Annotated in this window: 156 protein-coding genes (1 of these 156 only partly in view); 97 read left to right on the top strand and 59 right to left on the bottom strand. The window is 40.3% G+C overall.

Features of this window, described 5'->3' with window-relative positions:
- The first annotated feature begins 275 nt into the window (after positions 1 to 275).
- The 3 genes from SAE01_RS13775 (at position 276) to SAE01_RS13765 (ending at position 2660) form a co-directional block, all read left to right on the top strand.
- Positions 276 to 884 (top strand): RNA polymerase sigma factor, encoded by a 609-nt coding sequence (locus SAE01_RS13775; protein WP_147204348.1) that lies wholly within the window; start codon positions 276 to 278, stop codon positions 882 to 884.
- Positions 877 to 1638 (top strand): anti-sigma factor, encoded by a 762-nt coding sequence (locus tag SAE01_RS13770; protein ID WP_147204347.1) that lies wholly within the window; start codon positions 877 to 879, stop codon positions 1636 to 1638. The genes SAE01_RS13775 and SAE01_RS13770 overlap by 8 nt, the downstream gene beginning before the upstream one ends.
- A 149-nt stretch (positions 1639 to 1787) precedes the next feature.
- The gene (locus SAE01_RS13765; protein WP_147204346.1) at positions 1788 to 2660 is read left to right on the top strand and encodes a DUF4382 domain-containing protein; all 873 of its coding nucleotides are present in this window, start codon (positions 1788 to 1790) and stop codon (positions 2658 to 2660) included.
- 56 nt (positions 2661 to 2716) lie between these two features.
- Here SAE01_RS13765 and SAE01_RS13760 read toward each other — a convergent pair whose 3' ends face one another.
- Both SAE01_RS13760 and SAE01_RS13755 read right to left on the bottom strand, forming a co-directional pair.
- A complete protein-coding gene (locus SAE01_RS13760; protein WP_147204345.1) occupies positions 2717 to 5479 on the bottom strand; it encodes a CHAT domain-containing protein in 2763 nt (920 codons plus the stop codon).
- 45 nt (positions 5480 to 5524) lie between these two features.
- Positions 5525 to 6325, bottom strand: a complete 801-nt coding sequence (locus SAE01_RS13755; RefSeq protein WP_147204344.1) for a hypothetical protein — start codon at positions 6323 to 6325, stop codon at positions 5525 to 5527.
- A gap of 655 nt (positions 6326 to 6980) precedes the next feature.
- On the opposite strand from SAE01_RS13755, the gene SAE01_RS13750 reads away from it, so the two are divergent.
- The 4 genes from SAE01_RS13750 (at position 6981) to SAE01_RS13735 (ending at position 11428) form a co-directional block, all read left to right on the top strand.
- Positions 6981 to 7556: an RNA polymerase sigma factor gene (locus SAE01_RS13750; RefSeq protein ID WP_147204343.1), complete on the top strand. Its 576-nt coding sequence runs from the start codon at positions 6981 to 6983 to the stop codon at positions 7554 to 7556.
- Between the two features lie 2 nt (positions 7557 to 7558).
- Positions 7559 to 9115 carry an outer membrane beta-barrel protein gene (locus SAE01_RS13745; RefSeq protein ID WP_147204342.1) on the top strand — a complete coding sequence of 519 codons (1557 nt, stop codon included), beginning with the start codon at positions 7559 to 7561 and terminating at the stop codon, positions 9113 to 9115.
- Positions 9116 to 9408: 293 nt separating this feature from the next.
- Positions 9409 to 10206, top strand: coding sequence for a 3-keto-disaccharide hydrolase (locus tag SAE01_RS13740; protein ID WP_246113239.1), 798 nt, complete (start codon positions 9409 to 9411; stop codon positions 10204 to 10206).
- A gap of 100 nt (positions 10207 to 10306) precedes the next feature.
- Positions 10307 to 11428, top strand: coding sequence for a sialidase family protein (locus tag SAE01_RS13735; RefSeq protein ID WP_147204341.1), 1122 nt, complete (start codon positions 10307 to 10309; stop codon positions 11426 to 11428).
- A 38-nt stretch (positions 11429 to 11466) separates the two neighbouring features.
- Here SAE01_RS13735 and SAE01_RS13730 read toward each other — a convergent pair whose 3' ends face one another.
- From SAE01_RS13730 to SAE01_RS13720, 3 genes are read right to left on the bottom strand one after another with little or no spacing between them, the layout of a single operon-like run.
- Positions 11467 to 12534, bottom strand: a complete 1068-nt coding sequence (locus SAE01_RS13730; RefSeq protein WP_147204340.1) for an alpha/beta hydrolase — start codon at positions 12532 to 12534, stop codon at positions 11467 to 11469.
- Between the two features lie 23 nt (positions 12535 to 12557).
- A complete protein-coding gene (locus SAE01_RS13725) occupies positions 12558 to 13313 on the bottom strand; it encodes a GLPGLI family protein (protein ID WP_147204339.1) in 756 nt (251 codons plus the stop codon).
- A 6-nt stretch (positions 13314 to 13319) separates the two neighbouring features.
- The gene (locus SAE01_RS13720) at positions 13320 to 16109 is read right to left on the bottom strand and encodes an outer membrane beta-barrel protein (RefSeq protein WP_147204338.1); all 2790 of its coding nucleotides are present in this window, start codon (positions 16107 to 16109) and stop codon (positions 13320 to 13322) included.
- A 517-nt stretch (positions 16110 to 16626) separates the two neighbouring features.
- On the opposite strand from SAE01_RS13720, the gene SAE01_RS13715 reads away from it, so the two are divergent.
- Both SAE01_RS13715 and SAE01_RS13710 read left to right on the top strand, forming a co-directional pair.
- The gene (locus tag SAE01_RS13715; protein ID WP_147204337.1) at positions 16627 to 17001 is read left to right on the top strand and encodes an SWIB/MDM2 domain-containing protein; all 375 of its coding nucleotides are present in this window, start codon (positions 16627 to 16629) and stop codon (positions 16999 to 17001) included.
- Between the two features lie 614 nt (positions 17002 to 17615).
- Positions 17616 to 18725: a transglutaminase domain-containing protein gene (locus tag SAE01_RS13710; protein ID WP_147204336.1), complete on the top strand. Its 1110-nt coding sequence runs from the start codon at positions 17616 to 17618 to the stop codon at positions 18723 to 18725.
- 80 nt (positions 18726 to 18805) lie between these two features.
- Here SAE01_RS13710 and SAE01_RS13705 read toward each other — a convergent pair whose 3' ends face one another.
- Complete coding sequence (locus SAE01_RS13705) at positions 18806 to 19747, bottom strand: DUF4249 domain-containing protein (protein ID WP_147204335.1); 942 nt, start codon at positions 19745 to 19747, stop codon at positions 18806 to 18808.
- A gap of 5 nt (positions 19748 to 19752) precedes the next feature.
- On the bottom strand, positions 19753 to 22068 hold the full coding sequence (locus SAE01_RS13700; protein WP_147204334.1) for a TonB-dependent receptor: 2316 nt from the start codon (positions 22066 to 22068) through the stop codon (positions 19753 to 19755).
- A 367-nt stretch (positions 22069 to 22435) separates the two neighbouring features.
- Between SAE01_RS13700 and SAE01_RS13695 the strand changes: the two genes are divergently transcribed.
- Positions 22436 to 23443 (top strand): bestrophin family protein, encoded by a 1008-nt coding sequence (locus tag SAE01_RS13695; RefSeq protein ID WP_147204333.1) that lies wholly within the window; start codon positions 22436 to 22438, stop codon positions 23441 to 23443.
- Positions 23444 to 23526: 83 nt separating this feature from the next.
- Here SAE01_RS13695 and SAE01_RS13690 read toward each other — a convergent pair whose 3' ends face one another.
- On the bottom strand, positions 23527 to 24030 hold the full coding sequence (locus SAE01_RS13690; protein WP_147204332.1) for an OsmC family protein: 504 nt from the start codon (positions 24028 to 24030) through the stop codon (positions 23527 to 23529).
- A 251-nt stretch (positions 24031 to 24281) separates the two neighbouring features.
- Here SAE01_RS13690 and SAE01_RS13685 point away from each other — a divergent pair, with 251 nt between their 5' ends.
- Complete coding sequence (locus SAE01_RS13685; protein WP_147204331.1) at positions 24282 to 26651, top strand: peroxidase family protein; 2370 nt, start codon at positions 24282 to 24284, stop codon at positions 26649 to 26651.
- A gap of 67 nt (positions 26652 to 26718) precedes the next feature.
- On the opposite strand, the gene SAE01_RS13680 is transcribed toward SAE01_RS13685, so the two are convergent.
- On the bottom strand, positions 26719 to 27969 hold the full coding sequence (locus tag SAE01_RS13680) for a TRAFs-binding domain-containing protein (protein ID WP_147204330.1): 1251 nt from the start codon (positions 27967 to 27969) through the stop codon (positions 26719 to 26721).
- A gap of 459 nt (positions 27970 to 28428) precedes the next feature.
- The gene (locus SAE01_RS13675; protein WP_147204329.1) at positions 28429 to 29442 is read right to left on the bottom strand and encodes a glycoside hydrolase family 43 protein; all 1014 of its coding nucleotides are present in this window, start codon (positions 29440 to 29442) and stop codon (positions 28429 to 28431) included.
- A 1015-nt stretch (positions 29443 to 30457) separates the two neighbouring features.
- On the opposite strand from SAE01_RS13675, the gene SAE01_RS13670 reads away from it, so the two are divergent.
- Positions 30458 to 30778 carry a hypothetical protein gene (locus SAE01_RS13670; protein ID WP_147204328.1) on the top strand — a complete coding sequence of 107 codons (321 nt, stop codon included), beginning with the start codon at positions 30458 to 30460 and terminating at the stop codon, positions 30776 to 30778.
- Between the two features lie 31 nt (positions 30779 to 30809).
- Here the strand turns inward: SAE01_RS13670 and SAE01_RS13665 are convergent, their stop codons facing one another.
- The gene (locus SAE01_RS13665) at positions 30810 to 31244 is read right to left on the bottom strand and encodes a hypothetical protein (RefSeq protein ID WP_147204327.1); all 435 of its coding nucleotides are present in this window, start codon (positions 31242 to 31244) and stop codon (positions 30810 to 30812) included.
- Positions 31245 to 31348: 104 nt separating this feature from the next.
- Positions 31349 to 33448, bottom strand: a complete 2100-nt coding sequence (locus SAE01_RS13660) for a TonB-dependent receptor family protein (protein ID WP_147204326.1) — start codon at positions 33446 to 33448, stop codon at positions 31349 to 31351.
- Positions 33449 to 33835: 387 nt separating this feature from the next.
- Here SAE01_RS13660 and SAE01_RS13655 point away from each other — a divergent pair, with 387 nt between their 5' ends.
- Entirely contained in the window at positions 33836 to 36412 is a 2577-nt protein-coding gene (locus tag SAE01_RS13655) for a BamA/TamA family outer membrane protein (protein ID WP_147204325.1), read from the top strand.
- A 268-nt stretch (positions 36413 to 36680) separates the two neighbouring features.
- On the opposite strand, the gene SAE01_RS13650 is transcribed toward SAE01_RS13655, so the two are convergent.
- Positions 36681 to 38270: a sensor histidine kinase gene (locus tag SAE01_RS13650; protein WP_147204324.1), complete on the bottom strand. Its 1590-nt coding sequence runs from the start codon at positions 38268 to 38270 to the stop codon at positions 36681 to 36683.
- Positions 38271 to 38279: 9 nt separating this feature from the next.
- The gene (locus SAE01_RS13645; RefSeq protein ID WP_147204323.1) at positions 38280 to 39554 is read right to left on the bottom strand and encodes a competence/damage-inducible protein A; all 1275 of its coding nucleotides are present in this window, start codon (positions 39552 to 39554) and stop codon (positions 38280 to 38282) included.
- Between the two features lie 54 nt (positions 39555 to 39608).
- Here SAE01_RS13645 and dacB point away from each other — a divergent pair, with 54 nt between their 5' ends.
- Positions 39609 to 40985, top strand: coding sequence for a D-alanyl-D-alanine carboxypeptidase/D-alanyl-D-alanine endopeptidase (gene dacB / locus SAE01_RS13640; RefSeq protein ID WP_147204322.1), 1377 nt, complete (start codon positions 39609 to 39611; stop codon positions 40983 to 40985).
- A 154-nt stretch (positions 40986 to 41139) separates the two neighbouring features.
- Positions 41140 to 43719 carry a phosphoenolpyruvate carboxylase gene (locus SAE01_RS13635; RefSeq protein WP_147204321.1) on the top strand — a complete coding sequence of 860 codons (2580 nt, stop codon included), beginning with the start codon at positions 41140 to 41142 and terminating at the stop codon, positions 43717 to 43719.
- A 402-nt stretch (positions 43720 to 44121) separates the two neighbouring features.
- On the opposite strand, the gene SAE01_RS13630 is transcribed toward SAE01_RS13635, so the two are convergent.
- Positions 44122 to 45438: a 4Fe-4S dicluster domain-containing protein gene (locus SAE01_RS13630; protein ID WP_147204320.1), complete on the bottom strand. Its 1317-nt coding sequence runs from the start codon at positions 45436 to 45438 to the stop codon at positions 44122 to 44124.
- A 76-nt stretch (positions 45439 to 45514) separates the two neighbouring features.
- Between SAE01_RS13630 and SAE01_RS13625 the strand changes: the two genes are divergently transcribed.
- The gene (locus SAE01_RS13625) at positions 45515 to 46036 is read left to right on the top strand and encodes a phosphoribosyltransferase family protein (RefSeq protein WP_246113238.1); all 522 of its coding nucleotides are present in this window, start codon (positions 45515 to 45517) and stop codon (positions 46034 to 46036) included.
- Between the two features lie 101 nt (positions 46037 to 46137).
- Here SAE01_RS13625 and SAE01_RS13620 read toward each other — a convergent pair whose 3' ends face one another.
- Entirely contained in the window at positions 46138 to 46590 is a 453-nt protein-coding gene (locus SAE01_RS13620) for a hypothetical protein (protein ID WP_147204319.1), read from the bottom strand.
- 217 nt (positions 46591 to 46807) lie between these two features.
- Here SAE01_RS13620 and ureA point away from each other — a divergent pair, with 217 nt between their 5' ends.
- From ureA to SAE01_RS13580, 8 genes are all read left to right on the top strand, one after another.
- Positions 46808 to 47113, top strand: coding sequence for an urease subunit gamma (gene ureA / locus SAE01_RS13615; protein ID WP_147204318.1), 306 nt, complete (start codon positions 46808 to 46810; stop codon positions 47111 to 47113).
- 117 nt (positions 47114 to 47230) lie between these two features.
- Entirely contained in the window at positions 47231 to 47605 is a 375-nt protein-coding gene (locus SAE01_RS13610) for an urease subunit beta (protein WP_147204317.1), read from the top strand.
- Positions 47602 to 49323 (top strand): urease subunit alpha, encoded by a 1722-nt coding sequence (ureC, locus tag SAE01_RS13605; protein ID WP_147204316.1) that lies wholly within the window; start codon positions 47602 to 47604, stop codon positions 49321 to 49323. The genes SAE01_RS13610 and ureC overlap by 4 nt, the downstream gene beginning before the upstream one ends.
- Before the next feature lie 121 nt (positions 49324 to 49444).
- Positions 49445 to 49960 carry an urease accessory protein UreE gene (ureE, locus tag SAE01_RS13600; protein ID WP_147204315.1) on the top strand — a complete coding sequence of 172 codons (516 nt, stop codon included), beginning with the start codon at positions 49445 to 49447 and terminating at the stop codon, positions 49958 to 49960.
- Positions 49953 to 50642, top strand: coding sequence for an urease accessory protein UreF (locus SAE01_RS13595; RefSeq protein WP_147204314.1), 690 nt, complete (start codon positions 49953 to 49955; stop codon positions 50640 to 50642). The genes ureE and SAE01_RS13595 overlap by 8 nt, the downstream gene beginning before the upstream one ends.
- A 43-nt stretch (positions 50643 to 50685) precedes the next feature.
- On the top strand, positions 50686 to 51324 hold the full coding sequence (gene ureG / locus SAE01_RS13590) for an urease accessory protein UreG (protein WP_147204313.1): 639 nt from the start codon (positions 50686 to 50688) through the stop codon (positions 51322 to 51324).
- The gene (locus SAE01_RS13585) at positions 51321 to 52106 is read left to right on the top strand and encodes an urease accessory protein UreD (RefSeq protein WP_147204312.1); all 786 of its coding nucleotides are present in this window, start codon (positions 51321 to 51323) and stop codon (positions 52104 to 52106) included. The genes ureG and SAE01_RS13585 overlap by 4 nt, the downstream gene beginning before the upstream one ends.
- A gap of 160 nt (positions 52107 to 52266) precedes the next feature.
- A complete protein-coding gene (locus SAE01_RS13580; RefSeq protein ID WP_147204311.1) occupies positions 52267 to 52968 on the top strand; it encodes a hypothetical protein in 702 nt (233 codons plus the stop codon).
- Positions 52969 to 52985: 17 nt separating this feature from the next.
- Here the strand turns inward: SAE01_RS13580 and SAE01_RS13575 are convergent, their stop codons facing one another.
- The 5 genes from SAE01_RS13575 to SAE01_RS13555 form a co-directional block, all read right to left on the bottom strand.
- A complete protein-coding gene (locus tag SAE01_RS13575) occupies positions 52986 to 53954 on the bottom strand; it encodes a transglutaminase family protein (RefSeq protein ID WP_147204310.1) in 969 nt (322 codons plus the stop codon).
- 14 nt (positions 53955 to 53968) lie between these two features.
- Positions 53969 to 54907 carry an alpha-E domain-containing protein gene (locus SAE01_RS13570; RefSeq protein ID WP_147204309.1) on the bottom strand — a complete coding sequence of 313 codons (939 nt, stop codon included), beginning with the start codon at positions 54905 to 54907 and terminating at the stop codon, positions 53969 to 53971.
- A gap of 202 nt (positions 54908 to 55109) precedes the next feature.
- The gene (locus SAE01_RS13565) at positions 55110 to 56555 is read right to left on the bottom strand and encodes a circularly permuted type 2 ATP-grasp protein (RefSeq protein WP_147204308.1); all 1446 of its coding nucleotides are present in this window, start codon (positions 56553 to 56555) and stop codon (positions 55110 to 55112) included.
- A gap of 513 nt (positions 56556 to 57068) precedes the next feature.
- The gene (locus tag SAE01_RS13560) at positions 57069 to 58934 is read right to left on the bottom strand and encodes a M1 family metallopeptidase (protein WP_147204307.1); all 1866 of its coding nucleotides are present in this window, start codon (positions 58932 to 58934) and stop codon (positions 57069 to 57071) included.
- 33 nt (positions 58935 to 58967) lie between these two features.
- Entirely contained in the window at positions 58968 to 59417 is a 450-nt protein-coding gene (locus SAE01_RS13555) for a NanQ anomerase/TabA/YiaL family protein (protein ID WP_147204306.1), read from the bottom strand.
- A 271-nt stretch (positions 59418 to 59688) separates the two neighbouring features.
- Here SAE01_RS13555 and SAE01_RS13550 point away from each other — a divergent pair, with 271 nt between their 5' ends.
- Both SAE01_RS13550 and SAE01_RS13545 read left to right on the top strand, forming a co-directional pair.
- The gene (locus tag SAE01_RS13550) at positions 59689 to 60162 is read left to right on the top strand and encodes a nucleoside deaminase (RefSeq protein WP_147204305.1); all 474 of its coding nucleotides are present in this window, start codon (positions 59689 to 59691) and stop codon (positions 60160 to 60162) included.
- Positions 60163 to 60367: 205 nt separating this feature from the next.
- Entirely contained in the window at positions 60368 to 60646 is a 279-nt protein-coding gene (locus SAE01_RS13545) for a SemiSWEET family sugar transporter (protein ID WP_147204304.1), read from the top strand.
- A gap of 84 nt (positions 60647 to 60730) precedes the next feature.
- Here SAE01_RS13545 and SAE01_RS13540 read toward each other — a convergent pair whose 3' ends face one another.
- On the bottom strand, positions 60731 to 61540 hold the full coding sequence (locus SAE01_RS13540) for an SDR family oxidoreductase (RefSeq protein WP_147204303.1): 810 nt from the start codon (positions 61538 to 61540) through the stop codon (positions 60731 to 60733).
- A 177-nt stretch (positions 61541 to 61717) separates the two neighbouring features.
- Here SAE01_RS13540 and SAE01_RS13535 point away from each other — a divergent pair, with 177 nt between their 5' ends.
- On the top strand, positions 61718 to 62332 hold the full coding sequence (locus tag SAE01_RS13535) for a hypothetical protein (RefSeq protein ID WP_147204302.1): 615 nt from the start codon (positions 61718 to 61720) through the stop codon (positions 62330 to 62332).
- A gap of 29 nt (positions 62333 to 62361) precedes the next feature.
- On the opposite strand, the gene yiaK is transcribed toward SAE01_RS13535, so the two are convergent.
- Both yiaK and SAE01_RS13525 read right to left on the bottom strand, forming a co-directional pair.
- On the bottom strand, positions 62362 to 63393 hold the full coding sequence (gene yiaK, locus SAE01_RS13530; protein WP_246113237.1) for a 3-dehydro-L-gulonate 2-dehydrogenase: 1032 nt from the start codon (positions 63391 to 63393) through the stop codon (positions 62362 to 62364).
- Between the two features lie 145 nt (positions 63394 to 63538).
- Entirely contained in the window at positions 63539 to 64267 is a 729-nt protein-coding gene (locus tag SAE01_RS13525; RefSeq protein WP_147204301.1) for a copper homeostasis protein CutC, read from the bottom strand.
- Between the two features lie 238 nt (positions 64268 to 64505).
- On the opposite strand from SAE01_RS13525, the gene SAE01_RS13520 reads away from it, so the two are divergent.
- From SAE01_RS13520 to SAE01_RS13485, 8 genes are all read left to right on the top strand, one after another.
- Complete coding sequence (locus SAE01_RS13520; protein ID WP_147204300.1) at positions 64506 to 65144, top strand: vWA domain-containing protein; 639 nt, start codon at positions 64506 to 64508, stop codon at positions 65142 to 65144.
- 106 nt (positions 65145 to 65250) lie between these two features.
- Positions 65251 to 66657 (top strand): PP2C family serine/threonine-protein phosphatase, encoded by a 1407-nt coding sequence (locus SAE01_RS13515; protein ID WP_147204299.1) that lies wholly within the window; start codon positions 65251 to 65253, stop codon positions 66655 to 66657.
- A 184-nt stretch (positions 66658 to 66841) separates the two neighbouring features.
- A complete protein-coding gene (locus SAE01_RS13510) occupies positions 66842 to 68386 on the top strand; it encodes a helix-hairpin-helix domain-containing protein (RefSeq protein WP_246113236.1) in 1545 nt (514 codons plus the stop codon).
- A gap of 220 nt (positions 68387 to 68606) precedes the next feature.
- Positions 68607 to 69602 (top strand): hypothetical protein, encoded by a 996-nt coding sequence (locus SAE01_RS13505; RefSeq protein ID WP_147204298.1) that lies wholly within the window; start codon positions 68607 to 68609, stop codon positions 69600 to 69602.
- A gap of 10 nt (positions 69603 to 69612) precedes the next feature.
- Complete coding sequence (locus SAE01_RS13500) at positions 69613 to 70386, top strand: hypothetical protein (protein WP_147204297.1); 774 nt, start codon at positions 69613 to 69615, stop codon at positions 70384 to 70386.
- Between the two features lie 76 nt (positions 70387 to 70462).
- Positions 70463 to 71635: a putative sugar nucleotidyl transferase gene (locus tag SAE01_RS13495; protein ID WP_147204296.1), complete on the top strand. Its 1173-nt coding sequence runs from the start codon at positions 70463 to 70465 to the stop codon at positions 71633 to 71635.
- A 39-nt stretch (positions 71636 to 71674) separates the two neighbouring features.
- Positions 71675 to 72439, top strand: a complete 765-nt coding sequence (gene tpiA / locus SAE01_RS13490; RefSeq protein WP_147204295.1) for a triose-phosphate isomerase — start codon at positions 71675 to 71677, stop codon at positions 72437 to 72439.
- A 118-nt stretch (positions 72440 to 72557) separates the two neighbouring features.
- Positions 72558 to 73019 (top strand): DUF4268 domain-containing protein, encoded by a 462-nt coding sequence (locus SAE01_RS13485; protein WP_147204294.1) that lies wholly within the window; start codon positions 72558 to 72560, stop codon positions 73017 to 73019.
- An 87-nt stretch (positions 73020 to 73106) separates the two neighbouring features.
- On the opposite strand, the gene SAE01_RS13480 is transcribed toward SAE01_RS13485, so the two are convergent.
- Positions 73107 to 73382 (bottom strand): hypothetical protein, encoded by a 276-nt coding sequence (locus tag SAE01_RS13480; protein ID WP_147204293.1) that lies wholly within the window; start codon positions 73380 to 73382, stop codon positions 73107 to 73109.
- Positions 73383 to 73693: 311 nt separating this feature from the next.
- Here SAE01_RS13480 and SAE01_RS13475 point away from each other — a divergent pair, with 311 nt between their 5' ends.
- Both SAE01_RS13475 and SAE01_RS13470 read left to right on the top strand, forming a co-directional pair.
- On the top strand, positions 73694 to 76273 hold the full coding sequence (locus SAE01_RS13475) for a BamA/TamA family outer membrane protein (protein WP_147204292.1): 2580 nt from the start codon (positions 73694 to 73696) through the stop codon (positions 76271 to 76273).
- Positions 76274 to 76469: 196 nt separating this feature from the next.
- On the top strand, positions 76470 to 76997 hold the full coding sequence (locus SAE01_RS13470) for a hypothetical protein (protein WP_147204291.1): 528 nt from the start codon (positions 76470 to 76472) through the stop codon (positions 76995 to 76997).
- A 162-nt stretch (positions 76998 to 77159) separates the two neighbouring features.
- Here the strand turns inward: SAE01_RS13470 and SAE01_RS13465 are convergent, their stop codons facing one another.
- The 3 genes from SAE01_RS13465 to SAE01_RS13455 form a co-directional block, all read right to left on the bottom strand.
- The gene (locus SAE01_RS13465) at positions 77160 to 77354 is read right to left on the bottom strand and encodes a hypothetical protein (RefSeq protein WP_147204290.1); all 195 of its coding nucleotides are present in this window, start codon (positions 77352 to 77354) and stop codon (positions 77160 to 77162) included.
- A gap of 230 nt (positions 77355 to 77584) precedes the next feature.
- Positions 77585 to 78166, bottom strand: coding sequence for an RNA polymerase sigma factor (locus SAE01_RS13460; protein ID WP_147204289.1), 582 nt, complete (start codon positions 78164 to 78166; stop codon positions 77585 to 77587).
- Between the two features lie 339 nt (positions 78167 to 78505).
- Entirely contained in the window at positions 78506 to 79504 is a 999-nt protein-coding gene (locus tag SAE01_RS13455; protein WP_147204288.1) for an MBL fold metallo-hydrolase, read from the bottom strand.
- 317 nt (positions 79505 to 79821) lie between these two features.
- On the opposite strand from SAE01_RS13455, the gene SAE01_RS13450 reads away from it, so the two are divergent.
- From SAE01_RS13450 to SAE01_RS13435, 5 genes are all read left to right on the top strand, one after another.
- Positions 79822 to 80718, top strand: a complete 897-nt coding sequence (locus SAE01_RS13450) for a DnaJ C-terminal domain-containing protein (RefSeq protein WP_147204287.1) — start codon at positions 79822 to 79824, stop codon at positions 80716 to 80718.
- An 18-nt stretch (positions 80719 to 80736) separates the two neighbouring features.
- Positions 80737 to 81033, top strand: coding sequence for a chaperone modulator CbpM (locus SAE01_RS13445; protein WP_147204286.1), 297 nt, complete (start codon positions 80737 to 80739; stop codon positions 81031 to 81033).
- Between the two features lie 141 nt (positions 81034 to 81174).
- Positions 81175 to 81351, top strand: a complete 177-nt coding sequence (locus SAE01_RS24515; RefSeq protein WP_170234162.1) for a hypothetical protein — start codon at positions 81175 to 81177, stop codon at positions 81349 to 81351.
- Between the two features lie 136 nt (positions 81352 to 81487).
- Positions 81488 to 84127 carry a T9SS type B sorting domain-containing protein gene (locus SAE01_RS13440; protein ID WP_147204285.1) on the top strand — a complete coding sequence of 880 codons (2640 nt, stop codon included), beginning with the start codon at positions 81488 to 81490 and terminating at the stop codon, positions 84125 to 84127.
- Between the two features lie 126 nt (positions 84128 to 84253).
- Positions 84254 to 84532, top strand: a complete 279-nt coding sequence (locus tag SAE01_RS13435; protein WP_147204284.1) for a hypothetical protein — start codon at positions 84254 to 84256, stop codon at positions 84530 to 84532.
- Between the two features lie 161 nt (positions 84533 to 84693).
- Here SAE01_RS13435 and ahcY read toward each other — a convergent pair whose 3' ends face one another.
- Positions 84694 to 86022: an adenosylhomocysteinase gene (gene ahcY, locus SAE01_RS13430; protein ID WP_147204283.1), complete on the bottom strand. Its 1329-nt coding sequence runs from the start codon at positions 86020 to 86022 to the stop codon at positions 84694 to 84696.
- Positions 86023 to 86215: 193 nt separating this feature from the next.
- Here ahcY and SAE01_RS13425 point away from each other — a divergent pair, with 193 nt between their 5' ends.
- Positions 86216 to 86716 carry an Lrp/AsnC family transcriptional regulator gene (locus tag SAE01_RS13425; protein ID WP_147204282.1) on the top strand — a complete coding sequence of 167 codons (501 nt, stop codon included), beginning with the start codon at positions 86216 to 86218 and terminating at the stop codon, positions 86714 to 86716.
- 133 nt (positions 86717 to 86849) lie between these two features.
- On the opposite strand, the gene SAE01_RS13420 is transcribed toward SAE01_RS13425, so the two are convergent.
- The gene (locus SAE01_RS13420; protein ID WP_170234161.1) at positions 86850 to 87890 is read right to left on the bottom strand and encodes a serine hydrolase domain-containing protein; all 1041 of its coding nucleotides are present in this window, start codon (positions 87888 to 87890) and stop codon (positions 86850 to 86852) included.
- A gap of 265 nt (positions 87891 to 88155) precedes the next feature.
- On the bottom strand, positions 88156 to 88395 hold the full coding sequence (locus SAE01_RS13415) for a hypothetical protein (RefSeq protein WP_147204280.1): 240 nt from the start codon (positions 88393 to 88395) through the stop codon (positions 88156 to 88158).
- A gap of 285 nt (positions 88396 to 88680) precedes the next feature.
- Here SAE01_RS13415 and SAE01_RS13410 point away from each other — a divergent pair, with 285 nt between their 5' ends.
- The 4 genes from SAE01_RS13410 to SAE01_RS13395 all read left to right on the top strand — a co-directional run bounded on the left by SAE01_RS13410 (position 88681) and on the right by SAE01_RS13395 (position 94322).
- Complete coding sequence (locus SAE01_RS13410; protein WP_147204279.1) at positions 88681 to 88878, top strand: hypothetical protein; 198 nt, start codon at positions 88681 to 88683, stop codon at positions 88876 to 88878.
- 439 nt (positions 88879 to 89317) lie between these two features.
- Positions 89318 to 91321 (top strand): 30S ribosomal protein S1, encoded by a 2004-nt coding sequence (gene rpsA / locus SAE01_RS13405; protein WP_147204278.1) that lies wholly within the window; start codon positions 89318 to 89320, stop codon positions 91319 to 91321.
- 317 nt (positions 91322 to 91638) lie between these two features.
- Positions 91639 to 93627 carry a KUP/HAK/KT family potassium transporter gene (locus tag SAE01_RS13400; protein WP_147204277.1) on the top strand — a complete coding sequence of 663 codons (1989 nt, stop codon included), beginning with the start codon at positions 91639 to 91641 and terminating at the stop codon, positions 93625 to 93627.
- Between the two features lie 188 nt (positions 93628 to 93815).
- Complete coding sequence (locus SAE01_RS13395; protein WP_147204276.1) at positions 93816 to 94322, top strand: hypothetical protein; 507 nt, start codon at positions 93816 to 93818, stop codon at positions 94320 to 94322.
- Between the two features lie 119 nt (positions 94323 to 94441).
- On the opposite strand, the gene SAE01_RS13390 is transcribed toward SAE01_RS13395, so the two are convergent.
- Entirely contained in the window at positions 94442 to 94990 is a 549-nt protein-coding gene (locus SAE01_RS13390; RefSeq protein WP_147204275.1) for a hypothetical protein, read from the bottom strand.
- A gap of 105 nt (positions 94991 to 95095) precedes the next feature.
- Here SAE01_RS13390 and SAE01_RS13385 point away from each other — a divergent pair, with 105 nt between their 5' ends.
- From SAE01_RS13385 to SAE01_RS13365, 5 genes are all read left to right on the top strand, one after another.
- Positions 95096 to 95800: a YciE/YciF ferroxidase family protein gene (locus SAE01_RS13385; RefSeq protein WP_147204274.1), complete on the top strand. Its 705-nt coding sequence runs from the start codon at positions 95096 to 95098 to the stop codon at positions 95798 to 95800.
- Between the two features lie 248 nt (positions 95801 to 96048).
- Positions 96049 to 97146: a vWA domain-containing protein gene (locus SAE01_RS13380; RefSeq protein WP_147204273.1), complete on the top strand. Its 1098-nt coding sequence runs from the start codon at positions 96049 to 96051 to the stop codon at positions 97144 to 97146.
- A gap of 33 nt (positions 97147 to 97179) precedes the next feature.
- Positions 97180 to 97422, top strand: a complete 243-nt coding sequence (locus SAE01_RS13375) for a hypothetical protein (protein WP_147204272.1) — start codon at positions 97180 to 97182, stop codon at positions 97420 to 97422.
- The gene (locus SAE01_RS13370; protein WP_147204271.1) at positions 97419 to 97685 is read left to right on the top strand and encodes a Txe/YoeB family addiction module toxin; all 267 of its coding nucleotides are present in this window, start codon (positions 97419 to 97421) and stop codon (positions 97683 to 97685) included. The genes SAE01_RS13375 and SAE01_RS13370 overlap by 4 nt, the downstream gene beginning before the upstream one ends.
- 88 nt (positions 97686 to 97773) lie before the next feature.
- Positions 97774 to 99315 carry a MoxR family ATPase gene (locus SAE01_RS13365; RefSeq protein ID WP_147204270.1) on the top strand — a complete coding sequence of 514 codons (1542 nt, stop codon included), beginning with the start codon at positions 97774 to 97776 and terminating at the stop codon, positions 99313 to 99315.
- A 69-nt stretch (positions 99316 to 99384) separates the two neighbouring features.
- Here the strand turns inward: SAE01_RS13365 and SAE01_RS13360 are convergent, their stop codons facing one another.
- Both SAE01_RS13360 and murB read right to left on the bottom strand, forming a co-directional pair.
- The gene (locus tag SAE01_RS13360) at positions 99385 to 99852 is read right to left on the bottom strand and encodes a hypothetical protein (protein WP_147204269.1); all 468 of its coding nucleotides are present in this window, start codon (positions 99850 to 99852) and stop codon (positions 99385 to 99387) included.
- A 56-nt stretch (positions 99853 to 99908) separates the two neighbouring features.
- Positions 99909 to 100925: a UDP-N-acetylmuramate dehydrogenase gene (gene murB, locus SAE01_RS13355; protein WP_147204268.1), complete on the bottom strand. Its 1017-nt coding sequence runs from the start codon at positions 100923 to 100925 to the stop codon at positions 99909 to 99911.
- 22 nt (positions 100926 to 100947) lie between these two features.
- Between murB and SAE01_RS13350 the strand changes: the two genes are divergently transcribed.
- Positions 100948 to 101625 (top strand): NAD(P)H-binding protein, encoded by a 678-nt coding sequence (locus SAE01_RS13350; protein ID WP_147204267.1) that lies wholly within the window; start codon positions 100948 to 100950, stop codon positions 101623 to 101625.
- A gap of 292 nt (positions 101626 to 101917) precedes the next feature.
- Here SAE01_RS13350 and SAE01_RS13345 read toward each other — a convergent pair whose 3' ends face one another.
- Both SAE01_RS13345 and SAE01_RS13340 read right to left on the bottom strand, forming a co-directional pair.
- Positions 101918 to 104005: an insulinase family protein gene (locus SAE01_RS13345; protein ID WP_147204266.1), complete on the bottom strand. Its 2088-nt coding sequence runs from the start codon at positions 104003 to 104005 to the stop codon at positions 101918 to 101920.
- 74 nt (positions 104006 to 104079) lie between these two features.
- The gene (locus SAE01_RS13340) at positions 104080 to 105408 is read right to left on the bottom strand and encodes a M16 family metallopeptidase (RefSeq protein WP_147204265.1); all 1329 of its coding nucleotides are present in this window, start codon (positions 105406 to 105408) and stop codon (positions 104080 to 104082) included.
- Positions 105409 to 105615: 207 nt separating this feature from the next.
- On the opposite strand from SAE01_RS13340, the gene SAE01_RS13335 reads away from it, so the two are divergent.
- Both SAE01_RS13335 and SAE01_RS13330 read left to right on the top strand, forming a co-directional pair.
- Entirely contained in the window at positions 105616 to 106440 is an 825-nt protein-coding gene (locus SAE01_RS13335; protein WP_147204264.1) for an IolE/MocC family protein, read from the top strand.
- A 176-nt stretch (positions 106441 to 106616) separates the two neighbouring features.
- Positions 106617 to 107867 (top strand): PQQ-dependent sugar dehydrogenase, encoded by a 1251-nt coding sequence (locus tag SAE01_RS13330; RefSeq protein WP_147204263.1) that lies wholly within the window; start codon positions 106617 to 106619, stop codon positions 107865 to 107867.
- 26 nt (positions 107868 to 107893) lie between these two features.
- Here SAE01_RS13330 and SAE01_RS13325 read toward each other — a convergent pair whose 3' ends face one another.
- On the bottom strand, positions 107894 to 109672 hold the full coding sequence (locus SAE01_RS13325) for a glycoside hydrolase family 127 protein (protein ID WP_218029155.1): 1779 nt from the start codon (positions 109670 to 109672) through the stop codon (positions 107894 to 107896).
- Positions 109673 to 110187: 515 nt separating this feature from the next.
- On the opposite strand from SAE01_RS13325, the gene SAE01_RS13320 reads away from it, so the two are divergent.
- Entirely contained in the window at positions 110188 to 112518 is a 2331-nt protein-coding gene (locus tag SAE01_RS13320; RefSeq protein ID WP_147204261.1) for a glycoside hydrolase family 95 protein, read from the top strand.
- A gap of 73 nt (positions 112519 to 112591) precedes the next feature.
- On the opposite strand, the gene SAE01_RS13315 is transcribed toward SAE01_RS13320, so the two are convergent.
- Positions 112592 to 113626 (bottom strand): LacI family DNA-binding transcriptional regulator, encoded by a 1035-nt coding sequence (locus tag SAE01_RS13315; protein ID WP_147204260.1) that lies wholly within the window; start codon positions 113624 to 113626, stop codon positions 112592 to 112594.
- 309 nt (positions 113627 to 113935) lie between these two features.
- Here SAE01_RS13315 and SAE01_RS13310 point away from each other — a divergent pair, with 309 nt between their 5' ends.
- The 12 genes from SAE01_RS13310 to SAE01_RS13255 all read left to right on the top strand — a co-directional run bounded on the left by SAE01_RS13310 (position 113936) and on the right by SAE01_RS13255 (position 133411).
- Positions 113936 to 117187, top strand: coding sequence for a SusC/RagA family TonB-linked outer membrane protein (locus tag SAE01_RS13310; protein WP_147204259.1), 3252 nt, complete (start codon positions 113936 to 113938; stop codon positions 117185 to 117187).
- Between the two features lie 18 nt (positions 117188 to 117205).
- A complete protein-coding gene (locus SAE01_RS13305; RefSeq protein ID WP_147204258.1) occupies positions 117206 to 119062 on the top strand; it encodes a RagB/SusD family nutrient uptake outer membrane protein in 1857 nt (618 codons plus the stop codon).
- 25 nt (positions 119063 to 119087) lie between these two features.
- The gene (locus tag SAE01_RS13300; RefSeq protein ID WP_170234160.1) at positions 119088 to 120533 is read left to right on the top strand and encodes a pectate lyase family protein; all 1446 of its coding nucleotides are present in this window, start codon (positions 119088 to 119090) and stop codon (positions 120531 to 120533) included.
- 273 nt (positions 120534 to 120806) lie between these two features.
- Positions 120807 to 121577, top strand: a complete 771-nt coding sequence (locus tag SAE01_RS13295; RefSeq protein ID WP_147204257.1) for a rhamnogalacturonan acetylesterase — start codon at positions 120807 to 120809, stop codon at positions 121575 to 121577.
- Between the two features lie 46 nt (positions 121578 to 121623).
- Entirely contained in the window at positions 121624 to 122670 is a 1047-nt protein-coding gene (locus SAE01_RS13290) for a pectinesterase family protein (RefSeq protein ID WP_147204256.1), read from the top strand.
- 79 nt (positions 122671 to 122749) lie between these two features.
- Entirely contained in the window at positions 122750 to 123745 is a 996-nt protein-coding gene (locus tag SAE01_RS13285) for an alpha/beta hydrolase (protein WP_147204255.1), read from the top strand.
- 201 nt (positions 123746 to 123946) lie between these two features.
- Positions 123947 to 125584 carry a glycoside hydrolase family 28 protein gene (locus SAE01_RS13280; protein ID WP_218029154.1) on the top strand — a complete coding sequence of 546 codons (1638 nt, stop codon included), beginning with the start codon at positions 123947 to 123949 and terminating at the stop codon, positions 125582 to 125584.
- A 306-nt stretch (positions 125585 to 125890) separates the two neighbouring features.
- On the top strand, positions 125891 to 127819 hold the full coding sequence (locus SAE01_RS13275) for a glycoside hydrolase family 88 protein (protein ID WP_147204253.1): 1929 nt from the start codon (positions 125891 to 125893) through the stop codon (positions 127817 to 127819).
- A 68-nt stretch (positions 127820 to 127887) separates the two neighbouring features.
- The gene (locus SAE01_RS13270) at positions 127888 to 129417 is read left to right on the top strand and encodes a tagaturonate reductase (RefSeq protein WP_147204252.1); all 1530 of its coding nucleotides are present in this window, start codon (positions 127888 to 127890) and stop codon (positions 129415 to 129417) included.
- A 2-nt stretch (positions 129418 to 129419) separates the two neighbouring features.
- Positions 129420 to 131072: a UxaA family hydrolase gene (locus tag SAE01_RS13265; RefSeq protein ID WP_147204251.1), complete on the top strand. Its 1653-nt coding sequence runs from the start codon at positions 129420 to 129422 to the stop codon at positions 131070 to 131072.
- Positions 131073 to 131165: 93 nt separating this feature from the next.
- Complete coding sequence (gene uxaC / locus SAE01_RS13260) at positions 131166 to 132581, top strand: glucuronate isomerase (RefSeq protein ID WP_147204250.1); 1416 nt, start codon at positions 131166 to 131168, stop codon at positions 132579 to 132581.
- 68 nt (positions 132582 to 132649) lie between these two features.
- Complete coding sequence (locus tag SAE01_RS13255; protein WP_147204249.1) at positions 132650 to 133411, top strand: rhomboid family intramembrane serine protease; 762 nt, start codon at positions 132650 to 132652, stop codon at positions 133409 to 133411.
- A 22-nt stretch (positions 133412 to 133433) separates the two neighbouring features.
- Here SAE01_RS13255 and SAE01_RS13250 read toward each other — a convergent pair whose 3' ends face one another.
- The 3 genes from SAE01_RS13250 to SAE01_RS13240 all read right to left on the bottom strand — a co-directional run bounded on the left by SAE01_RS13250 (position 133434) and on the right by SAE01_RS13240 (position 136530).
- The gene (locus tag SAE01_RS13250; RefSeq protein ID WP_246113235.1) at positions 133434 to 134678 is read right to left on the bottom strand and encodes a DUF6786 family protein; all 1245 of its coding nucleotides are present in this window, start codon (positions 134676 to 134678) and stop codon (positions 133434 to 133436) included.
- Positions 134679 to 134720: 42 nt separating this feature from the next.
- Positions 134721 to 135968 carry an L-fucose:H+ symporter permease gene (gene fucP, locus SAE01_RS13245; RefSeq protein ID WP_147204248.1) on the bottom strand — a complete coding sequence of 416 codons (1248 nt, stop codon included), beginning with the start codon at positions 135966 to 135968 and terminating at the stop codon, positions 134721 to 134723.
- A 118-nt stretch (positions 135969 to 136086) separates the two neighbouring features.
- The gene (locus tag SAE01_RS13240) at positions 136087 to 136530 is read right to left on the bottom strand and encodes a DUF2721 domain-containing protein (RefSeq protein ID WP_147204247.1); all 444 of its coding nucleotides are present in this window, start codon (positions 136528 to 136530) and stop codon (positions 136087 to 136089) included.
- Between the two features lie 325 nt (positions 136531 to 136855).
- Here SAE01_RS13240 and SAE01_RS13235 point away from each other — a divergent pair, with 325 nt between their 5' ends.
- The 5 genes from SAE01_RS13235 (at position 136856) to SAE01_RS13215 (ending at position 143079) form a co-directional block, all read left to right on the top strand.
- Complete coding sequence (locus SAE01_RS13235) at positions 136856 to 138199, top strand: FAD-binding protein (protein WP_147204246.1); 1344 nt, start codon at positions 136856 to 136858, stop codon at positions 138197 to 138199.
- A gap of 155 nt (positions 138200 to 138354) precedes the next feature.
- Positions 138355 to 138552 carry a cold-shock protein gene (locus tag SAE01_RS13230; protein ID WP_147204245.1) on the top strand — a complete coding sequence of 66 codons (198 nt, stop codon included), beginning with the start codon at positions 138355 to 138357 and terminating at the stop codon, positions 138550 to 138552.
- A 178-nt stretch (positions 138553 to 138730) separates the two neighbouring features.
- Positions 138731 to 139573: an SDR family NAD(P)-dependent oxidoreductase gene (locus SAE01_RS13225; RefSeq protein WP_147204244.1), complete on the top strand. Its 843-nt coding sequence runs from the start codon at positions 138731 to 138733 to the stop codon at positions 139571 to 139573.
- A 220-nt stretch (positions 139574 to 139793) separates the two neighbouring features.
- Entirely contained in the window at positions 139794 to 141275 is a 1482-nt protein-coding gene (locus SAE01_RS13220; RefSeq protein ID WP_147204243.1) for a flavin-containing monooxygenase, read from the top strand.
- Between the two features lie 55 nt (positions 141276 to 141330).
- On the top strand, positions 141331 to 143079 hold the full coding sequence (locus SAE01_RS13215) for an SMP-30/gluconolactonase/LRE family protein (protein ID WP_147204242.1): 1749 nt from the start codon (positions 141331 to 141333) through the stop codon (positions 143077 to 143079).
- Positions 143080 to 143093: 14 nt separating this feature from the next.
- On the opposite strand, the gene SAE01_RS13210 is transcribed toward SAE01_RS13215, so the two are convergent.
- From SAE01_RS13210 to SAE01_RS13195, 4 genes are all read right to left on the bottom strand, one after another.
- Complete coding sequence (locus SAE01_RS13210) at positions 143094 to 145130, bottom strand: M56 family metallopeptidase (RefSeq protein WP_147204241.1); 2037 nt, start codon at positions 145128 to 145130, stop codon at positions 143094 to 143096.
- A 1-nt stretch (position 145131) separates the two neighbouring features.
- A complete protein-coding gene (locus SAE01_RS13205; protein ID WP_147204240.1) occupies positions 145132 to 145509 on the bottom strand; it encodes a BlaI/MecI/CopY family transcriptional regulator in 378 nt (125 codons plus the stop codon).
- A gap of 295 nt (positions 145510 to 145804) precedes the next feature.
- Complete coding sequence (locus SAE01_RS13200) at positions 145805 to 146209, bottom strand: hypothetical protein (RefSeq protein ID WP_147204239.1); 405 nt, start codon at positions 146207 to 146209, stop codon at positions 145805 to 145807.
- Positions 146202 to 146777, bottom strand: coding sequence for an RNA polymerase sigma factor (locus SAE01_RS13195; RefSeq protein ID WP_147204238.1), 576 nt, complete (start codon positions 146775 to 146777; stop codon positions 146202 to 146204). Before SAE01_RS13195 ends, SAE01_RS13200 begins: the two co-directional genes overlap by 8 nt.
- Before the next feature lie 82 nt (positions 146778 to 146859).
- On the opposite strand from SAE01_RS13195, the gene SAE01_RS13190 reads away from it, so the two are divergent.
- Entirely contained in the window at positions 146860 to 147621 is a 762-nt protein-coding gene (locus SAE01_RS13190; RefSeq protein ID WP_147204237.1) for a C40 family peptidase, read from the top strand.
- Between the two features lie 112 nt (positions 147622 to 147733).
- Here SAE01_RS13190 and SAE01_RS13185 read toward each other — a convergent pair whose 3' ends face one another.
- The 3 genes from SAE01_RS13185 to SAE01_RS13175 form a co-directional block, all read right to left on the bottom strand.
- Complete coding sequence (locus SAE01_RS13185; protein ID WP_147204236.1) at positions 147734 to 148282, bottom strand: inorganic diphosphatase; 549 nt, start codon at positions 148280 to 148282, stop codon at positions 147734 to 147736.
- A gap of 153 nt (positions 148283 to 148435) precedes the next feature.
- The gene (locus SAE01_RS13180) at positions 148436 to 148843 is read right to left on the bottom strand and encodes a nuclear transport factor 2 family protein (RefSeq protein ID WP_147204235.1); all 408 of its coding nucleotides are present in this window, start codon (positions 148841 to 148843) and stop codon (positions 148436 to 148438) included.
- Between the two features lie 124 nt (positions 148844 to 148967).
- Positions 148968 to 149957, bottom strand: a complete 990-nt coding sequence (locus SAE01_RS13175; RefSeq protein ID WP_147204234.1) for a PhoH family protein — start codon at positions 149955 to 149957, stop codon at positions 148968 to 148970.
- A gap of 459 nt (positions 149958 to 150416) precedes the next feature.
- On the opposite strand from SAE01_RS13175, the gene hisB reads away from it, so the two are divergent.
- Positions 150417 to 151556 (top strand): bifunctional histidinol-phosphatase/imidazoleglycerol-phosphate dehydratase HisB, encoded by a 1140-nt coding sequence (hisB, locus tag SAE01_RS13170; RefSeq protein WP_147204233.1) that lies wholly within the window; start codon positions 150417 to 150419, stop codon positions 151554 to 151556.
- Between the two features lie 84 nt (positions 151557 to 151640).
- On the opposite strand, the gene SAE01_RS13165 is transcribed toward hisB, so the two are convergent.
- The 3 genes from SAE01_RS13165 to SAE01_RS13155 form a co-directional block, all read right to left on the bottom strand.
- Positions 151641 to 152897, bottom strand: coding sequence for a metal-dependent hydrolase family protein (locus SAE01_RS13165; RefSeq protein ID WP_147204232.1), 1257 nt, complete (start codon positions 152895 to 152897; stop codon positions 151641 to 151643).
- 242 nt (positions 152898 to 153139) lie between these two features.
- Positions 153140 to 153574 carry a DUF2147 domain-containing protein gene (locus tag SAE01_RS13160; RefSeq protein ID WP_147204231.1) on the bottom strand — a complete coding sequence of 145 codons (435 nt, stop codon included), beginning with the start codon at positions 153572 to 153574 and terminating at the stop codon, positions 153140 to 153142.
- Between the two features lie 92 nt (positions 153575 to 153666).
- The gene (locus tag SAE01_RS13155) at positions 153667 to 153942 is read right to left on the bottom strand and encodes a GNAT family N-acetyltransferase (RefSeq protein WP_147204230.1); all 276 of its coding nucleotides are present in this window, start codon (positions 153940 to 153942) and stop codon (positions 153667 to 153669) included.
- 367 nt (positions 153943 to 154309) lie between these two features.
- Between SAE01_RS13155 and SAE01_RS13150 the strand changes: the two genes are divergently transcribed.
- The 15 genes from SAE01_RS13150 to SAE01_RS13080 all read left to right on the top strand — a co-directional run bounded on the left by SAE01_RS13150 (position 154310) and on the right by SAE01_RS13080 (position 167428).
- Positions 154310 to 155725 carry an anthranilate synthase component I family protein gene (locus SAE01_RS13150; protein WP_147204229.1) on the top strand — a complete coding sequence of 472 codons (1416 nt, stop codon included), beginning with the start codon at positions 154310 to 154312 and terminating at the stop codon, positions 155723 to 155725.
- 106 nt (positions 155726 to 155831) lie between these two features.
- A complete protein-coding gene (locus SAE01_RS13145; protein WP_147204228.1) occupies positions 155832 to 156404 on the top strand; it encodes an anthranilate synthase component II in 573 nt (190 codons plus the stop codon).
- Between the two features lie 66 nt (positions 156405 to 156470).
- The gene (locus tag SAE01_RS13140) at positions 156471 to 156878 is read left to right on the top strand and encodes a GxxExxY protein (protein ID WP_147204227.1); all 408 of its coding nucleotides are present in this window, start codon (positions 156471 to 156473) and stop codon (positions 156876 to 156878) included.
- Between the two features lie 27 nt (positions 156879 to 156905).
- Complete coding sequence (gene trpD / locus SAE01_RS13135; RefSeq protein ID WP_147204226.1) at positions 156906 to 157898, top strand: anthranilate phosphoribosyltransferase; 993 nt, start codon at positions 156906 to 156908, stop codon at positions 157896 to 157898.
- A gap of 303 nt (positions 157899 to 158201) precedes the next feature.
- The gene (gene trpC / locus SAE01_RS13130; RefSeq protein WP_147204225.1) at positions 158202 to 159011 is read left to right on the top strand and encodes an indole-3-glycerol phosphate synthase TrpC; all 810 of its coding nucleotides are present in this window, start codon (positions 158202 to 158204) and stop codon (positions 159009 to 159011) included.
- 10 nt (positions 159012 to 159021) lie between these two features.
- Positions 159022 to 159705 (top strand): phosphoribosylanthranilate isomerase, encoded by a 684-nt coding sequence (locus tag SAE01_RS13125; protein ID WP_147204224.1) that lies wholly within the window; start codon positions 159022 to 159024, stop codon positions 159703 to 159705.
- Positions 159706 to 159791: 86 nt separating this feature from the next.
- Complete coding sequence (gene trpB / locus SAE01_RS13120; protein WP_147204223.1) at positions 159792 to 161036, top strand: tryptophan synthase subunit beta; 1245 nt, start codon at positions 159792 to 159794, stop codon at positions 161034 to 161036.
- Positions 161037 to 161100: 64 nt separating this feature from the next.
- On the top strand, positions 161101 to 161586 hold the full coding sequence (locus SAE01_RS13115) for a GNAT family N-acetyltransferase (RefSeq protein WP_147204222.1): 486 nt from the start codon (positions 161101 to 161103) through the stop codon (positions 161584 to 161586).
- On the top strand, positions 161583 to 162053 hold the full coding sequence (locus SAE01_RS13110; RefSeq protein ID WP_147204221.1) for a GNAT family N-acetyltransferase: 471 nt from the start codon (positions 161583 to 161585) through the stop codon (positions 162051 to 162053). The genes SAE01_RS13115 and SAE01_RS13110 overlap by 4 nt, the downstream gene beginning before the upstream one ends.
- 5 nt (positions 162054 to 162058) lie before the next feature.
- On the top strand, positions 162059 to 162826 hold the full coding sequence (gene trpA / locus SAE01_RS13105) for a tryptophan synthase subunit alpha (RefSeq protein ID WP_147204220.1): 768 nt from the start codon (positions 162059 to 162061) through the stop codon (positions 162824 to 162826).
- 72 nt (positions 162827 to 162898) lie between these two features.
- Entirely contained in the window at positions 162899 to 163498 is a 600-nt protein-coding gene (gene hisH / locus SAE01_RS13100; protein WP_147204219.1) for an imidazole glycerol phosphate synthase subunit HisH, read from the top strand.
- A 72-nt stretch (positions 163499 to 163570) separates the two neighbouring features.
- Complete coding sequence (hisA, locus tag SAE01_RS24505; protein ID WP_147204218.1) at positions 163571 to 164704, top strand: 1-(5-phosphoribosyl)-5-[(5-phosphoribosylamino)methylideneamino]imidazole-4-carboxamide isomerase; 1134 nt, start codon at positions 163571 to 163573, stop codon at positions 164702 to 164704.
- Between the two features lie 57 nt (positions 164705 to 164761).
- Positions 164762 to 165580 carry an imidazole glycerol phosphate synthase subunit HisF gene (hisF, locus tag SAE01_RS13090; RefSeq protein WP_246113234.1) on the top strand — a complete coding sequence of 273 codons (819 nt, stop codon included), beginning with the start codon at positions 164762 to 164764 and terminating at the stop codon, positions 165578 to 165580.
- Positions 165581 to 165729: 149 nt separating this feature from the next.
- Positions 165730 to 166326, top strand: a complete 597-nt coding sequence (hisIE, locus tag SAE01_RS13085) for a bifunctional phosphoribosyl-AMP cyclohydrolase/phosphoribosyl-ATP diphosphatase HisIE (protein ID WP_147204217.1) — start codon at positions 165730 to 165732, stop codon at positions 166324 to 166326.
- Between the two features lies 1 nt (position 166327).
- Positions 166328 to 167428 carry a TlpA disulfide reductase family protein gene (locus SAE01_RS13080; RefSeq protein ID WP_170234159.1) on the top strand — a complete coding sequence of 367 codons (1101 nt, stop codon included), beginning with the start codon at positions 166328 to 166330 and terminating at the stop codon, positions 167426 to 167428.
- Positions 167429 to 167526: 98 nt separating this feature from the next.
- On the opposite strand, the gene SAE01_RS13075 is transcribed toward SAE01_RS13080, so the two are convergent.
- Positions 167527 to 168114 (bottom strand): hypothetical protein, encoded by a 588-nt coding sequence (locus tag SAE01_RS13075; RefSeq protein WP_147204216.1) that lies wholly within the window; start codon positions 168112 to 168114, stop codon positions 167527 to 167529.
- 153 nt (positions 168115 to 168267) lie between these two features.
- A complete protein-coding gene (locus SAE01_RS13070) occupies positions 168268 to 169200 on the bottom strand; it encodes a phosphoribosylaminoimidazolesuccinocarboxamide synthase (protein ID WP_147204215.1) in 933 nt (310 codons plus the stop codon).
- Between the two features lie 183 nt (positions 169201 to 169383).
- Between SAE01_RS13070 and SAE01_RS13065 the strand changes: the two genes are divergently transcribed.
- Positions 169384 to 172272, top strand: a complete 2889-nt coding sequence (locus SAE01_RS13065) for a TonB-dependent receptor (RefSeq protein WP_147204214.1) — start codon at positions 169384 to 169386, stop codon at positions 172270 to 172272.
- Positions 172273 to 172438: 166 nt separating this feature from the next.
- Entirely contained in the window at positions 172439 to 173422 is a 984-nt protein-coding gene (locus SAE01_RS13060; RefSeq protein ID WP_147204213.1) for a pyruvate dehydrogenase complex E1 component subunit beta, read from the top strand.
- 347 nt (positions 173423 to 173769) lie between these two features.
- Here the strand turns inward: SAE01_RS13060 and rsmG are convergent, their stop codons facing one another.
- The 3 genes from rsmG to SAE01_RS13045 form a co-directional block, all read right to left on the bottom strand.
- Positions 173770 to 174393 carry a 16S rRNA (guanine(527)-N(7))-methyltransferase RsmG gene (gene rsmG, locus SAE01_RS13055; protein ID WP_147204212.1) on the bottom strand — a complete coding sequence of 208 codons (624 nt, stop codon included), beginning with the start codon at positions 174391 to 174393 and terminating at the stop codon, positions 173770 to 173772.
- A 44-nt stretch (positions 174394 to 174437) separates the two neighbouring features.
- Entirely contained in the window at positions 174438 to 175562 is a 1125-nt protein-coding gene (locus SAE01_RS13050; protein ID WP_170234158.1) for a glycosyltransferase, read from the bottom strand.
- A gap of 224 nt (positions 175563 to 175786) precedes the next feature.
- Positions 175787 to 176956, bottom strand: a complete 1170-nt coding sequence (locus SAE01_RS13045; RefSeq protein WP_147204211.1) for an MFS transporter — start codon at positions 176954 to 176956, stop codon at positions 175787 to 175789.
- Between the two features lie 244 nt (positions 176957 to 177200).
- Here SAE01_RS13045 and SAE01_RS13040 point away from each other — a divergent pair, with 244 nt between their 5' ends.
- Positions 177201 to 178733 (top strand): arylsulfatase, encoded by a 1533-nt coding sequence (locus SAE01_RS13040; RefSeq protein ID WP_170234157.1) that lies wholly within the window; start codon positions 177201 to 177203, stop codon positions 178731 to 178733.
- A 43-nt stretch (positions 178734 to 178776) separates the two neighbouring features.
- Here SAE01_RS13040 and SAE01_RS13035 read toward each other — a convergent pair whose 3' ends face one another.
- Complete coding sequence (locus SAE01_RS13035) at positions 178777 to 180354, bottom strand: aryl-sulfate sulfotransferase (RefSeq protein ID WP_147204209.1); 1578 nt, start codon at positions 180352 to 180354, stop codon at positions 178777 to 178779.
- A 335-nt stretch (positions 180355 to 180689) separates the two neighbouring features.
- Between SAE01_RS13035 and SAE01_RS13030 the strand changes: the two genes are divergently transcribed.
- Positions 180690 to 181370, top strand: coding sequence for a sulfotransferase family protein (locus SAE01_RS13030; RefSeq protein ID WP_147204208.1), 681 nt, complete (start codon positions 180690 to 180692; stop codon positions 181368 to 181370).
- Between the two features lie 82 nt (positions 181371 to 181452).
- On the opposite strand, the gene cysQ is transcribed toward SAE01_RS13030, so the two are convergent.
- Complete coding sequence (cysQ, locus tag SAE01_RS13025; RefSeq protein WP_147204207.1) at positions 181453 to 182232, bottom strand: 3'(2'),5'-bisphosphate nucleotidase CysQ; 780 nt, start codon at positions 182230 to 182232, stop codon at positions 181453 to 181455.
- 24 nt (positions 182233 to 182256) lie between these two features.
- Positions 182257 to 182877, bottom strand: coding sequence for an adenylyl-sulfate kinase (cysC, locus tag SAE01_RS13020; protein WP_147204206.1), 621 nt, complete (start codon positions 182875 to 182877; stop codon positions 182257 to 182259).
- 370 nt (positions 182878 to 183247) lie between these two features.
- Here cysC and rpiA point away from each other — a divergent pair, with 370 nt between their 5' ends.
- The 3 genes from rpiA to SAE01_RS13005 all read left to right on the top strand — a co-directional run.
- Positions 183248 to 183931, top strand: coding sequence for a ribose 5-phosphate isomerase A (gene rpiA / locus SAE01_RS13015; RefSeq protein WP_147204205.1), 684 nt, complete (start codon positions 183248 to 183250; stop codon positions 183929 to 183931).
- Positions 183932 to 184078: 147 nt separating this feature from the next.
- The gene (locus SAE01_RS13010) at positions 184079 to 184762 is read left to right on the top strand and encodes a 3-keto-disaccharide hydrolase (protein WP_147204204.1); all 684 of its coding nucleotides are present in this window, start codon (positions 184079 to 184081) and stop codon (positions 184760 to 184762) included.
- Between the two features lie 12 nt (positions 184763 to 184774).
- On the top strand, positions 184775 to 185909 hold the 5' portion of the coding sequence (locus tag SAE01_RS13005; RefSeq protein ID WP_147204203.1) for a Gfo/Idh/MocA family protein. It continues 203 nt past the right edge of the window; 1135 of the gene's 1338 nt are visible here — the first part of the coding sequence; it begins with the start codon at positions 184775 to 184777; the stop codon falls past the right edge of the window.

Genomic DNA, 185909 nt, shown 5'->3' with positions numbered 1-185909 from the left:
CCGGCTGATGTCCCTTATGCAAGAACTGTTGACGGTTAGCGAACTATAGTTATATAGTATCGGCTATGTCACTGTCGCAACAACCTCGTAAGAAAGGCGATATCGCGAAGAGTTCCTCTTAAAGAGGTCATAAATAGGTATATGAGTTGCTTCAACTAATTAGCTCAAGTTGCACAGCTTCGTTTCAATAATTAGTATGCAATGAATGACCTTTGTAAATATTGCTAAGTTGAGGGTTACATTATCAATCTTGCTGTTTACTAATATAAGAATCAATGGAACGAGGAAGACAATTCTCAGACTTGGAAGTGATAGAAACGTTGCGTGAAGGCAGGGACGCAAATGCAATCATCGCGTATTTGTACAGGTCCAACTATAAAAAAACGCTCGTCTACGTAAGCCAAAATAGCGGCAATGAGCAGGACGCACAAGATATTTTCCAGGAGGTCATAGTGTCTTTTATTGAACTTGTCAGGCTTGAAAAATTTAGGGGAGAAAGTTCAATTGGTACATTCCTTCTTGCGATAATGCGAAATCTATGGTTAAATGAATTAAAGAAGAGAGGAAGGTCAATGCTACGTGATGAAAAATTTGAAAAGGCCAGAAGCACAGTCGACGAAGATATAAGCAGGTATATGGTCAACAGGGAAATGCGCAATCAGTTAATGCAACTTGTCGGTGATTTGGGAGATACTTGTAAGAAAATTTTAGTGGCATTTTATTACGAAAATTTAAGCATGAAGGAAATCCTTCAGCAGTCGGAATACGAAAATGAACAAGTGGTAAGAAATAAAAAATACAAATGTTTAAAGCAGCTTGAACAGATGCTTGTTTCAAAACCTGGCCTTGCGAACAATCTTAAATCAATTTTATCGTATGAATAACAATGATACTAATACCGACCTTTTAATTCGATATTTAGATGGGGAGCTTGAGGGTACTGATTTGGTTGATCTGGAAGCTAAAGTTTCAAAAGATCCATCCCTTAAGCAGGAACTAGAAAATTTGCGGAATACTCAAGTTGCTGTTAGGAGCTACGCATTGAGGCAACAGGTTGGAAACATCCACAATGAAATGATGAAAGAATTTGCAGGCGGGGACAAGCGCTCAGCACCTGTTGTCTCTATGCTTAGAAAAGCTTTCAGCATTGCGGCAATTTTTATTGTTGTCGTAGGCGGATTTTTTACTTACCAATACTCCAGCCTTTCTTCCGGTAAATTATTCGAATCAAATTACCAGGAATATAGCCTTCGAGAAGTAAGGGGAGAAACCAAAGCTTCTAACCTGGAGCAGCTGTATAAACAGCATTTAAACCAGCAAATCATTGATACCTTTCTAACAATCAGGCAACCTTCTTTAACCGACTACTTTTACGCGGGAAACGCATACCTCGCTCAGCGCAATGCTCCCGCCGCTATTCAATCTTTTACATTGCTGCAACAGAAAAACTTTCAGGCAGGTAGTCACATATTGGAAGATGATAGCGAGTATTATTTAGCGATGGCTTACCTGCAAAACAACCAAGCAGCAAAAGCACTTCCCATTCTAACTAAAATCCACGACGATAAGCAACACTTATATCACGATAAGGTAAGCGCTCTTTTTTTATTCAAAGTGAAACTTCTTTCAAGGAAATAATTTCTCCTGTTTCCATTATTTAAAATCTCCGGCAATACCACCGGAGATTTTTTTAAATTATTGGTTACATATTTAAAGGCTGTGTTTACTAATATATGAAGCGCCTCTAAAAATAATCAGTGCACTTAAAAAACAAAAAATCATTAAACATGAAAAGTCAAACAGCTCATTTTGTAAAAGCATTCGTAGTAACAATCCTACTTGGAACTCTTTCGGTTGGTTGTCAGAAAAATGCATTGGAGTCTAGTGGTGGCTCTAAATCAATCAGCCTTTTTATTACCGATGATCCTTCGGTCGTTTTTGATAACGTTTTTGTAGATATACAAAAAATTGAAGTCAAGGCAGAAGATGACGATGAAACCGAAATTGAGCACCATGGGGGAAGTGGGAGTGGCAATGGAAGTGATGATGATAGTGGAAGTACTTCCGGAGGCTGGATGACCTTAAGCAGTAGCGCGAGGGTAGTAGACATTCTCAAGTTTCGTAATGGCCTGGATACTTTAATCTCAACAGGATCATTTCAATCTGCACGCACATTAAAAAAAGTAAGAATTACGCTGGGAAATAACAACACCGCTGTTTTAAACGGGGCAACTGTTGCATTGAAGTTGAAAAAGAATACGGTTATAATTAACCTCGAAGATGAAAGAATTGAACAAAAGAATATTGATAACGTAAAAATCTGGCTTGATATAGACGCTGGCCGATCAATAAGAAGGTCTGGAAACCAATTTGAGTTCGAGCCTGGTATCAATGCTTTTTCCAGAGAAAAGGCAGGAAGCATAGAAGGTCGTGTGGCGCCGCTGGATGCCAGAGCAATTGTAACTGCAATAAGCGGAACCGATACTGCGACTGCAAAGCCTGGGCGTGAAGGTGAATTTAAAATAATAGGACTTAAAGCGGGTACATACAAACTGATCGTACACTCAACTACTAACAGTTATGCTGATGCAGTGCTTTCGAACATTACTGTAAAAACTAAAGAAGATAGTCACGTGGGTACTATCACACTGCGCAAGTAAAAAAAAGTTTTTGAAGATGCCCATGAAATTCCCTCAAATGAAAAAAGCCGTATAAATTATTTTGTACGGCTTTTTCTTACAACCATAACTGAGACGATAATGATTGTAATTGCTATTACAAGGTAAAAAGTATAATAGCCCCTTGCTATAGGCTCATCGTTGCCAATAAGAACCAGGTGCGCCCAATAATCGGGCGTTTTAAATCTTGCATCTATTTCGTTGTTCTCCAGGTAATCGATTTTTGCCTTTTGCAAAGCCTCGTTTTTTGGGAGACCTTTCTGTAGGTAATGATGCACCCTATTAATAATAAAAGCGGTGGCAGCATCATCAGCTTTCCATAAAGAGGTAATTACGCTTTTGCATCCGGCATAAGAGAACGCCCTTGACAGGCTGATAATTCCTTCTTCATTGATCAACTGTCCGCTACCTGTTTCACAGGCACTTAAGATTACAAGCTGCGTCTTCTTCATATCCAGGTGATAAATCTCTGGTTCGTATAAACGGTGTGAAGTATCGTTTAAAGGTTTTGTGGCAAAGAATTCTATATAAGATTGAAGTGGAACGGAGTCATTTGCTCTTGCATGTGTCGCCAGATGAATAACAGGAAACTGATCGTAAAATTTTAAAAACTGTTGTTTCGTAGCTTCTTTGTCTATTAAGATTTTTCCTTTTAATCCTGCTACCTCTTGCAGAGAATGACTAAGCCGCGGCAAACTTTCATTTCTACTATCTAATGTAAACGGAGCTATTGCCAACGTTTCATATTTACTCTTTTCATTGTCGTTGGTCGACAGGAAGTTTGCTGAGTAGTTGTAGCTGACAGCGAATTTGTAGAGTAAAGGACGCTCATTATCTGTCGGTGCAAGGGCCTCAAACGGAATATAGCTTAACTCGTTATAAGGAATCACCAGTAAACGTTTCTTGCCACTGATGTGAGGCAGAACCGGCCGTAGAATATTATTATAGAGATCCGTTGAAACATTGAGGACTAGTTTTTTGTCTGTTGTTTCTAACCCATTCAACTGTCGCCTTAGTGAGACGATATTGTCGAACAAGTTTTTCGTGGTATTAGAACCGGCGTAACCAAAGTCTTCCCTTGTTATATAAAAACAGAGTAACTGGTTGCCATAATAGTAGTATGAAATGAGCGCTTCATCTTTTGCCAAAACCTTTTGTTGCAGCGTGTCAATATTCACTTCTTTATTGGTGAACTTCAACTGGTAATATGCGGGTTCGTTATCTAATTTGTCCTGCAGTCTCGAGAACTGTATTTCCAGGTCCCGCAGGTCATTTTGCAGCTTTTCAATCGCAATTGTATCAGTCGTTTGACTAATCTGAAAATTAAGTTTTGAAATATTTGCTTTTAGCTGGTTTTGGTCTCTTATTAATTTTGGGGGTAGTCCAATTATGTTATTCAACTCCAGGTCATGCAGATCTGTTTGTAATACGGATGCTTTACTGTTTTCTGCAATGTTGAAAGCTTTTTTTAAGTAGAGTCGATCTTTAGTAAGTTCAAATAATTGAATGGCCGTTTTCACAGCTTCTTTATATGCGACGCTTACATTTTGCTCTAGAAATAATTTCGATTCATCCGAGCGGTACATCTTCTCCACATGGTTAGCTAGTGCAAGTGCAGATGAATAAGTATCCAGGGCACTACTTAATTGTTGCTTATCCTTTGTCTGTGCAAAGAGCTGCGCAAAAGCGTCTGCTTTTGCTTTTATCGTATTGAACAAAAGAAAAGAATTGTGCAATCCATAAAAACTAGCAGGATTGTGTTCAGCAACAGGATCATTAAAGTCAGGATCAAGCTGGATAATCGAAGAATGATATTTTTGCAGCGCCTGCTTCGGAAGATGCTTCGCCATGAGCAAATCACCCTCGTATTTCAAGGTAATGCCATAGTCTTTAGTCTTTTGGTTAGATGAAGTTTTTTGATAAACATCAAAAGCTTTCTGTAAAAAATAAGTAGCAGAATCGAGTTTATTTAATTGGATATAAGCGGATGCCAAATCATTGTATTTAACCTCGTTACTATACTCCACCCGTCCAAGAAATTTTATTGCCTGTTTTGCATCTCCTGCGTCTAAATAACAAACGCCAATATTGTGATGAAGCTCTTCTACATTATAGCCAAAAGTGATTAAGCTCTTGTAAATGTTTAAAGCTTCAGGGTAACGCCTCAGCTTTCGGAGTGCTGAAGCGATGTTGTTTTTATAGTTAACAATGAAAGAAATATCTGCTGGGCTTTGCGCTTCAACTATCGATAGTGCTTTTTCGAAATAGACGATGCTCTTTCTATAATCTCCTGTTTCGAAAAATAATACGCCCAGCTTATTGTACAGCCTTTCAGATTCGGCAATGGAAGGATACTTGTTTACGATGTTTTCTGCCTGCCGGTAATAATATAACGAGGAGTCGAAATTGAAAAGCGAGTAATGAATACTGCCTGCATACAAGTAAGGTTGAAACAGCAAAGAGTCCGGCAAATGGCTCTTTTGTTTTACTACATTTATGGAAGCTGCAAAATGAAGTAGAGCAGCGGTGTCGCGGCGATAAGTCATTTCAAGAATAGCTGCCTTTACGTAGCTATCGAACAAAATGGTATCGTTTTCAGGAAGCGCCGAAAGTATTTGAACTACCCGGTGGTAAGCTACAATGGCAAGACTATCGCTTGTGCTGGTAGCGCTGCCTGATCTGTATAATTCTTCGGCGTAATGATAAATGCTTTTATAGTCAGCCTGTTTCGGCTTTTTCTGTCCCCGTGGAATAGTGACAACCAGCAGTAATAAAATAAGAAGTAGTCCTTGTCTCGCCATTGCTCGGATAAAGTTAAATGGCGGAAAGTACAAACAACTGAAACTTTAGCGGCCAACAATAAAAATACAGGGAGGGCGGGGTTTTGCTGCTTTCAATGCAAGGGGTGCGGGTGTTGTATTTCCCGGCCCGATGATCGTTCCTTGCCTTGATGCTATGATGTCGAAAGCTTCTGGTGTTACCTCGCTCATCGAGTTAAAAAAGTAGAGCTTTACTTTCAACCTATTTGTAGCCAAAGAGCTGTTATCGTTAATGCGGTAAGTCATCTCAAATTCGTGGCGATCGTTATTGGACGGCGTGCCACCAAATACCCCATTTCTTACAGTTTGCGCCAGGTTTATTTCTGCACTTGTTGCATTCACTTTGCATCCCTGGCTATTTAGTGCAAGATCGACGTCGAATGTAGTTCCGTTGTTAATGCCGGGAACAGCTGCATTTTTATCAGCATTATAGACCGGTTTAAGAATGGAGTCTCCTTTGGCAAGGTTATAAAATCCATCTAAATAATTGATGCCGGAAATCGTAATGAAATTAGTGAGGGTATCCTTTTTTCCTGTTTCTACAAATGAGACCCGATATTTTAAACCTGCATCACTCTTGTTTACATTGATCACGCCGGTGGTTTCATTTAAAGCAAGTCCATCAGGAAAAGAAAAATAAGTGCCTGCACGAGGTTGCGCAGGAGACACAAAAAAATCAGCGGTCCCTTTTACGTAAAAAACAGAATCAGTGTAAATGGACTGGGAACCAGCGGAGTTAGTTGTATTGTTTTCGATAGTGTTTTTACTGCATGAAAAGAGGCATGCATTCATTATAAACAAACCTAGAAGACGAATTGTATTTTTCATAACCTTGTGCTATACCATTAGTAAACGCCGGATGCGTAGATGTAACCTGGAAAAAGAAAATTTTTCTACGAACATTCCTGCAAACGGTAATAGTATCTAATAAGTCTGATCTATAAAAAAATAAAGGGTTAAAACTTTCTATAAACGCGAAAGCGACTACTGTATTACAACCTCCAGTCGCCTTCTAGCAACCAATAAAATTTGCCAAAAAAAGACCGTTTCCCCGTTTTCTTATTGGTTTTAATTTCAATTTGAGAGGTTCCGAGTGGCCCGAAGGTTTGAACATAAAAAGGGCTGTTTTCTTTTTGTCGCAGAATTTTTTCTGTTTATCTCTTTTGACATTTTCCTTAACAAAATCTTATTAAAATTTGAGGTGTAATAAACTTTATGTTTCGATGCTTCCATGAAAAGTTACCGTTACAACGGAGCGTCGCAAGAATGTTGACAGAAGCTTTGATGCTTATAACAAAAACTATTTTAAAAATAATTAACAGTAAACCCAACCATTTGTTAATGGCGGACATCCATCCAAAAAATAGAAGCTGTTGAAACATTTTCTTAGTCATCTGCCATAACAGGAAGCCAATAAACGGAGCAATCTGCCTTTGTTAAAAAACTTAATTGAACCCAACCCTTTTTCCCTTTTAGTGCATCAATGACAGAAGAACCTAAAATATTTAAGCAAACAGAGCAGTTGATAGAGGCGTGCCTGAAAGGTGAACGGCAATCACAAAGCAGGTTGTATAATTTATATTGTCAGAAAATGTTTGTGGTTTGTCTGCGATATTCGAAGACGCGTGAAGAGGCGGAAGAAATTTTGCAGGAAGGCTTTATGAAGGTGTTTGAGTTTTTGCACCAGTATAAATTCGCCGGGTCTTTTGAAGGATGGATGCGGAAGATTATGGTGAATTGTGCGTTGCAGAAATACAGGAGTAAAGGAAGTCTGAGGCCGGTTATAGATATTGAATCGGTGACAGCAGAGTACGGAGAAAACGAAGACATCATTTCGAAAATCGGCACAAAGGAATTACTCAACATGGTACAACAGTTGCCGCCTTCATATAAAATGGTTTTTAACCTGTATGTTTTTGAGGGAATGAAACACCGGGAAATTGCTGATCTCTTAGGTATTTCGGAAGGCACGTCTAAATCAAATCTTTCTGACGCAAGAACCATTTTGCAAAAGGCTGTTAATAAAAGCTTACAATCTCCACAAGTAAAATTTAATTAAGCATGGATGAAAATCTACATAATATAGATCATTTATTTAGGAAGGCGATAGCGGGACACGAGGAGGAGCCTTCAACAAATGTTTGGGAGAACATCGATAAAAACCTCGACAAAAAGAACGTTGTTTCTATTTCAAAAAAATATAGAAAGCTAAAGTGGGCCGCCGCTGCCTTACTCATTTTTTCTGCTGGATTGGCTATGTACACAGTACAAACAAGGCTTAGGAACAAAGAGCTTGCAAAAACGATTAGCAGGAAAAAAATGGCTGAAAGGAATGGAGGAAATAACAAGGCTTTTCCGAAAACCGGTATAAGCGATGCTAAGCCATTGGAGAAAGAAGTTATTGAAGAGCCTGTTCCTACAACAAGAATTGATAGCGCACATACAACAGTTGACTCCAATGAAACCGTAGCAAAAGCTGGTAAACAAACAGCAACGGAGAAAGTAGGTTTGCCGGGTGCTGAACAAAAAGTTGAAGACGGCAACTCCACACAAACAGTGAAACTTTCAGGAAAGCGGGTAAAGACTGCCAGGAAAACAGAAGAAGCTCTTGTTGTCTACAAAGGATCTAAAGAAAGAAATGCAGTATCTACTATGAACAGTAAAGCGGCCAATTTTTCTGCCGCGGATAATTCAAAGGGAACACAAAATGCAGGGGCCAGTACGCTAAAGCCCGTGGGAGATTTGGCTACAGCCACAGAACGCCCAAAAGATTTACAAATACAATCACCCGACCCGTTACTTGAGAATATTTTAAAAAGCGCCAGCGAAAACAATAAGATACCCACAGCCGAGCCACTGGTTCTGGCAAAGAACAGCAAGGTAAAAGGTGATCATAGATTTACGTTTTCTATTACTCCGTATTATTCCGCTGATTTTGTTAATACCAGGATTGACAACGGACAACGTTGGTTTAGAGAAGATGACCGAAACGAAATAAAGAACAAGGAGGAAATCTCAAAAACTTCAAGCATTGGTGTATTGGTGGACTACAACTTAGACAGCCGATGGAGCTTACAATCCGGGATTTCTTTTTCGACCATGACCACCAACATTCAGCCAAAGACAATTTTTGCACGTCCTGATCCCCGTGGCAATATCAACTATCGTTTTAATTGTTCATCAGGCTATTCTTTCGTCACCTTACGTCGTGGTAATGCTCCAGCTTCGGGAGACAGCGTAATCGCTTTGTCTTCTACCAATACCCTCAACTACGTGAGCGTTCCGTTGGCTGTAAAATACGTGTTTAGTAAAGGAAAACTAAGCTTATCACCAGGGTTGGGGGTTGCAGCTAACTTCTTAACCAAAGGAAAGATTGAAACTGAAATTGCCGGATCAGCCGGAAACGAAAAAGCGAGTATAGACCACATTGAGGGTTTAAATAATTCTTACTTCAGTGGCTTAGTTAGCCTTGGTGTTGACTATAGTTTAAATAAGACTCTCGCGCTTAGTTTTACGCCCACCAGCCGAATTGCTTTGTCTGCCATCAATAAAGATGCGCCAGTTAAAACCTACCTCAGTTCGTTCGGGCTGGTTGGGGGGTTAAGAATTAACTTTTAAGTAGCATTATCGATACTTATTTACCTAACCTCTTTTTTGTCGGCTTGGGTACTCTCCCTTTTAGAGAGCCGTTAGTTTGTATGCTAGTATGTACTCAACATTGTGCTGCTATTAAACTCTCTTGCGTCGCACTCTTGTACTTTTTTTATTTCTACGCCGCAGTAAACTTCATAAGAAAAAAGTCTTCGGCAAGGAGCAACTTCCCATCGACCTTTTGGAGCATCGCCACCCGATGACTGTTGAAAGTTCCTCTAAATTTATTGCGAAATAAACTGGCTGTTCTAAAGGCTTAAATGCATAAATTACAAGCAATTTCTAAGATTAAAATCAAACTATTTATGTTGAAATCTACCATTGCTTCCATTTGTATTGCAGCAAGTATTCTTTCCGGATGCGGATCTTCTAAACAGGCTTCCGTTAACCATGAAGTGAATAAGGAGCCAAACACTTTGACGAGTAAAGAAAAGAAAGATGGATGGGTGTTGTTGTTCGACGGACAGACTACAAGTGGTTGGCATGGGTACAATAAAAACACGGTACCAACAATATGGAAAGTTGTAAACGGCTCGATTATGCTTGATCCAAAAGCAAGAACCAGGGGTGCCGGCGGAGATATTGTAACTGACCAGGAGTTTGAGAATTTTGAGTTTTCGACAGAATGGCGAATCACTGAAGAAGGAAACAGCGGCATTATTTTCGACATTAAAGAAGATCCTAAGTTTTCAAATACGTACAATACTGGCTTGGAAATGCAGGTGCTTGATAACATAAAAGCATCTGACAACAAAAAGGCGAACCATTTGGCTGGACTACTATATGACTTAAAAGGTACTGCTGATCTTTCAAAACCTAAGCCGGTAGGAGAGTGGAATGAAGCAAGAATTGTTCAGAAGAACGGTCACCTGACCCTTTATTTCAACGGAATTAAAACATGCGAGGTTCAGCTTGGCAGCGACGAGTGGAAGAGTCTTGTTGAAAACAGCAAGTTCAAAGGCTGGCCAAATTTTGCAACTACTCCAAAAGGAAAAATTGCTTTCCAGGATCATGGCCATGAAGTAGCATTTCGCAATGTGATGATAAGAAAGTTATAAACTGACTTCAGTAGATTAAAAGCCGGCTTAGTTTGAAGCAAAATGACATCCTTTTTACCGGTGGCTATAAGAATGTTGAGTAGAATATCTACAGGTACAAGTGAGTGACACAACGATGTTGACTAAGGTTAACCCTGCTGACACAAATTTCAAATTTATTAAAACAGGTATGCTAAAGACGTTAGGTTTTATACTTGTCGCGGTTTTTGTTTTGGCAAGTATTAATGGCAAAGAGAAGGCGGCAGACACTGTAGTTGTTGCAGAAGGAAAAATGCCGAACCTGGTAAAAGATAAAAACAATACTATCCATATTGTTTACGGAACCGGTGATAGCATTATGTACCTCTCTTCTGAAGATGGAAGAAGCTTTAGCGGTGCTTCGCTAATTGCTGTTCTGCCTAACCTGTTTGCTTCGGCTATGCGCGGACCTCAGATAGCTGCCTCGAGTGATGGTGTTACAGTAACCGCATGCTCGAGCAATGGAAATATTTTTTCTTATCATAAGACGGCCTCGGGAAAATGGTCGAAAGCAACCAAAGTGAATGATGTGGATGAGTCTGCAAAAGAAGCTTTGATGGGGCTAAGTGCAGATGGCGAAAGTGTGTTTGCGGTATGGCTTGGCGTAAAAAATCCTAAAGGTCAGAGCGTGTACGGTGCGAAATCCAACGATGGCGGCAAGACCTGGAGTAGAAATATTGTAGTCTACGCGTCTCCTGATAGTACTGTCTGCGAGTGTTGTAAACCGTCTGTTGTTGTAAAAGACAATCTTGTATATGTTATGTTTCGAAACTGGCTACATGGTAGCCGTGATTTATATGTCGTTTCATCCTCAAATGGTGGAAAGTCTTTTGAACATTCGCAGAAATTAGGTGACGGGACCTGGAAATTGAAGGGTTGCCCGATGGATGGTGGTGGACTTGCCATAAGTAAAGACGGAACGGTCGAAACAGTGTGGCGACGTGAAGGGAAAATTTTTGCTTCCGCTGTAGGTATGCCCGAGAAAGAAATTGGTGAAGGTCGTGGCTGTACTATTGAGACTGTAAATGGCAAAAAAGTCTACGCGTGGGGTTTAAATGGTGATGTGATTTTAATGAACTCTGCAGGAGTAAAAAAGAATCTAGGTAAAGGAAGCTTACCCTTAGTAAAAGCTTTGAATAATGAACATGTACTTTGCGTGTGGGAAAACGACAGACAAATTCGTGCATCAGTAGTTGAATTGTAGACTGTTGCAGATGTTGGAAAATGTCGAGATTGTGATAATCAAAGCCACTTTTTAAACCATGCGATCGTCATGTCGGCATGTTCCGGCAAAAATCGATGTGGCTCTTTGAGGGTGATATGTATAGCCAATCTATTCAGTGCACCCTTTGCCTTGTACGCTTTTGTTGCGGATTTAAACGCAAGCCTAGCTCCTTCTAACGGGCAGTTCTGATCTTTTTCGTTACTTAGAAGTAGGAGCGGACGTGGAGCAAAGAGGCGGATCATCGATGGACAATCAAACTCTCCTGTAATCCCCGGAACTAATTTTTGCCACACCAGTTGTACATTTTCTTTTTTTACGGTGCTGTCTCCAAGATCACGTGCGGCTTGTTTGTGTACCTCTGCAATCGTATTTGCGCGGCCTTGCCATTTGTTATTTTCTAACGACCATCTGAAACTCTGGGCCGCAATAACAGGTACTGCAACTTTTATCCTTTTATCAACAGACGCTGCCATCCAGGTTTCAATTCCTCCCATTGAAATTCCCATCATACCGATTCGGCTTGCTTCGACATCCGGCCTTGTTACCAGGTAATCGGTCAACTTCCACAAATCATACACAGTATCGTAAAAGAAGGGATGTTGTTGGTGGGAACCAGAATTTTCCCAGGCCTTTGTGATGGCTTCTACATATTGCTTCGAGTTATTGGCACCACCTTTAATTCTTTCACCGTGATACCTTGCATCAATGGCAACACCCATTATCCCAATCTTGGAGAGCCTATATAGCAAGTTTGTAATGCTAGCTTCATCCTTAGTCCCTCCCGTGCCATGCAGACAGATGACGACTGGAAATTTCTTTACGCCGGCGGTAGTTGGTTTGTAAATGAGGATCGGTACTTTTTCTGTCTTTTCAGTATAAATGAACCCTTTTTCGATTACGACAGAATCAGTGCTAAAAGATTGAAAGGAAGGATTGAAATTAACAGCAGGCCTTTCAAGTAATTTTCTAAAATCACTTGAAATTTTTTCAACGGGAAAATTCTCAAGTGATTTTGACTGGTGCCTTGCCTGACCGAATGCTCCAGTAAAAAGAACCAGTGTTGATATGTAAAGAACAAGCTTCATAGAGCTTAAAGTTAATCAACACTTTAAATCATTATGCTCCATGTATTTCTTTGACCGTATTTACCCCACTGCTTCATTGAATTATACAAAGTGGTCTTAAGAGTAGTTAGGTTTGTTTTCTTACCTTTTTTAGGAGGAGCAATTGCGCTTATTTTAGGATCAGAAGTAATGAGTTTTGTTGCAAACCAGGTAGTGTGCATACGGGGGATAGCAAGCCCTAGTATCATTCCGGGTAGTCCTGAAAAAGACTCGGGTCCTCCACGGGTAACTATCTGATCTGTATAAAAAGCAAACACAAAAACAGAGTCCATAATAATGGTAGTTGCTTTTCTGCATTCAAAGCCGGCTATGGTCCGGGTATCCGACGTAATCTTCCATTCGGCTTTTCGAAGGCTATCCTGGATGTTGTAAGAAGTTTCAAAGACATTCTTTAAACTGCTAAAAGATTGTGATGCCAAATCGCTATAAACAACGTTGTCCTCTGCAGGACCTGCTAACCACTCAGGAACTTTTTTTACTGCCTCTACTTCGCGGCCGGGCTCGTACAAGGTTTTATCATGGTCGAAGTAAAGATTAAAGTAGGTTGATTTTGAAGGCGGCAATTGCTTTTTCAGTGCTTCGTAGAACGAATTATCCTCCCCATCCATATCGTCTTCGAGACGTTTCAGAATGTTGATAGTTCTTTCGAATTCTATCTTTCCTTTCTCAATAAATATCTGCTGCGCCTTTACCGACACAGTTGAAGCTAATAAGGATACGATCAGGTAAAACGTTTTCATACAAATTTATTTAACGGGTGCACCTCCGGGGGATTTAGTGAAGTTCCAGGTAAAATTCAACATAAAATATCTTCTTAAGCTGGTGTAAGAATTCTCAGTGATCACGTTTGAACCGATATAGCGGCTGAAACCTTTATTCTGATCAAGCAAGTCATTACCCCTTATACTTATCAAGCCCTTGTCGTTTTTGAAAAGCTTTCTTCCGATAAAAGCATTCCATACAATCACATTATTGTTGTTATCGAAAGTGCTTGTTTTTTGTCTTAAATCAGCATTGATATCGGTATTGATTTCAAACTTAAACGGTAGTTGGTAGTTAAAATTGAAGGAGTGGTTTTGCGTGATATAATTCGTCTTCACATCGCGTCTGATAGAAGACTTGGAAGTGTTGTACGACACATTTGAGCTAAGATAGAAACTGAATTTCTTTTCTACATATTTACTAAAGCCTAAGCGTACACCATAGCTTTCATTATCGGTCACGTTGTTTATCTTATTTACGATATTATTATTTCTATTCGCATTAAGGTTTATACCAGCATTGATCCTGATATCAGGTTTTTTCCATTTGAAGGAAAATCCTCCAAAAATGTTTCCATTGTAGTTACCGTTCACATTGATGTACTGGTACACTGTTTTGCCAATACTATCACCGGAGGTAGCGGTGTATTGATTCGTGGTAATTGCATTGGATATAGTGTTGAAAGATCCATACAGGTAAATGTTCTGCTGAGATAGTACTTTATAAGAGTTGTAGCTTAAATTAAACCTGTTTTGAAACGATTGCTTTAGGTTAGGATTCCCTGCAAAAATGTTTAAAGTATTGGTGTTGTCCCGGATAGGTTGTATCTGTTGAATAGTCGGCTGTTGTGAATTGCCATTGTAAGAAAAATAGATACCGCTGTTTGTGTTGAATTTATAGTTGATATTCGACCGGGGGAAAAGGTTTGTATAACTGTACCTGGTAGTCGTTTTTCTTAGTACATCTTCCTGCGTGAAGTCTGCTACAGCAATATCACTTCCGATACCTGCATTCAGTTTTTTGCTATTGAATCTCCAGGCCATACCGCCGCTATTGGTAAGTATCTTGTAATTATAGTTATTGCTAAATGTGTCGTTTAAAGCTTCATACTTACCCGTGTTGTTTTTATCGTAAGACAGCTTTTTCGATTCACTATTATTTAACCTCAAACCATAATTGAACTCTATGAATAAGTTTTTGACAACCGGCTCTGTGTAAACAAGTCGGCCTGATGTAGTAAGCGTGTTTACGTCATACATCTTCATCTGGTCAACATTGTTTCTGTTGATGATCGATTGATTTTTATCGTAAAAGTCATTTGATGAATTTAGAAAGCCAGTAGTCTTGGTTTGTAAATATTCTTCGATCAGGCTTAGTGAAACTGTTCTGCCAATCTTTTTAAACCGTCTTCTAAAAATCATATTGCTGTTAAAGCTGTTGTTAGTACCCTTTGAAACAATTGATCGGTTACTCGTATTTACAAGATTGCCCGCCTTGTTGATAGATTGTGACAGGTTAGTGCTGGCTGAGCTTTCAGTACCATTATAGCCGTTTGCTTTAATTTTTACAGAGGTAAAACTGTCAATCTGCACATCCAAAGTTCCGTTGGCTGAATTTCTTTGTTTGTTGCTAACGAAATCGTTGTTTTCTCTTTGATAAAACAGGGTATCGGGCAAGATAAATTGAGAGAAAGTATTTGACGAGCCTTCATTAAGAATCTTGTTGTAGCGATAACTACCATTTATAGTTTGCTTATCGTCGTTAAACTTGTTACCGTAGTTAATACCGGTGCTCCAACTTCTTGGGATGCCCTGCCCGCGAAAAGAAGACTGGCTAAATTCATCACGGCCGCCGCCATCGATGTATATTCCTCCGTCATCACTCATCTGCATATCTAAGCCCTCACCAAATTTTTCCTGTTCACCCCAATCAAGTCCCGTTTTCCCGGTACTGCTCATAATGCCATAGACAGATAGTTTTCTTTTTGCCCGGAAAGAGTTTAGCATTAGCGTGTTATTCCATCGGTTGTTGAATCCGCCGGCCAGTTCCAACTTGCCGAAGTAACCCTTTTTGAAATTGTCTTTCATTGTCAGGTTAATCGTTTTAGTCTTTTGCCCGTCATCGATGCCTGAGAAAACAGCCTGGTCACTTTTTTTGTCGTAGACCTGAACCTTGTTTATAGTATTAGCCTGAAGATTTTTTGTTGCCATAGTAGGATCATTCCCAAAAAACTCTTCTCCGTCTACTAATATTTTTTTAACCTCTTCTCCCTGCGCCGTAATCTTACCATCTTTATCAACCTGAAGTCCGGGTAGCTTGCGTAGCATCTCTTCAACCGATGCACCTTCTCTTACTTTAAAACTATCTGCAACATATTCTGTTGTGTCGCCTCTCATTCGCATCGCCGCAACCTTCGATTTCACAAGCACTTCTTCCAGGATCTTAGACTTAAGCGTAAGCATTATTTTTCCCAGCACTTTGTTTTCATTTTCCTCAACGCTAACCTTTTCGAGGTAGTCGGCATAGGTAGGATATGTAAAAAGAAGAATGTATTGTCCCTTATTTAGTTTGGGTATTCTGAAATCACCCTTGCTGTCGCTCCTGATGACATCAATTAAAATAGAGTCTTTAGCCCTTAAAAGTGAGATATTAGTTTGAGGAAGTGTTTTACGATTAATAGTATCCTCAATAGTTCCGGTGATGGTTGCATTTTGGGCAATGGCCGTCACGGAAAGTAAAATGCAGACGAGCGATAGCAGGAGTAGTTTTGGCATAACAGTTAATTAAGAGCAATATAACTGTTATCAATTCAAGCAGTTAATGTCGTATCACAAAATATGTTAAAAAAGTACAAGCGGCTTTTATACTCCATGTTTGGTAAGCCTGTTATAAATAAAAAAGCTCTTTTAAGGCGAACTTATATTGGCCACTATCTGCACACATAGGTATAAGACATGCATGAGGAAAGGATTTTTCCACTTTAGATTACATAATTTAACTATTACGCGCGATACTCTTATATTGCTGCGGTATTTGTTACCCTTCAATTAACGTTGAATTGCGGAAGAAAAAACGCCAGCAAGGGCATCTTTTTAGCCTTTTAATTGGGGGGATAAATTTTGAAAGAAAGGAAGTCTTCCGTAATCTTGACTTGAAAGGGATCGTGGTATTATTTTTTTAATAAAAGAAGTTGATAAACAATTATTTATCTTGATGCTTTATAAACCACCGCAAGTGGCATAAATAAGGCAATTAAATTACCTGCATCACTAAAACTTAAATTAAAACTTTATGGCAAAGGCAACTGCAAAAGAGACACCAACAAAAAAAGCTGAAGCACCAGCTCCGAAAAAAGCCGCAAAGCCAGCTCCTAAAAAAGCTGCACAAAAAACATCGGGAAAAACTCCTGATGGAAAAGCAAACTCAGGAATAATGGCTCCCCTAAATGTTAGCGCTGACCTGGCTAAGATTGTAGGTAAAGAACCGTTGCCAAGAACTCAAATAATCAAGAAAATCTGGGATTATATTAAAGCAAACGACCTTCAGGATAAGGAAAACAGGAGAATGATCAATGCAGACAAAGACCTAAAAGTGGTTTTTGATGGTAAAGACCAGGTTTCAATGTTTGAATTAGCTAAAGTGGTAAACAACCACGTAAAGAAGTAATTACTTCAATTCTACTTTTACTGTTTTTAGCGCTGTTATTCGAAAACTTCAAAGTTTTTGGTAGAGGCTTAAAGTAGACTGTATGAGTAAGAACATTAATCTCACGCAAAGTTTTTATTGGTAAAGCTTTGCGTGAATAATGACTTTTTCTTCCAACCTCTTAGCATCCCGATCTTGGTGCACTTCTTCGCGTGTAATTATTACACCGCCACTTTGAATTATTCCCTTAGCTACATTCCCTCTGGATATACAGCTTAACCGAACCTATACTGTAGCAGTATCACCATTTGATTTCTACAACAACAATGCTTACTGTGCATGCAAATCGAGGGAGAGACCCGCGAAATATTCTCCATGAAATTAAAAGAGAGATGCTTCAAGGCTATAAAATAAATTCCTAAGAAGAGTAGCTCTTAAAGCTTTAGAAGCTCGATTCTTAAAATCGTCTAACATCCCCATAAAATTTATTTGTCAAATTGTACGTTTTATGATTCTCGTAAGATGGAGGTTTATACTTTTACGAAAGAGCTTTGAACAATTTGATGCACAAAAAGGTCCACGGCTAAAACAGTCTGAAATTATAAACTTCTGCTGTAAGTAATGACAGGATTATTATGAAAAGGGTATTTATAACAGTAGCTATTTTAATTTTATTTGCTTCTAACAGCCATGCACAATTTTCTGCGCAGGATAAGATGGCATTGGAAATTCCTCAACCGGATACTTACTCTACGAATGGAATAAGTTCTTACGTTAAAAGCCATTTCTCGTCCGACTCAGAAAGGGTTCGGGCGCTTTTTGTTTGGGTTGCAAATAATGTCAATTACGACGTTGAGAAAGTGCGCACTAGAAACCTTACGGAAAGAACTACTGTTGCCCAAGTTCTGCAAACAAGAATGGCTATATGCCAGGGATATTCAGAGTTACTGGTTGCGCTGTTGAAGGAGTGCAATATAAAATCGATGTTGGTTGGAGGCTATACAAAAGAACCAAACGGCTCTATTTCTGAACTCTCCCATGCGTGGGTAGCGGCAGAGGTAAACAATAAGTGGTATTTCTTCGACCCCACGTGGGCAGCAGGAAGTGTGAAGGATTACAGGTTCTCACGAAGCTTCTCTAACCGCTATTATAAACTTCTTCCTGAACAGATGATTAAGGATCATATGCCTTTTGATCCTATGAATCAGTTGTTGAACTACCCGGTTACCTACGACGAGTTTAATAACAGCAATGTTTCTATAAATACTACCAAGCCTTTTTTTAATTATGCCGATACACTTATTCATCACAACTCGTTAGACAGTTTGAACCAATTTGCCGGCATTACGAGGAGGATTAATAAAAATGGTGAAAAGAACCGGCTCGTTTACGACATGGTTCAGCTGCTAAATAAGAATCAAAGTTATGGTGAGTCGAAGCTTGGATTCGAAGGGGCTGTCTCTGCGTTCAATACCGGGACGGCTTTATTTAACCGTTATATCGACTACAAAAACTCGAGATTTAATGGAATCAAAAGCAACAAAGAAATTCAACAAATGATTGATAGCGTGTTGCTTTATATTAAAAGTGCTTACACAATGCTTCAACCTGTAGTTGCAGATACCGACGATAACAAGCGCGCGCTGGAAGGTATTAATGGTGCTCTTTTAAGATTTTATAATAGGGTCGAAGAGGAGAATATCTTTTTAAAAAGGTACTTGCAAACAAGCAGAACTACGCGCTAGGCTGCTTGGTATTTTTACGACAGCTTACTTTTAATCATTTACAACCAAATTATGATTAATGGCATAAGGTGTGGCAGCGCTTAGGGTACTACAATAGTTTTACTTTGTAGGGTATGTGCACTAAAATAGCCTAAAGCTCCACCTTCAATATTGGTTACAGGATTGCCTGGAGTAGCGCTTTGATTTTCACCTGTTGAACTTTGTGATAGGCTATACCAATACTTATAAATCGGGTAGTCAATTCCTAACATTTCAACTCTTACAACGTCGTTGGTTTTTAATTTCTTTTTCTCTTCTTCGTCGTCGTCCGCAAAGAAAAATAAGATCCTCTCTATTTTACGGCCATCGGTTAAATCATCGTCTCTTACAAAAATCGTTTTTTCTTTTATCCCGTTTACGTACTGTATGTACCGGTATGCGTTTCCTCTTCCGGCTGGATCTGTATAAGATACTGTTGCATATTTGTTTGATTTATCGAAGAAGGTCCGCTCGCTAATGTACAAGCTATCAAAAGGTACAAAGACAGGCATTGTCGAAGTGGCCCTAAAAGTTTGGCCACCGGCAATAATTGTCATGCGATAGGTATGACCAGAAAGGCCTTTAAGTCCGGATGCTTCATACACTCCTGCGCTTGTTTCGGTAAGTGTTACGGGGGCAGCGTTATTGTCTGAAATGGTTATACTGGCTCCGCTTACCCCATTGAAAGCATTGTTTTCGTCAAAGTTTTTTGTTTGAGTAAGTAATACTTTACAGGAGTTTGGCTGGTCAGTAATTACTGCCTCAACTACGTATTTTTTCTCTGCTGTATTTAAGTCTACATCGATCACCTTTTGACAACCGGTAACGGCTATTGACGAAAGCGTTATTAATAGGACGACTGCTGCCTTGGATGCAGAAAATTTGCCGCTGTTTCTTGTTGAATAAAATTGTTGCCGTACAAGTGAGTGACACAACGGAAGCCGAAGAAAGCGCCGAAGCGGGCCAATAAAAAAAGAAGAGTAAGTTTTATATGAGGATTGCATTACTACTAGAATTTGAAGTTGTATGAAACGGATGGGATGTACTTAAACAAAGCAGTTCTAACGGCTTCTGTTTTTTGCGGATCATCTTTGCTTTCACGGAAAGCGATGGTATAGGCGTTCTCTCGACCATAAGCATTGTATAAACTAAAGGCTAGCTCGGAAGTGTATTTCTTCCGCTTTTTAAGTTGCAAAGTAGCGCCAAGATCGAGCCGGTGATAACTGGGCATACGATAGCCATTGCGTTCGGTGTAGTAGAAAATAACCTGGTTGTCTACCCGATATTTACCTGCAGGAAAAGTGACGGCATCACCTGTATAGTAAATCCAGTTGGCGGAGAAGTTCCACTTTTTATTGAGTTGATAAGAACCTACGATAGCGACGTCGTGCGTACGGTCTTGCCTTGCGTTGTACCAATTATTGTTGTTGATACCATCAATTTTGCGTTCAGTTTTCGAAAGGGTATAGCTGAACCATCCCGAAAGTTTTCCTGTCTGCTTGCGCAAAAGCCATTCTATTCCGTAGGCTCGTCCCTTGCCAAAAAGTAATTGAGATTCTATCGCATCGCTGTTGATAAAAACGTTGGCGCCGGTTCTGTAATCAACCTGGTTTTGCATTGTCTTATAATATGCCTCAACGGTCAGCTCGTATTTGTTTTGAGAAAGATTTTTATACCATCCCAACGAAACCTGGTCAGAAACCTCGGGTTTAATAATGTTGGTGCTCGCTACCCATTTGTCGGTAGGAGAGCCTGTAGTTGAGTTGGAGACCAGGTGAAGGTTTTGAACATTTCTAACATAAGAAGCCTTAATCGAAACAGAGGGATTGAATACATAGCTTAGAGCAACGCGAGGCTCGAGGTTAAGATAAGTTTTTACAATCTCGCCGCTTTTGTAACTGAAGGTGTCAATTACATTTCCTGCTGTATCCAGGGCAAAGTAATCACCTTTACCTAGTACGCTGAAGCCAGTGAGGCGCGCTCCGTAAGTAAGGTTTACCTTATCTGAAGCTTTGAAGGTATTTGAGGCATAAATAGCATTTTCCATAGAATACCTTCTCTGCCGGTTAGAAGTGTTTATGTAGGAAGTTGATGTTGCAGTAATCTCACCGGGCCGAATGGTATGATAGATCGCATTAGCACCGAAACGAAGCGTGTTACGACTGCCCGCATACCACTGGAACTCCTGCTTAAGATTAACATCCCTTATCTGAGAAAAGATGTCAAAATCGTTGCTACCGCTGCGGATGGTAATTTTATAATCGTAGTTGCTGTAAATAAATGATGTGTTCGAAAACAGCTTACTGCTAAAGATGTGGTTCCATCTTACAGTGCCGGTGCCATTACCCCATTGAAGTGCAAATGTTTCACCTACCCCCAACTTATCTCTACCAAAGTAACCCGATAAGTATAGACGATCTTTTTTGCCCAGCTGGTAGTTGAGTTTTGTATTCAGATCATAGAAGTAAAGCTGGTTTTTATTGATGGCAGAGTCTTTTGATAGCTTAAGAAACATGTCGACGTAGGTACGCCTTCCCGATGCCAGAAAAGATGATTTACCTTTTTGAATAGGTCCCTCGACATTTAGTTTTGTTGAAATCAATCCAATGCCACCACTTACATCGTAGTCCTGGTTATTTCCTTCATTCATCCTGATGTCAAGTACAGAAGATAAACGGCCGCCGTATTGGGCAGGCATTCCACCTTTGTAAACAGTAACGTCTTTTATAGCATCAGAATTGAAAGTAGAGAAGAAGCCAAGCAGGTGGGAAGCATTGTAAACCGTTGCTTCATCTAGCATAATAAGATTTTGATCAGCGGCACCGCCGCGAACGTAAAATCCGCTGCTTCCCTCGCCGGCAGATTTGATACCTGGTAAGAGCTGTATTGTTTTTAAAACATCTCTTTCTCCAAACAACATCGGAATGTTTTTGGTTTCAGCCATCGTTAGCCGCTCCATCCCCATCTGCGGATTAGTAATGCTTCGCCTTCCTGTAGTTTTTACAACCACAGTTTCCAGTTCCCTTGTTTCTTCTTCCAGAGATATGTTGATGGTTAGGTTTCGGTTCAACTCCACCTGCTGCGATTTTAGTCCCAAACCGATTGCACTAAACTCAATAGTATAGCTCCCTTTCTGAAGTGATAGGGAATAGAAACCGTATTCGTTACTGGTAGTGCCCGTACTAGAACTTTTAATCCTAACTGAAGCACCAATAAGGGTTTCGCCGGTTTTTGCTGATGTAATAGTTCCGCTAATCGTGTACTTGTCCTGCGCAAGCAGGATAGCAGGAAGAGAAAAAAATATGAAGAGTAAAATGCTTCGCAATGTTTCGATTTTTTAATTTTTTGTCCTTACACAAGACTGTGATCAACCCAATAAATGTGTTTTTTTGTAACCGGCGCAAAAGTAGAGTAAAGACCCCACGGCACCTGTTACGCAACTTCTAAATTGTATAAACGGCAAAACGAAGGCACCTTTAAAAGTTTCGGCTTGCTGGTAGTTATAACCTTTTTGCTGATCTATTTGTTTTGAAGAATAGCAATAGACAGCTAACATCTTCTGCCTAAATAGATATAAGCGGAAGCACAAGTAGGACGTATTATAATATTTAGCGATAAAGGAGGGACCCTTGATGTGAGGCTTTCTTTTTGCATTGCTCAAAAAGCTTTTAAAAATATTTAACCAGTAGCCGATGTACGTTGCACGAAACCTATCATTTAAACTTCTCTTCCTTTTTGCATGGAAGCCGTTACTTTTTTTCTTTATTTATTCTTCCGCCATAACCTGCCTTTATGAATTGGCTGGCTTTACCTGGCTCGGAATTCCTTTCACTCCGATTGGTTTAATAGGTACTGCCGTTGCCTTTTATGTAGGATTTAAAAACAACTCATCTTACGAACGTTTGTGGGAGGCTCGCAAAATATGGGGAAGTATTGTGAATTTAAGCAGGGCTTTCGGCGTGTACGTGCTCGATTATATTCAACCTGCAGAAGAGCTGGATTATAACAGCCTCGAAGAGCATAAAAGAATCATCATTTACAGGCACTTTGCTTTTATTAATGGATTGCGGATACAGCTGAGAAGCCGGAAGGTTTGGGGTGATGATGGAAATGATCCTTTTATGAATATCGTGGCCAGGGATACGCCTTTTGTTAACCAGAACCTATTAAAAGAAATAAAGCAGTTCTTGCACGACGACGAAGCCCAATACCTGAATGATAAAAGCAATACCGTTACACATATATTGCGCAAGCAAAGCGAGCACCTAAATTATTTGTTTGAAAAAGGTTGTGTAACAAACTACAAACATGTTGAGATCGGCAAAATAATAAAGGAATTATACGATCAGCAAGGCGCATGCGAACGTATTAAGAATTACCCTTTTCCAAGGCAATATGCTTTTTTTAGTGAAGTGTTTGTTTGGATACTTGCACTTGTTCTGCCGTTTGGACTGGTAGGAGAGCTTAACAAACTCGGGCCTTCTTTCGTTTGGACCACCATCCCCTTAGCCGTGGTTATTTCGTGGCTTTTTCATGTAATGGAAGTTATTGGTGATAAAAGCGAAAATCCTTTTGAAAATAGTGTGAATGATATTCCCATGACTTCCATTTGCAGAACAATAGAAATTGATCTCAAAGAAATGCTGGGTGAAAAAGAAATTCCTGAAAAAGTTGTACCGGTAAACAGGATTATTATGTAATGGCGAGACTATTTGAACACTTGCTGTAAAGCTCAGTTTAGATCTTTTGGATGCAATTTTTTCTAAAAGACTCACTCAATCTTTTAAAATTCGTTCCCACTTTTCGCTTCTTCTAACAATTGCGCTTTGCACGTTGGAAGATGAAGTACAGGAAAGTTTACAGACCTCGCAATGAAGCACAATTCGTTTGCTTTTTTATGCAACTCGTTTGCTTTAGCCACCATAGACTCTTCAGCAACAGTTACGTTTGGATAAAGTTTCACCTCTGTAAAATGACCACCTCCATCCTCCGTTTCAACCATAACACCAGTTGCTCTGTCGAAGTAGCCTGTCACAACAATTCCCGCATCTGAACATAGATGTAGAAACCAAAGCATGTGGCAGCTTGACAGCGATGCGACTAATAATTCTTCAGGCGTGTATTTCGTTTTGTCTCCGCGGAAAGCTGCATCAGATGAACACTCTAAAGGAGGTTTTCCTTCTACAGTTACAATATGACTACGCTCATAAGAACGATAAGTCTCAGTACCTCGGCCTGTGTTTCCCGACCAGGTTACTTGCAAATAGTAGTTGTGTTGCTTCGACATATGAGGTAATTAGAATATTCTCAAAAATAAACTTTAAGAGGAGTTATAGTAAGATTTAATACAACTAAGGGGTCTAAAACCTGAGCGGGTACACCTAGATTGTTCTTTGTGGAAATACTAAAATTAGGCTACAGTTAAAATTATTTAATATTCCGACGCTTTGAATTAATCTTCACCTGCTGTATTTTGATCTTTCAACTTTTGAAGCTCCACCAAATTTCCCTTCTTTTCCCTCCAAAATTATAACTGCCATGATTGATCATATAGTTACCCAGCCTGAAAATACTCCTCAGTCTCTGATGGAACAGCAGGAGTATTTACATGCTATTGAATTGCTTAGAAGTATAAATTATAGCCAGCCCGACGCTTATCACCTTGCTATGCTCGGTCTTGCCTATTTTCATACTGAGCAATATGATCTTTCTGCTGCTAATTACGAGAAAGCGCTAAAGCTAGATCCCACGAACAAAGACTGGCAGGAAATGTGGCAACACGCCCGAAGTAATGCTGTTTCGGAAGTAAATATTCCAATTCCGGAAGTTTATTATTTTGATAGAGAAAAACTGTTGAGCAAGCCGGTTGTGCCAGATGGAGCTCTGCCTACAACTCCGGTTCCACCGCCGCCTAAACCGGGATTGTTGAAAAAAATGAAGGTAGTCCTGGGAAATGGGATAGGAGCTGTTTCGACTGTTACTATGGGGTTGGCTACAAGTACTTATGGAAAATTTGCCGGCTACTCGGGTAAGGTATGGACAAATTGGTACAGAAGACCGCTATTACTAGGAATACTTACGCTTGCCTATATGCGGGAAAAAATTAATGCGCATAATCTTAAATCCAGCTATCCAAAAAATACGTTAGTAGGTTTTCAGCCAGAGGGACAGACACCACCTGAAGGCCCAAAATATTTTAGAACAGCCGACGGAAGTTGGAATAACCTGGACAATCCGAAAGAAGGTGCGGCCGGTACAAGGTTTTCGCGAAACGTAGCAATTGATGCAATAAAGCCTGAAACAGGCGAAAGGTTATTGACCCCCAGCCCAAGGGAATTAAGCCGGCATTTACTCACCAGATGTGATGGAATGAAGGAGGTTCCCTTTTTAAATTTACTAGCAGCTTCCTGGATACAATTTGAAAATCATGATTGGATAAATCATGGAGAAAACTCTTTGAACGAGCTGATAGAAATTCCCCTTGCAGAAGATGACCCCGCACGAAAAAAATTCTGGCAGACAAAAATGTTGGTGCCAAAAACACAACCGGATCCTACCCGAATGGACGGAAAAGAGGAAGCACCTATTTCCTTTATTAATGAGGTAACGCACTGGTGGGACGGGTCCCAGATCTATGGAAGCGATCAGCAAACGGTAGACAGGCTCCGCAGCGGTGTAGATGGAAAATTACGTATCAACGAAGACGGTACGCTGCCAATAGGAAAAAAAGGTATTGAAGAAACAGGCTTCGTACGCAATTGGTGGATTGGTCTTTCTATGCTGCATACCCTTTTTACACGTGAGCACAACGCTATTTGTGATCATTTAAAAAAACACAATCCTGGTTGGGATGACAACAGACTGTTTAATGTAGCCAGGCTGATAAATGCCGCCATCACTGCTAAAATTCATTCTGTGGAATGGACGCCCGCTATTCTTGCAAACAAAGGTTTGGGTATGGCACTAAACTCAAATTGGTATGGGTTGTTGACCAACCTTTTTGAAAAAGGGGATCACCTTAAAACGGTATCTGACATCAACGTAAGAAGCCCTGAACTGGGTGGAGTAGTAGGTAACCCAATTAATAAACATGGGGCGCACTATGCGTTAACCCAGGAGTTTGTAGAAGTATACCGGCTGCATTCACTTTTACCCGAGAACCTTAAAATAAAGAAGGTGGGTGAAGGCGAGAAAGTAACAGAGGTTCCTTTTGCAGAGACGAGACAAGCGGGTTCGGCAAAGTTTTCCAAAACACATTCGTTTTCGGACCTGTTTTATTCTTTCGGCAATCAACAACCCGGTCAGTTGGTTTTGAACAATTATCCCAAATTCATGCAGGAACTAAGTATACCATTCAATCCCATGTATGATTTGGGTGCGGCTGATATTCTTCGCGCACGTGAACGTGGAGTTCCAAGGTATAATGAATTTAGAAGGCAATTAGGCCTTAAACCAATTAGTAGTTTTGAAGAACTTACAGACGACAAAAGCCATGTAGCAAAGTTGAAGGAATTGTATGGAGAAGGACCCGAAGCAGTAGAAATGCTGGACCTGATGATTGGTACTTTAGGAGAAAGTCACCGGCCTGATGGTTTTGGTTTTGGTGAAACGATGTTCCAGATTTTTATATTAAATGCAACAAGAAGATTGCAAGCTGATAGGTTTTATACCGATTGCTATACAGAAGAATATTATACCAAAGAAGGATTGGAGTGGATAGATAATACTGACTTCAAAACTGTAATTCTTCGGCACTACCCCGAACTTGCCGCGACAGGATTGGGAAATATTAAGAATGCATTTGAACCATGGGACGTCGATGAGCAGCTAGATCCTCAAAGGCATCCCTTAAGAGCCTGGGATAAAATGCTAAAAAAAGATCCGTGGAAAGGAGATGCTTACAAATAATCTTTTTAGCAGGGTTTTCGATTTATTAGAAAACTTATTGAAGGGCCCTGCTATTTTTTTGTTTACATCATGGGCCCGTTTCCAATAACTTATTAAGTTTTTCAAGTTGCTCATTTAGGGTGCCTTCCATCCATGACTCGGGAGCTTCTTTTACGGCGGTAGCTAGTGCTTCCTTCGCCTTTTCTTTTTCGCCTATTCCTGTAAGTGCTTCTGCTATCGTGGCATTAACCCAAAAGATCTGTTCCTTATCCGGTTTGCCATTGTCATCTTTTATCCCCTTTTGTAAAAAGTCATTGCAAATGTTTAAAACCTTTCTACGGACTCGTTCGGCAATTACAATATCTGCAATTGCCTCTTTTCCGGTTGAAATGGAAGCACGGACATTAAGAAGAAAGGCGAAATTGATTCCATTATAGTAATCGTTTTTTAGATAAAACCCTTTCTCGTAAGCCCAAATGCCTTCATCGAGGTATTGACGATCCTGTTTGAGCTCCCACAAACGTTTGTGGATGGCTCCCCAAATACCAAGTGTCTCAGGATCTGCTGTTTGCTGCGGACGTAGGGTTTGAAGGATTTCCTTTGCTTCTTCCAAAGCCGTTATAGCGTCAGGGTCTTTGCTTTTATAAGTGGCAAGAGCAAGTTGTTGTAATATATAATCATCCTTTGGTCGTTTCTCAAGTAACCGTTTCAAATTTCGTTTAGCTCCTTTCCAATTTCCATCTGCCCGGGCCTCTTTAAACAACTCCATTAATTCACTTGTATTTTCGTCTGCTTTGATCGCGGCTTCTTCTATTCTTTCGTGTAACTTATCAATCAGTTTAGCCATGGCAAGATTTGGTAAGAAGGTAAACACAGGACTGTCCACATCTTGTTTATCAAGCAAAGTTTGTATCGCCTTTTTCAGTTCTTCCCTTACACGTTCTGCCTCCTCGGCGTCAATGCCTTTACCTAAATGCTCGTAAGGTCGTATGATCAGGTGGCCGATATCGAAAGGAAATTTAAATTGCTTCTCGGCCATCACAATAGTGGTACAAGGTCGAAGCGCATGTCGAACCCCAAGTTCATAAATGGCATTGGCATTAGAGGTCGAGAGATCCGCAATTACAATGTCGGCAGCAAAAAGCAGTTCGTACATCGGTTTGTCTATAACGCCTGAATGGATAATGTCGTCAGCTCTTATACATTCAAGTCCAGCTTCTTCAACCGCTCTCTTAATGATGACCCTGTATGTTTTGTCTAGATCAAGAATCCGGCTGGTGGCGAGGTCAGTCTTCTCTCCAAATCCCATAATAACAAAACACTTTTTTTTGTCAGACATTTTACAGTTTTTAATTGTTGTGAACGTTTAGCAAGCGCTGAAATTTTTTCCGTTAAGAAAGCAGAAGAAATGCCCAGCCTTGTCAGGATCAAGACTAATATACGACTACATCGTTATTATTAAAAATGGCAGGTGCACTCGCTGTTTGATCAAGATTAGAGGTGAGGAAAGTGCTGTTGGCTTAATTGAAATAACACGATAAAAGCTTCATACTAAGCCAAAGTACAAGGGAGTGACACAACAATGCTTGTTAAAACTACAATGGCTGGTATAATAAGAATTTTAAAAGCCCGATGTGGCTCGTAGCGTTGTATTAGTAATGTAGGGAAGAGCTATTTATAAGCTAATCCAGAGTAGTTATGGTTTCACTTTCTGAAGGAAGTTTTAGTAACAGGCTTTGATGTTTTGTGAATCGGTCGTTGCGTCGCACACTTATACTCCAAACCATTGTTTGGCAGTTTAAGAAGCGCGTTTTTTGCGGGTTTTCAACAACTCCTGCTTCACACCTTCTTTGGTTATCTTAACGGGGTTGATAAATCCTTTCTTATCAAAACTCATCATGTCTATACTAGTAACCCTGTGATTAGCGTCCGTTTCATTCAACGGCCTTCTGTGATATACGATGTAATAATGATCTGTTTTAGGAATTTGCAAAATAGAATGATGCCCGGCGCCGGTAGCAACGGTAGAGTCTTGCTGCAGAATTTTCCCTATCCTTTCAAAAGGCCCTGTCGGTGATTTCGACATAGCATAAGCAACTGAATAATTTGGGCCGGTCCAACCGCCCTCCGACCACATGAAATAGTATTTGCCTTTCCTGGTAAACATAAAAGGTCCTTCAACATAGTTCTTCGGAGTTATTTCTCTAAATACAGTTCCGTCATCAAAAGGTACAAAGCCTGTAAAATCGCTTTTTAGTTTAGCTATGTTGCAATGTCTCCAACCACCGTAGATCATATAATACTGTCCATCCTTATCCTTAAAAACAAACTGATCAATTGGCTGTGCGCCATTATGAAATTTATCTATAAGAGGCTTGCCGAGATAATCACGAAAAGGACCTCCCGGACTGTCGGAAACAGCGACACCAATTCCACCAACAGTATTGTCGTTTTGGATGTCGTTCGCGCTAAAGAACAAATAATACTTGCCCCCCTTTTCTACAATCGCAGGAGCCCACATAGCTCTTTTAGCCCATTTGACTGCGGAAGTATCTATGATACGACTCTTTTTTGTCCAGTGGACGAGATCTGGTGATGAGAAAGCGTCGAGTAAAACTTGTTGATTATAAGGAGCGGAATAAGTAGGATATATCCAGTAATTGCCATTGAAAACTGCCGCTTCAGGGTCAGCGTACCATCCCGGAAAAATTGGATTACCAGAACTGGCAACACTTGAACTCTGACTTATTTTGCTTGAGCAACTACAGAAACAGATACTAAAAAAACAAATAAAATAAACAACTCTTGTCATACGAATGTGAGTATTAAGGTGGCAATTAAAACGTTTGCCGGAAACAATAATACTTAAAATTTCAAATCGACAGTATGAAAAGAGATTGTGCTTAGAGCGCAGCTGTAGCCGGAACACTTCTTTTGAATATTGAAACGAAGAATTTAGAGAAATAGTAAAAAATGAACTTAATAAGAATATACCCCAGTGTACAGAGAAGAACGGGGATAATAGTGAGTGAGAAAATTATAAACATTACTATTAGAAGTACTGCTTTCATAACTAGTATTAGCATAAAACTATAATTCTAAAGACTAAAAGCAAAAGTTTTAGCTTTTTTTAATAAAGTTGAATTTTTATTAAAATTTGATGACTGCTCAATTCTCAGCGGTTTGGAAATAGAATGGAGAATGTAGATAGAAAATTGGATTGGCAGCAATAAGAAAGCTAAGTTTTAGCCAGTTAATAAAGAGACCTAAAATCAATGATAGCAGCCAGGTTCTTTTTATTACCGTAAATCGACTTCCGTTGAAATAAGTAATAAAAAAGAAAGCTTGCAGTCATGCATGAGAATAAAAGACTTAGAAGTAGAAACCAAAGTAAAACAAGGATAAAAATAATAAAAGGCAGTTTTATTGTATGCATAATTAACAGCTAGCTCTCGTTAATAAATTGGTAAAAAGACAAACGTTTGACATTAGCGGCATTTGCAACAATTGTAGTTATTGTAAACGCTACTAATAAAAAGAAAAAAGAAGTTCCTGAAGAACAGTCGTTCTTTTTTATTGAAAGAGAATCGGGGGGTAAAAAAACTTAAAATAAAAATAAGACTGGTAACCTTTCAACTTGCGCTTAGTACTTGAAGAAAGTGGCTTTTTAACGAAGCTACTTTGCCTTTCTTTCCAATGTCTGAACATTCTATCGGTAAGGTGCTAACGGCAAATAATGAAATAAAATGCCGCAATTTAAAAACGGTTGTACAGTTAATCGGTAAATTCGCGGTTTAACGGTGTGAAAAAAATTAATAATAGTTAAGATGTTTACAAGCAAAGACGATTTTAAGGCGATAGCTGAAAAACAAGCAGATACTTCTTTTATAAATAGTATCGTTGATCACGTCAAAGAAAACTATGGCAAGATTATCTATGAAGCGAAAAAGCAGTTTTTGGAAAGAGAGCCAACAGAAGCAGACGAACAAAGATTTTCTTTGAAATCCTTAGCCGGTGCTACACCCTTAAAACAGGAATTTGTTTTTGATGGAAAGTTGGTAGGACATATTGAACAAAAACAATTTGAAGGGTTAGATATTGTAGGAAACAATGTGACGATAGCAATAGAGTTTACGCCAATAAAATAACTTCCTTTTAAAACGCCCGGCTATTTTTCTTCTATTGTCTCATATATTCTTTGCTGGTTCCGGCATCAACAGCAAAACAGCCGGACAGAAAAGTTAAAGTGTCATTTTTAACCTGGAAGAAGACTTTGCTGGCCGTATAATCGTTGTCGTAAAGTATTCTTTGCCGGTATTCATTAGGTTGTAAAACAAGGCAGATTTCTTTATCAGCGGAAGGATCATTTAGTATAGTGAAACTTCCGCTTTTTACAATTTGACCGTTTTTTGAAGCCTGGTAGTTCGCGCCGGTAAACCTCAGCCTGTTACCATTTCCCCTTGGGTAGTTCGTAACGGAAGCTCTTCCTCCTTGCACTCTTACTAATTCCCAATTTCCTTCGATAGGGGTGGTGGACTCATTGTTGTCTTTGCTGCATGAAGTTGTAAAAATAGTTAGCAGGGCAAAAGCAATTATCAATACTCCACTTTTCATATCGCTTATTTTTTATCCGGCATCTCAGGCCTCAAAATCTATCGACAATTTTGTTGCCACAAGTCTTTCCTGCATCTGTTGTTTCTTCCGGGCTTGACTTAATGTCATTTCCTGTTCCCAGCAAATTGTATTGCTAAAGATGCATAGTAGTTTCTACCTGCTGCTGCGTTATAATAGCGGCCTCCAAACCCGTTTGCATCATTTCCTAAGCTATACTTCTGATCTAGTAAATTGTCAACTCCGCCAGAAATTCTCATCTGTAATTTTTGACTAAAGTTTGTTTGATAGCCCAGTTTCAATCCCAGCAAATGGTAGGCATTTGCGTAGGCAGAGTTTGCGTCATTTAGGGCAATTTTATCGCTGAAGTAATAATTAGCGGAAGCAAGAATTCCATTTTTAGCCATAAGATCAAATCCAGCCGCAATAGTATGAGGAGCTTCGGCGGGCATTCTGTTTCCGGAGAAGTCGTTGTTTAATTGCTTGAACTCTTTATAATGGAAGTCGTGCCATGTGTGACTAAACCAGAGGTTGCTTCTATCAACAAAAGATAACGATTGAAGCAAGGGATAATTTATAGAAGTTTCAATGCCACGCTGATTTGTCTTGCCAGAATTAATATAAAAGTCTCCGCCTCCCGCTGTGCGACGTTGTACGATAGCATTGTCTAATGAGAAGATAAAAGCATTCACATCAATGGTCAATTTGTGAGCGATCGTTCCTTTTATACCAAGATCATAATTCGTTCCTTGTTCGGCGTTTAAGTCGAGGTTTGCTGCACCCCCCGTAGGAATAAGTTCTGCAGTTGTTGGGGGAGAGAAGCCCCTGGCAATACTGGTATAAACATTTACCTGGTTGAATTTTTTCAGCACAGCAAAACGCGGTGCCACCTGGTTGCTGAAAGTACGTTTTTGTTTTCCTGAAGAAGCAGGCGAAAAACGTTCATAATTTACTTGTAAAAAATTAAGACTTGCGCTTGCTGTAATCGTCCAATCTTTTGTGTCAAATACTGCCTGGGTAAAAACTAATCCCTGCCTGTTAGCGATTTCATCAAAAGTCCGGAGAGAGTCAGCACGGCCGAGTGCGTTTTTATAAATGCTTACAGTTGTAAAACCTTGTTGTAGTTCTGCCCCCAGGTCAATATGCAATGCTGATCTTGTGAAGGAGTCGGTAAACTTAAAAACGGTCCGTCCTCCAAAATGTGGCTCAGAGTTGTGACCGTAGTTTTGAATAGCCGGATTACGGAAATCAGTAAACATGCCGTAAAGAACAGTCGTGTTTAAAAGCTTTGAAAGTAGTTGTTGAGAGTATGAGGCTCCGGCAATAACCTGCTTTTGCATGATTGCCGCCTGTGCACCTGCAGCGCTGGGAAACGCACCGGCCGCGGGTCTTGCTGCCTTTGGATTGAGGTCATATTCTGCCTGCGTTAATGCACCTGGTGTTTCGTAAAAAAGGTTGCCGTATAAGAAAGTTGTTTTTAATTGTTTATTCTCTCCGAGATTGAATTGCCCGTTCCAGCTAAACACATCTCTTTTCATTGCTGAGTGGTCCCTGAAACCATTACTTTCCTGGTGCTGGATACCTAACTTACTAGTCATTGTTTCTGATGCGGTTGTAACGGCCGCGTGCATGTTTTGCATATTATAACTACCAGCTGTGTATTCCGCCTCTATCCCGGCTTGTTCAGCATCACGCAAACTTTCTATCAGCAAAACTCCTCCGGTTCCTGCACCGTACAAACTACTTCCCGGGCCTTTTATTGCAGTCAGCGAATGGATATTGTAATAACCTAACTGATTGAGATAGGTAATTCCACCCGGGTCAGTGATAGGGATATCGTTGAAATAAATTTTTACATTTCTTACTCCAAAAGGCGATCTCAAAGAACTACCCCTGATGTTCATTCGATAGCTTCCGGGAGAGCGTTCTTCCATTCTAATTCCGGGAGTTGAGTTGATTGCTTGCACGATAGAGGAAGGGCCAAAGCGAGCTAGCGTAGATGGACCAACATAGTTAATTGCAGCTGGTATCTCTTTTAACCGTCTATTTTGTTCATAAGCTTTCACCACAACCTCCTGCAGATTATTCTCTTTAATTGTGTCGTTTGTTTGGGCCTGTAATAAAAACGGCAATAAGGCCAAAACATACACCAGGCTTTTTTTGGCTGCGTCGGTTGCACACGTCATTTTAATTGTATAATCCATCATTCAAAGAAATGTAAATTTTGTACCAACTCGCCAATTTCGATTGGTTATACTTTGAAACTATTTTTAAAGTCTTATTGAAAAAAGTATAAAAACGTTTTGCTTAAAAAAATACCCTACATCAAAAGCTTTCTGTTTTGACAAAGCAAACACCAGAATTAATTCAAGTAAAAGGTTTAGTGGCTACAACATATAGAATAACAAAAAATGCATTTCAAGCCGGGTGAAAAAAACAACCTTTTGTAGCGACGGTGCGTCCATGCAAGGAATGTCTTCGCGATAGGTTTGATTGTATAAAAGCAAGATTTTCAAATACTTGGTATTCTTTTTATGTAAATAAATGAACTGTTCGAGGCCATTATTTCAATTGAATTTTACTAACCTAGTTGTATGAGATGTGACGTGTTGCCATTATTGTTGTTGACGATTTTTTTGCATGTGGTAGGTTCGCCTGCTGCCATTGCACAAAAAGGAGACAGCATAACAGTAGCTATTGCACCCGAATACGACAATGTCTCAAAAGCTCACAGAGTACTGTTTGGAGAAACATACCGAAAACTATGGGCAACTCCTGTAAAGATTAGAATTATACATCTACAGAAAGAAAAAGGCGGGCTCACTATCGTTGAGAAAGGCGGTGGATTGCAAACAAAATCATTGAAACTAAGCGATACTTCAGGAAAGGCATGGGTATTACGAAGTATTCAAAAGTATCCTGAGCGCGCGCTGCCTCAACGGCTAAAAGCGACCATAGCAAAAGACATTTTGCAAGACCAGGTAGCAACAGGCCATCCTTTCGCTGCTTTGACCGTTCCTCCTTTTGCAGCTGCGCTTGGCATCCCACATTCAAACCCTGAAATTGTTTACCTCGCCGACGATCCTGCTTTGGGCGAGTTTCGGCAAGACTTTGCTAACTCCGTTTTATTACTGGAAGAAAGAGATCCTCTCACCGCCACTGATACTGACAACGCGGAGAAAGTGGAGGAGAAATTAGAAAAGGATCACAACAACCGGGTAGATCAGAAACTGGTGCTGCGGGCAAGGTTGCTCGACCTTTTCTTGGGCGACTGGGACAGGCACGAGGGGCAATGGCGCTGGGAAGAAAAAAAGGAGGACTCCGGAAGCTTGTATCTCCCTATTCCGCGCGATCGCGACAAAGTCTATTATAACACTGCAGGTATTTTTCCGTGGCTTTTGTCGCGGCAGAGCCTGAAGTCAAACCTGCAGGGTTTTCATAATGATGTAAGAGACATCCGGGGTTACAATTTCAACAACCGCTACTTCGACCGAATCTTTCTAAACGAGTTAAGCGAAGCGGATTGGAAAGAACAGATCTCTTACGTTCAGAACATGCTAACCGATGACCTTATTAAAACCGCTGTAAGGCGATTACCGGGTAAGATTTATACTCTCACCGGAAATAAAATAATCAACACATTGATTGCCCGCAGAACCTTGTTGGCAAAACAAGCGATGAAGTATTTCGAATTTATTTCAGAGGAAGTGGATGTGCACGCATCAGATAAGTCTGAACAATTTGAAATAGAATACCTGCCCTATGGAAATGTAGCGGTAACTATCTCAAAGAACAATAAGAATAGTGGCGCAACCGGCCTTTTATACAAACGTGTTTTTGATCATCGCTCTACCAACGAAATCAGGCTACACGCATTAGGAGGCGACGATGTTTTTACAGTAAAAGGGGTGGATAAGTCGCCAATAAAAATTCGAATGATTGGGGGTGTTGATACAGACAGTTTTTTCGTGGCCTCAAATATCAGGAACAAAAGAAAGCTCTATGCCTACGATCGTTCCGATGAGCAAAACAAGTTTCCTTCACCGTTGCTTGCACGGATTAAAACTGCTAGTGACTCATCAATAAACGAGTACAACAAGCACAGTTTTAAATACGATAAACTGGGCCCTGCGTTTTCTTTTGTATACACTATTGACCAGGGTATGTTGTTAAGGGCCGGTGTAGGTTATGAAAAGCATGGCTTTAGAAAAGAACCTTTTGCAGAGAAACATATGCTATCTGCAAACTATGGAACTGAGCGGCACTCGTACATGTTTGAGTATTCCGGGTACCTCACAAAAGTTATTTACGGTAATGATCTAAGCATCGATTTTCTTTCAAAAGGTCCTAACTATACGAGCAATTTTTTTGGAGTAGGAAATGAAACTCAATTTGTAAATGCGGAAGGCAAAGACATCCGTTATTATCGCAACCAGTATAATATCTTTTCAGCGGAGGTAAAATTACACCGGCATATAAACAAAAACTTTACGGCAAGTGCGGGCTTCAAAAGTCAATATTATACCAGCTCGCCTGCGAATAATAAGACCCATTTTTTTCAAAGTTATAATGCCGTGCACCCTGATGACAACGTGTTTGACAATCGCTTTTATACCGGGGTTGTTGCCGGCACTTCTGTTGATACCCGCAACAATGGTTTGTTTTCAAGTAAGGGCATATTTTGGGCTACAGAAGTTACCGCGCTAAAGCAGTTAAACGGGGGGAGAAAATCTTTCGCACAGGTGTTTTCGGAGTTTAATTTTTATGTGCCTCTTACAAACGATTCAAACATTGTGATAGCAAATCGTATTGGTGCCGGCGCTACTATTGGTACTCCGGCTTTTTTTCAGCAGTTTCAGTTGGGTGGGGTGCGAAACCTGAGAGGGTTCCACACGTATCGTTTTACAGGTAAGAGCATGTTTTTTTATAACCTCGACCTTCGGTGCAAGCTGTTCGATTTCAACTCTTACCTGTTTCCGGGCACTGTTGGTGTTGTTGGGTTTAATGATATCGGAAGAGTTTGGGTTCCGGGCGAAGCGTCGAAAAAATGGCACGATGGCTATGGCGGCGGAATTTATATTATACCCGCAGAGCTGATTTTAATCCAGGCTATCGTAGGGCATTCTGTCGAAGGCACTCTACCTTATATTTCCATCGGTTTTACTTTTTAGCTCGTTCGTAGGGGGCCGACTCTAGTCACTCTATTCAACATCGTTGTGTCACTCACTTGTACAGTTTGGATCTTTTTCAACCCATTTCTTTAAAGTACTAATAATTGCAAATGGTTCAAGCAAGAAGGATGATGACGGCAGATTGATGCGTAAAGAAACGTGTGTACAAGAGAGTGACACAACAATGTTGAAAGAAAAACGATTGCCCGTCCCCAAGTAAAATGAATGAAAAGAGTGTGGTTGCTGCGTGGACTGGCAAGTAGATGAATTATAACATTGGCAGTATGATACTAAAATTTGCACCCTGATTGTAAACCCCCGTAGCTTCTATTAAGCCTCCATGGTTTTCCACTACCTTCTGGCAAATTGCTAATCCAAGGCCTGAACCTTCAAATTCTTTCTGGCTGTGCAATCGCTTGAATAGTGAAAAAATTTCCTGCGCCTCATCTTCCTTAAAGCCAATGCCGTTATCAGCAAAGTTGATATGGAGGTATCTAAATGCCGGCGTTATTTTTTTACCAGTCACTTTTTCCGGCCCCCATATTTCATGCGTAATAGTGATGACAGGAGGTTGATCTTTTTTAGAAAACTTAATGGAATTTGCAATAAGATTTTGAAACAATTGCTTTATCTGCGACGGAAAAACATTTGCATCAGGAAGGTGGTTTGAATGTATTGTAGCAGCTTTTTGAGAAATCAAATATTCCAATTCGGTCTTCACCTCTTGTAATAAATGCTCGAGGCTAACCTTTTCTTTTTTCTTTTCAGGGTTAATGGTAGAATAGGTTAGAATGTCTTTGATAAGACTTTTCATCTTAGACGTAGAGCTTGCGATTTTCTCCAACAATTCCCGGCCTCGTTCTGACAACAGATCTTTTTCTGAACTAATCAGCAGGTCGGTGTGCATCAAAATTTTTCGTAGTGGTTCCTGCAAATCGTGACTTGCTACGTAAGCAAACTTCTCAAGATTTGAGTTTGATACCTCGAGCTCAAAGGTTTTCTGCAATAAGCTCTGTTCAGTTTTCTTTCGTTCGGTAATGTCTTGCACCGTGCCCGTCATCAACACCGGCTTCCCATCATTATAATGGATAATTGCGTTTGTCCATAAAACTTTTTCTTTATTGTTTACGATGTAGCGATACTCGCAACCATAACTGCCTTCAATCAACGATTGTTTTACTGCCTTCTCTACTTTTTCCCTGTCGTCAGGATGAACATGCGAAAGCATCTCTTCGTAAGACTGCGGCTCTTCGGTCTCAAAAATCTTTCGCAACTCCGGACTGTTGTCCCTGCTTATTTCATTAAAGTTCCATTCAAAACTTCCTACCTGTGCTATTTCCTGTGCTTCCAGTAACTGGCTATTTTTTCTTTCTAGCCGTTCGGTCAAAATCTTGATATAAGTGTTTGTGCTTAGGCTGTTATTGGCAAAAGTGTAATCAGCAATCTCATCGTGTAGTTCAATAATTTCTTCAGGGTTCGAAGTATAACGTAAGATCCATTTTTTTAAACCTTTTTGCCTGATGTGATTAACCAGCGTTATGTCTTCAGCTACCAGATCAAAACGGCCAATGATCTCATGTTTATTATTTTCCCATTTGTTAAGCGAATCGTCTAGATGTTCTTTTGCCCTGTTTTCAATTAATATCTGTAGCAGTTCTGCATTTGTCTTTTTTGAAATCCCTAAAATCTGTTCTTCGTTTAAGTTCTTGAAGAGTTTTAGTATGGGCAGATTGAATTCGTAGCACCAGGCAAGCTGTTCGGCGGCAAATTCATCAAGATGATTTTTTAAAATAAAGCCAGCCAGACCCGAAAGATGTTTAAAATTGAGCATGTCCTGCGGCGTCTTCTTTGCTTCCATATGAAGTGTTTATGATATCGTTTTTAGATCGTTTAAAATTGTTTGCCTTAAAAGATTTAAAGCATTGATGGCAGTAACCTCAATATTGCGATGCCTGTCATACCGTGTTTGAAACCTTTTCGTAACCGTTCCTGATTTTGCTGCAACTGCCACCCAAACTGTGCCCACCGGTTTTTCTTCAGTTCCGCCGCCGGGCCCCATGATACCACTTACAGCTAACGCGTAATCTGTTTTAATTAGTTCTTTAGCAGCAGTAGCCATTTCAAATACAGTTTCTTCACTTACTGCTCCGTGGTTGTCGAGCGTGTCTGCATCAACTCCCAACACATTTTCCTTCACAGTATTGTCGTAGCTAACGACTCCACCCTTAAAATATTTTGATGAACCGGGAACACTGGTTATAAGGTGAGAGATGTAACCACCGGTACAGCTTTCTGCCGTTGCTAATGTTTTACCATGTTTTGCCAACATCAAACCAATTGCCTCCTCCAGGTTTTTGTCTTCATTTATTACCATCACATCCTCTAGCTGGCTTTGCAGGTCTACAAACAGCCGGTCAATTTCCGCCGTTATTTCTGACTCATTCTCGCCCGTTGCCGTGAGTCTTAATCTTACCATTCCGAAGTTGGGTAAGTACGCCAGCTTTATGTATCCAGGTAAAGCAGCTTCAAAATCCTTTATTCTATCAGCAATATAAGACTCGCCAATGCCAGCTGTCAACAGTGTGCGATGAACTACCGCCGGTAACGAAAACATTTTTGGAAGTCGTGGCAAAACGAAGTCCGTCATCATCCCTTTCATTTCATTTGGTACGCCCGGCATGCTTATAAAAACCTTTCCGTCTTTTTCGAACCACATGCCCGGCGCTGTTCCTCTCTTGTTTTGAATAACTGTACAAACATCCGGCACTTCAGCTTGCTTTAGATTTACGTCAAGCATTGTACGCTTTATGTATTTCTCAAAGATGTCTTTTACATTTTGCAACGCTGCCTGGTCAACAACTAGCTTACCTCCAAAATATTCATTTAGCAAGGGCTTGGTGATATCATCAGCAGTGGGGCCAAGTCCGCCTGTAATTAAGATGACTTGCGACTGTTTGCTTTCTTGATCTAGTGCGTTCCATATTTCATCCCAAACATCTCCAACAGCCACCCGGCGTTTTACCCAGATACCCAACTTGTTTAACTCCTGCGCCATCCATGCACTGTTGGTGTCAATCGTCTGCCCGATCAGAAGTTCATCGCCTATTGTTATTATCGATGCATATACTCGTTTGTTACTCATACAATTGGTGGCGTTAAGTTGAAAAGCTAATTTTAGCGCAATGTAGTTACAAGTATGAAAAAATTAGTTCAGTCTATTACGCTATTAATAGTATTTGGGTTCGCAAGTGGGCAGGGAATTTCAAAAAAGTTACAAGATGCAGTAAAGACTTTGGAAATGGATGATCAATTGAAGAGCGGAATGTTAGCATTTTATGTCGTTGATCAAAAGACTGGATCGGTAGTATTGAATGAAAACGGAACGATAGGTTTACCATTTGCAAGCAGTCAAAAAGTACTGACGAGTGTTGCAGCACTCGAACTGCTTGGTACAACTTATCGCTACCAAACTACGCTTGCTTACAATGGTGAAATTCAGAATGGAACTTTAACCGGGAATATTTATGTCAACGGTTCAGGTGATCCAACTACAGGTAGTTGGCGATACGATCAAACAAAAGAACAGGCAGTTTTAAATAAGTGGATCAAGGCTATTAAGCAGGCTGGCATAAATCGCATAAACGGTTCCATCATTATAAATAATAACTGGGGAACGTACTCAGTACCGGGAGGATGGATTTGGGATGATATTGGTAATTATTACGGTGCCGGGGCAACTGGCTTTAACTGGCGCGAGAACCAGTATGACATAAAACTGAAATCGGGAAACAGCGTTGGTGATAAGGTTACTATCGTTGCCACACTTCCTCGATTGCGCGATGTAAATCTCATAAGCGAGTTAACAACTGGCCGCGCTGGCAGTGGCGACAATGCCTACATTTATCTTGCGCCCTATAGTAGTATTGGTTATATCAGGGGCACTATTCCGCCTAATGAAAATGCTTTTACTATCTCAGGATCTTTCCCCGATCCCGCAAAACAAGCTAGCAACCTTTTTGAAGAGGAATTTGCAAAACAGGGAATTGTGATCAGCCCAGTAAGCAATGCAGCAAGCGGTTTAAACACCTCTGGAAATCACGAACTCATTACTCACCAGTCACCACCGCTGGACAGTATTAATTATTGGTTTTTACGAAAAAGCATCAATTTATATGGCGAAGCTTTGGCTAAGACTCTTGGCTTTGAAAAAAAGAAAGAAGCTTCTACGGAAGCAGGCGTAAATATTATTAAAGCTTTTTGGAAAGAGAGAGGGATCGAGCCAACCTCGATCAACATGAAAGATGGTAGCGGCCTTTCTCCCCAAAACAGAATTACAGCAGAGGCTCTTGCTAAAGTGATGAGGTACGCAAAGTCGCAACCCTACTTCAACTCTTTTTATAATGCCTTACCCGAATTTAACGGAATGAAAATGAAAAGCGGAACCATCGGTGGCGTGAAAAGTTTTACTGGTTATGTAGGTGGGTATACGTTCGCCATCGTTGTATCGAATTTCAATGGTTCTTCATCCGAGATGGTGCGAAAGATGTATAAGCTGCTTGATCTGTTGAAGTAAAATAATTTCTTGTATAAGGATAGTCATTGGAGGTTTGGACCTTTTGAACATCGTAATTGTAGAAATACAATTTTTACTGAATTGTTTTTTTTAGAATATTTTTATCTCTAACGATGTTTGCCTGCTAAAACTACTCTTGTAAAGAAGATTAACTATGGATTCTAACTTTTCAGACATCTTGCAGGTATTTAAGAATAACGTTGCTATTAAGTTTCAGTTGTTCAATAGCCTATTCATTTCATTGCCTTTCCACAGGATTGAAAATACAGGCGTACATCTTTCCTTGTTATTAGAAAACTGCACAGAAGGGTACAAACAAAGTGCAAGTCCGAAACAAATCATCGAGACCTTCTTTGAGCGTTATACTACTTATGAAAATGAGAAGGATAAAACTGATCTTCTCTTCAGGTTCATTCATTATGTAGAAAGGCAGGTCGTGTTGTTTGATGCTTTGGAAGACTCGGCCTATAAGGAAGTCATTGACATAAATGGCCCCGGTACATTAAAGCATCTGACATCGCAGATCATTCAAAATTCATTGCAGCATAAGCTGGCTGAAAAACTAAAGGACTTCTCCGTAAAGTTGGTGCTGACTGCACATCCAACTCAATTCTATCCCGGTTCGGTGTTGGGCATCATCAACGATCTCTCTATGGCCTTAAAAGGCAACGAGATCAGCAGGGTGAATATGTACCTGCAGCAACTCGCTAAAACGCCTTTTTTCAACAAGGAGAAACCAACGCCGTACGATGAAGCCATGAGTCTGCTGTGGTTTATGGAAAATATTTTTTACGCCGCCACGGGCAATATGATAACAGATCTTAAGTCTCAATTTCCCGAGACGATGAGCGATCAGCATGCGATAATGGGCATGGGCTTTTGGCCCGGGGGCGATCGAGATGGAAATCCAAATGTAAATACGGCTACCACTTTAAAGGTTGCAAATGCCTTACGTTCGAGTATTATAAAATGCTACTACCGTGATATCAGACGGATAAAAAGACGTTTAACTTTTAAAGGTGTTGATAGTATCCTGGCTGCTTTAGAAGCGCTACTCTATACAAATATTTTTGTTCCGGGCGATCAGACAGAAGTGACCCGGGAAAAAATATTGGAAGCGCTCGAAAAGGCAAGAGAAATAACCATTACCGAACACAACGGTTTGTTTGTTTCATTGATTGAAAATGTAATTAATAAAGTACATGTCTTTGGGCTGCATTTTGCAACGCTCGATATCCGGCAGGAAAGTTCTGTTCATAATTCTTTGCTCGAACTGATTGCCTCGACTGAAGATGTACTTTCTTCTGATTATGCCTTATTAAATGAACAACAGAAGATTGATGTTTTAATGAATATTAAAGCATCCGCTGATCCGGAAAAATATGAAACAGGAGTACTTCGCGATACACTTGAGTCTGTTGGTGCAGTAAAAACTATACAGCAATATAACGGAGAGCAGGGTTGCAACCGCTACATCATTAGCCAGTGCAACAGTGCCTTGAACGTTCTTGAGGTGTACGGTCTTTTCTTGCTAAGAGGATGGAAGAAAGAAGAGATGACTGTTGATATCGTGCCACTGTTTGAAACGGTTGAAGACTTGCAAAATGCAACTGAAATTATGAGTTGCCTGTACGAGAACAACATTTACAGGCAGCATATTTCAAAGAGAAATAATACACAAACCATTATGCTTGGTTTCTCCGACGGAACCAAGGATGGCGGGTACCTGATGGCCAACTGGGGTATTTATAAGGCAAAAAGAGAATTGACCCAGATCTCTAAAAAGTACAACGTAAACGTTGTCTTTTTCGACGGCAGGGGTGGACCGCCTGCAAGAGGTGGTGGCAAAAGTCATAAGTTCTACGCATCAATGGGTAAGGAAGTAGCTAACAAAGAAATTCAATTGACTATCCAGGGACAAACGATTAGTACCAGCTATGGCAGTATTGAGTCTGCACGGTTCAATATGGAGCAATTGCTGAATGCAGGTATCAGTAATGAGTTATTGTCAGCAAAAGAAAAAACGCTGACGGACAAAGAAGAAAAATTGTTGGATGACTTAGCTGTTGAAAGTCTGCAAGCCTACCTTGATCTTAAGGGACACCCTGAGTTCATGAACTACCTTTCTGATGTTAGTCCACTTAAGTTTTATGGTGAAACTAATATTGGTAGCCGTCCTTCAAAACGCGGCAGTTCATCTAAGCTTACGATCAATGATCTTCGGGCCATTCCCTTTGTTGGATCGTGGAGCCAGATAAAGCAAAACCTCACCGGCTATTACGGCGTAGGTTATGCGATGCAGGTATTGGATAAGCAGGGTCGCTTAGATGAGATTAAAGACCTGTACAAAAATTCGTTGTTCTTCAAAACACTTATAGACAATTGCGAAATGTCTATGAAAAAGTGCTTTTTCCCGCTCACAGCTTATCTCGCCACCGATGCCAAGTACGGCGAAATGTGGAACAGAATTCATGACGAGTATGAACTGACGAAAAAGTACATTTTAGAAATTTCGGGACAGGGAGAGTTGATGGGCAATTACCCCGTTGAAGCCCTATCGATTCAAATGCGCGAGAAAATTGTTCTTCCGTTATTGACAATCCAACAATATGCAATGGCTATTATTCGCGGTCTCGATGAAAGGAACGCAACGAACGAAGAAAAGCAGATCTACCAGAAGCTCGTAATGCGTTGCTCGTTTGGTATTATCAATGCAGGAAGAAACTCAGCCTAAAGAGTTTAGCTAACGACCATAAAGAAAATCATTTTTAGCCCAGCTAATAGCTACTAGTAAACATTCTTGCGTCGCACTCTTGTAACATTGTTAGGTGTTTTCACCAAATGGCAAATAGAAAAATTAGGGTCACATAGGAGCTTACTTTGAATGATTTGAGAAGGGTTTTTAAAAAAGATAAAATACCTCTGACAACAGTTCTTGCATAAGGGACATCAGCCGGTTGGGTGCTAAGCGAAGCGAAAGCATTCAGAAACATGCGAAGCAGTTTCTGAAACAAGCGGGTGGAGTCCCGTTGCAAGAACGAAGCCCAGCGGCTTGAGCTATTACTTACAATTGAAGCTATTTTATAAAATGTAGATCGTCTGATGTGGTAAATCTCTCTTCCAAGATGGGGACAGACTAGCTTTTCATTTCCTCCGCCCAACGGTCGCGTTCGTCAGGCGAAAACTTCCATGGAGCGAAGTTGTTCTCCACGTTGCTAAACATGCCATTCCATTCCTGCGGCGCGTTGCTTTCTTCCATAACAAGATGCCGCCGAAGCTGAACGATAATGTCTAGCGGACTTATGCTGACAGGGCACTCTTCCACACAAGCCTGGCAAGTAGTACAAGCCCTCAGTTCCTCCTCTGTTATGTAGTTGTGAAGCAAGGTTTTTCCGTCTTCAACAAAACTTTTGTTTTTATTAATATTCCTTCCAATTTCCTCCATTCTATCCCTCGTATCCATCATGATCTTTCGTGGATTCAGTTTCTTTCCGGTAATGTTGGCGGGACAAGCTGCAGTACATCGTCCGCACTCTGTACAGCTATAGGCATCCATCAAATTCTTCCAGGTCAAGTCAGGAACATCTTTCGCTCCAAACTTTACAGGAGCCGCCTCACCGGTAGGGGCGAGCTCAGGCTGCATAGCATACAAGACTTCATTTTGAATCTCCTTCATGTTGGTAAACTTCCCCATTGGTCTGGTGCTGCTATAATAAGTATTCGGGAAACCAAGTATAATGTGTAAATGCTTTGAGTAAGGGAGATAATTTAAAAAGGCTAGCACACCAATGATATGAAGCCACCAGCAAGTTCTCTCAATTGCAACAAGAGCAGTTGTGCTGATTCCCGCAAACAATGGTGTTATTAAGCCGGAGATAAAGAATGAAGAGGTTTGGGTGTAGTGTCCATAGTGCTGTTGTTGTAAAGCCTGGTCTGCGGCATTCATAGTTAAAAACAAAGTCATCAGAACAATCTCCGTAATCAGTATGAGGTTAGCATCTGTTCTTGGAAATCCGTCCAATTCTTTTCGATTTAACCGATTAACCCTGATTACATTTCTGCGAGCAAGAAAAACAACACAAGCCGCCAGAACAAGAAAAGCTAATACTTCAAAAGAATTAATTAACCAGGAGTAAATGCCTCCAAGTGGTGCAGCAAACATTCTATGAGTACCAAAAATTCCATCAAGAACGATTTCAAAAATTTCGAGATTTATGATAATAAAACCTGCATAGATCATCAGGTGCAATACAGCGACCAAAGGATATTTAAACATCTTTTTTTGCCCGATCGCCAGCAGTAAAACTTTTTTCCACCTTTCAGATTTGTTATCGCTTAAATCGATATCCCGACCAAGCAATATATTTCTCCTGATATTCTTTACATTTTTGGCAAACAATAAAACGGCAAGAACAATAAGTGCTAAAAATAAAACCTGCTGAACTATTTGCATAACGTGTTATTACCATCGCAAGGTAAGTTTTTTGAGAGCTAACAATGTGAGGTTACGGGTTGTTTTATCACTATTTTTGAAAGTAAAACTTACCCTCGTGGCGGCTAAAAACCTGATACTTTCAAAAGAAGTTGCTGAAAAAAAAATGCAAAGAATTGCGTTGGAAATTGCCGGCCAACTGTACGGTGAAACTGAACCATTAATAATAATTGGCATCACAGGCAGTGGCATGGTAATAGCGAAAAAATTATTTGTGTTGTTAGAAACACTCCTTGAAATACCAGTCCAGATCATTTCATGTCAGTTAAATAAGAGAAACCCAGGTGAAATAACCTATAGTGAAGCAATTGATTTTAATAGTAAGAATGTGTTACTGGTAGATGATGTTACAAACAGTGGCAGAACTCTTCTGTATGCATTAAAGCCGCTATTAGAATTCTATCCTAAAAGAATTCAAACAATGTCCCTGGTTGAGCGAATGCACAAAAACTTTCCTGTAAAAATTGATTATATCGGTCTCTCAATCGCTACCACTTTACAAGACCATATACAGGTTGAAGTTGAAGGTGAGGAAGTGTTGGGTGCATATATTCTGTAACAGTTCATCAGCTGAATCTTTCTTTATACGCCTTAGTTTGGGTTGAGGAAGAATCATAAAAAAAGGTTCCTGTTTAATTAAGGAACCTTTATGAAAAATCTTTATTCAGCAGTTCTAGGTGGCGATGGGTTAGCAAAAGCTGTCTGGAGTAATAGTCCGGGAGAGGTAGTCGGGAATACAGATATTTCAAATTTAATATGGTTCTCATCCCCCAGTTTGGGGGTGAAAATAAAGTATTGATAATTATTTTTTGGGTCATTGCAGGCTTTAAGCAGATTGTCTATCTCCGCCGTTGTGATCTGTAGATCACCCAAAGTCTGTTCTCCTACTATAGACAATTCTGCACTTGGTGAAGGATTGAGATATGACAATTTTTTAGCAGTGACGCCAGGTATTTGCTGGTGTTGTTGCTTCATTGGGTAAGCTGTTAAAGTAGGGTAAATGTCATCCTGTTTTAGAAGCATAAATTGGAAAACAATTGTTTTTGCTCCATGTGCAGTTTCAAGCTCGTCGTAATCTGTTTTTGTCAATTTTAGTTTTGCATATTTTATCATAGTTATCCCGTTTTGGTTTAAAAGTTAATTTCTGTTCAAAGTAGATAAATAAGGTAGAGTTTGCAACCGAGAAGAATAAGGGCCCTTGATTGTGCGGTTTAAAAATCGGAAGGTGAAAATTAAAATATCCTTGATATTGCTTCACAGCGAATAGATGAATTGTTTTCAGTAATTTTCCAAGCGAGTGCCTGCCAGCTTAACAACAACCCCTCTAATTATGCACTTAACCCCACGAGAGTCTGAAAAGCTTTTATTGTTTTTGGCAGGAGAACTTGCTGAAAAAAGAAAGGCAAGAGGACTTAAATTAAATTATCCCGAAGCTATAGCACTAATCAGTAGCCAACTACAGGAAGCAGCACGTGATGGAAAATCGGTGGCTGAATTAATGCAATTTGGAGCGACCATTCTCACTCGAGGTGACGTAATGGAAGGGATCCCTGAAATGATACATGAGATACAAATTGAAGCAACATTTCCTGATGGAACAAAGCTGGTGACAGTACATGACCCGATAAGATATTAGGTAGTGGACCATGAACTTTTGCTGTCAGGTTGAAGCGTATTAAACTAAATGCACAAGAGTGCGACGCAACAAATGCTGCACTAATTATCAAAAGCTGGTTACATAAAAATACAAACCATGATACCCGGAGAATACATACTGACGCAAGGAGATATCGAATGCAATGTAGGACGAGCAACGATCACCATTGCCGTTGTAAATACTGGTGACAGACCTGTACAGGTTGGCTCTCACTTTCACTTTTTCGAAGTGAATAAACAAATGTCGTTTGACAGGGCAAAAGCATTTGGGATGCGGCTTAATATAGCGGCAGGTACAGCAGTTCGCTTCGAACCCGGAGAGGAAAAAGAAGTGGAACTGGTAATTTTTGGCGGCCATAGAAAAGCCTTTGGGTTTAGCAACCTCACTAACGGCGATACAACGAGCGCGAGTGTAAAAGAAGAAGCCCTCTCAAAAGCAGCTACACAGAATTTTAAAAATTCAACGCTATGAGCCTTAAAATAAGCAGGATTAAGTATGCAAATATGTACGGTCCGACCACAGGTGATAAAGTGCGCCTGGCGGACACTGACTTGATCATTGAGATTGAAAAAGATTATACTGTTTATGGTGATGAAAGTAAGTTCGGCGGAGGCAAAACAATACGTGATGGAATGGCTCAATCTTCAACAGCTACCCGACGAGATGGAGTGCTTGACTTTGTAATAACCAGTGTAATGATCATTGATCATTGGGGGATTGTAAAAGCAGACATCGGAATAAAGGATGGAAAAATCGTGGGCATAGGAAAAGCAGGCAACCCTGATACGATGGATGGGGTAGATGCAAATATGGTAATTGGTGCATCAACTGAAGTGCACGGAGGAGCAGGATTGATTGCAACGGCCGGTGGGATCGATACTCATATTCATTTTATCTGTCCACAGCAAATCGATCATGCTTTGTTTAGTGGCGTTACTACTATGATCGGTGGCGGTACCGGTCCGGCTGATGGAACCAACGCAACTACCGTTACTCCCGGTGCCTGGAACATTCAAAAGATGCTGGAAGCTGCTGATGCCTTCCCAATGAACCTTGGGTTTCTTGGTAAAGGTAACTGTGCTACTACAGCACCTTTGACAGAGCAAATTGAAGCAGGCGCAATCGGATTGAAAATTCATGAAGACTGGGGCTCAACACCTGCAGTTATTGATGCCTCACTATCGGTAGCGGATGAATTGGATGTGCAGGTGGCGATACATACGGATACACTGAACGAATCAGGGTTTTTAGAAGATACAATCAACGCCATCAATGGAAGGGTAATACATACTTATCATACCGAGGGAGCGGGTGGGGGACATGCGCCTGATATTATCAAAGCGGCCATGTATCCCAATATTCTGCCGTCTTCTACCAATCCTACGCGGCCTTATACGGTTAACACCATTGATGAACATTTGGATATGTTGATGGTGTGTCATCACCTTGATAAATCTGTTCCTGAAGATGTTGCTTTTGCCGATAGCCGCATCAGGCCCGAGACGATTGCGGCGGAAGACATCTTACATGACATGGGTGTTTTTAGCATGATGAGTTCCGATAGCCAGGCGATGGGACGCGTTGCTGAGGTAATCATTCGTACCTGGCAGACGGCAGACAAAATGAAAAAGCAACGCGGATTTTTGCCTGAAGACAAAGGAAACAGTAACGATAATTTTCGGGCAAAAAGATACGTTTCGAAGTACACAATCAACCCTGCCATTACGCACGGTATAAGTGATTACGTTGGGTCGCTTGAGCCTGGAAAGCTGGCAGACATTGTTTTATGGAAACCAGCTTTTTTTGGAGTAAAACCAGAAATGATTATAAAAGGCGGAATGATCATAGCCAGTAAAATGGGTGATCCTAATGCGTCTATTCCAACGCCGCAACCTGTTATTTACAGGCATATGTTTGGTGCTTATGGTAAAGCCGTTTTTAATACCTGTGCAACGTTTGTATCAAAAGTTTCTTTAGAGAAAAACATAGTGCAGCAGTATGGTTTACAGAAGATGATTTTGCCGGTAAAGAACTGCCGAAGCATTGGAAAGAAAGACCTGATTCATAATGATGCTACCCCAGACATTGAAGTAAACCCTGAAAATTACGAGGTCAAGGTAGATGGTGTTCATATAACCTGTGAACCGGTAGATGTGGTTCCGATGGCGCAGCGGTATTTCTTGTTTTGATTCTTTTGATACAAGCAATGGTTTTCATAGCATCATCGTTGCGTTGCAATCACTTCATCTGACAACAAATAGCATCTTTAGTCTCGTTGCAGAATTACTTTAAATAATAGACAAACCAGTCATGGTAATAAAGCAAAAAATAGGAAATCTTACATCGTTTGAGTTATCAGGAAGAACCATTGACCTGGTACCGATTGAATGGTTTGAAGCAAACAAACGGATATTTCATAAAAGAGCAAAATCAGGAACTGAGGTTATCATGAAGTTTATGAACGAAGCACAATTTTTGACTGAGGGAGATGTTTTATGGGAAGACGAGAATAGTGTAATCGCGGTTGAGATTCAACCGTGTGAAGCTATCATTATCACACCTGCTTCGATGTATCAAATGGCTTCTGTTTGCTATGAAATTGGTAACAAGCATTTACCCTTATTTTTCCAAAATGAAGAAATATTGATTCCTTTTGAACCGCCGATTTTCAAACTGTTATCGGCGGCAGGATTTGAACCAAAAAGAGAAATGCGCAAGTTGGTAAACCCTCTAAAAACAACCGTTTCACCACACGGAAATGAAGGAGGTAAACAAAGTTTGTTTTCCAAAATCCTACAATTAACAACTTCTGCAAGTGATGTTTAATACGAACCTGTTAAGCCTGTTGCAGCTGTCTGATCCTACGTTGCCCATTGGCGGTTATGCGCATTCAAATGGGCTAGAAACCTATGTGCAGCTAGGCATTGTAAAAGATGTGACTACAGCCAAAGCGTTTGTGACAGAAATGCTCACTCAAAACCTTCAATATACTGATGGTGCATTCGTCTCGCTTGCCTTTGATGCTGCAGCAAAAAATAATTTTAAACGGCTGCTGGAGTTAGATAATGAATGCACTGCCGTAAAGCTGCCGAAGGAAATTCGGCAGGCAAGCCAAAAACTTGGAATGCGCTTATTGAAAATTTTTATGCCGATATGTGAGTGTGCAATAGCGACGCAGTACAAAGAAGCAATACATCAACAAAAGGCAGCAGGCCATTACTCTATCGTTTTTGGTTTGTATGCTCATGCTTTAGGGATTTCAAAAAGTGAAGCGTTGACAGGCTTCTTTTATAATGCCGCTGTAGGAATGGTAACCAATAGTGTTAAACTAATCCCGCTTGGCCAGCAGGACGGGCAGCAATTGTTGTTTTCGCTTCAACCACTAATTACTGAACTCGTTGAAAATTCTCTGGTACCGAACAAGGATTTGATAGGCCTGTGTTGCAGTGGTTTTGACATTAGGTGCATGCAACATGAACAGTTGTATTCGAGGTTGTATATGTCGTAATTGTGCTGGATTGAGAAAAATTGTTTGATTGAAAACTATATCTATGTCAGAAAGAAAATACATTAAAGTTGGAATTGCCGGCCCTGTCGGTTCGGGTAAGACTGCGCTGATCGAAAGGTTGAGCAGGGAGCTAATGAATGAGTATAGTATTGGTGTAATTACGAACGACATTTATACAAAAGAGGATGCTGAGTTTTTAACACAAAACAGCCTTCTTCCTGCTGAAAGAATTATTGGAGTAGAAACGGGCGGCTGTCCACACACGGCTATTCGGGAGGATGCAAGTATGAACCTGGAAGCTGTGGAAGAAATGGCTAACAGGTTCCCTGATATTGAAATCATCTTTATAGAGAGTGGGGGAGACAACCTTTCTGCAACGTTTAGTCCTGATCTTGCTGATGTAACCATATTTGTAATTGATGTGGCAGAAGGTGATAAGATCCCGAGGAAAGGCGGACCTGGTATTACCCGTTCAGATCTTTTGGTAATCAATAAAATTGACCTCGCTCCTTATGTAGGTGCAAGCCTCGAAGTGATGGAGCGCGATGCAAGAAAAATGCGGAAAGGAACTCCATTTGTGTTTACCAATTTAATGACATTGGAAGGATTAGACAGTGTAATCGGATGGTTGAAAAAATATGCTTTGATTGAAAAAGTTGGAGATGTAAAACTTTGCCGATGATTACGAGGTCGCAGATCACTGCAGGTTTAAGCAATTCGAGAACCTATTTGAAAAATTGCTTTTTCACCACTCCCTTAAAAATCGCCAACATCACCGAAAACAAAAATGATCATTGTTTGCAGTTAATGTTAATGAGTTCATCACCTGGAGTTTTGGATGGCGATGAATATCAAATCAAGATTAATCTTGAAGAGGATTGCTCTCTTCAATTAGGAACACAATCTTATCAAAGGCTTTTCGAAATGAAGAAAGGCGCTTTGCAAACGATAGAAGTGCAAATGAGTAAAGGCGCTTCTTTTTGTTATCTGCCTCATCCTTCAGTTCCTCATAAGTCATCTCATTTTGTCGCAACAAATAACATTTACATGTCCGGTGGTTGTAGCCTTACGTGGGGAGAAGTGCTCACTTGCGGAAGAAAACTAAACGGGGAAGAATTTGCATTTACAAAGTATCAAAACCTGACAAAAATATTTTTAAACAGAAGGCTGATGGTTAAAGAAAACCTGTTAATAATACCTTCCCAAATAAATGTAAAATCAATTGGTCAGCTGGAAGGCTTTACCCACCAGGCAAGTTTGATTTATATAAACGAAACAGCTTCCGTTACTGAAGCGATTGCTGAAATAAATAACAAGCTTTCTGTGGAAGAGAACATTTGTTTCGGTGTTTCTGGGTTGCCGGTCAACGGTGTAATCGTTCGTTTGCTCGGTCATAAGGCGGAGCAATTGTACAATTGTTTACAAGATTTAAATGAGCTTTTACTAATTAAGCAGGATGCTTGAGGTTTGGATAATATTTGCGAATAAAAGCTGAAGATGCAATAAGCTTTGAAGATGAACGGAGCGTCGCAACAACGACTCTATTTAAACAAATGCTCGTACCTAAAAAGCAATAGTAAGCTAATGACAATTTTTGACCCTTTTTGAAGAAAAGGCATAAATAATGCAAACCGAAATAGAAGTATTAATGATAGCGGCGGTGACTATCGCGTGCTTGCATACAGTGGCTGGACCAGATCATTATCTTCCATTTATCGCCCTATCGAAGTCGCGGGGATGGTCTTTTTCGAGAACCATTTTCTGGACCATCATATGTGGATGCGGCCACGTTTGGAGTTCGGTTTTACTGGGATTAGGCGGAGCGGCTTTGGGCTGGTCATTATCGAAAGTGAACTGGTTAGAAAACATAAGAGGCGGTATAGCAGGATGGGCACTAGTCGCTTTTGGCGTAGCATATGCCATATGGGGACTAGTTACAGCAAGAAGAGGGCGGCTGCATAAACACTTCGACGTATACGACGATGGATCAATGTATGTATACGAACACAAAGATGGCCGGGCAGTTGCACCAAGTGAGAGGCATACCGTAACACCGTGGGTCATGTTCCTGATTTTTGTATTAGGTCCATGCGAACCGATGATTCCTTTGCTTTATTTTCCAGGCGCCAAAAATTCTACTTATGGCATGTTTCTCCTCATAATAGTGTACACCATCTTCACTTTGGTGGTTATGATCTTAATGGTTGTGCTTGGCTACCACGGCCTCGCTTTTTTAAAGACCGAGAAACTGGAAAAATACATGCATGCTCTTAGCGGCCTAACTATTTTCATTTGCGGAGCAGGGATGGTGTTTTTAGGATGGTGAGGAGAGTCGCCGGCAACTCACTGCTGCTGCTGTTGCTGCTGCATCTCCAGGTACTTCCTGTAGGAGTTTATAGGTACTTCTTTGTTTTTTACTGTGTAGGTATAGGTAGGAATAGCTGTAGGCGAAGGCATTGCTCTTGGTTTGCCATTTTCTATATGTACGGTTACTTCTAAAGTATGATCACCTGAGCCTTTGTAAGTTCCTTTGACGGGCGTGCAGTCAGCAAAATTTCGTCCTACCGCTATTTTTACATGACCGTCGGTTACAATGGTATTATTGGTTGGATCTAGACCAAGCCAACCAAAGAATGGGATATAAGCTTCTACCCATGCGTGCGTTGCACCTTCCCCACGTACACCGCTTTCTTTCGGACAGATATAACCGCTTACGTATCGGGCAGGAATCTTAAACATCCGTAACATGACTAGCAACATGTGCGCAAAGTCCTGGCATACGCCTGCTTTTAAATCCCATATTTCTTCAATCGGCGTTTCAATATTAGTTACACCCTTCTCATACTTGAAATTATCATACACATATTCCGATAACACTAACGCATTCTTTAGAGGCTTATCTGCCGGATCTATTACACGTGACAACGTTTTTTTTGCTTCAGCTTCAGAAGGAAATGAGGCCTCTTTCAAAAAATCAAAAAATTCGATATTGTACTTTATTTCATCTAAATGCTTCCATTGCTCTTCGGCGGACAGCTCGTCCATTGGTACGAGTACCGGTTTTGTAAAAACTTCGGCCGTTGATTCAATTAATAATTCTGTATGAGGATTAATTACGCTAAACGCACCCACCTTGTTTCCAAAGTAGTCTGAGAACACTTCTATTTCCGGGTTATGAGAAATCTTTATTTCGTGCTTTTTAACCTCCAGCCTGTCGTCAATCACAGGGTAAAGCATAATCTGGTTTGTGCAATCAATTACAGGAGATGCGTAGGTATAGCGGGTTATGTGTCTTATTTTATAGGCGGGCATAAGTGTTTCGAAGATTAAGTGTTTCCAAAATAGTACCGGCTGAATGAGTTTCCAATTTCGATCAAATCCTTTCTTGTCTGCAACAAAAACTGGTTTACCATTTTCAGGTTCTCAGCTTCCAGGTCACTGTATTTTACGTTGTTTAAGCTTTTTCCGATCAAGAATTCAAGTTCTTCATAATTCTCGGGTAAGCTTTCAGGCTTCAAACGTTCAAAGTATTTGTTCAATTGGTTCAGACTGTACAAAACAGAGTGCGGGAAATAATTATTATAAAGGACCAACTCTAAAACCTGCGAAGTAGAAAAATTGCCTTTATAAGTTTTCATATAGATCTCGTAGCCGAAAAGAGAATATAAAAGATATCTCAGTTCCCGCGCTTCCGATAATTTAAACTCCTCAGGTTCTATTTCGTTTAGTTTGATTCTTATGATATCTACAGTAAGAATAGCTCGTTCAAGAAACTTTCCGAGGTACAAAAAGGTGTAGCCCTCATCGCGCGTCATTGTATTTTTAATGGTGCCTGTGAAAAGAAGTCCATTTTGTATCAGCAGGTCAATAGCAGTTACCGGGTCGCCGTTTCTCAGTTGGCTCTCTGTTTCGGGCTCCCTTATAAAGTGATAGTAATTATTCAAGCATTGCCACACTTCTTTCGTTATGTGATCTTGTATAGCCCGTGCATTCTCCCTCGCTTGAGTGATATTATTGAAAGCAGAGGTGGCGTTCATCTTATCTAAAATGATATAGTCAAAAACTTTCGGCGTATCCTTTTCAATTTTGATTATTTCATCTTTACTAAGGCCACTACCGTAAGTATTTAAGAGCTGCTTCCAGCTAAAATCTTTTATATCATCCTGCGACGATATATAGCTTGTACGCATAACCTGCAGCATTCCGTCGGTTCTCTCCATGTAGCGCGCCATCCAATAAATTGTCTCTGCAACTCTGCTTAGCATGTTTTCGCCCTCAACCCTTAACGGGATTTAAAAGTTTAATTTTTAATAGATATCCTAAAGATGCTTTTTTCTTGCCAACATCTGTACACAGTTGAATCATCGTTGTGTCACTCACTTGTACTTTTGATGTTTAATGCTGCTTTTTATCAATACCCGATAATACCCGCCAGCCAATTAATGCATCCAAAACCTTCAAAGTATTCTAATCCAACACCCATGTATCCTTGCTTCCACCTCCTTGCGATGAGTTAACCACCAACGAACCTTCTCTCAGCGCCACCCTTGTCAACCCACCCGGAACAATGTCAATTCCGTCTGGTCCGCATAAAGCAAATGGTCTTAGGTCAACTCTTCTTGGTTGCAGTACTCCATTTATATAACAAGGTGTTGACGATAAGCTGATAATCGGTTGTGCAATAAAACTTCTTGGATCAGCGATGATTGCCTTCTTAAAAGTTTCCATTTCTTCTTCCGAAGCGCTGTTGCCAATCAACATTCCATAACCCCCCGACTCGTTTGTTTTCTTAATCACCATCTGGCTCATATTTTCAAAAACGTATTGCTGGTTATCTACATCCGATAAGTGATACGTTGGAACGTTTTTTAAAATAGGTTCTTCATTAAGGTAATAGCGTATCATATCAGGCACATAGGTGTAGATAGCTTTATCGTCGGCAACTCCGTTGCCCATTGCATTTACGATAGCCACATTGCCTTTCCTGTAGGCGTAATAAATTCCCGGAACGCCTAAGGCACTATCTGGCCTAAAAACAAGTGGATCGAAAAACTCATCGTCAACGCGTCGGTAGATCACATCAACTTTTTTCAATCCCTTTGTCGTTTTCATATATACAAAGTGATTGTCAACCACCAGGTCCCTTCCTTCTACCAGTTCAATTCCCATCAGCCTGGCCAGGGTAGTATGTTCAAAATAGGCTGAATTATAAATACCGGGAGTTAACAGCACAACAGTTGGATCACTGATCTGGCGATTAGCAATGGACAGCAGATTTTTATACAACAGGTCCGGATAATCTTTTACAGATCGCACTTTATTCTTTGGAAGCAGGTCAGGAAAAATACGGTAGGTAATGCTCCTGTTTTCGAGCATGTACGATACTCCTGACGGCGTACGCAAGTTATCTTCAAGCACATAAAAAGAACCGTCTCCATCGCGAATTAAATCAACGCCGGCAACATGGGTATAAATATCGAACGGTACATCTACGTTTATCATTTCCCTTAAAAAGTAGGGGCATGAGTAAATAAGTTGCGCAGGAATAATTCCGTCTTTTATAATGAACTGAAGATGATAAATGTCTTTAAGAAAGATGTTCAGTGCCTTTAGTCTTTGCTTTATCCCGGCTTCGATTACTTTCCATTCCTGGTTTTCTATAATCCTCGGCACAATATCAAAAGGAAAGATTTTCTCAATTCCTTCTCCGCTGCTGTAAACGGTAAAAGTGATTCCCTGGCTCATAAATAATTTTTTAGCCAGTTCATCTTTATGGTTCATTTCCGTGACAGAAAGGTCTTCGATAGCAGAAACAAAATTTCTATAAGAAGACCGAATACCTGAAGAACTGAACATCTCATCCCAGACATTATGTTGCTCCTGGTAAGATTTTAAAAGCGAGTATTCTTTCATTATAAAAATTTGTAATGTTTTTTCTTAAACCCCCTTAAATAAAAGTAGTAAATTTAAAAGCAATAAAATTACTTAAAAAGAAGAAGTAGCAGTAAAAAAATCAACGACAACGAGTAGTTATATTAGTATTAAAAAAATAAAAATATTTTATTTTTTGTTGATCGCCTCATTTTTCTCCTATTTTTGCTTCGCAGAAGTAAGGAAAGTATGGCTGCTAAATACAGTTTAAATACAGTTACTTCCTGATAAAAGATATTTCTACCTTTTTCATATGGCAAGCAATCGTTAGAGGCCCGCTGTTTCTACAGGGGGCCCTTTTTTTTAGCCATATTGCTATCCCAGAATGAACGCTTTCTTGTACTTAGACTTCTTTTCTTAAAAACGATTTATTGCTCTGAAACGTTATAACCTCCGACGCCTTGTTGTGTTGATTAAAACTTTTAGTTGCAGTGTGCGACGCCACAAATGATCAGCATTGAGCTGTAGCCGACCTACAAAAGTTTCTTATAGACATTATTGCTTCGTCCACGTGTTGTCGGCTTTATTTATATCGACGACGTAAGTGCTTCCTAAAAATATCTTAAGCACATCCCGATCTGTTTTAAAAGATATTGTTGTCATTGTCTTGCCATCTTGCCAGGCTTCAATGCTTTTGTGCTGCTTTAAAACTGTATTGTCGTCAAGGGTTACTTGCAGGTCGATTGGCACCGGCTTGCTACCTTTCGCTGTAACCGTCACCTCGTACTTATTTCCTTTCTTTTTTACGTTACTTATGGCCAGGTCTGGTGCACCGTCTTCGAAAAACCAGCGCTTCCAAAACCAGTCAAGATTTTTGCCTGAGCCTGTGTTCATGCAGTTGAAGAAATCATAGGGCATGGGGTGTTTTCCGTGCCATTGCTCAATGTAATAGTGAAGCGCTTTTGTAAACAAATCGTCACCCAGATAATCCTTAATGTAGAGGTAGCCTAAAGCAGGTTTTACATAAGAGTTTAGAAAAAATGGCGCGCCGCTGAGCTGGGTGGAAAGTGTGGTAACAGGCAAGTCAATTTCTTTACCTGCAGCATTTTCATAAGAAGAAATTCCATAGTTGTCGACAATTGTCGAATCAATCATGGGCGAAATGAGCCACTCTGCAATCGTTGCCCATCCCTCGTCCATCCATCCATACTTCGTTTCATTAATTCCCATATAGAATGGAAACATCGTGTGAAATATTTCATGATCAGTAAGTGTAATGGCCTCGGCAGCTGTAGAGGTGGGATTATCATTTACCATCATGGGGTATTCCATTTGGTCCAGTCCATCAAAAACAGTTTCATGGGAGTAGGGGTAGGGCCATTTGGGAAACGAATAGCTCATAGCTTTCAACGTTTTGAGGTTGTAATTAATCACCTCGTTATAATCCTCATGTCTCGGATTAAACACTGCATCTGCCCTTGTTCTTCTTCCTGTCGTTGGATCTACAACCAAGCTCGCCGATTTCCAAACGTAATGATCACTGGTAGCAAACACAAAATCAGTCACATTATTTGCTTCAAACAGCCATGTATTTACAGGTTGATCAGTGGTGATGTTACCTGCAGCAAGGTCCTGCACACTTATAACATCCATAACAGAATCAGATAATTCGGCCTGTTTTATCCTAGTGCAATATTTCTCCGTAAAAACTTCGCTGCAATTTTTCAAGTCGCCGGTGGCCCAAACAACAAAATCTTTCGGAACTGTTACGGACGCTTTGAAATTGCAGAAGTCGTTGTAAAACTCCTGTGTGCCCACATATTGGTTAAGGTTCCAGCCATCTATATCGTCGTACACTGCGATCCTTGGAAAGAAATAAGCTACAAACGCACTGTTTTCTTCTACTTGCCCGGTACGCATGCCCGGTCCTTTGTTAAGCGAATAATGGAATTTTATGTTGAAAACAATGCTTTGTTTAGGCACCATTGGTGGAATAGTGACCTTCATATTGGTGCCGTTGATAGAGTAGGTTAGCACGGGGCTGTTTGCTACACTTATTCCATCTATTATCATCCCTTCACCGATATCTTCTGCAGGAACCGATGTCTCGCGCTCTGCACCTTTTTGAAAGATATTTGGATATAGCTTAAAAATGATCTCAAATAGAGTATCGGGGCTATTATTCGTATAGGTGATTGTTTCAGCACCTTTCAGCAGTAGGGTTGACGGGTTTAAGATGGCAGCTATATCATAGTCAGCAGTATTCTGCCAGTATTTTGGACCCGGTCGTCCGTCCTCTGTCCGCGTGCCGCTTGCATATAGCTTCTGTATATTGCTCGCGATAGGAAGTGCCTGCTGCGCGACCGACTGAAGACCTACTATTAATAAAAAGAAAACTATACTTACGCGAAGTGTTTGCATGTGACGCTAAAGAAATTGTAAAGTAAGAAAGAGTTAGATTTTAATTTTTACGACGACTTTTCTCACCAGCACCGGTTCAAATTCACGCACTTCCGGTTGATGCAAGTCTGTCGGATAAAAGATGATAAACATACCTGCCTCAAGCTTTAGATAAGAGACAGCTTCTCTATAAATCGCTACGTCATTTGCTTCATCATAATCTACCACCGGCTTTTGAGTGGTCAGCGGTGCATATCCGAACATTTCAGTCCCCTTTACCAGGTATTGTATGTCTATGTGTTTTTTATGTGCTTCGCCGTCACACTCATGCTTGTCTTTCGTTTCAAATTCATTTACGATGGCAAATATGTCGTCACCTTCAATCGAGTGTTTCCCTAATTCAATGGCAGAAAAATCTGTTTCATGTAAGTACCTAAATGCCCTTTTAAATCTTTCATTCAACCCTTCGTACAAGTGGGCATTTTGTATAACATCTGTAATCATCTGTCTTTTTAATATTTCGGTTAGTGATTGCCATTTTCGTACCGTAATAACTGTTACCTGTTATTCATCAACTGTCATTTTATTCAATACCAGCTGCATTGCCCTGTTTATTCATTGTTGCGTCGCAATCCTTTCATCGGCATTTCATTGTGCAACTGCAGCCTATGTTCTATGGGTAGCTAACTCTTGTTTATCACCTCATAAAAGTATTGCATCTGCAATAAATGGTTGGGCTAAACTATATTTACATGTTCACCGAAAAGTAAAGTAAATGACAAGAGAAGAGTTTTTTATGCAAAAGGCGATCGAACTTTCTGCCCGTGGAATTGCAGGCAACGAGGGAGGGCCTTTTGGATGTGTGATAGTGAAAGGAGATACAATTGTGGGCCAGGGAAATAACAGGGTGACTTCTACGAATGATCCGACTGCACATGCGGAAGTAGTGGCTATTCGTGATGCTTGTAAAAATCTTCAAACTTTTCAGCTGGCCGATTGTGAAGTCTATACTTCATGCGAACCCTGCCCCATGTGTATGGGCGCTATCTATTGGGCCCGGCCTAAAAAAGTATATTTTGCCAACACCCGACTCGATGCTGCCGCCATAGGCTTCGACGATTCTATGATTTATGAAGAGCTTGGTTGCGATCACGCACTACGTAAAATTCCCATCATCTCAATCGGCCGCAATGCGGCTTTAAAGGTTTTCGAGCAATGGAAAAACAAAGAGGATAAAGTGGGGTATTAGTTCCTGCTTTCAAGGATATTCGGGCAATTCTTCCTGTAGAACAAATTTACCACCGTATAATGTGGGCATGCCTCCTTTATAAAAGAAACTCAAAGCTGCTTCTGGTAACTACCTGAAACCTAAACGTCGGAAGGGCCGCTCGAAAAGTGGCATCATTTTTCTTAGGTAGGATGTTTTCAAATAGTAATTAAAAAATTAATATAATATGAATTGGATTTCCGTGGCGGGATTGGTAGCAGCTTTTTGTACAACAGTATCTTTTGTTCCCCAGGCATTTCAAACTATTCGCACTAAAGACACTTCTTCTATTTCTCTTGCAATGTATTGGTTGTTTACATTCGGCACTTTAACCTGGTTTCTATATGGCCTCTATACTAAGAATCTTCCGGTAGTGCTGGCAAACGCTGTAACGTTTTTATTATCAGCAACAATTCTATATTTCAAAATCAGGAATGGATCTAAAGATAAAAAGGCGGTATCTTAAAAAACAAGCTGGAAGATTTTCGAAAGCAGATCCTAAGGAGTCTGGCTGATCGAAAATCTTCTTTCCAAAATTGTCCGCTTTTAGTTATCCATTGGAAGCAAACCCGGGATATAGAGTCATACCGCCATCAACAAAAATGGTAGTGCCTACAACATAATCGGACTCATCGCTTGCCAGCCAAACGGCAACCTTACCAATGTCTTCAGGTTTGCCAATTCTTTTGTAAGGTATAAGTGTAAGTAGTTTGTCCAACGCCTCCTGTGTCTCCCACGCATCTTTATTGATGGGCGTTTGAATAGCGCCCGGCGCAATACTGTTTATTCTTATTTTATGTGGAGCAAGTTCCTGTGCCATTGATTTCATCATAAGCATTATACCGCCTTTGCTTGCAGCATAATTTACATGACCCGCCCAGGGTATCACCTCATGTACACTGCTCATGCAAATGATTTTTCCTGCAGCGACACTTCTTTCCGGTACTACTCCGCGTTTTAAAAATTCTCTTGCTGCCTCTCTTGCACAAAGGAATTGCCCGGTTAGGTTTACATCGATTACTTTTTGCCAGTCGGCAAGCGACATTTCTGCAAAACCAGAATCTTTCTGAATCCCGGAATTGCTAACCAAAATATCGATAGTACCATATTCTTTAAACATTGCCTGGAACATTGCCTGAACCTCGTCCTCCTTACTTACGTCTGCTCCATATATCATGGCAGTGCCACCGTTTGCTTTTATCTCATCAACAACTTCTTCAGCATGTTCAGGGTGAGACGAGTAATTGACAACCACTCTCGCTCCCTCATTGGCCAGGGCAATTGCTACAGCTTTTCCTATTCCACTACTTGCGCCGGTAACCAGTGCTGACTGGCCTTTCAGTTTTTGATTGTTATCCATTTTTTGCTTTGTTGATTTCTAAAAATCGGAGGTCTAATTGTATTTAGCCTGTTGCAACTTTTGTTCCCTGTAATAATTTGGCTTTTAGCAAAAAGGGCTTTAAAAATCAATAAAGCTTAAGGACTGTTCAGCTTTTAGTTCAAACTCATATGGCATAGATTTTTGATGAGTTCTAGTATGGAAGAAAAAAATTACACGGGACTCATCCCGCCACAAGAAACCGGGGTAATAATAGACTCGGCAGCTTCTGAAGAATTTGAAAGTCCCCGAGAGGCAAGTGCTTTTTTTGAGATCGCAAAGAGCCGCCTGCTTGCTGTAAATAAATGGCACGAGGTAGCAGGAAAAGCAAGCGCAGAATTTCAATTGGTTGATAAAGATGGCCATGAAGTAAATCGTACTGTGGAGAAGGGCGACTATTTTAAAATTGACATACCAGGTCCTGGCAGTAGTGCAGGAGATGGGTACGACTGGGTGCAGGTGGAGGATGTAAAAGAAGTGTCTCAGACTGATGTTGATAGTATTGGTATACGTGTGCGACCTTCGACCAGTCCTCTCAATGAAGATAAAAGTATCGCTCATTTCTATTCTGAAGACTCTACAAGTACTTTTATTGTAACCAGAGAAAACAATAAAGTAACGGCCACTATCTACGACCGAAATACTAAACCAAATACGGACTCCGAAACTATTATGGATAAAGTTCGCCATGTTGCAACAGGTATCGGTGCAATCTTCGGCGGTTCAAAATTGCAATGGAAAGGGCTGGCAAAAGGCCTTGTGGAAAAGGAATAGCAACCAAGTTGCTTTTGAAGCAGAGAAACCTATAAACTTAATATTTCATTCCACACCTGCACGTTTACTGGGATTCCTTTCTTAAGGTTTTCTTTTCGTGTTTTCACCACACCCTCCCCAGGATATCTAACTGATTTGCCTTCCGCTGGAACAGCGCTTTTATAGTCCTCGATAACGTTTTGAAGTGCTTGTCTAATGGCTGAAGTATTGTGGAGTTTAGAAAGATCAATGGCAATAAAGACCTGCGAAACATTTATCTCAGCTGGTAGTTTGCTAATCTCATTTGTAGCTAAGCCACCTGAAAGAATAGCAGCAAGTATATCAAGTAGCAGCGAAAGTCCTGACCCTTTCCAATAGCCGATAGGAAGTAAAAGACCACTTTCCGTTATTGCAACGGGGTCGGTGGATAGCTGGCCACTTTTATCGAAGCCTCCTGCAACCGGCAACGCTTCACCCTGCATTTTCATCAATTCAATTTTCCCAAAAGAAAACTGTGACATAGCCATATCCAGCACTATGGCTTCTTCTTCAAAAGGAACGGCAAAAATCAGCGGGTTGTTTCCGAGCCGGTTGTCTTTTGCTCCCCATGAGGGCATGTTGGCAATCGTGTTCGTCCAGCAGATAAATGCAAATCCATCTTTCGCTGCTTGCCAGCCATACGTGCCGCCCCGCATCCAATGGTTTGTGTTACCTATTGCCACGCAGCCAATTCCACTTTTGCGGGCGATTTCCTTTACCCTTTCAGTACAAAATAGTGCGTTGGTAATGCCCGGACCTGACTGCCCGTCCCACTGTTCTACCGCACCAAAAGTGCCTTTTAAAACTGGCTCAGCATCTGTAACTACATGCTTGTCCTTTATGTATTGCACAAACCTCGGAAACCTGTTTACACCATGTGTGTACACTCCATCTACACTATTTTCGGTAAACACTTTTGCGCAGGTAGCTGCTTTGTCTTCTTTCATTCCTTCTTTTACCAAAATGGCATAAAACTGTCTTTCCATTTCTTCAGCAGACACGTATTTCATTTCTGGTTTTGACGCCGTGTTAGTTTCACTCATTTTGATAGGAATTTGTATAAATAAAGTAACGATAATTAATTAAGGGAATCTTCCGGCATTGCCGCGATACTGATTAAACCTTGGAAAAACATTTAGAGGTTTAAACATATTGAAGCACTCTTTTGATTTCAGCTTACTATTTCAATTACTTCAAAGCATTAATAAGCAATTGAACTTCTTCCCTCGAAACAATATCCTGGCTATAGTCTCCCGGTTCGTTTTTAAATTCGGGGTGAATAAATTCCATACTACTCCGGCCGGTTGAACGCAGAGAAGAATGAAATTCTCTTGCACCGGTTTGTTCGGCAAGCACCGCTATGTTTTCTTTTCTTACACCGCTTCCCGGCATGATTACAATCCGGTTGTCGGCTGCAGTTACCAATTGGTTAATTAGTTCAATGCCTTTAGGCGCCGTTGGTTTTTGTCCGGACGTAAGTATTCGTTTGCATCCGGCATTGATGATATCTTCCAGCGCTTCAAACGGATTTTTACAACGATCAAAGGCGCGGTGAAAAGTTACTACCATTGGATGAGCAAGTTCTACTATCGTGAGTATACGCTCCTTATCAATGCTGCCATCCCGTAAAAGAAAACCTGTTACAATACCATCGAAACCTATTTCGCGACAAAAGATCACGTCCTGTTTTATAATTTCGAATTCTTCATCTGTATACAAAAAGTCTCCGCCTCGCGGCCGAATAATAGGAAACAACGGAATGGAAAAATCCTTTCGGCATTTTGTTAGATAGGCAGAAGAAGGTGTGAGGCCTCCCTCAGCTAATGCAGCGCACAGTTCTATACGACCAGCACCGCCCTCCACTGCCGCGGCAGTAGAAGTGTAATTCGAGGTAGCTATTTCTATTGTGTAGTTCAATTATTAATTTCGGTATGTAGTGTAGGAATAAAAATTTCCCGGTGAATGAAAATTGTTGTGATTGTTGTTGCAGGATTATTTTCAAAAGTAGTAATTGGTGTCGATACGTTTTAGCTTTCCAATTGCCTGCAAGAACTAAATAATTTCTTTGTCTGCCGCTTAAAAAATATAATCCGGAGGCGCAGGATTTGCATATAGCTTTAGCCAGTATTTAATTAAAAATTTAAATAATCATAAAATGAGAAGATTACCCGTCTATCTATTATTAGACACTTCCGGTTCAATGACCGGGGAGCCTATTGAAGCAGTAAAAAATGGAGTTCAGGTAATGATTAGTTCCTTGCGCCAGAACCCCCAGGCAATAGAGACTGCGTTCATCAGCATCATTACATTCGACAGTGTTGCAAAGCAAGTTGTGCCACTTACCGACCTGGCTTCTTTTCAAATGGTAGATATTAAAGCTACCGGTACTACATGCCTGGGCGACGCTCTAAAAGTCGTTTCCACATGTATTGATAACGAAGTAGCTAAAACTACAGCGGAGCAGAAAGGTGACTGGAAACCGCTTGTGTTTATAATGACAGATGGTATACCAACAGATGATTGGCAAAGCGGATTGGAGGAATTTAAAAAACGCAAAACTGCCTACACGGTTGCATGCGCGGCAGGTAGTGGTGCGGACTCCAACCTTTTAAAACAAATCACTGAAAATGTCGTGAGCCTTGATACGGCTGATAGTCAAAGCATATCAAAATTCTTTACCTGGGTTACTGCTTCTATTGGCGTTACTTCAACAAAAGTGGAAGACGGCGGCAAGGAAGTTACCGGCCTTGGGGAATTACCTCCACCACCATCTGAACTAAACATTGTAACATAATTGGTAGGGCCTTAGAAATTTGAATGCTGGTAATTAAAGCTGGACGACTTCTGCTGTTTTTTCTTTGAGGGCAGCAGTAAACTTTGGAACAAGCAAATGATAGGGAATGACTGATATAAAACAGGTGGTAACAAAGCTTTTTAAAAGCAATAATATTAGTATTCCTGCGAACAAGAATGAGCTGTTTGACAAGTTTTTACAAGATGAAAAGAACGCAGCTTCTATCAATGTAATTGTTCAAAATCTGAACGAGCTTATGGCTAAATGGAAATTGGAAGATAAGGTCATCGAGATAATGCAACAACCGGTTCGGGTTTTAAACGCAACCGTAGGAAAGCCGTATGAAACTAAGTTCGACTTCAATAAGTTTAACTGGAAAGACATTGTGGCCTTTGAATTTAAAGGGCTGGAGGAAGTTGGCCTGCGGTACGATGAAAAAACAAAACAAATAACCGGGGTTCCTACACAAAGCGGAGACGTAAAGGTCACGTTTAGATTTAAAGTAGACGGCCAACCTGAAGATGCCCCTTTCAACGAAAAGATCATCCCTTTCATCATTAACCCTGATCCGAAAAGTCTATGGAAAAATGTTGAAAGTGATAAAAATGATCCACATTGGAAGGAGAACGATGTGACCAAATTTGCTCCTTTAGGTGACAGGCATATTCTCGTTTCTTCAAAGCGCGGTCGCTCGCATGCAAACGTAGGTTCGTTTAGAGAAGATGATTTTGCTTTCAAAGATTTAGAAAACGGGTGGAGCATTGTGGTGGTGGCAGATGGGGCAGGCAGCGCCAAACTTTCAAGAAAAGGTTCGGCCATAGCTTGTAATAGTGTAGTTGAATTTTTCACGCAGAAAGAGTCGGCTGAAGGGCTGGTGCAGTTTGACGAGTTATTGCAGCAGTACAAAAACAATACAGGCGAAGACATACAAAAAAAGCTGAACCACTTTGTGTACAATAACCTTGGAAAGGCAGCTTTCCAGGTTCATAAGAATTTGGAGTCTTTTGCCGCAAAAGAAAATATTCCTCTAAAAGACTTAAACAGTACACTCATCTTTACCCTGTTTAAAAAATACGATGTCGGCTACGCGTTGCTTTCTTTTGGCGTCGGTGATTGTCCTATAGCAGTTTTAAATAAAGACGTTACAGAAGTGACGCTAATGAACTGGCTTGATGTCGGGGATTTTGGCGGAGGAACAAGGTTTATAACAATGCCCGAAATTTTCAAGAATGAAAAATTTGCCACAAGGTTTGGTTTTAAATTGGTAGACGATTTCTCTTACCTCATGATGATGTCTGACGGTATTTATGATCCAAAGTTTGTGGTCGAGGCAAACCTGCCAAACATAAAAAAGTGGAAAGAATTTTTAGCGGACCTCGGCGGTAAAAATGAAGACGGAGTAAAAGTGGAATTAAAGGCGGACAACAAAGAGATCGAGCAACAGTTTTCTAGGTGGATGGATTTTTGGAGCACTGGAAATCATGACGACCGAACGTTGGCAATCGTGTTTTAGTAGTTTGAGGTTCAGGGTTTAAGGTTTAAGGTTTGAAGTTTAGGGTTTGAAGTTGAAATGCACAACGATCAGTTATTCCCATTAGCCATTCAACCGTTCCTTATAGATAAAAAGTACAAGTGAGTGACACAACGATGTTGCGCAAGGTTATAAAGCGTGTGAACAAAAAATAAAAACAATTGGTGTGAGTTATCTAAGCAACTTTTCAAATACTGCCCAATCGAATGTGAAGACTGCACCTTCAGTTATTACCCCCGGTAAAACTTACCAGTACGTCGACAACGGTGAGCCAATGCGAGGCGGTATGAAAGATGTTTATTTCGGCCCTGACAAATCTTACGTCGTAGCTTTTTACCGCGACAAGCAGGACTTTAATTCAAGGGAGCGGTTGAAGAAACTCGTAACGCAGTATTACGATAGTTTTTTCAATAGGGAAGGGGGCGACTATTTTAAAGAGCTTTATTGCTGGCCAACAGATATGGTAGAGGTCGACGGTAAAGTTGGGCTGATAGTGCCGGCGTATAACAAGAATTTCTTTTTTAAAAAAGGATATGCGACCAGTGAAGGTATCAAGGGCAAGGAGAAGCAAGGGCTTTGGTTTGCCTCGGCAAAATTTCGAAACAAGCAGTTTGCCCTAAGGCTTGATGAAAGTGAGTTGGGGAATTGGCTAAGCTATTTCCAGATTTGTGTGAAGATCGCGAGGGGAGTAAAACGCCTCCATTCTGCCGGTCTTGCCCACTCTGATTTATCGTATAAGAATGTGTTGATTGACCCGACCAGTAAGTCTGCTACCATCATCGATATTGACGGCCTGGTTGTGCCCGGTCTTTACCCGCCTGATGTAATTGGTACGGCTGATTTTATCGCTCCTGAAGTATTGGCCACAAAACATTTAAACCTGCGAGACCCTAACCGCAAGCATGCTAACCGTACCACTGACTTGCATGCTATGGCGGTTATGATTTACATGTACCTCTTGTATCGTCATCCGCTGAAGGGAGGTAAGGTAAACTCACTCGATACCGAGCAGGATGATCTATTGTCAATGGGTGAAAAGGCTCTCTTTATAGAGCATCCTACTGATACATCCAACCGGCCAAAGCTGGACCAAATTTCAAAATCAGCTTTGCCTTGGGCAGATGTAAGCAAGCTTCCTTACACCATCACAGGTCCGTATTTGAAAGCGTTGTTCGATCAGGCTTTTATTACCGGGTTGCACGAACCCAACCAACGGCCGAATGCCGATATGTGGGAGCAGTCGTTACTTAAAACAACTGACCTAATGCAGCCTTGCAGCAACGCTCATTGCGATCAGAAGTGGTTTGTGTTCGATAATTCAGCTTCTCCGAAGTGCCCTTTTTGCGGTACTCCGGTTAAGGGAACTTTGCCCGTGCTCGATCTGTATTACCAGTTCAAGCCGTCGGTTTGGAAACCGGAGAACCACCGGCTGATGGTGTATAATAACCAGTACTTATTTCAGTGGCACGTTAACAGGAATGTTGTTAGAAATGAAAAACTTACAGCAGAACAAAAGGTGCCCGTTGGATATTTTACCTTTTTTAAAGACAAGTGGGTTTTGGTCAACCAGAAATTAACCTCATTAAAAGATCTAACTGAGGACAAGGAGATTCCGGTAAATACAATGGTAGATCTGACGGATGGTAAAAAGTTATTATTGTCAAATGAAGAGGGCGGAAGAGTTGTGATGATTACTATTGCTAATAAATAAAAAAGCATTTTAAAAGCTTTAAAGCTTAGGTCACATAAGAAATGTTTTTTAGCCAGCGCCATTGCTACTATCGAGCTTTTCTTGCGTCGCACTCTTCAACTGTTTATTGTTCATTCAACTTAAAAGAACGTGTTTAAATTTGCCTGAGATTGGGTCAACGAGCTTACAGTGATTTGTAAGAACAATCATTCATATTATTAAAATAAAAAAAACTGATACAATGAGAATTAAACCAGCAGGCGTCATTCTAGTAGTCTTGATTATTGCAGCCCTGGCCTACTTTGCGCTGAAGCCGAAATTTTCTAAAATAAGAGAAGAAAACTCGACAGAGCTTTCGCCGACTCAGCCATCCAGCGATAAAGATGCACCAACTACATCTGCTACAACCGGCGACGCCAAAACAGAGTCAAGAGAATTTAACTATACTCCTGAAAAACCAGAAAACGGAACGCTCCGCGGAGTAGTCGAAGTGGGTGCCACAGGCTTCAATTCTTTTGTCATTAATATGGACAATCAAAAGCGTTGGGAAATCGTTTCCAAAGATTTTGGTGAGTCTCTCGCTTACGAAGGTCTTGCTACGACAGAAGATATCCGGGCCGGTTTGAAAAAATATCTTGCTGCCATGTTTGACAAAGGCGTGTCAAAAAACAACATGCACTTTGTAATTTCTTCGGGCGCACAAAAAGAGCCGAAGACAACTACCATCAGCAACGAGTTAAAGAAAATGGGGTTTGTAGTAAACAATGTTACAGCTGAGCAGGAAGCAAAATTTGCGCTTAAAGCAACCGTTCCACCGTCATTTGCAGACAACTCATTTATGGTCGACATTGGTTCCGGTAACACTAAAATATCCTGGGACGAAAACGGGAATTTAAAATCGCAGGAGTTGCCCGGAGCAAAATATTATGACAAAGGAACTTCGGATGAAGATGTATACAGCCAGGTAAAAACACAGGCAAGTAAAATTCCTGAAGGCAAGCGAAATGTTGGGTTCATCATTGGCGGCGTTCCTTTTACTTTAGCTAAGCAACATCGCAAGGGCGAAGAAAGATATACAGTGCTAAATGCACCTGCATCATACAAAGCTGCGGACAAAAAGATGGCCTCAGGTTTAAACATTTATAAGGCAATTTCTGACGCTACCAAAACAGACACTTTCGTTTTTGACTGGGACGCAAACTTCACAATTGGCTTTTTGCTAAGCCTCAATAAATAATCTCTTTGTTATGAGTTTCTTAAAGCAGTTGTTAACTCCCTTTGTAGAATTCGACGAGGATCAAAAGAAGCAGCAAGCCAATGATAATAAAACGACCGCGCCTTCTTCTGTACCACCGGCAACTCCTGCTGCTGCTGCTAATACCCCAGCAGCAACAAAGGCACCTGCTGCCCCAGCTGCTCCTGATCCTAATGCGCAACATCCCTTAATAAATAGCACTCCCGGAAATGTTGCCGCTACCGGCCAGGTTCCAACGTATTCGCCTGCCGGAACTATCACAGCACCCTTGCCCGAACATGCACAATACTTTGAAAAGTTAATCGACAACGCAAATGCCACTAACCCAATATTCCAGGGAACAGATTACAAAGAATTTGTGGACAGCAAAGTTGACATCGATGATATACAGGATGAAGCGATCAAGTACAGAACAGCTTATAATGTTTTAAAGAGCACCGGTCTCACCAGGGAAAAGTTGCTATCGACCGGGCAGGAATACCTGAACCTGATTGGGCGAGACATGAATGCTTTCCAGGGGGCACATGCATTAAAATATCAAAAGGAGGTTCGGCAAAAAGAACAGCAAATTCAGAAGAAAACCGAAGAGTTGCAGGCGCTCACTCAAAAAATAAATGCACTGAAAACAGAGATCAACCAATTGACGCAAGATATCAACCTTACTAAAGACAGCTTAAATACAATTAAAAGTTCTTACCTGCTTGCGGGCGAAAACAAGCAAAAAGAAATTGAGACCGAGCTGCAAAAGATTAGCCAGTACTTTTAATATTTTTAATAGATTTTTTTTAAATCGTGAAATTTGCCAGGGCAGTTAATCCAAATTTAACTGCCCCTATTTTTTAATGAACCTCATTTTATTTGATACAAAAGCCAAGGAAAAATTATTTCCGCTTACACTAACGAGGGCGGTAGCGGATCTTCGAATGGGCATAGTAACAATTAAGGAGCGATGGGAAAAACTCTTAAGTGTTGAGGCGTTTATTTTAACGGAACCATACTTACAGCCTCTATATAATGTTGCTCCCGCAGGTGACAACACTTTTGTTGATGCCTCTGTTATCCCAAACGCGGAATTAGTAAAGCTGATATCGGGCTTACAAACAAATGAAGCCATAAAGGATGAAACAGATTTAATTGCTGCCCGGGCTTTTTCAGGGGATTCGCCTTCTATAGAAAACATTGCAACGCTTTTTGACAACGCTGCTTCCGTCCCTCAAGTCCAGAGAATTTCATTTCCGTTTGACCTGTTTCAATTAAACCAACAAATGATCGAGTTCGATTTTCCCTTATTCACTAAAGGAAGAATTTCGAATGATGCCAATGATACGGTACATACTATTAAGGTTTCTAAGATCTTTATTGAGGAAGGGGCAACAATCGATCACGCTGTTTTAAATGCATCTACCGGTCCTATTTACATTGGTAAAAATGCCACCATCATGGAAGGTTGTTTTATCCGCGGCCCGTTTGCGCTGGGAGAAGGCGCCGTTTTAAAAATGGGAACAAAAGTGTATGGCGCAACTACAATTGGCCCTTATAGCATGGGCGGTGGTGAGATTAAGAATAGTATAATTACAGGTTACAGCAACAAAGCGCACGATGGCTATCTCGGCGATAGTGTGATAGGAGAGTGGTGTAATCTTGGTGCAGGTACCAGTAACAGTAATTTAAAAAATACCGGCGGCACAGTTCAACTTTGGAACTATGCAGCTCAGGCGTATTTACCCGCTGGAAATAAATGTGGCGTTATCATGGGCGATTACTCGCGCACTGCTATAAATTCTTCCATAAATACGGGCTCTGCTATCGGAGTTTGCAGCAATGTGTTTGGAGCAGGTCTTTTGCCAAAATTTATTCCTGACTTTACCTGGGGCTCAAACGGGGATTGTAGATATGAATTTGAAAAGGCAATAGCTGATATCTCCAATTGGAAAAAGATGAAGAATAAAATAATTGGCCAACAGGAAACACAGGTTTTGAAACATATCTTTGAACTTTCTGCTACCAAAACATAGTAAAGACAATAGAAATCTAAAGAGAAAAACCTACTACCAATGAGAAAACAAATTGCTGCTGCAAACTGGAAGATGAACCTGACAATCAATGAAGCGGAGACTTTATTGTACACCATTCTGGATGCGAACCTTGAGGTTTCAGAAAACCAAAAAGTCGTTTTTGCAGTGCCTGCACCTTACCTGACATTAGCCGCAAAAAAAGTTACAGATCATAGCAACGTGTTTATCGCAGCTCAGAATATTTATTCAAAAAAGTCCGGAGCTTTTACAGGTGAAGTTTCTGTTACAATGTTAAAAAGTATTGGTGTAGATCATGCAGTGATTGGTCACAGCGAGCGCCGTGAATACTTTAATGAAAGCAACGAATTCTTACGCGAAAAAGTAAAGTTGTGCCTGGAGGAAAATATTGTCCCGATCTTTTGTTGCGGCGAGGCTTTACCGGTTAGGGAAGTTAATCAGCAGAATCAATTCGTTCAAACGCAACTGGAAGAAAGTCTCTTTGATCTCTCTGCAGATGAAATTCAGCAGGTGGTAATTGCCTATGAGCCTATCTGGGCAATTGGTACAGGAAAGACTGCGACAAGCGAGCAGGCTCAGGAAATGCATGCACATATCCGTTCTCAACTCGCAGCCAAATACGGCGAAGCAATAGCTAATAATATTTCTATTTTGTACGGTGGAAGTGTAAAGGCATCAAATGCAAAAGAAATTTTCGGCAAGCCGGATGTGGATGGCGGACTGGTAGGTGGAGCCTCTTTAGTAGCTGATGAATTTGTGGCAATCATTAAGGCGCTAAAATCATAATTTTTTGAAAGAGTATTTTATAAGCAGCGTCGAAAGAGGCTGCTTTTTTGTTTAAAGCTTTTTTGAATAGATTCGTTAGTTCCTCAAATTCTAATCATAATAATTTACAGTACTAATCATGTTTTCAAGGCAGGAAGCTTCGCAATTGAGAAAAGAATTTTGGACAGTATTTGGCCAATACATGAAACCGGTACCTGGGTTTGAAGGAGAAAAGGTAAACTGGTTGAACTATAAAACAGGTGAGAAGGACGTTTTATTTAAGATGGAAGCAGAAAACAAAATGGCGACCGTCGGTATCGAACTTGTCCATTCAGATCTTGAAATTCAGCAATTGTATTATGAGCAATTCGTTCAATTGAAAAACATGTTTGAAAATATTGTCGGTAAAGGCTGGACCTGGAGTTTACATACACCCAATCAAAACGGGAAAGTTATCAGTAGAATTTTTAGCGAATTAGGCAGCGTTTCTGTTTTCAATAAAGCTGATTGGCCAGCTCTTATTTCATTCTTTAAACCTCGCATTATCGCTCTTGACGAATTTTGGAGCAACGCCAAATATGGCTTTGAAGGTTTGCATTAATTCAGCACAGAAATCCAAATTTTAAATAAATGGCAATAAAAAAGCTGCTCTTTTTAGAACAGCTTTTTCTATAAATTTTAGTGACGATTATCCATTAATCTTTAATTCTTCCTCGATCAATTCATTAAAAATACTTTCGTTTTTATAGATCCAATCCGGGAGCGGTTCTTCACCAACAATCTTCCACGAGTTCTCGGACTTTGCCATCTTGAACATCTTGCGGTTTCCCCTATCATCACTTACATCTACGGAAAATAATCCTTCTTTAGAACCGCTGATTTTTCTAAAATTAAATTCCCTCAATTGTCCGTCTGCCTTCACCAGTTTAGTAAACTGTATGTTTTTAATAAATTCTATTTTCATATATAAAAATGCTCCTCTTGCTATTATGATTGACGGCGAAATTACACATTTAAAGGGGCAAAAAACTCAGCTCCCACCTCGTGCTCCCGTTTTTGTGATGAATTTTCTTCTCCTGATAATATTAGCCTTAATGCTAAGGCGTTGACTTGTGTAAATGTAGGTATTAGCACTTTTCGTTTCCATGAAAACACTTTTGAAAAATGGTAGAAAGAAGTTAAATTAAAATGAAACTACCTTTCCTGCATTAGAAAACAGGCTAAATAAAATAGTGGCAAGGTTTTGATAACTTTCATGTAAACCATTAATACTGAATGAAAAAGAAACCCAAACAAGGCGTTTATATTCTTTTCTTTTTTATTTTTTATGCTCAACTTACCTGCGCCCAGAAAGTTTTTGAGGCCCCTGTTGACGGATTTAAAGAAGTAAAAGCAGGCCCTCAATACAAAAGGTCTTCTTTTTACCAGTGGTTAATGGGCAAGAACTATCGTAAGGAGTGGTCGACGGATGTGAAAGTGCCGGTCATGTTGTTAGACACTGCAAAAGGAGGATTGACACCGTACAAAACCGGGGGCGGCCACCAAACTAAATCACTTCATGTAAAAACGAAGGCCGACAAGGAGTACGCGTTGCGTACTGTTGATAAAACCCTCGGAAAAGTACTTCCTGAAATCTTACACAATACTTTTTTAGAAGACATCGTAAATGATGAAGTTTCGATGTCGCATCCTTATGGTGCGGCATCAGTGTCGGGCCTGGCGAAAAGTGCAGGAATTTATCATGCCCTTCCTGCCATTGTTTATCTACCTAAGCAACGTCTTCTTGACACATTCAACAATGACTTTGGAAATAAGCTGTATGTATTCGAACAACGCATGAGCGGTAGTTGGCAGGAAGCAAACAACCTGGGAAATTTCAAAGAATTTATAGACACATATCAACTCGTTGACACACTAAAAAAAGACAATGAATTTGAGGTTGATCAATCACTGTTTATAAAGTCACGTTTATTCGACATGTTCATAGGCGATTGGGACAGGCATGAAGACCAGTGGCAATGGGGTATGCGAAAAATGAATGATAAGAAAGTTTTTCTACCTATTCCTCAAGACCGCGACCAGGCGTATTTTAAATATGATGGTGTGCTGCTGAAAGTTTTAATCTCCGCTTCCGGACAGAAATATTTCCAGGCTTTTGATCATACACTACCTGATGTAAAAACTTTCAATTACGAGGAAAGAAACCTGGACAGATTTTTTGCAAATCATATGACTTTACTTGACTGGCAAAACAGTGCTAAAGATCTGCAACAGTCTTTAACTGATAGAGTAATTGAAAATTCAATACAACAACTGCCTCCCGAAATATTTGCCCTTTCAGGAAAAGAAACAATAGCTAAACTAAAATCGCGACGTGACCGATTGTTGGAATACGCTACTACCTATTATCGGTTTATAGCTAAAGAGGTGGAAATTGTTGGTAGTAAAGGCAAAGAGTTTTTCGAAGTAAATCGTTTGAATGAAAACGAAACGCTTATAAATGTTTTTCGAAAAACGAAAGAATACAAAGAAAAACTTCCATACTATTCAAGGGTGTTTAAAACCAACGAAACAAAAGAAGTACGGCTGTATGGCTTGTCTGGAAACGATACCTACACAATTAATGGTAGTGTTGATAAAGGAATAATTGTTCGAATTATAGGGGGAGATGAAAGTGATTCAATCGTAGACCGCAGTGCTGTTAAGGGGAACGCAACAAAAACAATTGTTTATGATGATGCCAACAATTTTTTTGCTGCAAACAACGAAACGAAGCTGCACGTTTCCTCTGATACCGGCATACATTCCTACAACTATTTTAGCTATTTGTATGATAAGAAGGGCGTAGGTCCAAACATTTTTTACAATTATGAAGACAGGTTGTTTGCCGGTATCAACGCAAAGTTTATCGGGCACAAATGGAGACAATTGCCTTTTGCTTATAGTCACCAGCTTGCGCTTAACTACTCAATTTCTCAACATGCTGTTAGTGTTACTTACCAAGGCCTTTTCCCTAAGACCGTTGGTAAATGGGACCTCCTTGTTAATGGAAATTTTGATGCAATTAGATGGACGAAATTTTTTGGTCTCGGTAATGAGACTCCTTTGCTAACTGACTACAATGATTTCTATCGCATGCAAAGCAGGGAGTGGCTGGCGTCTCTTGGCATAAATAGGGTTATCAATCACAACGATATTACGATCAGCACTTTTTTTCAGTCAAGAAAAATAATAAATGATCCGAGCAGGTTTGTTTCTAAAGTTTATACACCTAACCATCCATATGACTTTGATGCTAACTCTTTTGTGGGTGCAAAGGTTGCTTACATTTTTGATCATGTAAATGACTCAACCGTTCCTACTAAGGGTGTTACTTTTATCACTCGCGCCTCGTATTCACACAACTTAACCGCTTCTGATAAGAACTTTACACGGCTTGAAGGCACCCTTCAATTGTATGTGCCGCTACTGTCAAAGCTATCATTTTCTTTAAAAACCTCCGGACTTACCGTTGCCGGCAACCCGCTTTTTTACCAGTACGTTTCGATAGGAGGACCGGAGACTTTACGTGGCTACAGGCTAGAAAGATTTTGGGGCAAAACCGGTTTTTATAATGCAAATGAGCTTAGGTATATCACCGACATAAAAAGTTATGTTTTCAATGGCAAGGCCGGCGTTCTTGCTTTGTTCGATAATGGTCGCGTTTGGTTACCTGGCGAGGTTTCTAATACCTGGCACACTTCGTACGGCGGTGGACTTTTGTTGGCTCCTTTTAATAAAATTCAAATAGTTGTCACCTACGCAAAGTCAAAAGAAATGAAGTTGTTCCAGCTACGAGTGGGCCGTTCTTTTTAATATATTTTGATACGGGGTATATACCAATTCCCGGCACTGTTGTGTCACTCACTTGTACTGTTTCTTACCATTCAGCCTGTTACGCCATCCCCTTAAAAATTGTTTTAGCTACCGTTTGCCTACGCTGGTGGAAAGGCTTTTTTATTACGTTGGTAAAAATTTTTCTCCTACATTCATTGTCTTAAATCTTTATAATATGAGTTTTTATCAAACCGCTATCAAAAAGTTTTCAGGTAAGTCCACTGTTTTTGTAACTGCTGCTGCCTTCGCTACGTTATGTTCTGCACACACAGTCAGACAGGGTGCCAACTTCTCCGGCGATTGGACATTAAACACAACGAAAAGCGAACTAGGCGAAATGGCCGGAAGAGTTCCGACGAAACTAAAAGTTACTCAAAGCGCCGACGCGATAACGACCGAACGTACGTCAAGTTTCAACGGCGAGGAAAGAAAGACAACAGAAAAAATAACCCTTGACGGAAAAGAATCCGAGAACGTTGTTTTCGGAACTTCAAAAAAGAAATCAATAGCAAAGTGGGCAGATAACGGGCAAACTTTAAATCTTAATTCAAACATCGCCTTTGAAAGAGACGGACAAACAATGGAGATCAAAGGAACCGAAAATTGGAAACTGTCGGACGGGGGAAAAACGCTTTCAATAGAATCTACTTCAGTATCTACAAGAGGCTCGTTTGCTGCAAAAGCAGTTTATGAAAAAAGCTAAGCACTATTTACTTTTTATCAAGTGTTTTTAATACAAAACAAAAGGCTTCTCGAAATGAGAAGCCTTTTGTTTTGTATTAAGTAGAACGTTAGAGTCAAGTCACCTTACATTCAATTTCTGGTTTAAACCTTTTTGAGAAAGATTTCGGAAATCGTTTAAAGCTTAGTTTTCAATTAGCAGGTTAAATAAATCTCTTAGGGTGACCCACTCTGCCAGCAGTCGTAAAGGAAAGTTTGGCATTTGCACTAAATCGACAATCGAAATTTCAAAGAGGTTTTTAATGGAGCTAATCTGGTTAGCTTCCATAAACTTATGCATGTCGCGGCTGCAAAGAAGAAGCCTTGAGTTGTGTACCATAGATTGAGATTTACAATAACAAAACGGCTGGTGCAAATAATTATTGTAAAACCGATTAGGCACCAACCGCTCACACAGATTGAGTTGGACCTTCATTTCTTTGTACTGTTAAAAATAAAATTCAAAATAAATTCATAATAAAAAACCTCCTTTTACAGGAGGCTTCTTGTTAAGTGTTAGTAAGTGGGGGTACCTATTCGAGTAAAGTCTTTTCAATTTTTGTCTGTTATCTATAGTGCAATTTGCTTTTCAGCCATTATTTTTCTCATGTTCAACAAGCCGTAGCGCATGCGGCCCAAGGCGGTGTTGATACTGCAATTTGTCATTTGTGCAATCTCTTTAAAACTTAGGTCAGCATAGTGACGTAAAACAATTACTTCCCTTTGTTCATCAGGCAACATGTCAAGAATTTTACGAATTCTGTCATGGCTTTGGTTCTTGATGATAGCTTTATCAGCTCCATCTTCCATTACATTAATGACTTCAAAAATGTCTCTGTCGTCGCTTGTTGTAATTGTTGGCGTGCGCTTTACTTTTCTAAAATGGTCAACGCAAAGGTTGTGTGCAATGCGCATTGCCCATGGTAAAAACTTACCTTCTTCGTTGTAGCGGTTGTTACGTAGGGTGTCAATGATCTTAATAAAAACGTCCTGGAATAAATCTTCAGCCAAATACTTGTCTTTTACCAAAATGTTGATAGAGGTAAAAATTTTGTCTTTGTGACGGTTAACTAATATTTCCAGCGCGTTGTTGTTGCCCTCCTGGAAAGATTGTACTAGTTGGTTGTCGGTTGCCTGTGTAAGGATGTTCATGATGGATTTTCTTAAGGATTAATGGATAATTGTTTTTAAGGATATTTGGATTAATTGGGTTGTCGCTTACAATCCGGGAAGCCTTCCCTTTTTTGGATCGTTGTTGATAACAATACGAAGAACGGCTATATGGTAGTTATAACATACGTACGTGGGGTAAAAGGATAGCCGTAAAAGACACAATCCCAAAATGGCCTTCATTCACCGAAAGTGGAATATGAAGCTTCATGGGAATGATGAAAACTCAAGGGAAATTAGGATGCAAGAATAGTATACTAAGATGATGCAGATAGCGAAGCTCTTGTATTGAAAACGTTTATAAGTAACCACAGTGATCGGTCACATAAATCTTTTCCACCACCCAGAATTGTAAGAATTCGTATCGACAATACGCGTCTCGCCGGGAGTTGGTAGCAGAAGTTTTACTCCATCTATTTCGGCAGCTTTTATTACCCGCTCAACAGGTTCAGTCCACGGATGAAATGCAAGATTGAAAGTTCCCCAATGTATAGGCATTAAGACTTTACCTTTTAAATCAAGATGAGCACGCACTGCATTTTCAGGTCCCATATGTATGCTTTCCCATTCTTTATTATAAGCACCGGTATCAAGCATCGTAAGGTCAAACGGGCCATGCTGGTCTCCGATTTTTTTGAACCCATCGTAGTATCCTGAATCTGCTCCAAAGTAAACATTGTGTAACGGGCCTTTGATTGCAAAAGAGCCCCACAAAGTAGAGAAGCGGTCATTGATCCACCTGCCGGAAAAATGTCTTGATGGCAACGCAGTTATTACAAAGCCCCCAGGCAGATTAATGGATTGCCACCAGTCCAGCTCCGTTACCAGGCTTTGATCAGCTCCCCAATCAACGAGTCTTTTACCTACACCTAACATCGTTATTATAGGAATACGTTTCGACAAAAGATGGAGAATAGAATGCTTGTCGAGGTGATCGAAATGATCATGCGACAACACTATATAATCGATAGCAGGAAGATCATTTATAGGAAGGGGATTATCAAAAAAACGCTTTGGACCAATGCCTGAAAAAGGTGAAGCACGTTGGTACCACAACGGATCAGTGAGAAAACGTTTTCCATCTATTTCCAGTAACGTAGATGAATGTCCCAACCATGTTACACGTAGTTGATCTGGTTGTAATTTATCTAATACAGAAGAATCTGCTTTAAAAGGTCCTAACTGTTTTGATGGTGAACGGTTTGGATGCTTTTGCAAATACAATTTCATAATTCTTGAAAATGATCCTTTACCCATCACCTCAGTCGGAACCGGGTTTAAGAAAATCTTACCGTTAAAATGATCAGATTGGTTAGCCATATAAATAAAGATAGTAGTAGTACAAACGATAACCCTTTTATAAAAAATTTGTTCCCACTATTACGTGTATGAACTTTACTTACTTCAAAGTTTCGTTCCGCCATGAGCCCTTTAAGCAGCAACATCTTTAAATGACTACCTTGTCAAATTGTCTATACTTTTTGTAATGGTACTAATTTTGAAAACATCAATGTTAGTAGTAAAACAGAGAAAAGTTGACATAGAATATGCAGATGAACGGAGCGTCGCAACGATGACTCCAAATGAACAACTGCTTGTTCTACATAACTTATCATTCTATAACCAATTAAGAAAACATGGAGTTCGTCGACTATTATAAGATACTTGGACTAGCTAAAAATGCAAGCGACGAGGATATCAAAAAAGCATTTCGGAAATTGGCCAGGAAATATCATCCTGACCTAAACCCCAACGATAAGGGGGCGCATAAAAAATTCCAGGAGATAAACGAAGCCAACGAAGTATTAAGCGATCCTGAGAAGCGGAAGAAGTACGATAAATATGGTAAAGACTGGCAACATGCTGAAGAGTTTGAAAAAGCAAGGCAATCCCAAGGTCGGCAGCAATATAGTGGTGGTGGAAATCCTTTTGGCAGTGCCGGCGCTGCAGGAGATGAAGACTTTTCAGATTTCTTTTCATCGATGTTTGGCGGAGCTGAAGGTCACCGGGGAGGTAACCGGGCAAAATTCAGAGGACAGGATTTTAATGCCGAATTACATTTAAACCTGACCGATGCGTACACAACGCATCAGCAAACACTGGCCGTAAACGGAAAAAATATAAGAATTACAATACCAGCCGGTGTAGAAGATGGACAGGTAATAAAACTTAAAGGACATGGAGGCGCGGGTATTAATGGCGGACCTAATGGCGACTTGTACATCACGTTTGTGATTGCACCGCACCCAACTTTTAAAAGGTTGGGCAACGATCTTCATACGACCGTTGACATTGATTTGTACACAGCAGTGTTAGGAGGGGAGGTAATGTTGGAAACTTTATCCGGTAAGATAAAATTGAAGGTAAACCCCGAAACACAAAATGGAACGAAAATTAGACTGAAAGGAAAGGGTTTTCCCGTGTACAAACATGAGGGTGAGTTTGGTGATTTGTATGTCACCTACTCTGTGAACATTCCCGTTAACCTGACTGAAAAACAAAAAGCACTTTTCCGTGAACTATCTAAATCATGATTGTAAAAAGTATTGCTTATGCAGACCAACGAATTAATACTTGCAGACGACATTTGCAGTTACTATAAAGTGGACTATTCGTTTATTAGTGACCTACAAAGATTTGGGCTGATTGAAATAGCTTCAGTTGAAACGGCTACGTACGTTCCGGAAAGCCAACTGCAGAAACTTGAACAATTAGTCAGGTTACATTATGACCTAGATATAAACCTTGAAGGCATTGATGCTATTGCCCATCTGCTTGAGAAGGTTACGCATCTGCAGGACGAAATAGTAGCGCTGAAGAACCGTTTAAAGCTCTACGAAGATTTTTAATGATTTCTAAAAAAGGTTGAAAAAGAATTAAACCTTTTCTTTTTAATATAAAATTAAGGGGGTTTTACCGTCGAAATTTTGGAGAGCATATAATGCGGGGTATTTTCGCCACATAACTGTTTTTGAACCCAATAATTTTATATGAAGAAGTACTTTTCCGAAAAAAACGCTTTGACTGTAATGGTGAGTTTGTTTTGTCTTGTGATGATGTTTATTGCTTTAATCAACAAGCAATCGTACTGGGAGGCGGCAGCTTTCGCACTGGCCTTTAGTTTTTCTATTGAGGTCGTTTGCCACAGAGCTAAGGAAAGCAAATAATTTTACCCTATCGTTATAATAGCCCGCGTATGTATACGCGGGCTTTTTATTTATACCATTGCGATGGCCTGTTTTGCCTATAAACTACTTTTCTTTCTTTAGACCTTTTCAAGCAAGAAATTGACAAAATCAAAGAATGCTATTAACGAAAATTGGCTATATTCAATTTGCACACAGACTTGCCAATATGTTGCTGAAGAAAATTCTTAGTTTTTGTATTATCATATGTTGCTTTACCATTTCTGCAAAGGCAGATCATATCACCGGCGGAGAAATTTTCTATACCTGTACGCCTAATACCGACGGCACTAACACCTACCACGTTACTTTTAAATTGTTTATGCGCTGCAATAGCGGTCGCCAATTTAATAATCCAACAATTGTTTCGGTTTTCGATAATGCTACCAACCAGCGTGTTACTGACATTAATGTAACACTAACAAATTCTGAAACAATCCAGGTAACTGATCCCGATCCGTGCATTACAGATCCTCCTAAAGTGTGCTACTTTGTCGGCTATTATAATTTTGTGCTTACACTGCCTTCAACTCTTGCCGGCTACACTATTTCAAGCCAGGTAAACTATCGTATCCAGGGCATTAGTAATTTTCAAAGCTTCTATTCAAATGTTGGAGCAACGTACGCAGCAGAGATTCCGGGATCAAATGCTGCAAGAAATAACAGCGCTCAGTTTACAGGAAGCGACCTTGTAGTAGTTTGTTCTAATAACAGGTTTGCCTATAGTTTTGGTGCAACTGATCCTGATGGAGACCATCTTCGTTATTCATTCTGCGAAGCCTACAGAAGTGGAGTAGGAGGGAATAATGTTGCGCCGCCTCCGCCGCCCCCCTACCAATCAGTACCTTATGGAAACGGGTATAGTGAAAATGGACCACTGGGAAATAATGTACAGATAAATAGCGAAACTGGTCTGATAACCGGGATAGCCCCCCAGTCAGGAGTCTATGTTATCACTGTTTGTGTAGAGGAAATTCGCAACGGAATAGTTATAGCCAAACAGCGAAAAGACCTGCAGATAAATATTGCTCCCTGCAACATCGCTGCTGCCTTGCTTGAGCCGGAGTATATGCTTTGTAGAGACACTAAAACAATTTCCCTTGTAAATCTTTCGACCAGCCCGTTAGTAAGAACTTATTATTGGGAGATTGCGAATAGGAACGGAGCCGTTATTTTTACTTCAACTGAACCAAAGCCAACCTACACTTTTGCTGATACCGGTTTCTATCACATAAAGCTTTCGATTAATCGGGGCCAATCTTGCAAAGATTCTACTATGTCAACTGCAAAGGTATATCCCGGTTTTTTTCCGGGTTTTAGTTTTACAGGCATCTGCTTTAACAAGCCAACTACTTTTAAAGATTTAACCACAAGTGCCTACGGAAGCGTTAACTCATGGAATTGGACGTTCGGCACTTCCGACTCCACGGACAAACAAAATCCAGCTTATACTTACACAACAAAGGGAACGAGGGATGTAGTATTGCGGGTGACAAATACGGTTGGCTGTAGAGACACCGCCATGAGACAGGTAGCGATTGTAACTGAACCGCCTATAACACTTGCATTTAAAGATACTTTAGTCTGTAAAGGTGATCCTGTTACATTAAAAGCGGCAGGTGAAGGGGTTTTTACCTGGGGACCTACTAGCAGCATTAGCAATCCGAACGTAGCATCACCTACGGTGTTTCCGTCGGCAACTACCTCTTATTTTGTTAATCTCAATGATGACGGTTGCATCAATCACGATACTGTTACGGTTCGTGTTACGGATCATGTAACGCTGCACGTGATGAATGACACCACCATCTGCCGTGGTGATACTATCCAATTAAAGATCCAGTCCGATGCGTTTACTTACTCGTGGACGCCAGTCCCGCAACTTAGTGACCCATTAGTTGCAAGTCCAGTAGCAATAACCAACAATAAAACAACCTACACTGTAAAGGCTAGCATTGGCAGTTGTGTTGCCACTGGCAACATTACTGTCTCTACAGTTCCTTATCCGCTGGCTTATGCCGGAAGAGATACGATGCTTTGTTTTAATACTTCCACCCAATTAAACGGCTCTACTGATGCAAGTACTGTCAACTGGTCGCCTTCAATTGGCCTTAGCAATAGTGGTATAATTAATCCAGTAGCGACACCCGGTAAAACCACTGCTTACATTCTTAACACCTTTGATACAAAAGGTTGCCCTAAACCTGGTCGCGACACGATAGTTGTCACAGTGTTGCCTCCAATACACGCTTGTGCAGGTCGCGATACTTCTGCGGTTATTGACCAACCTTTACAACTTACAGCCACTGGTGGAGTTAGTTATCTTTGGTCTCCGCCAACGGGTTTATCAGCCACAAACATCGCCAATCCTATTGCCTCGTATAATGAGACTTTTAACCAGATACAATACAAGGTTGTCGTGTTTAATGAAGCAAATTGCCGCGATTCAGCTTTTGTTGTTGTAAAGGTTTATAATACAGGCCCAACGGTCTTTGTCCCAACGGCGTTTACACCAAATGGTGATGGAAAGAACGATGTGCTACGACCGATAGCCGTGGGCATCAAACAATTTGAATTTTTTAGGATTTACAATCGCTGGGGTCAGCAGGTTTTTGGTACACAAACCGATGGCAAAGGTTGGGATGGTTCTATGAACGGAGTTATACAAACGACAGGTGTGTACGTTTGGTGGGTAAAAGCGATAGACTATAAAGGAGTTCCGTATTTTAAAAAAGGAACTGTAACACTGATTAAGTAAAGTAGCAGTGTTTAACTGCTGGTTTTCGTCAGGAATTTTAGTCCTTTCACGCTAGTTCTTAAAACGTTATAAACTTAAATGCAGTTTATAGTTTAATTTCGTAAGAATAATTTAATAAATTGTAGTATGGATAAGTTTCAGGATTTTGAGAATTGGCTAAAAGCAAACCATAAATTAAATTGGCGAGAGAATTTAGCCGCAATGAATTTAATTGATAAAATTCTGATGGTTCCTGACCTTGAGAAAGTCTCTTCGATATCTATTTTAAATCAACTGCTGAGTGCTCTTAGAAATAATATTTCCTTTGGAGGTAAAAGTAAAACCGAGAAAGATCGTGAGATTAAAAGCTTTAAATTGTTTATTCAGTATAAAGAAGAAAAGCTACAAAAGGAGAAAGAAGTTTAGATTATCAATTCTGCCTTAAGTTGAGTAGAATAATTAAAAGTACAAGAGTGCGACGCAACAGGGATCAATCATAGTACAACGTTCGCTAAATGAAACAAAAAACCCGCTATTAAAGCGGTTTTTTGTTTTCTGTCAACTGTCTAAATCTACGGTTAACTCTACTAATATCTATACATCTCAGGCTTAAATGGTCCAGTTTTACTTACGCCCAAATATTCTGATTGTTCGTCTGTAAGTTCATCCAATACAACACCAATTTTTGCAAGGTGAAGGCGGGCAACTTTCTCATCAAGGTGCTTTGGCAACACGTATACTTTATTTTCGTAGTTAGCGTGATTGTTCCAAAGTTCGATTTGCGCTAGAGTTTGGTTACTGAAGGAGTTACTCATCACGAAACTTGGGTGACCAGTTGCACAACCTAGGTTTACAAGGCGACCTTCAGCCAAAAGGATAATGTCTTTGCCATCGATAGTATACATATCAACTTGTGGCTTAACAGTGTCTTTTGTTTGACCATAATTCTGATTCAACCAAGCTACATCAATTTCGATATCGAAGTGGCCGATGTTGCACACGATTGCTTTGTCTTTCATTGCGCGGAAATGCTTCTCAGTAATCAAGTCACGGCAACCTGAGGCAGTAACTATAATGTCAGCTTCTTTCACTGCATCAATCATACGCTTCACTTCGAAACCGTCCATTGCAGCTTGCAAAGCACAAATTGGGTCGATTTCAGTTACGATAACACGGCAACCGGCACCAGCTAATGACGCTGCAGAACCTTTACCTACATCACCATATCCACCTACAACAGCCACTTTACCAGCAAGCATAACGTCAGTTGCACGACGGATAGAGTCTACCAAACTTTCTTTACAACCGTATTTGTTGTCGAATTTAGATTTGGTTACGCTGTCGTTTACATTGATAGCAGGAATAGGCAAAGTACCTTTCTCCATTCTCTCATACAAACGGTGAACACCAGTTGTAGTTTCTTCGCTAAGACCTTTTACGTGTTGAATAAGCTCAGGATATTTATCGAACACGATGTTGGTAAGATCACCGCCATCATCTAAGATCATATTTAAAGGACGGTCCTGGCTGCCAAAGAACAAAGTTTGTTCGATACACCATTCCGCATCTTCATTAGTCTGACCTTTCCAGGCAAAAACACCGATACCTGCGGCAGCGATTGCAGCGGCGGCGTGATCCTGGGTAGAAAATATATTGCAAGAACTCCATTTAACCTCGGCGCCTAATGCAATCAAAGTTTCAATAAGCACTGCAGTTTGAATAGTCATGTGTAAGCATCCGGCTACCCGTGCACCTTTCAATGGTTGCGATGGTCCGTATTCAGCTCGGATAGACATTAGACCCGGCATTTCTGCTTCTGCAAGACGTATTTCTTTACGACCCCATTCAGCGAGGCTCATATCGGCCACTTTGTACTTCAGACTGAAGTCAATCTGGTTGTTCGTTGTTGTAGACATATTGTTTGTTTATGAAATTGTGAATTAAAAAGTCAAAAGTAAAAAGTCGAAAAAGCGTTTTTAATTTTAGTTTTTTACTTTTTACTTACTTCTGCAAACTTACTCTTCTTAGTGAAATATTCTATTAACTACTATAACTTTGGGAAAAAGGCAGCTTTACTTCTTCTCTTGTAGAATAAACACTTAATTATTTATGGCAAAGACTGTTCAAAAAGAAGATTCAACTATTGGGCAAAATACTTTAGACGGTAAAGATCTCTCTATACTTCGTTTACTGCAGGAGAATGCCCGAATTACTGTAAAGGAGATATCAGAAAAGGTACACCTCAGCACAACGCCAGTTCACGAACGGATTAAGCGAATGGAGGAAACAGGCGTAATTAAACAATATGCAACCCTAGTTGACCATACAAAGGTTAAGAAAGGTTTGATGGTTATTTGCTATGTTTCTTTAAAACAGCATAGTAAGGAAGCGGGTGATAAGTTTATAAAAACAATACAGGAGTTGAACGAGGTGATAGAATGTTATAATATTTCGGGTGAGTTTGACTTTATGCTGAAAGTGGTCTCAGAAGACATGAATGCTTACTACGATTTCCACGTGAACAGGTTGAGCCAGATAGAAAATATGGGCCACGTGCAAAGTGTATTTGTAATGGGTATTATTAAACAAACGCATCAGTTAGTCTATTGAAGAGATAGCTGCGAGCTATGAGCTTCGAGCCGCGACCTTTTACTCATATAGCTGCCTAGAATACACCTAATCTACATGTTAGCAAGCAAACTTTAAAAGCTAGTAGCTCAAAGCTCATAGCTAGCAGCTTCGCTCACTGGCAGTTCCCCCCAACTACATCATCAATAGTTGCTTTTATATCCATATACAAATTGCGACTTTGCTCGCCGGATAGCTCGTTTGTAAAAATAACACAAGCATAGCCGCGGCAGAGATCAAGCATCGGCCACGTTCCCTGGAGTGACGGTACTGCAACAGAACTTGCTTTTTGCTGTGCATTTGTTTCAAGGATCCATTCACCCAACGCATAATTTAAGCCGGCGACAGGAGCTGGGGCGTATTTTACCTGGCTTGCTTCTGTAGTTAGTGTATGCATCAGCGCAACTGAAGCTTCGGTTAATATTTGCTTGTTATTAAAAGTGCCTTTATTTAAAAGCATAGCAAGAAAATTGGTGAAGTCTGCAGCACTAGACTTTCCTCCCGTTGCCGGATTAAGAGCGTCGTTATAGTTCTCGTTGCTGAATGTAGTATTCTTCATTGCCAGCGGCCTTATAATCCTGTCTTGTATCAACCTGTCAAATGTCCGTTTTGATATCACTTCCAGCACTCTCGCTGCTATATTAAAACCAACGTTGCTATACCTAAACTCTGTACCGGCATTTGTCTGGATATCTCTTCGTGAGGCAAATTCATTTACCTCTTCCTCAAGTGTGTGAAATTTATTCTTCTGCAGCAGCTTAGCAATTCCTTGTTCTGATTGGATACCTGTATAATGTGTTAGACATTGACGGATGGTAATGTAGCTTTTGTAATACTTAGTAAAGATGGGCAAGTACGTGCTTACCTTATCATCCAGCGATAATTTACCTTCCTGCACGAAAGTTAGAACAAGGGCGGTGGTTAGCCACTGGCTGCTTGCACCAATAGGAACGGGAGTTTTTATATTTAGTTTACCTATCTCTTTCTTGTACGCGATCTTTCCGTTTTTATACAAAACGAAGGCAATATCCTTACCCAGTTTTTCTCTCGACCGAAGAAGCTTTTCGGAGATGGAAGTTGTGTCAATTTGTGAAAAGGTAGTGTGATAGCTTAAAATAAATAAGGCAACAATACTCGTTTTTATAAGGGTCTTCATTAACATATTTTCTGGTTATAGCTTCTGTAGTTGTAGGATGTGTATTTTAACAGCCTTCAATTTATGTAAATAGAATGTAAGGAAAGCGTAAAAGAGAAAAACTCGGCTTGTTTACACAAATAGAAATAGTAAGATGGAAGCTAATGGAAAAGAGTTGGGTCAGCATAGATTATTATTGGATGAAACTTGCTGTCAAGTATTAAATAAAATAGGTTTAAGCGTAATGCTTAAACCTATTTTATTCAATTGCAGATTACGGTAAGGCCTAATCGTGCCCTTCAAGTTTTACTAATTTATTATAAAGTCCAAGTAGTAAAAAGGTAGGAGGCCACTGTCCAACAAACAAAGCTTTGTCATTTTTCCCGGCAATTTTAAAACCTAGAGAAATTGCTATTGACCCCATTGCCAACCATAAAAATAAGTCTGATGGTAGCTTTGCTGTTTGCTCTTCTATAGCCGTTGCTACAGGACCTTCTGAATGTTGTGGATTTAAATTCGTTGCCATACAAATATTTTTAGTTGTTAAATACTGAGAAGGCATTCAATTTTCTTGCCATGCGTTTTTTTCTCCTTTGTTTGAATGTTTTAGTAAGCTTTTTTCCGATTCTGTTTAACACATCTATCCTTTTGCGGCAAATCCTTTAAAGGAAATCGCTGGTTACACACGACTTCTTCAACTCCGAAGCAGCGGTGTGGAAAGCAATTTTCTTTTTTGGGGAAAGTTGGGAACGGCATAGAATTTCTTCTGTTACACTTGTCAATAATAATTGTAAAACCAAAAATAATACAGATGTTACCAGAAAATGAAAATCAACACGAAGCAGGAGATAGGGCAGAAGTTAGCCGTATAAAAAACTTTCCTGATGGAGATACCAATCCCGGGGAAGCTCAAAACGTAACTGATGGCGCCGAACGGATTTCAGGAGAGGAAGCTGAAAAAGCGAAAAGTAAAGCAATGGAGGGAATCAATAAAGGAACCGGGAGTTAACTTAATAGCTAAATAAAAAAGCCGCCAAGACTTGCTTAGCGGCCCCAACACAGCCTGTGCGTCGGCAGATTATTTTTATGAACAGCCCGGTTAGGCGATACTAACCGAAGGCTTCCATGATTTATCTGTAGATTGCATGAATACCTCCTTTTCTTTGGTGAGGAATAAAATTAGGATAAAAATTATTACAAACTTATTCAGAAGGATTTTTTCCGGTGTTCCTCTCTGGTTTTAAAATTTCTTTTAGAAATAGCGTTAAGAGGCTGCTAAGAATGAGGTGAGAATATTGTAATCTGTGATTTTTAGAATATTCAGTAATTGCTGATAAAAAGGTCTAAACCTACAATTACCAATAGCATTTTTAATCTTTCCTTTAAAGCTTTTTCCGACGTCTTTACTTACATTTGCAGCCCCGAATTAAAACTCTCGGGGTTATTTTATGTCCGAAAATGAAATTGTTAACCCAAACGCTGATGCACAGGAGAGTGCTCCGGTAACTGCAACTGCAGATACTGAAGCAACTACAGCGACAACAAATGCACCTGGGGATGGATTGGTTCATTCTTCAGTTTATGAAGCTGAGCCGGTTACTACAGAAACAAACGCAACACCTGCAAAAGAGGCTTATCAGGCTCGTGTTGAAACGCCTCATGATGACTTCGACTGGAGTATTGACAAGCGTAATGTTAGTACCTACAAGAAAGAAGAAAGAGAAAAGTATGACAGTGTTTATGATAACACTTTCGTACAAATCAATGATGGTGAAATCATCAACGGTAGCGTTGTTGCCCTAACCAAAACTGATGTAGTTGTAAACATCGGTTTCAAATCTGATGGTCTTGTTTCTTTAAACGAATTCCGTGACATTCCAAACCTTGCAGTTGGTGACGACGTAGAGGTGATGGTTGTTGAGAAAGAAGACAGGGCTGGTCACTTACACCTATCTCGTAAATCTGCAAGGATCTTCAGAGCTTGGGAGCGTATTGTTGAAGTACATAAGACTGGTGAGGTTATTACCGGTGTTGTTACCAGCAAAACTAAAGGTGGTCTTATCGTTGACGTATTTGGTATGGAGACATTCTTACCAGGTTCTCAAATTGACGTTAAGCCGGTTACTGACTACGACCAGTTCGTCGGTAAAACAATGGAATTCAAAGTTGTTAAGGTTAACGAAGCAATTAAGAATGCCGTTGTATCTCACAAAGCCCTTATCGAAAGCGACATCGAAGCTCAAAGAGCAGAGATTATGTCTAAGCTTGAGAAAGGCCAGGTATTGGAAGGAACTATCAAAAACATCACAGACTTTGGTGCATTTATGGACCTTGGCGGCTTAGATGGTTTGTTGTACATCACCGATATCAGCTGGGGACGTATCAACCACCCAAGCGAAGTGTTGAAACTAGACCAAAGATTGAACGTGGTTGTATTAGATTTCGACGACGACAAGAAGCGTATCAGCCTCGGTTTGAAGCAACTTACTCCACACCCTTGGGATGTGCTGCCTGAAACAGTTACTGAAGGCCAGGTTGTAAAAGGTAAAGTTGTAAATATTGAAGATTACGGTGCTTTCCTAGAAATCATGCCCGGTGTTGAAGGTCTTGTTCACGTAAGTGAAATCACATGGGCTAACACACCAATCAACGCTAAAGAATTCTTTAAGCTTGGTGACGAGTACGAAGCTAAGATTGTGACTCTTGATAAAGATAGCCGCAAGATGAGCCTGTCAATCAAACAAATGACTGACGATCCTTGGAGCACTATCGAAAATAAATTCCCAGAAGGAAGCAAGCACGAAGGTTTGGTGAAAAACATCACTCCTTACGGTGTATTTGTCGAACTTGAACCAGGTATTGGTGGAATGATTCACATCAGCGACCTAAGCTGGTTGAAGCGTTACAACCATCCGGGGGACTATACTAAGGTTGGTGAGAAGATCGACATCATCATCATGGGTATAGACAAAGACAACCGCAAATTGCAGTTAGGCCACAAGCAACTTGAAGAAGATCCTTGGAATACATTGGAGGATACTTTTGGAATTGGAACTATCCACGAAGCAACTATCACTCGTAAGGATGACAAAGGCGCTTCAGTTCAATTGCCTTATGGTCTTGAAGGGTTTGCACCTGCCCGTCACCTTGTTAAAGAAGACGGAAAGAGCCTGGGAGTTGATGAGCATGCACAGTTTACAGTTATTGAATTTGACCGTAACGAAAAGCGTATAGTTGTTAGTCATACCCGTATTTGGGAGCAGGCACAACAACAAGAAAAAGACGCTGCACGTAAAGAAGCTCGTGTAGAAGCTGAAAAAACAAACAAAGCAGTTAAAAACATCCAAACTAAGGTTGAAAAAGCTACGTTGGGTGATCTAAGCTCTTTAGCCGCCATTAGAGACAGGTTACAACAAGAAGAAGGCGGAGAAAATAAAGGAGAAAACAAATAATCCTCTATTTATAATTTTTAGAAAACACCTCTGGCTTGCCAGGGGTGTTTTTTATTATTGTCGGTTTTATTGCTTGTCATACTGTTGAGTACCCAGCATAAGGAACATTAGTGACTTCTCACTTGTCTTGCTCCTATATTTTGTATTAATGAGGAATCTGCCTCAAAAAGCTTACAGCTGTTAGTTCCAGAATGATAAATTTTAGCTCAATTTGAAGTTGTATTTAAAATAATGTTGGTGAATTATCCTTCAATTTGAATGTAGCTTTGCATTCTTTTTCATAGAAAAAGATAAAGTAGCAAATTCTTGTTTCAACTATGAGTGCACCTAATAATAAAGTTTCTGCTGCCGGCCTGATAATCGCTCTGGGAATAATTTACGGTGATATTGGTACCTCTCCTTTATATGTACTTAATGCCATTACCAACGGGAAAGTGATAAGTGGTTTGCTAATCATTGGAAGCCTTTCTTGCATCATATGGACGCTTACTATTCAAACTACCGTCAAATACGTCATTCTTACTTTAAAGGCTGACAACAGGGGAGAAGGCGGAATTTTCTCTCTGTTTGCGCTGGTAAGACGAAGGGGACGCTGGCTGGTATTTCCGGCAATGATTGGTGGGGCAGCCCTACTGGCTGATGGTATGATTACGCCTCCCATCTCTGTTACCTCCGCGATTGAAGGACTTAGAAACATTGATTTCCTTGGATATATTTCTGACCGCATCATCGTGTATATAGTAGTGGCAATCATTTCCGGGCTGTTCTTTTTGCAGCAGTTCGGCACTGCTTCTATCGGTAAGTTATTTGGCCCTGTCATGGGCGGTTGGTTTTTAATGTTAGCTATTTTGGGGTTAAGCCACCTGTTAGATGACATTCACATTTTTCGTGCGTTAAATCCCTATTATGCCATCAAGCTTTTAGCCACTTATCCAAAGGGTTTCTGGATTTTAGGAGCAGTCTTTTTATGTACTACCGGAGCCGAAGCCTTGTATTCCGACCTCGGTCATTGCGGCCGTGAGAATATTCGCTTTTCGTGGATTTTTGTAAAAACCTGTCTTATACTAAATTACCTGGGTCAGGGAGCGTGGCTACTTAGTAATTACAGAGGGCAAGCTATCACCCAAACAATGATCACTGATGGATTTAACCCGTTTTATGGTATAATGCCCACATGGTTTGTTGTTCCCGGAATTATCATAGCTACTACTGCAGCTGTAATTGCAAGCCAGGCATTGATCAGCGGTTCGTTTACCCTCATTAGTGAAGCCATTCGCCTCAACCTATGGCCAAAAATGAAAATTAAGTATCCGAGCGAAGCCCGTGGTCAACTGTATGTCCCGGGGATAAACACTTTACTTTATATTGGTTGCGTCGGCATCGTATTATATTTTCAAAAGTCTACAAACATGGAGGCGGCCTATGGTCTTGCAATTACCATGTGTATGATTGCCACAACTATTCTTTTTGCCAATTTCCTTGTTTTACACCGGGCGGCCAAACCATTTATTTATCTGTACCTCGCCGTTTATCTTACTATTGAACTTTCTTTTTTGACCGCTAACCTCGATAAGTTCCCGCACGGGGGTTATGTGACATTGGTTGCAGGAGGATTTTTGTTTGCGATAATGTACGTCTGGTACCGCGCGCGAAAAATCAAAAACAGGTATGTCGAATTTGTGCCGCTGGATGATTACATAGGCCGGCTGGAAGAATTAAGTAACGATAGGTCGATCATAAAACATGCTACTCACCTTGTCTATATGACGAGTGCTGATAATCCCAACGAGATTGAGCACAAGATCATCCACTCAATTTTAAACAGGAAACCCAAAAGAGCTGACATTTATTGGTTTGTGCACGTGCATACTGTGGATGAGCCGTATACTAGTGACTACAGCGTAAAGCATATTATTCCTAATGATATCATAAGGGTAGAGTTTAGGTTGGGTTTCAGGGTGCAGCCTAGGATAAACCTGATGTTCAGGCAGGTGGTAGCCGATCTAGTTGCTAATAAAGAAGTAAACATTACGAGTCGATACGAAAGCCTGGAGCGTAATAACATAGTAGGCGATTTCCAGTTTGTTGTGATGGAGAAATACTTAAGTAACGATAATGAATTGCCTTTTTTTGAGAGGCTGGTGATGAAGTTTCATTTTTGGTTGAAAGATCTAAGCCTTTCGGAGGCAAAAAGTTTTGGTCTAGATACGAGCTATGTATCTGTGGAAAAGTTTGCGCTAATAGTTGCACCAATAAAAAATCTTAAGCTAAAGAGAGTCTTTAAGACCGGAGAGGAGGCGTATTAATCTTCGAGCTTGCACAATTGGACCCGTTGAAATAGACCAAGTTTCGGGGCTATTTTCTAGTTCTAATTTATAGACAGCTGCTTCCACTATATCATATCGCATTCGAAATGCAATAATTAGATAATATATTGGAATGATTTTTTTACGCATGCCATGGTCACATGACTTGTAAGTAAAAATCATTAGCAATGTTTAAAAAAGAATATATAAGCTCATATCTAAAGTGGGGCTTCTTGTCAGCAGTCGCTTTTTGTATCCCTATGTTTATTTTCCTTTCGTCTGAAGATTTTGTAAGTACCTGGTTGCTATTTTTAGGTAACGCAATAGTTATGGTGGTGATTGGCGCCTATATGTTAGCCCTAAATAAATCTAAGGGGGAAAATGCAAGTACTCAAACTATGGTTGCTGCAGGACATATTGCGACGATTGTAGCGATTATTATATCATGCATTGTGGCCGCAATTGCTTTGCCAATTTTCATCCCCGACATTTTTAGTGGTGGTAAATCTGACGGTGCCTTAGTAAATGCGCCATCTCAAACAGGAACAGGTAAAACAAATGGTCTCGTCTTTATACTTTTTATGTGTGCTACAGTAGGTAACTTTTGTTTCGGATCGTTTTCTTCTTTTATGATCCCATATACTGCCCGTAGGAACCAGACGAAGGACAGAAAGTCTGAAGTATTAAACAACTAATTATCAGGGACTGCTTTTAAAGTCTAGAAATTATAAAGCCTTTCGTTTTCGAAAGGCTTTATAATTTTCTTATTTTTCACTCCGTTACAGCTGTACCGTTATTTCATTCAGGGTTTCTCTTAATTGCCTTCCTTTTCTTCTTTTACGTGTTGATAGTGGCTTGCATTAAAAGGTGTTTTCCATCTGAAATAGACCATTGTAGCAGAAATCGAAATTTCAAATTCATCAAATACGAGGAGAAGATGCTGACCTTGCGAGCTTTTTACAAGATGTTTGTCGATTTTTCCAAAAGTGCCTTCTAATTGTTCTCTGATCGTATCTGTTTCTTCATTAGAAAAACATTTTATCGCTTTCGCAACTCCCTCTGTTCGCACTTTTTCAATAACGGATTTGAAATCTTTATAAGAAGACACGCAGGGGTAAATTGGCTCTTCTTTCAAAACATAGCTCTCTTCTAAGGTTATGTTTCCCGCTGGAATATGTAGTTCGTTTTCAGTGAGAAAAAAGTAAAATTTGTGCTCATCTGATTCCGGCTGCTCATCCCAGGTAGCAAACCTAAAAGAGCTTTCGCTTTTGGCAATCACGTAATGAAGTTCGTAATTTAAAAAGTCAGGTTCAAGTGAATGCAGGTTCACATTTATTTCCAACTGTTTTTTATCGATGCTCATTTTTATTGATTATTAATAAGTTTAATTAAAACACATGCCAGCACTGTTTACAATCAGGAATAATGAAAAGGCATAATTTTTTCTCTATTTACTCAAAGTTCGATTATGGAAACTTTGAATAATCTTGTTGATCTGCTAAGCTATAACCTGCATTGTCTTCGTGCAACAGAACAGCAGGTTTCTGATGCTATTCCTTTAGTCATAGAACAAGCAAATCATAGTTCATTAAAAAATGCGCTACAACATCACGCCGGCTTAACTACAGCGCAAGTGGAAAGATTAAATAAAATACCGACACTTATTAAGGAAAAAATACCGGGATTTGCAATACCCGAAATGTCGGATACGGGCCAGGCATATTTGAGCCAAGGAGTTGCAGGGTTAATTGCAGAAATGAGACAACTGCTCACCTTAGATTTAGCGCAGGAGATAAAAGATGCAGCAATTATAGCCTCTGTTCAAAAAATAGAACACTATGAAATAAGCGCTTATGGAACTGCCGTTGCTTATGCTAACCAACTCAATCTACCCACAGTAGCAAAACTTTTAAACGAAACGCTGCAGGAAGAGTATGATGCCGACGACCTTTTAACTGCATTGGCTACAGCGGCTATTAACAAAGATGGCCTACCGCCAGAACTTGCAACAGATAAAACAACCCCAGAAACAGATGAAACTGGAGCTATGAAGGATGATTCTGATGATGACCAGCCAAAAATATCCATATCTGAAAGAACGATCAACTCTCCCGGTGGTAGGGCAGGAACTTCGCACAGAAGATATGGAAGCGGCGAATCAAGAGGACACTAGCAACCAGAGGCCTCATGTTCTCAACATTTCGATATTCCCGTCCTTTAAATTTTTGAGATGGCCCTACGGTTTCTCCCGCAATGACTACCGTTTTCTGTCTTTTTTTATCTACGCTCAATTGTCCAATACTACCTGTTTTGCAGGCCGGTTTTTCTTCTTACATGACTCAATGGCATAAAGAAGTTAAACTTTATACTGGCTTAGATGTTGTGTTATTTAATTCACTTTTATTTGCGAAATTGTCAATTATGCTAGGACACCGATTTGAGAAGTTTGACCCGAACATGAATGGGAAAACAAAGTTTGAGCAGTTACTCAATTTATTCTTACAGTTACTTACTTATACCAACGGAGATGTCAGCGAAGCGCTGCAATGGCTGAACCAACTGGATAACCAATATGGTCTTACCAACGATGAATATGGGATGGGTGACTTTTTAGACGAATTGAAAGAAAAGGGATATATAGATGAAAACCCTGTAAACGGCACTATCTCTATTACATCTAAAACGGAGCAAGGTATTCGGAAGAACAGTTTGGAGGAGATTTTTGGTAAACTTAAAAAGTCAAAGCAAGGGAACCACGATACTTTTAAACCGGGTGGTGGAGATGAAATCAGTCCTGACGTGCGGCAGTTTCAGTTTGGCGATACCATGGAGCAAATTGATTTTACCGAAAGCATTAGGAACGCGCAGATAAATCATGGCATCGAAAGCTTCAGCATGCATGAGGATGATCTGAAGATCAGGGAGACTGATTATAAAACCCAGACTTCAACCGTGCTAATGATTGATATCAGTCACAGCATGATTTTGTACGGGGAAGACCGGATTACTCCTGCCAAAAAAGTAGCGATGGCGCTGAGCGAACTTATCACAACTAAGTATCCAAAAGATACTTTGGATATCGTTGTTTTTGGTAACGACGCATGGCCGATAGAAATTAAAGATCTCCCTTATTTACAGGTCGGCCCGTATCATACTAATACAGTTGCCGGCCTTGAACTTGCCATGGATCTACTTCGGCGCAGGAAAAATCCTAACAAGCAAATTTTTATGATCACGGATGGTAAACCAACGTGTTTAAAGATTGGCAAACGTTATTATAAAAACAGTTTTGGTTTAGACAGAAAGGTGGTTAACCGGTGTATCAATTTGGCTGCCCAATGCAAAAAGCTGAAGATCCCCATTACAACGTTTATGATTGCCAGCGATCCTTATTTACAGAAATTTGTTACCGAATTTACTGAGACAAATAACGGTAAAGCTTTCTTCGCTTCCCTTGATAAGCTGGGTGCTTTTATCTTTAAAGACTTTGAAAGCGGAAAGAGGAAGACGGTGTATTAGGGTTTATTTGAATTTTTAAAAAAATACCTCTGATTGTTTATTACTAACATGACCACGACTTATCACATATCTACGGATGAACTAAATGAAGATTTTCTGCAGAAACTAAAACATGCTTTTGGGAAGAAGCAACTTTTAATAACCGTTGAAGAAGATGATGACGATACATTTTTCCTGCTTTCCACAAAAGATAACAGGGACAAATTCAAGCAATCTTTAAGCGAGCTTAAAGGCGGTGACTTAGTTTCAATTACGCCTGATGAGCTGCGGAAATGAGAACAATCAATTTTACCAAGACTGCTTTTAAAGAATACAATTCGTGGCGAAATGAGAATAAAAAAATGCAGGACAAGATCGCCGATTTGATAGAGGATATTTTAAGAAACCCGTACGAGGGATTAGGTAAGCCAGAAGCATTGAAGCATCATTTAAAAGGCTTTTGGAGTAGAAGAATAAATGATGAGCATCGACTCGTATATGAGGTAACTGAAGAAGCAATCAATATCATTTCCTGCCGCGATCATTATTCCTCGTTATGAAAAATTACCGAAAAAAGATTGAAAGTACAAGTGAGTGACACAACGATGTTGCTATGAAAAACATAAGTTGATTACCAAAAAAACATAAATGGATATTACAAACATTAAGACTTTAGGTGACTTAAGAAAAAGTGGATATAAAAGCAGGACAATTAAAGAAGAAATTCGTGAAAACCTGATAGGAAAAATTAAGGCGAAAGAAAATACTTTTCCGGGGATCGTGGGATATGAAGAAACTGTGATTCCTGATACTGAAAGAGCTTTGCTAAGCCGCCACAATATTTTGTTTCTTGGCTTAAGAGGACAGGCAAAAACGAGAATGGCGCGGCAAATGATAGACTTGCTCGACGAGTACATTCCAACTGTTGAAGGAAGCGAAATAAATGATGACCCGTTCAGGCCAATCAGCAAGTTTGCTAAAGATCTTGTCGCGCAACACGGGGACAGTACTCCTATACATTGGGTACACAAAAGCGATCGATATGGAGAAAAGTTGGCTACCCCAGACGTTAGTGTTGCCGACTTAATTGGAGACATTGATCCTATTAAGGCGGCCAATCTTAAGCTAAGTTTTGCTGATGAGATGGTCATCCATTATGGTATCATTCCCCGTAGTAATCGTAGCATTTTCGTTATAAATGAATTGCCCGATCTACAGGCGAGAATACAAGTTGCCCTCTTTAATATTTTACAAGAAGGTGATATACAAATTCGCGGATTTAAATTGAGAATGCCACTTGATATCTTGTTTGTATTTACTGCAAATCCCGAAGACTATACCAACCGTGGTAGTATTGTTACTCCATTAAAAGACCGTATTGAAAGCCAGATATTGACGCACTATCCTAAAACTATTGAGACGTCGTTAGAGATCACCGAGCAGGAAGCGGACGTTTTGGAAGAACAGTCGAAACGAATAACTGTGAGCGACCTCGTTAAGCGCTTGATAGAGCAGGTTGCATTTGAAGCAAGAAATAATGAGTACGTCGATAAGAAGAGTGGCGTTAGTGCGAGGCTTACGATTGCGGCATATGAAAATGCGGTTAGTAGTGCAGAGCGCCGCGCAATCATTCACAATGAAAAACAAACCCAGGTTTGGATTAGCGATCTCGTGGGGATCATTCCATCTATAACAGGTAAGATTGAATTGGTGTACGAAGGCGAGCAGGAAGGACCCTACCAGGTGGCGGTTAACCTTTTAGAAAAGTCCATTCGCTCTCAATTCATTTTGTACTTCCCTAACCCTGAGGCTAGCAAAAAGAAAAAGGCTACAGGCAAGGCAAGTCAGCAGGTGAAAACAGAAGAGGAAAATCCGTACAAAGCAATCATTCGCTGGTTTGATGGTGGTAATCATCTTGATCTTTTATTAGACAGTAATGACGCAGGAAAACTTAACTCTTTGTATAAGGTGGACGGCCTGCATGCTTTCGTGAAGAAATATTACCCGCAGGCAAATGACAAAGAAAACGCTCTACTAATGGAGTTTGTATTGCACGGACTGGCGAGCTATTCGTTGATTAGCAAGAAAATGCTTGACGGCAAAATTGAGTTCAAAGATTTGATGGGAAGTATGATGAACTTTGGCGCAATGAATTTTGAAGATGATTTAACGGAGGATGATTTTAGATAAACAATATAAAAAGGGGATGTTCAGAACATCCCCTTTTTTATTTTTTCGTTGACAGGCTGGCCCGTCATCTTAGAATTTATATCCAAATGAAATTCCTGCATAATAAGGAACGAAGCCGTCCTTACTAAATAATGGCACTATACCCGCTCTAAATAAAAAGCCGCCATTAGAAGGCTGAAGACGGTAACCAAAATTCAGATGGCCAAAAGAACCTGAGAATGTTCCGTCACTTGAACCGTCATTTCCTGCAACCGCAGTTATTCCACCGCCCAGTTCAAAATAGTTTTTGCCATCTTTACCTAACAGGTAATTCAGCCCCAGCGGTATAAATACAATACTTGCATCGTCAATACTAAAACCACCGACTCCAACTCTAAAGCCTAGCCCGTCTTCTTTTTTATTTAGACGCATGTCATAGTTAATTGATGCCAGCCCGGGACCTCCTAATTCAAAGAAAACTGTTTTAGCCGCGGATTGAGCTTTGATTACAGATGTTGCAGCAAAAAGGAAGCAAAAAAGAGTAAATGTTTTTTTCATAAAATGATTTAAAAATGATACTAGCATTGACAAGCGATGATTATAAAAAGTTGCTTCTACAAAACGTTTACTTCTCTTTCGAGCATAATTCCAAATTTCGCTTCCACACTTTGCATGATCTCTGACGATAATGCTAGTATCTCACTACCCTTTGCATCTCCATAATTAACCAACACCAAAGCTTGCTGTGCATGGCAGCCTGCATCTCCCTTTCTATAGCCTTTCCAACCGCATTGTTCTATCAACCAACCTGCAGCTACCTTGACACTGTCTTTTGCAGGATAACCAACTATCTGGGGAAACTCTTTTTTAAGATCTTCAAACTGCTGCTGAGGTATGGTAGGATTTTTAAAAAAGCTGCCTGCGTTGCCGATTTTATTTGGGTCAGGTAGTTTGCTTTGGCGAATATTAATGACCGCCTGAGAAATGGCTGCTATGGATAATTCCTTCACCTGCATCTTGTCAAGTTCCTGCTGAATGGCGCCATAGCTTGTGTTGAAAACAGGTTGTTTGTTAAGTTTAAAAGTAACGCTTGTGATGATATACTGCCCTTTGTATTTCCTCTTAAATACGCTTTCACGGTATCCAAATTCGCATTCTTTTGCGGTAAACGTTTTCACCTTTCGTTCGTTGATGTCAAATGCTTCCAACTCATAAAAAACATCTTTTATTTCTACTCCATAAGCACCAATGTTTTGCATGGGGCTAGCCCCGACGTTTCCAGGAATTAGGCTAAGATTTTCTACACCGGCAAAATTGTTTTCAATGCAGTAAAGAACGAACTGGTGCCAGTTTTCTCCCGCGGCTGCCCTTACATATACATGCTGTTGGTCTTGTTTAACAATCTCTATTCCATGCATTTCATTTTTAGCTACAAGCCCGTTATAGTCGAGCGTAAGCAAAATATTGCTGCCACCACCAATGATAAAAGGACGTTCATTTTCTTGCAAAAAAGGAGCATCGAAGAGCTGTTCTAAGTTAGAGAGGGAAGTAAATTTTGCGAAGTATTTTGCATAAGCATCAATTCGAAAAGTGTTATAAGGCCGAAGTGAAATATTTTGTTGAATTTGCATGTAATTGCTTAAAGTAAAAAATATGCAATCGTTAACTGCTGTAGTATTGGGTTCAACAGGTCTTATTGGTGAACAATTAGTGCAACAATTGTTAGATGATGTTGCTTTTTCAAAAGTAAGAATACTTGTCAGAAGACCCGTACAATTATCGCATCCCAAGCTGGAAGTCGAAATTGTTGATTTTAATAATCTTGCCGAATATCAATCAAAGCTTGGTAAGGGTGATTGCATTTTCTGTTGCATCGGTACAACCAACGAAAAAGTAAAAGGCGACAAAGCTGCTTATAGAAAAATCGATTTTGACATTCCTGTTAATGCTGCAAAGTTCGGCAAAGCGGCGGGCTTTACTACTTACCTGCTTGTTTCTTCTGTCGGCGCAAATGAAAAAGGGGCAAATTTTTATTTAAAGCTCAAAGGTGAAGTAGAAGCGGAAATTGCGGCTTTAGGTTTCACTGGTTTCCATGTTTTCAGGCCAAGTATTTTGCTTGGCCAAAGAAAGGAGTTTCGCCTTGGTGAAATGGTAGGAAAGGCGCTGATGCAGACCGCATCTTTATTTTTTGTGGCATGCCTGAAAAAGTACAAAGGCATACAGGCTGCAACGGTTGCGGCAGCTATGAGGCATGCAGCGGTTACGAGCAAGAAAGGTCTGAACTTGTATCATTATGATGAGATAAGACAAGCAGCTTTTTCTGGTAACTGATTGTACGGGGACGTTCTCTTTAGGTAGTGGTTTTTGTCACCAGCGTCCTGCAAAAATGGAGCTTTGGTTGCGACGCTCCGTTTGTCTGTAGATTTTCAATTAATCTTTTTTATCGCCTGTTAAATTTTGCAATTTTTAGAATCTGTTGAATAAAGGTTTGTAGAACAAGAGTGCGACGCAACGATGCTCAAGTAAGCACTTTTGGTAGGCCGAACAAACCACTAATGAGATAGGTGGCAACAAAAAAGGGAAGACGTTTATATCTTCCCTTTTTTACAAAATGAGCTAATTTTTATTGAAAGTCTGCTGCGGTTACTCCTTCATTTATTTTCACATCAGATGCCTTCATCTCGAGCACCTGCGTTTGGCCGCCTGCTGAAATAGTAAGGGTTTGCGAAAAAGGATACAAAATAGTGCCGGCCTTTTTATAATCACTATAATCCATCGTGGATGTGGCAGTCATATTATTAGTTGTCTTCGCTTCCTCTTTTCTCACCAGTAGTTTGGTGGCTACGTCGTAAAATTCTGTCTTCGTTGCACCTGTTGGATATGTAATAACAACTTTATAAGCATCGGAACCATTTACTTTTTCAGTGCCTTTTACTTCAGCTTTGAACGCCGGATTAGTCACGTAATCCATCTGCTCAAATAGCCCTGTTACCAAGTTCTTTTCCTTGATTTCTTCAGGTGTTAAATCTTTTTTGTTGCCCATCTGTTGCTGGTAGCCCGCAGTTCCATTGAAGCTGGTTTTCATAACCACGTTACCGCCCATCGACATCGTCGTGCTTTCCATGTTTGGTAGCATGTTTTTCGTCTGTACCTGCAAGTTCATGCCTTGCATCTGCATAGCCATAGTCGCAAAAATGGAATTTACTTTTTTCAAAGCGTCTGTTCCGCCAATTGCCTTCAAATAATCGTTGATAACATCAGCAGCTTTTACGTTAGCTGATGCTGCAGACTTAGCACCTTCGACTACAGGATTTGCATACCTGTCGTACATCTTAACCGCATAATTAAGTTTAGAAAGACCTTCCTTCATTTGAGAAGTATTGCCGACCACTACCACGCGGGTATTGTTGCTATTGAAATATTTTTGAGCTACTCTTTGGATGTCTTCTTTTGTTACCGCATTAATCCTCTGCAGGTAAGTTTTATAGAAATCTTTAGGCAGATTATTGATGAGAATATTTCTTGCAAATGAAGCTGTGCGAGCAGGATTCTCAAGGCCTAATGCGAACTGACCGTTATACAATGCTTTGGTATTTTTTAGTTCTTCGTCAGATACTTTCTCATTTCGAAGTCTTGAAATTTCATTTATGAACTCTACCACAGCGCTATCCGTCTTTGCAGTTCTAACGGCGGCTGAAGAAGTAAATAAATTCTGAAACCTTCCCGCTTGTACCGAGGAGTATGCGCCGTAAGTAAAGCCATGTTTTTCTCTAAGGTTATTGAACAACCGACTTTCTGAACCACCACCCAAGATTTGATTAGCGAGTAGAACAGCAAAGTAATCCGGGTTATTCATTCTGAGGTCAACCAGGTTAGTTACGGTAATTTCAGACTGAACAGCATTCGACATATCAATCACATCAATTTCAGTTTTTGCAGGATTAGGTACCGGAGTGAGTGTAGGCAATGTTAGCGCGCGACCTTTAAAAGGGCCAAACACTTTCAACGCTAATTGCTGTGCAACTTCTGGTTTAATATCTCCAATAAAAGTTAGATAAGATCTTGACGGAGTGATGTATTGTTGGTAGGCAGTCTTTACATCGGCCAGGGTTAAATTTTTTACCGTTTCTTCTGTTTCAAATTCTCCCAGCGGATGTTGCTTTCCATAAGCTAAAGCATTAACCATTCTTGCTGATACAGCTTTCACGTTTTTTTCATCTGCTTTCATTCCTGTTAAGGTCTGCGACTTCAACTTGTCAAAGGACTCTTGAGTAAAGGCGGGGCTCTTAACTGCTTTCCCCATCAGTTCAAACGCCTGGCTGAAATAGCGGGTAAGGGCAGTTGCATTTCCACCTGAGGAATTTAGACTTACTTCTGCACCAATTTTATCAACCGCCTCATCAAATGCGGCTTTCGACATATCCTTTGTTCCCTCGTTTAGCATCTGACCCATTAGAGACATTACACCAGCTTTTGACCCTTCTTTAATTGGCCCTGCATCGATGTAAAAGCTGGAAGAAACTCTCGGTAGTTTATGATCTTCGACAATCAAAACGGTTACGCCATTTGGTAGTTTATAGATAACAGGATCTTTTAGTTTGATTACCGGCGCTGGTCCGGGCTCTGGTCTTTTTGAACGGTCTATTTGCACCTGTGCCTCTGCACCGAAAAATAAAAAGGCAGTTGCGGTGAGTATTAAGAATTTTTTCATCAGTTTAAATGTTTTTGAACTTTGCTAAATCTTGTTCAAGTTTTAGCGGGCAATGTGGTTGATAAAATAAGAATTTATAGGCTTGCCTTTCCGGGCAGGTAGTATAAAACGACCCTGGCGTTCGGTTGCAAATACTTTTTCGCGGCATCCCTGATATCTTCCCTTGATACACTCCTGATCTTATCAAGTTCCTGGTTGATGTTGTTGGTATTCTTGTTATAAAACGTATATCCTTTAGCCAGGTTTTCTGCAACTCCAAGCATACGGGAGTTAGCGTTTACATAATTGTTTTCAAACTGGTTTTGGATCTTCTTATAATCGTCTTCGCTTATCAGGTTTGTTTGAAGCTTCACAATTTCTTCATCAACGTCTTTCAAGAGAACATCGAGCGGAGTATTGTTATTTGGTAAGGCATAAGTGATATAAGCGCCATAGTCTTCCAACACATAGTTGAATGCACCGACCTGCAAGGAGTTCTTTTTTTCATCGACCATTTTTTTATACAACTTCGAACTTGCTCCACCGGAAAGTATTGCAGAAATCATTTCCATTGCTGTCGCATCCTTACTCGTTAATCCCGGAACCCTATAGGCTGACATGATTGCGGGTATCTGTATATTGGCGTCGTAAGCAGTATCGACAATCATTTTTGTAATTGGCTGCTCTTCTGCTTTTTTATATTGAATTGGCTCACCCTGGGGAACTGGAGAAAAGTAAGCCGCAACCAATTCCTTAGTTTGCGCAACATCAATATCGCCTGCTATTGAAAGCACGGCATTGTTAGGAACATAATATTTTTTGAAAAAGGCTTTAAACTCTTCGAGCTTTGCCGCATCAAGGTCGGCCATTGAACCGATCGTTTGCCATTTGTAGGGGTGGTTGTAAAATAGCCTTTTGAAAATCTCCTCTGTAAAATGTCCATAGGGTACATTGTCGATTCTCAATCGCTTTTCTTCTTTAACTACTTCATTTTGAGTTCTAACACCCACTTCATTAATAACAGGATGCATCATTCTTTCGCTCTCGAGCCATAGACCAAGTTTTAGCTGGTTCGATGGAAAAACTTCATAATAAAAAGTTCTGTCCTGCGAAGTATTAGCGTTGTTTTCTCCGCCATTACTAGATACAAGCCTCATAAACTCGCCCCTCTTTATATTGTCGGTACCCTCGAATAACAGGTGTTCGAAAAAGTGGGCAAAGCCTGTTCTACTTGTTTCTTCATTTTTTGATCCCACATGATACATCACCGATACTGCGACAACCGGAGCCGACTTGTCCTCGTGCAGAATTACATGTAGTCCATTCGGCAAATCATACTCGGTAAATGCTACTTTTTGTGCGAGTCCTGCTGCCGATGCTAGAACGACGGCTGCTGCACTTAAAAGTGTTTTTTGTAATAACATACTATTTTTAGTTTAATTAAATGCTTATCTGTCTCTTTACGGTAGATGCTTTAAATGCGCCGGTTTCGTAAATAACAATTTTTCAAACATATTGATTTCTGCTTGTATTCATCATCTTACCTACACTTTATTTTATGAAGCCGCGGCGCCTTTTATATGGGCGGTAAATATTGAAGGATTGGTAAAAGATTAAAATACTATGAACAAATGACGATCAAAATATTAAGTCCCTTATGGGGGCACGAACACCTCGAGTACAAATTGTTTCTCGATAAAATGCGGGAGGCAGGATACGATGGTTTCGACACATGGGTGCCGGAAAACAGCAACGAGAAGAAGTTGCTGTTTGATTACCTGCAAAAGCATGAAATGTATATCGTCACCCACCAGCACCAGGCAGCAGGAGACACCTTTGAAGCATTTAAGTCCTCTTTTGCAAAAAATCTAAAGATTTGTGCAGAGCCTAAACCAATCCTCATAAATTCTCACACCGGTCGCGATTATTTCTCGCTCGAACAAAATCTTGAATTAATAGACATCGCACAGGAGTTTTCAGAAAAAACAGGAATAACCGTGGTACACGAAACACACCGGGGAAGAGTAGGTTACAGTCCTCAAATGACCAACGAAATCTTTCAAGCACGTAAGGAGTTTTTGCTCACTGCAGATTTTTCTCATTGGGTTTGTGTTACTGAAAGTATGCTGGAAAACTTTTCTGAAATCTTAGACGAAGCGATCAATAGAAGCAGGCATATACATACACGGGTTGGATTTGAGGAGGGACCGCAGGTGTCCGACCCAAGGGCTGAAGAGTGGGCCTATGCAGTAGAAAAGTTTTTTGGCTGGTGGGATAGAATTGTAGCAGTGAACGAAAAGGCAGGTGTCGAAATAATGCCGGTGACTACCGAGTTTGGGCCTAAGCCGTATATGCCATCCATTCCTTTCACAAATGCTCCTGTGGCAGACCAGTTTGAAATAAACTGTTACATGAAAGACTTGTTGCACACCAGGTATAAACAATATCGAAACTAATTTCCTTCTTCGAATAAAAAGAAAAGTCTTCCTGAAAGCTTCAAACTTTATATTCAAGACTAATCATTTTGCGTTCGCTGAAACCGTATTTTTGACAACAATTACTTAAACAAACAACGGTAGATTGAATGGCAACAGTTATTGCACATTTGACTTTTTACCTTTTTAAATGCTATATGAAAAAACTAATTATTAGACTAGGTTTTATTGTTGGATCAATTGCATTGACAGTTAATCTACAGGCTGCTCCACCGCGTACACCTACCGCAAATTTTGCTGATAGCTCTGCCGCAAAAATGCAATTACCAGCTGGTTTTACTGCAACGATTGCCTTCGATAGTCTTGCAGGTGCACGGCATATGGCTGCAAACAGGCAAGGAGGCTTATATGTAAAGCTTTCGAAATTGAAAGACGGGAAAGGAATTGTTTATTTAAAAGATACAAACGGAGATGGCAAGTTTGATCAACAAACTGCTTTCGGTGATTATCCCGGCACTGGTATTTTCATTAAGAATGATTACCTGTATGCTTCTTCAAATGACGATGTGTATCGTTATAAACTAGATGGCAAAGGCGAGGTGATCAATGCAAATCAACCGGAAAAAATAATTGTAGGACTAGTCAATAGAAACAGGGATAATGCAAAGTCTATAACTGTTGATAACAATGGTAATATTTATGTAAATGTCGGCTCCTATATCGGTGCGTGCCTTATTGATCCTACATCTAAGGTCGCTCCAAGTCCTTGCCCGCTTCTTGACTCGGTTGGTGGCATATGGCAGTTTAAAGCAGATAAGTTGAACCAACAATACAAAGACGCAGTTCATTATGCTACGGGCTTTAAGCATGCCGTTGGTCTTGATTGGAATTCCAAAACGAATTCTTTGTTCATCCTCGAGCACGGTCGGGATCAGTTGCACGACCTCTTTCCACAATACTATTCCGCAGAACAGGCCAGCATGTTACCAGCAGAAACTATGTATGAAGTAAAGAAGGGTTCTAATGGTGGCTGGCCATATGTTTACTATGATCATTTCCAGGGCAAAAAAGTACTTGCACCAGAATATGGTGGCGATGGAAAGAAAACACGGGCCGAAAAGGCACAAGATCCGGTTGTTGCTTTTCCGGCGCATCTCGCTCCAAATGGATTGTTGTTCTACAGCGGCAACAAGTTCCCGCAGAAATACCAGGATGGAGCTTTCGTTGCTTTTCATGCAAAATCTGCCGAACTGCAAAAAGGTTATTTCGTGGCGTTTGTTCCTTTTAAAAATGGAAAGCCTTCTGGTAAATGGGAAACGTTTGCAGAAGGTTTTTCAATTGATAAAGACATACACAAACCATGTGGTTTAGCAATGGGACCAGACGGATCGCTCTATGTATCGGACGATGCTAAAGGAACAATTTATAAAATTCAGTACAAGCAATAGTTAGAGCACTGTTTCGTACGGCTTATTTATTCTGTCAATTTTTTTCTAGGATCAAGCAACTGCGGAAACCAGACACGGAAACGAGAGTCTTCGCTGTAGGTATTACCTGCGGAAGAATAATCGCAAAAGGTTAGAGATACGGGTTTTCCGCTTGCTTCGGCTCTATATGACCCGACCATGCAGGGTGTTTTAAAGCTCATCCAAATACTTTCGTTGTTGATTGACGGAACCATTTCCAATGGTACAAAACCATCTTTTGTAAGCAAAGGAGTGATTGTTTCATCCACATCAGCATCACCGGTCATTCTTTTGTCCCGGGCTAAAACAATAGGACCGCGTAGAATAGCCTGGTAAGAAGGAAGCCCTGCAATTGTTTCAAGCCGTCCGCGCATATCTAGGGTGAGGGTGATTTTATCTCCGGTTTTCCAAACTCTTTTGACTTGAGCAAATTTTCCCGGTGGTACATTCTCTATAGCTTCTCCATTTACAGTCAGCGTTGTTTTATTGCTCCATTCGGGTATCCTGATGTTTACATCAAAAGCTTCAGGTTTGGATATTTTTACTGCCAAATTAATTATTCCGCCAACCGGATAATCGGTTTCCTGTACCAACTCAATTGTTTGTTTCCCGGGAGTTTTTGCTTTGTATACACCAGGACTAAAAAAGTTTACAGCTATTCCATCCTGATCCGACATGACGGTTGTAAGTGGCAGCGTAAACAGACCTCGCGGTCCACTGGCTACACAACAGTTCAGGCCCATATGACATTGGTCCTCGCCCTCATTTCTGATACCGAGAATAGGAGAATATTTGGCCCAGCTAGAGCCATCAGGTAACATTGATCCGAGTAAGGCATTATAAAAAGATTTTTCAATCGCATCTGCATATTTCGCTTCACCTGTCAGCCTCAGCAATTGCTGGCTTAGTTTTATCCACGTGGCGGTAACACACGTTTCCTGGTAGTGCATAGAAATCAATGGCTGTAGTTTTTTTCCGCCAAACCAGGCTTCCATACTTGAGCCGGAGCCGGCGACGTTTATTTCGGTGTTTTTGATATTTTCCCAAACTTTTTCCACCGCAGTTCTATATGCCTCCTTGCCAGTTAACCTGTACAACTCGAGCAACCCTTCGTAACACGACATCATTTCGTACGCCTTTTGTCCCTGCTCATAACCAAACCAGTTTTTCTCAGGTATAGGAAAACGCTCGCCTACATTTACATCCGCTTTCGATATTAATTGCGGACCATTCGGAGACTCCCATTCGCTTACAATTTCTTCAGCAAAGTCAAGATAACGTTTGTCGTTAGTACGGGCATAGAGCATTGTAATTGGTTCAAGAACCGAGCTTGCAGCCATGCCACGATGGTTTCCTTTTTGAACGATTTTTACGTTTTTATAAGCGAGTTCGTTCATCAAATGATTGGCGACTTTGCCTGCTGCCAATAAACTTTTTTTATCTCCAGTAAGATCATAGTAAGACAAGAGGCCAAGCATACAATACTTCCTTCCCCAAATGTCCCATTGCTCAAGGTGCTTTGCGTCGGCGTAATTACCAATATACCCATCAGGCGTTTGTGTTTTAATTAGCTCCGCAACCGCCGCATCAATTTTTGATTTAAGCGAGGGATCACGACGATAGTTATAAGCCTGAACCGCAGAAGTAAACCACTTACCCCAGAACTCTGATTGCCAGCACCTGTCTTCCGTTCGGTTTTTAAAAGGTTCAATCAAACGATTAACATCTTGTGCGAGAATTCGATTTTTATAAGAAGCATTTAATCTTTGTCCCACAAAGCCTGTCATTGAAGCTGATTCTGCAGGACGGAATTTGTCTTGAATTTTCGATGATAGTGCTGTTTGGGAAAACGAGGTTGTCGATGTCAAAGACAGTGTGAATAGAACGCTCAGTATTGCGGATTTCTTATAGAACATATAGCAAGTTGGGGGTAGGTGAATTTTATAAATAAATATAGCGATCTTATTTTTTGTGTAGCCTTTAGAAACGCAGCACCTGCGTAGCTTTCTTCTAATGAAAGTTTTTGCTGAGGCTAGTCAGTTTGCCATCGCTCCATATATATCAAATCGTATAAGAGTGCGACGCAACGAGGTGCAATAGTAGCAATGAAGCCCGGTCGATAAAATTACTTTTGACATTTTTAAACAACTTTTCAATAATAGATAAAATTTGACTTCTGTTGGCTGGAAGAGCTGTAAAAGTTGCAATGATGGCCAGAACGAGATTGGCTTATTTTCGTGCATAATACCGTGCAATACTTATTGCTGATAAATTCTACTATTGGTTTTTATAAAATTATACGATGAACAACGCCCGTAATTCCTGCTCTTTTTTATTTGTTCTGCTATTTTCATTCTTACTACTTACTAGCAAGTCAGTGACAGCGCAGTTACAAACAAAGCAGCAAGATTTAAACCTGTGGTTTGCGCGCCCTGCAGCGAACTGGAACGAAGCTTTACCGGTAGGAAACGGGCGGCTAGGTGCAATGATTTTTGGAGGAGTAAACGCCGAGCGACTTCAGTTAAACGAAGAAAGTGTATGGACAGGTAAAGATGTTGATTTTGTAAATCCCGGGGCAAAAGCAGCGCTGCCGGAAATAAGAAAACTACTTTTTGCAGGTAAATATGCAGAAGCGCAAAAAATGGCAAGGGAGAAAATGATGGGAAATAAAAGTGTTGAGAGCAGCTACCAAACTCTGGGTGATTTGTTGTTGGATTTCCAGCATCAAAGAGGAGAGGTGTCTAACTATCGCCGTGAACTTGATATCGACTCTGCTGTTGCACGAGTTACTTATAACTGGGGCAATACATCCTTTACCCGCGAAATTTTTTCAAGTGCTCTTGACCAGGCAATCTTTGTCCGGCTATCAGCCAGCAGGCCAGGGTCAATAACTTTTGGAGCCAAGCTGCGAAGACCAGGAAACAAAGCGAAGTTCGAGGCTGCGAATGGTGAAATAATCATGAGTGAACATGTGGGGAATGGGGTAGGAGTGAAAATGGTAGCGAGGTTGAAAGTAATTAATGAAGGCGGTACAGTTGCGGTGGCCGGAGATAGTTTGAAGATAGAAAAAGCAAACAACGTTTTATTATTAGTAACGGCAGCTACGGATTATAGAGGAGGCGATCCGGTAAAACAATCAGGTGTTCAGTTAGCTGCAGCAGCCAAAAAGAGTTACGATTTGGTAAGGAAGGATCACGTAGCGGACTACCAACAATTTTTTAAAAGAGTAGACCTTGACCTGGGCGAAAGTGACGGTTCATATTTCGCAACCGATGCAAGAATACTGGCGATGCAAAACGGTTATGAAGATGCAAGATTGATCCGGTTATACTACCAGTTTGGCAGGTATCTGCTCATCAGCAGTTCAAGACCGGGAGGTTTGCCGGCTAACTTACAAGGAATTTGGGCCGATGGTTTGTATCCGCCATGGGGCGCTGATTACCATATCAACATTAATATCCAGATGAATTACTGGCCGTCGGAGATCACCAACTTAAGTGAACTGCATATGCCCTTCCTGCAATTTTTAAAAGAGCTGCAGCCCGACGCAAGAAAGACAGCCAGGGATATGTATGGAATTAAAGGAACCGTTGCGCACTTCTCCACCGATCCCTGGCATTTTACGGAACCATATGGAGAGCCACAGTGGGCCATGTGGCCGACAGCTTTTGCCTGGGGCTGCCAACATTTCTGGGAGCATTATTTGTTCACGGAAGACAAACAATACCTGGGTGAGTTTGCTTATCCCATCATGAAGGAGGCCGCACAATTTTGTGTAGCGTGGCTTGTGGAAAATCCGCAGACAAAACAATTGGTATCAGGTCCTTCCATTTCGCCTGAAAATAGATTTATTACTAAAAATGGCGATACTGCAACTATGGTGATGGGGCCAACTATGGACCATATGATTATCCGTGACTTATTATCTAATACGATTGAAGCTGCCCAGGCTTTAAAGAAGGATGGGGCTTTTATAAAAAAACTGCAAGACATACTAAGACGCCTGGCGCCGACAAAAATTGGAAGCGACGGCCGGATAATGGAATGGACCGAAGAATTTAAGGAACCGGAGCCCGGACACAGGCACATTTCCCATTTATTTGGATTATACCCCGGACGGCAAATCAATAAACAACAAACGCCGGAGTTATTGCAGGCTGCACGTAAAACAATTGATTATAGGTTGGCTCATGGGGGAGGTCATACGGGTTGGAGTCGTGCATGGATCATTAACTATTTTGCCCGCTTGCAAGATGGAGAGGCTGCCTATGAAAACGTACTGGCCCTATTAAGAAAGTCTACTTTGAATAATCTTTTTGACAACCATCCACCTTTTCAAATTGATGGAAACTTTGGAGCAACGGCCGGTATAACAGAAATGCTGTTGCAAAGCCAGGCAGGTGAAATACAATTACTTCCCGCTTTACCAAAAGCATGGAAAAAAGGTTATATCCATGGAATAGTTGCGAGAGGTGGTTTTGATATCGACCTTGACTGGGAAAACGGGCAGCTGAAGCAGGTGAAACTCTTATCCAAAAACGGAAATACTGCTAACGTTCGCTACGGCAATAAAACGATCACCATAAAAACGGAAAAAGGGAAAAGCTATGTGCTCAATGGAAATCTTGAGTAAACGGAAAGTGTCAAAATTTTGGAGGCAACACTAAGAATACCGAGGTAAAGGTTTCAATCTTTTATACACAGTTTTACTTATTTCTCGAAGTTGAATCTCTTACTATTAATTCTGTTTCGAGCACACACCGGGTAAATTCCTGAACAGGTCTTTTGCTTTCAATCACAGCTAACAATAGTTCGATCGCAGTTTGTCCCATCTTAAAAGCCGGTTGCCTTATAATGCTGAGCGATGGATTTAAGAACTCAGTAAATTCTCCATTCGAAAAACCAATTAGCCCCATTTCTTTAGGAATTGAGATCCCTTGTTTTTGCAGAAAACGCAAAGCTCCCGTTGTTAGTTTGTCACTTAAACCTATGATGGCATCCGGGCGTTTTTCTAAGTTGATGAGTTCATTCATCGCCTTTTCTGTTTCGTCGGCGTGTACTCCGCCGTGATTGCAATATTTAATCAGGTCTTCGTTTACCAATTCACCGCTGTCTTCAATGGCTTTTTTGTATCCTGCGATCCGTTCTTTAGTGATGGACAGATGGGCGGAATTGGTGAGGCAGGCAATTGTTTTATAACCGTTTTCAATCAGGTGAACAGTCGCTTTATAGGCACTATTAAAGTTGTCTACCATTACCAAATGAGTATCCATTTCTTCACTTACGCGGTCAAAAAAAACAATAGGCAAACCTTTGTAAAAAAGTTTTTTCAAGTGCTCCATGTTTTCCGTCTCCGAGGAAACTGAGATAATCAAACCATCAATAGAGCGGGAAGCAAGAAATTGTAGATCGGTTACTTCCCTTTCGAACGATTCATGGCTTTGGGAAATAATGACATTATAACCTTTATTGTAAGCGATAGACTCGATACCATTAATTACCTGGGAAAAAAAACTGTTTGCTATCTCACAAACTACTACCGCAATCGAACGACTTCTTTTTTCTTTTAAACTTAATGCAATAGGATTCGGTGTGTAGTGAAGTTTTTCAGCGCATTCAAGTACAATTCTTTTTGTTTCAGCGCTTATCTCATAACTATCTCTTAATGCACGCGACACGGTTGATGTTGAAATGCCTAGTTCCCTGGCAATATCTTTTATCGTTACAGCTTCAAACTTCATAAATCAAACAGAAGAGATATTTACTTCCAAATCTAATTCTTTTAGCCCGAACGATAAATTGGGCGCAAATCATTGAAAGCACGGAAGGGATTTGATTAGAAAATTTTGGTGTTTTAGTCGGGAACGATTGCGTAAAATTAAAACATCCTATAACACTTCATTAAGCAAAATTGCTCTAGAATTGTTGCAGTAACGGTGAAGTTTGTTTGCTGATTTTTTCTGCAAATTCGTTTGAGGTATTCTACTTGTGTGTTTTAAATAACAGCAAATCTTACAAGCTTTTACTCTTTTCTAAACATTGCTTAACTTATGAAACTGAAATTTAGTCTCTCACTTATTTTGATTCTGCTAGCTGGTTTTGCCTTCGCGCAGCAACGAATCAGTGGCCGTGTTAATAAGGCAAATAGTAATGAAGGAGTACCCGGCGTAACAGTATCTGTAAAGGGTGGTAAAGCTTCTTCTATTACTGATACGGCAGGTCACTTCACCATCACGGTTCCTAATGCAAATGCTACTTTGGTTTTTACAAGTGTTGGATTTGCAAAAAGAGAGTTGACGTTAAGTGGTAGCACAACTGCAAATATTTCCCTCGCCGAAGAGCCGACCACAATGAATGATGTTGTGGTAATAGGTTACCAAAGTGTAAGACGAAAAGATTTATTGGCATCTGTTTCTTCAGTGGGTGCAAAAGATTTGAAAGACATTCCTATAAACAATGCGGCAGAAGCGCTAAACGGACGATTGGCCGGTGTAACTGCTACGACTTCAGAAGGCTCGCCGGATGCAGCTGTAAGAATAAGGGTGCGTGGTGGTATGTCCATCAGTAGTCAACCCGGGGCAAATGATCCTTTATATGTAATAGATGGAGTGCAGGTAGAAAATGGTTTGGCTACCATTTCTCCGCAGGACATTCAAACTATTGATGTGTTGAAAGATGCTGCCGCGACAGCCATCTATGGTGCACGTGGGGCAAACGGCGTTATTGTAATTACAACAAAATCCGGCAGGGTTGGCAGAACCATTGTTAGTTATAATGGACTGGTAGGAGTAAGGAAAATTGCCAGGAAACTAAACGTGTTAGATCCTTACGAATTTGTTCTTTATCAATCAGAAAGGTCAAGGGGTAGCAGCACCGATAGTACAAGTTTTGCCAGGAACTTTGGTACTACCTGGGATACCCTTACGAATTATAAAAACCTTGCGCCCGTAGATTGGCAGGACCAGGTTTTCGGAAGAACGGGTATGACTCAAACTCACAATTTATCTGCAGTCGGTGGTACGAAGGCTTTTACTTATAGTTTTGGATACACCTATAACGATGATAAGGCGATTGTACTTAACTCAAGCTTTAAAAGGCATTTGCTGAATTTTAAAGGGAATTATAAAATCACTCAAAATTTATCGGCGGGCATTAGCACCAGGTACACATTACAAAATGTGTTTGGTGCAGGCGTATCATCAGAGGCTGGATCAGCTTATAGCAGGTTGCGTAATGCCGTAAGATATCGCCCATTCTTATCAGCTAACCAGGATCTGGAAGACCAGGACCCTTTGGCAGATCCTAACGCAGGTAATAACCTCGTGCTGATTAATCCCATACTACTTGCGAATTCAGAATACAGGAAAAGAACGACTGATGCTTATAATGTTACCTTAAACGCAAGCTATAATATTGCAAAGAACCTGACTTTCAGATCGACCTTCGGCTTTGACAGAAACAAGGTAGTTGACAGGCAATATTTTGATACTGTTAGTTCTTACTCTACTATTCAAGGTGGTAAAAAGCCGATCGCAGGTTTAGATACCACTGAAAGAAAAATTTACACTAACTCAAACGTCCTAACGTATTCGATAAAGGGCTTTAAGCAGAATCACAATTTTGATTTCCTGGTTGGGGAAGAAACTTATGATTTGAGGAACGTTTCTCAATCAAGTCTTTTCCGCAATTACCCTTTATTTACTGCGTATGATGTAGCGTTTAAGCAAACAAGTCTTGGAGTACCGTTTGCCGGATACCCGCAACTCGGCGAAACACGGTATACCAGTTTGTCTTTCTTTGGTCGTGCCAGTTATTCCTATAAAGACAAATACCTTTTCTCGGCCAACCTTCGACGTGATGCGGCTTCGAAATTCGCCCCTGATCAGAGATGGGGATCTTTCCCATCGGGATCAATTGCGTGGAGGGTTAAAAAGGAGAAGTTCCTCGAGAACGTAGACTTCATCAACGAAATGAAATTGCGCTTTGGCTTCGGTACAATCGGTAACAACCGTATCCAGGATTATTTATACCTCACTACCTTTTCTAATAACGGAAGCAGATTCTATGGCATAAACAACCAGGCTGTTAACGGTTACTATCCCGTCTCACTTGTAAATCAGAATCTAAAGTGGGAATCTACCGTTAACCGTAACTATGGTGTAGACCTTACTTTATTTAAAAACAGGTTAGACCTTAGTGTTGATTATTACAACAACAGTTCTAAAGATTTATTGCTGGCAGTTCAAATCGATCCAACATATGGTTTTACTACACAGCAGCAAAACATAGGAAAGACTTCCAATAAAGGTGTGGAGGTACAGTTGAATGCAACCATACTTCGCAAGACAAACGGTTTGAATTGGTCAGCTAACTTCAATATCGCCCATAATAAAAATACTGTCGTTGCTCTCGGACCGGGACAGGAGTTTTTCTATCCCGCTGCTAGCTGGGGAGTTTCAGGGCAACCGACAGATTACATTGTAAAAATTGGGGAACCTGTAGGCGCGATGTACGGATTGGTAACAGACGGTTTCTATACAGTAAACGATTTCAATTACAACCCTGCTACGAGTGTGTACACTTTGAAGACAGGCGTAGTAAATAATTCAGGAGTAATTGGAGGTCCTACTCAACCTGGATCAATCAAATACAAAGACCTGAACAACGACGGTGTAATAGACCTTGATCGAGACAGAACGATCATCGGGAATCCAACTCCTAAATTCACCGGGGGTTTAAATCAACAGTTTAGCTATAAGGCGTGGGACATGAGCTTGTTTGTTAACTTCTCTTATGGCAACGATGTCTACAATGCTAACAAGATCGAGTTTACAAATGGATATGTCAACAACTCAAACCTGCTCGATATTATGCAAAACCGCTGGAGAACAGTAACGGCAACCGGGCAGACTGCACAATGGGTAGGAGGTACATCAGCTGCTCCGATTGTTTACGGTATTGCTCCTGAGCAACTTTCAGCATTAAACGCCAATGCTACGATCTGGCAACCTTTGCGGGGTACAGGTGCTTTTTATCCTCACTCATGGGCAATCGAAGACGGATCATTTCTTCGTATAAATAACCTGACTGTTGGTTACAGCTTTCCTGCAACAAAAGTTGCCAAGCTACATATGAGCAGGTTAAGGTTTTATCTAACGGCAAACAACCTGGCGGTAATAACGAACTATACCGGTTTTGATCCCGAAGTAAGTGTACGCAACAATCCACTGACACCTAATCTGGATTACTCTGCTTATCCAAAAAGCAGGAGTTTCATCTTTGGCATAAATGCTTCTTTTTAATTCTAATTTTCCTTTCATATGAAATCGAAATATCTAAATAAGTTCAATAAAATAACTGCTTCCTTTTGTTTGATACTGGTCTTAGGCAGCTGTAAAAAATACCTGGATCAACAACCCATAACGGATGTTGGACCGGAAACTGTTTTTAGTGATGTCAATACAACGTACCAGGCCATCATTGGTGTGTACAGCCGACTGGTAGGAGACGCTGGTTATGGTATTCGTTTGAGTCTTTACTATCCCTTGGATAACGATGAAATGCAGGGCCCTACAGGTAACGATGATAACGACAGAAGAGATATAGCTCGCTTTAAGCCTTCTCCAAGTAATGCCCAATTATCCGGTCCTTTCAACCAGATATTCCAAGGCATTGCCTACGCTAACACTTGCATAGATAGGATTCCTAAAATGGCCATGTATACCGGTGGAACCGAGCAACAAAAAAAGCAACTTCAAAGAATGCTCGGCGAAGCACTGACACTGAGAGCACAGTATTATTTTGAAGCAATACGTAACTGGGGCGATTTACCCATTCACTTTCTGCCTTCTTACGAGCAGGCGTCTGAAGATCCGTTGCCTGTAAGAGTAAACAGGGATACTCTGTATGCGCAAATCATTGAAGATTTAAGGGTGGCAAGTGACCTGGTTCCCTGGCGCAACGATCTTGCATCCATTGGAGATGCGCCTAATGAAAGAATTACAAAAGGAGCAGTAAAAGGTTTAAGGGCAAGGATCGCTTTATATCGTGGTGGCTACTCATTGCGTCAACCCGGAGGTATGCAACGAAATGCAGACTATCTTAAATTTTACCAGATTGCAAGGGACGAGGCAAATGATATTATGACCTCTGGCCAACACACTTTAAACCCAAGCTTCCGTGCACTATGGAAAGACCAGGTAGGTGCGCGTGTTTCTGCAGATCCTAATGGAGAATTAATGTTCCAGGCAAGCGGTATTGGGCAAGGAGGTGCTGAGGATACTAAGCTTGGTTATTATAACGGTCCTAGAGTTAACAACCTGGGTAATAGCAGCGTGAACCCGTTGCCCACATATTTATACTTGTTTGACTCCACTGATACAAGACGTGATGTTACCATTGCACCTTACAACGTTGCCGCAGATGGACAAACAAAAATAGGACAGGCGATAACCGCAATGAATGATGGTAAATATCGTCGTGACTGGATTTCAAATCCTGCAATAGAGCCGGTCAACCAGGTGCAGTATTTTAGTTTGAAGTGGCAAATTCTTCGTTACTCTGATGTGCTATTAATGTTTGCCGAAGCGGAGAACGAATTGAACGGCCCAACTGCTGCTGCCTACAATGCAATTAATATGGTTAGGAGACGTGGTTTTGGTAAGCCGTTAACTACGGCCGATGCTACCGTTGATCTTCCTGCCGGTTTAAGTAAAGCTCAGTTTTTTGCTGCGCTTGTGAGAGAAAGATCATTGGAATTAGGTGGTGAAGGCGTGAGAAAATATGATCTTATCAGGTGGAATTTAATTTCTACTGCAATCACCGAAACGAAGGCAAACTTGCTAAAAATGTCAACCGGCACGGGAACCATTTCTTATAGCTATATGGCAAACCCGCCTCAGTATGCTGCTAATATTTCAAACCTTCCTACAGCTATGTATTACAAAAGAACATCTACTGCAGACAATGCGAGTATTTGGAGTAATTCATACTATACAAAGGCTCCGACAGCTACACCTTCAGGTACCACAAGTGTTGTATGGGTAACTGCAGCAATCAACACAGTGGCAAATGCAAGGTTTGCAACCGGGTTTACACCAAATAAATCAGAACTGTTGCCCATTCCACAGGCTGCAAGAGATGCGAATCCTAATCTTACCCAGAATCCGGGTTATTAGTATTTGCTCCTAAAAATTTAAATTAATGATTGAAAAACTGCTATTACTAGCTACATCTATTTTCTATATAACAACATTACCTGGTTGTACTCCGGCAATTTCTGCAGCAAAAAGTATAACCGGTAGTGTTGCTACAAGTGATAGCAATATTGCCTTTCCCGGAGCAGAAGGCTTTGGGAAATATACTACCGGTGGCCGCCACGGTAAGGTACTTATCGTAAGCAACCTCAACGATAATGGACCGGGTAGTTTACGAGAAGCAATTCGGGTGAAAGGGCCACGCATAGTTGTCTTTACAGTTTCCGGCACCATTCACCTCGAGAGTAAACTGGCGTTCACTTCTGACCTTACTATAGCCGGGCAGTCTGCGCCGGGGGATGGAATTTGTTTGGCAGACTATCCCGTTACACTTTCCGGTAATAATATCATCGTTCGCTATATGCGTTTTAGGATGGGGGATAAAAACCAGAAAGGCGGGATGGTGGCCGGTAACGGCGGCGATGATGCTTTCGGTGGAACTCATCGTAACAATATAATCGTTGACCATTGCTCGATGAGTTGGAGTACCGATGAAGTTTTTAGTGTTTATGAGGGCGACAGCACCACGCTGCAATGGAACCTGATCTCTGAGCCACTTAATTATTCCTACCATTTCGAGAACGGCGATAAAGACTTCGAGCATCATGGATACGGCGGCATTTGGGGAGGACGACGTACTTCAGGTCACCACAACCTTTTTGCTCATTGCGCTAACCGTACTCCGCGTTTTGATGGTATCAGGAATATTCCTGAAGAGTTTGTTGACTTTAGAAATAATGTGATTTACGACTGGTCCAGTAACAACGTGTATGCAGGTGAAGGTGGAAAGTACAACCTGGTGAATAATTACTACAAGCCCGGACCGTCCACCCACGCCAACGTTTCATCCAGGATTCTTAATCCTTATAAAAAACCACCAACTATACCTTATGGAAAATTTTATGTTGATGGAAACTATGTAGATGGAGCGGATGATGTAACTAAAAATAACTGGAAGGGAGTTGTAATGAATGATGGATCTGTAGCCGATGCAGAACAGGCAAAAGCGGGCACAGCTTTCCCGGCGGAGCAAGTGCAAACCCAAAGTCCAACAGAAGCATATTTACTAGTATTGCAATATGCAGGAGCTAGCCTGCGCCGCGACACGCTTGATGAAAGAATAATCAATGATGTAAAAAATAAGCAAGGACGGCTAATCGACGTACAAGGAGGCTTTCCCCATGGCACGCCTTACGAACTCACCGTAAATGCATGGCCTACTTTAAAATCCCTACCAGCCCCCACCGATACCGACAAGGATGGAATACCGGATGAATGGGAAAAGAGAAACGCTTTAAATCCTAACGATCCAACTGATGCCACCATAAGCAAATTGCATAAACACTACACAAACATAGAAGTGTATCTCAATAGCTTGGTGCCGAAAGCGTAAACGAGATAAGAAAAAGTAAGACAGTAAGGTAGTAAGTTAATAGTGAATGAGACAACAAGTGAATAAGTCAATAAGAAACGACAACAGTTCTTGCATAAGGGACATCAGCCGGTTGGGTGCTAAGCGAAGCGAAAGCATTCTGAAACATGCGTAGCAGTTTCAGAAACAAGTGGGTGGAGTCCTGTTGCAAGAACGAAGCCCAGCGGCTTGAGCTTTGATTAAAAATTGAACTGTTTTTACAATAAGGCAAAAGGTCTGAACCAAATTAGAGATATGCGAATTCGTCTGATAAGGAAGCTGGTTATGTTGGTAAGCATCTTCCTAATGTCATTTGCCATCCATCAAAAAAAGCAAACAAAAGTCTACCTCATTGGAGACTCTACAATGGCTAACAAAGAGGTAAAGGCTTTTCCTGAAACCGGATGGGGAATGCCATTCGCGTACTTTTTTGATTCTACCATAGAAATCGATAACAGGGCTAAAAATGGTCGAAGTACAAAAACGTTTATTACCGAAAATCTTTGGCAACCCATCGTTGAAAATCTACATGAAGGAGACTATGTCTTCATTCAATTTGGACACAACGATGAGGTAAAAGAAAAAGTGGGCAGTTATACTACCCCTGAAGAATACAAAACCAATCTAATAAGATTTGTAACGGAAACAAGGGGCAAAAAAGCGCTTCCCATATTGCTAACTCCCGTTACCAGGAGAAGGTTCGACTCTACCGGCCATATGGAGAAAACTCATCCCATCTATTCTGAACTTGTAAAGGAAGTTGCTACTGCCTACAAAGTTCCATTCATCGATATGGATACCAAGAGCCGCGAGCTTCTGCAACAATTTGGACCAGAAAATTCAAAATGGTTATTCATGCAGCTAGAGCCCGGAGAACATCCTAACTATCCTGAAGGACGAAATGATAATACTCATTTCAATGAATTTGGTGCCCGCAAGATGGCTCAACTTTTATTGAAGGAATTACGTGGATTAAACCTTCCACTCACCGATCATATCCGTCCGCCTCTCGCACTCAAAAAGTAGGGTTTAAAGGTTTTAAGCACTAAAATTCAGAAAAGAATAAATCATTATGAGGCAACTATCATTCATTGTAGCAGCATGTTTTACAACTCTTATGTCAATTCTTTTGCTGACTAGTGCACAGGCTCAGAAGAGTAATGCAAGCAGAAGGATTATAGTTGATATCAACGGCAAGGGAGATTTTAAATCCGTACAAGGCGCGATCAATAGCTTGGCAGATTCTTCAAATGTTCCGCGTACTATTTTCATAAGAAAAGGTATTTACAACGAGAAGATTTACATCCAAAAACACAATATCATTTTAGCAGGAGAAGATCGTGAGGGCACGATTATAACACAAGCCATTGCGAGAGATGAATGGAGGTGTTTGCACAACGACGATTGGGGTGTTGCTACCTTAAACATTGATGGTAATGACATCACGCTTCAAAATCTAACCATTACGAATTCTTATGGATTTAAGCTGTCGAAAGATGTCTTAATTAGTTGCCCTTTAGATACCGTTACCAGGCAAAAAACGATTACGAAGAGCGGGCATCAAATGGCGATGCGAACAATGAATGCGACTCGTTTGAAAGCCATCAATTGTCACTTCAGTGCTTTTGGTGGAGATACGGTAAGTCCATGGAATGTCGAGAATGGACTGTTCTATTTTAAAGATTGCATCATGGAAGGCGGTGTAGATTTCTATTGTCCCCGGGGTTGGGCATATGCTGAAAATTGTCGTTTTATTTCGCATTCCGGTTCTGCAGCAATCTGGCATGATGGGTCAAAATTTGAAGACTCTAAAACGGTTTTGATGGGCTGTTCTTTTGAAGGTTTTGACGGCTTCAACTTGGGCCGGTATCATCGTGACGCTCAATTTTATTTGATCAATTGCACGTTTGCTGCAAACATGTCTGATAAGAATATTTATCGTGTAGCGACTTCTAATACTATACAATGGGGTGATAGAATTTATTATTTCAATTGCCATAAGACCGGTGGAGACTACGCATGGCATCGGGATAATTTGAAAACTGCTGCCGGTTCTCCTGGTGCAAAGCAAATAAATGCAAGATGGGTATTTAAAGAAAAGTGGAACCCATTGCAGTAGCAGTTCCGCTATAACATTAACTCTGAAATATCATATACAACGGGTAAGCTTCTTTATGATATTTAAGCAAATTTGGAAAATGCATCTTAAAAAGTCCTTTCTTCTGCCAACGACCATCCCGCTATTTACCCTTGCATTTGTGTTGATCGCCGTGGTTGCAGACGCCCAGGAAGTTATTCCACGAGATACCTCATTTACTGTTTACAGCGCTTTTGTAAAAGAGCGTAAAAAATATCCATTCATAGAAACCGTACGGCCCGAACTACCTAAAGGAGTTTTGGCAAAGGAAAATGTAGTTTATAGTTCGATTGGTCAAAGGCACTTACATGCTGATGTTTTTTATCCTGCTAAAAAAACTAAGCTGCGCTATCCGGCAGTATTATTAATTTTTGGAGGTGGATGGAAGTCAGGTGATAAATCAATGTCAATTCCGATGGCTCAAAGATTAGCTGCGGAAGGATATGTGGCAGTAGCAGTTGAATACCGGCTTTCTCCCGAAGCAAAGTATCCCGCGGCCGTCCATGATATCAAAGCCGCCATCAGGTGGATGCGTGCAAATGCGCAGAAATACAACATCGATAAAACAAAGATTGCAGTTCATGGGGTCTCAGCAGGCGGACAACTCGCTGCCCTGGTTGGAGCAACAAATAGTATAAAAAAATTTGAAGGCAACGGTGGTAACAGCAAACAATCAAGTTGGGTAAATGCGATTATGGACATCGATGGAATTCTTGCTTTTAAACATCCCGAGTCTGCTGAAGGGCAGGTAGCAGCTGAATGGTTAGGTGGAACGTATGAGCAAAAGCCGCAGGTTTGGGAAGAAGCATCAGCGTTGACACATGCAGGTAAAAATACTCCACCTATTATTTTTATTCAAAGCCAATATCCCCGGTTTACGGCAGGGTACAAGGAGATGATCACCAAGCTGAATAAGTATGGCATTTATTCAGAAGTGCATACCGTGCCGGATACACCGCATCCGTTCTGGTTATTCCATCCCTGGTTCGAACCTACGATGAAGTATACTTTGAACTTTTTAAACAAGGTTTTTAAAGAACAGCATAATAAACTTTGAACTCCTGGTGGTTAAAAAAAGCTTTGAGCATACTGAAGCAGACTGATCGATTGAAACGAAACTTGAAAATACAATTGGCATCGATTGCGTAAAAAATGCGGTTAAAAAATGTTCCTTTTGCCGGTTGAATCAAAACACTTGGCTAAGTTTATCAGGCATTTTAGTCATAACAGAATGATTAGAATGACTAAATCATTGTACATGCTCAAACGATTGCTCTCGGTTCTCCCAATTCTTGCCGTATTGGCTTTTAAACAAGCTCCAACACTGCCTCGTGTAATTACGCCAACTTTTAAAAAGGATACAATAAACATCATTACCTATGGCGCCAAGGCCGACGGCATTACGCTCAATACGAAAAGCATAAATGCCGCTGTAACAGCTTGTAGCAAAAAAGGGGGCGGCGTTGTAGTCGTTCCTGCGGGCTTGTGGCTAACCGGGCCAGTAGAACTTAAAAGCAACGTAAACCTTCACTTAAAGAAAGAGGCGTTACTGCAGTTTACTCCTGATTTTGATCAATACGAATTGGTGCAAAGTAACTGGGAAGGTGTTCCGCAGTGGAGAAACCAGTCACCGCTTTTTGCTAATAACCAAACCAATATTGCTATCACCGGCTTTGGAATTATTGATGGTTCGGGCGAAGCTTGGCGGATGGTTAAAAAGGACAAATTAACCGAAACACAATGGAAAAAACTGGTAGCGTCAGGTGGCGTTTTAAGCAGCGATAAGAAGACCTGGTACCCAAGTGAAAAATCATTGAAAGGTTCTACGGTAAAAAACGCTGGCTACATAACGCCGGAAAAAACACTCGAAGATGTGAAAGCAGTGAAAGATTTTTTACGACCAAACCTGTTGGTTTTCAATGGCTGTAAAAAAGTGCTACTTGAAGGTGTTACCTTTCAAAATTCTCCCGCCTGGTGTTTGCATCCCCTCATGTGCGAGGACTTGACAGTTAGAAATGTCTATGCTAAAAATCCATGGTATGCACAAAATGGCGATGGTATTGATTTGGAGTCTTGTAAGAATGTAGTGATTGAAAATAGCACGTTCGATGTGGGTGATGATGGCATCTGTATAAAGTCGGGCAGAGATGCGGAGGGCAGGAAAAGAGGTAAGCCAACAGAAAATGTGGTGGTTCGTAATTGCACTGTATACCATGCCCATGGTGGTTTTGTAATCGGGAGCGAAATGAGCGGTGGTGCTAAAAATATTTACGTTGACAATTGCACTTTTATCGGAACAGATATTGGACTTCGTTTTAAAACTACCCGCGGTCGCGGTGGCATTGTAGAGAACATTTTTGTCAATAACATCGTCATGAAAGACATTGTTGCTGAAGCTATCTTATTCGACATGTATTATGCAGCCGTGGACCCTGTTGTTTTAGCGGGCGAAAAACGCGAACCACCAAAAGTGGAGACTTTGCCGGTTACTGAAGAGACGCCGCAGTTTAAAGAAATTTATATCACAAACGTGGTTTGTAACAATGCGGAGAAAGCGGTTTTTGTTAGAGGGCTGCCGGAAATGAATGTCAAAAACATCGTTTTAAAAGACATGGTCTTAAGAGCCAAAGAGGGATTGTATATGACTGAAGCTGATGGCTTCGTTTTTAAAAATGTAAAGTTATATACAACGAATACTGATCCTGTTTTAAACGTGCATAACAGTAAAAACATTACTTTGGAAGGCATTGACTATAGTGCAGGTTCGAATGTTCTAATCAACGTGAGCGGCGAAAAAAGTAAAGGTATTGTGGTAACTAAAACAGACACAGGAAAGGCATCAAAAAAGTTCACCACCACTTATGGCGCCAACGAGGCGGCAGTAGAAATGAAATAGGAAAACGTTTTATGGGTGGAGTTATAAGCGATGTTTACTAACGAGCTTTTTAGACAGTTTTTTATAACAAGCAAAAAATCATTATTGAACATCGTTGTGTCACTCACTTGTACTTATTATCCTTTGCTGAACTTTATTTCTTAAGCGGATGTTTTAATCGCGAAGGCAGAAAAGCATGAAGATTTAAAAACTGTTGTGCAAGTTGACAAAGGTGAATAGAGAAAGAATTGTACAAAAGTGCGACGCAACATTGATGATTAGAACTACAATGCTTGTAACCAAAAAAGAATGGCCTTTTTAAAAAGTATGAAAAGATTAATAACGGTTGTTTTACTGCTGGTAACTGTGCAACAATTGCATGCTCAAAGTTTTTCAGAAAAGATGGCGACGACCGTCATGACGATCTGGAAAGACTCGATGCAAATGGACAAGGACAAGCCTGTGAAATGGGCCTACGACCAGGGCGTGGTTTTGAAGGGCATCGAAGGCCTTTGGTTAAGAACGGGTGATAAAAAATACTTCGATTACATACAGAAAAGCATGGACTTTTTTGTAAAGGACGATGGCTCTATTCGTACTTACAAACTTTCGAATTACAATATTGATAATGTTCTTTGCGGCAGAAACCTGTTGATGCTTTATAATGTTTTAGGCAAGGAGAAATACTACAAAGCAGCAGCAACTTTACGGGACCAATTAAGAACACATCCTCGCACGAAAGAAGGAGGTTTTTGGCACAAGGAAATTTACCCATGGCAAATGTGGCTCGATGGTTTGTACATGGGGCAACCGTTTTATGCAGAGTGGTCAAAGACCTTTCACGACGATACTGCTTTTAATGATATAGCTAAGCAATTTATCTTAATGGAGCGTCATGCGCGTGATGCGAAAACAGGATTGCTGTACCACGGCTACGATGAGTCCCGTCAGCAGCAATGGGCCGATAAAACAACCGGTCGTTCGCCTCATGTCTGGGGACGCGCAATGGGCTGGTACGGAATGGCATTGGTTGATGTGCTCGAAAATTTTCCGGAAAATAACGCTTACAGAGATACGCTTGAACGCATACTAAATCGTTTCGCAACCGCTGTAGTAAAATACCAGGATCGGAAAACAGGCCTCTGGTATGACATCGTTGATATGGCCGGAAAGGATAAAAATTATGTGGAAGCATCAGCATCGAGCATGCTTGTTTACGCGCTGGCTAAAGGAGTTCGCTTAGGCGCTTTGCCGTCTTCAAAATATCTACCGGCAGCAAAAAAAGGATACGCCGGTATTATTGCAAATTTTATTAAAACCGAAAACGGGCAAGTAAATCTGCATGGTACTGTAAGCGTTTCGGGCCTTGGCGGTAACCCTTATCGCGATGGTAGCTACGATTATTACATGAGCGAAAAAGTGGTCGTAAATGATCCAAAGGGAGTGGGGGCTTTTTTACTGGCAAGCAATGAAATTGAGATCATACCTGGTAAAGCAATTGGTAAGAATAAATTGGTTTTGCTAGACCACTATTTCAACGGTGAAACCAAAAAAGATATTACTGGCAAGAACATTCCTTACCACTACGTATGGGATGAAATGGATAACAACGGGTTCTCCTTGCTGGGAGAAATTTTTAAACAAAACGGTTCAAAAATCAGCACTTTGGCTGAGGCGCCCGTGTATGAAAATTTAAGCGCTGCAAGTGTCTATATAATTGTTGATCCTGACACTGAAAAGGAAAGTACAAAGCCGAATTACATGGAGCCGCAACATGTAAAAGCGATTTACAATTGGGTGAAAGAAGGCGGCGTGCTGGCGCTATTTATGAACGACAGCGTTAACGCAGAGTTTGACCACTTTAATACTTTGGCAGAAAAGTTTGGCATTCACTTCAACCAGGACAATAAGAACCGCGTGAAGGGAACCAACTTTGAAGAAGGTGCAGTGCCGATTCCTGTGAACCATTCTATTTTCAAGAATGCCAAAAAGGCCTATATAAAAGAACTTAGTACACTAAAAGTAAGTGCACCAGCAAAATCAGTTTTAAAGAAAGATGGCGATGATTTGATTGCGATTGCAAAAGTGGGTCATGGTTATGTGTTTGCCGTTGGAGATCCGTGGTTTTACAATGAATACATCGATGGCCGAAAACTCCCTGGTGAGTTTGACAACTTCCAGGCAGCACAGGATTTTGTAAAGTGGGTGCTGACGATTAAGACAAATAAATATGATATTATTCCTTGGGGAAAATAGCTCTACCAAGAGGTTCGATTTCCTGAAACAAATCTGATCTAAATACAAATTGCACTTTAACTATTCTTATGAATTTATCCCGTAAAAGCATTGCAGGCATTTCAGCTAACAACCTTCAAACTCCAACCGAAAATCTTTTTCAACTGCCTGAAAAAGTGCTGCAATTCGGAACCGGTGTTTTGCTGCGTGGACTTCCTGATTATTTTATTGACAAAGCAAATAAGCAAGGTGTTTTCAATGGAAGAGTAGTGGTTGTGAAATCCACTTCACAAGGCGGAACTGATGCATTTGCACAGCAGGATAATTTGTTCACGCAATGTATTAGAGGTTTAGAAGGCGAGACAAAGATTGAAGAGAATATTATCAATGCAAGTATCAGCAGGGTTCTTTCAGCGAGAGAGCAATGGAATGAAATATTGGAATGCGCCGAAAATTCCGACATGGAAATTATTATCTCAAACACCACTGAGGTGGGTATTAGCTTAGTTAAAGATGATAAGATAGATAGTCAGCCGCCAGTTTCCTTCCCGGGAAAATTGCTGGCTTTTTTATATAAGAGGTTTAAAGCTTTTAAAGGAGATTCTGCAAAAGGAATGATAATCGTTCCAACTGAATTGATTGTAGACAACGGCAAAAAGTTGAAAGCTATTGTGCTTGAGTTGGCCCAGCTAAACGGGGCTGAAGCTGCGTTCATAGCCTGGCTCGAATCTGCTAATCATTTTTGTGACTCTTTGGTTGACCGGATCGTTCCAGGGAAATTGCCCGCCGCTGACCAGCAAAAGTTTCAACAGGAATTTCAGTATAACGATGAGCTGATGATCATGAGTGAAAGCTATAGTTTATGGGCCATTGAAGCAAAGGATGAAAAAGTAAAAGAAAAGCTTTCTTTTTATAAAACAGATCCTGGTGTTGTAATAGCTCGCGACATCAATAAGTTTCGTGAATTGAAACTTCGCTTACTAAATGGAACGCACACTTTAACTTGTGCGCTTGCGCATCTTGCAGGTTGTACTACCGTAAAAGAGGCCATGGATGATGAAGCCATTTCAGCTTATGTAACGGCTTTAATGGTCAATGAAATTGCACCTGCAATTGTTAGTTCTAACTTATCTTTGGACGAAGCAAAAACATTCGCAGAAAAGGTACGTGACCGTTTTAGAAATCCCTTTATTGAACACAAATGGTCAAGCATTTCGGTTCAATATTCTTCCAAAATGAAGATGCGCAACGTGCCAATTTTGTTGAAGCATTATGAGTCGCATGAGACCGTTCCGCAACTCATAGCAGTAGGTTTTGCTGCTTATATCGTCTTTATGAATTGCAGCAAAATCAATGAGAAATTCATTGGATCTGCGAGAGGAGTTGAATACGCAATACAAGACGATCATGCAGGTTGGTTTGCTGAGCGAAGCAATTTAAGTGGGGATGATTTAGTGCAGGCTGTATTGAGTGATAAAGATTTTTGGGAGCACGACTTAGCTGGGCTTCCCGGTTTTGCTGAGGCAGTTGCAGACAACTATAAACAATTGAGAAGGGGTGAAGTTAAGCAAGCTATTAAAGATTGCTTAACTGAAAACGTTGAATCAACCAGAGTATAATTATGAAAAAGAGTATTTTAAAAGTACATCCAGACGATAACGTAGTTGTAGCCTTGCGGGATCTTACAAAAGCTGAAGTGGTAGAGCTGGATGGCAAAACATATACAATAGCTGAGGACATACAAGCCAAACATAAATTTCCTGAAACGGCTTTGGAACCCGGGGATTCGATTTTCATGTATGGAGTATTGGTTGGCAAAGCCCAAACTCATATTCCTGCCGGTGCGCGAATTTCTACTGCAAACGTAAAGCATGCATCTACCGGTTTCCAGCTAGGCCAACGAAGAACAGATTGGAAGGTTCCCGATACATCAAAATTTGAAGGAAGGACTTTTATGGGCTACCATCGTAGTGATGGAAGTGTGGGAACAGCTAATCATTGGTTGGTTATCCCATTGGTGTTTTGTGAGAACAGGAATGTGGATGTGTTGAAAGAAAGTTTGTTGGACGAGCTAGGTTTTGCCCGTCCAAAGAAATACAACCAGTTTGCGAAGCAGTTAAAGCAACTGTATTCTTCCGGCAGATCAGTCCAGGAGATCTTAAATGTACAGTTCCAGGAGGATGAGCAGCTCGCAAGAATTGAGCGTTTATTTAGCAATATTGATGGAGTAAAGTTCATTACGCATGAAGGCGGTTGCGGCGGCACGCGACAAGACGCACAAGCGCTCTGCGGATTGTTTGCAGGTTATGCTACGCACTCCAATGTTTGCGGTGTGACTGTGCTAAGCCTCGGTTGTCAAAATGCACAGGTTGCAATGCTTGAAGAAGAAATTGCGAAGCGGATGCCAAACTTTGATAAACCCCTTTATATACTGGAGCAACAAAAAGTAGGGTCTGAAACTGAATTGATTTCCCAGGCCTTGAAGAAAACCTTTGCAGGTTTAATGATAGCAAATCAAAACGAAAGAAAGCCTGCTCCAATAAGTAAACTTTGTATTGGTCTTGAGTGTGGAGGTTCGGATGGTTTTTCAGGCATTTCTGCAAATCCGGCAATTGGTTATACGAGCGATCTTTTGGTGGCATGCGGTGGTTCAGTTATTCTTTCAGAGTTTCCGGAGTTGTGCGGTGTAGAGCAGGAGATGAGCGACCGTTGCGTGGACGAGACAAAGGCAAACCGCTTTATTGAGATCATGCGCCGCTATGCGCAAAGGGCTAAAGAATCTGGTTCAGGTTTCGATATGAACCCTTCTCCCGGCAATATAAAAGACGGTTTGATTACCGATGCTATTAAGTCTGCAGGTGCTGCAAAAAAAGGCGGCACTTCACCTGTAACTGACGTGCTGGATTATCCGGAAAAGGTAACTAAGCCGGGATTGAATTTGCTTTGCACTCCCGGAAATGATGTTGAGTCAACTACAGCTGAAGTTGCAGCGGGCGCTAACATCGTGTTGTTTACAACGGGTCTTGGTACTCCTACCGGCAACCCGGTTGCTCCCGTCCTTAAGCTGTCAAGCAATACTAAGTTGTACGAGAAGATGAAAGATATCATTGACATCAATACTGGTACTATCATAGAAGGCGAAGAAACTATAGAACAGGCCGGCGAAAGAATATTGGATTATGTAATTAAAGTCGCGAGCGGCGAAGTAGTTGCAAAATCAGTAAAGAACGGCCAGGAAGATTTTATTCCCTGGAAGCGGGGAGTGAGTTTGTAGAGTTTAAAGTTTTGGTTGCCCGCTTTTTGATTTTTTCCTTTTCATTTTTTCCTTTTGACTTTTGATCTACCCTAAAGAACCAACGTTTGTAATATGAAAAAATTCCTGGACGAAAACTTTCTGCTAAAGAATAGTACTGCCGAGCGGTTGTATCATGAATTTGCTAAAGACATGCCAGTGATAGATTATCACTGTCATCTGCCTCAAAAGCAAATCGCAGAAGATTATCAATTCAAAAGCTTGGCTGAAGCGTGGCTATACGGCGACCATTACAAATGGCGTGCGATGCGCGCAAACGGAGTGGATGAAAGTTATTGCACCGGCAATAAGCCCGACCAGGAAAAGTTTCAAAAGTGGGCAGAGACAGTTCCTTATACTTTACGCAATCCCCTATACCACTGGACCCACCTCGAGCTACAAAGGTACTTTGGCGTGTATAAAATTTTAAACGGAGATACGGCACAAGGGATTTTTGAAGAGTGCTCAGAAAAGCTTCAAAGTCCTGAATTCTCAGTAAGAAGTTTACTGAGAAAGATGAAGGTGAAGATGGTTTGTACAACAGACGACCCTGCTGATAATCTTGAATACCACATTCAGCTTGCAGAAGAAGGATTTGAAATTCCTATCCTTCCTGCATTCAGACCGGACAACGCAATGAATGTTGACAATACAACCACCTTCAATAGTTACGTTGGTCGTTTAGAGGGTGCTGCAAATGTTTCAATTGGCTCTTTAAAAGAATTTCTGGCTGCGATAAAATCTCGTCATGATTTTTTTGCAGCAAATGGTTGCACCGTTTCTGACCATGGTCTTGAAGCCATTGTTGCTGAAGATTACACTGATGCCGAAATTGAAAATATTTTCAATAAAGTTCGTTCTGGTAAAGATTTAAATGAGCTTGAAAAGGCGCAGTTCAAATCGGCAATGCTCATACAGTTTGCGGAATGGGACTGGGAAAAAGGGTGGGTACAGCAATATCATTTGGGTGCGTTACGCAACAACAATACAAGAAGATTACGCGACCTTGGTCCTGACACCGGTTGGGATTCTATAGGAGACTTTCAGCAAGGACGATCGCTATCAAAATTCTTGAGAACGCTCGATGACCAGAACAAGTTAACCAAGACAATTCTCTATAACTTAAATCCTGCTGATAATGATTTGTTTGCTACAATGGCAGGCAATTTTAACGACGGTTCTGTAGCTGGTAAGATCCAGTTTGGTTCGGGCTGGTGGTTTCTTGACCAGAAAGATGGCATGATCAAGCAAATGAATTCACTGTCTAATATGGGCTTGCTTAGCCGGTTTATAGGTATGCTTACTGATAGCCGCAGTTTCCTTTCATTTCCCCGTCACGAATATTTCCGCCGCATCTTGTGTAATTTATTTGGTGAAGAAATCGAAGATGGCGAATTGCCAAACGACATCGAATGGACCGGTAAGGTGATCCAGGATATTTGCTTTAATAACGCCAAAAGTTACTTTAACTGGAATGAGAGGATAAAATAGATAAACACAGGTTTGAGTAATAGTGACGATCTTAAGGGAACAAGATTTGTAATGTTTTGTAAGAAACAATGCTTCTACCAATTGGGGATGATAACAGAGACAGGAAAATAACTCCCGTCATCAATTATCTGCTAATAACCCTAAACATTTTTGCGTTCATTTATTGGCAAAGACTGGGTCAGGATCTGCCCGTTACTTTCGGTTATGCCACCGTTCCCGGGGAAATTTTAACCGGCACTGATATCATTACTGACACTAAGGTTTTGACTGACCCTTATACCGGCCAGGACCTTCAACTGCCTGGTCTTCAACGAACCCCTGTTCCTGTTTTTCTTACACTAATCACTTCGATGTTTATGCATGGTGGTATTGCCCATCTGCTTGGCAACATGTTGTTCCTCTGGATTTTCGGTGATAACATAGAAAACTCTTTAGGACACATAAAGTACCTCGCCTTCTACCTGCTATGTGGTATCCTCGCTAGTTTAAGTCACGTGTTTGCCACTTTAATTTTAGGTCAAAATTTACTCATTCCTTCGCTTGGTGCTTCGGGTGCTATTTCCGCTGTTTTAGGTGGTTACATGCTATTGTTTCCGACAAGGGGTGTGCACGTATGGTTGTTTTTATTTTTTGTGGTAACCATACCTGCTTTTATAGTGGTAGGCTTATGGTTTGTCTTCCAGGTGCTAAATGGATTGGGCACTTTGGGAGGAGAAGAGGCTGGGGGCATTGCCTATGCCGCCCATATTGGTGGTTTCGTTTCCGGACTTTTCCTCGTAAAATCATTTATAAAAAAGGCCCCAAGGCGAAAGGCGTGGTGGAATGCTTAAAGAGTACCACCGATTGAAGTACTTAGAAAGCTTTCTTGATTTCTTCCAAACCAACTCCAAAAAGCTTTTTTGCAATTACATCTAACCCTTGTTCATTTCCTGTAAAATGATACACTGCATGCTTATGAGAAAGGGATTCGTTTGGTTTTAAGAAGGCAGCTGGAGAAACACTTTCAATTTCATAGAAAGGTCCCATTTGAGTTCCATCGGCTAATGGTCCGTCATTGTACGCATTTACAGCATCACCAGAAAATGAAGGCTTGGTAGTATTCCATTCCTGGTTGAGATATTTTGCACCAGGATCAACATCAAACATCGTTATAGTGAGAACCTTACTTTGAGCGTCATAACTTCCTGCCAGCGGTTTGGCTTTACCGGGTGTAATTCCCAGCTTGCCCCTGCTTTTACCATCAGCTTTAAAGTATAAAACTTCATTGGTATGCTTGATCCTATTGCCGGGGATTTCACCAAAGTAATTAGTGGTCGCAACTTTATTGAAAGGTTCAGTGCCGGCGTCTTTAAAAGGAACAACTATCACAGTTGCCGGAGTGGGCTTAAACATATCAAGGATCCACATACAAGGCATGCCCGTACTGTCTGTCCATTCGAAAGGACCTTTGTTTATTAATACATTGGAGGTCTGATAACCTACCACTTTTATTGACGTATCTACTGTCACGCCCAGGTTGGTTTGTATTTGTTGCTTGTCTAAAATTTTGATGATTCTGTCCACCAACAACTGCATTTCAGTGCCTTTGTAATTTGTTAGTTTCATTTCTTTTTGCAAGCTGATAGCATCGCTGGATTGGTTCGTAACCTTCCATGCTTCCGTATCAATCGGCGCAGGAGTTTTCCAGTTATCAAAAACCATTTCTGCTCCCGGTTCGAAATACAACGAAAATTTTCCGCCTTCAGGTCCAAGCCATAAACGATTTTCTCCACCAAATGCGTTCATGTGTGCATCCACCTGTCCCGAAAATGCTTTATAATTAACCCATCCAAAACTGTAACCCTCGTTTCCTTCAGCTGTCGAGGTAAATACTTTTGCCTGGTATTTTGGGGAGACAATTACTTTTGAATTTTCGTCCGCCGCTTGTAAAACAACAACGCTGTCATGCTGCTTCAGAAAATTGAGGTCATAACCGAAAGTGCCTTCCTTGTAGGTATTTTCATTGTTGTCTTCATTCGGCTGTTTTTTCGCAGCATTGTTGCAGGAAGCAATCATCGTTGTAATGAATAAAGTAGAATATATAAGTTTTTTGATCATCCAAACACAAGGTTGCAGATAGGTAAGTAATGGCGGCTTTGTTTAATGAGCAACAGACAACGTAATGTCTTTAACCCGAAGGTTCTTTATAGCAAAATAAAATACTACGATAAAACAAACAGCAGGTACGACATAAGCTGTTTGTATGTTAGTTGCATCTGAGAGCTTACCCATAATCACGGGGAAGACTGCGCCCCCTGCTATCGCCATTATTACCAGTGAAGAACCCTCTTTTGTTTTTGCTCCCAATCCATGAATACTCAAAGAGAAGATAGTTGGGAACATGATGGACATAAAGACTTCAACCCCAACTAAGGCATACACTGAAATTTTACCGCTGGTCATTACTGCAAGCGCAAGCAAACCCATATTAATGATACTGAAAGCTGCGAGCAATTTTGCAGGAGATATATACCTCATTAAAAAAGTGCCTATAAACCTTCCAACCATAAAGCCTAACAATGCTGCTGACAAATACATGGCAGCCTGTTTTTCTGCGATATCCGCAACTCTTTTTGAGAATCGGATAAAGAAGCTGCTTACACAAACCTGCGCACCTACATAAAAGAATTGGGCTAACACACCTAACATCAGATTTTTTTCCTTCAACAACGATTGCTCCACCCTTACGTCTTCACTCTCTATGATATCCGGCAACTTTGTTTTCCAGATGAATATGGCAACTAATAACACGACCGCGCCTATTATAATAAATGGAATTTGTACTGAGTTTGCCTCCGTTTGCAAATAATTACTGAGTTGTTGCTGGCTCATCGCGGCCTCTTCTTGAGGAGTGTAAGTTTGACCGGACAGTATAAAAAGTCCTCCTACCAAGGGAGCCAAAGTTGCCGCGAGCCCGTTGAATGATTGAGCAAAATTGATACGTTGTGTAGCTGTCTTAGGATCACCTAAAACTGTGATGTATGGATTAGCAGCTGTTTCCAGAAAAGCCAGTCCACAGGCGATGATAAATAAAGCGCCGAGGAAAAAAGCATAAGACCGCGCAGCAGCAGCCGGGAAAAAAAGAAACGATCCTGCAGCAAACAATAATAAACCAACGATTATTCCTCCTTTATATCCATGCCTTTTCATAAACAATCCCGCAGGTATAGCCATCAGGAAATAAGCTATATAAGATGCAGAGTCAATCAAGGCTGATTGCAGGTCACTTAGTTGACAGGCCTTCTTTAAATGCGGAATTAAAATTGGGTTTAAGTTAAGCGCGAAGCCCCATAGGAAAAACAAAGAAGTAAGCAGGATAATAGCAAAGCGAAAGTTGTTAGCAGGCATCTTGGTATGTTATGCAAACGTTAGTAAATAGAAGTACAACTGTTAGTACTTACAATATTATTGAAATTACAGAGTTGCAATTAATTGCAGTAAACAAATTTGGTTTAAGACATGAGAATTATTCCTTCTCAAATTTGCGTTTCACATAATCAACAATAGTAGGCTCTCTCAGGTCTTCCATATCACCTAGTTGTATCTCAAGTGCTTTGGTGCTTAGTTGTATTTCAAATAGCGATAACATAAGCGACCACAGAAAGAAGATGAGGCTCAGAGCAAACAAAATATCAGCACCTGTTTTGTTATTTAGGTAAATGAAATACATACAAATAATGCAGCATAGAAAACTAACGATACCAAGCGCCTGCATGTTTTTAATCAGTCTCAACCGGTACCGCAGATTTTTGATTTGCCCGGATAGAACACTCTGTTTGTCACTCTTCAGGTACTCCCCATGCAGAGTGCGAACAAGATTTGCAAGGGCAAGAAACCTGTTTGTATAAGCAAGCATAATAAGGCTGATCGCAGGAAACAATAATGCAGGTGTATTAAATGTGATATCCATAAAAGCAATTTATTTAAATGCAGAAATCCTTCTAAAAATCTTCAAAGCTTGCAGCCCCTTACTTTTTCCGAGTATGAAAATAAAGGCACTTTTTTAACCAAACCTGATAGCTGCAATGAAACGGCCGTTGCGTCGCACTCTTGTACTAAATCACAAACTTCGGCAAGTTTGTTTTATCCCGAAATCAGCTACTACCATTTTCTGTTCACCGTGCCTAAGTTATCAAAGCCTCACCCACTTCCATCAAAATTTACTAGTCCCTTATCTATCATAATTAATATTACTTTAGATGTATCTATATGTCATTTTCATATAGACCGATAATATGAAAAGAAAAACATTCATCAAACTATCTTCTACTTTAATGGCCACCCCTTTTATATCTCCACTTCAAGGCCTTGCCCAAAACAAAAAACTAAAAAATTGGTCAGGCAATTTAGAGTTTAGTACCAATAAAGTTTTTTATCCCAAATCAGTTGAGGCAGTACAAAAGCTGGTGAGAAAATGTGATCGATTTAAAGCGTTGGGAACAAGGCATTGTTTTAACAGGATTGCCGATAGTAAAGACAACCTGATTTCCCTCACAGAACTGAACAAGGTTGTATCGCTAGACTCGAAGGCTAATACAGTAACTGTTGAAGGAGGAATAAAGTATGGAGTACTGGCACCTTACCTCGATCAAAAAGGTTTCGCCCTGCACAATCTTGCATCGCTGCCTCACATTTCTGTTGCTGGATCTATTACAACTGCTACCCATGGCTCAGGGGTCGGCAATGGAAATCTTGCTACTGCAGTTACCGGGCTAGAAATGGTTACACCAGATGGAAGTGTTGTTCATCTGTCAAAGGATAAAGACGGAGAAGATTTTCTTGCGGCAGTTGTAGGTTTGGGTGCTTTAGGCTTGATAACAAAAGTGACTCTGCACGTTGAGCCTACCTACCAGGTGAAGCAAAATGTTTTTTTGCAAATGCCACTTACCCAACTGAAAGACAACTTTGATAAAATTGTTTCAGCCGGTTATAGTGTTAGCCTCTTTACTGATTGGCAAACAGAAAACATAAATGAAGTCTGGATAAAAAGGCGTGATCAAGGATCAGATCAGGACTTGCCGGCCGAGTTTTTTGGAGCAAAAGCAGCCACTAAAAATCTTCATCCGATCGTTGAATTATCTGCTGTTAACTGTACGGAGCAAATGGGCGTTCCGGGAAGGTGGTATGAGCGTTTGCCTCACTTTAAAATGGGCTTTACGCCAAGCAGCGGCGTGGAGCTGCAGTCCGAGTTTTTTATCCCACAACAAAATGCTGTTAATGCGCTCATGGCTATACAACGTTTAGGAAAACAAACAGGCCCTCACCTTTTTATTTCAGAAATCAGAACCATTGCTGCAGATAACTTATGGATGAGTCCTTGCCGAAACCAGGCCTCTGTGGCAATTCACTTTACATGGAAACAGGAGTGGGATGCGGTGAAAAAGCTTCTTCCAATAATTGAACAGGAACTTTCTCCATACAACGCAAGGCCGCATTGGGGCAAGCTCTTTACCATGTCTCCTAAAGTGCTTGCTTCGCGTTACGAGAAGCTTGAAGACTTTAAAAAGATAGCTATGAAATACGATCCAAAAGGCAAAATGAGGAATGAGTTTTTAAACACTAACATTTTCGGAAGCTGATAATTTATGTCTCTAATCGTGTTTTTCTTGACTATTAATTTGGTTGTTGAATCTGCACGAAAAATGTTCTTAACTTTTTAAATAGACAATCGGCATGAATAATAGTCCGCTTCTTAAATAAAAAAGATATCTTTAAATCATTAATTAAAATTATCATGAAAGAATCAGGAACAGTTAAATTTTTTAACACACTAAAGGGTTTTGGATTTATTACAAGTAACAGTGGAAAAGATTACTTTATCCATGTATCAGGACTTAATGGCTTGTCATTAAATGACGGCGCTAAAGTTGAATTTGAAACAAGACAAGGACAGAAAGGTTTAGAAGCTTTCAATGTCTCTTTACTTGGTTAATTATATATTAGTGCTATATGCAAAGATGCCACCTAACGGGTGGCATTTTTGTTTCTAGCAATTGCTGCATTAGAAAGTCCTTTTAATTGCTCAATCGTTTCGCAGACTAAAATTAGAAAGGTCATTTATTAAGATTTATGTTACAATTTTTTACCTTACTTATCTAATTCCAAACTTAATGTCAGCCGATTTTAATAATTGCGTGGTAGTTGTTACGGGTGCTGCCTCTGGCATCGGAAGGCAACTTGCTTTACAAGCTGCAGATCGGGGAGCTTTCGTTATCGCCGCCGATATTAATGCCGTGCCCCTTGAAGAAACAAAGCAATTGGGTGCACGAAAAGGATTGCAAATGGAAGTGCATGTCTTAGATGTGGCAGACAAAAAAGCGGTCTATGAATTTGCCGAATTGATAATACCTCAATTAAAAGGTCGAAAGCTTATTCTTATAAATAACGCAGGAGTTGGATTATTTAGTGGCAACTTCCATCATACGAACCAGGATGATTTTGAGTGGTTGATGAATATAAATCTTTGGGGAGTTATAAGAATGACGAAAGCTTTCTATCCCTATTTTATGGAACGAAATGAAGGTCACATTGTAAATCTGTCGAGTGTATTTGGCTTAGGAGGTTTCGCCAATCAAACAGCTTATTGTACAGCCAAATTTGGCGTGAGAGGTTTTACGGAAGCACTTCGTATGGAGCTGATGGGAACAAATATTTATACAACAACAGTTCATCCGGGTGGAATAAAAACAAACATAATGCGTGCGGCTAAACCCAAAGGAACGTTTCTTACTGAGGAAATGCATGCAAAAGCAACAGCGGATTTCGATAAGATAGCTATGACAACACCCGAGAGGGCAGCTCACCTGATACTGGAAGCAGTAAGGCGAAAAAAACTACGGCTTGTTATAGGTAAAGATGGAAGAGTAATAGATATGATGACACGGCTGTTTCCAGTTGCCTATACAAGGATTTTCAAAAAAAGGATGGACAAAGCGTTTAAAGTAAGTGTATAATTACCAAGGCTATAGCCATTAACGCAAGCATCTTGTAAATTAACATGACCAAAAATGGAAACAGACGTTGCAAGTTGGTTTACAGATGAACGAAATGCGACGCAACGATGATGACGGGGGAACTAATGCTTGTATAATAAATCTTTTCGTTCAGCGCAGGGTCCTTACTACAGATAAAAACACAGAGAATTTCAAGATCATCAAATATCAATTATAGATCATGAAGCCAGAATACCAGGTTGGAATTGTAGGAGCAGGATTTGCGGGCCTGGTGGCAGCTTTAGGTCTAAAGAAAGCGGGCAAAGAGTCTTTTGTGATTTTTGAAAGAGCTTCGGAAATTGGTGGCACCTGGCGGGATAATATTTATCCCGGCTGTGCTTGTGATATAGCTGTCCATCTGTACTCTTTTGCTAAGGTCCCTAATGCCAAATGGAGTAACCTATATGCCGGTCAACCCGAGATTTTAGACTACCTCAAAAACGTGTCAGTTTCTTGTGAGTTGCAAAGTCACATTCGACTAAACGCAGACATTGTAGAGGCAAGATTTTTTGAAGAAGAAAGTTGCTGGGTAGTTGTTGACAGGATGGGACGAGAGACTACAGTATCGGTATTACTGCTTGGTTTAGGTCCTTTGAATAGACCTTTTATACCCACTTTTAAAGACTTAGATAAATTTAAAGGCGCCCATTTTCATACCAGCCAGTGGGATAAAAACTTCGCGCCGACAGGCAAAAGAGTGGCTGTAATAGGTACCGGGGCAAGTGCGATACAAGTGGTGCCTCATCTTGCGCCGTCGGTAAAACAACTAACCGTTATGCAACGTACTCCTCCGTGGATTATGGATCGTTTTGATAAAAAAATAAGTGAAACAACTAAGAAAGTATATCAACAGTTTCCAGCGGCGCAAAGGTTTAAAAGAGAATTTTTTTATTGGATAAACGAGTTTTTTGGGTTGGGATTTATAGGCAATAAAACGTTAAACAGGGTAATGGCATGGACGGCCATTCGAAAATTACGTAAGGAAGTTAAAGACGCTGCAACACGCAAAAAACTGACCCCGCGCTATACAATAGGCTGCAAAAGAATTTTAAAGTCAGATGATTATTACCCCACTTTTAACCGCGACAATGTAAGTCTTGTAGCTGAGGGGATTGATCGGTTTACAGAACGCGGTATACTTACTATGGATGGTACCGAGCATCTGCTTGACGCCGTAATATTTGCAACTGGCTTTGTAGCCGCAGACTTAAATCTTTATATAAAAGTGCGGGGATTGCAGGGCCGTGATCTAGTTAGTGAATGGAAAATGACGGGGGCGCAAGCCTATCTCGGGACAACGATATCTGGCTATCCGCATCTTGGTATTTTACTGGGACCTAATACCGGGCTTGGCCACAATTCTATTTTACATATGATAGAGTCGCAGGTGAACTATATTCTGCAGTATATCGATTACATCGCAAAGTCAGGACCGCATGAGTATGTCGATTTAAAGCCATCGGTGCAGGAGGCGTACAATGAAAGAATACAGGCACAGCTGAAAAATACTGTCTGGGCCTCGGGGTGCAGAAGTTGGTATATGAACTCGAATGGAAAAAACACAACCCTTTACCCGGGTCTGACAGTGACTTTCAGAAAAGAAACTAAAAAGTTCGATCCACTTTGTTACCAAAAAGTGAGGCAACCTGCATTGGTTAGTTAGCCTTCTTTCTTTATCAATTCCCTACTATTGACATTATTTAAACCAATTTTTAAAAATGAAAAAATTAATGGTAGTTGTCGTACTGCTCGTTCAAATGCAATCGTATGGGCAAACAACGACCGAAACCTATCCCGAAGACTCTGCTTCAGTTGAACATTCAGGAGTACCAAAAGGCGAAGTGAGAAAGTTTAGTTTCAACAACTCTAGAATTTTTCCCGGTACTTCAAGAGATTATTGGATTTATATTCCTGCACAATACCGACCCGATAAACCTGCCTGTGTGTACATAAACCAGGATGGTATACAATGGAAGGCTCCGACAGTTTTTGATAATTTAATTAATGCTAAAGAAATGCCCGTAACCATAGGCATTTTTATAAATCCGGGTATCGTAAAAGCATTAGACACGGCTCACGCTTTAAACAGGTACAATCGCAGTTTCGAATATGACGGACTTGGAGATGCGTATGCAAGGTTTATTTTAGAAGAAATGCTTCCGGAAGTTGAAAAGCAGAAAGCAAGCGATGGACGTGAAATAAAATTGTCTAAGAGCGGAAATGATAGAGCCATTGGTGGATCAAGCAGCGGGGCAGTTTGTGCATTTACTGCTGCATGGGAAAGGCCTTCTGAGTTTTCAAGAGTATTTAGCGCCATTGGCACTTATGTTGGATTAAGAGGGGCTGATAGATATCCTACACTTGTTCGTAAATATGAACCAAAGCCACTTCGAATTTTTCTCCAGGATGGTACGAACGATTTAAACATTTATGCAGGTGATTGGTGGAAAGCCAACGAAACCATGGAAAGAGCCTTAACTTTTTCAGGTTACGAATCGAAGCATATTTGGGGAGAAGGTCAACATAGCGGAAGGCACGGCACCGCCATTTTTCCAGAGGTAATGAGGTTTTTATGGAAAGATTGGCCAAAGCCAATGACCACAGGTAGCTCAAAAAATCAGTTCATAAACGACATCTTGATACCGGGCAGCAAATGGGAACTTGTAGGACAGGGATATGGTTTTACAGAAGGTACGGCGGCGGATGCAGCAGGCAATGTTTTCTTCCATGATATTCTCAAATCAAAAACCTATAAAGTTGATGCTAAGGGAGCGTTGATAACTCTGCCATTGCATTCTAAAAAATCGAGCGGTACGTCTTTCGGTTCTAACGGAAAACGCTACGTAGTGGCTGGGGAAACAAAACAAATTCTTAGCTACGATGCTAGCGGGAAAGAGGCAGTTGTAGCAAGTGATATTTTGGGAAATGACCTCGTAGTTGCTGAAAACGGAAACATCTATGTAACGTCGCCAGATGGAAGTAAAAAGCCAGGTAAGCTTTACCTGATTAAGGATGGTAAAAAGATAGAGATAGATGCGGGGTTAAAGTATCCAAACGGAGTTACTTTGTCGCCGGACCAAACGCAACTGTACATAACCGAATCTTCTACACATTGGGTGTGGGTGTACCAGGTGCAGCCCGATGGATCTCTTGCTAATAAACAACGTTACGGTTGGTTGCACGAAACGGACATCGAGGGCAATGCCTGGGGCGATGGATTAAAATGTGATCGAGACGGAAGGGTATATGTAGCAACTCGTTTAGGCATCCAAATCCTCGATCAAACAGGAAGGGTAAATGCTATCATACCGATACCCTCAGGTCAGGCTTCCAATGTTTGCTTTGGAGGTACTGACTTTGATACTTTGTATGTTTCTGCAGGAGATAAAGTTTTTCGCCGAAAAGTAAAAGTGCACGGAGCCAACACTTTTGATAAACCAATAAAGCCGACGGCTCCGCGATTATAGGTTTTACTGAAGTTCTAAATTTTTATTATATAGACAGAACGAACTCTCGCTGGTGGTGCGGGTGGCGGAGCAATTGTTTCATTGTGTGTAACGTCATCTTCTTCAGCCTCGGCAACAGGAAGTTTTTCCTTTTTTTGCTCTCTTTTTAGTTCGATCAAACCTTGTGAACTAATTACTCTCACTCTTGGCTTTGTCGAAAATTGGAAAGAAAAAGTATGTTCTTTTTCAGTAGGAGGTGTATAAACCACAGCAGGAACTCTGAAGTTATAATCTGTATTAGTAATCGAAGCCGTTGTGTAGAAGGTGGTTTGATTAAGCGAAGTCATTTCTTTCTCTATCTGCTTCTCTAGCAACTCCAGTTCATTTAGCTTAAAAACATTCATATCTGGAAGAAGAGTGCTTACTTTTTCTTTCTGAATTTTTTTAATTCCCAGCCGAACAAGACTTTTTAGTTTACTCAGTTCAACCTTTTTGTTAGTAGATTTTACTTGCTCAAGCGCGCTTGCAACTTGCATTCTAACCTTTTCCAGGTTTAAAATATCCTTTTCTTTAATTGTCTCTTTTTGAACTTTTCTAAGCTGGTTTTTTGCAACTTCCATTTGTTTGAAAGCTTCTTCTGAAAACCATTTTTCTGTTTTCTCCTGTGTTTTAAAATAGTCCTGGTTTTTTGACCAATTTTCCAGTGCCACATTTAGAGAGGCAGCAAATGATGGAGAGCTAACTTCTATCATTGGATTGACTACAGAAGCAGCTTCTACCAACTTATTATCTTCGTTTGGCAACATGGAAGCTTCTTCTGCAGCAGTAGCTTGTTGAGAAACAGGTTCAGCGAAACGACTAATAGCAGTTCTGGATTTAACTGGTTTTATTTCAACCAGTTTTTTTGTTATCTCAACTGTGTCTTCAGAAACTGTGTCTTCAGAGGCATTCGCTAAAAAGAATACAGGATTAAAGAGAGGGTTTTTAACTTTTGCAGCTATAGGCTGAAAAACAACATTAGCTTGAGTTGACCTATTAGATGTAAGAGCAGTTTTTTTTGAGGGTGATAATAATGAAAGGAAACTAAAAACAGTGGTCAGCACTAACAAAGCCAGTAACTGATGTTTGTGATTAAAAAAAGTCTTTTCGTTTTTTTCTATAATTCTTTTTATCCTGCTAATAAGCAGCTTTTTATTATCGGTTGCGTTAACCGATAGCAGTTGTTTGCCCGGTTGGTTCGATGCTATTTGTAATAATGCGCGCGCATAAGAAGTAGCGCTGTAGTCATATCTTAAAACCCAATCATCGCAGCAATTTTCTCTTTCCTTTTTAACCTGCTGATGTATTAGTTGCATAAACGGATTAAAGAAAAGACATGCTTCAACTACTGCCAGGATCAAATTGAATAAGTAATCATATCGCCTGATATGTGCAAGTTCGTGCAAGATTACAGCCTCCATTTGCTGTGGATTCAGGTAGTTAATGGTGGCAAGCGGGATTAAAATTACCGGCTTAAAAAAGCCAACAGTCAGAGGCGTTTGTACCAGTTCGGATAAAAAGATATGTACAGGTCTCGTAATGCCTAAGCTTAATGATAGTTTTTGAACAAAAAGTTTCCAATCTTCATCTATTTCTGCAAGCCCTGCAAATCGTACCTGTTGAGTAAACCTATAAGCGAAAACCCATTTTGCTGCAAGAATAAAAAGTAGCGCGAGGTAAGCAATCGACAAGTAGGGAAAGAACTGCTCGAACCTTAAAACTATAATGAAAAATTGTTGGCTGAAAGAAGCCCCGGTACGAGTTAAAAGTCCGGGAATATAAGATTGTGAATTTACACCGCTTTGTTCCGGTAGCAACAAACACTGGTTGTAATAGAAAACCATAGTTCCGATAAACCAGGTAAAACCTATGATCTCGAAAACAAGTCCGGTAGTATATTTCTGATGCGAGGTTAATTTAAAAATTGTGTTAATTAGAAAGTATAAAAGCCATAAAAGTGCAAACTGCCATAAACTATTGATAATGGTATAGCCCAATGCCTGGAGGAAGGGGGAATGGAGCAGAGGATGCATATTATTGTTTTTTCAAATTATCAAGAAGTTGTTGTATTTCATGTAATTCTTCCTTGCTTGGCGATTGACTTCCAAGTGCCTGCATAACCAACTGCGTTGATGATCCTCCAAAAAGGCTTGAGATCATTTTCCCCACAAACTGACTTTGTGTTTTTTCCTTACTTACGTTTGCCTGGTAAATGTGAGTCTTAGCAGAGTCGTCCCTGGTAACTAAACCTTTCTCAAACATAATCTGCATCAACTTTAAAGTTGTCGTGTATCCTGCTTCTTTCGTTTTAAGGATTGTTTCGTGTACGTCTCTAACAGTTGCTTTTTCTTTCTCCCACAATACCTGCAATATTTCTAGTTCACCCTCTGTTGGTTTTATCTGTTTTGCCATATACGAGTTATTTCGTATCAATAGTAAAACTTTTTTATTAACCCTTCCAAGCCGTCTGATTTTTTAAGAATGTTTTAACAAAATAAGTTTTTTGGGCTTTTAATGATAGCTGTTAACCGTGGACCGAGAACTGGCGAAAACAAGGTTATTGATACCGGCTACATATCTCAAGTAGATGATCATCATTCTACATTATATTTTATAAAAATGTAGAGGGATTTGAACTAAACAAAAATGGGTTACCAAAAAGCAACCCATTTTATTTTAAAGATTTATTGACTTTGACACTACTAGTTTACATGGTTAACACCTTAGTAGTACTGTTAAGGTTTTTTGTGTTGATATTACTTCTGACATGAAGTCTTATAATAACATAACCAACGACACAAGTAAAAAGCAGAATAAGCAGAGTCAATATTACCCACTTAAAGATCTTGATTTTTCTTTTTTCCTTTCTTTGTCTTTTGGCTGTTAAATGCTGTAGTTTTTGATTTAACTGGTTTACATGTTTTTGCAGGTGTTTTTTGTTTTTGACCTGTAACAGGCCCTGCAACGCATCAACCTCAAAAGGGCTATTGTTGATCCTATTTTCAATGGAATGCTTTTCTTCCTGAGACAGATCGTCATCAAGATACTTTAGAAGATCTTCTTCGCTCAACTGCTCGTTGTTATCTGACAATATATTTCTCCAATCAGCCATTTACTTTCTTCAATTTTTTCTCAACAATCAATTTCAAATTCCGCTTTCCGTTTTGTATGTAACTTTTAACCTGCAATAAATTAAAACCCGTGAAATCTGTAATCTGTTGATACGTTTGTTTTTGTAAATAAAACAAAGTTACACATAGCTTCTGCTCCGCATTCAATTCATTCAAACCTTCTTCAATCAATGAGAGTGTGTGATCTTTTTCAAGCAATTCTGTTTTACTAAACATATCTTCTGCTGATGCAATCTTGTCTGAGATTTCAACAGGTATACGTCCGTGTTTTTCTCTTATTTTCATCAGGCACAGATTCTTGGCCACCATATACAACCAGCTTTTAAAATAATCTACCCGGTATTTTTGCACTTCGGTTATTACCTTAAGAAATATTTGCTGCACTGCATCTTTTGCCTCTTCTTCATCTTTCAAATACTTTATGCACACTCCATATAAAAGCAACGTGTAACGTTGAAGCAAAATGCCAAGCCATTGGTTGTTTCCATCGCTGTAAAACTTAGATAACAGTTCTTTATCTTCGATATGTGCAAATGCATCTTTAGCCACGCTTCAATGTAGATATTTTTTTATTAGAGATGCTGATAAAAACTTTTTCCATAACAATATTAACTGTACTATAAATTTTCTTATGACCTTATTAGTTTGCATTGTTCCGGTTTGTCCTATGCGTGCTGAATCAGCGCATCGAAGCGAGCAGGTAAGCCAATTGCTGTTTGGAGAAATTTGCGAAGTTGTTGAAAGTGCCAGGGATTTCGTAAAAGTAAAAGGTGTCTATGACAGTTATGAAGGATGGTGCCAGGAAAGCCAATTGGAACAATTTGAAGATGACCAAAGTTTTATAAAAACAGGGAGGTTAGCGGGAGATTGGGTAAATAAAATTATCGTTGATGATAAGTTGATGCGCATTCCTTTTGGAAGCTCCTTACATAATAATGGGTTTGTAGGAAGACGTCGCGTGGAATATTCAGGAAAAGTTTTTAACGTAGAAAAGAACAAGTCGAGTATGGAGCTTCTTGAAGAAATCGCATTTCTCTTTCTAAATTCTCCATACCTCTGGGGAGGTAGATCTGTTTTTGGAATTGATTGCAGTGGCTTCACACAAACTGTTTTTAAATTTCTCAACATTCCATTATTACGAGATGCATCTCAACAAGTAACGCAAGGTGATGAAGTAGGGTTTTTGCAGGAGGTTAAAGCAGGAGACCTAGCTTTTTTTGACAATGAAGCGGGGAGGATAACACACGTAGGAATTCTGCTTGATACAAAAACTATCATTCATGCATCAGGAAAGGTAAGGATAGATACAATTGACAACCTGGGAATAGTTAACGGAGATACAGGTAAACGAACGCATAAGCTGAGGCTAATAAAAAGGATTATAAGTGAATAAATCAGGTGCTATACCGAAGATTATCCTTTTAATCTTTTTCTCACATATTTTGAAAAACGAAAAAGTTCTTGTGCCTCCAACAAAAAATTAGAAGCACAAGAACTATGTACGATTATTTAAAATTCCTTTTATAATTATCCATTGCTTCCTGGATTATTTTCAAAGCCATGCTCTTATCCTGGAACTCTTCAACTTTTACACTTTTGTTTTCGAGCGTTTTATACTCTTCAAAGAAGTGACGTAGTTCACCAAAGAAGTGTTTAGGAAGTTCTTCGATGTTGTTAATATAATTGATAGACGGATCATTTGCGGCTACGGCAATAATTTTATCATCGCCGTCGCCTTGATCTATCATTTGCATTACCCCTATCACTTTAGCAGTAACAAGACACATCGGCTGAATACTAATACTTGACAAAACAAGAATGTCAAGAGGATCTTTATCGTCGCCATAAGTCTGAGGAATAAAGCCATAGTTGGATGGATAATAGAAAGAGGAATAGATGACCCTGTCTAATCTTAGAAGGCCACTTGGCTTATCGATCTCATACTTCGCTCTCGATCCCTGCGGAATTTCGATTACAGCATTCACTAATCTTGGTGCCTGCTCTCCGCACTCTACTCCGTGCCATGGATGTAAAACGTTTGTAAATTTCTCCATATTCTTATTTGATAAATTAATTTAAAAGTGTTGGGTGCTCGTGAAAAGATATTTCTAAAAGATGCAATATTACAACTTAGCCGTATTAATCATTATTTCGTTTTTGTTCTAAAAATCATCAAACCTTCACGCGAGAAAGATGAATTACGCAGGTTAAAAGTTGCCGGAAAAAGTGTATTTAAAATCAACTTTCCATTCTCCGTTCGCTTTAACCACTTTTATTTTCTGTGGCCTTTTCCGGTAAGAATTGGTAAAGCTTACAATTGTAACACTATCTGGAACCACATCAGTCACTTCGTAAATAGTAATAGAAGCATTACTATAGCCTGTTTTATCCTGCTCACTGCTTTTTTTGAATTCCTTGCTCCACTTCGCCAACCAAAACTGGTTGTCTTCATCCTGCAGCATGTATTTATTTGCTGCATTAAATTTCCCTTTTAATGTTTGCTGAATAAACTCGCGGCCAGCATCTATAGCGCTTTCGGGTTTGTGATACTCTTCATCAGGATTTTTACAAGAAAATAGTAACAAGAAAGCGAAGGCTAAAAAAGAATATTTCATTTAATTTTTTGTAGGCGTTAAAGGTAACAATAAAAAAAAGTCATTTTTTATATGGGCTATGCTAAAGCAAAAGAGGCAACCGGTAAGGCTGCCTCTTTTACATTTATTAACAACTTTAAATTAATTACCGGTTGTTCGGTTGAAAACCTGGTACCTGCTCTTTTTCCTTTTCACGGTCGTAGGCTTTGATAATCGCTTTAACCAATCTGTGACGTACCACGTCTTCTTCATCGAGTTCTATGTGAGCAATCCCGTCAATATTTTTCAAAATCCGAGATGCTTTTTCAAGCCCACTTCTTTGGTTCTTAGGTAAGTCAACTTGCGTTGGATCACCTGTAATGATAGCCTTCGCATTTGCTCCAATCCTCGTAAGAAACATCTTAAGTTGCAAGTCGTTGGTGTTCTGCGCTTCGTCCAAGATGATAAAGGCATTGTCCAAAGTGCGTCCACGCATATAAGCAAGAGGAGCAATCTCAATTGTTCGCGTACTCATGTAATACCCTAATTTATCAGCAGGTATCATGTCATCTAAAGCATCATACAATGGACGTAAGTAAGGATCGATTTTTTCTTTTAGATCTCCCGGCAAGAAACCAAGATTTTCGCCTGCTTCGACAGCCGGTCTTGTAAGAATAATTTTTTTAACAACCTTATTTTTAAGCGCCCTTACTGCCATTGCCACTGCAGTATAAGTTTTACCCGTACCTGCGGGCCCGATTGCAAAAAGAATATCGTTTCGATCACCTGCCTGCACCATTTTCTTTTGGTTAGCAGTTCTCGCTCTTACTGTTTTACCGTTCGGTCCGAAAACCAGGATATCATTTGGATTTCTTTCAACGAAATTGTCAATCACTTCTGCATCGTCTCCACCGAGAATTTGCTCAAAGTAGTTTTCGCTTAAGTGTCCGTTTCTTTCCAGGTATTGAAGTATTAAATCAATTTTTTCTTTTGCCGTTTCAATTTGCTCGGGCGCCCCACTTAGTTTTATCTGGGTGCCCCGACTTAGTATTTTTAGCAGCGGAAATTTCTTTTTAAGGAGATCCAGCTTCCCATTGTTTACACCAAAAAATTCAATGGGATTTACTGTTTCAAGATTAATAATAGTGTCTGTCAAATTTTTTATTTTTTATGTTTTTACCAATGGCACTGATGTCTGTAACAAACCTTCAGCACTTGTTTTCCCTCTAACCAAATATAATTCTTCGATAATCAAATTTCATACTACGTTATACACAACCTGTGAATTAGATGTGAAAGTCATTGCAGGCTGATACAGGCCCGTACTAGTTCACTTTTTTCAACTAAAAATTCTTTTTTCTTCTGCAATTACGCCTTCTATTGTCATGACGAATTAGCAATTTTAAGACAGGTTATTCTACTGCTTACTCTTCAGCTAGTCGACAAAAACAATCAAAAGGTTGACTAAATTTCAAAAGATTTAAAGAAGGATTTAACGCTTTCATGAAAAGCTCCTGTTTGCCATAGTTTGGAATATATTTGAAGCAATTTCTACCAGGAACAAAATCTGGAGTGAGGATACATTTTGTTCGGAAATAATCATAAAATAAAGCCTTTGAAACGAGTACTATTCATTGACCGCGACGGAACCCTTATCAACGAAGCACCACCAACGTACCAGATTGATAGTTTCAGTAAACTTGCCTTTTATCCGCACATGTTTGAGTATATGGGCAGAATTGCGAAAGAACTTGATTATGAACTGGTAATGGTCAGTAACCAGGATGGATTAGGAACAGATGCTTATCCTGAAAACACTTTTTGGCCGGTTCATAATTTCATAATGAAGAGCCTCGAAAACGAAGGAATTCATTTCTCCGCGCAACATTTCGATCGAACTTTTCCTGCTGAAAATGCACCAACCCGTAAACCTGGTATTGGTATGTTTACAGATTATCTTGGCAATGACAATTATGACATTCCAAATTCTTACGTAATCGGTGACAGGATTACTGATATACAGCTTGCCAAAAATTTAGGCTGTAAGGGAATATGGATAAATAATGATGCAAACCTTGGGGGAGCGGAAATTAAAGATGCCCGGGCTGAACTTGAAAAAGTAATCGCTTTAGAAACTACTTCATGGAAAGACATTTATGAATTTCTAAAGCTGGGTTTACGACAAGTGCATCACGAGCGCAATACCAATGAAACAACGATTAGTATTGACTTAAATCTTGATGGCAGCGGTAAAGCTGAAATTTCCACAGGCCTCGGTTTCTTTGATCATATGCTTGACCAAATCGCACGCCATGGAAAGATGGATTTAAAAGTCATAACAAAGGGGGATTTAGAAATAGATGAGCACCACACAATTGAAGATACTGGTATTGCCTTGGGTGAAGCCTTTGCAAAAGCCTTAGCCGATAAACGAGGAATGGAACGCTATGGGTTTGCATTGCCCATGGACGAAGCCGAAGCAAAAGTTCTTATAGATTTCGGCGGCAGAAACTGGATTGTTTGGGATGCAGAATTTAAACGGGAGAAGATAGGAGAGATGCCGACAGAAATGTTTTTCCATTTCTTTAAATCGTTCAGCGATGCAGCAAAATGTAACCTAAATATTGAATCCAAAGGAGATAACGAACACCACAAGATTGAAGCTATTTTTAAGGCTTTTGCAAAAGCGATAAAAATGGCTGTAAAGCGAGATCCTCTTAGCAACTATTTGCCATCGACAAAAGGGGTGTTGTAATTATGAAACACTGATAACACGGTTCGAAAGGATCGAGGAAAACTTATCGTTTCGAATTGATTGCAACGCGTCATCTGTTTTCTCTCAGTCGCGTTTATAAACCTTACCATCCTTCATTACAAAGACAACTTTTTTTATAGCCTTTATATCCTCGACTGGGTTTCCTTGTACTGCAATCATATCCGCAAATAGACCTGGTTTAATTCTTCCAAACTTTGTTCCGTATCCAAAGACGTCAGCATTTACTGACGTAGCTGATCGTAGTACTTCTAACGGTTTCATCCCATACTCTACCATCATTTCCATTTCGCGTGCATTATCTCCGTGAGCAAAAACACCTACGTCTCCACCCATGCAAATTGTTACACCAGCCTGTAATGCCAGCTGAAACGATTTCTTTTTGTTTACTAGGGATGCAGGTTCCGGATCGACTCCTTTCTTCCATCCACGATATTGCAAAATAGCGTCACCTGCAGCAAGTGTAGGACATAGTGCTACTTTTCTTTCTTTCATTAGCCTGAAGATCTCTGCAGTTCCATCGTCCCCATGTTCGATTGTTGAAACACCAGCCAAAATGCTTCGACGCATTCCTTCGGGTGTGGAGGAATGTACTACCACTTGCCTTCCTCCATTTTTTGCTGTTGCTACGGCCATCGTGAGTGCTTCTTCACTAAACGTAGGCATAGCTTCGCCGTTTTGTCCCCATCGGTAGTCTGCATATATTTTAATCACATCAGCACCTTTGCCTATTTGTGTTCTTACTTCATTGGCTATGTCCTCTATACCTACAACTTCTGCTGCGCCTTGTGGCAATTCGACGTCCGGTGACTCTGATCTTGGTCCATATGTACCTTTGGCAACAATTGCCTTCGTAGCTATGATCATCCTTGGACCTTGGATCACACCTTTTTCAATGGCTTTTTTCAATCCGGCATCATCATACATTGCTCCTTCAGTTCCAAGATCTCTGACTGTTGTGAAACCCGCAGACAGCGTTGCCTTTGCATGATTTACTGCCCTGGCTGTTCTTTCGGCCCGGCTTTCTTTCAGCACCTGGTCGTTCCAAGAGGTTTCGTTATAAGGATGAAGAAATAAATGAGAATGACCTTCTATCAAACCAGGCATCAACGTAGTGCCGGGAAGGTTAATCGTTTCTGTATTACCTGGGATATTTTGGATAAGTCCCACCTGTTCGATCTTATTGTTCTTCACCAGAACCGTCCAGTTGCTATGCATGTTTTCACCATCGAAAACACGATCAGCTTTTAGTAAAATGTACTTGTCATTTTGACTAAAACTCGAACCGGTAATTAAAAGGAAAATCCAAAATAGAAATCGCATGTTGTATTACTTAAGAATAATACAACAAAGTAAAAGCAAAAAGGGACGCTGTCTTTTTTAAAAAGACGGTGTTAGATCTAAGGATTGAATGATAGTTAAGGGAATCTTTGGGAGGAATAATTGGTTTTAAGTAAAGAACCGGGCTGAATTGAGACAAACTGTACAAGAGAGTGACACAACAATGTTCTATAAATTTACGGGGCTGGAAAAACAGGAATAATAGAATGAATGTTTTTCATTGGTTATTTTACTCTGACAAAAGTTTCTGTTTTACCGATAAGAGAAATTCCAATGTAGCCACGAACAGCAAGAGTCTTCTGATCTTTAAGTTTCATTTTACTTTTGTATTCCTTGCCATCATCGGGATTATAAATTTTTCCATCGGTCCATTCACCATCTTCATATTTAAAATCACGCAGCATGATTAACCCTAACAAACGCTTTGTTCTAGCGTTTTCATCGGGATTATTTTTGTCGATCTTAGGCTTTCCGGTTTCATCATTCGGCTGCTTCAACCAGATAATTTTACCATAGTATTTGCCGTCTTGTTTGTACAATTGAATATGACCTTTATTAGTGCCATTTGCCCACTCGCCTAAAATCGCATCTGCATTATTGTAATTGAAGCTGGTCAACACCAAAAAGGGCAGGAGAACCAGTGGGAGAAATTTCTTCATACTCAAATCTCTATAAAAAAGGTTATAAAAGCTATTAGCCCCTGATGCTTTAACAAACGTATAATTGCAAATAATAGTGTTCTTTTTATCACTTATAAAACATCCTGGAACTCTTTGTGCATATCAAGTACTTTTTTCGCAAACACACAAAGCGGAACTATTTTTAAGTTTGCTTCCCGCGCATATTCTACCCCACGCTCCACCAATTGGAAGCCTACATTCTTACCTCTTAAAGACTCATTTACTTCTGTATGTTGAATAATTATTCTGTCTTTTTCTTTTCTATAATCCATCTCGGCAAGCCTTTGCCCGTCTTCTTCAATATAAAAAGCTCCTTCGTTTGCATTTTCTTTGTGCAGTATGGTCATTGGTTGTTTGTTTATTTTTTCAATTGATTTTACTAATGGCAAAAACCTTGCAAAAAAAATTTGTTCAGTAGAAAATAGTCCTACATCTTTGCTAGGCAAATGAAAACATTGACTTTAAATAACAATTGGTGGCATAGCATCTCCTTCCCGGGGTAGCTGTGTTATTTTTGTTTATCTAAATATAACATATTACAAGCCCCGGCAAAAGCCGGGGTTTTTTTTATGTTTTGAACGAGGGTTGGGGCATGAATGGATTACGGGATATGATGATCATTACAGGTAGTTGAAAAGTCACTATTGAAGTTAAATTTTCAAATTAAAAAGCTTGGCTCCTCTTAGAAGAGAGGGACCAAGGTGAGGTCAAATTATGAAACCTATTGTTTTCGAGACTGTTTGTAAAAAGATGCTTGCGGATGTATACACTCCGGTAGGTATTTATCTCAGGTTGAGAGACCGTTTTCCTGGTAGCATTCTCCTGGAGAGTAGCGACTTCCACGTAGCCGAAAACAGTTTTTCATTTATCTGTGTAAAGCCAATTGCGGGCATTGAAGTAAGTACGGCAGATACATTTGAATTTAAGTATCCAAATGAGCCGGTCATACGAAAAAGGTTAGCTGGTAAAGCTGCAGTCGTGTTAGAGCTTGACACTTTTTTGAAGCGTTTTCAGCCTTCTAACAAAAGTGAAATTCCTGTTTCACAAGGCCTGTTCGGATACACTACGTTCGATGCTGTTCAGTTTTTTGAAGATGTTAAGTTGAAAGATGGTAAAGATGAACCGAATGCCATTCCTCTAATGCGGTATCGCTTGTACCAGTACGTTATAGCTATCAATCATTTTAAAGACGAATTGTACATCTGCGAAAACCAGGTGAAAGGGTCTGAAAGTGATTTGGATTTGATCATTTCTCTTATCAAAAGCAAAGATGTTCCTGTTTTTCCCTTTAAAGCTACAGGAGAAGAGACGTCAAATCTTACCAATGAAGAATATATCAACATTGTAGAAAAAGGCAAACAAAGCTGTCACCGTGGAGATGTTTTCCAGATAGTATTGAGCAGGAGATTTGAACAAACTTTTACGGGGGATGAGTTCAATGTATATCGTGCACTGCGGACTGTTAATCCCAGTCCATACCTCTTTTACTTCGACTATAATGACTACCGTCTAATGGGATCTTCACCGGAAAGTCAGGTGATCATAAAAAATAACAAGGCAATCGTACATCCCATCGCCGGCACTTTCAAGCGTACGGGCAACGACGAACAGGATGAACTTCTTGCTGAAAAATTGCTAAAAGATCCTAAGGAGAATGCAGAGCACGTAATGTTGGTCGATCTGGCCCGCAACGATCTAAGTCGTTATGCAGATGACGTTCATGTAAGTAGTTATCGCAAGGTGCATTATTATTCTCACGTCATTCATTTGGTAAGCGAGGTTACGGGTACACCAAAATCCGGAACAAATCCTTTTGAATTATTGGCGTCCACGTTTCCTGCCGGTACACTTAGCGGTGCGCCAAAGGTTAAGGCAATGCAGCTAATAAACGAATACGAAAAAACTTCCCGCAGTTATTATGGTGGTGCAATAGGTGTGATTGGTTTTAATGGCGAGCTAAATCATGCTATTATGATCAGGTCTTTTCTTAGCAAACAAAACACTTTGTTTTACCAGGCTGGCGCGGGTGTGGTGGATGCATCGGTTGCAGAAAGCGAACTGCAGGAAGTCAATAACAAGTTGAACGCTTTGAAGACAGCCATCAAAGTTGCCGAAGGTATTTGTGAGTGATTAGGTGCTTAGCAGCATTGCTACTATTAGACATCGTTGTGTCACTTACTTGTACCGAACAAGATTATTCAACAAAATTTAAATTATCCCTTTAAGGGTTTAGGGCATGAAAATATTAGTTTTTGATAATTACGACAGCTTCACATACAACCTTGTTCACCTGGTTGAAAAGATCACGCACGAAAAAGTAGACGTTTACCGAAACGATCAAATTCCATTGGAAAAAATAAAAGAATACGACAAAATTATTCTTTCGCCTGGGCCGGGTATTCCATCTGAAGCAGGTTTATTGCTGAACGTGATTAGAGAATATGCGCCGACAAAATCAATACTAGGAGTATGCCTTGGCCACCAGGCTATAGGACAGGCATTTGGTGGTGAACTTGAAAATCTTTCTAGTGTTTTCCATGGTGTAGCAACCCCTTGCCAATTAGATACCGAAAACGTTTTGTTTAAAGGTTTACCGAAGCAAATTGCCATTGGACGATATCATAGCTGGGTTGTAAAAGAAGAAGGTTTCCCCGAAGAACTCGAAATAACAGCAAGAGACGACAACAACTTAATCATGGGTCTGCAGCACAAGAAATATGATGTAAGAGGTGTACAGTTTCATCCAGAGAGTGTGTTGACACCAGATGGCGAAGCGATTATTAGGAATTGGCTGGTGGGAACTGTCTGAACCATGATTTTGTAGGATTAATTGGATTATAAGAAAATCAACATTCTTTAATTTCTAAAACCAGTCATGTCCGAACTAAAGTATAAAGAAACCACTGAAAAAATCATCGGCGCAGCCATGAGAGTACATGCGGCATTAGGGAATGGGTTTCAGGAAGTAATTTATCAACGAGCTCTGGCAATAGAATTTATGGAAATTAAGATGCCATTTGAAAGAGAATTTAATATGAAAGTTTATTATAAAAATTTAGAAGTAGGCGAACGAAGAGTAGACTTTTTAGTAGATGGAAAAATTATGGTTGAATTAAAGGCACTAGTAAATCTTGAAAGCGTTCATCTTGCCCAGGCTAAAAATTATTTAGAAGCTTATAATGTTGAAGTCGGGCTTCTTATAAATTTTGGTTCTCAAAGCCCGCAATTCAAAAGGCTCGAAAATCAAAAATACAAATCATCTAATGTCTCCACACAATCCTAAAAATCCTTCTAAATCCCGGTTCAGACAATGAAGAAAATCTTACAACACCTATTCGAGCACAAGACTTTAAGTCGCGAGCAAGCTAAAGAGGTTCTCACCAACATCTCGAAAGCTATATACAACGAGTACGAGATAACAGCTTTTGTAACTGTTTATTTAATGCGAAGCATTACGATAGATGAGTTGCAGGGATTTAGAGATGCTTTACTGGAGCTTTGCACAAAAGTTGATTTGAACGGCTTTAAAACAATGGACATTGTTGGTACGGGTGGTGATGGAAAAAATACTTTCAACATCTCAACTCTTTCATGTTTTATAGTTGCCGGCACTGAACAGAAAGTGGCAAAACATGGCAATTATGGCATGACCTCTACCAGCGGTGCATCAAACGTAATGGAGCAACTGGGTTATAAGCTTAAGAACAATATTGACGCTTTGAAGAAAGAGGTTGATGAAGCAAACATCTGCTTTATGCATGCTCCATTGTTTCACCCGGCAATGAAGACTGTTGGTCCACTAAGAAAAAGCCTTGGAATTCGTACGTTCTTTAATATGCTTGGTCCAATGATCAATCCGGCTGATCCTGATTTTCAGTTGGTCGGGGTTTATAATCTTGAAATGGCGAGAATTTATAATTATTTGTTGCAGCAAACAGGCAAGCCTTTCACTATTATTCACAGCCTTGATGGGTATGATGAGATATCACTGACTGATGACACGAAAGTCATCACGAACGCAGGAGAAAAGGTTTTTACACCAGAACAGATTGGTAAACGTATGGTGCAACCTCAGGACATTTTCGGTGGCAATACACCCGAAGAAGCAGCTAAAATGTTTTTAAAGATTATTAAGGGCGAAGGAACATTTGCTCAAAATGCGGTTGTAATTGCAAATTCAGCAATGGCGTTGCAATGCACCGGAGAATATAATTCGTATGATGAAGCCTACGGAGCGGCTGTAGAAAGTTTGGAAAGTGGCAAAGCATACAAGTGTTTGCAGAAGTTGGTGAGTTTGCAATAGAAAGGTTTAAAGTTCAGGGTTTAGGGTTTAGAGTTTGAAGTTTAAGGTTTAGAGTTTAGGGTTAGTTGCTGTAATATTTTGTTGGGTCAAGTTGTTAGAGTTGAATTGTCAATGCTAAAGAAAAACAATTTATTCCCCTGCCTGGCTTCCTTCTCCCCAAGGAGAAGGAGGCCAGGATGAGGCGGCCGCGCGGCGAATTACCAAAAGTACAAGTGAGTGACACAACGATGATGCTATGAAAATCTAAAGTCGGCCAAGAAACGCTATAGAATAATAAACTAATTAGAGTTTTACTTTTACAATATGAACATTCTTGATAACATTATCGCCAGCAAACGAATTGAAGTAGAGCAAAAAAAGGAGCTGGTGCCTGTGGAAGATCTTAAGACTTTTCCTTTGTACGCTTCAATGTGCAATTCACTCGTCTCAAATCTTCTTGCAGAAGGAAGCACAGGTATCATTGCCGAGTTTAAGCGAAAATCACCGTCAAAAGGTGTTATTAATGCAGACATTCAAATCGGGCCAGTTGTAGAAACCTATGACGCTCATGGTGCTGCAGGCATTTCGATTTTGACTGATGAGAATTACTTTGGTGGATCAAACGATGATATTATTTATGCGAGAGATATAGTTTCGGTGCCAATTTTAAGAAAGGATTTTATAATTGATGAGTATCAGATCATAGAGGCGAAGGCTATTGGGGCAAGTGTTATTTTGCTGATTGCTGCAAATCTAACTCCTCAGCGGGTACAGGAACTGGCACTTTTTGCAAAGCGACAAAGTCTCGAAGTGCTGCTTGAAATTCATAATGAAGAAGAGTTGTCGCATATTTGCACAGAGGTCGACATAGTCGGCGTAAACAACCGGGATCTAAAAACGTTTACGGTGGATGTTAACCGGTCAATTGAATTGAGTGAGAAAATACCTGCCGATAAAATAAAGATTTCTGAAAGTGGAATAAGTGATGTAGACACGATTCTTCGCCTTAGACAGCATGGATACAAGGGTTTTTTGATTGGAGAAAACTTTATGAAACATGCTGATCCTTCGATTGCTTTTGCTGATTTTGTAAATGCCCTTAAAGCAGCTTCAAAGGTTGAAATGGAGGGATAAAAATTAAGTAATGGATAGCAATAGTGGCACCGAGGCAACAGACACGTTCAAGGCTTGCCGCATAAAAGTTTGTGGCATGACAAGCTTGGATCAAATGCACCAGTTAGGTGACATGGGAGTGCAGTTTGCGGGAATGATCTTTTACCATAAATCGCCTCGGTTTGTTATGCGTCATTTAAAAGGGCATGAGGTAAAAAAAGCAAAGTTGAAGGTGTTTAAAATAGGTGTTTTTGTGAATGCTTCTTATGATGAGGTAATGAATCATGTTGATAACTTCGGCCTTGATATGGTGCAATTACATGGAGACGAAACCCCGTTTTATTGCTCGAAACTTTCTAACTATATCTCTGTTATTAAAGCATTTAGAATTACAGACGATTGCGAAGTAGAATGGAAGACCAGGAATTATAGCGCAGACACTGACATGTTTATGTTCGATACCGATGGTGCAGGTTATGGCGGTACAGGCAAGAAATTCAATTGGAGTAAGTTAAAGGGAGTGAACATTAATAAGCCCTTTTTCTTAAGTGGAGGAATTGAGCCAGCAGATGGCGGTAGTATAAAAGAGTTCATGCAACAACCTGTAGCAAAAGACTTGTTTGCAGTCGACATAAACAGCAAGTTTGAAATATCACCCGGAGTAAAGGATATGGACAAAGTGGGAGCGTTTGTAAAGAGTCTGTCTTCACCTTAGACCAATCACATAAAGCAAAAACGAGAAACTCCTTTAAAAAAGCTCAAACTAAGGTGGTGCGTTGCACCAGCTAAAAAAGTAATTCAATGACGACTGTAGAAGAAACGATTTTATCGCCAATTGGTAAGGAAGGTGTCGGACCTAATGAATTTGGTTATTACGGCAAATTTGGAGGTGCTTATATTCCCGAAATGTTGCATCCAAATGTGGAGCAATTGAAGACGCGGTATTTAGAAATTATGGCTGAACCATCTTTCCAGAAGGAATACCAGGAGTTGCTTAGAGATTATGTTGGAAGGCCAACTCCTTTATTTTTTGCACAGCGTTTAAGCAAGCAGTTCAACAGCAAGATTTACCTGAAGCGTGAAGACCTTTGTCATACAGGGGCACATAAAATAAATAATACAATAGGGCAAATTTTGCTTGCACAGAAATTGGGCAAAAAAAGGATTATAGCTGAAACAGGCGCAGGGCAACATGGTGTAGCAACTGCAACGGTTTGTGCATTGAAAGGAATGGAGTGTGTCGTATATATGGGAGAGGTGGATATAGAACGTCAGGCACCAAATGTTGCCCGGATGAAGATGCTTGGAGCAACTGTGGTTCCTGCAAAGAGCGGTAGCAGAACTTTAAAAGATGCTACGAACGAAGCAATCCGTGCCTGGATCAACGAGCCAGTACACACTCATTATATTATTGGAAGTGTTGTCGGCCCGCACCCTTATCCTGATATGGTTGCTCGTTTTCAAAGCGTTATAAGCGAAGAAATGAGATGGCAGCTAAAGGAAAAGACCGGCGCCGAGTTACCAAACCAGGTAGTTGCCTGTGTTGGTGGTGGAAGCAATGCTGCGGGCGCTTTTTATCACTTTATTAATGAACCGGCTGTAAGGTTGATCGCTGTTGAAGCCGCTGGTCATGGTATTAATAGTGGCATGAGTGCAGCTACTACACAGCTTGGTCGTGCCGGTGTTTTACACGGAAGCAAAAGCCTGGTTATGCAAACTGAAGACGGCCAGGTAATAGAACCTCATAGCATTTCTGCCGGCCTCGACTACCCGGGAATTGGACCCATGCATGCACACTTGTTCGACTGTGGCCGTGGTACTTTCTTAAGTGTAACAGACGAAGACTCTTTGACGGCCGCTTTTGAATTGGCAAAGCTTGAAGGGATCATTCCAGCCCTTGAGTCGGCTCACGCATTCTCTGCTTTGAAGCAAATGGATTTGAAAGAAGACGATGTAACTATTGTTTGTTTAAGTGGAAGAGGTGACAAAGATTTGGCAACGTATATGAGAAGTATGGAACAAGCTCCTGCGTTAAAGGGAGTTTAACCCGGCCCCAAAAAGGGAGTTAGTGAGATTGTTGTTCGGGTTTTAGTTTATTAAATATTTTCTTATGCCAAATAAGTATGGGTATCCTTTAATGCCCCTTCAAGGGTTTGGGGCTTACACTTTATCAGCAGCAACAAATGACGATTTCGATTTTGTTTATCGACTTAAGAGGATTGCTTACCGCGAATACGTAGAGCAAACATGGGGTTGGGATGATCAGTTTCAGACGAAGTTTCACAAGAACAGTTTTGCAGAAGGGAATACAAAAATTATCAGAGCAGGTGATCAACCGATAGGAAGTGTGGATGTGAAAGAAGGAGATGCAAGCATTTTCATAAGTGGATTGTACCTGCTACCAGATTACCAGTCGCAAGGTATTGGAACTAAAATCATGCGGGACCTGATTAAAGAAGCTGAGGAGAAAAAGAAAAGGTTGGAGCTCGAAGTTTTAAAAGTAAATATCAGGGCACAGAAGCTATATCTGAGGTTGGGTTTCAAAATGGAGGAGAGGGATAAGGAAAAGTATTTTATGTATAAGGACCAAAAATGAACCCAGAACAAATCAATATCATCAGCTACGACGAAAAATTCAACGAAGACTTTGCCAGATTAAACCGTGCATGGCTTCAGAAGTACTTTGAAGTCGAACCAATTGATGAGAAGATTTTGGCCTCTCCTAGAGCTTATATTATAGACAAAGGAGGTTTTATATTTTTTGCTATAACAGGTGATCAAATAGCGGGAACATTTGCTTTGATAAAAACTGAAGACGGCGTTTACGAGTTATCAAAAATGGCTGTTGCAGAAGAGTTCCAGGGGAAGAAAATTGGAAATAAATTGATTGAGTTTTGTTTGAAGAAAGCCCGCGATTTAAAAGCTCACAAAATTATTCTATACTCAAACACAAGGTTAAAACCTGCCATACACTTGTATTCGAAATTTGGATTCAAGGAAGTTCCTTTAGGAAACGTCGAATATAAAAGGGCAGATATAAAAATGGAGATAGATCTTAAATAACCGCGATGACAAAGATTGAAGAATTATTCAAACAGAAGCAGCAAAAAGTTTTAAATGTGTATTGTACTGCAGGTTTTCCTAAACTTGAAAGTACAATGGAAGTAATGAAAGCTTTGCAGGATAATGGTGCTGATTTAATAGAACTGGGAATGCCCTACAGCGACCCGCTTGCAGACGGAGAGGTAATCCAGCAAAGTGGTGCGGTTGCTTTACAAAATGGAATGACGATTTCAATTTTGTTCAATCAATTAGAAGAAATGAGGCCTACTATTCATGTCCCTGTTATTCTAATGGGTTATATGAATCCTGTTATTCAATATGGGTTTGAAAATTTTTGTAGAAAAGCTGCCGAAGTTGGTATTGATGGTTTAATTCTTCCTGACTTGCCGATGTATGAGTATGAGACTGAATACCGAGAGATCCTTGAGCGACATCAATTGAATCTTATCTTTCTTGTAACACCAGAAACAAAAGATGAAAGATTGAAAAGGATTGACGAATTAAGTACAGGTTTTTTATATGCCGTTTCCTCCTCCTCTACAACAGGCAATAACAAAGACATCAGTGAGCAGGAAGGGTATTTTAAAAAGTTGAGCGACATGAATCTCACAAATCCCATTCTTGTTGGATTTGGAATAAAAGACCGCGAAACATTCGAAGTAGCTTGTAAATACACAAATGGCGCAATTATCGGAAGCGCTTACATTAAAGCGTTAGGTAATGGTAAAGATGTTAATACAGCAACAAGAGATTTTTTGCAAACAATTATTTAAGATGTGGAAGTTTCAGAAGGGAATGAGTCCAATCATTTTTCCCACAGGCTTTCGTCATAATTAATCTAAATCATGGTTCTGAAAATAGTTAAGTACAATGCCGGTAATATTCAATCAGTATTATTTGCACTGGAAAGAATAGGAGTGGAGGCGGAAGTGACTGACGACGTCGAAGAGCTTCAATCAGCAGACAAAGTAATTTTTCCTGGTGTTGGAGAAGCCAGTACAGCTATGGACTATTTAAAGGCAAGAAAGCTGGATCAGGTAATTAAAGAATTAAAACAGCCGGTACTTGGCGTATGCCTGGGAATGCAGTTAATGTGCGCATACAGCGAAGAAAATGATACTGACTGTTTAGGCATATTTGAAGAACAGGTACTTAAGTTTGATAGCAGCGGCTCCGAATTAAAAGTGCCTCAAATGGGTTGGAATAATATCTACGACTTAAAGTCTCCTTTAATGAAAAATGTAAAAGAAGACAGTTATTGCTATTTTGTCCATAGCTATTATGCCTCGCTAGGTGAACACACAATCGCTACGACCAATTATACCAAACCTTTCAGCGCCGCTTTAAGTAAGGGCAACTTTTATGGTGTACAATTTCATACAGAAAAGAGCGCTAACGCAGGCGAACAAATTTTGAAAAATTTTATAGAGATGCCCCGGCCCTAAAGGGAGGAGAGAGAAGAAGCCCCAGCCCTAAAGGGAGGAGCGAGAAGAAATTAATTTTAAAACGTATAACAGGTGAAGAAAGAAATGTTTTATGGGGCTAATAACTTGATCTTTGAAAAAGCTGAAGAGCTTAGAAATCGTACGACAGACGCTGAAGAGTTGCTTTGGAACTATTTGAAAGGAGGGCAATTGGGGGTAAAATTTCGGAGACAACATCCTGCGTTTTTGTATGTTCTAGATTTTTACTGCCATGAACTTAAGTTGGGGATAGAGTTAGATGGAAGTATTCATGCAATTGAAGAAGTAAAAAGAAATGACGAAATCAGAGAAGGTCATTTGAAAGAGTTGGGAATTAAGATACTACGTTTTGAGAATAACGAACTTTTTAATGATGTATCAAAAGTGCTAAAACAAATTGAAACTGAGATAGGAAACGCCAAACAAAAAACTCAGGTTTTTACAAGCTCCCCTTTAGGGGTGGGGGGGCTTCAAATAATACCAGCAATAGATATCATCGATGGAAAATGCGTTCGACTGACACAGGGCGATTATTCAAAAAAAACTATTTACCATAAAAATCCTTTAGATGTCGCAAAGCAATTTGAGGATGCAGAAATAATGCGGCTACATCTTGTTGATTTGGACGGAGCGAAGGCAGGTGCAGTAAAAAACTGGAAGGTACTCGAAGCAATTGCGGGAAAAACGAAGTTGGTAGTAGATTTTGGAGGTGGAATAAAAACCGAAAAAGATGTCAGCATTGTTTTAGAGAGTGGGGCCACTTATGCAACGGTAGGAAGCATTGCCGTAAAAGACGAAACAGCATTTACCACGTGGCTTCAGCAATTTGGGGCAGAAAAGTTTATTTTGGGGGCCGACGTAAAAGATGAAAAAATTGCCGTGAGCGGTTGGCTTGAAACAACAGACATTTGGATTTATGACTTTATAGAAAAGTATGTAAATAAAGGTGTGCAACAGATATTTTGCACTGACGTGAGCAAAGACGGCAAAATGGAAGGCCCTTCTGTAGACCTTTATAAAAACATCATTTCAAAATTTCCTGATCTTTTTTTTATCGCCAGTGGAGGCGTTAGCTCCCTGCAAGATGTTGACCAGCTCCAGGAAATTGGTTGTAAAGGTGTAATTATTGGGAAGGCTATTTATGAGAATAAAATTTCATTGTTAGAACTCAAGCAATTTAGATCCTAAGCCCCTAATCCCTAGAAAGGAACCAAATGGGGGATACCACTTTGGCAAATAATAGAAATGAAAGAACTTATAAGAGATAGTGAACGTCTTTCCGGCTCCCCCTTCAGGGGGCGGGGGGGGCTAACCAAGAGAATTATACCCTGCCTCGATATTAAAGACGGTCGCACGGTAAAAGGTGTCAACTTTGAAAATATCAGGGATGCAGGTGACCCGGTAGAACTAGGTGCATTGTATGCACAACAGGGAGCTGATGAACTCGTGTTTCTTGATATAACCGCAACGGTTGAAAAACGAAAAACGTTAAGTCAACTTGTAAATCGAATTGCTCATAAGATTAATATCCCCTTTACAGTTGGTGGGGGAATAGGAAGCGTTGAAGATGTAAGTGTGTTATTACAAAACGGAGCTGATAAAATATCGGTAAACACAGCTGCTTTCAGAAACCCTCAATTACTAAATGATCTTGCAAAAGAATTCGGTTCCCAGTGTGTTGTACTAGCGATAGATACGAAACAGGAAGAAGATGGGGAATGGTATGTTTATCTAAACGGTGGACGCACAAAGACAGAGGCCAAATGTTTTGATTGGGCAAAGGAAGCAGTTGACAGGGGCGCAGGAGAAATCTTACTTACGTCGATGAATAATGACGGTACTAAAAAAGGCTTTGCTTTAGATATAACAAAAATGCTTTCTAAAAATTTGCCGGTTCCTGTTATTGCTTCTGGTGGTGGCGGAACAATGGAACATTTTACAGATGTTTTTGAACAAGGCAAAGCAGACGCAGCGTTAGCAGCCAGCATTTTTCATTTCAAAGAAATTACTATCCCTGATTTGAAAGGGTACTTAAGAGATAAGGGGATTGTCGTTCGGATGTGATTTTATGATGGACTTTATCAAAGGAGAGTTAAGAAAATTATTCAATTTTTTGATTTTTGTGTTTTAGGTCAAAAAAGATTGAAAGTACAAGAGTGCGACGCAACCGGTGATACAACAGAATTAATGAAGCTCACTAAAAAAACAAATAAGTGAATATAGATTTTGCAAAATATAGTGACGGTTTAGTTCCGGTAATTGTACAGGATAACGAGACTAATAAAGTATTAATGCTGGGCTTTATGAATGAAGAAGCTTTAGCTAAAACGAATGAGATTGGTAAGGTTACTTTTTATAGCCGAACCAAGCAAAGGCTTTGGACAAAGGGTGAAGAGAGTGGCAATTTTCTTTTTGTAAAATCTTTACTGACAGATTGCGACAACGATACCATTTTAATAAAAGCCAACCCTGTTGGTCCGGTTTGTCACACTGGCGCCGATACCTGTTTTAATGAGGTAAATCGTTCAGATAATTTTTTGCCTTACCTCGAAAAAGTGATCGAACAAAGGAAAAGTCTTACCCCTGATAAATCCTATGTTGCTTCTCTTTTTAAGAAAGGACTAAACAAAATTGCCCAAAAAGTAGGGGAGGAAGCGGTAGAAGTTGTTATTGAAGCGAAGGACAATAATGAGGAGTTATTTCTAAATGAATCCGCCGATTTGCTGTTTCATTATTTGATTTTACTTAACGCAAAAGGCTATAAATTGCACGATGTTATTCAGATTTTACAAAAGCGCCACTCGAAATAGTATGAAATTCTTCTTAGCACTTTTTCTGTTACCGTGTTTTTCGTTTGCCCAAAATATAGCCAATCAATCGCCTGAAGGTGACTTTGTAATCAGTGGAAGCATCGCTGGCTTACCTGATAGTACGATGGTTTTTCTTGCACATTCTGGTCAGGCCAGTAATGTAATTGCTACCGGATATGCACAAAAAGGAAAGTTTACTCTTTTCGGTAAAGTTGCTGACGCTGATATTTACCAGCTATCTTTTATTGGCCATCCTGAGGTAACTGAAGTGTTCTTAACACCTGCTAAGCTGACTGCAACCGGTGACGTAAAATCGCTTAAAAAGTTAATGATAACGGGTTCTGCGGCTGCAGCAGATTATGCATATTACAAATCTAAGTTTGATCCGCTCAAAGTAAAACTTGATCAAATTGTAGCATCCGCAAATAAAACAGCTGCAGGTCTAAAAAGAGATTCACTAGTTGGCCTTTTTGAAAAGACGAAACAAAAAGTGTTAGAACAAGTTGACCTCTTCATAAAAGCCAAACCAGGGTCGCCGGTAACGCCTTTTATAGTGTATGTAACAAGCCCAATTACAAATGATATGAATGTTCTTGAGAAGCGCTACAACAGCTTAAAACCTGCGGCACAAGAAACTTTTTACGGAAGGGAAATAGCTAAATTTTTGGCTTCAAGTAAAGTAGGTGCTACAGGAACCCAGGCAGTTGAGTTTACCCAGAATGATACAGCCAACAAACCGGTTTCCTTGTCATCCTTTAAAGGCAAATATGTACTGGTTGATTTTTGGGCAAGCTGGTGTGGACCTTGCCGCCATGAAAACCCTGCTGTCGTTGCAGCTTATAACGCTTTCAAAGATAAGAACTTCACTATTTTAAGTGTGTCGCTCGATCAGAGTAAGGACAAATGGAAACAAGCCATACAGGCAGATAATTTAACCTGGACGCATGTGAGTGATCTTAAATACTGGCAAAATGAAGTTGCCCAGTTGTATCGTATCCAAAGCATTCCTGCAAATTTGCTGTTAGATCCCACAGGTAAAATTATAGCAAGAGACCTGCGAGGTGAAACGCTATACCAGATGTTGAGAAAATTGCTGAAATAAAAAAGTAACATTAAAAAGCTGCGGCGGTTTGAATAGCCTTAAGTACTATTTAAACAGCTGCAGCTTTTACCTTTTTAAAGAAACAACACGCTGTCTTATTACTGTGTATTTGTTGCAGCATTTCTAAGAGCCCTTCCAGGCAAATAAATTTGAAAACCTACATTAAGATTTAAGTTACTAGTGGTTGCCCTGGTTCCAAATCCTAATATACCTCTATACATAACTAATCCTTCAAGACCAACGTTGGGTGTTATGAAATAAGACAGTCCTGGTCCGATACCTAAGCCTAATCCATTAGTAGTAGTATTAGTGCTTGAAGCCGAATGATTTATTCCGTCAATACCTACATTAGCCTCGACAAATAGACGGGTATGCCTTAGAGCGGGAACAGCATTACCGCCTGAATATTGACGGACCAGGGCCCCGACTCCGTAAAGGAAATCCGAGCCTTTTCCTTTTGCTGTCTGATAGCCTAAATTAAGATAAGCTCCAATTGCAGTGTTATCCTTAATAAACCAAGCTGCCTTAGGAGTGATATCTACGGTAAACACAGAACCTTCATTAAGGCCTACATCAAAATTAGCAACATCTCCACCTACCAATACATTTCCTCTTTGAATTTGGGCTTTTACCACAACTACACCTGCAACCATCGCAAGCGCTAGCATAAATAGATTTTTTTTCATAAATAATTGATTTAAAATGATATTACTTATGGGTAAAAATTCTATGCCAACTTTTTTTGGTCGCACTTTCCTGGTCATTAGTAACTCAATAATAAAGCCGTGCTTCTACGTTTAACGTCAAAAGCGGAGGTTTTAAATTCTTCTACTTATAAATCAAATAGCGCCCTGCGTTTTTAAAGCAGCAATTATTCTTCTTTCCGTTTCTTCATCACTTAAGTCTTCCGGAACAAACTTTTCTCCTATCAATTGTTCGTACAATTCAATGTACCTGTTGCTAATGGTCTGTATCCAGTCTTCACTCATGTCAGGTACAGTTTGCCCTTCTTTACCCATAAAATTATTTGCTATTAACCATTCACGCACGAACTCTTTACTGAGCTGTTTTTGAGCTTCATTGTTTCGCAACCTTTCTTCAAAACCATCCTCATAAAAATACCGTGAAGAGTCAGGTGTGTGAATTTCATCCATGAGATAGATCGTGTTTCCAATCTTTCCGAATTCATATTTTGTATCGACTAGGATTAGCCCTCTTTTTGCTGCAAGTTCTTTACCTCTTTCAAACAACGCAAGAGTATACTTTTCAAGTAGTTGATAATCGGCTTCGTTCACCAGGTTAGAGGCAATAATATCTTCTCTTGATATATCTTCATCGTGACCCGCTTCCGCTTTGGTAGAAGGTGTAATAATGGGGGCAGCAAAAAAATCATTTTCTCTTAAACCTTCGGGCAACGCAACCCCACAAAGCATTCTTTTTCCTTCCCTATATGTCCGCCATGCATGGCCGGTAAGATTACCGCGAACAACCATTTCAACTTTAAAAGGAGTACAACGTTTTCCAAGAGCGACGTTGGGAGCTGGCGTGCTTACAAGCCAATTGGGGCAAATGTCTGTCGTTTGCGCAAGCATGAATGCAGCTACCTGGTTTAGTACTTGACCCTTATATGGTATTGGTTTCGGTAGGATCACATCAAAGGCAGAAATACGATTGCTCGCTACCATCACCAACCAGTCTTTGCCTATTGAGTAAACATCTCTCACCTTGCCGCTATAGAAATTTGTTTGATTGGGAAACTGAAATTTGCTCATGCTTCAAAAGTAATATCCAGACAGTTTTAAAAATATTTTTATTGGCACGCACGATTATTTGTATTGTGTTGTTGTTGGAATTATTGCTTTTAATTTAGTACGCACAGTTGTTAGAAAATTAAATTTTCTCGGCATGTAAACTATATTTATTTTGGTAGTGCAATACTTTATAAAAACTGCTTTATGAAAAAGATCTACGATTTGCTTTTCCCCTTTCTTTTGGTAGCACTTGTTTCTGTTAATGCTTTTAGCCAATCAAATAATACTGTTTCAGGAAACATTAAAAGCACTATCAACAATGAGAACATAGCTGCTGTTTCTATAATAGTTAAAGGAACAGGTACCGGTACTTACACTGATGATAAAGGTAATTTTAAGCTATCGGGCATAAAGAAGTTTCCTGCTACATTAGTTATATCCTCAGTTGGCTTTGCCCCTAAAGAGGTGTTAGTGACAAGTAATTCTTCCTCTGTGTCAGTTGTCCTTGATCCTACTTCTGCATTAGCACAAGATGTTGTAGTTGCCGCATCCAGGCTACCTGAAAGAATTTTAGAGTCACCTGTTACTATTGAGCGAGTAAGCTCTACAGCGATTCGTAATTCTCCCGCGCTTAGTTATTATGATATTGTCGGTACTTTGAAAGGTGTTGATATAATAACCTCAAGTCTCAATTTTAAAACTCCTTCAACGCGTGGTTTCAACGGTAGTGGAAACCTTCGTCTTAATCAATTAGTTGATGGAATGGATAACCAAGCTCCCGGCCTGAATTTTCCTGTCGGTAGTATGATTGGGCCAACTGATCTCGACGTTGATAATATGGAGTTGCTTGGTGGAGCATCTTCAGCTTTGTATGGTCCAGGTGGAATGAACGGAACTTTACTTATCAATAGTAAGAATCCTTTTAAATACCAGGGATTAAGTGCGCAGGTAAAAGAAGGAGTAATGCATATCGGTGACAATGCGAGAAGTGCTTCCGCTTACAACGATGTTAGCATGAGATATGCACGCGCACTGTCTGAGAAATTTGCTTTCAAGTTTGGAGTTCAATATATACAAGCCAAAGATTGGGTAGCGCAGGATTATTCCAACTTTAATAGAGGCAACAATCCGGCAACTGGAAAAACCATCCCTGGTAGCCGGACGGATGATCCAAATTACCAAGGTGTAAATGTTTATGGCGATGAAACATCTCTTGATATTCGCAAGCCGCCAAGTACCGGAGATCCTGGAACTCCTTTTCTACAAGGCGTTGTAGCGGCTAGTCCAAACCCACAGCAATTTGCTGCAATCCTTGCGCCTTACCTGACAAATGGAGCTATCAACGTTTCAAGAACCGGGTATAAAGAAGCTGACATTATAGATCCCACTACAAAAAATCTTAGATTTTCAGGTGCTATCCATTACAAGATCACCCCTTCAGTGGAGAGTTCTTTAAGTGCTAATTGGGGTTCAGGAACTACGGTTTACACCGGTAGCGATAGGTATAGTCTGAGAGATTTTAAAATGGCCCAGTATAAACTTGAGTTCAGGCACAAAAACTGGTTCTTAAGAGGTTATACAACCCAGGAAGATGCAGGTAAGTCTTTCAATGCTACTGCTACTTCCCAACTTTTTAACGAAGGATGGAAACGAAGCTTTAATCCAGCAAACGCTGCAGGAAGCTGGTACCCGCAATATGCTGCAGTGTTTGCCACAGGCGCTGCCACAACTTACCAAACTGCTTTTGTAGCAGCTAAGGGTGCCGGACAAACAGATCAACAAGCGGCTGCAACTGCCCAGGGAGTGATGCTTGCTAATACCGCAGCTTATCATTCTGCTGCCCGTACTTATGCAGACCAGGGAAGACCTGAACCAGGTACGCCTCAGTTTACAAAAATCTTTGACTCTGTTGCTGCAAGATCAATTTCAAATGGCGGAGGTTTGTTTGTGGACAAGTCAGCGTTGTATATGACTGAAGGACAATACAACCTAACTGATAAAGTAAAATTTGCGGAAGTCCTGGTAGGAGCAAGCTTTAAGAGGTACGTGCTAAATTCTGGCGGAACAATATTCGCCGACACCGCAGGACGTATTGGTATCAATGAGGTAGGTGCTTCATTTTTAATATCAAAAAGATTTTTCAAAGACGTATTAAAACTGACTGCATCAACAAGGTATGATAAGAATGAAAACTTTAAGGGACGTTTTACTCCACGCTTTTCTGCGGTAATCACTGTAGCTAAAGACAACAATCTTAGACTGTCATATCAAACGGCTTATCGTTTCCCTTCCACTCAGAACCAGTGGATAAACCTGGTTATTGGTGGTGGAATTCGCCTGATTGGCGGTCTACCGCAACTGCGCGATTTTTATAATTTTAAAGGTAATCCTGTCTATACTGTTGAAAGTGTGCAAGCTTTTGCTGCAAGCGGCAATCCTGCATTGCTGAAACAACAAACGTTTGGAGAGTACAAGCCAGAGTCTGCTACCTCTTATGAAATTGGGTACAAGACATTAGTGGGAGGCAAGCTTCTGTTGGATGCTTATGCTTATTATACCAAGTACGAAAATTTCATCGGCCGTACTACCGCGTTGCAATCTTCTAACGGTACTATCCCGGGCTTGCTGAACTATAAAATTTACTCGGTTTCAGTAAACAGTACCGAAAAGGTTAATACCCAGGGTTGGGGTCTTTCTGCAGAATACCTGCTACCTAACAATTTCTCTATTAATGCAAACGCTTATTCGGATGAAATAAAAAATGTTCCTGCTAATTTCATTACGTACTATAATACTCCTAAGTACAGAGCTAATGTTGGTTTAGCTAACAGCGGATTTCTTTACAAGAAAAGAGTTGGCTTTGCTTTGCAATACCGCTTTCAGGATGCTTACTACTATGAAAATGATTTTGGTGCCGGAAACGTTCCGGCTTTTCATACGCTTGATGCCCAAATCAATTTCAAAATGCCAGCAATTAAAACGATGATAAAATTGGGTGCAACTAATCTTACCAATCATTATTATACAACCGCTTTTGGTAACCCAAATATCGGCGGCCTTTATTACGTCGCCTTGGCTTATAATGTTTTTTAACCTAATTCGAAAAAACGACGAAATCCCGCTAATAGCTTTAGCGGGATTTTTTTTGCCCCACCTAAAATACTGATTAGTCATTTTGGGATTATAATCTATAATCTTCTATTTTTGCGGGGCTTTTTAAAAAGCACCTTTATTTATTCCTAATAATTCCACTGACAATATGCGTACTATCCTTTTTAGAGAGGCCCTAAGAGAAGCCATGAGCGAAGAAATGAGAAAAGATGAAAAAGTCTTTTTGATGGGTGAAGAGGTTGCGGAATACAACGGTGCATATAAGGTTAGCCAGGGAATGTTAGCAGAGTTTGGTCCAAAAAGGGTAATAGATACGCCGATCGCAGAACTAGGTTTTACTGCTATAGCTGTCGGTGCTGCACAAAACGGACTTCGTCCTATCGTAGAATACATGACCTGGAACTTTGCAGTCTTAGCGCTGGATCAGATTTTAAATACAGCAAGTAAAATGCTTGCAATGAGTGGTGGCCAGGTTGGTTGCCCCATCGTATTCCGCGGAGCAAATGGAAGTGCTGGCCAATTGGGAGCGCAGCACTCTACTGCCTTTGAAAGTTTATATGCCAATATTCCCGGGTTGAAAGTTATTTCGGTTTCTAACCCATACGATGCCAAGGGATTATTGAAAAGTGCCATCATCGATAATGACCCGGTGGTGTTTATGGAAAGCGAGGTGATGTATGGAGAAAAAGGTGAAGTGCCCGAAGAAACATATTACATTCCGATAGGGAAGGCTGATATAAAAAGGCCCGGAAAAGATGTGACCATCGTTTCTTTCAATAAGATGATGAAAGTGGCTTTAGGCGCTGCTGAAGAATTGGCGAAAGAAGGTATCGAAGCTGAGGTAATAGACCTAAGAACAATCCGTCCTTTAGACTGGTATACGATTTTAGAAAGTGTAAAGAAAACAAATCGCCTGGTGATAGTTGAAGAGCAGTGGCCTTTTGCTTCTGTAAGCTCTGAGATTACGTACCGCATTCAGAAAGAAGGGTTCGATTATCTTGATGCACCTATCCGCCGTATTACCAGTGCCGATGCTCCTATGCACTACGCTCCAAATCTTGTGGCGGCTTACCTTCCCGATGTTCCAAGAACTGTGAAGCTGGTAAAGGAAGTAATGTACTTGAAGAAATAGTTTAGCCCTTATATCAAAAATTAGTTTTGTCCCTGGCCCAAGTGCTGGGGATTTTCATGGGGCCGGCATTTGTTTATCATCATCATTAGTGGCGTCGCACTCTTGTACATGTATAGCTTTCATCATCGTTCCTATCCATGCCTTAAGCTCCTGGCTACAAGTGTTAGTTCAACTGTTTTTTCGGCTGTTTTGCTTAAAGGGAATAAACAGGTTGCATTTCATTTGTACCTATGGAATACAGAGGATGAACGGAGCGTCGCAACATAGCTTCATTTGTAAACTATGCTGGCTTCATAAAAACTCTTTTAAACCTGGCCATTATTAAAAGGCAGGGCTTCACTGCAAGCTTATTTTGTAATGTGCAACAGGTATTTCTCTTTAAAATAATCTTCCTCGAAAATTTCGTCGATTGGTATCATTCGGGGTTTAACTGAACTTTCCGCAATTTCCTGTACCAAATCGCCTCCCTTTAGGCAAATTAAACCGTTGGGCAACTCTTGCTTGTTACCCCTTTTTATAAGCGGATAAGCCCATTTCCATAAATCTTTAATCGGTGCCACCGCCCTTGATACTGCAAAATCAAACTGCCTGTTTTTGATTTCTTCTGCACGCGTGTGTTGAGTAGTTATGTTAGTTAATCCAATTGCATTAGAGACTTCATTGATAACTTTTAGTTTTTTAGCAATACTATCGACAAGATGAAACTGCACCTCAGGGAAAAAAATGGCTAATGGAACACCAGGAAAGCCGCCGCCGGTACCAATGTCAATAACGCTGGTCCCGGGCTGGAATTCAATAGTGGCTGCAATAGCGAGTGAATGCAATACATGCTTCAGGTACAGGCTCTCGATGTCTTTACGCGAAATGACATTGATCTTGCCGTTCCAGTCTTTATACAATTCTTCCAGCGCGGCAAATTGTCGCAGTTGCTTCTCATCGAAGTCACTGAAATATTTTAGAATGATTTCCATTCGAGTATTCTTTTAATCTAAAACAGCGGGCATTTTTTAATTTCCTAATTCCACGATTTTTTTGCCTTTTTAAACAAAGCCGGCAAAAACAAGATATAGTAGACGCACATCCATAATTCGAATAATAAAAACAACGGGAATAGATCAGCTTCGTTTAGTTTCTTCATTGTGGTAAAATAGATAAACGCCTGAACTATTAACCTGACTCCAAAAATGCAAAGAGCGATCCACCAGCTGAAAAAAATGGCGGTGAAAATAAAAAGCGGGTAAAACAAAAATTGTGTAACCGAATACATACCAAGCAACCACTTGTGTTTTTTCTGGTAATATTTCGCAGTTGAATAATGCCTTGTTTTTTGTGTAAACCATTCCTCCCATGTTTTCTTTGCCTTGCTTAAAGTATGCGCCTCCGGATCTATTACAATTGCCGTATTTGTTTTTGTAGCGACCTTATTTATAAAAAGATCGTCATCTCCTCCCGGTATAAAGTTCATGGATGAAAAACCTTTGTTCTTGAAAAAGATTTCTTTTTTGTAACTAAGGTTTCGCCCAACACCCATGTAAGGAATGCCAGCAAGCGCATAGCTCAAATATTGTAGGGCGGAATGATATGTTTCAAAGCGAATTATTTTATTGAGAAAGCTACCAGCTTTTGTGTACGCGCCATAACCTAGTACAATTTCTGTCTCGGGCTTGTATCCATCCTGCATTAGCTGAATCCAGTTTTCGCTTGCAGGAACACAATCAGCATCCGTTAATAATAAGGTTTCATAGCGGGCCGATTTTATTCCCATGCTTAACGGAAACTTTTTACCTGAGATCATCATTGCGTCCTGGGTCAAAGAAACAGGCATGAGGTTTTTGAAAGTCCGTTGAAATTCTTCTATTAGGTACTTTGTATCGTCAGTAGAATTATGATTTACCAAAATAACCTCGTTAGAAGTGGGATAGTTTTGAACAAGTACGCCAGGCAGATTTCTTGCCAGGTTATCTGCTTCGTCCCTTGCACAAATAATGACAGAAACGGGCTGTTGTTGAGAGTGAAATTTAGGAGCAACTTTGTAAAAAGCAAGACGGCTAAAAATGGCGATGTAATAGAAAAGTTGAATAAAGGTGACCAGGCAAAACACAGCAAAAACAATCTCGCGCCAATAATCCAATATGATCATGCGGCAAAAATAGTCTTTGCATTACACCGTTACTTATTCATTCTAACGATGTGGAAAATTTCATAATAAGAAGAGTGTATAGGACGTCTTTGAGGTGCTTTTTGATGTACTTATTGCCTTACTCTATTATCGATCTCATTTCTGCATTTTTTTCAAAACTTATTATTTTTCTTCAAAGATTTTGCAAATTATAATTGCCACCAACTCATTATTTGCAATTTCTATCATTGGGTAATCAACTTTCCTGTCGCGGTAGAATGAAAAACAAGAAAGGTAATTGACATCAAAAAAAGAAAGCCTGAGGCCAGCATAAATGTGGCGGATACCGATAAGACATTTAACACAGGAAAAATTACGATGGGTGATAAGAACTGCCCAAGAAACCAAAAGGTGGTCAACTTACCTATTTCTTTTCCGCGGATGGCAGGAGGGGCAATTTTCATGACCCACATATTCGTATTTGGTATCATCATTCCCATTCCAAAACCAGAAAGCATCATGGCAACAACAACCATTACAAAAGAACTGGAAAAAAAGACACAAATAAATCCGAGAGCCATTAATAAATACCCCATAGAAAAAATGGTAAGAAAACTAAAACGACTTTTTATTTTAGAATAAGCAAACGATGAGATGGCAGAAAATGCTGTACTTGTTGCAATGGCTGCACCTACCAGAGCATTCTTTTCTACACCTAGGGTCTTAAGGTAGAAAGGTATTTGTACAGGTATTAAAAAGAAGATGATCCACATCAGCATAGTGTTGATAAATAACATCCATATTATTGGCGGGGCTTTAATGAATGGTGTTGCCTCATTTCCTTTTTTTATAACTGTTGGCTTATAAAGGTAGGCAATGCTAAAAGGTAGAACAACTAGCGAAGACAGGTAAATTAAGAAGGGATAACGCCATCCAAGGTCTGAAAGAATTCCACCCAAACCAATAAATACAATACCTCCGATAGACATAAAAGCGATTTGTAATCCCACAAATTTTTGTCGCTCCAAGCCCTCGAAATAATCAGCAATTAGTGTGATCACGATTGTCATAGACATGCCAACCGCTACTCCAAGCAATGCCCTTGAAATAAGTATGTGATAAAGATTATTTAGAAAGTATCCTGCCGATCCGCATAGTGCATATAGTACTAAAGAGAACCATAGAATTTTTAGCCTGCCATGCTTATCAATTAATCGACCTGTAATAGGCGAAAAGACGGCTATCATAAGAGCCGGAATAGTTAAGACCAGCTTAACAAGAAAGGTTGCATTTGTAACGCCGGAAAAAGCACTGGCCATTCGGGGTAGGGCAGGAGAAATAGTAATAACAGACATAATAGTGAGGCTGCTCACAAGAAGTAGAGTAAGTTTCAGTTTCCAGTTGTGCTTGTCCATAATTAAATTTTAGCGCGTGAAGGTGTGGCTAAGGAAGGCTTTGCAGGATAGTAGTCTTTACAAGATAATAATTTAAAAATGTAGTTACTATAGTGACGTCCTTATTCCAGGTGAGCAACTTTGATGTACTCTTTAAATAAATTATCTTGTTTAACTGGAAAAAAGCAAATTCATACTGATCATACTTTGTTGTCTGGTTTTTTCTTTTCAAGAACAAAGGCAAAAGAAACGACCCAATATTGTTTTGATTGTTGCAGACGATCTTGGTTACTCCGACCTTGGTTGTTTTGGAAGTGAGATTGCCACTCCCAACATAAATGCGCTTGCATTACAGGGTCAAATTTTTACTAATTTTTATACTGCTGCCACTTGCTCCCCTTCAAGAGCAATGCTGTTAAGTGGTACCGATAACCATATTGCAGGATTAGGAAATATGGCTGAAAATGTTTCATACTATCCCGAACAGGTAGGAAAGCCTGGATACGAAGGATTTCTTAATAATAGAGTTGTTTGTGTTGCGCAGTTGATGAAGGACGCCGGTTATCACACCTACATATCAGGCAAATGGCACCTTGGCCTTACGAAAGAACAAAGTCCCTCCGCTAAAGGCTTTGAACGTTGTTTTGCTTTGCTTGATGCCGCTGCCAACCACTTTGCGCCCGACAGAAGTCAGAGCCAGTTTTGGGAAGACGGGAGCTTTGCTCAATTTCCGCCTGGTAAATATTCTACTGATTTTTACACTGACAAATCAATTGAATTTATAGAAAAGGATCGAGTAGATAACAGGCCTTTTTTTTTGTACGCTGCTTACACGGCTCCGCATTGGCCATTGCAAGCTCCTACAGATTTTATTGAAAAGTATAAAGGGGTGTATGATATTGGGTACGACAGCTTGAGGACATTTAGATTTGAGTCATTAAAAGAAAAAGGAATTGTTTTGGGAGACGTGCAATTGCCACCACTTCCCCGCGTCAAAGGAAGCCTGTATAATATTTCAAACCAACCCTTATTAGCCTGGAGCTCTTTAAGCAAAAGCGAGCAGAAAATAGAATCTAGGAAAATGGAAATCTATGCCGGAATGATTGAAAACCTTGATCAAAATATTGGTAGACTTATTCAGTACCTGAAAGTAATAGGCGAATATGAAAATACTCTTTTTGTTTTTTTGTCCGATAATGGTCCAGATGTTTTTGAACTAAATGAAACCCCTAATCCATCTAATCCATATCCCTATATGGGTACTGCCAATTCATTTATTGCCTATGGGCCGCAATGGGCACATGCGAGCAGTGCAGTAAACAGTTACTACAAAGGTTATAGTGCGGAGGGCGGTATTCATAGCCCGATGATTATCAAAATGCCATTTCAAAACGAGGGGAGAGGTATAGTTAAGACTTTTACCACTATCATGGACCTTGCCCCGACATTTCTTGACGTCGCGGGGGCCACGTATCCACCTACCAATAATGGAAAATCATTGGCTAAATATAAGGGGTCTTCGTTACTGCCATTTCTGGAAAAGAAAAAAAGTGATGTTCATAAGGATGATTATGTGATGGGATGGGAACTCTTTGGCAGGTGCGCAATTAGGAAAGGAAAGTGGAAAATAAGAAAAATGGAACCCCCATTTGGCAAGGCTGTTTTTGAATTATTTGATATAGATAAGGACCCAACTGAGTCATATGATTTGTCAAGTCAGTACCCGGCTAAATACAAGGAAATGCTAATCGCCTGGAAAACTTATGTAAAAGAGAACGGTGTGATATTAAAAGATTAATGGGCTTTGACTACTCAGTTATTATGCTTGGTTATTCCCTCTGTCATTTGCTTGCGGTTCCTGGCGGCGGAGGCATAACAAAAGTTTTCGGTTGCGGATTTAACGGCTCTAATTTTTTATTTGCAAGCCCAGGATGATCAGCAGGTATAAATATTGACCTGAAGGTGATATAAGTTAGAGGGACTAGTGGAATTGGATCACCATTGGGCTTTTGCATGTTTCCGCGGTATGGGTTGAAATAATCCCAAACAATTTTTCCGTCTTTAGTCACCTCGAAATAATGTCCTTTAGCTCCCTCATTTATAAAGGTGTTGCCGTTATTTAATCTATGCGCCCCGGAAATGAAACTACTCCAGAAGGAGACGGTGTCTGGGGCGACATAGTTCCATATCGGTTTTTCCGGTCCAAACGGTTTGCCTTTTTCAATGAGATAGTTCCCCTTGGAGTCAGTCGGGGGAACGATCTCATAAATAGAAGAATAATTCATGTTGTTGCGGTTAGAAATATCGTTGTTGAATAGCATCAGGTGGCCTGCCCCGGGATGTCCTTTTTCAATCCAACGTATGTCGTGCTGTCCAAACAACGTTCTTTTAGTTGAGTCTCCTCTCCCGTAGTGTTCGGGGTTTCCCCATCTGTATAAAAAATCTCCGCCTTTTCCCCATCTGCCGCCCTTGTGGCTTGCTGCTTGTGCGGTAGTCGTGCTATGATCTATTATGAATATCTCACTTAAGTGTGGTGAACTAAATGCTATTTGGTCGAGGTCGGGATTATATTTAATAGCATTGAAATGATACACATCCGATCCGAGGTTGTCCAGTGTATTGTTTCTCCAGAACCGGCCCTGTACTTTTTGCATCTCGAAATCGTCTTTTGTCATCGGCGGGGGAAGTGCTTCGCCAGCGTTAAAATCTAGTAATTCGGGATGATCAGCAGGATTGCCAAAGTTTGCTTTTTTTGCATCAAGGTTTTGAATTAAATGATCCCATATTTTCCATTCCCATACTATTTTCCCACCGCGTTCGCCTTGCGGTTCAATTTCAATTATTTTATCGGGCCAAAGACCTGCTTTAGGTGTTAAAGCCGGCTTTCTTCCTGCTGCAATAACGGCATCAGCTGTTCTTGCTTCCCAGGCAATCGCTAAAATATGACCATTAGGCATAACAGTAAAATCGTGGTGAATATGGGCTTCTTCGTTTGCATATTCATAATCCCATACAACTTTATTATCCCACGTTATTTTTTCTATTCGGCCGGCTTCTCCTCCCCCGGCAAAAACAGGAAAATCAGGATCCAATACATTTTGTATAATGGAACCGTCGTTGTTTAAATAGGCAACAGGCGCAAGAGAGCCGTAATTGCTTTTCCATTCGTGCACCACTTCCCCTTTGCGGTTAAGTAGATAAACCAAAGCGGAATTAGTAACTGGAAACAGGATGTAACCATTAGTAGCCTCATCAGTATTTGAAATTAAACCTCGTTTAATTCCTAACCCAAACATATTCCTGTCTGCCGGAGCTGCTGGTTTCTTTTTAGATGTATCGGTCGCTGAGACACCATTTTGAGCAAATGACTGAGTAATAAAAACAACAGACAGAGCCAGGAGCAGATAATTTTTTTTCATGTTGAATGCTTGAATGATGAAAACAATATGGAGATGAAGCTTTCGCTAGTGAGCAAGATGTATCTAAATTATTAGGCTATAGGTGTCGGAAAACTTCATTGGCATCATACCGTCTCAGGAATTCTTTGAATTGGTTCGTAAAAGCTTCGACGATTGATGGGAGTGTAGGCAGCATTACTAATTTAATTCTTTTATTTCTTAAATCATAGCAACGCGACGACTAAAAAAACTAATTACTCAAACCGGGTAAGGAAAGCACGTTGCGCCTTGCATTTAAGTAATTTAAATAATACCTTGATTAGAAATATTTCTCCAAACATTTTAAAAAAATAAAAATGTCAATCAAAATTATTGGGGCTGGCTTCCCGAGAACCGGTACAAACACTCTTAAAGAGTCTTTGGAGAAATTGGGTTATATAAAGACATATCATATGAAGGAACTACTTGTACAGCCTCAACACCTTCAACATTGGATAACGCTACGAGAAACGGGCACTACAAATTGGGATGAGTTATATAATGGCTACCAGGCAACGGTTGATTTTCCTGCGTACCCCTGGTATAAGGAACATATGAAACGGTACCCTGATGCAAAAGTTATTTTAACTGTCAGACCTTTTGAAAAATGGCACGATAGCGTTTATAGTACGATTTGGCAGGCGCAAAATCCATCAGAGGAGCAAAAAAAAGAAATGGGTCAAAAGATAGCTGCTAATCCCGGACTTGTAGAAACTATTAAATGCGTTGAATTTGCTAAAGATGTAATTATGGGAGATCATTTCGAAGGGAAATTTCTGGACAAAGTTTTTGCAGAAAAAGTGTTTAATCAGCACATTGAAGAAGTGAAAGCATACGTTCCCGCAGATAAATTACTTGTGTTCGACGTTAGCGAAGGTTGGGGACCTCTTTGCAATTTCCTTGAAGTAGCAGAGCCCGCTGAGCCTCTTCCTCATACAAACAAGAAAGAAAATTTTAAAGAAATGTTAGGTCAACTTATGAAAGGTCAAATGGCTTAGAGCCTGTTATAAGAGGCAAGTTTAAAAGGGTTAGATGGCAGTAAGAGAAAACTGCATATGTAGCCTACAACCATATCTTTCTCTAAAAAGCAACAAAGGAAGGATTTAGTAAATCTTCTTTGTTGTATAAAAGTTCTGTCTGCAAATCTGTTTGATAAATACTTCTATTTAAAGATCGTAGAATGCCATGTCCGGCAGCAGTGTCCCACTCCATTGTGGGAGCAATTCTGGGATAAATATCGGCAACACCTTCTGCCAGTAACATCAGCTTTAAAGAACTGCCCATCGAAGAAAGGTTGGGACTTTTAAATTGTTCAATAAAAATTTTTGTTTCATCATTCAAATGAGACTTCGACGCAACAATGGTTATTTTCTCTTTCTTTTGTAGTTCGTGTAAAGTTTCTTTTTTTTCAATAAAGGGTAGTTGTACCTGGAGTTGATCCACAATTTTATACGCTCCCGCTCCCTGTGAACCAACATAAAGAACGTCGAGGCAAGGCGCATAAATAACACCTGCGACAGGAACGTTGTTATGCATTAAAGCAATGTTGACTGTAAACTCTCCATTGCGCTTAATAAATTCTTTCGTTCCATCTAAAGGGTCTACCAACCAGAACCAGTCCCAATCCTTTCGAACTTCATAAGGTATGTTGCTTCCTTCTTCTGATAGTACAGGCAAACCACTTTTATCAAGCGCCGCTGTGATGACCTTATGAGCGGCTTTGTCCGCACGGGTCAAGGGAGAGTTATCACTTTTCATATCCACTCCAAAGTCATCTGTTGCATACACTTCCATAATCACTTTTCCTGCCTGTAGTGCTGCTTCTTTTGCACGTTGTAAAAGACCTTGTATTTGGATCATTTTTGGCGAGAAAGATTGATTTGGTTAAATGCAATAATAGGCCTGTAATGTTTGCAAGCTTATGGCAGGCTCAACTAGCTTAATAATCTTGTACATCGATTCTTCTACCGTTTCCTCAGCCGTATGTACCTCAACATCGGGTAGTGCCGGTGGATCATAGGGTGCACTCACCCCGGTAAAATTCGGAATGAGGCCCTTTCTCGCTTTTGCATACAAGCCTTTGACGTCTCGTTCTTCACAAACTTCTACTGTGCAGTTCACGTATACTTCTATAAACCGTTGCTCTCCCACAATATTTTTAATTGCCGAACGATCTTCTCCGGAGGGAGATATAAACGCACAAATCACTGTAAGGCCTGCATCTAACATCAGCTTTGAAACTTCACCAACTCTACGCAGATTTTCTTTTCGGTCTTCTTCAGAAAAACCAAGATCACTGCAAAGTCCGCTGCGCATATTATCGCCGTCGAGAATAAAGACTTTAAAATGTTTAAAGAAGAAATAGTGTTCAAGACGAAGAGCCAATGTAGATTTTCCTGATCCGGATAATCCCGTAAGCCAGATGAGACGAGGTTCCTGCATCATAGCTTCCTTGCGCTGCTCGTAGCTGATTTGCGAGTCGAAAGGAAAGATAGTTTTTGTCATAGCTTCATAATTAACAGGGATGAAATAGAGACATTTTTTATACGGAAGCTAACTTCAAGAATACAATGTGAACAAGTGAGCTAAACTAATCAAGCTTCCATAAATGCAGCAGTTATAAAAGAAATTTATTTGATTGAAACAGTTGTAACTCCGGTATAAAGCAGGCTGATGATCGAAGAGTATTACGCGCTATTATCTACTTTTCCTGCACCATATTCTTTCCTAATGGCTAAGTAAAAATTGCCTAATTTTTCATCTAAAGCAAACATTTCATTCGATATTTTAAAACACAGTTTCTTTCCACTGAAACTTTTATAATATATCATTGCTTTGCTTCATTTTAAAAATCGATCTTAAAAATTAATTTGGTATGACAGATTTAAAAAAGCTTGCGGCGCAAAAGGCAGCTACATTAGTTAAAGACAAAACCGTTGTAGGACTTGGCGCAGGATCTACCATTGCTCATCTTGTTGACTTTTTAAACGCCAGTCTACAGTCGGGACTAGACCTGCAGTTTGTTACATCGTCTTTTTCAACGCTTCAATTATTGCACACTAAAAAGTTGCCCGTTCTTCAGACAGAATTTTTGAGCCAGATTGATATTTACTTTGATGGTTGCGACCAAATGGATCGGCAGTTGAACGCATTAAAAAGTGGTGGCGGTATTCATACACAAGAGAAGCTGTTGGCTGCGATGGCAAAAGAATTTGTTTTAATTGGCGATGAAACAAAATTGGTTGAAAGCTTTGATTTAAAATATCCTGTTGTTCTCGAAATACTTCCTCAATCGGCAGCCTTTGTTTCGAGGAAAATTGAAGAAATTTTTCAAGTAGCAAAAATGGTGATGCGAATGAACGACAAAAAAGACGGACCTGTAATTACTGAGAATGGCAACTACTTAGTAGACGCCTATTTTGAAAGTTGGCCGGAAATTCAATCTATTAACCCAATTTTTAAAAATGTGCCCGGAATAGTTGAAACCTCCCTTTTTTATAGCATGGCAACCAAAGCTATTGTTGCGGGCAATGAAGGCGTTGTTGTTTTAGAAAGTTAGTAAGCTGATTACAGCCGAATTAATAAGATGGTTTTTGGAGTCCACATGGAAGCCCGATCACTTATTGTTTTAAAAAATGCACTAGTTTTAAAACTTGATTTAAACACTTTTTATTCCTGCATAATCCATAAATTACTCCCGAAACATATGAAACGATTGCCCTTTTTTCTCTTGCTGATTGCAGTGCTCTTTGCCGATCTCGCCTATTCTCAACCTACATCAAAAGACGGATCAATCTCTTTGTTTGATGGAAAGACATTAAATGGCTGGAGAAAGGCAGAGCGCGATACCGCCCCAGATCATGCATGGATCGTTCAAAATGGAGAACTTAGTTTTGATCCTGCAATAGGACATGGTGGAGATATTGTTACTACCAAAACCTTCAAAAATTTTGACCTTTCAGTTGATTTTAAAGTGTCCGAAGCTGGTAACAGCGGCATTAAATATCGATTGCTTCCCAACACTTCTCTCGGTTGCGAATTTCAGTTGATAGATGACAGCAAACATCCTGATGCAAAGCTTGGAATTAACGGAAACCGTAAGACCGCCGCTCTTTACGATGTTTTTCCTCCCGATCCCAACAAACCCTATAAGCCTGCTGGCGAGTGGAACACTGCACGCATTGTTGTTAAGGGCGACAATGTGGAGCATTGGTTAAATGGAGTGAAAGTGCTGCAGTATACAAGAGGCAGTGAACCGTTTAAACAGGCGATTGCGCAAAGCAAATTTAAATCGACCAAAGGATTTGCGGAGGCGGCTTCATCACCCATCCTGCTGCAGGCACATGGCGACAAGATCACCTTTAGAAATATTAAGATAAAAGAACTCTAACAAAAATTGCATATGAAAAATTCAAGAAGACGATTTATTAAAAATATTGCAGGCAGTTCGGCAGCAGTGGCTATCGGAGGGCTGGCTTCAGGCTTTACTGCTAAAAGTTACCGGAACATTAAAGGTGCAAATGATCGGATCAGGGTCGCGGTGATTGGATCAAACGGGCGTGGGGCAGGCATGGCGGCAACTTTTGCAAAACAAGCCAACACAGATGTGACGTATGTCTGTGACGTAGAAGAAAAGGCAAGACAAAAGGGAATTGATGCGGTGAAGAAAACAGGTAAGGATGCACCAAAAGGAGAAAACGATTTTCGTAAAACTTTGCTCGACAAAGATGTCGATGCAATTTATATAGCCATGCCCGATCATTGGCATGCTCCTGCGACTATTTTAGGCTGCGCAGCCGGTAAGCATGTGTATTGCGAAAAGCCTTTGGCGCACAATCCTCGTGAAGGTGAAATGTCTATTGCCGCGGCAAGGAAGTATAACCGGATTGTTCAAATGGGTACTCAACGCAGATCATGGAAATTACTTACAGAAGGCATTAACGAATTAAAGGGTGGCGCCATAGGTAAAGTTCACATGGCAAAGACCTGGTATACCAATGCCCGAAAGCCTATTGGGTTAGGAAAAGAAACTGCAGTAATGCCGGGACTTGATTATGAACTTTGGCAGGGTCCTGCACCAAGAATGCCTTACAAGGATAATCTGATTCACTACAATTGGCATTGGTTCTGGCATTGGGGAACTGGTGAAGCGCTTAACAATGGTACACACGAAATTGACGTAGCACGCTGGGGTCTTGGGGTTGATTACCCGCTGCGCGTTAACTCCACCGGTGGTAGATATTTTGCGCAAGACGATTGGCAGACTCCCGACACACAACTAATCACTTTTGATTGTCCCGAAGCCACTGTGGTTTGGGAGGGGCGTAGCTGTAACAACTTTAAAACCGAAGGTCTCGACCGCGGTGTGTTGTTTTATGGCGACAAGGGCGTAATGCTTACCGGTCATGATGGCTATACTATCTACGACGAGAAGGGCAAAGTTTTGAAGGAAATCAAATCGAACGCAGTAATAGATGGTCGCAATACATCAAGTCCTGGTGAAAGTTTGGATGCAGTGCACATTGCTAATTTTTTAG

The sequence above is a fragment of the Segetibacter aerophilus genome, assembly GCF_007991655.1.
GTDB lineage: Bacteria > Bacteroidota > Bacteroidia > Chitinophagales > Chitinophagaceae > Segetibacter > Segetibacter aerophilus.
This window is presented reverse-complemented; position numbering and strand designations above follow the sequence as displayed.

Excerpts from the sequence above, each read along its gene's own strand:
- SAE01_RS13330 (WP_147204263.1), top strand. The coding sequence starts at position 106,617 with ATGAAAAAACTAATTATTAGACTAGGTTTTATTGTTGGATCAATTGCA.
- SAE01_RS13420 (WP_170234161.1), bottom strand. The coding sequence starts at position 87,890 with ATGAAGACCCTTATAAAAACGAGTATTGTTGCCTTATTTATTTTAAGC.
- SAE01_RS13635 (WP_147204321.1), top strand. The coding sequence starts at position 41,140 with ATGGATTCTAACTTTTCAGACATCTTGCAGGTATTTAAGAATAACGTT.
- rpsA (WP_147204278.1), top strand. The coding sequence starts at position 89,318 with ATGTCCGAAAATGAAATTGTTAACCCAAACGCTGATGCACAGGAGAGT.
- SAE01_RS13315 (WP_147204260.1), bottom strand. The coding sequence starts at position 113,626 with ATGAAGTTTGAAGCTGTAACGATAAAAGATATTGCCAGGGAACTAGGC.
- SAE01_RS13495 (WP_147204296.1), top strand. The coding sequence starts at position 70,463 with ATGAACCTCATTTTATTTGATACAAAAGCCAAGGAAAAATTATTTCCG.
- SAE01_RS13575 (WP_147204310.1), bottom strand. The coding sequence starts at position 53,954 with ATGCCCGCCTATAAAATAAGACACATAACCCGCTATACCTACGCATCT.
- SAE01_RS13115 (WP_147204222.1), top strand. The coding sequence starts at position 161,101 with ATGCCAAATAAGTATGGGTATCCTTTAATGCCCCTTCAAGGGTTTGGG.
- SAE01_RS13210 (WP_147204241.1), bottom strand. The coding sequence starts at position 145,130 with ATGCATCCTCTGCTCCATTCCCCCTTCCTCCAGGCATTGGGCTATACC.
- SAE01_RS13350 (WP_147204267.1), top strand. The coding sequence starts at position 100,948 with ATGCAATCGTTAACTGCTGTAGTATTGGGTTCAACAGGTCTTATTGGT.
- SAE01_RS13775 (WP_147204348.1), top strand. The coding sequence starts at position 276 with ATGGAACGAGGAAGACAATTCTCAGACTTGGAAGTGATAGAAACGTTG.
- SAE01_RS13205 (WP_147204240.1), bottom strand. The coding sequence starts at position 145,509 with ATGGCAAAACAGATAAAACCAACAGAGGGTGAACTAGAAATATTGCAG.
- SAE01_RS13565 (WP_147204308.1), bottom strand. The coding sequence starts at position 56,555 with ATGAAAGAATACTCGCTTTTAAAATCTTACCAGGAGCAACATAATGTC.
- SAE01_RS13285 (WP_147204255.1), top strand. The coding sequence starts at position 122,750 with ATGCATCTTAAAAAGTCCTTTCTTCTGCCAACGACCATCCCGCTATTT.
- SAE01_RS13470 (WP_147204291.1), top strand. The coding sequence starts at position 76,470 with ATGAGTTTTTATCAAACCGCTATCAAAAAGTTTTCAGGTAAGTCCACT.
- SAE01_RS13125 (WP_147204224.1), top strand. The coding sequence starts at position 159,022 with ATGGATAGCAATAGTGGCACCGAGGCAACAGACACGTTCAAGGCTTGC.
- SAE01_RS13325 (WP_218029155.1), bottom strand. The coding sequence starts at position 109,672 with ATGACAGGCTTTGTGGGACAAAGATTAAATGCTTCTTATAAAAATCGA.
- SAE01_RS13255 (WP_147204249.1), top strand. The coding sequence starts at position 132,650 with ATGCTTCTACCAATTGGGGATGATAACAGAGACAGGAAAATAACTCCC.
- SAE01_RS13620 (WP_147204319.1), bottom strand. The coding sequence starts at position 46,590 with ATGATAAAATATGCAAAACTAAAATTGACAAAAACAGATTACGACGAG.
- SAE01_RS13360 (WP_147204269.1), bottom strand. The coding sequence starts at position 99,852 with ATGAAAAAAACATTTACTCTTTTTTGCTTCCTTTTTGCTGCAACATCT.
- SAE01_RS13645 (WP_147204323.1), bottom strand. The coding sequence starts at position 39,554 with ATGAGTAACAAACGAGTATATGCATCGATAATAACAATAGGCGATGAA.
- SAE01_RS13215 (WP_147204242.1), top strand. The coding sequence starts at position 141,331 with ATGAAAAAATTAATGGTAGTTGTCGTACTGCTCGTTCAAATGCAATCG.
- rpiA (WP_147204205.1), top strand. The coding sequence starts at position 183,248 with ATGACAGATTTAAAAAAGCTTGCGGCGCAAAAGGCAGCTACATTAGTT.
- SAE01_RS13715 (WP_147204337.1), top strand. The coding sequence starts at position 16,627 with ATGGCAAAGGCAACTGCAAAAGAGACACCAACAAAAAAAGCTGAAGCA.
- SAE01_RS13365 (WP_147204270.1), top strand. The coding sequence starts at position 97,774 with ATGGATATTACAAACATTAAGACTTTAGGTGACTTAAGAAAAAGTGGA.
- SAE01_RS13320 (WP_147204261.1), top strand. The coding sequence starts at position 110,188 with ATGAACAACGCCCGTAATTCCTGCTCTTTTTTATTTGTTCTGCTATTT.
- SAE01_RS13045 (WP_147204211.1), bottom strand. The coding sequence starts at position 176,956 with ATGGACAAGCACAACTGGAAACTGAAACTTACTCTACTTCTTGTGAGC.
- SAE01_RS13520 (WP_147204300.1), top strand. The coding sequence starts at position 64,506 with ATGAGAAGATTACCCGTCTATCTATTATTAGACACTTCCGGTTCAATG.
- SAE01_RS13680 (WP_147204330.1), bottom strand. The coding sequence starts at position 27,969 with ATGTCTGACAAAAAAAAGTGTTTTGTTATTATGGGATTTGGAGAGAAG.
- SAE01_RS13070 (WP_147204215.1), bottom strand. The coding sequence starts at position 169,200 with ATGAGCAAATTTCAGTTTCCCAATCAAACAAATTTCTATAGCGGCAAG.
- cysQ (WP_147204207.1), bottom strand. The coding sequence starts at position 182,232 with ATGATCCAAATACAAGGTCTTTTACAACGTGCAAAAGAAGCAGCACTA.
- SAE01_RS13225 (WP_147204244.1), top strand. The coding sequence starts at position 138,731 with ATGTCAGCCGATTTTAATAATTGCGTGGTAGTTGTTACGGGTGCTGCC.
- cysC (WP_147204206.1), bottom strand. The coding sequence starts at position 182,877 with ATGACAAAAACTATCTTTCCTTTCGACTCGCAAATCAGCTACGAGCAG.
- SAE01_RS13560 (WP_147204307.1), bottom strand. The coding sequence starts at position 58,934 with ATGCAAACACTTCGCGTAAGTATAGTTTTCTTTTTATTAATAGTAGGT.
- SAE01_RS13450 (WP_147204287.1), top strand. The coding sequence starts at position 79,822 with ATGGAGTTCGTCGACTATTATAAGATACTTGGACTAGCTAAAAATGCA.
- SAE01_RS13460 (WP_147204289.1), bottom strand. The coding sequence starts at position 78,166 with ATGAACATCCTTACACAGGCAACCGACAACCAACTAGTACAATCTTTC.
- murB (WP_147204268.1), bottom strand. The coding sequence starts at position 100,925 with ATGCAAATTCAACAAAATATTTCACTTCGGCCTTATAACACTTTTCGA.
- SAE01_RS13425 (WP_147204282.1), top strand. The coding sequence starts at position 86,216 with ATGGCAAAGACTGTTCAAAAAGAAGATTCAACTATTGGGCAAAATACT.
- SAE01_RS13380 (WP_147204273.1), top strand. The coding sequence starts at position 96,049 with ATGCTAGGACACCGATTTGAGAAGTTTGACCCGAACATGAATGGGAAA.
- SAE01_RS13310 (WP_147204259.1), top strand. The coding sequence starts at position 113,936 with ATGAAACTGAAATTTAGTCTCTCACTTATTTTGATTCTGCTAGCTGGT.
- hisH (WP_147204219.1), top strand. The coding sequence starts at position 162,899 with ATGGTTCTGAAAATAGTTAAGTACAATGCCGGTAATATTCAATCAGTA.
- SAE01_RS13180 (WP_147204235.1), bottom strand. The coding sequence starts at position 148,843 with ATGAAATATTCTTTTTTAGCCTTCGCTTTCTTGTTACTATTTTCTTGT.
- SAE01_RS13185 (WP_147204236.1), bottom strand. The coding sequence starts at position 148,282 with ATGGAGAAATTTACAAACGTTTTACATCCATGGCACGGAGTAGAGTGC.
- SAE01_RS13500 (WP_147204297.1), top strand. The coding sequence starts at position 69,613 with ATGAGTTTCTTAAAGCAGTTGTTAACTCCCTTTGTAGAATTCGACGAG.
- SAE01_RS13275 (WP_147204253.1), top strand. The coding sequence starts at position 125,891 with ATGAAAAGATTAATAACGGTTGTTTTACTGCTGGTAACTGTGCAACAA.
- ureC (WP_147204316.1), top strand. The coding sequence starts at position 47,602 with ATGAGCCTTAAAATAAGCAGGATTAAGTATGCAAATATGTACGGTCCG.
- SAE01_RS13220 (WP_147204243.1), top strand. The coding sequence starts at position 139,794 with ATGAAGCCAGAATACCAGGTTGGAATTGTAGGAGCAGGATTTGCGGGC.
- SAE01_RS13685 (WP_147204331.1), top strand. The coding sequence starts at position 24,282 with ATGATTGATCATATAGTTACCCAGCCTGAAAATACTCCTCAGTCTCTG.
- SAE01_RS13660 (WP_147204326.1), bottom strand. The coding sequence starts at position 33,448 with ATGATGGATTATACAATTAAAATGACGTGTGCAACCGACGCAGCCAAA.
- SAE01_RS13335 (WP_147204264.1), top strand. The coding sequence starts at position 105,616 with ATGACGATCAAAATATTAAGTCCCTTATGGGGGCACGAACACCTCGAG.
- trpD (WP_147204226.1), top strand. The coding sequence starts at position 156,906 with ATGAAGAAAATCTTACAACACCTATTCGAGCACAAGACTTTAAGTCGC.
- SAE01_RS13760 (WP_147204345.1), bottom strand. The coding sequence starts at position 5,479 with ATGGCGAGACAAGGACTACTTCTTATTTTATTACTGCTGGTTGTCACT.
- SAE01_RS13440 (WP_147204285.1), top strand. The coding sequence starts at position 81,488 with ATGCTATTAACGAAAATTGGCTATATTCAATTTGCACACAGACTTGCC.
- ureA (WP_147204318.1), top strand. The coding sequence starts at position 46,808 with ATGCACTTAACCCCACGAGAGTCTGAAAAGCTTTTATTGTTTTTGGCA.
- SAE01_RS13650 (WP_147204324.1), bottom strand. The coding sequence starts at position 38,270 with ATGGAAGCAAAGAAGACGCCGCAGGACATGCTCAATTTTAAACATCTT.
- SAE01_RS13475 (WP_147204292.1), top strand. The coding sequence starts at position 73,694 with ATGAAAAAGAAACCCAAACAAGGCGTTTATATTCTTTTCTTTTTTATT.
- SAE01_RS13235 (WP_147204246.1), top strand. The coding sequence starts at position 136,856 with ATGAAAAGAAAAACATTCATCAAACTATCTTCTACTTTAATGGCCACC.
- trpC (WP_147204225.1), top strand. The coding sequence starts at position 158,202 with ATGAACATTCTTGATAACATTATCGCCAGCAAACGAATTGAAGTAGAG.
- trpB (WP_147204223.1), top strand. The coding sequence starts at position 159,792 with ATGACGACTGTAGAAGAAACGATTTTATCGCCAATTGGTAAGGAAGGT.
- SAE01_RS13480 (WP_147204293.1), bottom strand. The coding sequence starts at position 73,382 with ATGAAAATAGAATTTATTAAAAACATACAGTTTACTAAACTGGTGAAG.
- SAE01_RS13550 (WP_147204305.1), top strand. The coding sequence starts at position 59,689 with ATGACAAGAGAAGAGTTTTTTATGCAAAAGGCGATCGAACTTTCTGCC.
- SAE01_RS13745 (WP_147204342.1), top strand. The coding sequence starts at position 7,559 with ATGGATGAAAATCTACATAATATAGATCATTTATTTAGGAAGGCGATA.
- SAE01_RS13370 (WP_147204271.1), top strand. The coding sequence starts at position 97,419 with ATGAGAACAATCAATTTTACCAAGACTGCTTTTAAAGAATACAATTCG.
- SAE01_RS13080 (WP_170234159.1), top strand. The coding sequence starts at position 166,328 with ATGAAATTCTTCTTAGCACTTTTTCTGTTACCGTGTTTTTCGTTTGCC.
- SAE01_RS13725 (WP_147204339.1), bottom strand. The coding sequence starts at position 13,313 with ATGAAAACGTTTTACCTGATCGTATCCTTATTAGCTTCAACTGTGTCG.
- SAE01_RS13200 (WP_147204239.1), bottom strand. The coding sequence starts at position 146,209 with ATGGCTGATTGGAGAAATATATTGTCAGATAACAACGAGCAGTTGAGC.
- SAE01_RS13060 (WP_147204213.1), top strand. The coding sequence starts at position 172,439 with ATGCGTACTATCCTTTTTAGAGAGGCCCTAAGAGAAGCCATGAGCGAA.
- yiaK (WP_246113237.1), bottom strand. The coding sequence starts at position 63,393 with ATGAGTGAAACTAACACGGCGTCAAAACCAGAAATGAAATACGTGTCT.
- SAE01_RS13160 (WP_147204231.1), bottom strand. The coding sequence starts at position 153,574 with ATGAAGAAATTTCTCCCACTGGTTCTCCTGCCCTTTTTGGTGTTGACC.
- SAE01_RS13585 (WP_147204312.1), top strand. The coding sequence starts at position 51,321 with ATGATTACGAGGTCGCAGATCACTGCAGGTTTAAGCAATTCGAGAACC.
- SAE01_RS13140 (WP_147204227.1), top strand. The coding sequence starts at position 156,471 with ATGTCCGAACTAAAGTATAAAGAAACCACTGAAAAAATCATCGGCGCA.
- SAE01_RS13545 (WP_147204304.1), top strand. The coding sequence starts at position 60,368 with ATGAATTGGATTTCCGTGGCGGGATTGGTAGCAGCTTTTTGTACAACA.
- SAE01_RS13415 (WP_147204280.1), bottom strand. The coding sequence starts at position 88,395 with ATGGCAACGAATTTAAATCCACAACATTCAGAAGGTCCTGTAGCAACG.
- SAE01_RS13535 (WP_147204302.1), top strand. The coding sequence starts at position 61,718 with ATGGAAGAAAAAAATTACACGGGACTCATCCCGCCACAAGAAACCGGG.
- SAE01_RS13630 (WP_147204320.1), bottom strand. The coding sequence starts at position 45,438 with ATGCAAATAGTTCAGCAGGTTTTATTTTTAGCACTTATTGTTCTTGCC.
- SAE01_RS13300 (WP_170234160.1), top strand. The coding sequence starts at position 119,088 with ATGATTGAAAAACTGCTATTACTAGCTACATCTATTTTCTATATAACA.
- SAE01_RS13570 (WP_147204309.1), bottom strand. The coding sequence starts at position 54,907 with ATGCTAAGCAGAGTTGCAGAGACAATTTATTGGATGGCGCGCTACATG.
- SAE01_RS13165 (WP_147204232.1), bottom strand. The coding sequence starts at position 152,897 with ATGCGATTTCTATTTTGGATTTTCCTTTTAATTACCGGTTCGAGTTTT.
- rsmG (WP_147204212.1), bottom strand. The coding sequence starts at position 174,393 with ATGGAAATCATTCTAAAATATTTCAGTGACTTCGATGAGAAGCAACTG.
- SAE01_RS13230 (WP_147204245.1), top strand. The coding sequence starts at position 138,355 with ATGAAAGAATCAGGAACAGTTAAATTTTTTAACACACTAAAGGGTTTT.
- trpA (WP_147204220.1), top strand. The coding sequence starts at position 162,059 with ATGACAAAGATTGAAGAATTATTCAAACAGAAGCAGCAAAAAGTTTTA.
- SAE01_RS13400 (WP_147204277.1), top strand. The coding sequence starts at position 91,639 with ATGAGTGCACCTAATAATAAAGTTTCTGCTGCCGGCCTGATAATCGCT.
- SAE01_RS13065 (WP_147204214.1), top strand. The coding sequence starts at position 169,384 with ATGAAAAAGATCTACGATTTGCTTTTCCCCTTTCTTTTGGTAGCACTT.
- SAE01_RS13720 (WP_147204338.1), bottom strand. The coding sequence starts at position 16,109 with ATGCCAAAACTACTCCTGCTATCGCTCGTCTGCATTTTACTTTCCGTG.
- SAE01_RS13110 (WP_147204221.1), top strand. The coding sequence starts at position 161,583 with ATGAACCCAGAACAAATCAATATCATCAGCTACGACGAAAAATTCAAC.
- SAE01_RS13145 (WP_147204228.1), top strand. The coding sequence starts at position 155,832 with ATGAAAATATTAGTTTTTGATAATTACGACAGCTTCACATACAACCTT.
- SAE01_RS13465 (WP_147204290.1), bottom strand. The coding sequence starts at position 77,354 with ATGGTACACAACTCAAGGCTTCTTCTTTGCAGCCGCGACATGCATAAG.
- SAE01_RS13250 (WP_246113235.1), bottom strand. The coding sequence starts at position 134,678 with ATGATCAAAAAACTTATATATTCTACTTTATTCATTACAACGATGATT.
- SAE01_RS13665 (WP_147204327.1), bottom strand. The coding sequence starts at position 31,244 with ATGAAAAGTGGAGTATTGATAATTGCTTTTGCCCTGCTAACTATTTTT.
- ureE (WP_147204315.1), top strand. The coding sequence starts at position 49,445 with ATGGTAATAAAGCAAAAAATAGGAAATCTTACATCGTTTGAGTTATCA.
- SAE01_RS13410 (WP_147204279.1), top strand. The coding sequence starts at position 88,681 with ATGTTACCAGAAAATGAAAATCAACACGAAGCAGGAGATAGGGCAGAA.
- fucP (WP_147204248.1), bottom strand. The coding sequence starts at position 135,968 with ATGCCTGCTAACAACTTTCGCTTTGCTATTATCCTGCTTACTTCTTTG.
- SAE01_RS13770 (WP_147204347.1), top strand. The coding sequence starts at position 877 with ATGAATAACAATGATACTAATACCGACCTTTTAATTCGATATTTAGAT.
- SAE01_RS13740 (WP_246113239.1), top strand. The coding sequence starts at position 9,409 with ATGCATAAATTACAAGCAATTTCTAAGATTAAAATCAAACTATTTATG.
- SAE01_RS13445 (WP_147204286.1), top strand. The coding sequence starts at position 80,737 with ATGCAGACCAACGAATTAATACTTGCAGACGACATTTGCAGTTACTAT.
- SAE01_RS13455 (WP_147204288.1), bottom strand. The coding sequence starts at position 79,504 with ATGGCTAACCAATCTGATCATTTTAACGGTAAGATTTTCTTAAACCCG.
- SAE01_RS13595 (WP_147204314.1), top strand. The coding sequence starts at position 49,953 with ATGTTTAATACGAACCTGTTAAGCCTGTTGCAGCTGTCTGATCCTACG.
- SAE01_RS13765 (WP_147204346.1), top strand. The coding sequence starts at position 1,788 with ATGAAAAGTCAAACAGCTCATTTTGTAAAAGCATTCGTAGTAACAATC.
- SAE01_RS13435 (WP_147204284.1), top strand. The coding sequence starts at position 84,254 with ATGGATAAGTTTCAGGATTTTGAGAATTGGCTAAAAGCAAACCATAAA.
- SAE01_RS13340 (WP_147204265.1), bottom strand. The coding sequence starts at position 105,408 with ATGTTATTACAAAAAACACTTTTAAGTGCAGCAGCCGTCGTTCTAGCA.
- SAE01_RS13265 (WP_147204251.1), top strand. The coding sequence starts at position 129,420 with ATGAAAAAGAGTATTTTAAAAGTACATCCAGACGATAACGTAGTTGTA.
- SAE01_RS13385 (WP_147204274.1), top strand. The coding sequence starts at position 95,096 with ATGGAAACTTTGAATAATCTTGTTGATCTGCTAAGCTATAACCTGCAT.
- SAE01_RS13515 (WP_147204299.1), top strand. The coding sequence starts at position 65,251 with ATGACTGATATAAAACAGGTGGTAACAAAGCTTTTTAAAAGCAATAAT.
- ureG (WP_147204313.1), top strand. The coding sequence starts at position 50,686 with ATGTCAGAAAGAAAATACATTAAAGTTGGAATTGCCGGCCCTGTCGGT.
- SAE01_RS13610 (WP_147204317.1), top strand. The coding sequence starts at position 47,231 with ATGATACCCGGAGAATACATACTGACGCAAGGAGATATCGAATGCAAT.
- SAE01_RS13010 (WP_147204204.1), top strand. The coding sequence starts at position 184,079 with ATGAAACGATTGCCCTTTTTTCTCTTGCTGATTGCAGTGCTCTTTGCC.
- SAE01_RS13730 (WP_147204340.1), bottom strand. The coding sequence starts at position 12,534 with ATGAAGCTTGTTCTTTACATATCAACACTGGTTCTTTTTACTGGAGCA.
- SAE01_RS13395 (WP_147204276.1), top strand. The coding sequence starts at position 93,816 with ATGTTTAAAAAAGAATATATAAGCTCATATCTAAAGTGGGGCTTCTTG.
- SAE01_RS13240 (WP_147204247.1), bottom strand. The coding sequence starts at position 136,530 with ATGGATATCACATTTAATACACCTGCATTATTGTTTCCTGCGATCAGC.
- SAE01_RS13705 (WP_147204335.1), bottom strand. The coding sequence starts at position 19,747 with ATGCAATCCTCATATAAAACTTACTCTTCTTTTTTTATTGGCCCGCTT.
- SAE01_RS13540 (WP_147204303.1), bottom strand. The coding sequence starts at position 61,540 with ATGGATAACAATCAAAAACTGAAAGGCCAGTCAGCACTGGTTACCGGC.
- SAE01_RS24515 (WP_170234162.1), top strand. The coding sequence starts at position 81,175 with ATGAAGAAGTACTTTTCCGAAAAAAACGCTTTGACTGTAATGGTGAGT.
- ahcY (WP_147204283.1), bottom strand. The coding sequence starts at position 86,022 with ATGTCTACAACAACGAACAACCAGATTGACTTCAGTCTGAAGTACAAA.
- SAE01_RS13305 (WP_147204258.1), top strand. The coding sequence starts at position 117,206 with ATGAAATCGAAATATCTAAATAAGTTCAATAAAATAACTGCTTCCTTT.
- SAE01_RS13750 (WP_147204343.1), top strand. The coding sequence starts at position 6,981 with ATGACAGAAGAACCTAAAATATTTAAGCAAACAGAGCAGTTGATAGAG.
- SAE01_RS13695 (WP_147204333.1), top strand. The coding sequence starts at position 22,436 with ATGTACGTTGCACGAAACCTATCATTTAAACTTCTCTTCCTTTTTGCA.
- hisF (WP_246113234.1), top strand. The coding sequence starts at position 164,762 with ATGAAAGAACTTATAAGAGATAGTGAACGTCTTTCCGGCTCCCCCTTC.
- SAE01_RS13280 (WP_218029154.1), top strand. The coding sequence starts at position 123,947 with ATGCTCAAACGATTGCTCTCGGTTCTCCCAATTCTTGCCGTATTGGCT.
- SAE01_RS13655 (WP_147204325.1), top strand. The coding sequence starts at position 33,836 with ATGAGATGTGACGTGTTGCCATTATTGTTGTTGACGATTTTTTTGCAT.
- SAE01_RS13390 (WP_147204275.1), bottom strand. The coding sequence starts at position 94,990 with ATGAGCATCGATAAAAAACAGTTGGAAATAAATGTGAACCTGCATTCA.
- uxaC (WP_147204250.1), top strand. The coding sequence starts at position 131,166 with ATGAAAAAATTCCTGGACGAAAACTTTCTGCTAAAGAATAGTACTGCC.
- SAE01_RS13295 (WP_147204257.1), top strand. The coding sequence starts at position 120,807 with ATGCGAATTCGTCTGATAAGGAAGCTGGTTATGTTGGTAAGCATCTTC.
- SAE01_RS13150 (WP_147204229.1), top strand. The coding sequence starts at position 154,310 with ATGAAACCTATTGTTTTCGAGACTGTTTGTAAAAAGATGCTTGCGGAT.
- SAE01_RS13345 (WP_147204266.1), bottom strand. The coding sequence starts at position 104,005 with ATGAAAAAATTCTTAATACTCACCGCAACTGCCTTTTTATTTTTCGGT.
- tpiA (WP_147204295.1), top strand. The coding sequence starts at position 71,675 with ATGAGAAAACAAATTGCTGCTGCAAACTGGAAGATGAACCTGACAATC.
- SAE01_RS13030 (WP_147204208.1), top strand. The coding sequence starts at position 180,690 with ATGTCAATCAAAATTATTGGGGCTGGCTTCCCGAGAACCGGTACAAAC.
- SAE01_RS13690 (WP_147204332.1), bottom strand. The coding sequence starts at position 24,030 with ATGTCGAAGCAACACAACTACTATTTGCAAGTAACCTGGTCGGGAAAC.
- SAE01_RS13485 (WP_147204294.1), top strand. The coding sequence starts at position 72,558 with ATGTTTTCAAGGCAGGAAGCTTCGCAATTGAGAAAAGAATTTTGGACA.
- SAE01_RS13505 (WP_147204298.1), top strand. The coding sequence starts at position 68,607 with ATGAGAATTAAACCAGCAGGCGTCATTCTAGTAGTCTTGATTATTGCA.
- SAE01_RS13675 (WP_147204329.1), bottom strand. The coding sequence starts at position 29,442 with ATGACAAGAGTTGTTTATTTTATTTGTTTTTTTAGTATCTGTTTCTGT.
- SAE01_RS13555 (WP_147204306.1), bottom strand. The coding sequence starts at position 59,417 with ATGATTACAGATGTTATACAAAATGCCCACTTGTACGAAGGGTTGAAT.
- SAE01_RS13710 (WP_147204336.1), top strand. The coding sequence starts at position 17,616 with ATGAAAAGGGTATTTATAACAGTAGCTATTTTAATTTTATTTGCTTCT.
- SAE01_RS13270 (WP_147204252.1), top strand. The coding sequence starts at position 127,888 with ATGAATTTATCCCGTAAAAGCATTGCAGGCATTTCAGCTAACAACCTT.
- SAE01_RS13755 (WP_147204344.1), bottom strand. The coding sequence starts at position 6,325 with ATGAAAAATACAATTCGTCTTCTAGGTTTGTTTATAATGAATGCATGC.
- SAE01_RS13580 (WP_147204311.1), top strand. The coding sequence starts at position 52,267 with ATGCAAACCGAAATAGAAGTATTAATGATAGCGGCGGTGACTATCGCG.
- dacB (WP_147204322.1), top strand. The coding sequence starts at position 39,609 with ATGAAAAAATTAGTTCAGTCTATTACGCTATTAATAGTATTTGGGTTC.
- SAE01_RS13670 (WP_147204328.1), top strand. The coding sequence starts at position 30,458 with ATGTTTACAAGCAAAGACGATTTTAAGGCGATAGCTGAAAAACAAGCA.
- SAE01_RS13075 (WP_147204216.1), bottom strand. The coding sequence starts at position 168,114 with ATGAAAAAAAATCTATTTATGCTAGCGCTTGCGATGGTTGCAGGTGTA.
- SAE01_RS13155 (WP_147204230.1), bottom strand. The coding sequence starts at position 153,942 with ATGACCATACTGCACAAAGAAAATGCAAACGAAGGAGCTTTTTATATT.
- SAE01_RS13035 (WP_147204209.1), bottom strand. The coding sequence starts at position 180,354 with ATGAAAAAAAATTATCTGCTCCTGGCTCTGTCTGTTGTTTTTATTACT.
- SAE01_RS13190 (WP_147204237.1), top strand. The coding sequence starts at position 146,860 with ATGACCTTATTAGTTTGCATTGTTCCGGTTTGTCCTATGCGTGCTGAA.
- SAE01_RS13290 (WP_147204256.1), top strand. The coding sequence starts at position 121,624 with ATGAGGCAACTATCATTCATTGTAGCAGCATGTTTTACAACTCTTATG.
- SAE01_RS13050 (WP_170234158.1), bottom strand. The coding sequence starts at position 175,562 with ATGATCATATTGGATTATTGGCGCGAGATTGTTTTTGCTGTGTTTTGC.